General features: G+C 66.9%; 214 protein-coding genes and 3 tRNA genes (1 of these 217 cut by a window edge). 109 read left to right on the top strand and 108 right to left on the bottom strand.

The window, feature by feature from the left end; translation table 11 throughout:
• Both JL37_RS22710 and JL37_RS22705 read left to right on the top strand, forming a co-directional pair.
• A protein-coding gene (locus JL37_RS22710; protein ID WP_043546902.1) for a PLP-dependent aminotransferase family protein crosses the window boundary here: on the top strand, positions 1–1,015 show its 3' portion. It extends 227 nt beyond the left edge of the window; 1,015 of the gene's 1,242 nt are visible here — the last part of the coding sequence; the start codon falls outside the window, past its left edge; its stop codon occupies positions 1,013–1,015.
• A gap of 170 nt (positions 1,016–1,185) precedes the next feature.
• The gene (locus JL37_RS22705; protein ID WP_043546900.1) at positions 1,186–2,202 is read left to right on the top strand and encodes an amino acid ABC transporter substrate-binding protein; all 1,017 of its coding nucleotides are present in this window, start codon (positions 1,186–1,188) and stop codon (positions 2,200–2,202) included.
• Positions 2,203–2,526: 324 nt separating this feature from the next.
• Here the strand turns inward: JL37_RS22705 and JL37_RS22700 are convergent, their stop codons facing one another.
• The 3 genes from JL37_RS22700 to dprA form a co-directional block, all read right to left on the bottom strand.
• A complete protein-coding gene (locus JL37_RS22700; RefSeq protein WP_043547206.1) occupies positions 2,527–3,015 on the bottom strand; it encodes a membrane protein in 489 nt (162 codons plus the stop codon).
• Between the two features lie 116 nt (positions 3,016–3,131).
• Positions 3,132–4,040, bottom strand: coding sequence for a hydroxymethylglutaryl-CoA lyase (locus JL37_RS22695; protein ID WP_043546898.1), 909 nt, complete (start codon positions 4,038–4,040; stop codon positions 3,132–3,134).
• 69 nt (positions 4,041–4,109) lie between these two features.
• Positions 4,110–5,219 carry a DNA-processing protein DprA gene (dprA, locus tag JL37_RS22690; RefSeq protein ID WP_043546896.1) on the bottom strand — a complete coding sequence of 370 codons (1,110 nt, stop codon included), beginning with the start codon at positions 5,217–5,219 and terminating at the stop codon, positions 4,110–4,112.
• A 219-nt stretch (positions 5,220–5,438) separates the two neighbouring features.
• Between dprA and def the strand changes: the two genes are divergently transcribed.
• Both def and fmt read left to right on the top strand, forming a co-directional pair.
• Entirely contained in the window at positions 5,439–5,945 is a 507-nt protein-coding gene (def, locus tag JL37_RS22685; protein WP_043546894.1) for a peptide deformylase, read from the top strand.
• Between the two features lie 148 nt (positions 5,946–6,093).
• Entirely contained in the window at positions 6,094–7,035 is a 942-nt protein-coding gene (gene fmt / locus JL37_RS22680; RefSeq protein ID WP_043546893.1) for a methionyl-tRNA formyltransferase, read from the top strand.
• Between the two features lie 36 nt (positions 7,036–7,071).
• Here fmt and JL37_RS22675 read toward each other — a convergent pair whose 3' ends face one another.
• The 5 genes from JL37_RS22675 to JL37_RS22655 are packed head-to-tail and all read right to left on the bottom strand — an operon-like array spanning position 7,072 to position 10,095.
• Positions 7,072–7,587, bottom strand: a complete 516-nt coding sequence (locus tag JL37_RS22675) for a class IV adenylate cyclase (RefSeq protein ID WP_043546892.1) — start codon at positions 7,585–7,587, stop codon at positions 7,072–7,074.
• Between the two features lie 12 nt (positions 7,588–7,599).
• Positions 7,600–8,226, bottom strand: coding sequence for a pyridoxamine 5'-phosphate oxidase family protein (locus tag JL37_RS22670; RefSeq protein ID WP_043546890.1), 627 nt, complete (start codon positions 8,224–8,226; stop codon positions 7,600–7,602).
• 18 nt (positions 8,227–8,244) lie between these two features.
• Positions 8,245–8,871: an HAD hydrolase-like protein gene (locus tag JL37_RS22665; RefSeq protein WP_043546888.1), complete on the bottom strand. Its 627-nt coding sequence runs from the start codon at positions 8,869–8,871 to the stop codon at positions 8,245–8,247.
• Between the two features lie 32 nt (positions 8,872–8,903).
• Positions 8,904–9,470: a hypothetical protein gene (locus tag JL37_RS22660; protein ID WP_043546887.1), complete on the bottom strand. Its 567-nt coding sequence runs from the start codon at positions 9,468–9,470 to the stop codon at positions 8,904–8,906.
• Between the two features lie 37 nt (positions 9,471–9,507).
• Complete coding sequence (locus JL37_RS22655; protein WP_043546886.1) at positions 9,508–10,095, bottom strand: TIGR00730 family Rossman fold protein; 588 nt, start codon at positions 10,093–10,095, stop codon at positions 9,508–9,510.
• A gap of 256 nt (positions 10,096–10,351) precedes the next feature.
• Here JL37_RS22655 and JL37_RS22650 point away from each other — a divergent pair, with 256 nt between their 5' ends.
• Complete coding sequence (locus tag JL37_RS22650) at positions 10,352–10,912, top strand: bacterioferritin (RefSeq protein ID WP_043546885.1); 561 nt, start codon at positions 10,352–10,354, stop codon at positions 10,910–10,912.
• Positions 10,913–11,008: 96 nt separating this feature from the next.
• On the opposite strand, the gene rimO is transcribed toward JL37_RS22650, so the two are convergent.
• Both rimO and JL37_RS22640 read right to left on the bottom strand, forming a co-directional pair.
• A complete protein-coding gene (rimO, locus tag JL37_RS22645; RefSeq protein WP_043547203.1) occupies positions 11,009–12,346 on the bottom strand; it encodes a 30S ribosomal protein S12 methylthiotransferase RimO in 1,338 nt (445 codons plus the stop codon).
• 179 nt (positions 12,347–12,525) lie between these two features.
• Positions 12,526–12,783 (bottom strand): DNA-binding transcriptional regulator, encoded by a 258-nt coding sequence (locus JL37_RS22640; protein ID WP_043546884.1) that lies wholly within the window; start codon positions 12,781–12,783, stop codon positions 12,526–12,528.
• 327 nt (positions 12,784–13,110) lie between these two features.
• Between JL37_RS22640 and JL37_RS22635 the strand changes: the two genes are divergently transcribed.
• The 3 genes from JL37_RS22635 (at position 13,111) to JL37_RS22625 (ending at position 18,316) form a co-directional block, all read left to right on the top strand.
• Positions 13,111–14,040: a LysR family transcriptional regulator gene (locus JL37_RS22635; protein ID WP_043546881.1), complete on the top strand. Its 930-nt coding sequence runs from the start codon at positions 13,111–13,113 to the stop codon at positions 14,038–14,040.
• Between the two features lie 459 nt (positions 14,041–14,499).
• Positions 14,500–16,212 carry a methyl-accepting chemotaxis protein gene (locus JL37_RS22630; protein ID WP_043546880.1) on the top strand — a complete coding sequence of 571 codons (1,713 nt, stop codon included), beginning with the start codon at positions 14,500–14,502 and terminating at the stop codon, positions 16,210–16,212.
• Positions 16,213–16,243: 31 nt separating this feature from the next.
• Positions 16,244–18,316: a bifunctional diguanylate cyclase/phosphodiesterase gene (locus JL37_RS22625; protein WP_052097530.1), complete on the top strand. Its 2,073-nt coding sequence runs from the start codon at positions 16,244–16,246 to the stop codon at positions 18,314–18,316.
• A gap of 12 nt (positions 18,317–18,328) precedes the next feature.
• Here JL37_RS22625 and JL37_RS22620 read toward each other — a convergent pair whose 3' ends face one another.
• The 5 genes from JL37_RS22620 to JL37_RS22600 are packed head-to-tail and all read right to left on the bottom strand — an operon-like array spanning position 18,329 to position 22,397.
• Positions 18,329–18,649 (bottom strand): NIPSNAP family protein, encoded by a 321-nt coding sequence (locus JL37_RS22620; protein WP_043546879.1) that lies wholly within the window; start codon positions 18,647–18,649, stop codon positions 18,329–18,331.
• A complete protein-coding gene (locus tag JL37_RS22615) occupies positions 18,634–19,476 on the bottom strand; it encodes an alpha/beta fold hydrolase (RefSeq protein WP_052097528.1) in 843 nt (280 codons plus the stop codon). Before JL37_RS22615 ends, JL37_RS22620 begins: the two co-directional genes overlap by 16 nt.
• A gap of 10 nt (positions 19,477–19,486) precedes the next feature.
• Positions 19,487–20,725: an acyl-CoA dehydrogenase family protein gene (locus JL37_RS22610; protein ID WP_043546878.1), complete on the bottom strand. Its 1,239-nt coding sequence runs from the start codon at positions 20,723–20,725 to the stop codon at positions 19,487–19,489.
• A gap of 34 nt (positions 20,726–20,759) precedes the next feature.
• Entirely contained in the window at positions 20,760–21,803 is a 1,044-nt protein-coding gene (locus tag JL37_RS22605) for a peptidase M29 (RefSeq protein WP_043546877.1), read from the bottom strand.
• A 24-nt stretch (positions 21,804–21,827) separates the two neighbouring features.
• Entirely contained in the window at positions 21,828–22,397 is a 570-nt protein-coding gene (locus JL37_RS22600; RefSeq protein WP_304413501.1) for a flavin reductase family protein, read from the bottom strand.
• Between the two features lie 278 nt (positions 22,398–22,675).
• On the opposite strand from JL37_RS22600, the gene JL37_RS22595 reads away from it, so the two are divergent.
• From JL37_RS22595 to JL37_RS22580, 4 genes are read left to right on the top strand one after another with little or no spacing between them, the layout of a single operon-like run.
• Entirely contained in the window at positions 22,676–23,674 is a 999-nt protein-coding gene (locus JL37_RS22595; protein WP_043546876.1) for an ABC transporter substrate-binding protein, read from the top strand.
• A 20-nt stretch (positions 23,675–23,694) separates the two neighbouring features.
• Complete coding sequence (locus JL37_RS22590; protein WP_052097526.1) at positions 23,695–24,549, top strand: ABC transporter ATP-binding protein; 855 nt, start codon at positions 23,695–23,697, stop codon at positions 24,547–24,549.
• Between the two features lie 10 nt (positions 24,550–24,559).
• Positions 24,560–25,315 (top strand): ABC transporter permease, encoded by a 756-nt coding sequence (locus tag JL37_RS22585; RefSeq protein ID WP_043546874.1) that lies wholly within the window; start codon positions 24,560–24,562, stop codon positions 25,313–25,315.
• Positions 25,316–25,357: 42 nt separating this feature from the next.
• Positions 25,358–26,131, top strand: a complete 774-nt coding sequence (locus tag JL37_RS22580) for a class II aldolase/adducin family protein (protein WP_043546872.1) — start codon at positions 25,358–25,360, stop codon at positions 26,129–26,131.
• 18 nt (positions 26,132–26,149) lie between these two features.
• Here the strand turns inward: JL37_RS22580 and JL37_RS22575 are convergent, their stop codons facing one another.
• Both JL37_RS22575 and JL37_RS22570 read right to left on the bottom strand, forming a co-directional pair.
• Positions 26,150–26,944 (bottom strand): IclR family transcriptional regulator, encoded by a 795-nt coding sequence (locus tag JL37_RS22575; RefSeq protein ID WP_255352929.1) that lies wholly within the window; start codon positions 26,942–26,944, stop codon positions 26,150–26,152.
• Positions 26,945–27,081: 137 nt separating this feature from the next.
• Positions 27,082–27,714 carry a LysE family translocator gene (locus tag JL37_RS22570; protein ID WP_043546869.1) on the bottom strand — a complete coding sequence of 211 codons (633 nt, stop codon included), beginning with the start codon at positions 27,712–27,714 and terminating at the stop codon, positions 27,082–27,084.
• Positions 27,715–27,819: 105 nt separating this feature from the next.
• Between JL37_RS22570 and rsmB the strand changes: the two genes are divergently transcribed.
• From rsmB to JL37_RS22535, 7 genes are all read left to right on the top strand, one after another.
• Entirely contained in the window at positions 27,820–29,157 is a 1,338-nt protein-coding gene (gene rsmB / locus JL37_RS22565) for a 16S rRNA (cytosine(967)-C(5))-methyltransferase RsmB (RefSeq protein ID WP_043546868.1), read from the top strand.
• A 39-nt stretch (positions 29,158–29,196) separates the two neighbouring features.
• Positions 29,197–29,787 carry a DUF4390 domain-containing protein gene (locus tag JL37_RS22560; RefSeq protein WP_081955154.1) on the top strand — a complete coding sequence of 197 codons (591 nt, stop codon included), beginning with the start codon at positions 29,197–29,199 and terminating at the stop codon, positions 29,785–29,787.
• A complete protein-coding gene (locus JL37_RS22555) occupies positions 29,784–32,099 on the top strand; it encodes an ATP-binding protein (RefSeq protein ID WP_043546867.1) in 2,316 nt (771 codons plus the stop codon). Before JL37_RS22560 ends, JL37_RS22555 begins: the two co-directional genes overlap by 4 nt.
• 11 nt (positions 32,100–32,110) lie before the next feature.
• Positions 32,111–32,803: a response regulator gene (locus JL37_RS22550; RefSeq protein WP_043546865.1), complete on the top strand. Its 693-nt coding sequence runs from the start codon at positions 32,111–32,113 to the stop codon at positions 32,801–32,803.
• Positions 32,800–34,179 carry a Trk system potassium transporter TrkA gene (gene trkA, locus JL37_RS22545; RefSeq protein WP_043546864.1) on the top strand — a complete coding sequence of 460 codons (1,380 nt, stop codon included), beginning with the start codon at positions 32,800–32,802 and terminating at the stop codon, positions 34,177–34,179. Before JL37_RS22550 ends, trkA begins: the two co-directional genes overlap by 4 nt.
• Positions 34,180–34,230: 51 nt before the next feature.
• Positions 34,231–35,700: a TrkH family potassium uptake protein gene (locus tag JL37_RS22540; RefSeq protein WP_043546863.1), complete on the top strand. Its 1,470-nt coding sequence runs from the start codon at positions 34,231–34,233 to the stop codon at positions 35,698–35,700.
• A gap of 727 nt (positions 35,701–36,427) precedes the next feature.
• Positions 36,428–37,672 (top strand): YbdK family carboxylate-amine ligase, encoded by a 1,245-nt coding sequence (locus JL37_RS22535; protein ID WP_043546862.1) that lies wholly within the window; start codon positions 36,428–36,430, stop codon positions 37,670–37,672.
• 33 nt (positions 37,673–37,705) lie between these two features.
• Here JL37_RS22535 and JL37_RS22530 read toward each other — a convergent pair whose 3' ends face one another.
• Positions 37,706–38,641, bottom strand: coding sequence for a methyltransferase domain-containing protein (locus tag JL37_RS22530; RefSeq protein ID WP_043546861.1), 936 nt, complete (start codon positions 38,639–38,641; stop codon positions 37,706–37,708).
• Positions 38,642–38,731: 90 nt separating this feature from the next.
• On the opposite strand from JL37_RS22530, the gene JL37_RS22525 reads away from it, so the two are divergent.
• Both JL37_RS22525 and JL37_RS22520 read left to right on the top strand, forming a co-directional pair.
• Positions 38,732–39,442 carry a ComF family protein gene (locus JL37_RS22525; RefSeq protein ID WP_369798619.1) on the top strand — a complete coding sequence of 237 codons (711 nt, stop codon included), beginning with the start codon at positions 38,732–38,734 and terminating at the stop codon, positions 39,440–39,442.
• 81 nt (positions 39,443–39,523) lie between these two features.
• The gene (locus tag JL37_RS22520) at positions 39,524–39,994 is read left to right on the top strand and encodes a tRNA (cytidine(34)-2'-O)-methyltransferase (RefSeq protein ID WP_043546859.1); all 471 of its coding nucleotides are present in this window, start codon (positions 39,524–39,526) and stop codon (positions 39,992–39,994) included.
• 205 nt (positions 39,995–40,199) lie between these two features.
• Here JL37_RS22520 and JL37_RS22515 read toward each other — a convergent pair whose 3' ends face one another.
• The 5 genes from JL37_RS22515 to JL37_RS22495 form a co-directional block, all read right to left on the bottom strand.
• A complete protein-coding gene (locus tag JL37_RS22515) occupies positions 40,200–41,192 on the bottom strand; it encodes a tripartite tricarboxylate transporter substrate binding protein (RefSeq protein WP_043546857.1) in 993 nt (330 codons plus the stop codon).
• Positions 41,193–41,234: 42 nt separating this feature from the next.
• A complete protein-coding gene (locus JL37_RS22510; protein WP_043546855.1) occupies positions 41,235–42,314 on the bottom strand; it encodes an NAD(P)H-dependent glycerol-3-phosphate dehydrogenase in 1,080 nt (359 codons plus the stop codon).
• A 21-nt stretch (positions 42,315–42,335) separates the two neighbouring features.
• A complete protein-coding gene (secB, locus tag JL37_RS22505; protein ID WP_043546854.1) occupies positions 42,336–42,881 on the bottom strand; it encodes a protein-export chaperone SecB in 546 nt (181 codons plus the stop codon).
• 62 nt (positions 42,882–42,943) lie between these two features.
• Positions 42,944–43,201, bottom strand: coding sequence for a glutaredoxin 3 (grxC, locus tag JL37_RS22500; protein WP_043546853.1), 258 nt, complete (start codon positions 43,199–43,201; stop codon positions 42,944–42,946).
• Positions 43,202–43,252: 51 nt separating this feature from the next.
• Positions 43,253–43,675 (bottom strand): rhodanese-like domain-containing protein, encoded by a 423-nt coding sequence (locus JL37_RS22495; protein ID WP_043546852.1) that lies wholly within the window; start codon positions 43,673–43,675, stop codon positions 43,253–43,255.
• Positions 43,676–43,846: 171 nt separating this feature from the next.
• On the opposite strand from JL37_RS22495, the gene gpmA reads away from it, so the two are divergent.
• The 7 genes from gpmA (at position 43,847) to JL37_RS22460 (ending at position 52,014) form a co-directional block, all read left to right on the top strand.
• Positions 43,847–44,599 (top strand): 2,3-diphosphoglycerate-dependent phosphoglycerate mutase, encoded by a 753-nt coding sequence (gene gpmA, locus JL37_RS22490; RefSeq protein WP_043546851.1) that lies wholly within the window; start codon positions 43,847–43,849, stop codon positions 44,597–44,599.
• Between the two features lie 25 nt (positions 44,600–44,624).
• Entirely contained in the window at positions 44,625–46,214 is a 1,590-nt protein-coding gene (locus JL37_RS22485) for a murein hydrolase activator EnvC (protein WP_043546850.1), read from the top strand.
• A gap of 87 nt (positions 46,215–46,301) precedes the next feature.
• Positions 46,302–47,747 (top strand): S41 family peptidase, encoded by a 1,446-nt coding sequence (locus tag JL37_RS22480; RefSeq protein ID WP_043546848.1) that lies wholly within the window; start codon positions 46,302–46,304, stop codon positions 47,745–47,747.
• The gene (locus JL37_RS22475; protein ID WP_043546847.1) at positions 47,744–48,499 is read left to right on the top strand and encodes a molybdopterin-synthase adenylyltransferase MoeB; all 756 of its coding nucleotides are present in this window, start codon (positions 47,744–47,746) and stop codon (positions 48,497–48,499) included. Before JL37_RS22480 ends, JL37_RS22475 begins: the two co-directional genes overlap by 4 nt.
• A gap of 109 nt (positions 48,500–48,608) precedes the next feature.
• Complete coding sequence (locus JL37_RS22470) at positions 48,609–49,808, top strand: diguanylate cyclase (RefSeq protein ID WP_043546846.1); 1,200 nt, start codon at positions 48,609–48,611, stop codon at positions 49,806–49,808.
• A gap of 80 nt (positions 49,809–49,888) precedes the next feature.
• The gene (locus JL37_RS22465) at positions 49,889–50,605 is read left to right on the top strand and encodes a FadR/GntR family transcriptional regulator (protein ID WP_043546844.1); all 717 of its coding nucleotides are present in this window, start codon (positions 49,889–49,891) and stop codon (positions 50,603–50,605) included.
• The gene (locus JL37_RS22460) at positions 50,602–52,014 is read left to right on the top strand and encodes an FAD-binding oxidoreductase (protein ID WP_043546843.1); all 1,413 of its coding nucleotides are present in this window, start codon (positions 50,602–50,604) and stop codon (positions 52,012–52,014) included. Before JL37_RS22465 ends, JL37_RS22460 begins: the two co-directional genes overlap by 4 nt.
• Before the next feature lie 198 nt (positions 52,015–52,212).
• On the opposite strand, the gene thiC is transcribed toward JL37_RS22460, so the two are convergent.
• A complete protein-coding gene (gene thiC / locus JL37_RS22455) occupies positions 52,213–54,126 on the bottom strand; it encodes a phosphomethylpyrimidine synthase ThiC (protein WP_043546842.1) in 1,914 nt (637 codons plus the stop codon).
• A 363-nt stretch (positions 54,127–54,489) separates the two neighbouring features.
• Between thiC and JL37_RS22450 the strand changes: the two genes are divergently transcribed.
• On the top strand, positions 54,490–55,056 hold the full coding sequence (locus tag JL37_RS22450; RefSeq protein WP_043546840.1) for a hypothetical protein: 567 nt from the start codon (positions 54,490–54,492) through the stop codon (positions 55,054–55,056).
• Between the two features lie 68 nt (positions 55,057–55,124).
• On the opposite strand, the gene JL37_RS22445 is transcribed toward JL37_RS22450, so the two are convergent.
• Positions 55,125–55,577, bottom strand: a complete 453-nt coding sequence (locus tag JL37_RS22445; protein ID WP_043546839.1) for a helix-turn-helix domain-containing protein — start codon at positions 55,575–55,577, stop codon at positions 55,125–55,127.
• Between the two features lie 75 nt (positions 55,578–55,652).
• Between JL37_RS22445 and JL37_RS22440 the strand changes: the two genes are divergently transcribed.
• Positions 55,653–56,366, top strand: coding sequence for a helix-turn-helix domain-containing protein (locus JL37_RS22440; protein ID WP_052097523.1), 714 nt, complete (start codon positions 55,653–55,655; stop codon positions 56,364–56,366).
• On the opposite strand, the gene proB is transcribed toward JL37_RS22440, so the two are convergent.
• The 4 genes from proB to rplU form a co-directional block, all read right to left on the bottom strand.
• Positions 56,335–57,471 (bottom strand): glutamate 5-kinase, encoded by a 1,137-nt coding sequence (gene proB / locus JL37_RS22435; RefSeq protein ID WP_043547190.1) that lies wholly within the window; start codon positions 57,469–57,471, stop codon positions 56,335–56,337. The two genes, JL37_RS22440 and proB, sit on opposite strands and share 32 nt — an antisense overlap.
• A gap of 57 nt (positions 57,472–57,528) precedes the next feature.
• The gene (obgE, locus tag JL37_RS22430) at positions 57,529–58,653 is read right to left on the bottom strand and encodes a GTPase ObgE (protein WP_043546837.1); all 1,125 of its coding nucleotides are present in this window, start codon (positions 58,651–58,653) and stop codon (positions 57,529–57,531) included.
• A gap of 170 nt (positions 58,654–58,823) precedes the next feature.
• Positions 58,824–59,084 carry a 50S ribosomal protein L27 gene (rpmA, locus tag JL37_RS22425; protein WP_043546835.1) on the bottom strand — a complete coding sequence of 87 codons (261 nt, stop codon included), beginning with the start codon at positions 59,082–59,084 and terminating at the stop codon, positions 58,824–58,826.
• A 34-nt stretch (positions 59,085–59,118) separates the two neighbouring features.
• Positions 59,119–59,430 carry a 50S ribosomal protein L21 gene (gene rplU / locus JL37_RS22420; protein ID WP_006216228.1) on the bottom strand — a complete coding sequence of 104 codons (312 nt, stop codon included), beginning with the start codon at positions 59,428–59,430 and terminating at the stop codon, positions 59,119–59,121.
• Positions 59,431–59,907: 477 nt separating this feature from the next.
• On the opposite strand from rplU, the gene ispB reads away from it, so the two are divergent.
• From ispB to JL37_RS22400, 4 genes are all read left to right on the top strand, one after another.
• The gene (gene ispB, locus JL37_RS22415) at positions 59,908–60,873 is read left to right on the top strand and encodes an octaprenyl diphosphate synthase (RefSeq protein ID WP_043546834.1); all 966 of its coding nucleotides are present in this window, start codon (positions 59,908–59,910) and stop codon (positions 60,871–60,873) included.
• A gap of 127 nt (positions 60,874–61,000) precedes the next feature.
• Positions 61,001–61,077 (top strand) — tRNA-Pro (locus tag JL37_RS22410).
• Positions 61,078–61,290: 213 nt separating this feature from the next.
• A complete protein-coding gene (locus JL37_RS22405; RefSeq protein ID WP_043546832.1) occupies positions 61,291–61,974 on the top strand; it encodes a response regulator transcription factor in 684 nt (227 codons plus the stop codon).
• Positions 61,971–63,836, top strand: coding sequence for a 7TM diverse intracellular signaling domain-containing protein (locus tag JL37_RS22400; RefSeq protein WP_043546831.1), 1,866 nt, complete (start codon positions 61,971–61,973; stop codon positions 63,834–63,836). The genes JL37_RS22405 and JL37_RS22400 overlap by 4 nt, the downstream gene beginning before the upstream one ends.
• Positions 63,837–63,862: 26 nt before the next feature.
• Here the strand turns inward: JL37_RS22400 and JL37_RS22395 are convergent, their stop codons facing one another.
• A complete protein-coding gene (locus tag JL37_RS22395) occupies positions 63,863–64,252 on the bottom strand; it encodes a hypothetical protein (protein WP_043546830.1) in 390 nt (129 codons plus the stop codon).
• 167 nt (positions 64,253–64,419) lie between these two features.
• Here JL37_RS22395 and JL37_RS22390 point away from each other — a divergent pair, with 167 nt between their 5' ends.
• Both JL37_RS22390 and JL37_RS30935 read left to right on the top strand, forming a co-directional pair.
• A complete protein-coding gene (locus JL37_RS22390) occupies positions 64,420–64,881 on the top strand; it encodes a hypothetical protein (protein ID WP_043546829.1) in 462 nt (153 codons plus the stop codon).
• A gap of 236 nt (positions 64,882–65,117) precedes the next feature.
• Positions 65,118–65,324 (top strand): TonB-dependent receptor, encoded by a 207-nt coding sequence (locus JL37_RS30935; RefSeq protein WP_043546827.1) that lies wholly within the window; start codon positions 65,118–65,120, stop codon positions 65,322–65,324.
• Positions 65,325–65,366: 42 nt separating this feature from the next.
• On the opposite strand, the gene JL37_RS22380 is transcribed toward JL37_RS30935, so the two are convergent.
• Genes JL37_RS22380 through JL37_RS22360 form a run of 5 tightly spaced genes read right to left on the bottom strand, consistent with a single transcriptional unit; the run spans position 65,367 to position 69,592 of the window.
• Positions 65,367–66,392: a tripartite tricarboxylate transporter substrate binding protein gene (locus tag JL37_RS22380; RefSeq protein ID WP_043546826.1), complete on the bottom strand. Its 1,026-nt coding sequence runs from the start codon at positions 66,390–66,392 to the stop codon at positions 65,367–65,369.
• Positions 66,393–66,451: 59 nt separating this feature from the next.
• Positions 66,452–67,225: an SDR family NAD(P)-dependent oxidoreductase gene (locus JL37_RS22375; RefSeq protein ID WP_081955151.1), complete on the bottom strand. Its 774-nt coding sequence runs from the start codon at positions 67,223–67,225 to the stop codon at positions 66,452–66,454.
• On the bottom strand, positions 67,222–67,941 hold the full coding sequence (locus JL37_RS22370) for an SDR family NAD(P)-dependent oxidoreductase (RefSeq protein WP_043546824.1): 720 nt from the start codon (positions 67,939–67,941) through the stop codon (positions 67,222–67,224). The genes JL37_RS22375 and JL37_RS22370 overlap by 4 nt, the downstream gene beginning before the upstream one ends.
• A 10-nt stretch (positions 67,942–67,951) precedes the next feature.
• Positions 67,952–68,848 carry an oxaloacetate decarboxylase gene (locus JL37_RS22365; RefSeq protein ID WP_043546823.1) on the bottom strand — a complete coding sequence of 299 codons (897 nt, stop codon included), beginning with the start codon at positions 68,846–68,848 and terminating at the stop codon, positions 67,952–67,954.
• A gap of 21 nt (positions 68,849–68,869) precedes the next feature.
• On the bottom strand, positions 68,870–69,592 hold the full coding sequence (locus JL37_RS22360) for a GntR family transcriptional regulator (RefSeq protein ID WP_043546822.1): 723 nt from the start codon (positions 69,590–69,592) through the stop codon (positions 68,870–68,872).
• Between the two features lie 300 nt (positions 69,593–69,892).
• On the opposite strand from JL37_RS22360, the gene acnA reads away from it, so the two are divergent.
• Genes acnA through JL37_RS22340 form a run of 4 tightly spaced genes read left to right on the top strand, consistent with a single transcriptional unit; the run spans position 69,893 to position 75,770 of the window.
• Positions 69,893–72,592, top strand: coding sequence for an aconitate hydratase AcnA (gene acnA / locus JL37_RS22355; RefSeq protein WP_043546821.1), 2,700 nt, complete (start codon positions 69,893–69,895; stop codon positions 72,590–72,592).
• Between the two features lie 30 nt (positions 72,593–72,622).
• Positions 72,623–73,984 carry a dihydroorotase family protein gene (locus JL37_RS22350; protein WP_043546820.1) on the top strand — a complete coding sequence of 454 codons (1,362 nt, stop codon included), beginning with the start codon at positions 72,623–72,625 and terminating at the stop codon, positions 73,982–73,984.
• A gap of 33 nt (positions 73,985–74,017) precedes the next feature.
• Positions 74,018–74,746 (top strand): isochorismatase family protein, encoded by a 729-nt coding sequence (locus JL37_RS22345; RefSeq protein WP_043546818.1) that lies wholly within the window; start codon positions 74,018–74,020, stop codon positions 74,744–74,746.
• A gap of 22 nt (positions 74,747–74,768) precedes the next feature.
• Entirely contained in the window at positions 74,769–75,770 is a 1,002-nt protein-coding gene (locus tag JL37_RS22340; protein ID WP_043546817.1) for a GTP-binding protein, read from the top strand.
• A gap of 4 nt (positions 75,771–75,774) precedes the next feature.
• Here the strand turns inward: JL37_RS22340 and JL37_RS22335 are convergent, their stop codons facing one another.
• From JL37_RS22335 to JL37_RS22300, 8 genes are all read right to left on the bottom strand, one after another.
• Positions 75,775–76,575, bottom strand: a complete 801-nt coding sequence (locus JL37_RS22335) for an N-acyl homoserine lactonase family protein (RefSeq protein ID WP_043546816.1) — start codon at positions 76,573–76,575, stop codon at positions 75,775–75,777.
• Entirely contained in the window at positions 76,572–77,804 is a 1,233-nt protein-coding gene (locus JL37_RS22330) for an alpha/beta fold hydrolase (RefSeq protein WP_043546815.1), read from the bottom strand. The genes JL37_RS22335 and JL37_RS22330 overlap by 4 nt, the downstream gene beginning before the upstream one ends.
• Positions 77,749–78,492, bottom strand: a complete 744-nt coding sequence (locus JL37_RS22325; protein WP_043546812.1) for a GntR family transcriptional regulator — start codon at positions 78,490–78,492, stop codon at positions 77,749–77,751. Before JL37_RS22325 ends, JL37_RS22330 begins: the two co-directional genes overlap by 56 nt.
• Positions 78,493–78,609: 117 nt before the next feature.
• Positions 78,610–79,332 (bottom strand): ABC transporter ATP-binding protein, encoded by a 723-nt coding sequence (locus JL37_RS22320; RefSeq protein WP_043546811.1) that lies wholly within the window; start codon positions 79,330–79,332, stop codon positions 78,610–78,612.
• A complete protein-coding gene (locus JL37_RS22315) occupies positions 79,329–80,069 on the bottom strand; it encodes an ABC transporter ATP-binding protein (RefSeq protein ID WP_043546810.1) in 741 nt (246 codons plus the stop codon). The genes JL37_RS22320 and JL37_RS22315 overlap by 4 nt, the downstream gene beginning before the upstream one ends.
• Positions 80,062–81,036 (bottom strand): branched-chain amino acid ABC transporter permease, encoded by a 975-nt coding sequence (locus tag JL37_RS22310; RefSeq protein WP_043546809.1) that lies wholly within the window; start codon positions 81,034–81,036, stop codon positions 80,062–80,064. The genes JL37_RS22315 and JL37_RS22310 overlap by 8 nt, the downstream gene beginning before the upstream one ends.
• On the bottom strand, positions 81,036–81,896 hold the full coding sequence (locus JL37_RS22305; RefSeq protein ID WP_043546808.1) for a branched-chain amino acid ABC transporter permease: 861 nt from the start codon (positions 81,894–81,896) through the stop codon (positions 81,036–81,038). The genes JL37_RS22310 and JL37_RS22305 overlap by 1 nt, the downstream gene beginning before the upstream one ends.
• Before the next feature lie 31 nt (positions 81,897–81,927).
• On the bottom strand, positions 81,928–83,145 hold the full coding sequence (locus JL37_RS22300) for an ABC transporter substrate-binding protein (protein WP_043546807.1): 1,218 nt from the start codon (positions 83,143–83,145) through the stop codon (positions 81,928–81,930).
• Positions 83,146–83,351: 206 nt separating this feature from the next.
• Here JL37_RS22300 and JL37_RS22295 point away from each other — a divergent pair, with 206 nt between their 5' ends.
• The 12 genes from JL37_RS22295 to otnK all read left to right on the top strand — a co-directional run bounded on the left by JL37_RS22295 (position 83,352) and on the right by otnK (position 93,907).
• Positions 83,352–83,765 (top strand): carboxymuconolactone decarboxylase family protein, encoded by a 414-nt coding sequence (locus JL37_RS22295; RefSeq protein WP_043546805.1) that lies wholly within the window; start codon positions 83,352–83,354, stop codon positions 83,763–83,765.
• A complete protein-coding gene (locus JL37_RS22290) occupies positions 83,762–84,685 on the top strand; it encodes an NAD(P)-dependent oxidoreductase (protein ID WP_043546804.1) in 924 nt (307 codons plus the stop codon). The genes JL37_RS22295 and JL37_RS22290 overlap by 4 nt, the downstream gene beginning before the upstream one ends.
• 193 nt (positions 84,686–84,878) lie before the next feature.
• Complete coding sequence (locus tag JL37_RS22285) at positions 84,879–85,502, top strand: HAD-IB family hydrolase (protein ID WP_052097521.1); 624 nt, start codon at positions 84,879–84,881, stop codon at positions 85,500–85,502.
• The gene (locus JL37_RS22280; protein ID WP_043546802.1) at positions 85,499–86,380 is read left to right on the top strand and encodes a decaprenyl-phosphate phosphoribosyltransferase; all 882 of its coding nucleotides are present in this window, start codon (positions 85,499–85,501) and stop codon (positions 86,378–86,380) included. The genes JL37_RS22285 and JL37_RS22280 overlap by 4 nt, the downstream gene beginning before the upstream one ends.
• Before the next feature lie 2 nt (positions 86,381–86,382).
• Positions 86,383–86,556, top strand: coding sequence for a hypothetical protein (locus JL37_RS30585; protein WP_156124358.1), 174 nt, complete (start codon positions 86,383–86,385; stop codon positions 86,554–86,556).
• Positions 86,557–86,569: 13 nt separating this feature from the next.
• A complete protein-coding gene (locus tag JL37_RS22275) occupies positions 86,570–87,703 on the top strand; it encodes a hypothetical protein (RefSeq protein ID WP_081955174.1) in 1,134 nt (377 codons plus the stop codon).
• A 158-nt stretch (positions 87,704–87,861) separates the two neighbouring features.
• Entirely contained in the window at positions 87,862–88,500 is a 639-nt protein-coding gene (locus JL37_RS22270) for an aldolase (protein ID WP_043546800.1), read from the top strand.
• A 75-nt stretch (positions 88,501–88,575) separates the two neighbouring features.
• Positions 88,576–89,898 (top strand): MFS transporter, encoded by a 1,323-nt coding sequence (locus JL37_RS22265; RefSeq protein ID WP_043546799.1) that lies wholly within the window; start codon positions 88,576–88,578, stop codon positions 89,896–89,898.
• 28 nt (positions 89,899–89,926) lie between these two features.
• Positions 89,927–90,712, top strand: coding sequence for a 2-oxo-tetronate isomerase (gene otnI / locus JL37_RS22260; RefSeq protein ID WP_043546798.1), 786 nt, complete (start codon positions 89,927–89,929; stop codon positions 90,710–90,712).
• A gap of 10 nt (positions 90,713–90,722) precedes the next feature.
• The gene (gene denD, locus JL37_RS22255) at positions 90,723–91,697 is read left to right on the top strand and encodes a D-erythronate dehydrogenase (RefSeq protein ID WP_043546797.1); all 975 of its coding nucleotides are present in this window, start codon (positions 90,723–90,725) and stop codon (positions 91,695–91,697) included.
• Between the two features lie 45 nt (positions 91,698–91,742).
• A complete protein-coding gene (ltnD, locus tag JL37_RS22250) occupies positions 91,743–92,651 on the top strand; it encodes an L-threonate dehydrogenase (RefSeq protein WP_043546796.1) in 909 nt (302 codons plus the stop codon).
• Entirely contained in the window at positions 92,648–93,907 is a 1,260-nt protein-coding gene (otnK, locus tag JL37_RS22245; protein ID WP_043546794.1) for a 3-oxo-tetronate kinase, read from the top strand. The genes ltnD and otnK overlap by 4 nt, the downstream gene beginning before the upstream one ends.
• A gap of 39 nt (positions 93,908–93,946) precedes the next feature.
• On the opposite strand, the gene JL37_RS22240 is transcribed toward otnK, so the two are convergent.
• Complete coding sequence (locus tag JL37_RS22240) at positions 93,947–94,654, bottom strand: FadR/GntR family transcriptional regulator (RefSeq protein WP_043546793.1); 708 nt, start codon at positions 94,652–94,654, stop codon at positions 93,947–93,949.
• 122 nt (positions 94,655–94,776) lie between these two features.
• The gene (locus JL37_RS22235; protein ID WP_043546790.1) at positions 94,777–95,667 is read right to left on the bottom strand and encodes a LysR substrate-binding domain-containing protein; all 891 of its coding nucleotides are present in this window, start codon (positions 95,665–95,667) and stop codon (positions 94,777–94,779) included.
• A gap of 178 nt (positions 95,668–95,845) precedes the next feature.
• Between JL37_RS22235 and JL37_RS22230 the strand changes: the two genes are divergently transcribed.
• The 9 genes from JL37_RS22230 to JL37_RS22190 all read left to right on the top strand — a co-directional run bounded on the left by JL37_RS22230 (position 95,846) and on the right by JL37_RS22190 (position 108,098).
• A complete protein-coding gene (locus tag JL37_RS22230; protein ID WP_043546789.1) occupies positions 95,846–97,183 on the top strand; it encodes an MFS transporter in 1,338 nt (445 codons plus the stop codon).
• 1 nt (position 97,184) lies between these two features.
• Positions 97,185–98,273: a M14 family metallopeptidase gene (locus JL37_RS22225; RefSeq protein WP_043546788.1), complete on the top strand. Its 1,089-nt coding sequence runs from the start codon at positions 97,185–97,187 to the stop codon at positions 98,271–98,273.
• Positions 98,274–98,892: 619 nt separating this feature from the next.
• Positions 98,893–100,908, top strand: a complete 2,016-nt coding sequence (locus JL37_RS22220; RefSeq protein ID WP_231570414.1) for a TonB-dependent receptor domain-containing protein — start codon at positions 98,893–98,895, stop codon at positions 100,906–100,908.
• 186 nt (positions 100,909–101,094) lie between these two features.
• A complete protein-coding gene (locus JL37_RS22215; protein ID WP_043546786.1) occupies positions 101,095–101,868 on the top strand; it encodes an SDR family NAD(P)-dependent oxidoreductase in 774 nt (257 codons plus the stop codon).
• Between the two features lie 28 nt (positions 101,869–101,896).
• Positions 101,897–104,107, top strand: coding sequence for a thiamine pyrophosphate-dependent enzyme (locus JL37_RS22210; protein ID WP_043546785.1), 2,211 nt, complete (start codon positions 101,897–101,899; stop codon positions 104,105–104,107).
• Positions 104,091–104,813, top strand: coding sequence for an SDR family NAD(P)-dependent oxidoreductase (locus tag JL37_RS22205; RefSeq protein WP_043546783.1), 723 nt, complete (start codon positions 104,091–104,093; stop codon positions 104,811–104,813). Before JL37_RS22210 ends, JL37_RS22205 begins: the two co-directional genes overlap by 17 nt.
• Before the next feature lie 6 nt (positions 104,814–104,819).
• The gene (locus JL37_RS22200; RefSeq protein ID WP_052097519.1) at positions 104,820–105,521 is read left to right on the top strand and encodes a GntR family transcriptional regulator; all 702 of its coding nucleotides are present in this window, start codon (positions 104,820–104,822) and stop codon (positions 105,519–105,521) included.
• Positions 105,522–105,533: 12 nt separating this feature from the next.
• The gene (locus tag JL37_RS22195) at positions 105,534–106,784 is read left to right on the top strand and encodes a dihydrolipoamide acetyltransferase family protein (protein ID WP_043546780.1); all 1,251 of its coding nucleotides are present in this window, start codon (positions 105,534–105,536) and stop codon (positions 106,782–106,784) included.
• Between the two features lie 117 nt (positions 106,785–106,901).
• Positions 106,902–108,098 carry an ABC transporter substrate-binding protein gene (locus JL37_RS22190; RefSeq protein ID WP_043546778.1) on the top strand — a complete coding sequence of 399 codons (1,197 nt, stop codon included), beginning with the start codon at positions 106,902–106,904 and terminating at the stop codon, positions 108,096–108,098.
• A 27-nt stretch (positions 108,099–108,125) separates the two neighbouring features.
• On the opposite strand, the gene JL37_RS22185 is transcribed toward JL37_RS22190, so the two are convergent.
• Positions 108,126–109,016 carry a LysR substrate-binding domain-containing protein gene (locus JL37_RS22185; protein WP_043546776.1) on the bottom strand — a complete coding sequence of 297 codons (891 nt, stop codon included), beginning with the start codon at positions 109,014–109,016 and terminating at the stop codon, positions 108,126–108,128.
• A 190-nt stretch (positions 109,017–109,206) separates the two neighbouring features.
• Between JL37_RS22185 and JL37_RS22180 the strand changes: the two genes are divergently transcribed.
• The 11 genes from JL37_RS22180 (at position 109,207) to JL37_RS22130 (ending at position 121,886) form a co-directional block, all read left to right on the top strand.
• On the top strand, positions 109,207–110,676 hold the full coding sequence (locus JL37_RS22180; RefSeq protein ID WP_043546774.1) for an NAD-dependent succinate-semialdehyde dehydrogenase: 1,470 nt from the start codon (positions 109,207–109,209) through the stop codon (positions 110,674–110,676).
• A gap of 19 nt (positions 110,677–110,695) precedes the next feature.
• Positions 110,696–112,330, top strand: a complete 1,635-nt coding sequence (locus JL37_RS22175; protein ID WP_052097517.1) for a GMC family oxidoreductase — start codon at positions 110,696–110,698, stop codon at positions 112,328–112,330.
• Between the two features lie 43 nt (positions 112,331–112,373).
• Positions 112,374–113,576, top strand: a complete 1,203-nt coding sequence (locus JL37_RS22170) for an ABC transporter substrate-binding protein (RefSeq protein WP_156124356.1) — start codon at positions 112,374–112,376, stop codon at positions 113,574–113,576.
• A gap of 87 nt (positions 113,577–113,663) precedes the next feature.
• Positions 113,664–114,578, top strand: coding sequence for a branched-chain amino acid ABC transporter permease (locus JL37_RS22165; protein WP_081955149.1), 915 nt, complete (start codon positions 113,664–113,666; stop codon positions 114,576–114,578).
• Entirely contained in the window at positions 114,575–116,344 is a 1,770-nt protein-coding gene (locus tag JL37_RS22160) for an ATP-binding cassette domain-containing protein (RefSeq protein ID WP_043546772.1), read from the top strand. Before JL37_RS22165 ends, JL37_RS22160 begins: the two co-directional genes overlap by 4 nt.
• Before the next feature lie 9 nt (positions 116,345–116,353).
• Complete coding sequence (locus JL37_RS22155; RefSeq protein ID WP_043546771.1) at positions 116,354–117,076, top strand: ABC transporter ATP-binding protein; 723 nt, start codon at positions 116,354–116,356, stop codon at positions 117,074–117,076.
• Positions 117,077–117,086: 10 nt separating this feature from the next.
• Positions 117,087–118,277 carry a CaiB/BaiF CoA-transferase family protein gene (locus tag JL37_RS22150; protein ID WP_043546769.1) on the top strand — a complete coding sequence of 397 codons (1,191 nt, stop codon included), beginning with the start codon at positions 117,087–117,089 and terminating at the stop codon, positions 118,275–118,277.
• An 11-nt stretch (positions 118,278–118,288) separates the two neighbouring features.
• A complete protein-coding gene (locus JL37_RS22145) occupies positions 118,289–119,230 on the top strand; it encodes a hydroxymethylglutaryl-CoA lyase (protein WP_043546767.1) in 942 nt (313 codons plus the stop codon).
• A gap of 64 nt (positions 119,231–119,294) precedes the next feature.
• Positions 119,295–120,080 (top strand): 2-oxo-tetronate isomerase, encoded by a 786-nt coding sequence (gene otnI / locus JL37_RS22140; protein ID WP_043546764.1) that lies wholly within the window; start codon positions 119,295–119,297, stop codon positions 120,078–120,080.
• A 108-nt stretch (positions 120,081–120,188) separates the two neighbouring features.
• Positions 120,189–121,169 (top strand): tripartite tricarboxylate transporter substrate binding protein, encoded by a 981-nt coding sequence (locus JL37_RS22135; RefSeq protein WP_043546762.1) that lies wholly within the window; start codon positions 120,189–120,191, stop codon positions 121,167–121,169.
• Positions 121,170–121,310: 141 nt separating this feature from the next.
• Positions 121,311–121,886: a hypothetical protein gene (locus JL37_RS22130; protein WP_043546760.1), complete on the top strand. Its 576-nt coding sequence runs from the start codon at positions 121,311–121,313 to the stop codon at positions 121,884–121,886.
• Between the two features lie 37 nt (positions 121,887–121,923).
• Here JL37_RS22130 and JL37_RS22125 read toward each other — a convergent pair whose 3' ends face one another.
• Both JL37_RS22125 and JL37_RS22120 read right to left on the bottom strand, forming a co-directional pair.
• Positions 121,924–122,829, bottom strand: coding sequence for a DMT family transporter (locus JL37_RS22125; protein WP_052097515.1), 906 nt, complete (start codon positions 122,827–122,829; stop codon positions 121,924–121,926).
• A gap of 43 nt (positions 122,830–122,872) precedes the next feature.
• Complete coding sequence (locus tag JL37_RS22120) at positions 122,873–123,517, bottom strand: LysE family translocator (RefSeq protein WP_081955148.1); 645 nt, start codon at positions 123,515–123,517, stop codon at positions 122,873–122,875.
• A 193-nt stretch (positions 123,518–123,710) separates the two neighbouring features.
• Between JL37_RS22120 and JL37_RS22115 the strand changes: the two genes are divergently transcribed.
• The gene (locus JL37_RS22115; RefSeq protein WP_043546757.1) at positions 123,711–124,181 is read left to right on the top strand and encodes an Lrp/AsnC family transcriptional regulator; all 471 of its coding nucleotides are present in this window, start codon (positions 123,711–123,713) and stop codon (positions 124,179–124,181) included.
• Here JL37_RS22115 and JL37_RS22110 read toward each other — a convergent pair.
• Positions 124,168–125,157, bottom strand: a complete 990-nt coding sequence (locus tag JL37_RS22110; protein WP_043546755.1) for a tripartite tricarboxylate transporter substrate binding protein — start codon at positions 125,155–125,157, stop codon at positions 124,168–124,170. The genes JL37_RS22115 and JL37_RS22110 overlap by 14 nt on opposite strands.
• A 162-nt stretch (positions 125,158–125,319) precedes the next feature.
• Positions 125,320–126,243: a LysR family transcriptional regulator gene (locus tag JL37_RS22105; RefSeq protein WP_043546754.1), complete on the bottom strand. Its 924-nt coding sequence runs from the start codon at positions 126,241–126,243 to the stop codon at positions 125,320–125,322.
• Positions 126,244–126,412: 169 nt separating this feature from the next.
• Between JL37_RS22105 and JL37_RS22100 the strand changes: the two genes are divergently transcribed.
• The 4 genes from JL37_RS22100 (at position 126,413) to JL37_RS22085 (ending at position 129,350) form a co-directional block, all read left to right on the top strand.
• Positions 126,413–127,582 (top strand): M20 aminoacylase family protein, encoded by a 1,170-nt coding sequence (locus JL37_RS22100; protein WP_043546753.1) that lies wholly within the window; start codon positions 126,413–126,415, stop codon positions 127,580–127,582.
• A 170-nt stretch (positions 127,583–127,752) separates the two neighbouring features.
• The gene (locus JL37_RS22095) at positions 127,753–128,280 is read left to right on the top strand and encodes a DUF4142 domain-containing protein (protein WP_043546752.1); all 528 of its coding nucleotides are present in this window, start codon (positions 127,753–127,755) and stop codon (positions 128,278–128,280) included.
• Positions 128,273–128,641: a cupredoxin family copper-binding protein gene (locus JL37_RS30580; protein ID WP_231570409.1), complete on the top strand. Its 369-nt coding sequence runs from the start codon at positions 128,273–128,275 to the stop codon at positions 128,639–128,641. The genes JL37_RS22095 and JL37_RS30580 overlap by 8 nt, the downstream gene beginning before the upstream one ends.
• A 19-nt stretch (positions 128,642–128,660) precedes the next feature.
• Positions 128,661–129,350: an RNA polymerase sigma factor gene (locus tag JL37_RS22085; protein ID WP_043546748.1), complete on the top strand. Its 690-nt coding sequence runs from the start codon at positions 128,661–128,663 to the stop codon at positions 129,348–129,350.
• 19 nt (positions 129,351–129,369) lie between these two features.
• Here the strand turns inward: JL37_RS22085 and JL37_RS22080 are convergent, their stop codons facing one another.
• The 6 genes from JL37_RS22080 to JL37_RS22055 form a co-directional block, all read right to left on the bottom strand.
• Positions 129,370–129,897 carry a hypothetical protein gene (locus tag JL37_RS22080; protein WP_043546747.1) on the bottom strand — a complete coding sequence of 176 codons (528 nt, stop codon included), beginning with the start codon at positions 129,895–129,897 and terminating at the stop codon, positions 129,370–129,372.
• A complete protein-coding gene (locus JL37_RS22075; RefSeq protein WP_052097510.1) occupies positions 129,894–130,601 on the bottom strand; it encodes a hypothetical protein in 708 nt (235 codons plus the stop codon). The genes JL37_RS22080 and JL37_RS22075 overlap by 4 nt, the downstream gene beginning before the upstream one ends.
• A 100-nt stretch (positions 130,602–130,701) precedes the next feature.
• Positions 130,702–132,441 carry an ABC transporter ATP-binding protein gene (locus tag JL37_RS22070; protein ID WP_231570408.1) on the bottom strand — a complete coding sequence of 580 codons (1,740 nt, stop codon included), beginning with the start codon at positions 132,439–132,441 and terminating at the stop codon, positions 130,702–130,704.
• A gap of 113 nt (positions 132,442–132,554) precedes the next feature.
• Positions 132,555–132,630, bottom strand: a tRNA-Phe gene (locus JL37_RS22065).
• A gap of 32 nt (positions 132,631–132,662) precedes the next feature.
• A complete protein-coding gene (locus tag JL37_RS22060) occupies positions 132,663–135,161 on the bottom strand; it encodes a mechanosensitive ion channel domain-containing protein (RefSeq protein ID WP_043546745.1) in 2,499 nt (832 codons plus the stop codon).
• Positions 135,162–135,358: 197 nt separating this feature from the next.
• Positions 135,359–135,434 (bottom strand) — tRNA-Phe (locus tag JL37_RS22055).
• Between the two features lie 267 nt (positions 135,435–135,701).
• Between JL37_RS22055 and hemA the strand changes: the two genes are divergently transcribed.
• The 5 genes from hemA (at position 135,702) to JL37_RS22030 (ending at position 139,980) form a co-directional block, all read left to right on the top strand.
• A complete protein-coding gene (gene hemA, locus JL37_RS22050) occupies positions 135,702–136,976 on the top strand; it encodes a glutamyl-tRNA reductase (protein ID WP_043546744.1) in 1,275 nt (424 codons plus the stop codon).
• Positions 136,977–137,067: 91 nt separating this feature from the next.
• The gene (gene prfA / locus JL37_RS22045; RefSeq protein ID WP_043546743.1) at positions 137,068–138,150 is read left to right on the top strand and encodes a peptide chain release factor 1; all 1,083 of its coding nucleotides are present in this window, start codon (positions 137,068–137,070) and stop codon (positions 138,148–138,150) included.
• Between the two features lie 13 nt (positions 138,151–138,163).
• Positions 138,164–138,988 (top strand): peptide chain release factor N(5)-glutamine methyltransferase, encoded by an 825-nt coding sequence (gene prmC / locus JL37_RS22040; protein ID WP_043546742.1) that lies wholly within the window; start codon positions 138,164–138,166, stop codon positions 138,986–138,988.
• Between the two features lie 94 nt (positions 138,989–139,082).
• Positions 139,083–139,409, top strand: a complete 327-nt coding sequence (grxD, locus tag JL37_RS22035) for a Grx4 family monothiol glutaredoxin (protein ID WP_043546741.1) — start codon at positions 139,083–139,085, stop codon at positions 139,407–139,409.
• A 7-nt stretch (positions 139,410–139,416) separates the two neighbouring features.
• Complete coding sequence (locus JL37_RS22030) at positions 139,417–139,980, top strand: UbiX family flavin prenyltransferase (protein ID WP_043546740.1); 564 nt, start codon at positions 139,417–139,419, stop codon at positions 139,978–139,980.
• Between the two features lie 59 nt (positions 139,981–140,039).
• On the opposite strand, the gene JL37_RS22025 is transcribed toward JL37_RS22030, so the two are convergent.
• Genes JL37_RS22025 through JL37_RS22010 form a run of 4 tightly spaced genes read right to left on the bottom strand, consistent with a single transcriptional unit; the run spans position 140,040 to position 144,153 of the window.
• Positions 140,040–140,849 carry an SDR family NAD(P)-dependent oxidoreductase gene (locus tag JL37_RS22025; protein ID WP_043546738.1) on the bottom strand — a complete coding sequence of 270 codons (810 nt, stop codon included), beginning with the start codon at positions 140,847–140,849 and terminating at the stop codon, positions 140,040–140,042.
• Positions 140,846–141,631, bottom strand: coding sequence for a citryl-CoA lyase (locus JL37_RS22020; RefSeq protein ID WP_043546736.1), 786 nt, complete (start codon positions 141,629–141,631; stop codon positions 140,846–140,848). The genes JL37_RS22025 and JL37_RS22020 overlap by 4 nt, the downstream gene beginning before the upstream one ends.
• On the bottom strand, positions 141,628–143,145 hold the full coding sequence (locus JL37_RS22015; RefSeq protein WP_043546735.1) for a class I adenylate-forming enzyme family protein: 1,518 nt from the start codon (positions 143,143–143,145) through the stop codon (positions 141,628–141,630). Before JL37_RS22015 ends, JL37_RS22020 begins: the two co-directional genes overlap by 4 nt.
• A 27-nt stretch (positions 143,146–143,172) precedes the next feature.
• A complete protein-coding gene (locus JL37_RS22010; protein ID WP_043546733.1) occupies positions 143,173–144,153 on the bottom strand; it encodes a tripartite tricarboxylate transporter substrate binding protein in 981 nt (326 codons plus the stop codon).
• A gap of 102 nt (positions 144,154–144,255) precedes the next feature.
• Between JL37_RS22010 and JL37_RS22005 the strand changes: the two genes are divergently transcribed.
• A complete protein-coding gene (locus JL37_RS22005) occupies positions 144,256–145,017 on the top strand; it encodes an IclR family transcriptional regulator (RefSeq protein WP_043546732.1) in 762 nt (253 codons plus the stop codon).
• A 14-nt stretch (positions 145,018–145,031) separates the two neighbouring features.
• Here the strand turns inward: JL37_RS22005 and JL37_RS22000 are convergent, their stop codons facing one another.
• From JL37_RS22000 to JL37_RS21985, 4 genes are all read right to left on the bottom strand, one after another.
• On the bottom strand, positions 145,032–145,571 hold the full coding sequence (locus JL37_RS22000) for a DUF934 domain-containing protein (RefSeq protein ID WP_043546729.1): 540 nt from the start codon (positions 145,569–145,571) through the stop codon (positions 145,032–145,034).
• Positions 145,564–147,306, bottom strand: coding sequence for a nitrite/sulfite reductase (locus tag JL37_RS21995; protein WP_043546728.1), 1,743 nt, complete (start codon positions 147,304–147,306; stop codon positions 145,564–145,566). Before JL37_RS21995 ends, JL37_RS22000 begins: the two co-directional genes overlap by 8 nt.
• A gap of 422 nt (positions 147,307–147,728) precedes the next feature.
• Positions 147,729–147,920 (bottom strand): DUF2970 domain-containing protein, encoded by a 192-nt coding sequence (locus JL37_RS21990; protein ID WP_043546726.1) that lies wholly within the window; start codon positions 147,918–147,920, stop codon positions 147,729–147,731.
• A gap of 76 nt (positions 147,921–147,996) precedes the next feature.
• The gene (locus JL37_RS21985; RefSeq protein WP_043546724.1) at positions 147,997–148,932 is read right to left on the bottom strand and encodes a LysR family transcriptional regulator; all 936 of its coding nucleotides are present in this window, start codon (positions 148,930–148,932) and stop codon (positions 147,997–147,999) included.
• A 253-nt stretch (positions 148,933–149,185) separates the two neighbouring features.
• Here JL37_RS21985 and JL37_RS21980 point away from each other — a divergent pair, with 253 nt between their 5' ends.
• On the top strand, positions 149,186–150,520 hold the full coding sequence (locus tag JL37_RS21980; protein WP_043546723.1) for a DUF3100 domain-containing protein: 1,335 nt from the start codon (positions 149,186–149,188) through the stop codon (positions 150,518–150,520).
• A gap of 83 nt (positions 150,521–150,603) precedes the next feature.
• Here the strand turns inward: JL37_RS21980 and JL37_RS21975 are convergent, their stop codons facing one another.
• The 11 genes from JL37_RS21975 to JL37_RS21925 all read right to left on the bottom strand — a co-directional run bounded on the left by JL37_RS21975 (position 150,604) and on the right by JL37_RS21925 (position 160,744).
• Positions 150,604–151,161, bottom strand: coding sequence for a hypothetical protein (locus JL37_RS21975; protein ID WP_043546721.1), 558 nt, complete (start codon positions 151,159–151,161; stop codon positions 150,604–150,606).
• 219 nt (positions 151,162–151,380) lie between these two features.
• Positions 151,381–151,980, bottom strand: a complete 600-nt coding sequence (locus JL37_RS21970; RefSeq protein WP_043546720.1) for a glutathione S-transferase — start codon at positions 151,978–151,980, stop codon at positions 151,381–151,383.
• A 24-nt stretch (positions 151,981–152,004) separates the two neighbouring features.
• Positions 152,005–153,714, bottom strand: a complete 1,710-nt coding sequence (locus JL37_RS21965; protein WP_043546719.1) for an FAD-dependent oxidoreductase — start codon at positions 153,712–153,714, stop codon at positions 152,005–152,007.
• 5 nt (positions 153,715–153,719) lie between these two features.
• Positions 153,720–154,448, bottom strand: a complete 729-nt coding sequence (locus JL37_RS21960) for an SDR family NAD(P)-dependent oxidoreductase (RefSeq protein ID WP_043546718.1) — start codon at positions 154,446–154,448, stop codon at positions 153,720–153,722.
• 9 nt (positions 154,449–154,457) lie between these two features.
• On the bottom strand, positions 154,458–155,210 hold the full coding sequence (locus JL37_RS21955) for an SDR family NAD(P)-dependent oxidoreductase (RefSeq protein WP_043546717.1): 753 nt from the start codon (positions 155,208–155,210) through the stop codon (positions 154,458–154,460).
• A 17-nt stretch (positions 155,211–155,227) separates the two neighbouring features.
• Complete coding sequence (locus JL37_RS21950; protein ID WP_043546716.1) at positions 155,228–155,947, bottom strand: ABC transporter ATP-binding protein; 720 nt, start codon at positions 155,945–155,947, stop codon at positions 155,228–155,230.
• The gene (locus JL37_RS21945) at positions 155,940–156,704 is read right to left on the bottom strand and encodes an ABC transporter ATP-binding protein (protein WP_043546714.1); all 765 of its coding nucleotides are present in this window, start codon (positions 156,702–156,704) and stop codon (positions 155,940–155,942) included. Before JL37_RS21945 ends, JL37_RS21950 begins: the two co-directional genes overlap by 8 nt.
• On the bottom strand, positions 156,701–157,690 hold the full coding sequence (locus JL37_RS21940; RefSeq protein ID WP_043546712.1) for a branched-chain amino acid ABC transporter permease: 990 nt from the start codon (positions 157,688–157,690) through the stop codon (positions 156,701–156,703). Before JL37_RS21940 ends, JL37_RS21945 begins: the two co-directional genes overlap by 4 nt.
• Positions 157,687–158,589 carry a branched-chain amino acid ABC transporter permease gene (locus tag JL37_RS21935; RefSeq protein WP_043546711.1) on the bottom strand — a complete coding sequence of 301 codons (903 nt, stop codon included), beginning with the start codon at positions 158,587–158,589 and terminating at the stop codon, positions 157,687–157,689. Before JL37_RS21935 ends, JL37_RS21940 begins: the two co-directional genes overlap by 4 nt.
• Positions 158,590–158,656: 67 nt before the next feature.
• Positions 158,657–159,871: an ABC transporter substrate-binding protein gene (locus JL37_RS21930; RefSeq protein ID WP_043546710.1), complete on the bottom strand. Its 1,215-nt coding sequence runs from the start codon at positions 159,869–159,871 to the stop codon at positions 158,657–158,659.
• 78 nt (positions 159,872–159,949) lie between these two features.
• A complete protein-coding gene (locus JL37_RS21925) occupies positions 159,950–160,744 on the bottom strand; it encodes an SDR family NAD(P)-dependent oxidoreductase (RefSeq protein WP_043546708.1) in 795 nt (264 codons plus the stop codon).
• 205 nt (positions 160,745–160,949) lie between these two features.
• Between JL37_RS21925 and JL37_RS21920 the strand changes: the two genes are divergently transcribed.
• Positions 160,950–161,627: a GntR family transcriptional regulator gene (locus JL37_RS21920; RefSeq protein WP_043546707.1), complete on the top strand. Its 678-nt coding sequence runs from the start codon at positions 160,950–160,952 to the stop codon at positions 161,625–161,627.
• Between the two features lie 51 nt (positions 161,628–161,678).
• Here the strand turns inward: JL37_RS21920 and JL37_RS21915 are convergent, their stop codons facing one another.
• Complete coding sequence (locus tag JL37_RS21915; RefSeq protein WP_043547177.1) at positions 161,679–162,329, bottom strand: carbonic anhydrase; 651 nt, start codon at positions 162,327–162,329, stop codon at positions 161,679–161,681.
• A 228-nt stretch (positions 162,330–162,557) separates the two neighbouring features.
• Between JL37_RS21915 and JL37_RS21910 the strand changes: the two genes are divergently transcribed.
• Positions 162,558–163,784, top strand: a complete 1,227-nt coding sequence (locus JL37_RS21910; protein ID WP_052097507.1) for an MFS transporter — start codon at positions 162,558–162,560, stop codon at positions 163,782–163,784.
• Here the strand turns inward: JL37_RS21910 and JL37_RS21905 are convergent.
• Positions 163,771–164,109: an FxLYD domain-containing protein gene (locus JL37_RS21905; RefSeq protein WP_043546706.1), complete on the bottom strand. Its 339-nt coding sequence runs from the start codon at positions 164,107–164,109 to the stop codon at positions 163,771–163,773. The genes JL37_RS21910 and JL37_RS21905 overlap by 14 nt on opposite strands.
• 346 nt (positions 164,110–164,455) lie before the next feature.
• Here JL37_RS21905 and JL37_RS21900 point away from each other — a divergent pair, with 346 nt between their 5' ends.
• Positions 164,456–164,794, top strand: coding sequence for a PsiF family protein (locus tag JL37_RS21900; RefSeq protein WP_043547174.1), 339 nt, complete (start codon positions 164,456–164,458; stop codon positions 164,792–164,794).
• A 75-nt stretch (positions 164,795–164,869) separates the two neighbouring features.
• Here the strand turns inward: JL37_RS21900 and JL37_RS21895 are convergent, their stop codons facing one another.
• The 6 genes from JL37_RS21895 to JL37_RS21870 are packed head-to-tail and all read right to left on the bottom strand — an operon-like array spanning position 164,870 to position 168,722.
• Positions 164,870–165,910 carry a cyclase family protein gene (locus JL37_RS21895; RefSeq protein ID WP_043546705.1) on the bottom strand — a complete coding sequence of 347 codons (1,041 nt, stop codon included), beginning with the start codon at positions 165,908–165,910 and terminating at the stop codon, positions 164,870–164,872.
• A 4-nt stretch (positions 165,911–165,914) separates the two neighbouring features.
• The gene (pcaD, locus tag JL37_RS21890; RefSeq protein ID WP_043546704.1) at positions 165,915–166,694 is read right to left on the bottom strand and encodes a 3-oxoadipate enol-lactonase; all 780 of its coding nucleotides are present in this window, start codon (positions 166,692–166,694) and stop codon (positions 165,915–165,917) included.
• 54 nt (positions 166,695–166,748) lie between these two features.
• Positions 166,749–167,045, bottom strand: a complete 297-nt coding sequence (locus JL37_RS21885; protein ID WP_043546702.1) for a YciI family protein — start codon at positions 167,043–167,045, stop codon at positions 166,749–166,751.
• Positions 167,046–167,058: 13 nt separating this feature from the next.
• Complete coding sequence (gene catC / locus JL37_RS21880; RefSeq protein WP_043546701.1) at positions 167,059–167,334, bottom strand: muconolactone Delta-isomerase; 276 nt, start codon at positions 167,332–167,334, stop codon at positions 167,059–167,061.
• Positions 167,335–167,391: 57 nt separating this feature from the next.
• Complete coding sequence (locus JL37_RS21875; RefSeq protein ID WP_043546700.1) at positions 167,392–168,036, bottom strand: 3-oxoacid CoA-transferase subunit B; 645 nt, start codon at positions 168,034–168,036, stop codon at positions 167,392–167,394.
• Positions 168,033–168,722, bottom strand: coding sequence for a 3-oxoacid CoA-transferase subunit A (locus JL37_RS21870; RefSeq protein WP_043546699.1), 690 nt, complete (start codon positions 168,720–168,722; stop codon positions 168,033–168,035). The genes JL37_RS21875 and JL37_RS21870 overlap by 4 nt, the downstream gene beginning before the upstream one ends.
• A 191-nt stretch (positions 168,723–168,913) precedes the next feature.
• Here JL37_RS21870 and JL37_RS21865 point away from each other — a divergent pair, with 191 nt between their 5' ends.
• On the top strand, positions 168,914–169,696 hold the full coding sequence (locus JL37_RS21865) for an IclR family transcriptional regulator (protein WP_043546698.1): 783 nt from the start codon (positions 168,914–168,916) through the stop codon (positions 169,694–169,696).
• Positions 169,697–169,762: 66 nt separating this feature from the next.
• Here JL37_RS21865 and JL37_RS21860 read toward each other — a convergent pair whose 3' ends face one another.
• The 4 genes from JL37_RS21860 to ppc form a co-directional block, all read right to left on the bottom strand.
• Positions 169,763–170,491 (bottom strand): SDR family NAD(P)-dependent oxidoreductase, encoded by a 729-nt coding sequence (locus JL37_RS21860; protein WP_043546697.1) that lies wholly within the window; start codon positions 170,489–170,491, stop codon positions 169,763–169,765.
• 163 nt (positions 170,492–170,654) lie between these two features.
• Positions 170,655–171,995 carry a short-chain fatty acid transporter gene (locus JL37_RS21855; RefSeq protein ID WP_043546695.1) on the bottom strand — a complete coding sequence of 447 codons (1,341 nt, stop codon included), beginning with the start codon at positions 171,993–171,995 and terminating at the stop codon, positions 170,655–170,657.
• Positions 171,996–172,175: 180 nt separating this feature from the next.
• On the bottom strand, positions 172,176–173,111 hold the full coding sequence (locus JL37_RS21850) for a 3-hydroxyacyl-CoA dehydrogenase family protein (RefSeq protein WP_043546694.1): 936 nt from the start codon (positions 173,109–173,111) through the stop codon (positions 172,176–172,178).
• A gap of 501 nt (positions 173,112–173,612) precedes the next feature.
• Positions 173,613–176,462: a phosphoenolpyruvate carboxylase gene (ppc, locus tag JL37_RS21845; protein ID WP_043546693.1), complete on the bottom strand. Its 2,850-nt coding sequence runs from the start codon at positions 176,460–176,462 to the stop codon at positions 173,613–173,615.
• 193 nt (positions 176,463–176,655) lie between these two features.
• Between ppc and queC the strand changes: the two genes are divergently transcribed.
• From queC to JL37_RS21830, 3 genes are read left to right on the top strand one after another with little or no spacing between them, the layout of a single operon-like run.
• Complete coding sequence (queC, locus tag JL37_RS21840) at positions 176,656–177,375, top strand: 7-cyano-7-deazaguanine synthase QueC (protein WP_043546691.1); 720 nt, start codon at positions 176,656–176,658, stop codon at positions 177,373–177,375.
• A gap of 40 nt (positions 177,376–177,415) precedes the next feature.
• Positions 177,416–178,717 (top strand): YcxB family protein, encoded by a 1,302-nt coding sequence (locus tag JL37_RS21835; protein WP_156124355.1) that lies wholly within the window; start codon positions 177,416–177,418, stop codon positions 178,715–178,717.
• On the top strand, positions 178,714–179,307 hold the full coding sequence (locus tag JL37_RS21830) for a hypothetical protein (RefSeq protein WP_043546689.1): 594 nt from the start codon (positions 178,714–178,716) through the stop codon (positions 179,305–179,307). The genes JL37_RS21835 and JL37_RS21830 overlap by 4 nt, the downstream gene beginning before the upstream one ends.
• Before the next feature lie 12 nt (positions 179,308–179,319).
• Here the strand turns inward: JL37_RS21830 and JL37_RS21825 are convergent, their stop codons facing one another.
• Both JL37_RS21825 and JL37_RS21820 read right to left on the bottom strand, forming a co-directional pair.
• Positions 179,320–180,495, bottom strand: a complete 1,176-nt coding sequence (locus JL37_RS21825; RefSeq protein ID WP_043546688.1) for an MFS transporter — start codon at positions 180,493–180,495, stop codon at positions 179,320–179,322.
• Positions 180,492–181,037: a GNAT family N-acetyltransferase gene (locus JL37_RS21820; protein WP_043546687.1), complete on the bottom strand. Its 546-nt coding sequence runs from the start codon at positions 181,035–181,037 to the stop codon at positions 180,492–180,494. The genes JL37_RS21825 and JL37_RS21820 overlap by 4 nt, the downstream gene beginning before the upstream one ends.
• Positions 181,038–181,142: 105 nt before the next feature.
• On the opposite strand from JL37_RS21820, the gene JL37_RS21815 reads away from it, so the two are divergent.
• Positions 181,143–182,033, top strand: a complete 891-nt coding sequence (locus tag JL37_RS21815) for a LysR family transcriptional regulator (RefSeq protein WP_197064643.1) — start codon at positions 181,143–181,145, stop codon at positions 182,031–182,033.
• Here JL37_RS21815 and JL37_RS21810 read toward each other — a convergent pair.
• The gene (locus JL37_RS21810) at positions 181,954–183,018 is read right to left on the bottom strand and encodes a 2-isopropylmalate synthase (RefSeq protein ID WP_043546685.1); all 1,065 of its coding nucleotides are present in this window, start codon (positions 183,016–183,018) and stop codon (positions 181,954–181,956) included. The two genes, JL37_RS21815 and JL37_RS21810, sit on opposite strands and share 80 nt — an antisense overlap.
• Before the next feature lie 317 nt (positions 183,019–183,335).
• On the opposite strand from JL37_RS21810, the gene JL37_RS21805 reads away from it, so the two are divergent.
• From JL37_RS21805 to JL37_RS21795, 3 genes are all read left to right on the top strand, one after another.
• A complete protein-coding gene (locus tag JL37_RS21805) occupies positions 183,336–184,163 on the top strand; it encodes a helix-turn-helix domain-containing protein (RefSeq protein ID WP_052097504.1) in 828 nt (275 codons plus the stop codon).
• Positions 184,164–184,268: 105 nt separating this feature from the next.
• Positions 184,269–186,131, top strand: coding sequence for a dihydroxy-acid dehydratase (ilvD, locus tag JL37_RS21800; RefSeq protein ID WP_043546684.1), 1,863 nt, complete (start codon positions 184,269–184,271; stop codon positions 186,129–186,131).
• 278 nt (positions 186,132–186,409) lie between these two features.
• On the top strand, positions 186,410–187,291 hold the full coding sequence (locus JL37_RS21795; RefSeq protein ID WP_043546683.1) for a LysR family transcriptional regulator: 882 nt from the start codon (positions 186,410–186,412) through the stop codon (positions 187,289–187,291).
• Positions 187,292–187,334: 43 nt separating this feature from the next.
• Here JL37_RS21795 and lpdA read toward each other — a convergent pair whose 3' ends face one another.
• The 11 genes from lpdA to JL37_RS21740 form a co-directional block, all read right to left on the bottom strand.
• Positions 187,335–188,732 carry a dihydrolipoyl dehydrogenase gene (gene lpdA / locus JL37_RS21790; protein WP_043546681.1) on the bottom strand — a complete coding sequence of 466 codons (1,398 nt, stop codon included), beginning with the start codon at positions 188,730–188,732 and terminating at the stop codon, positions 187,335–187,337.
• 8 nt (positions 188,733–188,740) lie between these two features.
• Positions 188,741–190,009 carry a pyruvate dehydrogenase complex dihydrolipoamide acetyltransferase gene (locus JL37_RS21785; protein ID WP_043546680.1) on the bottom strand — a complete coding sequence of 423 codons (1,269 nt, stop codon included), beginning with the start codon at positions 190,007–190,009 and terminating at the stop codon, positions 188,741–188,743.
• Positions 190,010–190,019: 10 nt separating this feature from the next.
• On the bottom strand, positions 190,020–190,511 hold the full coding sequence (locus JL37_RS21780) for a VOC family protein (protein WP_043546679.1): 492 nt from the start codon (positions 190,509–190,511) through the stop codon (positions 190,020–190,022).
• Entirely contained in the window at positions 190,508–192,691 is a 2,184-nt protein-coding gene (locus JL37_RS21775) for a thiamine pyrophosphate-dependent enzyme (RefSeq protein WP_043546678.1), read from the bottom strand. The genes JL37_RS21780 and JL37_RS21775 overlap by 4 nt, the downstream gene beginning before the upstream one ends.
• Before the next feature lie 36 nt (positions 192,692–192,727).
• Positions 192,728–193,516 (bottom strand): SDR family NAD(P)-dependent oxidoreductase, encoded by a 789-nt coding sequence (locus JL37_RS21770; protein ID WP_043546676.1) that lies wholly within the window; start codon positions 193,514–193,516, stop codon positions 192,728–192,730.
• 35 nt (positions 193,517–193,551) lie between these two features.
• Positions 193,552–194,271: an ABC transporter ATP-binding protein gene (locus JL37_RS21765; protein ID WP_043547171.1), complete on the bottom strand. Its 720-nt coding sequence runs from the start codon at positions 194,269–194,271 to the stop codon at positions 193,552–193,554.
• Positions 194,272–194,279: 8 nt separating this feature from the next.
• Positions 194,280–195,032: an ABC transporter ATP-binding protein gene (locus JL37_RS21760; protein ID WP_043546675.1), complete on the bottom strand. Its 753-nt coding sequence runs from the start codon at positions 195,030–195,032 to the stop codon at positions 194,280–194,282.
• Positions 195,029–196,297, bottom strand: coding sequence for a branched-chain amino acid ABC transporter permease (locus JL37_RS21755; protein ID WP_043546674.1), 1,269 nt, complete (start codon positions 196,295–196,297; stop codon positions 195,029–195,031). The genes JL37_RS21760 and JL37_RS21755 overlap by 4 nt, the downstream gene beginning before the upstream one ends.
• Complete coding sequence (locus tag JL37_RS21750; RefSeq protein WP_043546673.1) at positions 196,294–197,235, bottom strand: branched-chain amino acid ABC transporter permease; 942 nt, start codon at positions 197,233–197,235, stop codon at positions 196,294–196,296. The genes JL37_RS21755 and JL37_RS21750 overlap by 4 nt, the downstream gene beginning before the upstream one ends.
• 354 nt (positions 197,236–197,589) lie before the next feature.
• Positions 197,590–198,825 (bottom strand): branched-chain amino acid ABC transporter substrate-binding protein, encoded by a 1,236-nt coding sequence (locus tag JL37_RS21745; RefSeq protein ID WP_043546672.1) that lies wholly within the window; start codon positions 198,823–198,825, stop codon positions 197,590–197,592.
• A gap of 55 nt (positions 198,826–198,880) precedes the next feature.
• On the bottom strand, positions 198,881–199,678 hold the full coding sequence (locus tag JL37_RS21740) for a shikimate dehydrogenase (RefSeq protein ID WP_043546671.1): 798 nt from the start codon (positions 199,676–199,678) through the stop codon (positions 198,881–198,883).
• 239 nt (positions 199,679–199,917) lie between these two features.
• Between JL37_RS21740 and JL37_RS21735 the strand changes: the two genes are divergently transcribed.
• Both JL37_RS21735 and JL37_RS21730 read left to right on the top strand, forming a co-directional pair.
• On the top strand, positions 199,918–200,655 hold the full coding sequence (locus JL37_RS21735) for an SDR family NAD(P)-dependent oxidoreductase (protein ID WP_043546670.1): 738 nt from the start codon (positions 199,918–199,920) through the stop codon (positions 200,653–200,655).
• Between the two features lie 97 nt (positions 200,656–200,752).
• Entirely contained in the window at positions 200,753–201,499 is a 747-nt protein-coding gene (locus JL37_RS21730; RefSeq protein ID WP_043546668.1) for a FadR/GntR family transcriptional regulator, read from the top strand.
• 9 nt (positions 201,500–201,508) lie between these two features.
• Here JL37_RS21730 and JL37_RS21725 read toward each other — a convergent pair whose 3' ends face one another.
• Positions 201,509–202,846: an NAD(P)H-dependent oxidoreductase gene (locus tag JL37_RS21725; protein WP_043546667.1), complete on the bottom strand. Its 1,338-nt coding sequence runs from the start codon at positions 202,844–202,846 to the stop codon at positions 201,509–201,511.
• 224 nt (positions 202,847–203,070) lie between these two features.
• Positions 203,071–203,973, bottom strand: a complete 903-nt coding sequence (locus JL37_RS21720) for a LysR family transcriptional regulator (protein ID WP_043546666.1) — start codon at positions 203,971–203,973, stop codon at positions 203,071–203,073.
• 102 nt (positions 203,974–204,075) lie between these two features.
• On the opposite strand from JL37_RS21720, the gene JL37_RS21715 reads away from it, so the two are divergent.
• Genes JL37_RS21715 through JL37_RS21680 form a run of 8 tightly spaced genes read left to right on the top strand, consistent with a single transcriptional unit; the run spans position 204,076 to position 213,032 of the window.
• Entirely contained in the window at positions 204,076–205,413 is a 1,338-nt protein-coding gene (locus JL37_RS21715; RefSeq protein WP_043546665.1) for an acyclic terpene utilization AtuA family protein, read from the top strand.
• Positions 205,410–205,766 carry a hypothetical protein gene (locus JL37_RS21710; protein ID WP_043546664.1) on the top strand — a complete coding sequence of 119 codons (357 nt, stop codon included), beginning with the start codon at positions 205,410–205,412 and terminating at the stop codon, positions 205,764–205,766. Before JL37_RS21715 ends, JL37_RS21710 begins: the two co-directional genes overlap by 4 nt.
• Positions 205,767–205,815: 49 nt before the next feature.
• On the top strand, positions 205,816–206,997 hold the full coding sequence (locus JL37_RS21705) for an ABC transporter substrate-binding protein (RefSeq protein ID WP_043546663.1): 1,182 nt from the start codon (positions 205,816–205,818) through the stop codon (positions 206,995–206,997).
• Between the two features lie 10 nt (positions 206,998–207,007).
• Entirely contained in the window at positions 207,008–207,916 is a 909-nt protein-coding gene (locus tag JL37_RS21700; protein WP_043546661.1) for a branched-chain amino acid ABC transporter permease, read from the top strand.
• Positions 207,913–209,676 carry an ATP-binding cassette domain-containing protein gene (locus tag JL37_RS21695; protein ID WP_043546659.1) on the top strand — a complete coding sequence of 588 codons (1,764 nt, stop codon included), beginning with the start codon at positions 207,913–207,915 and terminating at the stop codon, positions 209,674–209,676. Before JL37_RS21700 ends, JL37_RS21695 begins: the two co-directional genes overlap by 4 nt.
• On the top strand, positions 209,676–210,392 hold the full coding sequence (locus JL37_RS21690; RefSeq protein WP_043546658.1) for an ABC transporter ATP-binding protein: 717 nt from the start codon (positions 209,676–209,678) through the stop codon (positions 210,390–210,392). Before JL37_RS21695 ends, JL37_RS21690 begins: the two co-directional genes overlap by 1 nt.
• A 30-nt stretch (positions 210,393–210,422) precedes the next feature.
• The gene (locus JL37_RS21685; protein WP_043546657.1) at positions 210,423–211,865 is read left to right on the top strand and encodes an aldehyde dehydrogenase family protein; all 1,443 of its coding nucleotides are present in this window, start codon (positions 210,423–210,425) and stop codon (positions 211,863–211,865) included.
• 9 nt (positions 211,866–211,874) lie between these two features.
• On the top strand, positions 211,875–213,032 hold the full coding sequence (locus JL37_RS21680; RefSeq protein ID WP_043546656.1) for an iron-containing alcohol dehydrogenase: 1,158 nt from the start codon (positions 211,875–211,877) through the stop codon (positions 213,030–213,032).
• Positions 213,033–213,077: 45 nt separating this feature from the next.
• Here JL37_RS21680 and JL37_RS21675 read toward each other — a convergent pair whose 3' ends face one another.
• From JL37_RS21675 to JL37_RS21655, 5 genes are all read right to left on the bottom strand, one after another.
• Positions 213,078–213,638: a 5'-3'-deoxyribonucleotidase gene (locus tag JL37_RS21675; RefSeq protein WP_043546655.1), complete on the bottom strand. Its 561-nt coding sequence runs from the start codon at positions 213,636–213,638 to the stop codon at positions 213,078–213,080.
• Positions 213,639–213,686: 48 nt separating this feature from the next.
• Positions 213,687–214,217 (bottom strand): RNA 2',3'-cyclic phosphodiesterase, encoded by a 531-nt coding sequence (gene thpR / locus JL37_RS21670; protein ID WP_043546654.1) that lies wholly within the window; start codon positions 214,215–214,217, stop codon positions 213,687–213,689.
• Between the two features lie 30 nt (positions 214,218–214,247).
• On the bottom strand, positions 214,248–214,961 hold the full coding sequence (gene cheD / locus JL37_RS21665; protein WP_043546653.1) for a chemoreceptor glutamine deamidase CheD: 714 nt from the start codon (positions 214,959–214,961) through the stop codon (positions 214,248–214,250).
• A gap of 302 nt (positions 214,962–215,263) precedes the next feature.
• Positions 215,264–216,172 (bottom strand): ABC transporter permease, encoded by a 909-nt coding sequence (locus JL37_RS21660; RefSeq protein WP_043546652.1) that lies wholly within the window; start codon positions 216,170–216,172, stop codon positions 215,264–215,266.
• A complete protein-coding gene (locus JL37_RS21655; protein ID WP_043546651.1) occupies positions 216,169–216,891 on the bottom strand; it encodes a cell division ATP-binding protein FtsE in 723 nt (240 codons plus the stop codon). Before JL37_RS21655 ends, JL37_RS21660 begins: the two co-directional genes overlap by 4 nt.
• Before the next feature lie 308 nt (positions 216,892–217,199).
• Between JL37_RS21655 and JL37_RS21650 the strand changes: the two genes are divergently transcribed.
• From JL37_RS21650 to JL37_RS21635, 4 genes are all read left to right on the top strand, one after another.
• Complete coding sequence (locus JL37_RS21650; RefSeq protein ID WP_043546649.1) at positions 217,200–218,216, top strand: amino acid ABC transporter substrate-binding protein; 1,017 nt, start codon at positions 217,200–217,202, stop codon at positions 218,214–218,216.
• Positions 218,217–218,380: 164 nt separating this feature from the next.
• On the top strand, positions 218,381–219,571 hold the full coding sequence (locus JL37_RS21645) for an amino acid ABC transporter permease (protein ID WP_043546648.1): 1,191 nt from the start codon (positions 218,381–218,383) through the stop codon (positions 219,569–219,571).
• 1 nt (position 219,572) lies between these two features.
• On the top strand, positions 219,573–220,673 hold the full coding sequence (locus JL37_RS21640; RefSeq protein ID WP_043546647.1) for an amino acid ABC transporter permease: 1,101 nt from the start codon (positions 219,573–219,575) through the stop codon (positions 220,671–220,673).
• A 60-nt stretch (positions 220,674–220,733) separates the two neighbouring features.
• Entirely contained in the window at positions 220,734–221,474 is a 741-nt protein-coding gene (locus JL37_RS21635) for an amino acid ABC transporter ATP-binding protein (protein WP_043546646.1), read from the top strand.
• The last annotated feature ends 1,256 nt before the right edge of the window (positions 221,475–222,730 follow it).

Raw genomic sequence — 222,730 nt, 5'->3', positions numbered from 1 at the left:
CAGCCTGCGCCATGAGCTGGCGCGGCTGTCCGCGGAACGCGGGCTGGTCTGCAACGCCGACACCGAACTGGCCGTGACGGGCGGTTCCCAGCAGGCGATGGCTCTCCTTAGCCGCGTCATGCTGCAGCCCGGCGATCACGCCATCATCGAATCGCCCGCCTTCCCCAATTCCGTGCAGGCCCTGCGCTACACCGGCGCGACGGTGCACACCGTGCCGTCCGGGCCCGAGGGCATCGACGTGGACGCGCTGGACGCGCTTGCCGAGCAGGTCAAGCCGAAGGTCGTGTGCGTCGTCGCCTCGTTCTCCAACCCCTGCGGCGCCACGCTCACGCGCCAGCGCCGCCTGCGGTTGCTGGAGCTCGCGGTCAAGCACCGCTTCCTGATCGTCGAGGACGATCCCTACAGCGAGCTGCGCTTCGCCGGCGAAGCGGTGCCGCCAATCGCGGCCCTGGCCGAAGGCGAAGCCCGCCATTGGGCGGTGTACCTGGCCAGCATGTCCAAGACCATGGCGCCGGCGCTGCGCATCGGCTGGCTGGTCGCGCCGCCCGAGATCCGCCGCCGCTGCGTCGGCGCCAAGGCGGCCGACGACATGGCTTCGTCCGCCTGGATCCAGGAAGTCGTGGCTCAATACCTGGCCAACGGCCGCTATGGCGAACATGTGCCGCGCATCCGCGCCGCCTATGGCCTGCGCTGCGACGCGATGGCCGAGTCGCTAGCGCGCGAACTGGCGGGCCGGGTCACGTTCCGCAAGCCCGAGGGCGGCATGTTCTTCTGGGCGCGCCTGACGGGCGAGGTGGACGCCACCCGCCTGCTGCCCTATGCCATCGAGCACGAAGTGGTTTATGTGCCCGGCAAGGCGTTCTACGCGGACCCGGCGCAGGCCGACCTGCATGCCATGCGCATGTCGTTCGCCACGATGAACGAAACCCAGATCGCTCAAGGCATGCAGCGGCTGGGCCGCGCGCTGGACGCCTGCGAAGCCAACGAACCCGTGTCGATCTCGCTGGCGGCTTGACGGCGCGCATCCGGCGCCGCCTTGCTGCTTGCTATCCTTGCGCATGCGCCCCGTCCGGTGCGGGCGCGCATACCTAAATAAGCGCTTGTTATTTGGCGCGGGCGCTTCATGTCTATAAGCTTCTTGCCTCGGCGCGTCCCCGCGCCCGGAAGAAGAACAGGAAACAGGTCATGAACATTGCAAAAGGGTTGATGGGCGCGGCGCTCTTGATGGCGGCGGCGCAGGGCGCGCAAGCCGCCACGCTTGACGTGGTGCGCCAGCGCGGCGCGGTGGCTTGCGGCACGACGACGGGGTTCGCCGGCTTTTCCGCACCCGATGCCCAGGGCAAGTGGCAGGGGCTGGACGTGGACCTGTGCCGCGCCATCGCGGCGGCCGTGTTCGGCGACGCCGACAAGATCAAGGTCGTGCCGCTGAATTCGCAGCAGCGCTTCACGGCGCTGCAGTCCGGCGAAGTGGACGTGCTGACGCGCAACACCACGGTGACGCAGCAGCGCGATACCGCGCTGGGCATCATCCACGCCGGCGTCAATTTCTACGATGGCCAGGGTTTCCTGGTGCCGAAGTCGCTGGGCGTGAAAAGCGCCAAGGAGATCAACGGCGCCACCATCTGCCTGCAGACCGGCACGTCCAACGAGAACACGCTGGCCGACTGGGCGCGCGCGAACAACGTGAGCTACAAGCCGGTCGTGATCGAGACCTTCAACGAGGTGGTCAACGCCTTTGCGGCCGGCCGTTGCGACGTTTTCAGCACCGACGCATCGGGCCTGGCCTCGATTCGCATCTCCAAGCTGCAGAATCCCGACGATTACGTGGTGCTGCCCGAGATCATCTCCAAGGAACCGCTGGGGCCCTTCGTGCGGCAGGGCGACGACGCCTGGCTGAACATCGTGCGCTGGTCGCTGTCCGCCATGATCGAGGCCGAAGAGTACGGCGTGTCGTCCAAGAACGTGGACGAGCAGGCCAAGAGTGCCAACCCCAACATCAAGCGCATCCTGGGCGTCATCCCCGGTAGCGGCGCCAACCTGGGGCTGGACGAGAAGTGGGCCTACAACATCATCAAGCAGGTCGGCAACTACGGCGAAAGCTTCGAGCGCAACGTCGGCCAGGGCAGCCCCCTGAAGATCCAGCGCGGCCTGAACGCGCAATGGACGCAAGGCGGCTTGATGTACGCGTTGCCCATCCGTTGACTCCGAGTGTCAGACACCCTTACGAAGTGATCGTCAAGCTGAAGCGATGGTCCGGGGTGTCTGACACCGGCTGACTTTGAAAGACCGTCCAATTGCGGCCGGTGTCAGACACCCGAGGGGCATCGTTGCAGTTCGGCAGGCTATCCCGTACGGGTGTCTGACACGGAAAGTCAAAAGTCAGCCGGTGTCTGACACCCGGGTGGACCGTCCCTAGTCTGTCAGGCTATCCCGTAGGGGTGTCAGACACGGAAAGATGTCAAAGTCAGCCGGTGTCTGACACCCGGGTAGACCATTCCTAGCCCGTCAGGCCATCTCGTACGGGTGTCAGACACGCGGAATATGGGGAAGCGTATAGACTTCCGCAATCTTCGCGAACGCCGCGCGCAGCTCTCGCGTGCCGCCCTGGAAGATCATCGGGCGCCCGCGGTGTGTGAACACGACCAGGCGCTTTGAGAACAGCATGGGCACGAAGCGCGCATAGCGCACGTCTTCCCAGGCGACTTCGCGGCGCGTGAACCAGGTCTGGCGCAGGCCGCGTTCGTCGATGGTGGTGATGGAGGTCTGCATGTGCCAGGACACGAACAACAGGCCCACGAAGCACAGCACGACCGCCACGATCAACAGGGTATCGAAGGGCTGCGAGGGCGCGCGGATGGCGGTGGTTACCACCTGCACCCCCAGAATGGCCAGGATGATCCAGGTCAGGATCCGCACCCAGTCGGGCCACGCCTGACCCGACAAGGGCAGCGGCCCGATGGCGCGCAGCAGCGCCGCGTGGTCCTCGGGGGCGGGCGTGCCGGCGGGAGCGCTCACTGGAGTGCCTTCCTGCTGCGCACCCGGGGATTCGCCCTGGGGGCGGCCCGGCGAACCCGCTGGATTACCTTCATGTTGCGCATTGCGGTGTTCGCTCTTGGGGCGGCCCGGCGTGTTCATGCGGCCCGTTTGGCGGCAATGGCGTTGCCGGCCCGGCTGGAACCCTTGCGGTTCAGGTGGGACGACATCCATTGCCCGATGTTGACCACGGCGTCGAAGTCCACGCCGGTTTCGATGTCCAGGCCGCGCAGCATGTACAGCACGTCTTCGGTCGCGACGTTGCCGGTGGCGCCCTTGGCGTACGGGCAGCCCCCCAGGCCGGCCACGGAAGTGTGAAAAATGGAAATGCCCGTTTCCAGCGCCGCCAGGATGTTGGCCAGGGCCTGGCCGTAGGTGTCGTGGAAGTGGCCGGACACGCGCGCCGGGTCCACGACGCGCGTGACGGCCGCCATCACCTCGCGCACGCGCTTGGGGGTGCCCACGCCGATGGTGTCGGCCACGTCGATCTCGTCGACCTGCATCGCCAGATAGCGCTGCGCCACGTCCACCACCGCCTCGGCCGGGACCTCGCCCTGGTACGGGCAGCCCAGCGCGCAGCTGATGCTGCCGCGCACGCGGATGCCGGCCTCGCGGGCGGCCTGCACCACGGGTTCGAAGCGCGCGATGGATTCCGCGATGGAACAGTTGATGTTCTTTTGCGAAAAGGCCTCGCTGGCGGCGCCGAAGATCACGATCTCGTCGGCTCCGGCGGCAAGCGCGCCCTCGAAGCCCTTCATGTTGGGCGTGAGCACGGAATAGATCGTGCCGGGGCGGCGCTGGATGCGGGCCATGACGTCCGCGCCGTCGGCCATCTGCGGCACCCACTTGGGCGACACGAACGACGCGGCTTCGACGTTCGGGAAGCCGGCGGCGCTCAGCCGGTCGACCAGTTCCACCTTGACGTCGGTAGGCACGAATTCCTTTTCGTTCTGAAGGCCATCGCGAGGAGATACCTCGACGATCTTCACGCGGGAGGGCAAAGCCATGTCTCTTCCTGTTCCGGGATGGGATGAGCGGCGCTGCAAGGCTGCGGCGCTATCGCTCAATATTAGCGCCTACTCAAGACGCTGGTATCGGCCATCGTCCAGGCGGGCGATCCGGCCCTGCAGTTCCAGTTCCACCAGCTGCGCCTGCAGGTCGCCGGTGGCCAGGCCGCAGCGGGCCTGTATGGCATCCAGGTGCAGGGGGTCGAAGCCCAGCGCGTCGAGCACGGGATGGGAGGGCAGCGGGGCCCGGGCGGCCACGGCGCGCGGGGCGGGCACCGGGCCGCCGCCGAGTTCGTCGGTGATGTCGCTGGCGGTTTCCACCAGCTTAGCGCCCTGGCGGATCAGCGCATGGCATCCGCGGGACAAGGGCGAGTGGATCGAGCCGGGGATGGCGAAGACTTCGCGCCCGCTCTCGCCGGCCAGCCGGGCGGTGATGAGCGAGCCGCTTTGCCGGGCCGCTTCCACCACCAGCACGCCGCGCGCCAGCCCCGCCACGATGCGGTTGCGCTTGGGGAAGTGCTGGGGCTGCGCGCCGGTGCCCAGGGGCAGTTCGGATACCAGCGCGCCGTGCGCCGCGATGCGGTGCGCCAGTTCGCGGTGCTTGGCGGGATAGACGCGGTCGACGCCCGTGCCCATGACCGCCACCGTGCCGGCGCCTTCCGGGCCGGCGTCCAGCGCGCCTTCATGGGCGGCGCCATCGATGCCCAGGGCCAGCCCGCTGGCCACGCGCCAGCCGTGGGCCGCCAGGTGGCGGGCGAATGCGCGGGCGTTTTCACGGCCGCCGGGCGTGGCGTTGCGCGCGCCCACCACCGCCAGCGTGGGCCCTTGCAGGAAGGCCGGATCGCCGGCGACGTAGAGCAGGATGGGGGGATCCGCGATCGTGAGCAGGCTTTGGGGATAGGTCGGATCCGCTAGCGTCAGGATGTGCCGGCCCGGCTCGGCGGCCCACTCGAGCGCGCCCTCGACCTGGGCAGCCATGTCGGCGGGCATCGGCGCGGCCAATTGGCGCGCGAGCGCTTCGGGCAGGTGCCGCGAGAGCGCCGTGGCGCGCTGCGCGTAGATCTGCTCGGGCAGGCCGAGCGCGCTCAACAGCGTGCATGCCGTGGCGGAACCGACATTCGGCTCCAGGGAAAGCCGCAGCCAGGCGGCCAGTTCTGAGGGAGATTGCGTAAGCGGCATGTAGCGGGCGCGCGGGAGCGTCGGTGGTGGTGCGAGAGTGTCGCATGCTGGCGCGCGGGCCGCGCCTCGGGGTGGATGGAATTGCGGCGCGGTCCGCGCGCGTAACAATCGGGGACGCGGCAATCCGGCCAATCCTGAAATTAGCCGAAAACTATTAGAAATCAAGAATCTAATGAATTAAACTGTTGCTAAGCAACATTACCTGGCTATTCCCCTTCAATGGCTTTACTTCCCATTCTTCGCTACCCGGATTCGCGCCTGCACAAAAAGGCCAAGCCGGTCGCCGAGGTCGATGACCGCATCCGCCAACTGGTGCGCGACATGGCCGAAACCATGTACGACGCGCCGGGCGTGGGCTTGGCCGCGACCCAGGTCGACGTGCACGAACGCGTCGTGGTGATCGACGTGTCCGAGGAAGGCAATCAGCTTCTGGTCCTGATCAATCCCGAGATCACCTGGCGCAGCGACGACTACAAGGTCTACGAAGAAGGGTGCCTGTCCGTGCCCGGCATCTACGACGAGGTCGAGCGCGCGTCCCGCATCCGCTGCAAGGCGCTGGACGCCGACGGCAAGCCGTTCGAATTCGACGCCGATGGCTTGCTGGCGGTGTGCGTGCAGCATGAGCTGGACCACCTCGAAGGCAAGGTGTTCGTGGAATACCTCTCCAGCCTGAAGCAGAACCGCATCAAGACCAAGCTGAAGAAGGCCGAGCGCGAAAGGGCGTGACCCACCCCCTACCCGTTTCGCGGGCCCCCTCAAGGGGGCGGCGCTGGCGGACCGGCGAAGCCGGCTCCGCGGCGCCCCGAATCGGGCAGGGCATCTGCATGCGCGGAAACGCGATTCTTCGAACCCCTGTTTCATTCTTTTCCAACCCATGCGCCTAGTCTTTGCCGGCACGCCGGAATTCGCCCGTATCGCGTTCGACGCCCTGCGGACCGCCGGCCATGAAATCCCCCTGGTCATGACTCAGCCCGACCGTCCCGCAGGACGGGGCTTGAAGCTGACGCCCAGCCCCGTCAAGCAGGCTGCGCTGGATGCCGGCATCGAAGTCGCCCAGCCGCGCAGCCTGCGCCTGGACGGCCGCTATCCCGACGAGGCCGGGCAAGCCCGTGCGCTGCTGGAACGTGTGGCGCCCGATGTGATGGTGGTGGCCGCCTATGGCTTGATCCTGCCGCAATGGGTGCTGGACCTCCCGCGCCTGGGGTGCCTGAACATCCACGCCAGCCTGTTGCCGCGCTGGCGCGGCGCCGCGCCCATCCAGCGTGCCATCGAGGCCGGCGACGCGCAGACCGGCGTGACCATCATGCAGATGGACCAGGGCCTGGACACCGGCGATATGCTGCTTGAACGCGTCGTGCCGATCACGGCCGATACCAACGCGGCCCAACTGCATGATGCGCTGGCCCAGGCGGGCGGCGAAGCCATCGTCGAGGCGCTGGACGCCCTGGAGAAGGGCGGCCTGACGCCGCGCAGGCAGCCCGAGGAAGGCGTGACCTACGCGGCCAAGCTCGACAAGGCCGAGGGCGCGCTGGACTGCACCCAGCCGGCCGGGCTGCTGGCGCGCCGCGTGCGGGCATTCAATCCGGTGCCCGGCGCCAGCATCCGCCTGCCGGGCTTGCCCGACCCGGTGAAGGTCTGGCGCGCGCAAGCGCTGGACGAAGCGGCTACGGCCGCACCCGGCAGCGTGCTGCGCGCCGATGGCGCGGGAATCGATATCGCTTGCGGCCAGGGCGTGCTGCGCCTGCTCGAATTGCAGAAGGCGGGCGGCAAGCGCCAGCCCGTGGATGTGTTCGCGCGTGGCTGGCAGCCGGCCTGAATCCAGGCGCCGTCCGGCCCGCTCGGGGAAACCGGGTCAGGGCCTGCGGCCCAGGAGATCCACGTAGGCGCCGGACACCAGCTGTTCCGGCGCCACGCCCAGCCCCGCCATCAGGCTGCGGGCCTCTTCCATGCCGGCGTCCGGGGTTTCGCCCTCGCGCAGCACCACTTCCAGCTCCAGGAACTCTCCCAGGCCTTCCACAAGATCCAGATGGATGCGGGTGCGTCCGGCCATGTACAGCCGCCGCTGCTTCCTGACCCGCCCGACCGTGCCGTAGGCCAGCGTGAGCGCCTCGCGCAGCGTGTCGGGCGCATCGGTTCGTGAAATCACGTAGAAGCTTTCTTTCGGGCCCGCTGCGTCGCTGCGGCGATAGAAGATCAGCTCGCCCGTGCCGTCGGCGAAAGCGCGCAGTTTCAGCCGGCCGTTGGCGCAAGCGAAGAAGGTATCGTCCTGCGCGATGGCGACGGGCTCCTGGCCGGACATGGCTGCCGCCAGCGGCTCGATGGCGTCCAGGCTGTCGACCCTGGCCTTGATCTCGACGTTGCGCGCCATGGGGGCGTCGCCTCAGTACAGCGAGCCGGCCACGCGGGCGGGCAAGTCGCGGTCGTAGGCGACGCCGTCGAAGGTGCCTGCCGTCAGGTCCGACAGGATGCGGCCCACGCTGGGCAGCGCGCTGCGCGGCACCTGGGTGGCCGGGTCCCAGAGCTTCGAGCGCAGCAGGGCGCGCGAGCATTGGAAGTACACGGTCTGCACGTCGATGACGAGCACCGAGCGCGGCTGCTTGCCGTCCATCTCGAAGCGCGCGAGCAGGGCTGGCTCTACGCTGATGCGGGCCGTGCCGTTGACCCGGAGGGTTTCGCTTACGCCGGGCACGAGGAACAGCAGCGCGACGCGCGGGTCGGCCAGCACGTTGCGCAGGCTGTCGATGCGGTTATTGCCGCGGCGGTCCGGCAGGAGCAACGTTTTCTCGTTTTCCACCACGACGAAGCCCGCGGGATCGCCGCGCGGCGACGCATCCAGTCCGTCGGGCCCGCCGGTTGCCAGAATCGCGAATGGCGCGGCTTCGATGAAGCTCCGGTAGTGGGGATGCACATGGTCCACTTCCTTCTTGATCGAGGCTTCGCCGGGCTCGCCGTACAAGGCCTGCAGCGCGTCGGCGTCGGAAATCAGGTGGGCGGGATCGAGGTGCATGGCGGTGGAGCTCCAGGTTCAGGCCAGGGTGGATGGCAGGTCGGCGACGGTCAGGAACAGCTCATCGGGGCCGCGTTCGCGCAGCGCCTCGACATGGTTATAGCCCCAGGCGACGGAACCGACCCGCACGCCGGCCTTGCGGGCGGCATCGATGTCGCGCATTTCGTCGCCCACCAGCAGGAAGCGCTCGGGGGCGGTGCCATGGTGCTTGAGCAGGCGGTCGATCTTGGCGGACTTGCCGAACAGGTCAGTGCCGCATTCGAAATCGTCGAACAGGGCGGCGGTGTCGGCGCCCAGCACGCGTCGCACGTTTTCGGTGGAATTCGAGCTGACCACGGCGAGGCGCAGGCCGGCGGCCTTCAGCCGGGCCAGCGCGTCGGGTATGCCCTCGAACAGGTGCACGCTGGGGTCGATGTCCTGCATGAGCGTGCGCACGTGCGCCATGATCGCCGGCAGCTTCCAGAGCGGGATGCCCAGGAACTTCAGGATCTCGGACGCCTCGCGGTGCCGGAGCTGGTCGCGCTCCGCCGCGTCGATCTTGCGGAAGCCGTACTTATCGGCCACCGTGTTCAGGATGGAATTGAACCAGGGCATGGTGTCCGCCAGGGTTCCGTCGAAGTCAAAAGCGGCGATGTCGTATTTCAAGTGAAGGATCCAATGCGCGGCGGACGCGGGCGTCAGACGCCGTTGGGATGAAGTAGATAGTGCACGACCGGCGCCAGGGCTTCAAGCGGCGGCGCGCCCGCCACGACGCGGGCGGCGTTCGTCCACGGATAGTCCAGCGCCAGCAGCCAGCCGAAGACCGTTTCCGCGTCGGCTGCCGGCAGGCTCACCATGGTTTCGATGGTGATGACGAGGCTGGAGGCCCGATAGGGCTCGTTCTGGAATTCCCAGTCGTAGCGGCCACAGCCCACCCGCACGTTGCCGGTGGCCTTCTCGGTCATGCCCACGATCCAGTCGCATTGGTAGCCCGGCAGGCGGACGTCCGGCTCGGGCCGCGACAGATAGAACGTGTAGACGTTTTCATAGGTCTGGCCGAACTTGCGCACGAGCGTATCGGCGATGGCCGCCAGGCCGTGCGATTCGGGCGGGAATGCGATGGCTTGCGTGCGCAAGGCCATTTTCAGCACCGCGTCCGGCGCGAAGGCGCGCGCCATATAGTGCGGTCGGTTCTCGTCCTTGGCGTGGAAATAGTCGCGCAAGACGGATTCGGTGCTGGAGGGGGGCAATGTATCGATGGACATCGCAAGGGCTTCCTTCCGTTAAGGCCCAAGGGCCGCATCAGGCCTTGACCGGATCGAACCATTTCGAGACGTTGGGCGGCTCGTAGATGGCGTAGCGATCCAGCAGCAGGACGGGGTCGTCTTCCACCACCAGCATGTCGCGATGCTGGGGGCGGATGAATTCTTCTTCCACGGCGTGATCCACGAACTGGACAAGCGAATCGTAGTAGCCGGCGATGTTCAGCAGGCCGCAGGGTTTCTGGTGCATGTTCAGTTGCGCCCAGGTCCAGACCTCGAAGAACTCCTCCAGCGTGCCGGCGCCGCCGGGCAGCGCGATGAAGCCGTCGGCCTTCTCCATCATCATGGCCTTGCGTTCATGCATGTTCTGCACCAGGTGCAGTTCGGTCAGGCCGCGGTGCGCATGCTCCTTCTTCAGAAGCAATTCGGGGATGACGCCGATCACGCGGCCGCCGCCGGCCAGCACTTCATTGGCCACCACGCCCATGATGCCGACGACCGAGCCGCCGTACACCAGCCCCAGGTCGCGCCGGACCAATTCCCTGGCCAGCACGCGGGCCTGTTCGATGTACTCCGGCCGGGAGCCGGGGTTCGAACCGCAATACACGCAAATATTCTTCAGAGTCATAGTCGTTCGGTAATGCCTGTCCCCGTTACAGATTGCGTCACGGGTTTTGGGAAGCCCATAGTTTACGCAAGGTTGAGAAACGGCTTCGGCAGCCGCGGTATTGGGGGGCGGAGGCAATGTTTGGACACAGCATGATCCGCCACGATCGGTAGACTGGATTGTTCGGAACGACAGGAAGCCCAGGGCGCATCGGCTTCAGCAAGAACCGGTGCACCCAATGTCGCAGTGCTTTCACTTGACCAAGAGGAGCCACGATATGGAACAAGCAACCCGTACCCAAACGCAGGCGAGCCGCCCGTTCGAAATGGACGTGAAGGCGATACGCGCGAAAGCGCGCAAGGACATCGAGTCCGGCGCGGTGACCGATACCTATCGCGCGGACCGGCAGACCGTGCTCAAGCTGCTCAACGAAGCGTTGGCCACCGAGATCGTCTGTGTGCTGCGCTACAAGCGCCATTACTTCATGGCGCGCGGGCTGAACGCGGAGCCCGTGGCGGCCGAGTTCGCCGAACACGCCACGCAGGAACAGGAGCACGCCGACCGGCTGTCGGAGCGCATCGTGCAACTGGGGGGCGAGCCCAACCTTTCGCCCAAGGGCCTGCTGGAGCGCAGCCATTCCGAGTATGTCGAGGGCGGATCGCTGGAAGAGATGATCAAGGAAAACCTGATCGCCGAACGGATCGCCATCGACAGCTATCGCCAGATGATCGATTACATTGGCGAACAGGACTCCACCACGCGCCGCCTGCTGGAAGAGATCCTGGCCGTGGAAGAGGAACACGCCGACGACATGTCGGACTTCCTGGCGAAGCGCTAGGAGGCGCGCTGCGGGGCCGTGCTCGAGCGCGGGCAGGATCAGGGGGGCGCACTTGCCGGAGATCGGTTCCAGCGCGCGCTTCCCAGTTGGCCGGATTCAGACCGTATCGGCCCACAGGTCGTATTCGTCGGAATCGGTGACGCGGGCGCGCACCATGTCGCCCGCCTTCAGGGGCTTGTCCGAGCTGACGTAGACGCAGCCGTCGATTTCGGGGGCGTCGCCGCTGCTGCGGCCCACGGCGCCATCCTCGTCCACTTCATCGATCAGCACGTCGATCTCGCGGCCGACCTTCCGTTCGAGGCGGGCGGTCGAGATGGCTTGCTGCAATTCCATGAAGCGTTCCCAGCGTTCCTGCTTGACCTCGTCCGGCACGGGGTTGTCCAGCAGGTTCGCGGGCGCGCCTTCCACCGGCGAATATTGGAAACAGCCGACGCGGTCCAGCTGCGCTTCCTGCATCCAGTCCAGCAGGTACTGGAAGTCTTCCTCGGTTTCGCCAGGGAAGCCCACGATGAAGGTCGAACGGATCGTCAGGTCCGGGCAGATCTCGCGCCAGCGCTTGATGCGGGCGAGGGTCTTGTCTTCGAACGCGGGGCGCTTCATCGCCTTCAGGATGCGCGGGCTGGCGTGCTGGAACGGAATGTCCAGGTAGGGCAGGATCTTGCCCTCGGCCATGAGGGGAATCACTTCGTCCACGTGCGGATACGGATAGACGTAGTGCAGGCGCGTCCAGACGCCCATTTCGGACAAGGCCGTACAGAGCTCGGTCATGCGGGTCTTTACCGGGCGGCCGTTCCAGAAGCCGCTGCGGTACTTGACGTCCACGCCATAGGCGCTGGTGTCTTGCGAGATCACCAGCAGTTCCTTCACGCCGGCCTTGACCAGGCGCTCGGCCTCATTGAGCACATCGCCCACCGGGCGGCTGACCAGGTCGCCGCGCATGGACGGGATGATGCAGAAGCTGCAGCGGTGATTGCAGCCTTCCGAGATCTTCAGGTAGGCGTAGTGGCGCGGCGTGAGCTTTACGCCTTGCGGCGGCACCAGGTCCAGGTAGGGGTTGTGGTCCTTCTTGGGAGGCGCGGCGTCGTGCACGGCGCGCACGACCTCTTCGTATTGCTGCGGGCCGGTCACGGCCAGCACGCTGGGATGCACGTTGCGGATCACCGATTCCTCGACGCCCATGCAGCCCGTGACGATGACCTTGCCGTTCTCGGCCAGGGCCTCGCCGATGGCATCCAGCGATTCCGCCTTGGCGCTGTCGATGAAGCCGCAGGTGTTGACGACGACGACGTCCGCGTCGTTGTATTCGGGCGTGACTACGTATCCTTCGGTGCGCAGCTGGGTCAGGATGCGTTCGGAGTCGACCAGGGCTTTGGGGCAGCCCAGGGACACGAACCCCACGCGCGGGGTCCGGCCGTCGGCGTTGGCGGCGGCGATGGTGTCGGCCAGGGTGGAGGCGGCGGAGGCGTTCGCGTCAGCGCTGTTGGCTTTGCCGGGGCCCTTGCCAGGCCGGGAGGTTTCGAGGATTTCCAATATCGTTCACCAAAAAAACGCGCGGCAAGCGTGCTGCGCGGCGGATGTGTTGTTCGTATAGGGCGAGGCCGGGGCGGCAGGCCTCAAGATTCAGCGTGCTCGTGGGCGCGCCACGGGGGCAGCTCTCGCAGGGTCTCGGGATGCAGCATTGCCACCTGCAGCAAGGTCTTCGCCGCGCCCGAGGGGGTGCGCCGTCCTTGTTCCCAATCCTGCAGAGTGCGTACGCTCACGCCCAGCAGTTCAGCGAAATCCGTTTGCGGCAGGCCCACGCGGCTGCGTGCTTCGCTGATATGCGACGCCTGCCACGGTGCGCTGCGCGCTGTCGGGGCAGCATTCTTCATGGCTCTTCAAAAGTCGGGTGGCGCCGGCATGCGGCATCCCAGGGGTTCAGGCCCACGTGCCAGGATGGCGGCGAAGGCGAATCCGGAATTATACGGCATTGCCGTAGGTCGGCCGGGGAGCGGGATCTGCGCCCGGAGTCCCCGTCCGCCAAACAGGTTCGCGCCCGGCGGCATCGGCCATCGCATCCCCTTTCCCGGAGGGACGAAAAAATAATGACTCTATTAATCAGCGGGTCGCGCGCGCAAATGGCAAAAAATGCCGGTCCATGCAAACCCGGAAATCTGGAATATAGTCATATCGCAAAAATCAAAATATGAAGTGAGCGTATGGATCCGTCGTTGCTTCCATCTTTGGCATGGTTCGCTCACGTTGCGCATCACCGCAGTTTTACGAAGGCAGCCGCGGAGATGGGTGTTTCGCGGGCCAATCTTTCGCAGAACGTGAAGGCCCTTGAACGCCGTCTCAACGTCAAGCTGCTGTATCGAACCACGCGGGACATGTCCCTGACCGTAGAGGGGCAACGGCTTTACGACGTCTGGTATCCGGCGCTGGTCGCCGTGGGGCGGGCGGTGGACGACATCCATGGCGCCCGGCACGAGCCCGCGGGATTGATCCGGGTAAATACGTCCCGCGCGGCGGGGAAACTCCTGATCGAGCCGCATCTGGAGGAATTCTGCTCGCGCTATCCCAAACTGGATCTCGAACTGGTCATGGACGACGGGCTGGCGAATATCATCGCCGACGGTTGCGATGCGGGGATCCGCATCGGGGAAAGCCTGGCGGAACATATGATGGCCGTGCCGATTACGCCGGTCCTGGAAATGGCGGTGGTCGCCACGCCGGCTTATTTCGACCGGTTCGGCGAGCCGGCGACGCCTGCCGATCTGGCGCGGCACAATTGCCTGCGCTACAGGCTGGCCAGCGGCGCCGTTTTCCAATGGGAATTCACATCGCCCGCGCCCGAAAGCCACGCATTTACGGTCGAACCCCGCGGAAGCATCACCACCAACGATGACGACGGGATGCTGCGCGCGGCGCTGCAAGGGGTGGGGCTGATGCAGCACATCGACCTCGTGGTCCAGCGCCATATCGCCGAAGGCTCTCTCGTGCGCGTGCTGCGGCCATGGTGCAGGCCTTTTCCCGGTTTCTATATTTATGCTCCCGTCCGCGCGCAAATGCCCGCGCGGCTGCGGGCGCTTATCGATTTTCTGGTCGAAAAAAGAAACGTAATGCCGGGATGGAGCGACAGGTATTAGACCGGATGCTGTTTGAAAACGACATTTATGCCCATGTCGATTGTCGATAATTCCGGAGCCGGGGAAACGCAAAACCAATATAAGTCATTGAAATGCAATAAATTGTATTTCACTGTCAATTTACCGATACAGCTGATGTATCGATAAATTGACACATAGGGGTTTACCCTGCATTTATCATCCTGTTTTCACCAATTGTTGCTGTTTCTTTCCTTGCCGAGGCGGTGGCCGCCCGGCAGGCATCCAGCGTAATTGCAAAACGACGGCAGTGCCCAAACCCGATGGGAAGAGGATCGGGGGCCCTGGGCGGCAGCGGCGCGGTCAACTGAATTTCCGAATATCCAGGTGGGTGACGGCCTTGTGCGGACAAGGTCCGGCCCAGGCCGTCTGTCGCGCATGAAAAACATAAACGTGGGATCGATCAAAGCGGACCGAACAGCCGCTCCAAGGATAATCAGGATGAATAATTTAAAAATATCGACCAGGCTGGCATTGATTATTGGTTGGCTCTCCGTCTTGATGATGGGCATCGGCGGGGCGGGGATTTATGGCATGCGCCAGACCAATGCCGGTTTCCAGGCGGTTTACGAAGACAGGATGCTCGCGCTTGGCGAGCTGCTCGATGTCCAGAGACAGCTTTTGCGCAATCGAGGCTCGGTGTCGCGGGCCGTCGCGATCGGAGACCCGCGCGAAACCGAGAGGCTGTTGCAAGAGATCGCGGACGGCGTTGCGCGGATCGATTCGGCCTGGGCCGCGTTCAAGTCCACCAACCTGTTGCCCGAAGAGCAGGCGATAGCGAAGGATTTCGAGGGCCGCCGCAGGATATTCCTGGACGGCTACCTCCTGCCCGCGCAGAGCGCCTTGCGCGGGGGGCGCGCCGAAGACGCCAGGCGGCTGTTGGTCGAGAAAGACGAGCAGCTGTATGCGCCGCTGCGCGATGACATCGTCAAGCTGACGGACTTCCAGCTCAGCGCCGGCAAGAGCGAGTACGACGCCGCGCAGGCGCGATACGTCATCGTGGAGATCATCTCCTTCGGCCTGACGTTCCTGGGTATCGGCCTCGCCATTCTCCTTGGAGCCATGCTGATACGCGGCATCCAGTCGTCGCTGAAGCAGGCGGTGGCCTCGGCCCATGCCATTGCCGGCGGGGATCTGACGCGTTCCGTCGAGGTCCGTGGCAAGGACGAGATCTCGGTCCTGCTCGAAGCCTTGCGCAAGATGCAGGATGGCTTGCGCGGCGTGGTGCGTTCGGTGCGCGGCAGCTCGGACAGCGTCGCTGCGGCAAGCTCCCAGATCGCGCAGGGCAACCTGGACCTGTCCGCCCGGACGGAGAGCCAGGCCAGCGCCCTGGAAGAAACGGCCGCCTCGATGGAGCAGCTGAACGCGACGGTGCGCCAGAATGCCGACAACGCGCAGCAAGCCAATCAACTGGCCCAAGACGCCTCGGCGACCGCCGAGCGCGGCGGCAAGGCCGTGTCCGAAGTCGTCGGCACGATCAAGGACATCAGCGAATCCAGCAACAAGATTTTCGACATCATCCAGGTCATCGATTCGATCGCCTTCCAGACCAATATTCTTGCGCTCAATGCCGCGGTAGAGGCGGCGCGCGCGGGCGAGCAGGGCCGCGGGTTCGCCGTGGTGGCTTCCGAGGTCCGGGCGCTGGCGCAGCGTTCGGCGACGGCCGCCAAGGAAATCAAGACCCTCATTCTCGACAGCGTCGGACGGGTCGAGCAAGGCAGCGCGCTTGCCGCGCAGGCGGGCGCGACGATGATCGAGGTCGTCGCCTCCATTCGCCACGTTACCGACATCGTGGGGGAAATCAGCGCCGCCAGCGTCGAACAGAGTTCGGGCGTGAGCCAGGTAGGCGAAGCCGTTACCCAGATGGACCAGGCGACCCAGCAGAATGCCGCCCTGGTCGAGGAAATGTCGGCCGCGGCCTCCAGCCTTCGGAGCCAGGCCGAGGAACTGGTCCGCACCGTGGGCGTGTTCCGGCTGGACGCGGGGAACCTCCCGCCTGGCGCGCCGGCCGCCATGGCCGGAAAACGGAGCCGCCAGCCGGAGCAGGCAGCGTCTCGCGCAAAGCCCGCAGCCGTACGCCCGTCCGCACTGCCTGCGCCCGGCCCCGCCGCGGCCTTGCAGGGCGCGGGCGACGCGGATTGGGAAACCTTCTAAGGGTGGCTTGTCACGCCTGGAGGGCTGAATCTTGATCGCTTCGAATCAGGAAATGCAGTTATGGGCCGTTCTGGAGCATTTGCCGGTCCAGGTGGCCTGGCTGGATCCGCGCCTGCAGTGCAAGCATGCGAACCTGCCGTTCAGCCATGAGGCAGGCCTGCCGCCCGAGGCGCTGAAAGGCGCCAGGGCGATGGAACTGCTGCCGCCCGACTGGCGGGCGGCGCTGGCGCCGGCGGCGGTCGAGGCGTTGCGCGGGAACAAGGTCCAGCTTGATTTCTCCACCAGGAACGCGGACGGGTCGGAATCGCACAAGCACGTCACCCTGCTGCCACAGGCGCCCGGCGGGACCGGTGGCGCCGGGTGGGACGTGCTGATGTTCGTGTCCGACCATGCCGAGTCCGCGCGGATGCGGCAGAAGCTGAGATCGTCGGCCAATGCTTTGGCGGACCTGAAGATCGCCCTGGACGCGCACGCCATCGTGGCCGTGACGGATGCGCGCGGCGTGATTACGTCGGTCAACGAGAAATTCTGTTCGATCTCGCAGTACGAACAGGAAGAGCTGATCGGGAAAACGCACCGGGTCGTCAATTCGCGCACGCATCCGCCGGCATTCTTCCAGGAGCTCTGGAAAGTCATCTCCTCGGGGGAGATATGGACGGGCGAAATCTGCAACCGGGCCAAGGATGGCTCGCTGTATTGGGTGCAGACGACCATCGTGCCCTTCCTGGATTCCGCCGGCAAGCCGGTGCAGTACATCTCCCTGCGGGTCGACGTCACGCAGCGCAAACTCCTCGAAAAGGAAAGCCTGCGGCGCGCGTTCTTCGACGACCTGACCGGCTTGCCGAATCGCAGGCTGATGAAGCGGCGCCTGTGCGAGACGAAGACGGCCTGCGCCCAGTCGGGCTCGTACGGGGCCCTGATGTTCCTGGACCTGGACAACTTCAAGGAGGTCAACGATACGCTTGGGCACGAAAGCGGAGACGACCTGCTCAAGCAGGCGGGCGCGCGCCTGAGCGCCTTGATGCGGCAAGGCGACACCGTGGCGCGGGCGGGCGGCGACGAGTACGTCATCATCGTGGGAGGGCTTGGCCCGGACGAGGCCGAAGCCGCCGCGCAAACCCACGCGCTGACGGAGCGGATACGGCGCGAACTGAACCGGCCGTATCGAATCCAGTTGGCTGAGGTGCACTCTTCCCCCAGCATCGGAGTGGTGTTGTTCCACGGAGATGCCGAGTGCGACGGCGATATCCTCAAGCACGCAGACATGGCGCTGTACCGCTCGAAAGTGCAAGGGAAGAACCAGGCAAGCCTGTTCGACCCGGACCTCAGGGACAGCATCCTGCAGCGGGCCTCGACGCTGGCGGACTTGCGCGCGGCCATCGCGCGCGAACAGTTCCGCCTGTACTTCCAGCCCGTGGTCGATGCCCGCCATCGCGTCACGGGATACGAGGCGCTCATCCGCTGGCTGCACCCGCAACGGGGCGTGGTGCTGCCCAATCAGTTCATCGGCCTGGCCGAGCAGACCGGGCTTATCCTGGAGATCGGAGAATGGGTGCTGCGCAGCGCCTGCCGGCAACTGCGAGCCTGGAGCGGCGATGCGTTCACAGCCCAATGGAGTCTCTCGGTCAACGTGAGCGCCCGGCAGATCCGGGACCCCGGCTTTCCCGCCATGGTGCAGCGCCTCGTCGAGGAATCGGGAATAGACCCGAGGCGGCTGCGGCTCGAACTCACCGAAAGCATGTTCCATGCCCGGCCCGAGCAGCCCGTGGAAGTGATGACGATGCTGAAGAAAATCGGCATACGCTTTTCCATGGATGATTTCGGCACGGGCTATTCATCGCTCGCATGCCTGAAGGACCTGCCTTTCGATCAGCTCAAGATCGACCGTTCCTTCGTCAGGGACCTGATGACCCATCCCCGGGGCAAGGCGATCGCGCGCACCATCCTGGACCTGGCCTGCGCCCTGGAACTGGACGTCGTGGCCGAAGGAGTGGACTCGATGGAGCAGTTCCATTTCCTGGAGGAGCACGGGTGCCAGGCATTCCAGGGCTATCTGTTCGGAAGGCCGGAGCCGCTGGCGGATGGGGCGAGCGTTCGGGGCTGAGCGGGAGCCGGCCTATTGCAGGGGCGAGAAGCGCACTCCCGACATCAGCAGGTTCTCCTGGGACTCAAGGCAGGGGTGGGCCTGGGGCAGGAAGTCCCGAGTCCAGGCGGGATTGCGGGCAAGCGACTCCAGTGCGCGCGTCCGGGCGGCCAGGTCCGGATACGCCCAGATGTGGATCACGCGGTTCAGCGGGCCCACATCGGTCCGGAAGTAACCGATGAGCGTCATCCCTTCGGTGGCCAGCAGGACGGGCAACGCGTGAGCTTCGTAGAGGTCGAGCCAGCGCGCCGTCTGCCCGGGCTTCAGCGTGTAGGTCCTCATTTCGTAGAGCATGGGATGCCCTCCTGCGCCAGCAGAAAATCGAGAGCCAGGCGATTGAACGCCTCGGGCTGTTCCAGATTGGAAAGATGGCCGCAAGCTTCGATTTCGGAGAGCCGGCTTCCGGGTATCCGCGCCGCCATGGCGCGCACGGCGGCGATGTCCACGAGCGAATCCTCGGTCGCGCCGATCACGTGGGTCGGAACCTGGATCGCGTCGAGCTCGATTTCGCCTTCATAGCTCGATACCGCTTCCAGCGCCTTCATATAGCCTTCGGGCTGCAACCGGCGCATGCTCTCCTCCAGCGCCTCATAGGCGCCGGGCGGGGCGCCGGCGCTGACCAGGGATCGCGCGACCGCCGACGCGATATCCGCCAGGGATTTTCCTTCGCGCAGCGGCCGCAGGCGGCTGTCCAGGAACTCGCGGCGGCGCTGCGGCGGCATCTGGCTTGCGCGGTGCAGGGCAGAGCAGATCGTCAGGCTGCGCACCGAGCCCGGATGGCGGCGCAGAAAGTCGAACGCGATTCGGCCGCCCATGGACAAACCCACCAGATGCGCCGATTCGGCCCCGAAGTACGCCATGACGCGCAGCAGGTCGTCGCAGATGTCCGCGAACGACAGCGGGCCCTCATAGCCGTCGCTGGTTCCGTAGCCCCGCATGTCCCATGCGGCCGCGAGGAAATGGGGAGAAAAGGCCCGCAGCTGTTCCAGCCAGTTCGTCCTGTTGCCGCCCACGCCGTGGAGGAACAGCACCAGCTCTCCCCGGCCCGCATGGGAGAGCGCGATCGCCGGCCGGCCGCCGGTCCGGGCATCGAGCAAGGGAAGGGCCTGCATGTGGGTCATGGCCGCTCCCTCAGTCGGCCTTGGGAGGCGTCATGGCCTCGAACTCTTCCGTGGAATAGAGAGACAGCAGGCCGATGCGGTCCAGGCAGATCTCGGCGGTGAACGGCAGCATCAAGGCGCCGCAGCGGCTATCGCGATACATGCGTTCCAGCGGCAGCGACTTGAGCATGGCCTGTCCCCCGCAGGTGCGGATGGCGAGCTGGCAGATCGCATTGCTGTTCTCCATCACGGTGTAGTGGCCGGCATACATGCGGATGATGTCGTTCTTGTCCGGGTTGGGCCGCGCGTCGCTGATGATGCGGTGATAGATGGCCCGCGTCTGTTCCAGCAGGATCTGCAGCTGCGCGACCGCCATGCGCTTGGTCGGGTAGTGCCTGCGCCGGACGGGCGGCATGCCTTCGATTTCACCGCGCAGGTACTTGATGGTGAAGTCCACGGCTCCTTCGGCTATGCCCATGTAGGCGGGGTTGACCGTAATGAAGCCATGGGGCCAAAGCTTGCGCATGTCGAAGTAGGTGCCCTTGGGCATGACCTGTTCGCGTTCGGGAACGAACACATCCTTCATCAGCAGCGTTCTCGAAACGGTGCCGCGCATGCCCAGCGGGTCCCATTCTCCGGTGATCTCGAAGCCGGAGCTGTGCTGGTCGACGGCCAGGTAGACCGTGTCCTGGAACGTGGGCGGTTGGTCATCGTTGCGGATTTCCGTGCAGGTGATCCCGTGGAAGTCCGCCGCGCCCGACAGGGACGCGAAAATCTTTTTTCCGTTCAGCAGCCAGCCTCCGTCGACCTTGCGGGCGGACGTGGCGTAGGGGCGCTGGGTCCAGTCCTCGCCGCCTTCCGAAAAGGGTTGGGAGTAGAGCTTGCCCTCTTCGACGATGCGGCCGAAATGGTGCTGCCGCCGTATGTGCTGCGCCTTGCGCTCCGCTTCCGACAGCGGATAGCTGTCCAGCATCTGGCCCGCGTACATCGTGGCGCAGGTGTGCATGTTGAAGGTCAGCGCGGTGGCTCCGCACCAGCGCCCGATCTCGGCGGCCACCAGCATGTAGGTCTGGTAGTTCGCGCCCATGCCGCCATACTCGGCCGGGACGCACAGCCGGAGAAAGCCGGCCTCGCGCAGGTCGGCGTAGTTTTCGAAGGGGAAGGTGGCGGTGCGGTCATAGTGGAACGCTCGTTGCTGGAACTTGGAGCGGCCCAGTTCGCGGGCGACGCCGATGAGTTCTTTCTGCTGGCTGCTGAGGTCGAAATCCATGTTCTGCTGTCTCCGTGGGGAAAGGGAAGGCCGGCTATTTCAATTCGCCCAGCAACTGGCCGCGCTCGACGACCGGACGTCCGTCCAGCGCGATGGAGCAGCCCCGCATGGGAATGTCGAAATGACCTTTGGTGAACCGGCCGGCATGCTCGTTGGCGCCGGTCGAAAACAGGAAGTTGCCTGCAAAGACGCGCTGTTCGGTGCCGTTGGTGTCCGCCTTGTCGTACATGACCATCGAATCCCAGCGCGCGCGCGGGTTCATGCCCCAGCCCACGTGGGATACGGCGTAGGCATTGCGGTCGTTCCAGGCGGCGAAATAGCTGCGCAGCAGTTCCGCGTCCAGCCCCTTGCCATCGATCCCGACCACGAAGTCATCCTCTATGGTCAGCACCACTTCACTTTCGAAGTAGCGCTTGAAGGTCAGATTGGCGTCGCCCGGGCGCAGATGCAGCTGGCCGTTGACGCCGCCCGGATTGGGGAAGGTCGCGATAAGGCCGCCGGGCCAATGCGAGCGCGTGCCGGGCAAGGTGCAATACCCCCAGTTGCCGCCGGCAGGGCAGTTCTCCAGCGAGATGCGCAGGTCGGTCCCGGCATCGGAGGTGACATGCATCTGCCTGGCCGCGCGGATGAGCGCCACGCCTGACTGCACTCGGGCCTCCATTTCTGGATCGGTGCCCAGGCGCTCCAGGATTTCCGGGTGCTCATTGCTCACCATCATGAGCCGCGCGCCCGATTTCAGGATCTGCGGCAGTTCGGGCGCGTGGAGCAGGCCCTCGACGGTGCAGTCGACCACGACCTCGACATTCGACAGCGCGGCGATGACCGCCCTGGAATGCTGGATGGCGTCGGACGCGCCGGTGGAGCGCACCGGGACGATCTCGGTCTGGGGCGGCGTGGGCACCTCGACCGTCACGCAGGCCGCGCCCAGCTGAGCGAGCGCCAGCCTGGCGGTCATCACGTTGGCCGCGCGCGACTGTGTTTCGCAAAGCAGAGCGACCTCGGTGCCCGGACCGATGCCGCAGGCCGCGAAGTTGCACGCGAAGCTGCTGATCCATTTTCCTTCGGGCTGAGCGAGCATGGCTGTCTCCATTTCGGGGCCGCCTCAGGACACCGACGGCGATTGCGGGCGCCATTCGGGGTGGGAGGCTGGGATGCCGTACGCGCCGTCATGGAACAGAAGCGCGCGGTCGCGGGTCATGCCCAGCCTTTCGACCTGGCCTACGAACAGCAGGTGGTCGCCCAGCTCCATGTGTTGGTAGCTGTTGCACAGGAAGTACGCGGCGCAACCGCCGATCAGGGGGATGCCGTCATCGGAGCAGGCGAACTCCACTCCCGCGAACCGGTCCGCGATGGGACTGGAGAAGCGTTGCGACAGGGCGATCTGGGATTCGGAAAGCACATTGATGGCGAACTGCGAGCAATTGCGGAAGGCCTCCAGGCTGCCTTGCGATTTGCCCAGGCTCCAAAGCACCAGGGGGGGATCCAGCGACAGGGCGCTGAACGAGTTCACGGTCAGGCCGATGCAGGAACCGTCCGGGCCGCGCGTCGTGACGATGGTCACGCCCGTGGCAAATCGGCCGAGTGTCGTGCGCAGGCTGCGCTTGTCCCAATCGGTGCTCAGGAGCAGGCCGCCAGGCGCCGCGCAGGTGCTCATGTCGTTGCTTGTCTGCATTTTTCACCTCCTGAAGATTGTTCTGATATGGTGAACAACATTCTGATAGTGTGAACATGATATGAGAGCAATTTCCGGCGCGTCAAGAAAAAAAGCCCGCCGCGAACTTGCGGAGAGCATTGATGGAGAGGCCTGGACTTCGGGGAAACACTATTGACACTCGAAAGAGGCTGCCTATAATCAGTTCAACAAATAGGAACTGCGTTAACAATAATAGAACGTCAAAATCCGGCTGCCATCGATACGCCCTTCTTCCTTGCAACCTCAAGAGCACAGCCATGCAAAAGTTTTCCGCTGCAGTCGCTGCAATCCTCTTTCCGATCGCGTTCTCCGCGCACGCGAGAGACAAGGTGGTCATCCAGCAATACCAAGGAACCTATGGAAACGCGGCGGCGGTGGTCGCCGCCAAAACGGGAATGTGCGAACGCAACGGGCTGGATTGCGAAATCAAGTACATCAACAGCGGCCCGCTGGGGCTGCAGGCGCTGGTGGGGAAGTCCATCGACGTCGCCTTCGTCGGGACCGATAGCCTGGTCATGGGCATTGCGCGAGGAGCCAGGATCCAGTTGGTCTACGCCGGCTATCAACCCCTGACGCTATCGCTGGTTGCGCGCAACGACCTGGAACTGAAGCAGGCCGGTGTCAAAGGAACCCTGGAGCAGCTCAAGGGCAAGCGCATCGGGGTGACCATAAGGGGCGCCCAGACCGAGATGCACTTCATGTCCCTGGCGAAGGCTGCCGGCATGAAGCCGTCTGACTTCACCGTGATCCCGGTCGGCGGGCCTTCGACGGCGTACACGGCGCTCACCGTGGGCAAGAGCGTCGATGCCATGATGATCATGAACCCGCTCAAGCAGATCTGTGTGGTCGCCAAAACCTGCCAGCTGGTGTTCGATGCCGATACGGTCGAGTGGCCGCCGGAGCTCAAGGCGATGGACGGAGCCAGCGTGGCCATGGCGATGCGCTCGGAAATGATCGAGGAAAATCCGGAGCTGGTGCGGCGGTTCATCGCGGCGATGAGCGAGGCCAACGCCTGGATCCGCGATTCCGGCAACCGCGGGGAAGTCATGAAAATCCTGGGGCCGAGCATGACTCTCGGGGATATTCCGGATGCGGAGGGCGTACGCCGCAGCTGGGTCGACAACGACATTGCCCAGATGGGCGACGGCAAGCTCAGCCGTCCGGCGGTCCAGGGCGTCATCGACTATCTTGCCGCGCAGCACCTGATCGAGTCCAAGCCCAGCGTCTCGAGCATCGTCTACAGCGGTGCGCCATGATGTCGGGGGCCATGTCGAGGATGTACGCAGACCAATCGGTGATCGACCATGACGGCGCGACGCCGCGTCGCGGGGCGGCTTCCGGCGCGGCCGCGCCGGAAGCCGCCCTGGCGCGCGCTATCGGCTTTGCCGGCATGTCGATCCGCTTCAACGGGGATGTCCAGGCGCTCGACGACGTCAGCCTGGACATCGCGCCCGGCGAGTTCGTGTCCATCGTGGGGCCCAGCGGCTGCGGCAAGACCACCTTGCTCAATATCGCTGCGGGCCTGATTCCCGCCAAAATGTACAGCGGCCGGTGCCAGGTCCTGGGCAAGGCGCCGGAGGCTGGCAACCGCGACGTTGCGTACATGCTGGCGCGGGATGCGTTATGCCCGTGGCGCTCGGCGCTCGCCAATGTCGAGCTTGCCGGCGAGATCCGCGGGCAGCTGATGCCGCGGCGGCGCGAGATCGCGCGCAAGCTGCTGGACCGGGTGGGTCTGGGGGCGTTCGAGAAGGCCTATCCCAAGCAGTTGTCCCACGGCATGCGCCAGCGCGTGGCGCTGGCGCGGACCTTCAGCATGGATTCGCCGATCCTGCTCATGGACGAGCCCTTCGGAGCCCTGGATTCATTGACGAAGATCCAGCTGGAGGAAGTGCTGCTGGATCTTTGGCAGGCGCAGGCCAGGACCGTGATGTTCGTCACGCACGACCTGGGGGAGGCGGTCGCCATCTCCGATCGGGTGATCGTGATGAGCGCCCGTCCCGGCCGCATCGTGGCCGATGTCCGCATCGATCTTCCCCGGCCCCGGTCGGTGAAGTCGCTGCAGAAGGATCCGGCATTCCATCGCCTGCACGCCAAGGTCTGGGAGAAGCTGGACGAAGCGATGGGCAATTGACGAGGCAGGCATGAACACTAGGACACAAACTTATGTCGACCGCGCCCTGGCGGTGGCCGGGCTGGTCGCCCTGTGGCAACTGGCGGCCTCCCTGTCGTGGGTCGACCAGCTCCTGATCGGCAGCCCCATGGGCATCGCGGCCTATCTCCGGGAAAACCTCTTCGGAGACGGCATCTTGCTCGTCGACTTCGGATGGACGATGCTCGGCACCCTGGCCGCATTTGCGCTCGGCACGCTCGCCGCGATCGCAACCGGGGTGTTGTTCGTGATAAGCCCGCGGATGGAGCGGGCCTTCGAGCCCATCCTGGCCGCGGTCAACTCCATGCCCCGCATCGCCCTGGCGCCCCTGTTCCTCATCTGGTTCGGCCTGGGGCTGGCGTCCAAGGTGGCGATCGGATTCAGCCTGTGCTATTTCATCGTGCTGTCGGGCACCGTGGCCGGCGGACGCAGCGTCAGCCAGGATCATTCCGTGCTTGCGGTCACGCTGGGCGCCAGCCCGTGGCGCAAATTCATCCATTTCACGCTGCCGACCGCCGTGCCCACCATCTTCGCGGGGCTCAGGCTGGGCCTGGTGTATTCCCTGCTGGGCGTCGTCGGCGGCGAGATCATTGCGTCGGAGCACGGCCTGGGGCAGCAGCTGAGCTTGCTGTCGTCGCAGTTCAACACGAACGGCGTGCTGGGCATCTTGCTGCTTCTGGCGCTGACCGGCGCCGGCATCAACGGCCTGATGAACGTCCTGGAGAACGCGCTGCTGCGCTGGCGGTGAGCCGTGGCCAGGAAGCCGGCGTATTCAAGGAAAGGGGAACCAATGACGTCGATCGGGAAAACCAAGGCGGCTCCATCCGGGAAATTCAGCGAGGCGGAATGGCGGCGCCGGGTGGAGCTGGCCGCCGCCTACCGCCTGACCGCGCTGTTCAAGTGGGACGACCTGATCGCCACGCACATCAGCGCCCGACTTCCGGGCGCCCAAGACCGTTTCCTGATCAATCCGTATGGGCTGCTGTTCGAAGAGGTCACCGCCTCCAGCCTGATCACGGTGGACCTCGACGGCAACAAGCTGGACGATTCCCCGCATGAGGTCAATCCCGCGGGTTTCACCATACACAGCGCGATCCACGCGGCGCGCCACGACGCTGAATGCGTGATGCATACGCACACGCTGAATGGAACCGCGGTTTCAGCACAGATTGAAGGCGTTCTGCCCTTGTCGCAGCAATCGATACTGGTGCTGCAGAGTCTGGGCTATCACGACTACGAGGGCATCGCCTTGCGCGAGGACGAGAAGCCCCGCCTTGTCAGCTCGCTGGGTGGCAACGATTTCCTGATGCTGCGCAACCACGGCCTGCTCACGGTGGGCAGGAGCATCGGCGAAGCCTTTGTGTTCATGTATCTGTTCGAGGCGGTCTGCAGTATCCAGGTCCGCGCGCTGGCTGGGGGGCAGGCGCTGAGCCGCATCGATCCCGCCATCATCGCCACGGCCCGAGAGCAGGTGCGGGCCGCCACCCAGGGACATGGCCCGGCAATGGCCTGGCCGGGCCTGTTGAGGCGCCTGGACCGCGAACTTCCTGGTTACGATACTTGAGCGCCGCGCCCGCGCCGATCAGGAGGCGGGGGTATGGCCGAGTTCCCGCGAGATGTTCCGGGCTGCGTCGATCACCAGAGGAGCGACGCTGCGCCTGACGGCTTCGGTCATGCGTTCGCCGGGCGCGCCGACGCTGATGGCGGCGATGCACGCGCCATGGGCGTCGAAGATCGGCGCGGCGATGCCCCGTACTCCGCCGCCCCATTCGCCCCGGTTGTATGCCACCCCCTTGCGGCGCACCTGTTCCAGCTCCTTGTCGAGCTGGTCGCGCGTGGTGATGGTCATGGAGGTGAATATTTGGAGGTTTTCCATGATCCGGTCGATGAGGGCTGAAGAGGCATAGGCCAGCATGGCCTTGCCCGTCGCCATGCAGAAAGCCGGCACGCGGTCGCCGGGCTTCGTATGGGCGCGGACCGGCTGGGGGCTGTCTATGACGTCCAGGTACAGCACCTCTATTCCGTCCATGATGGACAGCAGGATGGTCTCGCGCGTTTGCGCAGCCAGCTCGCGCATGGCCGGCGCTGCCGCGCTGCGCAGATCGACGCGGTTTGCCACGCGCTGGCCCAGTTCCCAGAGCTTCAGGGTGCACTCGTATTCCCCGGCGGCAGTCTGGCGCACCCAGCCAGCCGCGCGCAGCACCTGCAGCAGCCGGTGCACGCCGCTCTTGGGCATTTCCATGTGCCGCGCCAGGGCCGTAACCCCCATGGGTTCGCCCTCGCCCGACATCAGTTCGAGCATCATGAGTCCTTTGGGAAGCGACCCGGACTGCGGACTTGCCGAATCAGCTGGCGTAGGGGACTTGGAGGGTTCCAATGGTGAGACTCCTGTCGAAGGCTGGCCGGGATGGGGGGATGCCGCGAGATTTGTTCATCATTTTAGAACAGAGTTCTCAATTCATGCCCGGTCGGCGGCCATGGCGGACGCTTTCTGGGGCGCTGGCTTGCGCAAGATCAAGGGCCGCCGCGCCGGTACAGCGCCAGGGTGCCCGCCAGGCCGATCAGCAAGCCGCCGCAGGCGCGGTTCAGCCAGCGCAGGCCCGCGCCCCGGAACGCGCGCACCAGCTGCGCGCCCAGCGCCGCATAGGCAAGCATCACGGCGACGTTCATGAGCGCCATGACGCTGGCCAGGATGGCGTACTGCGCGAACAGGGGCGCGGCGGGATTGATGAATTGCGGCAGGAAGGCGGACATGAACAGCAGCGCCTTGGGGTTGGTGATCGCCACGGCGAAGCTGCGCAGGCCCAGGGCCAACCCGCCGGGGCGGGCGGCGTCCGGCTGGGCGGACGGCATGACCAGCGCCGCGTCCGAGCGCAGCATCTTCCATCCCAGGTAGGCCAGATAGGCTGCCCCGGCCCATTTGATGAACTGGAACGCGACTTCGGAGGCCGCCAGCACCACGCCCAGCCCTGAGGCCACCGTGCCGATCAGGATCAGGTCGGCCAGCACCGCGCCTGCCATGCCCCAGCAGGCCGCGCGCACGCCGTGGCGCGAGCCGTTGCTCATGGCGAGCAGCACCGTGGGGCCCGGCGTGATGATGGTAATGGCCGAGGCCAGGATGAAAAGCAGCAGGGTTGCAAGGGTCATGGGAAGGCTCCGCGGGCGTTGATACACCTTGAACCAGTTTGCCGCCGCGGCCGGGATTCGTCCAGGTCCGGCTACCATAGCGGTCTTATCCATAGAATCCGCATCATGTCCACGCGTTCCGACTCCCCCAATCTGGCTCCCCCGCTTTCCGCCGTCCTGCTTTCCAGCGCGGAGGTGGTCGAGGGCGTGCTGGACGGCCGTTCCCTGACGGACGCGCTGGCCGACGTGGAATCGTCGTTGCGGCCGGCGGTCCAGGCGGTGTCGTTCCACGCGATGCGCTACCTGGGCTGGGCCGACGCGGTAGGACGCGAACTGGTGCAGCGCTATCCCAGCGTGCTGTTCGAATCGCTGCTGCTGGTGTCCCTGACCCTGCTGAAAGAGGAAGGCGAGGCCGCTGCGGCCCTGCCGGGCATGCCGGTCTACGGGGCCCACACGGTCGTGGACCAGGCAGTGACCGCGGGGTCCCGCCAGCGCGGCCTGGCTTCGTACAAGGGCATGCTGAACGCCTGCCTGCGCCGGTTCCTGCGCGAACGCGCCGCCCTCGAGGCCGCGGTCGCAGACAGCCCGGAAGCCCAATGGAACCACCCGGGCTGGTGGGTCAAGCAGCTGGCGGTGGCCTATCCGCAGCAGTGGCGCGACATCCTCGCCAGCGCCAACGTGCCGGCGCCGCTGACCTTGCGGGTCAACCGCCGGTGCGCCAGCCGCGAGCAGGTGCTGGCCGCGTTCCAGGCGGCGGGGCTGGACGCCGAGCCCGTGGGCCAGTCCGGCCTGGCGCTGTCCTCGCCCCGGCCCGTTACGCAGTTGCCGGGATTCGCCGAGGGCTGGTGGTCGGTGCAGGACGCCGGCGCCCAACTGGCGGCCGAGCTGCTGGCTCCGGCCAACGGCATGCGGGTGCTGGACGCCTGCTCGGCGCCTGGCGGCAAGACGGCGCATCTGCTGGAACTGGCCGATATCGACCTGCTGGCCCTGGACGCCGACGCCGGCCGGCTGGCCCGCGTGGAGCAGAACCTGGACCGCCTCGGCCTGGCGGGGGGGCATGTCCGGCTGAAGGCGGCCGACGCCTCCGACCTGGACGCCTGGTGGGACGGCAAGCCCTTTGACGCCGTGCTGGCCGACGTGCCGTGCACGGCCTCGGGCATCGTCCGCCGCCACCCCGACATACGCTGGCTGCGGCGCGAGAACGATGTGCGGCGCACGGCCGGCCTGCAGGCCCGGATCCTGGACTCGCTCTGGCGCACCGTGGCGCCCGGCGGCCGGTTGCTCTATGTAACGTGTTCGGTATTCCCGATCGAAGGGGTGCGCCAGGCGCTGGAGTTCCTGCAGCGCCACCCCGATGCCGTCCGGCTGGACGCGCCCGGCCAATTGCTGCCAGTTGCGGTCGATGCAACACCCGCGGCGCAGCACGACGGATTTTTCTACGCCTTGTTTGCCAAGCAGTCGTGAATCGCCAAGAATAGGGGCATGACGTAGTCTCGGTGTCGTATGTCCATTATCTCGCGCTTATTTCTTGGGTTGTTGCTCGCATCTGCCTTGCTTTCGTTTGCATCGGGCGGAAACGCACATGGGGCCGAGCCCAAAGTCACCCAGGTGAGTCCCATGGTTCGCGACGGCAAGCTCGAGATCGACGCGGACATCGAATTTGCGCTCAACGACCAGCTCCGTGATGCCGCCCAGCGCGGCGTCCCCTTGTATTTCACGGCCGATCTCACCATTACGCGCGAACGCTGGTGGTGGTTCGACGCATCCCTGGTGGATACGTCCCGCACCTGGCGCATCGTCTATAACGCGCTGACCCGCCAATGGCGCGCCGGCGTGGGCGAACTGTCCTTCCCGGTGGCGTCGCTCGACGACGCCATGGGCGTCGTCCGGCACATCCGCAACTGGCCGGTGGCGGACGCCGGCGAGTTCGACGCGGGCGTGCTGTACGGCGGCCAGCTGCGCCTGCGGCTGGACACTTCGATGTTGCCGCGGCCCTTCCAGGTCAACGCCCTGAACAGCAGTTCGTGGGTGCAGGCCACACCCTGGACCGACTTCTCGTTCGTATTGAGTGACAAGGAGAAAGACCCCTCATGAGGCTTTTGCTTCGGCTGGCCCTGATGGTCGGCGCCGTGAGCGGCCTGGCGTTGCTGGGGCTCTTGGCCTGGTCCACCGGCAATGCCTCGCGCTTCGCGCGCTATTACGACACGCTGCTGGTGCTGAACGGCGTTTTTGCGCTGGCGCTTTTCGTCTGGGTGGTGGCGCTGACCGTGCGGCTGGCCAGGCAGATCCGCCGGCGCCAGTTCGGGGCGCGGCTGACCGCCCGCTTTTCGCTGGCGTTCGCGCTGATCGGGGTCGTCCCCGGGGCGCTGATCTACACCGTTTCGGTGCAGTTCATGTCGCGCTCGATCGAATCCTGGTTCAACGTGCGCGTGGATACCGCGCTGGAAGCCGGCCTGAACCTGGGCCGCGCGGCGCTGGATTCGCTGCTGGCCGACCTGGACGCGCGCGCCCGCTCCATGGCCATGGAACTGAACCGCAACAGCGACAGCGGCGTGGCCCTGACCCTGACGCGGCTGCGCGAGGCCAACGGCGTGCAGGAAGCCATGGTGTTCACCGGCAGCGGGCGCATGGTGGCGTTTTCCACCAGCCAGTACGGCCAGCTGCTGCCTGCCATGCCGCCGTCCACGGTCATGAACCAGCTGCGGCTGGCGCGCGGGTATTCCGCCGCCGAGGCCGACGACCCCGTGACGCCGGGCGCCGAAGGCGGCCTGCACCTGCGGGTCGTGATTCCGCTGGCGGGGCCGGACCGCTACGACAACCTGCTGGGGGCGTCGTCCGAGCCGCGCTGGCTGCAGCTGCTGCAGCCCGTGCCCGAGCAGATCGCGCACAACGCCAACCTGGTGCAGCAGGGTTTCCGCGACTACCAGGAGCTGGCGCTGTCGCGGCTGGGCCTGCGCAAGCTGTACGGCATCACGCTGACCCTGGCCCTGTTGCTGGCGGCGTTCGGCGCCATCGCGGTCGCGCTGTCGCTGTCCAAGCGCCTGGTGCGTCCGCTGCTCAGCCTGGCGGGCGGCACGCAGGCGGTGGGCGTGGGCGATTACCGGCCCTTGCCCGAGCCTCCCGAGCGCGACGAAGTCGGCCAGCTCACGCGCTCGTTCAACGCCATGACGCGGCAGCTGGACGAGGCGCGGCGCATGGTCGAAAGCAACCGCCAGCAGCTGGAGCGCTCCAATGTCTACCTGGAGAACGTGCTGTCGAACCTGTCCTCCGGGGTGCTGGTGTTCGATGAATCTTTCCGCGTCACCACCGTCAACCAGGGCGCCCAGACCATTCTTGGCGCCGACCTGCGCTCGGTGATCGGCCGCCCGCTGGAGACGGCCGACGGCATGCTCGAGTTCGCCAACATCGTCCGGCAGGCCTTCTCCGCCCACGCGGCGGTGGGCTCCGAGCGCCAGCACTGGCAACAGCAGTTCGAGATCAGCCCGGCCCAGGGCGGCGCCTCCGTCGCGCCGCAGCCGCTGACCCTGCTGGCGCGGGGCACGCATTTGAAGGTGGACGGGCGCGGCAACGGCTACCTGGTGGTGTTCGACGACATTACCGAAGTGATCTCGGCCAACCGCACGGTGGCCTGGGGCGAGGTGGCCCGCCGGCTGGCGCACGAGATCAAGAACCCGCTTACCCCGATCCAGCTGTCGGCCGAGCGCCTGGCCATGAAGCTGGAGGGCAAGCTGCCGCCCGCCGAAGCCCAGATCGTCGAACGGTCCACCAATACCATCGTGAACCAGGTGGCATCGCTCAAGCAGATGGTGGACGATTTCCGCGAGTACGCCCGCACGCCGCCGGCCGTGATGCAGCGGATCGATTTCAATGCGCTGGTGGCCGACGTGCTGTCGCTGTACGGCTGGGACCCCGAAGGCGGCTCGCCGCGGCATGGCGAAAAGGCCCTGAACCTGGACGTGACGCTGGGGCCGGACCTGCCGGCGATCGAGGGCGACCCGACCCAGTTGCGCCAGGTGATCCACAACCTGCTGTCCAACGCCCGCGACGCGATTGCCGAGCAGGGCGGGCAGGGGCGGGTGAGCGTCACGACGCAGCTTATGCGCAGCGAACAGCCCGATAGCGCCTATCACGAGGCGCTCAGGTTCACCGTGGCTGACAGCGGGCCCGGGTTCCCGCCCCAGGTCATGCAGCGCGCGTTCGAGCCTTACGTCACCACCAAGTCCCACGGGACTGGGTTAGGATTGGCAATCGTACGCAAGATCGTGGAAGAACACGGCGGGCGTATCGACCTTGCAAACCGCAAGGAGGGGGGCGCGCGGATCTCCATCTTGTTGACCCGGCTGGCTTCCGAGGCCGATACTATGGACGCGACCGCGCAAGAAAAGGATAATGCGGCTACGCAATAGGTGGATGCTTTATGGCCAGAATTCTGGTGGTTGACGACGAAGTCGGTATACGCGAGCTTTTGTCGGAGATCCTTTACGACGAAGGACACACGGTCGAGCTGGCTGAAAATGCGGCGCAGGCACGCGCGGCGCGGCTGCGCATGCGTCCTGACCTGGTGTTGCTGGACATCTGGATGCCCGACACCGATGGTGTGAGCCTGCTCAAGGAATGGGGCTCGCAGGGCCTGCTGGACATGCCCGTGATCATGATGAGCGGCCACGCCACCATCGACACGGCGGTCGAAGCCACGCGCATCGGCGCCATGGATTTCCTCGAAAAGCCGATCACGCTGCAGCGCCTGCTGAAGACCGTGGCCGCCGGCCTGGCCCGCGGCCGCGCGCCGCATCCGGCGCCCGTGGCCGCGCATCCGGCCGCCGCCAGCCCGGCGGTGGCGCTGGAAGACGAACTCGATCCCCCGGCCCTGGCCGCCGCGCCCGCCAACGAAATCCCGGTCGCCTCCAACGGCCAGCTGGGCAGCATCTCGCTGGACCAGCCCCTGCGCGAAGCGCGCGACGAGTTCGAGCGCATCTATTTCGAATACCACCTGGTCCGGGAAAGCCACAGCATGACCCGGGTCTCGGAGCGCACCGGCCTGGAACGCACCCACCTGTACCGCAAGCTCAAGCAATTGGGCATCGAGTCCGCACGCAAGCGGAGCACATGAAGATCCTGATCATGGGCGCTGGTCGCGTGGGCACCAGCGTGGCCGAGAACCTGGTGTCGGAAGAGAACGACATCACCGTCATCGATTCGGATCCTGTCCAGCTCCAATACCTGCAAGAACACTTCGACCTGCGTGTCGTCCATGGCGACGGCTCGCAGGTGTCGGTGCTGGAAGCCGCCGGCGCCGCCGATACCGACCTCCTGATCGCCTGCGCGGCTTCCGACACGGCCAACATGGTGGCGTGCAAGATCGCCCGCCAGCTGTTCAACACCCCCCGCCGCATCGCCCGCATCCGCTCCGCTGAATTCGCCGAGCACGCCGAGCTCATGAGCGAAGAGGGCTTCTGCATCGACGCGCTGATCAGCCCGGAACGCAGCGTCACCACGTACCTGCACAGCCTGATCGAGTTTCCCGAGGCCCTGCAGGTGGTGGAATTCGCCGAAGGGCGCGTCAGCGTCGTGACCGTGAGGGTGGGGCATGGCAGCCCCATGGCGCATTCCCCGGTCGACAAGCTGCGCGATGTCTGGCCCGACGTGAAGGCCCGCGTGATCGACGTGCTGCGCAACGGCCGGCCGCTGCGCGCCGGCAGCGGCACCGTCATCGCGCCGGGCGACGAAGCGGTCCTGGTGGTGGATTCGCGCGACGCGCGCCGGGCGGTCCGGCAGTTGCGCGAGGCCGAGCGCGCCGTGCGCCGCGTGATGATCGCGGGCGGGGGCAACATCGGCCTGCGCCTGGCGCGCCAGCTCGCCGAGGAAAAATACAGCGTCCGTATCATCGAGCGCGACCTGAAGCGCTGCGAGTACCTGGCCACCCAGCTGCCCGACAGCGTGCTCGTCCTGCATGGCAGCGGCACCGACGAGGCCCTGCTGGAACGCGAAAGCATCGAGGACATGGATACCTGGCTGGCGCTCACCAGCGACGACGAGGACAACATCATGTCCTCGCTGCTGGCCAAGCGCCTGGGCGCGCGCAAGGTGATCGCCCTGATCAACCGCCAGGCCTACGGCGAGCTGATGCAGGGCAGCCATATCGATATCGCTGTGTCGCCCTCCCAGGCCACCATGAGCGAGCTCCTGCGCCACGTGCGCCGGGGCGACGTGGCCGCGGTGCACCGACTGCGCCAGGGCGTGGCGGAAGCGCTGGAGGCCATCGCCCACGGCGACCGCTCGAATTCCAAAGTGGTCGGCCGCGCGGTGGGGCAGATCAGCCTGCCCAAGGGCGCCAGCATCGGCGCGCTGGTGCGCGAGGACGAAATCATCCTGCCGGACGCCGACACCGTGATCGAATCGGACGACCACGTCATTGTCTTCGTGCCGTCGCGCCGGCAGATGCCGCGCGTGGAAAAGCTGTTCCAAGTCTCGGCGTCCTTCTTCTGATGCGAGCCGCCTTCCTCTTCCTCCGCGGGCCGCGCGCGGCCGGATAGCTCCATGAAGCGAGTCCTGGGCACCCTCTACATCCTGGGCCTGACGATGGTGATGTTCGCGCTCACCATGCTGATTCCCTTGGGCGTCGCCTACGTGGGCGGCGACGCGGCGCGTGATGCCTTCCTGGACGGCTTCCTGATCTCGGTGGGCATCGGCGTGGGCCTGGCCGCGCTGACCCGCCGCGCCCGGTGCGAACTGCGGGCGCGGGACGGCTTCGTGCTGGTGTCGGCCGTGTGGGCCGGCCTGCCGCTGCTGGCCTCCATTCCGCTGATGCTGTATTTCCATGGCGCGGGGCTGCCGCTGTCGTTCACCGGCGCGTATTTCGAGGCCATGTCCGGCCTGACCACCACCGGCGCCACCGTGCTGACCAACCTGGACACACTGCCGGCGTCCATCAACCTGTGGCGGGCCACGCTGATCTGGATCGGCGGCATGGGCATCCTGGTCCTGGCCGTGGCCATCCTGCCGCTGCTCGGGGTCGGCGGCCATCAGGTGGTGCGGGCGGAAACGCCCGGGCCGATGAAGGATGAGCGCCTGACCCCCCGGATCGCCAGCACCGCCAAGGCGCTGTATGCGGTGTATTTCGTGTTTTCCATCCTGTGCTTCCTGGCGTACCGCGCGGTCGGCCTGTCGTGGTTCGAGGCCTGGTGCCACATGGCCACGACGATGGGGCTGGGCGGTTTCTCCACCTGGGACGACGGCTTCGCCCATTTCGACTCGGTGGCCGTGGAAATGGTGGCGATGGTGTTCATGCTGATTGCCGGCATTAACTTCGCCACGCATTTCAACGCCTTCCGCCAGCGCAGCCCGCGGGCCTATGCGCGCTGCCCCGAAGCCATCCCGTACCTGGTCGTCGTCCTGGGGGTGGGACTGGTCATTTCCGTGTTCCTCTACCTGAAAGGGGTCTATGCCGAACCGCTGGAGGCCCTGAGGTACGGGATGTTCAACACGATCTCGATGGCGACCACCACCGGCTACGCCAACACCGATTTCGCCCAGTGGCCGCTGTTTGCGCCGCTGACGATGCTGTTGCTCTCGGGGTTCGCCACGTCGGCGGGGTCGACGGGCGGCGGCATCAAGATGATCCGGGCGATCCTGCTGGTCAAGCAGGCCCGCAACGAGCTGGTGACCATGCTGCACCCGCACGCGGTCAGCCCGGTGCGGATCAACGGCAGGGCGGTCGAGGGCCGGACCATGTCGTCCGTGCTGGCCTTCATGCTGTTCTACGGCCTGTCCATCGCGGTGTTCACCAGCCTGCTGCTGCTATCCGGCCTGGATCCGATCACGGCGTTCTCGGCCGTGTTCGCCAGCGTGAACAACACCGGCCCGGGCCTGGGGCCGGTCGGCCCCATGGGCAATTTCGCGGTGCTGTCCGATTTCCAGATCTGGGTCTGTACCTTCGCGATGCTGATCGGCCGCCTGGAATTGCTGACCGTGCTGGTGCTGTTCACGCCGATTTTCTGGCGGAAGTGAATTTTGCGGGCAGGGTCAAGTGTCCGCCATCCGCATGCGGCCAACCAAGGGCCTGACACCCGCACGCGGCCGATCAGTGTCTGACTCCCCGCGGTTGGTCAGTATCTGACACCCGTACGAGACGATCTACGATCTACAGTCTTGGCCGGTGCTACCCGGGTGTCTGACACCGTCGGCGCTCGGTTGGTGTCAGTGGTGTCAGTGGTGTCAGACACCCGGGTAGCGGCGGTTCAGCTTGGAAGGGAGGCGCGTAGGGTGTCTGACACCTGGCTCCTGGCACCTGATACCTGGCACCTGACACCTGACACCTGGCCCCTGGCCCCTGGCCCCTGGCACGTGGCTCCCTGGCTCCCGGCACCTGACATCTTGCTCCTGCACCCCCGCGGTAGCGCCAATGGCGAGCCTCCGACCCCCCAATTTCGTCCGTAATAACCCTAATAAGGGTTATCCCTTCCTTCTCCGGAGGCCCCTTCCAGACTCGCCATCCGGGCGCCGCCGGCCGGAAACCCGCGCCGTTTCTATGTCGTAAGCGCTCGCTCACTTTCTCTCGCAGGGAAAAACCGAATGCTTCGCGATGTTGCACATAAATGTCACGATTCTCAATCGTTTTGCCACAAAGTTGCGGCTATCATGCATACACAAGCTGCCGTCTAGTGCCCCCCGGGAAGTTGCCGGGCTTCAAGGTCGAACGGCGCACATCCTCATCAAACATTCAAAGGAGTCCGAGATGGAACAGATCCCGTTCATTTCGTCGGCCCCCAACACCCTGGGCATCGAGCTCGAGCTGCAACTGATAGACCCCCGCAGTTTTGACCTGACCGCAGCCTCTGACGAGCTGCTGGCCCAAATGGCCAACCACCCCATCGCCGACCGCGTCAAACCGGAAATCACGCGGTCCATGATCGAACTGAATTCCTCGGTGCACGAGCACCCGATGGGCCTCCTGGCCGAAATGCGCGAGATGCGCGATGCGCTGGTCGAGGCGGCGGACGCCGTAGGGGTTTCGGTGGCGGGCGGCGGCGCCCACCCCTTCATGCGCTGGCAAGAGCGCTCCATCTCCGACACGCCGCGCTTCCAGTACCTGGCCGAAATGTATGGTTACCTGGCGCGTCAATTTACTGTTTTCGGCCAGCACATCCACCTGGGCGTCAGGAACGGCGACGACTCCATCAAGCTGCTGCGCCGCCTGTCTCCCTACGTGCCTCACTTCATCGCGCTGTCGGCCTCCTCGCCTTATTGCGAGGGCGTGGACACGCTGTTCTCGTGCTCGCGCCTGAACGCGGTCAATAGCTTCCCGCTGGCCGGCCACATGCCCCCCGAGGTAAAGGACTGGTACCAGTTCGAGGCGCACCTGGCCCAGCTGCGCGCCTATGGCCTGGCCGAGAGCATTAAGGACCTCTACTGGGACATCCGTCCCAAGCCCGAATTCGGCACGGTCGAGATCCGCGTCTGCGACACCCCGCTGACGGTCGAGCGGGCCTGCCAGATCGCCGCCTTCGCCCAGGCCCTGGCGGTGCTGCTGATGCGCGAGGACGATCCCAGCGACAACGCCTGGCTGTCCTACCGCAGCAACCACTTCCAGGCCTGCCGTTTCGGCCTGCAGGGCAGCTACGTGACCCCCGACGGACAGCGGCTGCGCCTGATGGACCACCTGCGCGTGCTGTTCCAGCGCCTGATGCCGGTGGCCGAAGAACTGGGCACGGGCGACATGATCGCGGCGCTGCGCGATGAATCCATGCGCAGCGGCAACGATTCCCGCTGGCTGCGCAGCCAGTTCCACCGCCTGCGCGACCTGCCCCTGCTCGTGGAAGCCATGTCGAATGCATGGCGCGGCGTGGCCGCCGGCGCTGCCGCGCCCGCAGAACCCACGGCGGTCTTGCGGCGCCGCATCCGGGCCACCTCCGAGCCCATGCAGCCCTTGCGGCCGTCCGAGCCGGGCGTCGCCGTGCCCATGCCCGAGCGCCTGCACTAGACAGCCCTGCCAGCCACCAGGTGGAGCCCCGCTTCAGGGGTTGCCGCGGTGGCGGCCTCCGATTGCGCTGACCGACAGGCGGGTTTCGCCCGCCGTGGTGCGATGCGCGGCCGCGCGCCACGCATGGCCATAGGCGACTTCAATGCTCAGGGCGATGACGCCGTCCGGCCTGCGCTGCGCCTCCAGCGCGGCGCAAAGGCGGTCGCGCCAATCCCGGCCCACCAGCCCGCCCCGGCGGCCTTCAGCGGGGTTTCCTCCCAGCGCGCGCACGTCTTGCAGCAGTTTTTCGGGGCTGCGGTAGGTCAGGGTCAGGATTTCCTGGTCCATGACGGGGTCGGCAAAACCGTTTTCCACCAGCAGGTCGCCGAAATCGTGCATGTCCACGAAGGATGGCGTAGCCGTGCGCAGGCCGGCGTCCGTCAGGGCCTGGCGCAGTTCGCGCAGCGTGGCCGGACCCAGACAGGAAAACATGGCCAGCCCTCCCACCTTCAGGATGCGCCGCCATTCCGCCAGCACGGCGTGCGGGGCGCGGTGCCAGTGCATGGCCAGGTTGGACCACACCAGTTCCAGCGATTCGGGCGGCAATCCGGTGTCCGCGAGGTCGGCGGCCACGAAGGCCGGGGCGGCCGGGCCGCGGCGGGCCAGCTTGCCGATCAAGGCGGACAGGCCTGCTGGCGCGTGGCGCTTGCGCGCCAGGTCGAGGAGGGGGGCGCAGTTGTCCAGCCCGGTATAGGCCGCGACGGGATAGCGCTCGCGCAGCAGGGGCAGGTTGTCGCCCGCGCCGCAGCCTGCGTCCAGCATCGCCTGGGGTTGTATGCGGATGTATTGCAGGCGGCCCAGCATGCGGCGGGCGATTTCCCCGTACAGGAACTGGGCTTCGGCCAGGTCGCCGCGGCGGGCGAACTGCCTGGGCACGTCGGCGCTGACGATGGGCAAGGTGGGGAGCGTAGCGGGTTCTGGCAGGGACATTTCGGTCGCGCCCGCGCCTTCGTGGCGGAGCGGATCATGGTTTCATGAGGAATGGCATCCATTATTGCGCATCCCGGCCCCGGGCTCCGATTGTCCCTACGGAACATGGGGCGGCTGCTGCTGTCCCGGGTCGGCTGCGACTGCCCGTTGTGCGGCGCGCGGGTGGCGGGGGCTAGGCTCTGCCCGGGCTGCGAGGCGGACATCCTGGCCTGGGAGCCGGGCGCGCCGCCGCGCTGCCCTTGCTGCGCCCTCAGGTTGCCGCCAGGCGCGCCCTGCTGCCCCGCCTGCCTGGGCGTGCCGCGGCCCTTCGCGCGCACCGTGGCGGCATTCGACTACGAGCCGCCCGCCGACGCCCTGGTCCTGATGCTGAAGGCTCAGCGCCGTCTCAGCATGGCGCCCGTGCTTGCCCGGCTGATTGCCGCAGCCGTCGCGCGCGACGGCCCCTTGCCCGCCGGCACGCTGCTGGTGCCCATACCCGCTGGCCGCGTCTCGCTGCGCCGGCGCGGCATGAATCCCGCCGCCGAGATCGCCCGCGGGTTAGCGGCGGAGCTGGGGCTGCCCCTGGCGCGCGGCATGCTGTTGCGGCGGCGCGAGGCGCCGCGGCAGACCGGCAGGAGCCGGCGCGCCCGCCAACGAGGCGCGGTAGGTCTGTTTTCCTGCCGGGGCGCCGTGCTGGGCCGGCACGTGGCCGTGGTGGACGACGTCATGACCACGGGCAGCACCGCCGATGCCGCGGCCGGCGCGCTGCTGGCCGCGGGCGCGGCGGGCGTTACGGTGCTGGTGGCCGCGCGCACGCCCTGAGGCGGCGCGGCGGCAAATCGGCGACAATTCCGGTATGCGGCGCGTCCGCGCCGCAAGCTGTTTGCCGAGCCCCCATCCGCCATGTTCCACGTCATTCTCGTCTGCCCCGAGATCCCTCCCAATACCGGCAACGCCATCCGCCTGTGCGCCAATACGGGCGCCCAATTGCATCTGGTGCGTCCGCTGGGTTTCGAACTGGATGACGCGCGCATGCGCCGCGCGGGGCTGGACTACCATGAATGGCAGCCCGTCCGGGTGCACGATACGCTGCAAGAGGCCCTGGCCGATACCGGCGCGGGGCCGTCCAGCATCTATGCGCTGACCACGCACGCGCAGCGCAGCGTGGCGGACATCGGCTTCAAGCCCGGCGATGTGTTCGTGTTCGGCCGCGAAACGGCCGGGCTGTCGGAAGAACCCCAGGCGATGTTCCCGCCCCAGCAGCGCGTGCGGCTGCCGATGCGCGCCGGCCAGCGCAGCCTGAACCTGTCCAATGCCGTCGCGGTCACGGTATTCGAGGCCTGGCGCCAGCAGGGCTACGAGGGCGGGGTGTAGGATGGGTAGAGCGCGAGAGTTCTTAAGCTAGAAATCAGCCGCTGAACGCGCGCAACCCATGCGGCCGCAATCGCTTGTTTTCGGGCCGAGCCAGGCACTGTCTGCCCACGGCCGCATGGGTTGCGCGCGCTGGATATCTGCGTTCTAGCTTAAGAACTCTCGCGCTCTACCCATCCTACGCGCTCAACCCGGCGACAGATTCAGCTCAATCCAGAGACAGCTTCAGCTTTTCGATCACCTGGTCCCAGCGTGCCTTTTCGTTCTTGATCCGTGCGGTCAGCGCTTCGGGCGTGGAGGGCGCCGGCGTGAAGTACTGCAGCGCCAGCTGCTTGCGCACGGCTTCGCTGTCGATGACGCGCGCAAGCTCGCTGTTGAGGCGCTCGACGATCGGGGTGGGCGTGCCGGCCGGAACCAGCACGGCATTCCACGAAATGGCTTCGAAGTCCGGATAGCCCTGGGAGGCCATGGTCGGGATCCCCGGCAGCGCCTCGCTGGGCTCCAGGCTGGTCACGGCCAGCAGCTTCACCTTGCCGTCGCGCGCCTGGGGCACGGCGATGGCGGGCACCATGAAGCCGGCCTGGACGTCGCCGCCGATGATGGCGGTGATGACCTGGGGAAAGCCGGAATAGGGAATGTGCGCCAGGTCGACGCCCGCGCTTTCCTTGAACATTTCCATCGCCAGGTGGGCCGAACTGCCCGGGCCCACGGAACCGTAGTTCAGCGAGTTGCCGCGGCTTTTCACCAGCGCGACGAAGTCCTTGACGTTATTGACCGGCAGGCTGCCGGGCACGACCAGCACGTTCGGGCTGGTGCCCACCAGCGACACGGGCGCCAGATCGCGCAGCGGGTCGTAGCCCAGGGTCTTCTTGTACAGCGTGGGGGCGGTGACCAGCGGGCCGTTGATCGTATAGAGCAGCGTATAGCCGTCCGGCTTGGCCTGCGACACCATGCGGGTGCCGATATTGCCGCCCGCGCCGGGTTTGTTGTCGATGACGATGGGCTGGCCCAGGGCCTGGGCCAGAGGCTCCGAGATCGTGCGCGCGAGGATGTCGGGCGAGGACCCGGGCGGGAAGGGCACGACCATATGGATAGGATGGTCGGGCCAGTCGGCATGGGCGGCGGCGGGCAGGATCGCGGCCAGGCTCAGGCACAGGCCGCGTAGCAGCTGGCCGACCCGGGGCTTGCGGGTTTGCGTCATGAAGAATGTCTCCTCGAGAGGGGCGTGGTGTCTTGTTGTCGGTCAGTGGGGGCGGCCGTCCGGCGCATCGTCCGGCAATCCGGCCCCGCTTTCGTAGCGGGCGTCCCGGGCGAGCAGGGCGGACACGGCAGTCATGGGGGCGACACCGTCGAACAGCACGGCGCAGACGGCCTCGGTGATCGGCAGTTCGACCTGGATGGCGCGTGCGCGCTCCAGGGCGGCGCGCGCGCAGCGCACGCCTTCGGCGGTGATGCCGCTGGCCAGGATGTCGGCCAGCTTGCGGCCGGCGCCGATTTCCAGGCCGACGCGGCGGTTGCGCGACAGTTCGCCGGTGGCGGTCAGCACCAGGTCGCCCAGGCCGGTCAGGCCGGCGAAGGTTTCCGCCCGCGCGCCCAGGGCCACGCCGAAGCGGGTCATTTCGGCCAGGCCGCGAGTGATCAGCGCCGCTCGGGCGTTGGTGCCCAGGGCGAGGCCGTCGCAGATGCCGCAGGCGACGGCGATGACGTTCTTCAGCGCGCCGCCGACCTCCACGCCGACCAGATCGGTGCTGGCGTAGACGCGCAGCGCCGCGCCATGGAAGGCGGCGGTAGTGGCGGCGCGCAGCGAAGCGCTGTCGCTGGCCACGGTCAGCGCCACGGGCAGGCCTTGCGCGACCTCGCGCGCGAACGAGGGGCCCGACAAGGCGCCGCCGGTCGCGCCGGGCAGGGCCTCGCGCATGATTTCGTGAGGCAGCCTGGCCGTGTCGGCTTCGAAGCCCTTGCACGTCCAGACTATGGGGGTGTCCTGCAATCCCAGCGCGGGCAGCCGGCGGGATAGCTCGCCGCAGATGGCGGTCAGGCCGGCCACGGGCACGCCCAGCACGATGAGGCGCTGGGCGCCCTCGTCCTGCAGGCTGCGCAGGGTGGCGTCGAGATCGGAGGAGATGTTCAGAGCCTGCGGCAGGGGGATGCCGGGCAGGTAGCGCGCATTTTCATGCGTGGCGGCCATATCGGCCGCCTGGGCGGCGTCGCGCGCCCAGAGCAGGGTGTCGTGGCGGCGGCTGGCGGCCGCCGCCAGCGCGGTGCCCCAGCTGCCCGCGCCCAGGACGGCGACGCGCAGGCGCGGCTCGGAGGTTTTTTTCATCGCAGAGCCGCCGCGGCGTGCTTACTGGCGGGTCGCGCCCGGGGGCAGGATGATGCCCGAGTCGCTGCCGTTGCCATTGCCATTGCCGTTGGCCGCGTTCTGCTGTTGCTGCAGTTCGGCCAGGCGCTGTTCGTACAGGGCCTGGAAGTTCACTTCGGTCAGGTGCAGCGGCGGCATCGACGTGCGGGTGATCGCGTCGGCGATGTTGGCGCGCAGGTACGGATACAGCATGGTCGGGCAGACGATGCCCAGCAGCGGATCGAGCTGCTCTTCAGGAATGTTGGCGGCTTCGAAGATGCCGGCCTGCGTGCCTTCGACCAGGTACACGACCTTTTCGTTGATGCGGGTGGTGACGGTCACGGTGACCGTGGTTTCGAACACGGTGTCGGCCAGGCGCTGCCCGCCCACGGTGATGCTCACTTCGACCTGGGGCGCTTCTTGCTCCAGGAAGACGTGAGGCGCATTCGGCATTTCCAGCGAAAGGTCTTTCAGGTAGACGCGCTGCAGATTGAACGAGGGCGCGTCGTTGCCGCCTTCTTGCTGGGTGTTTTGGTCTTGATCAGCCATGAGTGTTTCCGTTGGTGGGAGGGGCAAAAAAGGGCGATGGGCCGGGACGCCTGGAGGGCGCCCTAGCCGTTCAGCATGGGCGCAAGGCCGCCCGAGCGGTCCAGCGCCATCAGGTCGTCGCAACCGCCGACGTGAGTATCGCCGATGAAGATCTGAGGCACGGTGCGCCGGCCGGTGCGTTCGATCATGACGTCGCGCTGGGCCGGATCACGGTCGATCTGGATGATTTCCAGGTCCGTCACGCCGCGCTGCTCCAGCAGCGATTTGGCGCGCGCGCAATAGGGACAATAGTCCTTGCTGTACATGACGACTTTGTTCATGGGCGCTCCTGTGGGTACAAGAATAGGCAAATGGGGGCGAAACCCTTGGATTCAACCCTTCTGGGTGACCGGCAGGCTGGCGGCGGCCCAGGCGCGCATGCCGCCTTCCAGCGGCACCACGTCGGCGAAGCCTTGCGCGCGCAGCTTGGCGGCGGCGCGGGCGGAATCGCGGCCGTTGTCGCAAACCACCACGAGCGGCTTGTTCTTGGGCAGGGAGGCGGCCTTTTGCTCCAGGTCCGCCGCCGGCACGTTGCGTGCCTGGGCGATGTGGCCTGCCTGGAATTGTTCCGCGGGGCGCACGTCGACCCAGACGGCCTGGCGCTGGTTCACCATCTGGATGGCCTCGCCCGTGCTGACGGCGGAGCCGGTGCGGCCACGGCGCAGGGCGGGGATGGCCAGCATGACGCCGGAAACCACGGCTACGGCGACAATGAAGATGTTGTTTTTATCGAGCAAGAATTGCAGAAGATCCACGGGGCATCCTGAAGTGTGGCGGCTAGCCTGGTATCGGCGAACCCTGGGCGGCCCCCGCCGAAACGGGCGGGTGCGCCGGGGCAAAATCAAGGGCAAAATCACTCAATTATAAAATGAGCGCATTCTCTGACCATTTCCTAACTTTAACCCGCGACAATCGCGTGCCAAACCATGCATAAACTTGTTCTGATGCGCCACGGCGAAAGCCAGTGGAACCTGGAAAACCGCTTCACGGGCTGGACCGACGTCGACCTCACCGACACCGGCCGCGAACAGGCCCGCAAGGCGGGCGAACTCCTCAAGAAGGAAGGCTACACGTTCGACCTGGCCTACTCGTCCGTGCTCAAGCGCGCCATCCGCACCCTGTGGATCGCCCTGGACGCGATGGACGCCATGTACACGCCGGTGGGCGTCAACTGGCGCCTGAATGAACGCCACTACGGCGCGCTGCAAGGCCTGAACAAGGCTGAAACCGCGGCCAAGTACGGCGACGAGCAAGTGTTGATCTGGCGCCGCGCCTACGCGATCGCCCCGGAGCCCCTGTCCCTGGACGACGAGCGCCATCCCCGTTTCGACAGCCGCTATGCCCGGATCCCGGCCGACCAGCTGCCGGCCACCGAGTGCCTGAAGGACACCGTGGCCCGCGTGCTGCCGTTCTGGAACGAATCCATCGCCCCGGCCATCCGTTCGGGCCGCAAGGTGCTCATCGCCGCCCACGGCAACAGCCTGCGCGCCCTGATCAAGCACCTGGACAATGTGTCCGACGACGACATCGTCAACCTGAATATCCCCACCGGCCAGCCGCTGGTCTATGAATTGGATGATGACCTGCGCCCCATCCGCCACTATTATCTGGGCGATGCCGCCGAGATCGAGGCGGCCATGGCGGCGGTGGCCGCCCAAGGCAAGGCCAAGAAGGACTGACATCCTGAGAAGGACTGATATTTCCATGTGTCGCGCGGCAGGGTTGTTGTTGGCGGTCGTTCTGGCCGGGGGAGCGTTGTCGGCTGGCGCCGCGCCCAATGACCTTGCCGGCCGTCAGTCCGACGCCGAAAAGCAGCAGGCCGCCTTGCGGGACCGCATCGAGAACCTGCAAAAGGAAATCGACGACCGCGAGGCTGCCCGCAAGGAAGCGGCCGACGCGCTCAAGCAGTCGGAATCGGCCATTTCCCGGATCAACCTGAGGCTGCGCGAACTGGCCGAGGCCAACCGCCAGGCCCAGGCGGACCTGGCCGGCCTGGAAAAGCAGATCGACGCGCAGCAGGCCGTGCTGGCCAAGCGCCGCACCGAACTGGCCGAGCAGCTCCGGACCCAATACACCAGCGGCCTGTCGCCGTGGACGGCGCTGCTGTCCGGCGACGACCCCCAGGTGCTGGGGCGCAACCTGGGCTACCTGGATTACGTTTCGCAGGCCCGCGCCGCCGCGGTGCAGGCCCTGAGAGCGGACATCGACCGCCTCGCCGCCCTGCAGGAGCGTGCCGACGCCCGGCGCGCCGAGATCGAAAAGGTCGTGGCCGAAACCACCGAACAGAAGGCCGCTTTGGTCGCGCAGCAGAAAGAGCGCTCCACGCTCCTGGCGCGGCTGGAAGGCCAGATCGCCGCCCAGCGCGCCGAGGCCAGCAAGCTGGGGCGCGACGACCAGCGCTTGTCGCGCCTGATTACCGATCTGGACGCGGCCATCGCCAAGCAGATCGAGGAGGCCCGCAAGGCCGAGGAAGCGCGCAGGAAGGCCGAGGAGGCCCGCAAGGCGGAAGAGGCGCGTCGCGTGGCCGAAGAGGCCCGCAAGCGCGCCGAAGCCGATCGCCGAGCCGAGGAGGCCCGCAAGAAGGCCGAAGCCGACCGCAAGGTGGCCGCGGACAACGCGCGGCGCGAGCGCGACGCCCGGGACGCCCGCGAGGCGGCCCAGGCACGTGAGCAGGTCGAAGCGGCCTCGCGCCAGAACCGTGGGCCGGTCGCCGTGGCCGATCCGGACGCCGCCGGCCTGCGCCCGGCCGACCAAAGGCAGTCCCGCCTGGTCGTTCCGGAGGAAACGCCGCCTCCGGCCAAGCCCCAGGAACCGCCCAAAAAGGCGGAACCCGCAGAGGAAAAACCCGCTCCAAGCCGTAGCGAGCCAACCCAGCAGACCGCGCGCGCCGCGCCGGTCGGCGGCGGCAACGGCCTGCGCCACGGCCTTGCCATGCCGGTGCGCGGCCAGGTGCAGGGCCGCTTCGGGGTCGACCGCCCGGATGGCGGCGTATGGCGCGGCGTGGTGCTGCGCGCGCCAGAGGGCACGCCGGTCAAGGTGGTAGCCCCGGGCACCGTGGTCTACGCTGATTGGCTGCGCGGTTTCGGCAACCTCATCATTGTGGATCATGGGCAGCAATACCTGACCGTCTATGCTTACAACCAAAGCCTGCTCAAGCGGGTGGGAGATTCGGTGACGGGTGGCGACACGATCGCCACGGTAGGCGCAACCGGCGGCCAAGTGGAATCCGGCCTATACTTTGAAATTCGCCATCGCGGCGCTCCTGTGGATCCGGCCCAGTGGCTGGCGCAGTAGATTGATGTTGTTGGCAATACGTGTCGTTGGTAAAAACCGTTGGTAAATACCAAACCCATCGGCGAAAACACAATTCGGGAAGTGTGCATGGGCACTCGTAAGTTTCGCGGTTTCGGTCTGATTGCCATCGGTGCGGTGGCAGGTGTGTTGCTCAGCGTGGGCGTGACAGCCGTCGCGCAGCGCGGCAGTCCCCTGCCGCTGGACGAGCTCAGGCAGCTGAGCAACGTGTTTGCCGCCATCAAGAACAACTACGTCGAGGCCGTCGACGACAAGACCCTGATCGACAATGCCATTTCCGGCATGGTGTCGAACCTGGATCCCCACTCCGCCTACCTGGATGCCGACGCGTTCCGCGAAATGCAGACGGCCACGCAAGGCGAGTTCGGCGGCCTGGGCATCGAGGTCGGCGCCGAGGACGGCTTCGTGAAGGTGATCTCGCCCATCGAAGACACGCCCGCCGCCCGAGCCGGCGTGATGGCCGGCGACCTCATCATCAAGATCGACGACACGCCCACCAAGGGCATGACGCTGAACGACGCGGTCAAGCTGATGCGCGGCGCGCCAAAGTCGCCGATCACGCTGACCATCATGCGCGCCGACCGTCCCCAGCCCATCGTGCTGAAGATCGTGCGCGACATCATCAAGGTGCGCAGCGTGCGCAGCAAGATGCTGGACAACGGCGTCGGCTACGTGCGCGTCGCCCAGTTCCAGGAAAAGACCGGCGCCGACCTGGCCAAGCAGCTGAAGGACCTGGGCGCGAAGGAAGCTCCCAAGGGCCTGGTGCTGGACCTGCGCAATGATCCGGGCGGCCTGCTGACCAGCGCCATCGGCGTGGCCGGCGCGTTCCTGCCGCCGGATTCCCTGGTGGTGTCCACCGACGGCCGCACGCCCGATGCCCGCCACAAGTACCTGGCCACGCCGTCCGAGTACGCCCGCGGCGAAAGCAACTACCTGTCCGGCCTGCCGGCCTGGACCAAGACGGTGCCCATGGTCGTGCTGGTGAACGTCGGCTCCGCCTCGGCTTCCGAGATCGTGGCCGGCGCGCTGCAGGACCACAAGCGCGCCAAGGTCCTGGGCAACCGCAGCTTCGGCAAGGGCTCGGTGCAGGTGATCCTGCCGCTGTCCGAAACCACCGCGGTCAAGCTCACCACGTCGCGCTATTTCACGCCCAGCGGCCGTTCGATCCAGGCCACCGGCATCGAACCGGACTACGTCGTCGCGGACACCGCCGACGGCGACCTGTTCCGCCTGCCGCGCGAAGCCGACCTGCAGCGCCACCTGTCCAACCAGCAGACCGCCAACGAAGTGAAGTCCGCCGCGGACCAGGACAACGCCGAAGTGCCCGCCAAGGTGTTCGAATTCGGCGGCAAGGACGACTTCCAGCTGCAGCAGGCGCTGAACCTGCTGGCCGGCAAGCCCGTGCAGAAGGGCTCCGCCCGCGCCCAGGCCAAGGCCGACGCCAAACCCGGCGGCGGCGCCGCCCAGCGCATGAAGATCACGCCGACCGGAGTCGAGCCCAGCAAGGAAAAATGAACGACGAGCAATTGCTGCGCTACGCCCGCCACATCCTGCTCGACGAGCTGGGAATAGAAGGGCAGGAAAAACTGCTGGCGGCGCGTGTGCTCATCGTGGGGGCGGGAGGGCTGGGCTCGCCCGCCGCGCTCTACCTGGCAACCGCCGGCGTGGGCGATATCACCCTGGCCGACGACGACGTCGTCGAGCTCAGCAACCTGCAACGCCAGATCCTGCACACCACCGCCAGCGTCGGCCGCCACAAGGCCGAATCGGGGCGCGACATGCTGGCGGCGTTCAATCCGCAGACCCGGGTCCATGCCCGCGTCGAGCGCCTCCAGGGCCAGGCCCTGTCCGACGCGGTTGCCCAGGCGGACCTGGTGCTGGACTGCACCGACAACTTCACCACCCGGCACGCCATCAACCGCGCTTGCGTCCAGCACCGCAAGCCGCTGGTGTCCGGCGCCGCGATCCGTTTCGACGGCCAGGTCAGCGTCTACGACCTGCGCGACGACAGCGCGCCCTGTTACCACTGCCTGTTTCCGGAAGGCGACGACGTCGAGGAAGCCAATTGCGCCACAATGGGCGTGTTCGCGCCGGTCGTCGGCATCATCGGCAGCATGCAGGCCGCGGAGGCTCTCAAGCTGCTGTCCGGGGTCGGCGAAAGCCTGTCCGGACGCCTGCTGTGGCTGGACGTGCGCACCATGCAGTGGCGCAGCGTGAACGTCCAGCGCGATCCCGAATGCGCCGTCTGCGGGCACCGCGGGCACTGAAATTTCCCGCCGTATTGAACCCGCGGACAATATTAAAGGCTTGAAATACCTGCTATAACGCCAGCCAGCCTATCTGAAACCGGGTAGTTGTGGCCAGGGACGTGACAGCGTGGATACAGCACTGAAGTTCAGCTTGCCCAGATGGCGCCTGACGCGTTGGCTGACGGATTCCGGGCACGATACGCCCGCGGACATCCGCGCGGCGCTGATCGCCAGCCTGTTGGGCACGCTTCCCATTTTTGCGGGCGGGGTCATCAATACGTTGATGATTTCCGGCGTCGTCGCCTGGCGGCGCCCCGAGCCGCTATACGTATCGTGGCTGGCGTTGGAGGTCTTTCTGGCCGTCGTCCGCGTCACGATCCTGCGATCCGCCCTGAAGGCCGCGGCCAGGGGCGGCAACACCCATACCGACATCTACATCCTGCTGGCGCTGCTCTGGGCGTTCAGCGTGGGCTACGGCGTTTTCGTCACCTTTCTCAACGGCGACTGGCTGGCCGCCACGCTGGCCGGCGTGTCCTGCGGCGCCATGGCCGGCGGCATCTGCTTCCGCAATTACGGCGCGCCCAGGCTCGTTGGCGCCATGATCTTCCTGAGCCTGGGGCCGATGTGCCTGGGCGCGGCCTTCACGGGCGAATACGTAACGGCCATCGTTTTCATCCAAATCCCGTTCTACCTGGTCAGCATGAGCGTCGCGTCGCACCGGCTCAATCGCATCCTGGTGTCCACGATGCTTGCCGAGCGCGACAGCGACCGCCGCGCCAGCGAGGACGCGCTTACCGGCCTGGCGAACCGCGCGGGCCTGCTGGCCTCGCTGGAACGCGTATGCGCCAGCGCGCGCAGCCATGACAGCTCGGCGGCGCTGCTCTATATGGACATGGACGATTTCAAGCTGATCAACGATACCTACGGCCACGCCGCGGGCGACCAGGTGCTCATGACCATCGCCCAGCGCATGCGGGCCATGCTGCGCGTGGATGATGTCGCGGCGCGGATCGGCGGCGACGAATTCATTGTGCTGGTGACCGGCATCGACGCCACCTCGGCCCTGCGGCTGGGCGAGCACCTCCTGCACGACGTTTCGCAGCCGATCACGCTGGCGGACGGCACACGTGTCAGCGTGGGCCTGTCGATCGGCATTTCCATCGTGTCGGGCGCCAACCGGAGCCCGCAGGCCGCTCTGGACTCTGCGGACGCCGCGCTGTATCGCGCCAAGGCGCGCGGCGGGCGCTGCTGCGCGGTGGCCGGCGGAGACGAGGCAAACGAGGCCGAAGACAAGATGCTCCCGGACGGCGAGCGCGCCGTCGCGTGAAGCGCCGGCCTGGCGCCGGTTCGTGGGCTCGTTCTCCAAAAGTTTTCAGATAACCTGATAAGTGTGCCTATAATGGGCGCATGCTGAGCAAGAGCCTTACCCTTACCGAACAGGTCGCCCGCCAGATCGCGGGCGGCATCGCCGAGGGCGTCCATCCCGTCGGCGCCAAGCTGCCGCCCGGGCGCGTCCTGGCGGAGCAGTATGGCGTGAGCGCCGCGGTCATCCGCGAGGCCACCGAGCGCCTGCGGGCGCAGGGCCTGATCCAGAGCCGCCAGGGCTCGGGCAGCGTGGTGGTGTCGCGCACCGGCGCTCAGGGGTTCCAGGTGTCCGCCGGCATCGCCGACCGCGAGCAGCTCGCCAGCGTCTACGAATTGCGGATGGAACTGGAAGGCGGCGCGGCGGCCCTGGCCGCGGTGCGCCGCAATGCCGCGGACCTCGCGGCCATGTCCCAGGCCCTGGAATCGCTGGAAGCGCATCTGGATCATCCCGAACAGGGCGTGGAGCACGATATTTCCTTCCACGTCGCCATCGCCGCCGCCACGCACAACAGCTACTACCAGGATCTGCTGCAGTACCTGAATCTGCAGCTGCGGCTGGCGGTCAGCACGGCCCGCACGAATAGCCGCAGGCAGGAAGGCCTGACCGCGGCCGTGCACCAGGAACACGTGGCCGTGTTCGAGGCCATCCGCGCGGGCGACCCCGAACGGGCGCGGCTCGCGGCGACCCATCATCTGCAGCAGGCGGCCAGCCGCCTGCGACTCGATCTTCTCTTTCCGGCCGCAAGGCAGACATCATGAGCGACACCGACTTCACGCAACGCCTGGTCCAGGCCCTGGGCCCCGACACCGTTCTTACCGCCGAGGCGGACATCGCGCCGTGGCTGTCCGACTGGCGCGGGCTGTACAAGGGCCAGGCGCAGGCCGTCGTGCGTCCGCGCACCACGGACGAGGTCGCCACCTGCCTGGCCCTGTGCCAGCAGGCAGGCGTGCCGGTCGTGCCGCGCGGCGGCAACACCGGCCTGTGCGGCGGCGCCACGCCCGATTCGGGCGCCGCCAACGTGGTGCTCAGCCTGGACCGCATGAACGCGGTGCGCTCCATCGACACCGTGGCCAACACCATGGTGGCGGAGGCGGGCGCCATCCTCGGCAATCTGCGCCGCGCCGCCCAGGAGGCCGGCCGCCTGTTGCCGCTGAGCCTGGCGGCCGAGGACTCCAGCCAGATCGGCGGCAACGTCGCGACCAACGCCGGCGGCGTGAACGTGGTGCGCTACGGCATGGCCCGGGAGCTGGTGCTGGGCCTGGAGGCCGTCCTGCCCACGGGCGAGGTCTTCCACGGCCTGCGGACCCTGCGCAAGGACAACACGGGCTACGACCTCAAGCAATTGCTGATCGGCTCGGAAGGCACGCTGGGCGTTATCACCGCCGTGGCGCTGCGCCTGTTCCCGCGCACCGACGTCCGCTCGGTGGTGCTGGCCGCGGTCGAGTCCCCGGCGCAGGCGCTGCAACTGTTCGAGATCCTGTTCGAGCAGTGCGGGGCGCGCCTGCAGGCGTTCGAATATTTTTCGGGAGACTGCCTGGATCTCGTGCTGGAGCACGCCGAAGGCGTGCAGGAGCCCTTCGCCGAGCGCTACCCGGCCTATGTGCTCGTGGAGCTGGCGGACACCGCCGACGAGGCCGCGTTGAACAGCCTGCTCGAAAACGTGATCGGTACGGCGCTGGAGCGCGGCCTGTGCCTGGACGCCGCCGTGTCCGCTTCGCTGGCGCAACTGCAGGCGCTGTGGAAGCTGCGCGAGGAAATCTCCGAAGCTCAGCGCGCCGATGGCCCGCACCTGAAGCACGACGTGTCGTTGCCGATCGAACGCATCCCCGAGTTCATGGAATCCGCCGAGGCCCGCGTGCGCGCGCTGTACCCGGATATCCGCCCGTTCATCTTCGGCCACTTCGGCGACGGCAACCTGCACTACAACCTGTCGCGCCCGGACGGCGCCGACCGGGATTGGGTTGCCGTGCATGGGGCGGCGATCACCGATGCGGTGCTGGACGAGGTGAACCGCTATGGCGGAAGCATTTCCGCGGAGCATGGGATCGGGCAACTGAAGCGCGATCATTTCCTGCATAGCAAGGATCCGCTGGAGTTGCGCTTGATGAAGCAGATCAAGGCTGTGCTGGATCCGGCGGGGATCATGAATCCCGGGAAGCTGCTGTAGGATGGGTGCAGCGCGAGAGTCCTTGAGCAAGAACTCGAATATTCAACGCGCGTAACCCATCAGGCGGCGCCAGCCGCCGTTTTTCGTGGCAAGTGACAACGCCGGCTCTCGCCGGCCGATGGGTTACGCGCGATGAGCATCCGGTTCGTTGCCCGGATGCTCTCGCGCTGCACCCATCCTACGACGCAACGCGCGGGCTCACTGCCGATGATAAACCTCGGCCCCCTTCTTCACGAACTCCACCGACTTCTCCTGCATTCCCTTCTGCAAGGCATCCCTCTCGCTCACTCCCTGCGCCGCCGCATAATCCCGCACGTCCTGCGTGATCTTCATGCTGCAGAAATGCGGGCCGCACATGGAGCAGAAATGCGCCACCTTCATCGAGTCCTTGGGCAGGGTCTCGTCGTGGAATTCCTTCGCGGTGTCCGGATCCAGGCCGAGGTTGAACTGGTCGTCCCAGCGGAACTCGAAGCGGGCCTTGGACAGGGCGTTGTCGCGGATGGCCGCGCCGGGATGGCCCTTGGCCAGGTCGGCCGCGTGCGCCGCGATCTTGTACGTGATGATGCCGTCCTTCACGTCCTTCTTGTTCGGCAGCCCCAGGTGTTCCTTGGGCGTCACATAACAGAGCATGGCCGTGCCGTACCAGCCGATCAGCGCCGCGCCGATGCCGGAGGTGATGTGGTCGTAGCCGGGAGCGATGTCGGTGGTCAGGGGGCCCAGCGTGTAGAACGGCGCCTCGTGGCAGTGTTCCAGCTGCAGCTCCATGTTTTCCTTGATCATCTGCATCGGCACGTGGCCGGGGCCCTCGATCATGACCTGCACGTCGTGCTTCCAGGCCACCTGGGTCAGTTCGCCCAGCGTTTTCAGTTCGGCGAACTGCGCCTCGTCGTTGGCGTCGTAGCCCGAGCCCGGGCGCAGGCCGTCGCCCAGCGAAAAGCTGACGTCATAGGCCTTCATGATTTCGCAGATTTCCTCGAAGCGTTCATAGAGGAAACTTTCCTTGTGATGCGCCAGGCACCATTTCGCCATGATCGAGCCGCCGCGCGAGACGATGCCGGTCATGCGGTCGGCCGTCATGGGGATGAACGGCAGGCGCACGCCCGCGTGGATGGTGAAGTAGTCCACGCCTTGCTCGGCCTGTTCGATCAGCGTGTCGCGGAAGATCTCCCAGGTCAGCTCCTCGGCCTTGCCGTCGACCTTTTCCAGCGCCTGGTAGATCGGCACCGTGCCGATCGGCACCGGCGAATTGCGGATGATCCATTCGCGCGTCTCGTGGATGTGCTTGCCTGTGGACAAGTCCATGACCGTGTCGCCGCCCCAGCGGATCGCCCAGGTCATCTTTTCCACTTCCTCGCCGATGCCGGAGCTGACGGCCGAGTTGCCGATGTTGGCGTTGACCTTCACCAGGAAGTTGCGGCCGATGGCCATCGGCTCGACTTCGGGGTGGTTGATGTTGGCCGGGATGATGGCGCGGCCGCGCGCGATCTCGTCGCGCACGAATTCGGGGGTGATGGCGGCGGGGATGGAGGCGCCGAACGATTGGCCCGGATGCTGGCGCAGCAGGCGCTTGACCATCTTCTCGCCGTCGGGGCCGCTGTCGCGCAGCGTCTGCAGATAGTGTTCGCGGCGCAGGCTTTCACGGATCGCCACGTATTCCATCTCCGGCGTGACGATGCCGCGGCGGGCATAGTGCATCTGCGAAACGTTGGCGCCCGATTTCGCGCGGCGCGGCGGGCGCTGCAGGTCGAAGCGCATGGCCGTCAGCTTGGGATCGGTCAGGCGTTCCTTGCCGTAGTTGCTGGAGGGGCCCGGCAGCACTTCCGTATCGCCGCGTTCGTCGATCCAGGCGCGGCGCACCTCGGGCAGGCCGCGCCGGATGTCGATGCGCGCTTCGGGATCGGTATAGGGGCCGCTGCAGTCGTACACCGTCAGCGGCGGGTTCTTCTCGCCGCCGAACATGGTGGGCGTGTCCGCCTGTTCGATTTCGCGGAACGGCACGCGGATGTCGGGCCGCGAGCCGGTCTCGTACACCTTGCGCGATCTGGGCAGCGGCGCGACGGCGGCCGCGTCGACTTCGGCGGTGGCGGCCAGGAATTTGGGATTTGCGTTCATGGAAAGCTCCAAGCGAGTGGTTGGAGCCGATCGGGAAGGAATCTCCGCCGCGCGCGGGCGGACGGAGATACGGCTCCCAGCATCGGCATTATCCGTACTGGTACGAAGGGACTCTCTCAACACGTCGCGGCGTTCAAGCCGGGACGAGTACCCCTGCGCGAAAGCGAAGTATAGAGGCTGCAGCGCGTTCCGACGAATAGCGCCGATGCCTGACTTCCCGGGTTCAGTCTGATAAGCTGGTATTACCGCTTTACATTTAGATTCAGACTGCGGCGACACTATCATTCAGGTTCGGTACACTTTTCAGTCATGCCGGGCGTGATGCCGCGGCCTGGTCTTAGTCCACTTAAGAAGGAATCGAGCATGCAACTGAACTTACGCACATTGGCGCCCGCCCTGGTTGTCGTGACGTTGGCGCTAGCGGGTTGCAAGACCGCCCCGACTAAGACGTCCGATACCACCGCTCCCGCTGCGTCCGGCCAGCAATCCACCACGCCCGCCACCGCCGCGACGGTGGACTTCTACCTGGCCCACAAGCAGCCTGGCGCCGGCCTGCGCGAAATCAGCCTGCCGGACGGTAAGCTCTACATGCAGGAAGTGCCGGTGCTCACGCGCGCCGACCTGACCGACGCCGCCGCGCTGGTGGACCGCCAGGGCCAGAATTTCGTTGGCCTGCGCTTCTCCGAAGCCGGCGCCCGCAAGCTCAACGACATCAGCTCCAAGAACGTCGGCAACATGCTGGCGCTGGTCATCGACCGCGAACTGGTCGCCGCTCCGCTCATCGGCGAACCGCTGAACCGCGGCGTGCTGGCCTTCGGCGTGCCGTCGGCCCAGGCCGCCTCGGAAATCGCCGCCAAGATCCGCGGCGACGCCGCAGTGCCTCCCGCGGGCGGCGCCGCCCCGGCTCCCGCTCCCGCTGCGAAGCCCTGAGCGATCCGCGTCCAGCAAAAAAGCCGCGACATGGTCGCGGCTTTTTTTATTCCTGAATGCCGGCAGCGTCAGCCGGCCTTGCGGCCCCGCGGCTTGGCGCCGCGGCGGATGCGCAGGGCATGTTCGATGTAGGTCTGCGCCATCGCCTCCAGGCCGGTGCGCTCGTCAGGCGTGAGCAGGTCGATCTGCGTCGGCGAGATATGGGAGAAGGGCCACGGCGCCATCGGGCGCGGCCGGCCGCCGGGCTTGGGCGTGGATTCCGCCACGCCTGTCGCGGGCAGGGTGTCGCTCAGGTCGTAGCCGCTCATGGGAAGTTCCATGGGGCCTTTGCCGGTTTCCAGCCATTCGACTTCGACCTTCAGCACCTGCGCCAGTTTGCGGGCCGAGCGGCTGGAGTGCCGCAAGCCGCTTTCATAGCTTCCGATGGCGCTCTGCGAAAGGCGCGCCAAACGGGCGAGCGTTTTCTGCGTATGGCCACGCAGCAAACGTGCATGCTTCAGTCGGTCCGAGAATGTCTTCACAGGTTGATTGAAGCTTGGCACTCAGGCACTTTGGTAGTTATAAAAATTACTTAAGTGATAAAAGAGAGGAAATCTATGCCGCAACGAGGCAGCGTCTTCGTTCTTGCGTGCGATGGAACGGCGCACGATCTTGTCGCGGCGCTGCGCACTTTCCAATGGGCGGCGCGCGCTTTCGACTCCCTGGAGGCCCTGCTCGACGAGCTGCGGGCCGAGGTGGTCGACGTGCTGGTGGTGCTGGGCTCCGGCGCTGGCGTGGCGGAATGGATCGCCGCGCTGCGCGGCGCGGCGCCTGCGGCCGGGCTGGTCTGGCTGGACCGCGGCGTCGCTGCCGTGGACGCGCGCATCGTCGCGTTGAATGCCGGCGCGGACCTCTATGCGGGCGCCGGCACGGAGGCGCCGGAGTGGGATGCGCTCCTGCGCAATCTGTGCCGGCGCAGGTTTGGCGGGGGCTCGCCGTGGCGTGTCGATGCCCGGGCGGGCGTGCTGACCGGGCCCGCCGGCGAGCTGCTGCCGCTGACGGCCGCCGAGTGTGCTTTTTTTGTCCAGCTGCTGAATGCGCCGGGCCATCGTCTGCGGCGAGAAGAGCTTGCTTGCACGGAAGGGCGCGATTCCCTGAAGGGAACGCGGCGGGTGGACGTGCTGGTGTCCCGGCTGCGCGGCAAGGCGCAGCGGCTCAACATCGAATTCCCCGTGCTCGCGGTGCGAGGGTGGGGCTACATGCTGCTGCCAGACGGCGCGCAGCCGCGCCGCCCTGGCGCTACAGCACGACGAGGTTGTCCCGGTGCATGAGCTCGGGCTCGGTCATGCTGCCCAGGATGCGCGCGATCTGCGACGAAGGCTGGCGCAGGATGCGGCGGGTATCGGCCGATGAATAATTGATCAGCCCGCGGGCGCATTCGCGCCCCTGGCTGTCTACGCAAGCCACCACGTCGCCGCGGCCGAATTCGCCTTGCACTTCCGTCACGCCGATGGGCAGCAGGCTCTTGCCTTCGCGTAGCAGCGCCTGCACGGCGCCATCGTCCAGCACCACGCGTCCTCGCAGGCGCAGATGGTCGGCCAGCCACTGCTTGCGCGCGGACCACACGGGCAGCACGGCGCGCAATTCGCTGCCGATGCATTCGCCCTGGGCCAGGCGCGTCAGCACGTTGCGTTCGCGCCCGGAAGCGATCACGGTGTGCGCGCCGCTATGCGCCGCGCGCTTGGCCGCCAGCACCTTGGTCAGCATGCCGCCCGTGCCGATGCCGCTGCCGGCGCCGCCGGCCATGGCTTCCAGCGCCGGGTCGCCCGCCTGGGCGTGCGACATGAACTTGGCGCCGGGGTTCTTGCGGGGGTCGGAGTCGTACAGGCCGCGCTGGTCCGTCAGGATGATCAGCGTGTCGGCTTCGATCAGGTTGGTGACCAGCGCGCCCAGCGTGTCGTTGTCGCCCAGCCGGATTTCGTCGGTGACCACCGTGTCGTTTTCGTTCACGATGGGCACCACGCCCAGGCGCAGCAGCGCGAACAGCGTGCTGCGGGCGTTCAGGTAGCGGTGGCGGTCGGCCAGGTCTTCGTGCGTCAGCAGGATCTGGGCCGTGCGCAGGCCGAATTCGGCGAACGCGGCCTCGTAGGCCTGGCACAGGCCCATCTGGCCCACGGCCGCCGCCGCCTGCAGCTCGTGCATGACGGACGGGCGCTTGCGCCACCCCAGGCGCGCCATGCCTTCCGCAATGGCGCCGCTGGAGACCAGCACGACCTGCTTGCCCTGCTTGTGCAGGGCGGCGATCTGCGCGGCCCAGTGCGCCACGGCGGCGCGGTCCAGGCCGCGGCCTTCGTTGGTGACCAGCGACGAGCCGACTTTGGCGACGAGGCGCTGGGCGTTGGTGACGACGGAAACGGCGGGTGATTCGGCAGACATGATGGCGGCGGGCTGCGGCGCGTGCAAAGACGTAATCGTAGGGACTGCGATTATGGCCTATTCGTCGCCGCTGCGCGGGTCGGCGTCCGAACGCTTGTCGTCGAAGCGCGGATCCGGCGCAACATAGCTGTCATCGGCCTTGTCCTGCGCCAGCTGTTCCTTTTCGCGTTCGGCGTCCAGATAGTCCTGCAGCGCGTAGATCAGGTCCTGCGTGCCTTCGCCCGACAGGCCCGAGATGCCGAACACGGGACCTTTCCAGTCGTAGAGCTCGAGGAAGCGGCGCTTGGTGTCTTCGGGGTCGGCCACCATGTCCAGCTTGTTCAGGACCAGCCAGCGCGGTTTGGCCGCCAGCTCGGGATCGTAGCGGCGCAGCTCCTCGACGATGGCGCGCGCATCGGTCACGGCCTGCTCGACCGGATCGGCGTCGGGGTCGGGCGTGGACACGTCCACCAGGTGCAGCAACACGCGGGTGCGCGCCAGGTGGCGAAGGAACAGGTGGCCCAGGCCGGCGCCCTCGGAAGCGCCTTCGATCAGGCCGGGAATGTCGGCCACGACGAAGCTGCGCGAAGGCGAGGTGCGCACCACGCCCAGATTAGGGTGCAGCGTGGTGAAAGGATAGTCCGCGATCTTCGGCTTGGCGTTCGAGATGCGGGTGATCAGCGTGGACTTGCCGGCATTGGGCAGGCCGAGCAGGCCCACGTCCGCCAGCACCTTGAGCTCCATGCGCAGGTAGCGGTGTTCGCCTTCCTTGCCCGGGGTCCACTGGCGCGGCGCGCGGTTCACGCTGGATTTGAAATGGATGTTGCCCATGCCGCCCTGGCCGCCGGCGGCCAGCACCACCTTCTGGTCGTGCTGGTTCAGGTCGAACAGGACTTCGCCGGTTTCGGCGTCATGGATGACGGTGCCCACCGGCACGCGCAGCGTGATGTCGGGCGCGGCTGCGCCGTACTGGTCCGAGCCGCGGCCGTTTTCGCCGTTCTTGGCACGGTGCAGGCGGGCGTAGCGGAAGTCGATCAGCGTGTTGATATTGCGATCGGCCACCGCGAAGATGGTGCCGCCGCGTCCGCCGTCGCCGCCGTCCGGGCCGCCCTTGGGGATGAACTTTTCGCGGCGAAAGCTCGCCACGCCATTGCCGCCTTTGCCGGCGACGACTTCGATGGTGGCTTCGTCTACGAATTTCATGGTGTCCGTGCGTGTAATGAGTGAGGGCGGGGCCCCTTATCGGGCGCCGCCGGGAGGCGCGGACCGGGATGCCCCGGCCGCTGCCTTAAAACAAAAAAGCCCTGCCGCATGCGACAGGGCTTTGCCGTTCGAGAACGCGGCGGACCGCGTTGCTGACCGTGCTGCGCCGATTACTCGGCGGCGACGATCGAAACGGTTTGCTTGTTCAACGCGCCCTTGAAGCCGAATTGAACCTTGCCGTCGACCAGCGCGAACAGGGTGTGGTCCTTGCCCATGCCGACGTTCACGCCAGCGTGGAAGCGAGTACCGCGCTGACGCACGATGATCGAACCAGCGGGAATCATTTCGCCGCCGAATGCCTTGACGCCCAGACGCTTCGATTCTGAGTCGCGTCCGTTCCGCGTAGAGCCGCCGCCCTTTTTCTGTGCCATGTTTAGCTCCTGCTAAGTGGTACCGAGTCGCTTCTTAAGCCGTGATGGCTTCGATGCGGATTTCGGTGTAGTTCTGACGGTGGCCCTGACGCTTCTGGTAGTGCTTGCGACGGCGCATCTTGAAGATCTTGACCTTGTCGTGGCGGCCTTGCGCAAGAACCGTTGCCTTGACCACGGCGCCGGAGACGAGGGGCGTGCCAACTTTCAGTTGGTCGCCTTCGCCCACGGACAGCACTTGGTCCAGGGTGATTTCTTGCCCAATGTCAGCCGGTATCTGTTCTATCTTGAGTTTTTCGCCAGCGGCAACGCGATACTGCTTGCCACCGGTTTTTACGACCGCGTACATGGGGTGTTCCTTAAATAGGTAAAAAGGCCCATTCGCGCTGCCTGCCCTGCTGGGCGGGATTGCCGCCCTGGGGGCATCCATGATGGTTCATGAGATGCGCGCTCTCGTATTCCGGCGCCAGGTACTGGCAGGGAAGCGAAAGCGCCCAAGGGCACTGCGCAAATGCAACCGACGTAATTCGGGCATTGCTGACCGAATCCGGGATATTAGCCCGGGACTTCCGGAAAGTCAAAAAGCGCTTGCGGGCTAAGGGCTTAGGTGTCGCGCGGATGCTTCACGCGAGGGGTGGCGCCTGGGACGCGGCCCCCCGCGAGCGCGCCGGGCGGGCCGCCTGGGCCGTCCGGCGGCGGGCAGGGCCGGCCCGCGCCCGTCACTCCCCGTATAATCGCTGGTCGAATCCCCCGCCTTGCCCGGCGGCCCAGCGGTAAGAGCCGTTACCCGCCCATGCGTCGGCTCGTTTCACTCTCCGGATACGTCTTGAACCTCCCCGCGCTTATTGCTCCCATTGCTGACGATATGAAGGCCGTCGATGCGGTTATCCGCGAGCGGCTGAACTCCGACGTTGTCCTGATCCGCACGATCGGCGACTACATCATCGGGGCAGGAGGCAAGCGCATGCGCCCGGCCATGGTGCTGATGGTGGCGCGGGCGCTGGGGTATGAGGGGACGCATCATCAGCTGCTGGCCGCCGTGGTGGAATTCATCCATACGGCCACACTGCTGCACGACGACGTGGTCGACGAGTCCGACCTGCGCCGCGGCCGCGAAACCGCCAACGCGGTTTTCGGCAACGCCGCCAGCGTGCTGGTGGGCGATTACCTGTATTCCCGTTCGTTCGAGATGATGGTCGAGGCCGATTCGATGCGCGTCATGAGCATCCTGTCCGAAGCCACCACGGTGATCGCCGAAGGCGAGGTGCTGCAACTGCTGAACGTGCACGATCCGGACGTCTCGCAAGAGCGCTACCTGCAGGTCGTGCGCTACAAGACCGCCAAGCTGTTCGAGGCCGCCGCCCAGGTGGGCGCCGTGCTGGCGGGCGCCACGCCCGAGCAGGAAGCCGCCGCCGCGGCCTATGGCCGCCACGTCGGCACCGCCTTCCAGCTCGTGGACGATGTGCTGGACTACAGCGGCGACGCCGCCGCCCTGGGCAAGAACGTGGGCGACGACCTGCGCGAGGGCAAGCCCACGCTGCCGCTGATCCGCGTAATGGAAGTGGGCACCCCGGAGCAGCAGCAGCTGATCCGCGATGCCATCAAGACGGGCGACGCCGATTTCGCCGCCGTGGCCGCCGCCATCCAGGCGACGGACGCCCTGGAGCATGCCCGCCAGGCGGCGGTCGCCGAAGCGAATCTGGCCCGCGATGCACTTTCCGGCTACCCCATTTCCCCTTTTCTGAATTCTCTGTTAGAATTCTGCGCTTTCGCGGTGAACAGAGATCGTTGAGCAAAATCAGCGGAATCGGAAGCCGAGGAAATAGGTAAACCCCAAGGGTAAATCCAAAAGGTAGACCCCAAAGGTAACCCGCAGCGTTGCCGCACTGAGCGCGGCAAAGCTTTAGAGTAGTAAAGATCGGGGCGTAGCTCAGCCTGGTAGAGTACTGCGTTCGGGACGCAGGAGTCGGAGGTTCGAATCCTCTCGCCCCGACCACTTCATGTGGTCGAATTCATGAAGGTGTTTCCCGACGCCTTTGGCTGAAAGCCGGTATCGCGCAAGCGTTGCCGGCTTTTTTGCTTTCGGGGGCTTTGATCCAGTTTGGGGGCTTTCCTCTATATTCCTGTGGAAATACCAACTTCCAGGGATAGCAGGTTTTCTCGGACTGATTCACAGTGCAGCCTGGGCAATGCCGCTCGCTCTTTTCCTATGACCATCAACATGCTTGCTTCCGAGTCGACCCTGCCTGCACCGGTGCTGCTGGTGGAGGACGAGCCCCTGATCTGCCGCCGGCTGGAAGGGTTGTTGCTGCAACTCGGGTATGCGCCGGAGGCGCTGGTGTTCGCTTCGACGCTGGCCCAGGCGCGCGCCTGCCTGGCCAGCCAGCCGGTCGCGCTGGCGCTGGTTGACCTGGGTCTGCCCGATGGCAACGGCACGGAGCTGATCGCGGAAATGCATGCGGCCGACCCGGGCCTGGCGATTCTGGTCATTTCGGCCTGGAGCACCGAGGACGCGATTCTGGCCGCGCTGCGGGCGGGGGCGACCGGCTACGTGCTGAAGGAACGCGACGACCTTGAAGTCTCGCTGTCCATCCGCAGCGTGCTGCGGGGCGGGGCGCCTATCGATCCTTTCGTGGCCCGGCGCATCATCGAAGAATTGCGGCCCAGGCAGGCGGAACCGGCGGACGGCGCCAGCGGCGAAACACTCAGTCCTCGCGAAAGCCAGATTCTTCGCCTAGTATCCGAGGGGCTGGGAAACCGCGAAATCGCCGAGGCCCTGTTCCTGTCGCGCTACACCGTCGAATGCCACGTCAAGCACATCTATCGCAAGCTCGCCGTTTCCTCGCGCACGCGGGCGATACATGCCGCGCGTACGCGGGGCCTGCTGGATTGAGGTGGCTGGCGGTTGTGTGGCTGGCGCTGTGGCTGGCGCCGGCATGGGCGCAGCAGGCCGAGCCTGGCTGCACGGCCCAGGTGCTTGCCATCCAGGCGGCCAAGGGCGATGCCGACGGCAGGCGGCCCGGGCCCGAGGCGCCGTGGCAGTCCGTCACCCTGCCCGATGACTGGAGCGCTCGCTGGCCGGGCTACGGCGGCACGGCCTGGTACCGGATCGACTGGCAGCGGCGCTGTCCGGACGGCGCCGCAGGGCAAGTGGCGCTGGTGCTTGAATCGGTGGTCATGGCGGGCGAGGCGTACATCAACGATGAACGTATCTGGAGCGACCCGCAGCTGACCGAGCCGCTGTCGCGCAGCTGGAACATGCCGCGCTACTGGCTCATCCCGGATGCGCTGGTGCGCGACGGCGTGAATACGGTGTGGGTGCGTGTGGTCGGCGTCGCCGGGCAGTCTCCGGGGCTCGGCCCGGTCTACCTCGGCGGGCAGCCGGAGATGCAGCAGCGCTACGAGGAACTGTGGTGGAGCAACCGCACCCTGTTCACGCTCAACCTCATCGTCTCGGCCGTCATGGGCGGGCTGTGCTTCTGCATCTGGCTGATGCGCCGCGAGCAGCGCACCTATGGCTGGTATGCGCTCATGGCCCTGTTCTGGGTGATGTTCATCGCCAACGTGCTGATCACCAGCCCCTGGCCCTTTCCCGACAGCGCGACCTCGGCTCGGGCCAATATCATGGCCCTGGTGATGTATGTGGCCTGCTTCTGCATCTTCACCTGGCGCTTCGGCGGGCAGGTGCTGCCACGTATCGAGAAGGCGTTGTGGACGCTCTCGGCGTTGTTGCTGGCCATGGTGGCGTTCCTGCCGCAGGCGTACCAGCCCGAGGTGCAGCTGGCCGCGGTGCTCATCGTATCCGCCGTGTTCTTCATCAACTGCCTGCAGTTCCCGTTTCATGCCTGGCGCACCCGCCGCCCCGAACACATCATGCTGGCGGCCTGCCTGCTGGTGTTCTTCGCCGCCAGCGCCCATGACCTGCTGCGCATCCTGAAGATCATCGACAGCAAAGACTCCTACACGCCGTTCACCAGTGTCGTCGTCACCCTGTGCCTGTCCGCCGTGCTGGGGCTGCGCCACGCCCGCAGCGTGAGGCGCATCGAGCGTTTCAACCAGGAGCTGGCCGACGGCATCGAACAGGCGCGCACCGAATTGGCCACGACCCTGGAGCGTGAGCACACGCTGGCGCTGGCCAACGCCCGCCTGCAGGACCGCCTGCAGATCGCCCATGACCTGCACGACGGACTGGGCGGTTCACTGGTGCGCATGATGGCCATGGTCGAGCAGGCCGACGAGCCCGTGCAGCGGCAGCAGTTCCTGTCGATGCTCAAGCTCCTGCGCGACGATCTGCGCCAGACCATCGACAGCGGTTCCAGCGCGGGCGTCAAGGTGCCGGCCACGCCCCGGGAGTGGATCGCGCCGTTACGGCACCGGTTCATGCAGCTGTTCGATGAACTGGGCATCGCCGCCGGCTGGCGCTTCCCCGAGCAATGGCTCACGCCGCCCAGCGCCCTGCAATGCATGGCGCTCACGCGGCTTGTGGAGGAATCGCTGGTGAATGTGCTCAAGCACAGCCGCGCCCGGCGGGTGGAGCTGGAGCTGCGCCAGGCCCAGGCGGGGCAGCTGGAACTGCGCATCGAGGACGATGGCGTCGGTTTCGATGTGGCTGCGGTATTGCGGGCGGGCATCAGCGTGGGCATGCGCAGCATGCACACCCGCATTGCGCGGGTGGGAGGCGAGCTGGAGGTGGCATCCCGGCCGGGCCGGACCGTGCTGGTCGCCACGCTCGCGCCGCGGCCGCTCCAGGCCTGAGATGGGCGCGCGCGGCCGCGCCCGCGCTACTTCGCCGTGTTCTCGTCGTCCACTGTCAGTTCGCCGGACTTCATGATGCCCTGCGCGATCTCCTCGGCGGACTTGCCCTCGAAGCCATGTTCGCCCGCCGTGATGCGGAAGCTGCCGCCTTCCAGCGGGCTCATGAGGGTGGCCGAGGACAGCAGCACGCCGTTCGAGCGCAACTGGATGCGCTTGCCGACGCGTTCGCGGGTGAAGTCGGCCAGGGCTTTGCGGCTCTCGGGCTTGAGTTCGACCTCCACCATTCTGGCCGAGGTATGCGGATCGGCGCCGGCCGTTGCGCGCTCGGCGCGCAGCACGATCGTGTCGGCCTGCGCCGCGCAGGGCAGGAGCGCGGCCAGGATGGATGCGCTGAGGATATGGCGGATGGATGGCATGCAAGACTCCTTCTGGCGTTTGGCCGGCGCCGGGCCCCGGTTGCGGATGCGCGGCTCTCCCATCCTAGCCGATGTCGCGCGGCTTGCATGCAGCAAGCGGTTTTCGTGCCGCAGACGTTCTACTATTGCGCACCGGCCCGTGAGCGGGCCTTACGAAGGAGAGCGTCATGGCAGTACGCGGGACCTGGCTGTTTTCTTGCTTGCTGCTGGCGGTGGGCGCCCGTGCGGGGGCCGCCCATGCGGGGTCTGCGCCCGCGGACCTGGACTGCGTGTCCGATAGCGGCAAAGTCGCCCTGAAAGGCGTGATCCCTTCGCCCTCATCGGACGAGCTGAAAGTGAACCTCCGCTATGCCGACGGCAGCCTGAGCTTCGATTCGGATGCAAGCGCCAGTTATGCGGTCATGGATTTTCCGCACTCGGTGTTCACCTTGCTCGTGGCCGCCGAGGGTCAGCCGCTGACGCTCTATGCCTTGCCTGCCAGCGTGGCCGTGCAGAAAGGGGAGAACGGCGAAATCGCCGGCAAGTTCCAGGCCAAGCTGATTGCGCCGCGGCCGTCGTCCCAGTCCGGCATTCAGAGCCCGGCGCCTCTCAAGGCCACCTTGAACTGTGAATACCGGTACTCCCTGTAAGCGGGGCCGCTCGTGGCTGAGGGAAGGCTCCAGCGGCAGCGCCCAGCGCACGGACAACATGTGGAACTACCAGCTGGGCCTGGTCTACAAGCCCGCTTCCAACGGCAGCGTCTACGTGTCCTACTGCACGTCGTCCAATCCTTCCGGCGAAACCGCCGCCCAGTCTGGCGGCGCGGATGGCGCGGCCGGCTCCATCACCCCGAAATGGCAGGTGTGGGCGGGCTACAGCTACATACGTGGACGATGCGAACGTCTACCTGCTGCCGTCCTACTGGCGCTACGACGCCATGGCGTCCTACCGGTTCAACAGGGACTTCGGCCTGCAGCTGAACCTGAACAACCTCACCGACGAGACGATCTACGAAGCGTCGCACGTGGGGCTGTTCAGCTACGTGGCCCACGGCCGCTCGGCGATGCTGACGGCCACGTTCCGCTACGACTGATCTACGGCGCCAGCCCCGCCACGCGGGGCTGGCTGCCCGGGATCAGTCGATGCGGGCGCCGGAGATCTTGACGGCTTCGGCCCACTTCGCGATCTCTTTCTGCACGAAGGCCTGGAACTCGGCGGGGGTGGAGGGCGTGAATTCGCTGCCCGCGGCGATCATTTTCTCCTTCGCCTTGGGATCGGACATTACCTCCCGCATGTCCGCCGAGATTTTTTCCACCAACGCCTTGGGCGTTCCCTTGGGGGCGAAGAAGCCCGACCAGGGCGGCGCGGCGTATCCGGCGAATCCCTGTTCGGCAACCGTGGGATAGTCGGGCGCGCTGGCGAAGCGGTCGGCGGTGGTCAGCGCGACGATCTTCAGCTTGCCGCTCTTCGCGTAGGCCTGCACCGCGGGCAAGCCGGTAATGCCCACCTGGATCTGGCCGCCCAGCAGGTCGGTCACCATGGGCGAGCTGCCGCGGTAGGGAATGTGGGAGATCTCGAACTTGCCCTGGTTCTTGATCAGTTCCATGCCCAGGTGCGAGGCCGTGCCATTGCCGTCCGAGCCATACGAGTAGTGCGCGTCGGGCTTTTTCAGCAGGGCGATGAGTTCTTGCAGATTGTTGGCCGGCACGTCGTTGTTGACGATGATGGCGTTCGGATAGAGCGTGGCTTGCGTGACGGCCTCGAAGTCCTTGACGGGGTCGTAGCGCATGTTCTTGTAGAGCGAGGTATTGATGCCGTGCGAGCCGGTGACGCCCAGCACCAGCGTGTAGCCGTCCGGCGCGGCGCGCGCCACGTACTCGGAACCGACGTTGCCGCCCGCGCCCGGCTTGTTTTCGACGACGACCGCCTGGCCCCACTTCTTGGACAGGCCTTCCGCCACGAGACGGGCGGTGATGTCGGTGGCGCCGCCGGCCGGGAACGGAACCACGATGGTCACCGGACGGGAGGGAAACGTGTCGGCGCTCTGCCCGAAAGCGGGAGCGGCGGCGATGCCGGCGGCGCAGGCCAGCAGCGCCAGCACCTTGCGGCGCGTGCGCAGCGGCGCCCCGGCGCCCGTGGCGTGGGTGAACGAGTCAGTCATATCTAAACCCCCTGGTAATGTGTGTGGTGTAAGCACTGCGTGAGGAAACGGCGGCTCCGCTAGATCGCGGTGTATCCCCCGTCGGCACGAATGTCCGTGCCCGTGATGAACGAGGCGGCCTCGCTGATCAGGAAAACTGCGGTCTGGGCGACTTCTTCGGCGGTGCCCAGGCGGCCGGCGGGATACTTGACGGCGAGCGCGTCGCTTGCGGCCTGCGCGCTGCCGTAGCGGGCGGCCAGGCGGCTGGTCGCCACGGCGCCGGGCGACAGGCTCAGGGCGCGGATGCCGTCGGCCGCATGGTCCACGGCGATGGCGCGCGCCAGTGCGATGAGCCCCGCCTTGCTGGCGCCATAGGCGCCGCGGCCGGGCGCGGCCACGCTGCCGAGCTGGGATGCGATGTTCAGCACCACGCCCGCGCCGGCGCGCGCCATGTGGGGAATGGCCCACTTGCTCATCAGCCACGCGCCGGTCAGATTCACGTCCAGCGCCTGGCGCCATTGTTCGGGCGCCAGGTCCGCGACCTTGCAGCCCGGCGTGACGGCGGCGGCGTTGTTCACCAGCGCGTAGATGCCGCCCCAGTGCCCGGCGATCTGCTCTACGGCCGTCCGGGTGGCGGCTTCGTCGGCGACGTCGCAAGCGAGCGCCAGTGTGCGCGAGGCCGCGTCGGCCAGCGACTGCCGGCTGCGCAGCAGCATATCGGCGTCGCGATCCAGCAGGGCCACTTGCGCGCCCGCGAGCAGGCAGGAGGCGGCGATCGCGTGGCCGAGGCCGCCGGCCGCGCCGGTGACGATCACCGTCTTGCCGTGCAGGGTGGGAAAGGGCGTGGCGGTCATAGGGGCATGGCTCCCAGCGAGGCGCCGCCGCAGACGTAGAGCGTCTGTCCGGTGATGGCGCCGGCTTCCGCGCCCAGGAAAAAGGCGATCGTCGCGGCGACTTCATCGGCGGTGATCAGGCGGCCTAGCGGCAGCGCGATCCCGGGCGGAGCGCCGCGCTTCGGATCCGTCAGCATGGGCGTGTCGACCGCGCCCGGCGCGACGACATTGACCGTGATGCCGCGGCCGATCAGCTCGGCTGCCAGGCTGCGCGCCAGGCCGATCTGCGCGGATTTGGTCGAGGCATAGGCAAGGCGTTGCGAGCGGCCCAGCACGGCGCGGCTGGAAACCAGCACGATCCGGCCGCGCCCGTCGGGCAGCTGCGGAACCAGCGCCCCGGCCAGCGCGATCGGCGCGGCGCCATGCAGGCGCCAGAGCAGATCCGCGTCTTCCAGGCGCGTATCGCGCGCGCCGCCGGTGCGCACCAGGCCGGCGCAATGCACCAGCGCGGTCGGCGCGCAGCCGGACAGGCCGGCGCACAGGTTGTGCAGGGCGGTGGCATCGGACAGGTCGCACCGCAGGTGCGCGTAACGATTGCCGGACTCGATGGCGGCGGGCGCGATGTCTATGCCCGTCACCCGCCAGCCGTCCGCCAGCAGCCGCCTGGCCAGCGCCAGGCCGATTCCGGACGCCGCGCCCGTCAGGACGCAATGCGCCGCAGCATTACGCTCGATCATGGCGTCGGACTCAGGCGTCCAGCGTGGTGAGGCGCTTTTCCATGGCTCGCATTTGCTCGTAGCCCATCAGTTCCATGATGTCTTCGATGCCCACGAGCAGGTCGGGACGGTCCGCCGGCACGCCGGTGGCGACCACGCCTTGCATGACCTGCAGGGCCTGGCGCATGCCGTAGATGGCGGCCGCCGGCAACATGCGCGGCAGGCTGACGCGCTTGACGCCGATTTCCTTCAGGCGCGGCAGCGGAATCAGCGGCGTGGTGGGCCGGTTGCGGATCCCGAAGCCCATGTTGATGCTGACCGGGATACCCGCGGCGTCCACCAGGCGCTTGATGTCGTCCTCGGAGCGCACCGCGTCGGGGAACAGCATGTCGGCGCCGGCCCGGGCGTAGGCGCGCGCGCGCTTGACCGCGCCTTCGATACCTTCGAGGGCGAGCGAGTCGGTGCGGGCGATGATGACGAAATCGTCGTCGCGCCGCGCCAGGCAGGCGGCCTCGATTTTCTTGACCATCTCGGCTTCGCTGACGACATCCTTGCCGGGCATGTGGCCGCAGCGCTTGGGGCTGACCTGGTCTTCCAGGTTGATGCCCGCGACGCCGGCTTCCTCGAACATCTGCACCGTGTGGTAGACGTTCACCGGATTGCCGTAGCCGGTATCCGCGTCGGCGGTGAGCGGGATGGAAACGGAGCGCGCCAGGTGGCGGCAATGCGTGACGTTCTCCGCCAACCCCATCACGCCGATGTCGGCGATACCCAGCAGCGCGTTCGACACGGCCGCGCCGCTGGTGCAGGCGGTCTTGAATCCCGCGGCCTGGACCAGGCGGATGCTGTATCCATCGTAGACCCCAGGGGAGACGATGAAGGGTTCGTTCTTCAGCAATTGCCGGAACTGGTTGCGCGGGTTGTTCATGTCGTGCTGCTCCAAAGGGCGTTAGGCGGCCGTGACGGGGTGCCCGGCGATGCCGGACGCCCCTTCTGCCAGATGTTCAAACAGGTGTTGCGCCGCGCGTTCGATGTGCGACCGCATGAGCGATTCCGCCAGCTCGGCGTCGCGCGCGCGGATGGCGCGCAGGATCTGCCAGTGTTCGGCGTAGGCGTCGTCCTTGCGTTCAAGCACGGTGCCGGAATGCCGGCGGTAGACGCGCAACAGGTGATAGAGATCGCCGCAAAGGGCGTTGACGATGCGGGTATTGCCGCTGGCCCGCACGATGCGTTCATGGAAGTCGAACACCCGCGGAGCGGGCGCGCCGCCGTTGGCGGCTTCGAGGCGGCGCTGGCGATCCTGCTCCAGCTCGACCAGCAACTGTGCGATTTCCTCGTCGCTCATGCGGCGCGTGGCCAGGTTGCAGGCCACGCCTTCCAGCGCCATGCGCATCTGGAAAAGTTCCAGCGCGGACTCTGCCGACAACGTCACCACGCGTGCCTTGATGTAGGGCTCGCGCGTGACCAGCTGAATGCCCTGCAAGCGGCGTACGGCTTCGCGCACGGGGCCGCGGCTGACGCCGAATTCCTGTGCCAGCGCCACTTCGTTGATAACGCTGCCCGGAGCCAGCCGCCCCTGGTAGATCGCATCCAGCACCCGGCCGAACACCACGTCGGCCAGAGGGCCGGAGGCGTCTTCCTTGGTGGCGATGGAGGGCGTGGAGGTGTTCATAGTGTTGACAGCCTATCAAAGGGATCTTAAAAGTGTCAACTCTTTTGGAGTTGAGATGTTTTGTCGAAATGCCCTGCCGTGATCGCGTTGGCAAAGGGCGAAAAGCTACTTTATCGGCGATTCACACGGGTTTTCCCTAGGAGGATGGGCGAGTTCATCAATCTACACTTAATAGGAAAGGCGGCAAACTACATTGATTTGTCCATAATCGGATCTTTGGTTGAGTGCCAATAGTGTTGACACTAAGTTTTTGGAGGCCGTAAGATGGGACCAGTTGAGATTTTCCCGATTACTGCTGCCATGATCCAGTCTTTATCCTGTCGCGGCAGGGCGCTGCGCTACGCGGACCTGTCCGAATCCGCCCGGGCCGCCGGCCGTGACCTCCGCGCGTATCCCTATGTCATCCGCGTGCTGCTGGAGAATCTCCTGCGGCACCGCGCGTGGGGGGCGGCCGTCACGGAGGAAGAGATCGGCAGGCTGTGGGACTGGCGCGAGTACCTGGGCGCCGATCTGCCGCTGCACGTGGCCCGCGTGATCCTGCCCGACTCCAGCGGCTTGCCCGTATTGCAGGACCTCGCGGCCCTGCGCGATGCCGTGGCCCTAGCTGGCGGCGATGCCGCGCAAGTGGATACCCGCATTCCCGTCGACCTCATCGTCGACCATTCCCTGCAGGTCGATCACTGGGGCGATACCAACGCGGTGCAGCGCAACCTGCGCCGCGAGTTCGAACGCAACGACGAACGCTATCGCTTCCTGAAATGGGCGCAGCAGGCCTACAAGGGCTTGCGCGTCATCACGCCGGGCATCGGCATCATCCATCAGGTGAATCTGGAGTATCTGGCGCCAGTCGTGGCGCGGCAGGTCCGGCCGGACGGCGAATGGGCCTATCCCGATTTCGTGATCGGCGGCGATTCGCACACGCCTATGGTCAACGCGCTGGGGGTGCTGGGTTGGGGCGTGGGCGGCATCGACGCCGAAGCGGCCCTGCTCGGGCACGCGTATACCTTTCCCATCCCGGAAGTCGTCGGGGTGCGGCTGCATGGAGCCATCGAGGCGCCAGCGCTTACCACGGACGCGGCCTTGCTGATCACGCAGCAATTGCGTGCCGCGGGAGTGGTGGGCAGCATGGTGGAATTTTTCGGCCCCGCGGTGGCGGCGCTCAGCGTGCCCGAGCGCGCCACCATCGCCAACATGGCGCCGGAATACGGAGCCACCTGCGGCTTCTTTCCGATCGATGCACGCACGTTGGACTACGCCCGCATCACCGGGCGCGATGACGAGCAGCTGGCGCTGATCGACGCCTACGCGCGCGCCAACCAGCTGTGGCGGGACGCCGGCGATGCGGTGCCGACCTACAGCCGCGTAATCGAGATCGACTTGTCGGCAGCTCGCCCCAGCGTGGCCGGTCCGCGCCGTCCGCAAGACCGCATGGACGCTGGCGACGTCGCGGCGGATTTCCGCCGCCGCCTGGCCGAGCCCGTCGCCGAGGGCGGCTTCGGGGTGGCCGCAGCCGCCGTGGCCGCGTATCCGCCTCGCCGCGACGCCGCAGGCCATGGCTCGGTGGCGCTGGCGGCCATCACCTCTTGCACCAACACTTCCAATCCGGGCGTGATGCTGGCCGCCGGCCTAGTGGCGAAGAAGGCGCTGGCGCTCGGCCTGACGCCGCCGTCCTGGATCAAGCGCTCGCTCGCGCCGGGCTCGCGCGCCGTTACCCGTTACCTGGAGTCCGCGGGTCTGCTGGCGCCGTTGCAGGCGCAGGGGTTTCACGTGATCGGCTACGGCTGCACCACCTGCGGCGGCAAATCGGGCCCGCTGGAACCGGCGATGGCCGATGCCATCGCCGAGGGCGGTCTGGTGGCGGCGGCGGTGCTGTCGGGAAACCGAAATTTCGAGGGGCGTATCCACAAGCTGCTGCGCGCCAACTACATCGGTTCTCCCGCGATGGTGGTGCTGTACGCGCTGGCAGGCCGCATCGATATCGATTTCGAGCGCGAGCCGCTGGGCCCGGGCACGGACGGCGCGCCGGTCTATCTGCGCGACGTCTGGCCCACCCAGGATGAGATCGCCGCCTTGTTGCCCTTGGCCTCGGATCCGGCGCTGTTCGCGGAAGTCTACGATCCCGCCAGCCTCGATAGCGCGATCTGGCGCGATCTGGGAGCCCCCTCGGGGTTGCGCTTTCCCTGGGACCCGGACTCGCAGTACCTAGTGGAGCCGCCGTTCTTCAAGGCGCGGCCGGGACGCGACGCCCTGGCCGACCTGGCCGCCAGCCTGGCGCGCGGACGCGTGCTCGCGGCATTCGGCGACTCCCTGACCACCGACCATATTTCGCCCAGTGGCGAGATTCCGGCCGACACCCCGGCGGGCCGATACCTGCTGGAGCGGGGAGTGACGCCGCGCGACTTCAACACCTATGTTGCGCGCCGCTGCAACCATCACGTCATGACGCGGGCGACCTTCGCCAACATCCGCATCAAGAATGCCTTGGTACCGGGCGTGGAGGGCGGCGTGACGGTCCATTATCCGGACGGCGGGCGCATGGCGGTGGTCGATGCCGCGCACGCCTATCGCGATGCCGGCGAGGCCAGCATCATTCTGGCGGGCAGGGATTACGGCATGGGCAGCAGCCGCGACTGGGCCGCCAAGGGGTCGGCGCTCCTGGGCGTGCGCGCGGTGATCGCGGAGTCCTTCGAGCGCATCCACCGCGCCAACCTGGTGGGGATGGGCGTATTGCCGCTGGCGTTCGCGCCGGGGCAGGGCTGGCGCCAGCTGGGCCTGACCGGCGCCGAGCTTCTGAGTTTCGCCAACGTGGAGAACGGCGTGCTTAAGGGCGAGCCCATCGAGGTGGAGGCGGAGGACGGCGAGCGCCGCATCCGCTTCCAGGTCCATGCCCAGGTTCTCACGCATGCCGAACGCAAGCTCATGGCCGAGGGCGGGATTCCTTCCAGCGTCCTCAATTCCTTTTTGAACGAAACGGCGGCCGCGAATGCGGCGCATTGCTGACAACGCGCATCTCTCGGGAAAAATGAAATCATGCTGGATCTGCTATTGACCAACGCAAGGCTGCTGCTGCCGCAGCAGGGCCTGACCGAGGGCGTGCTGGGCGTCATCGACGGCCGCATCGCCATCATTGCCGAGCCGGGCACGCCGCTGGAGGCCCGGGAGACCATCGATTGCCAGGGGCTGTGGGTACTGCCCGGCCTGATCGATCCGCACGTGCATTTCGGCTTCGGTTCGCCGGAAACCGATTTCGAGACGGAGTCGCGCTTCGCCGCCTTGGGCGGCACCACCACCGTGCTGTCGTTCCACCGTTCCGCGGACATCCGCGAATCGTTCGACAAGCTGCGCGACCGCGCGCTGTCGCAAAGCTGCGTGGACTTCGGTTTCCATTTCGGCATCACCAGCAACCTGCACGTGGAAACGCTGGACGAGATCTCGCGCCGGTTCGGCGTGTCGTCCTATAAGCTCTACATGATGTACAAGGGCGCCGCCGGGCTGTCCAAGGGTTTTACGGATATCGACGACGGGCTGCTGTATTCGGCGCTGCGCGCCACCGCCGCGATCCCGGGCGCGATCATGGGCGTGCATTGCGAGAACGTGGAAGTGATTCCCGTGCTGCGCGATCCCCTGCGCGCCGCCGGACGCGACGACCTGAAGGCCTGGAACGAGCAAAGCCCGGATTTCCTGGAAGCCGAGAACGTGCATCGCGTGTGCTACTTCGCGGCCAAGACCGGCGCCGCGGTCAACATCGTGCACCTGAGCAGCCGCGAAGCGCTGAACGAGGCGCGGCGCCACCGGCGCACGCCCGACGCGCCGCCCATCTACGTCGAAACCTGCCCGCACTACCTGTTCCTGAACGACGAATCGCCGGCCGGCACCTACGCCAAAGTGAACCCGCCGGTGCGGGGGCAGGGCGACGTGGACGCCATGTGGGAAGGCGTGCTGGACGGGTCCATCACCACCATCGGCACCGATCACGTGCCGCGCAAGCGCGCCACCAAGGACACCGACATCTGGGCCGCGAGCAACGGCTTCCCCGGAACGGGCCTCATGCTGCCCATCCTGCTGCACGAGGGCTATCACCGCCGCGGCGTGCCGTTGGAGACCCTGATGCAGGTCAGCGCCGGGAATTCCGCCCGCATCTACCGCATGCCGACCAAGGGCAGCATCGAGATCGGCAAGGATGCCGACCTGGTGCTCGTCGATCCCGACCTGGAGCGCACCGTCGATCCCGCCGCCCTGGAATCGAACTCCGACTACTCGCCCTACGAGGGCATGACCCTGAAGGGCTGGCCCGTGCGCACGCTGGTGCGCGGGCGCACCGTGGCGCTGGACGGCCGCATCACCGAGGCAGCGCGCGCGAACCCCGGCGGCCGCTATCTCAAGCGCCTTTGAACTGACTCCATCACTTTTCTTGCAGGCATCATCATGAGCGAAACCAAGCGAATCTGGGACGACTTCCTCACCGAACGCGACAAGCAGGTGCTGGCGCAGGCCGGTTACGGCAAGCGCGGCGGCTTCGGCAAGCGGCCCGCCCTGTTCATCATCGACGTGCAGTACAACTTTTGCGGTGACACGCCCGAAGACATCCTCGAAGGGCTGAAGCAATACCGCACGCACTGCGGCCGCGAGGCCTGGGAGGCCGTCGCCCATATCGTGCCCTTGCTGGAACTGGCGCGCGAGAAGAACATTCCCGTCTTTTATACCGAGAGCGGCCGCCGGGCGGACCTCCTGGACAGCGGCGTGCAAGTGGGCAAGAACCATCGCGGGGGAGAGAAGACCGTGCTGGCCAACACCCATGCCACCCAGACGGTGGAGCCCCTGGCGCCGCGCCCGCAGGACATCCGCATCACCAAGCAGAAGCCGTCGTGCTTTTTCGGCACCATCTTCATGAGCCACCTGAATTTTCTGGACGTGGACACTTTGATCCTGGTGGGCTGCACGTCGTCCGGATGCCTGCGCGCCACGACGGTGGACGCCTATTCCTATAATTTCAAGGTCATCATTCCCGAGGAGGCGGCGTTCGACCGCTTCCAGGCCAGCCACGCCATGAGCCTGTTCGACCTGAACTGCAAGTACGCCGACGTGATCCCGTCGCGCGAGGTCCAGGACTACCTGCGCAACCTGCCCGACGCGGCTGGCGCCGCGCAGGGCTGACCCGGGGCTGGACGCGCATCCCATGTCCGAGGCCGTCGCCGGACCGATCCCCGTCTATCTGCTGACCGGATTCCTGGGCAGCGGCAAGACCACGCTGTTGTCCTGCCTGGTCCGCAGCCCCCGCTTCGCGGACACCGCCGTGGTCATCAACGAGTTCGGCGAGATCGGCCTGGACCACATGCTGGTGGGCAAGGCCGACGACTCGGACGTGGTGTTGCTCGATTCGGGCTGCCTATGCTGCGCGGCCACGAGCTCGCTGCAGGACACGCTGGAATCGCTGTACTACCGGCGTCTGCGCGGCGAGGTGCCCGCGTTCGCCCGAGTAGTGGTCGAGACCTCCGGCCTGGCCGATCCGTGCCCCGTGATCAATACGCTGGCCGCCGATCCGTCGATTGCGCGGCACTACCGCTTCGGCGGCGTGGTGGCGACGGTCGACGCGCTTCACGGCCTGGCGACGCTGGAAGCCTATCGCGAAGCCAGTACCCAGGTCGCGATCGCCGACCGCATCGCGCTGACCAAGACCGACCTCGCCAGCGCGGCGGATATCGCCGCGCTGCGATCCGCGCTCGGCGGATACAACGCCACCGCGCCGGTCCGCGCGGTGTCGCCCGATACCGTGGACGAGGATGCGCCGGCGCTGTTCGACGGTTTGCGTCCCGAGCACCTCGATGCCGCAGACCAGGCTTCCGGGCCGTCGATCATCCTCGCCCCGCTGGCGCACGTGCTGCGCTACGGCATTGCCTCATATGCGTTCCCGCAACGCCAGCCGGTGGGTTGGGACGACTATGCGCGCTGGACCCGGCACATGCAGCGCCAGATCGGCGAACGCCTGTTGCGCGCCAAGGGGCTGCTGCGCTGGTCCGACGGGACTCTACGCGCCGTGCACGGGGTGCGGCACGTCTTCTCAGTGCCCGAAACCGCAGCGGTGGCCGACGACGCGGCGCGGCGGGCGGGCCTGGTCCTGATCGTGCAGGACTTGTCCGCGGAGGAAGCGCAGGAGCTGGTGCGGCCGCTGGGCCTGTAACCTCTCAGGCCTTGCCGCCCAGGTGCAGCGCCACCACCTCGGTATCCGTGCCGTCCAGGCCCGGATAGCGGGTCCTGACCAGCGGATCGTGCCCGGGGACGATGTGCTCGGGGGATTCCGCGAATTTCAGCAGCGTGTCGTAACCCGCCAGCATGTCGGCTACGTTGTGCACAATGGGAAACGGCGCCTGCAAGCCCATGTTGTCGTAGTAGTGGCTGGCGTCGGACGCCAACACCATCCAGCCGCGCGCGGTATGCACGCGCACCGATTGCAGGCCCTGCGTGTGGCCGCCGATATGCAGCAGCTCCAGGCCGGGCGCGATTTCGTCGTGGCCATGGTAGAAGGCCACGCGCTTGTCGTAGACGCCGCGCACTACGTCGACCACATCCTCTACCGCGTACGCGTGGCGCAGCATGTCGAAGCGCATATTGCAGCCGCAGGCGTAGTGCAGTTCGCTTTCCTGCAGGTGCAGGCGGGCGTTCGGCAATTTCCGGATATTGCCCGCGTGGTCGTAGTGCAGGTGCGTCACGATCACGTCCTGGATGTCGGCGGGCGCGATGCCTAGCTTTTTCAGGGAGTCGATCGGGCAACGCAGGAACTCGCGGCCGCGGGCCCGGGCGGCGGCCTCGTTGAAGCCGGTATCGACGAGATAGACGCGGCTGCCGTTGCGGATGATCCAGACGAAATAATCCATCGGCATCGGGCCGTCATGCGGATCCGGCGGGGGGGCGATGAAATTCTGGGCCCGGCTGCGCGCGACCGTCGCATAGCGCAGGGCATAGACTTCGTAATTGGGCAGAGTCATGCGATTCCTCTCGATGCTCGGATGTGTTCCAGTTCCGGCCGCAGGTACTCCAGCAGCCGCTGCGGGTTTTCGGTCATGGGGAAGTGGCCCAGCTCGGGCATGACGCCAAAGCGCGCGCCGGGTATCAGCGCGGCGACCTTGCGCGAGTCCTCGGGGCTGGCCGAGTAGTCGTAGGCGCCCGTAAGCAGTGAGACGCCGAAGGCGCTGGTGTCCAATCCGGCCACGTGCCGGGCGGCGTCGAAGTCTTCGCTGTAGAACCAGAGGTCGTTGGCGTAGACATTGAACCCGCCTTGGGAATAGATCCACGCCGCGTCGCGCCGGGCTTCCAGTGAGGAGAGGGGGGCCATCAGCCCGCGCACGTAGGCGGGGTTGTGCGCGGCCTGGTTCACCTGGGGGTGGCAAAGCATGGGCGTGCGCCGTCCGCTGGCTTTCCATGGGGCTTCCAGCGCGACGACGCCGGCCACGTCGGCGGGGCTGCGCGTGGCCGCGACCAGCGCCATCGCCGCGCCCATCGAACAGCCCAGCAGCACGGCGGGCGCGCGGGCCACCTGCCGGATCACCGACAGGCAGGCCTGCAGATAGGCGTCGAGCGTACGCCCGGCCTCGGTCCAGGCCTGCCCCGGCAAGGGCATGCTGCGGCCGTGCCCGGGCATGTCGAACGCGATCATGCGCCATTGCCGCTGCAAGCCGGGGTCGGCCATCAATGAGTGGTACTGGCGGGAGTCCGCGCCCGCCGTATGCAGCATGAGCAGCGGCGGGCCGGATTCGAGTCCGCTGGTTTCGTAGTGGATGCTGGCGGGCTGCCCGCCGATGTCGACCGTGGCGTAGTGGCCGGAAATCGCGCTCCGGTCGAGCAGGACGGGGGCGGCGTCCACTTGCCCGCGGAGTATTTCAAACAGCCGTTCCAGTGGATGCAGGGCCTGGGCAATGGCGAGAGCGTCGCCCTTGATGCGCAAGCCGGGCACATGGCGGCGCGCGGCGGTGAAGGAGTGGTAGCCCGGAGGCGGCTCGGCGCTGAGCATCTTCTGCCAGGCGTCCGGGGGCGCGCTGATGACGATGCGCTGCGAGGGGCCGGCGGGCTGGCCGGCCCAGACAGCCAGCTTGCCGCCGGGGTCGTCTCCCGCCTGCAGCCAGATGGCGCAGGGCAGGCCCCTGGCGGCCGAGAGGAATTCCTTATCCTGCTGGGCCAGCGCTACCCCGGCCCTCAGTTCTTGGACGATCGCCTTCACTTCCCTGGGTCTCCTCTTGTTGGCGCCGGAGCACTTCGAGCGCGGTGCGCTCGGCGTTCACGATATGGCTCCGGGCGGCCTCTTGCGCCCCTTGCGGGTCTCGGGCGCGGATGCGCTCGTACAGATGATCGATTTCGGCCAGGCTTTCGGGCAGTCGGTCCGAGCGCGCGAACGAGGTGGCCCGCAGCAGGTTGATGCGCGACAGCAGCCCGGGCAGCATGTCCTTGACCAGGTCGTTGTCGCAGCCGCTCAGCAGCACGTCGTAGAAATCGCGCTTGGCCGCCAGCAGGGCCGATTTGTTGCTGCCCTTGGCCTGGCGATGCAGCGCGTCCACCGCCTTGCGCAGGCGTTCGATGTCCGCGTCGCCGGCCAGCCGGGCGAATTCGTGCGCGGCGTAGCCTTCGAGCAGGGCGCGCAGGGCGTAGAGGTCGCGCGCGGCCTTTTCGGTGATGCGCACGACGGTGGGGCCGCGGTGCGGTTCGATGGAAATCAGGCGTTCGGCTTCAAGCGTGCGCAGCGCCTCGCGCAGCGTGCTGCGGCTGATGCCCAGCTGTTCGCACAGTTCCAGTTCGCGCAGGCGTTCGCCGCCCTTGATCCGCCCGTCCATGATGGACGCGCGCAGGAATTCCTCCACGCGGGTGCGCAGGGTGGCGGGCTTTTCGAATATCGCGCCAGTGGGGGTGGCCATAACAGTCTCTCGTTTATCCTGCCGGCGGGCTTTCGCGGCGGCGCAGGCCAATGGCCATGCCGCGGCGAACCGCCGTATCAACGTAAAGACGCAATATATCCCGTCGGCTGTCCATCGCTACAGCCCCAGGTAGGCGGCGCGCACCCGGCTGTCTTCCAGCAAGGCATTGCTGGGGCCCGAAAGCACCATGGAGCCGGATTGCAGCACGTAGGCGTGTTCCGCGACCGACAGCGCCAGGCGGGTGTTCTGTTCCACCAGCAGGATCGTCAGCCCGCTGCGGTGGATGTCCACCATGGCCTGGTGCATTTCCTCGACGATTTTCGGCGCGAGGCCGTGGCTGGGCTCGTCGAGCAGCAGCAGCCGGGGCTTCAGCATCAGCGCCCGGCCGAAGGCCACCATCTGCTGCTCGCCGCCGGACAGCGTGCCCGCCGCCTGCCGCCGGCGCTCTTGCAGCCGGGGGAACAGGGCGTAGATCCGGTCGCAGTCGCTCCTGACGGCCGCCGTGTCGCGGCGGCGGGTGTAGCCGCCCAGATACAGGTTTTCCTCGACCGTCATATCGGGAAATACGTGGCGGCCTTCGGGGACGTGGGCGATGCCCAGTTCCGGAATGCGGTGCGGCGGGAGGCGCAGGATCTCCTGGCCGTCGAACTTCACGCTGCCGCGGGTCTTGTCCAGCAGGCCGGAGATGCAGCGCAACAAGGTGCTCTTGCCCGCCGTATTGGCGCCGACGACGGCGATGAAGCCGCCTTCCGGCACGCTCAGCGACACGTCATGCAACACCGGGCTCCGGTCGTACGAGGCGGTCAGCGCTTCGATCTGCAGCAGGTTCGGCGGGCTCATGCCGGCACCTCCACCTGTTCCAGCGATTTGCCCAGGTAGACTTCGATCACGGTCGGGTTGGAGGCGATCTCGGCCGGGCTGCCTTCGGCTATCTTCTGGCCGAACGACAGCACCAGGATCCGATTGCAGAGCCGCATGATGGCGCGCATGTGGTGCTCCACGACGATGAAAGTGATGCCGGACTCGTCGCGCAGGGTGCGGATCAGGTCCAGCATGGCGTCCATTTCGGATTCGTTCAGCGCCGCCATGACTTCATCCAGCAGGAACACCTTGGGATCCGTGCACAGCGCGCGGGCGAGCTCTACCCGCGCCTGTTCGGGAAACGACAGTTCGCCTGCCGGTTTTTTCGCGATGGCCGACAGGCCGACGCGGTCGAGATTGGCGCGCGCGACCTGGCGGGCGCGGTCCACGTCATGGCGCAGCAGCCCGCCGACCAGAACGTTGTCCAGCACCGTCATTTCAGGGAACAGCGCCACGTTCTGGAATGTCTTGGTCATGCCCAGCGCGGCGATCTGGTGGGGGCGCAGGCCGCTGATGTCGCGGCCGTCCAGTTCGATGCGCCCGCCGTTGCCGCGGTACAGGCCGACCAGCAGGTTGAACAGCGTCGTCTTGCCCGCCCCGTTCGGACCGATGAGACCCAGGATGTCTCCCTTGGCGACGGTGAACGATACGTCGTCCACGGCCTTCAGGCCGCCGAAGCGGCGCTGGATGTGGGCGACCTTGAGGATGTCAGGCATGCTGCCTCCCCGTCAGGTTCCGCAGCCGCGCCCACAGCGCCGACAGGCCGCGAGGCTCGATCAGGATGATGGCGATGAGGATCAGACCGAAGGCCAGCTGCGATACGCCCGCGGTGTGGCCGGACAGCCAGTCGTTGAAGACTTCCTCCAGCGGGATGATCACTAGTGCGCCGATCAGCGGGCCCGCCACGGTGCCCACGCCGCCGATGATGCAGATGAGCGCGACGCGCACCGAGATGCCGACCAGCGAGAACACCGTGTCGGGATCGAAGAAGTAGATGAATTGCGCGTATAGCGTGCCGCAGGCGCCCATCAGCGCGGCGGAGATCACGGCCGCCAGGATCCGGGTGCGGGCGGTGTTCACCCCGATGACTTCCGCGGCTTGCGGGTTGGCCTTCACCGCGCGCAGGCGGTAGCCCAGGCGCGAATGGCTGATAAGCGCGAACACGACGGAGGTGATCAGCGCGGCGCCCAGCATCAGGTAGTAGTAGGGGATGCTGGACTTGAACTGCATCTGGGACAGTCCTTCCGAGTACGGGATCGATACGCCCACCGGGCCTCCCGTTACCGATGCCCAGGTATTGGCGATGGCACGCAGCACTTCGCCGAAGGCCAGCGTGGCCAGCGCGAAATAGTGGCCGCGCAGCCGCATGGTGGGCAGGCTGAGCAGCGCGCCCGCCAGCGCGGCGACCCCCATGGCGGCGACGATGCCCAGCCAGGGGGAAATGCCGTAGCGCATGAGCAGCAGGGTGGAGGTATAGGCGCCCAGGCCGAAGAATGCCGCGTGCCCCAGCGAGATCTGGTTGGCCAGCCCGCCCACGATGTTCCAGGACTGGCCCATGGCGGCGAACAGCAGCACCAGGGTCAGGACACGGATGCCGTAGCCCTGGTCCTCCATCAGCCAGGGCGCGCCCGCCGCGACGGCCAGGACCAGCGCCCATTGCAGGAATTGTCGGTTCAGAGTCATCAGCCCGCCTTTTTCAGTAGACCTTCCGGACGCACGGCCAGGACCAGGATGAAGATCGCGAAGAGCACCAGGTTCTGCAACTGCATGGGCAGCACCAGCGAGGACAGCGACTGGATGACGCCGACAGCCACGCCGCCCACCACCGCTCCGATCACGCTGCCCAGGCCGCCCAGCACGACGGCGGTGAACATCAGCACGCTGAATTGGGCGCCGACCGTGGTCGAGGCCGTCAGGTAGGGCAGGATGATCCCGCCGCCCAGCGCAGTCATGCCCACCCCCAGGCCGAACGCCAGCTGATGCACGCGGTGCGTGGAAATGCCCGACAGCCTGGCGGCCATGGGATCCTGCGCGGTGGCCCGCACGGCCATGCCCCACCAGGTTTTCTTCAGCACCCACCACAGGACCAGGCCCGCGACCGATGCCACCACGAAGGCCAGCAGATAGGGCGCGCTGAGCAGGATGGGACCGATCGCGAACGCCGTCATCTGGTAGGGCGTCTGCACCGACCGGAACTCGGACCCGAACAGAATCAGCGCCAGGTTCTCCATGACGATGAGCAGGCCCACCGTCAGGAAGATCTGAGCGACCGCCGGGGCCTTCATTACCCGGTTGATCAGGTACTTCTGCGTCAGCACGCCGAGCACGAAGGCGACGGCGAACGAGAGCAGCGACCCGAGCAGTGGATCGAGCCCCAGCAGTTTCCAGGCGAAATACGCCACGAACATGCCCACCATCAGGAACTCGGCCTGGGCGAAGTTGACGATGGAAACCACGCCGAAGACCAGCGTGAGACCGATCGATATGACCGCGTAAACGCCGCCAAGCAGGATGCCGTCCACCAGGGCCTGCAAGAATTGCATGGTCGCTCTCCGTACGCCGCGCGCGCCGCGCTCAACCCGCGCTGATGACGCGGCCCTTGGCCAAAGCCTGCGGCCAGACTGAAACAAGCTCGTTGTTCTGCCACTGGACCATGATCGGCTGCGCCATGGTGTTCAGCCCGTTGGCGTCGAAGTGCACGCCGCCGCCCGACATCACGCCCGCCCAGCCCTGGTCGTACTTCTGGGCGCGCAGGGCCTTGGATACCGCTTCGGGCTTGTCCGACGCAGCGACTTCCAGCGCTTGCGCCAGCACGCCGGCGCAGACCGCGTGCTCCAGCGCCTCGTGCGGCATGAACGTGCCGAACCGCTTGCGGTAGCGTTCGGTGTATTCGGGCGCCTGGTCGTAGTTGGCGGGCGCGATGGACAGCACGGCCTGCGCGTACTGGCCCAGCGCTTTGGCGAAGTCGGGGATGACATAGCCGGCCGCGCCGCCCACGACCGGCACGGTCAGGCGCTGCTGCCGCATGACGCGGATGATCAGCAGGCTGTCGTTGAGGTAGGAAATGGGGAAGACGATCTGGGCGTCGGAGCCCCGCAGCTTGCTGATCAGCGGGGTGACGTCGGTGATGCCCAGCGGGTAGGCCTCGTCCAGCACGATCTGCGCGCCCGCCGCCTTGGCCGCGTTGCGCACGCCCACCGCCTGCGACGTGCCGTAGGCGGTGTCTTCGTAGAGCAGGGCGATCTTCTTGATTTCGGACGCGCCGGCCACGACCGACGCGGCGTAGTCGTACTGCGCGCGCCCGAGCACGGAGCCCTTGGATACCACCTGGAAAATGTGCTTGAAGCCGCGCTCGGTGAGCACATCCGAGAACGACATGGTCAACAGCGGAATGCCGCGGCGTTCGGTGACCTCGGATACCGCCAGGGTCAGCGATGAGGCATATGCGCCGATGATGGCGACGCAGCGGTTCTGCGTGATCAGGCGCTGCGCCACGGTTGCCGCCGTGGTGGGCTGCGAGGTGGCGTCAGCGATGATGAGCTTTAGCTTGGCGCCGCCCAGGGCCTTGATGCCGCCAGCCGCGTTGATTTCGTCGGCGGCCAGTTCCAGCCCCTGGCGCGAGTTGATGCCGAACTGGGCATTGGCGCCCGACAGCGGCAGGATCACGCCGACATTGACTTCGGACGGAGCGGCCAGCGCGCGGCCGGGCAGGCTTGCCGCCAAGGCAGCGGCGCCGAGGCCGGCGACGAATTCCCTGCGCCCGCGGCGGATCGCCTGTTGGGGTGTCTTCATGGTTGTCTCCTGGCTTTTTTCGAGGATGGCGCTCGGCAGCCAGCCCGGCGCTCTGGGCCAATTATTGTTCGCGTATTTCATTCGGTCAAGAATATTGTCAGACAATCCGACTATTGACGATCTCACCAAGTTTGACTGACAATCAGACAAAATCACCGGCGAGCAAGCCAGGCCTTGCCGGTCACCGCCACGAGAGAGGAGCAACCATGGCAGACGTCAAATCCGAAACCCAGGCCCTGTTCGACCAAGGCCTGAACCTGCGCCGCGAAGTGCTGGGCACCGAATACGTGGACGGCTCGCTAGCCCGCGCCAACGAATTCATGATGGCCTTCCAGCACATCACCACCGAATGGTGCTGGGGCTATACCTGGGGCCGCCCCGGCCTGGAAAAGAAGACCCGCAGCATGCTGAACTTGGCCATGCTGACGGCGCTTAACCGCCCGGCCGAGATCAAGCTGCACGTCAAGGGTGCGCTGAACAATGGCGTGACGGTCGAGGAAATCAAGGAAATCCTGCTGCAGGCCACTGTGTATTGCGGCATTCCGGCGGGCCTGGACGCGTTCAAGGTGGCCAACCAGGTGCTGGAGGAGGAAGGCGCCTTCAAGGAGCCGCAGGCATGAGCGCGCCGGGCACTCCGCAAGCGCGCGTTGGCCTGATCGGCATCGGCAGCATGGGCTGGCCCATGGCCGCCCGGCTGGTCCAGGCCGGGTTCGCGGTGACGGTGTTCGACGCCGCGCCGGGCCAGGCCGGGAAATTCGCCAAGGAGGTGGGCGGGCAGGCCGCGGCGACTTGCGCCGAACTGGCGGGCCAGGCCGACATCATTTTCACCATGCTGCCCACCAGTGCCATAGTCGAGCAGGTGCTGGGCGGCGAGCAGGGCGTGCTGGCGGGCTTGCGGCCGGGCGCCGTCGTGGTGGACATGAGTTCCGGCGTGCCGGCGCATACCCAGCGGCTGGCCCAGGCCGTGGCCGCCGCCGGCGGCGAGATGGTGGACGCGCCGGTGTCCGGCGGGGTGCCGCGCGCACGCACGGGCGAGCTGGCGATCATGTTCGGCGGTCCCGCGGCAACGCTGGAACGGGTGCGTCCGGCCCTGGCCTGCATGGGCACGTCGATCACGCCCGTGGGAGACGTCGGCAGCGCCCACGCCATGAAGGCATTGAACAACCTGGTGTCGGCGGGCGGTTTCCTGATCGGGGTCGAAGCCATGCTGATCGGCCAGCAGTTCGGCCTGGATCCGAACGTGATCGTGGACGTGCTCAACGCGTCGACCGGCATGAATAATTCCACCCAGAAGAAGTTCAAGCAGTTCGTGCTGTCGCGCCAGTTCAATTCCGGCTTCGGGCTGGACCTGATGGTCAAGGACCTGGGCATTGCGCTGGGCATCGCCACCGATACCGGCACGCCGACGCCGTTCGCGTCGCTGTGCCGGGAACTCTGGGCTTCGGCCGGCAAGACGCTGGGCAAGGGCCAGGACCACACCGCGGTCGCCCGCTTGTCCGAGCAGTTGGCGGGCGTGGAATTGGGGCCCAAGAAGGACTGAAGCTCCATGCGGCGCGGCCCAGGCCGCGCCGTCTCGGTCCCGCATGAACGGCCGGGCCGACGCGTCGGGATGGGGCAGGGCCCGCGCAGATAAGACAGCGTCTGATAATGCGTGCCCGCGCCCCAAGCGCGGGCTTTTCTCGGGCATAGTCTGCGGCAGCTCCGGCATGGCCGGGCGCTGTAGCGAAAGCAGCATGCCCCCACAATCGCAGTTTCCCGTTCATCCACGCGTGATCGCGGCCTTCGACTTCGACGGTACCCTGACGCGGCGTGACACGTTCGTCCCCTTTCTGGCCCATCTTTCATGGGCCAGGCTGCTTGGGGCCCTCCTGGCGGCCGCGCCCGCGCTGACGGGATGCGCGCTGCGCCTGCGCAGTAACGAGCACGCCAAGGCGGCGCTATGCCGGGCGGCGCTGAAAGGCCGTTCGCGCGCCGAGCTGGCTCGCATCGCGCGTGCATGGGTGCATACCATTCCCCTGCGTTCCGCCTTGGTCGAGCGGCTGCACTGGCATCAGCAGCGCGGCGACCATTGCGTCCTGGTGAGCGCGTCGCCGGACATCTATCTGGAAGAAGCTTCGCGCCATCTGGGCTTCTCCGACCTGATCTGCACGCGGATGTCTACGGATGGGCAGGGGCGGCTCACGGGCGATTTCGACGGGCCCAATTGCTGGGGCCCTGAAAAAATGCGCCGCCTGACCGAACGCTTCGGCCCCCGGGGCCGCTACGAACTGTATGCCTACGGCGACAGCCGCGGCGATCAATGGATGATCGATGCCGCCCAGCATGCCTGGTACCGCGGCCAGGCCGTGAAGCCATGAGCGCCATCATTTCCCTGCTGCGTCCGCAGCAATGGCTGAAGAACGGCTTCGTGCTGATCGGGCTGATCTTCAGCCACGGTTGGGCCGACCCGGATCTTGTATTCGCGGTGGGCGTGGGATTCGTGGCGTTCTGCCTGGCGTCCAGCGCGGTCTACGTGCTGAACGACTATTACGACCGGGCGGCCGACGCCGCCCATCCCACGAAGCGCCATCGCCCCATCGCCAGCGGCCAGGTCGGCCTGCCGCAGGCGCGCGCGCTGGTCGCGATCCTGTTCTGCGGCGCGCTGGGGCTGCCGCCGGCGTTTGGGGAATGGCCGGTGGCGCTGGCGGTGGCCTGCTACCTGGCGCTGAACATCGCCTATACGCTGTGCCTGAAGCACAAGGTGCTGGTCGATGTGTTCTGCGTCGCCGCCGGCTTCATGCTGCGCCTGGCTTGCGGCACCTATGCCGTAGGCATCATTCCGTCCCGCTGGATGCTGTTGTGCAGTTTCATGCTGACGCTGTTCCTGGGATTCGCGAAGCGGCGCGCCGAGATCGTCGCCGTGCCCGGCGGCGTGCTCGCCCTGGAGGGCAGCACGCGCATCGTGCTGCGCCACTACAACGCGCAACTGCTGGACAACCTGGTGGCCATCACTGCCAGCGCGACGCTGCTCACCTACGGCCTGTACACGGTGGATGCCGAGACCGCGGCATTGCACGGCACCCAGCACCTGGTCCTTACCTTGCCCATCGTCACCTTCGGCGTCTTTCGCTACCTGTTCCTGCTGTACAAGGGCGGCTCGGGCGAGGAGCCGGGTCGCGACCTGCTGGCCGATAACCAGATACGCATGGCGGTGCTGGCCTGGGTGATCGTGGTGGTCTTGCTCGTGGGAACTTGAAGATGGCATCTCCATGGCTGATTCTCAGCGGGGCCTGCAGCGTGGCGGCCAGCGTGGCGCTCAAGGCGGCGGGGGCGTCTTCGGCCATGGCCTGCTGTCCGGCGCGGAGTCGATCTCGGCCGCGCGCGTGGCGCGCCGCCTTCATCGCCATCGGCGTCTTCCTGCTGTCGAAATAGGCATATGAATTTCATGAGACGCTTTTTCGAAAGCACGGGCTACCGCTGGTTCCTCTTGTCCTGCGCCTACGTCGTCATCGCGGCCGCCGCCATGAACGGCTTCTATACAAAGTGGAGGCTGAACGACGGGCACCCGGCATTGAGCCTGTCGCGCATGGTCGAAGGCACGGCCCATCGCCCCTACGTATACAGGCAGTTCATGCCGGCACTGGCCAACGGGATCCAGGCCGCGCTGCCGCAGGCAACCGTGGCGCGCATCTCCGAGCGCCTGGCGGAGCCCCGGAGGCTGAATAGCCGCTCGGGGCTGGCGATGCGCTATCCGGGATCGGAAGCGCTGGTGCCGGCCGTCACCTTGCGCTATCACATCGTCTATTACCTCACCTTCTTGGCGCTGCTGGCCGCGCTGTTCGTGATGCGGCGCTTGTGCCTGCGGGCCGGCGCGGACGCAGTGGCCGCGACGGCGTCGCCCGCCATCGTCGCGCTCCTGCTGCCGTTCTTCCTGACCGAAGGCGGATACTTCTACGATTTCGTCGAGTTGCTCTTCATGATGGGCGCCGTCCTGCTGGCGATGGGGGCGTCGCGCCGCACGCCTCTGCGCCTGGCGGTCCTGCTGGCGCTGGCCGGCCTTGCGACCTGGAACAAGGAAGCCTTCTTCTTTTTCACCCCCTCCCTCTATCCGCTGCTGCGACGCAACCTGCCGCGCGCGCAGGCCGTCGCGCTGGTGGCGGCCCTGCTCTTCGTGTGCGGCTGCGTCTATCTGGCGCTGCGCATGCGCTATGCGGGGAATCCGGGCACGACGGTGGATTACCAACTGTGGGACAACCTGCGCTTCTATGCCGATCCCGGCAACTGGCTGCGCACGGAGAACACCTACGGCGTGCTGTTGCCGCGCGGCTTCGGAATCGTGAGCTTCCTGGCGTGCGCGGGCATTGCCGCCATCGGCTGGCCGCGCCTGCCGCAGGCACTGCGCCAGCATGCGATGCTGGCCTTCTCCGTCAACCTGCCGCTGTTTTTGCTGTTCTGCTCGCCCGGCGAGGTGCGCAACCTGAGCATGCTGTATCCCTCGCTTCTGGGCCTGTTGGCAATGGCGCTGACGGCCTGGATGGCCGCCGCCGCGCCGGGCCGCGGCGGCGGCGCGCCCGCCTGAGGGATTCCCTTTGTTACGTCGATAGCGGGTTTACCCTGTGTTTTTGCGGGCCCTAAATTTGTATGATGACCCGATAACTTAATCTTAGAGACACGTCATCATGCTGGCCCCGCAGCCGCCTTTCCCGTCCCGCCGCCCCTGCCGCACAGGGGCGTTCCATGGCTGAAGAATCCCGCATCCGCGAAGAAATCTGCACCGTCGGCGCCAGCCTGTACAACCGCGGCTATACCGTCGGCGCGGCGGGAAATATCAGCGCCCGGCTGGACGATGGCTGGCTGATTACTCCCACGGACGCCTGCCTGGGCCGCCTGGACCCGGCCGAACTGGCCAAGGTCGACCTGGAAGGCAACTGGGTGTCCGGCGCCAAGCCCTCCAAGACCCTGGTGCTGCACCAGGGCATCTATCGCGCCAGCCCCGAATCGCGCGGCGTGGTCCATACGCATTCCACGCACCTGGTGGCCTTGACGCTGACGGGCGTGTGGCGGCCCGATGAAGTGCTGCCGCCGATCACCCCGTATCAGGTCATGAAGGTGGGGCGGATTCCGCTGATCGGCTACCGCCGTCCCGGCGACGCGCAAGTCGCGGCCGAGGTGGCCGCCGTCGCGGCGCAGGTGCGCGGCGCGCTGTTCGAACGCCTGGGCCCCGTGGTGTGGGAGCGCTCCGTGTCGCATGCGTCCTACGCCCTGGAAGAGCTGGAAGAAACCGCCCGGCTGTGGCTGATGAGCGATCCCCGCCCGGAGCCGCTCGACACCGCGGCCATTGAAGAGCTGCGCGCGGTCTTCGGCGCACGTTACTGATTCATCCCGACAAAGCCGCCCGGCCGCATGCCCGCGGACCGGGATGGCGCACTCCTGGAGACTTGCATGCCCCCGATGGAAACGACGCTTGGCGCGCAGCCCGCCGCTGCAAAGCCGGCAGACACCCGCGAAACCGCGCGCGCCTACGCCAAGGTGTTCTGGCGGCTCGTGCCGTTCTTGATGCTTTGCTACGTGATCGCCTATCTCGATCGCGTCAACGTAGGTTTCGCCAAGCTGCAGATGTCGCAGGACCTGGGCTTCAGCGAAACCGTATTCGGCCTGGGCGCGGGCGTGTTCTTCATCGGCTACTTCCTCTTCGAAGTGCCCAGCAACCTGCTCATGCACAGGCTGGGCGCCCGCATCTGGATCGCGCGCATCATGATCACGTGGGGCATCCTGTCGGGCATGTTCATGTTCGTCGAGACGCCCACCGGGTTCTACATCCTGCGTTTCCTGCTGGGCCTGGCCGAAGCCGGCTTCTATCCCGGCGTGATCCTGTACCTGACCTATTGGTATCCGGCCCATCGGCGCGCCAAGATCATCGCGCTGTTCATGTCCGCCATCCCGGTGGCCGGCATCTTCGGCAACCCGCTGTCGGGCTGGATCATGGACGCCTTCCACGGCACGCACGGCCTGCAGGGCTGGCAGTGGATGTTCCTGATCGAAGCCATCCCCGCGCTGCTCATCGGCGTGGCCACCATCATGTACTTGGACAACGGCATCTCCAGCGCCAAATGGCTGACCGACGACGAAAAGAAGCTGCTGACCCGGGAAATCGAACAGGACCAGAAGCAGACGGGCTCGCAGAAGCATTCGCTGCGCGCCGTGTTCGCCGACAAGCGCGTCTGGTGGATGTGCCTGATCTACTTCGCCTTCGTGGCCGGCCAGTACGGGCTGACGTTCTGGATGCCGACGCTGATCAAGTCGACCGGCGTCACGGGCGCCTTCAACATCGGCCTGCTCAGCGCCATTCCGTTCATTTGCGCCATCGTGGTGATGAACCTGCTGGGCCATTCGGCCGACAAGCGCCGCGAACGCCGCTGGCACCTGATCGTGCCGGCGCTGCTCGGCGCGGTGGGCTTTTCCGTGGCTGCGTCCTTCGCCGACAACACCGTGGTATCGCTGGTCTTCCTGTCGATGGCCGCGGCCGGTGTGCTGACGTGCGCGCCCCTGTTCTGGTCGCTGCCGACGGCGTTCCTGTCGGGCACCGCGGCGGCGGCCGGCATCGCCATCGTCAACTCGGTGGGCAACCTGGCGGGCTTCGCCAGCCCCTACATGATCGGCTATCTGAAAGACCTGACCAGTTCCACCGCCTCCGGCATGTATGTGCTGGCCGCTGTGCTGGTCGTGGGCGCCATCGCGGTCTGGTTCACGCCGGCCAAGCTGGTCAACCGCTGACGCGCCGCTACGTTTACAAGGAATCGCAATGCCACGCCTGGCTGCCAATCTGACCATGATGTACACCGAGCATCCCTTCCTGGACCGCTTCAAGGCGGCGGCCGGGGATGGATTCTCCGGGGTGGAGTTCCTGTTTCCGTATGACTTCGCGGCGGCGGAGCTCAAGGCGCGGCTGGAAGAGAACGGCCTGGAACAGGCCCTGTTCAACGCGCCGCCCGGGGATTGGGCGGCCGGCGAACGCGGCATCGCTTCCTTACCCGGCCGGGAAGGCGAGTTCGAGCGTGGCTTCGACCAGGCGCTGGAATATGCCGCCGCGCTCGGCAACCGGAAAGTCCATGTGATGGCGGGCTTGATCCGCCCCGGCGAAGACCGCGCCGCGCACCGCGACGCCTATTTGCAGAACCTGGCCCGCGCGGCGCAAGCCGCGGCCTCGGCCGGCATCACCGTGGTGATCGAGCCCATCAACACGCGCGACATTCCGGGCTTTTTCCTTAACCGCCAGGACGACGCGCAAGCGGTCTGCGCCGAGGTCGGCGCGGACAACCTGAAAGTGCAGTTCGATATCTATCACTGCCAGATCGTCGAGGGCGATATCGCCGTGAAGCTTGAGCGCGACATGGCAGGCATCGGCCATATCCAGATCGCCGGCGTGCCAGACCGGCACGAGCCGGACCTGGGCGAACTGAATTACCCCTACCTGTTCGAGCGTATCGACGCCCTGGGCTATGCAGGCTGGATCGGCTGCGAGTACCGTCCCAAGGCGGGCACTTCCGAAGGCCTGGGCTGGGCCCAACCCTATCTCGCCAATCACTGAGCATTCCATCATGAAGATACTGATCACCGGCGGCGCCGGATTCCTGGGCCAGCGGCTGGCCCGCAAGCTGCTGGAACAAGGTTCACTGGCGCTGGATGACGGCGCGCGCCAGGCGATTACGCGGATCGATCTGCTGGACGTCGTCAAGACCGACGCGCTGACGGATCCGCGCGTGCATTCGATGGTCGGCGACATCGCCGACCCTGCCGTCCTGCAACAGGCCATCGACACGGAGACCCGCGCCATTTTTCACCTGGCCGCCATCGTCAGCGGGCAGGCCGAGGCTGATTTCGACCTGGGCATGCGCATCAACCTGGACGCATCGCGGGCGCTGCTGGAAACCTGCCGCGCGCTGGGCCACAAGCCGCGGGTTATCTTCACGAGTTCCGTCGCCGTCTACGGCGGCGTCTTGCCCGAGACCGTGCGCGACGACACCGCGCTCAATCCGCAGTCGTCCTATGGCACGCAGAAGGCGATCGCCGAGCTGCTGCTGGCCGATTACACGCGGCGCGGCTTCGTCGACGGCCGCGTGCTGCGCCTGCCTACGATCAGCGTGCGGCCCGGCCGCCCCAATGCGGCGGCCTCGTCGTTCGCCAGCGGCATCATCCGCGAGCCTCTCAATGGCGAGGCCTCGGTGTGTCCGGTTGGCGCCGACACGCGTTTGTGGCTGTTATCACCGCGCGGCGCAATTCAGGCCCTGATCGCCGGCTGCGAACTGCCGGCGGAAGCCGTGGCCGATCGCGCTCCCATCAATCTGCCGGGCGTGTCCGTCACCGTGGCGGAGATGGAGCAGGCGCTGCGCGAGGTGGCGGGCGACGAGGTCGCCGATCGCATCAGCTGGCAGGCGGACGAGCGCGTCGAGCGCATCGTCGGCAGCTGGCCCGGCCGGTGGGACACGGCGCGCGCGGCCAGCCTGGGCCTGAAGGGCGACCGCGATTTCGCCGAGATCATCCGCGCCTACATGGCCGACGACCTGCAGCGTTGAGCGCGCCGCGCCCCGCCTTGCCTAGATTTCCTGGACGATGAAACCATGAGCAATCCGCAAACCTCCCCGCGCCGCGTCGGCGTCGTCGGCCTGGGCGCCATGGGCGCCGGCATCGCGCAAAGCCTGCGCCGCGCCGGCCACGAGGTGCACGCGTACGACATCAGGCCCGGCGTTGCCGCGGCGTTCGCGGCCGAGGGCGGGGTGGCGTGCGCCGCGCTGGCCGACATGGCGGCCGCCTGCGACATCGTCATCAGTGTCGTCGTCAACGCCGAGCAGACCGAGGCGGTGCTGTACGGCGAGGCGGGCATCGCCGCTTCGCTCCGGCCGGGCGCAGTGTTCGTGATGTGTTCCACCGTGGACCCCAATTGGTCGATCGCGCTGGAAGCGCGGCTGGCGGAGCAGGGCGTTCATTACGTGGATGCTCCTATTTCCGGCGGCGCGGCCAAGGCCGCGGCCGGCCAGATGACCATGATGACCGCGGCCCGTCCGGCCGCCTACGAGGCCTGTGGCGGCGTGCTCGAGTCGATGGCCGGCAAGGTCTACCGCCTGGGCGACCGCGCGGGCGCGGGCAGCAAGGTCAAGATCATCAACCAGCTGCTGGCGGGCGTGCACATCGCGGCCGCGGCGGAAGCGATGGCGCTGGGCCTGCGCGAAGGCGTGGACGCCGATGCGCTGTACGAAGTTATCACGCACAGCGCGGGCAACAGCTGGATGTTCGAGAACCGCATGGCCCATGTCCTGGCGGGCGACTATGCGCCGCTCTCGGCGGTCGATATCTTCGTGAAGGACCTGGGGCTGGTGCTGGATACCGCCCGGCACACCAAGTTCCCCCTGCCGCTGGCCTCCACCGCGCACCAGATGTTCATGCAGGCGTCCACAGCCGGACATGGCCGCGAGGACGACAGCGCCGTGATCAAGATTTTCCCGGGAATTTCCCTGCCGGAGCCGAAATGAGCATCAAACTGGGCTGTATCGCCGACGATTTCACGGGCGCCACCGACCTGGCCAACAATCTGGTGCGCGCCGGCATGCGCGCGGTGCAGACGATCGGCGTTCCGGGGACGCCGCTGCGCGGAGATGCGGATGCCGTAGTCGTGGCGCTGAAGACCCGCACGTTGCCCGCGGACGAGGCCGTGGCGCAGTCGCTGGCGGCGCTGGATTGGCTGCAGGCGCAGGGCGCCGAGCAGATCTATTTCAAGTACTGCTCCACCTTCGACAGCACGCCGCAAGGCAATATCGGCCCGGTGACCGACGCGCTGATGTCCAGGCTAGGCACCCGCTTCACCATCGCCACCCCCGCGTTTCCGGACAACAAGCGCACGGTATTCAAGGGCTATCTGTTCGCGGGCGACGTGCTGCTGAACGAATCCGGCATGCGGCATCATCCGCTGACGCCGATGACCGATCCCAACCTGGTCCGCGTGTTGTCGGCGCAGACCTCGCGCAAGGTGGGCCTGATCGATTACAGCGTCGTCGCGCGCGGCAGCGGCGCGATCCGCGCCAGCATCGCCGAGCTGTCGTCGCAGGGCATCGAGATCGCCATCGTGGATGCGGTGTCCAACGAGGATCTGCTGGCGCTGGGCCCCGCCTTGCACGGCATGCCGCTGGTGACGGCGGGTTCCGGCGTCGCGATCGGCCTGCCGGCGAACTGGGGCCTGTCGCCCGCCGGCAGGGCGAATTCGGCGCTCGTGCCCGGCCTGCAGGCCGTGGTGGCGGGCAGCTGCTCCACGGCCACCAACGGGCAGGTCGCGGCGTTCATCGAAAGCGGCCGGCCGGCCCTGGCGCTGGATCCGCTGCGGCTGGCGGCCGGCGATGATGTGGTGGGCGAGGCCCTGGCCTGGGCCTCGCCGCGCCTGCAGGACGGCCCCGTGCTGATCTACTCCACGGCGCAGCCCGACCAGGTGAAACAGGCGCAGGGCGCGCTGGGCGCCGAGCGCGCGGGAGCGCTGGTCGAAGCCGCCATCGCGCGTATTTCGGTGGGGCTGGTCGAGCGCGGCGTGCGCCAGCTGATCGTGGCGGGCGGCGAGACGTCGGGCGCGGTCGTGCAGGCGCTGGGGCTGGAGCAGATCGCCATCGGCGAACAGATCGACCCGGGCGTGCCCTGGTGCGCCGGCCATGCGCAGGCGGCAGGCGGCGATGTCAGCATCGCGCTGAAGTCTGGAAATTTCGGAACGCGGGACTTCTTCACCAAGGCGTTCAGCCAGGGTTGACCGGCGCGAAAGGCGGCGCCGGGCTGGGCTCTCCGCCCGTTACCGGTGCGCCTGTTTCAGCCGCTTGGCGGCGTTCACCATATGGATGCGGGCGGCCTCGCGCGCCCCGTCCACATCTTTCCTGCGGATGGCTTCGACGATGGCGGCGTGCTCCTGCAGCACGTCGCGCATCAGGCCCGCGTGGCGCGCCTCGTTGCCGCGTGTCACGCGCGTGGCCGCTTCCATGAACTGGCTGACGAAGGCCAGCGTCGTCATGAAATAGGGGTTGCCGGTGGCGCGCGCGATGCTGCGGTGAAAGGCCACGTCTTCCTTCACGCCGTCCCCGCCGTTCTCGACCGCCTGCGAAATGGCGGCGAGCGCCGCGTCGATGTCGGTCATGTCCTGCTTTTTGCGCACCGCGGCAGCCTGGGCCGCGATTTCGGTTTCCAGCGCGCGGCGCAGGTCCACGATGTGCAGGACGGCATCCAGCGAGGACAGCTCGGCCGCGTCGATGCGCAGGGCGCGATTCCCCGTGGAACCGGTGACGTACACGCCGCTGCCTTGCCGCGCCTCTACCACGCCGTCCTGGCGCAGCCGGGAGACGGCCTCGCGGATGACGGTGCGGCTGACGCCGAACTGCTCCGCCAGCGCGGTTTCGGTCGGCAGCTTCGCGCCGGGCAGCACGCGGCCTTCGTCGATTTCGGCGCGCAGCCGTTTGGCAACGGTGTCGGTCAGCGTGGGCGGGGAAGGAAGTCGGGGAAACGCCATGGATGAGTAGAGCGGGAAAGGCCTGGCGGCGCATTGCGGACCGTTGGCACGGGCAGCGTCGATGATAACCGGTACCGCCCGGCCGGCCGGACGGGATCGGCCCCGGCTCAGGCCCGCGCGGGCTAAGGCGACGCGAGCGCCTCCAGCAGGCAATCGATGAAGCACTGCGCGGCCGGCGTGGGCGGCGAGTGGGCGCGGGTGAGGATCGAAACGCGGGCGGCCGGCAGTTCGTGCGCCAGGGGCAGCATGCGCAGGCCGCGCGGCAGGAGGCTGTGGTCGAACAGATTGCGCACGAAAATCCCCAGGGCATCGCTTTCGGCGATGATGGCCAGCGCCACCGCGATCGACTGGCACGGGATCACGTCGCGGGGCGGGGGCAGCTTGTGGGCGGCGAACGCCAGCCGCAGCAGGTTGGCGGGAGCCTGGATATTGCCGGGGAGCAGCCACAGCGCGTCGTGCAGCTGGGCCAGGCTGCGGGCGCGGCGCAGCGGGTGCCCGGCGCGCGCGCCCACCGCCAGGGGCAGCGTGAACAGCGTGGTCCGGGCGAAGCCGTCGTCGATCTCGCCGTCGTACTCCGTCTGCACCAGGAAATCATAGCGGCCCGACTCCAGCTGTTCGTGGCTATAGGGCGGCGCCACCTCGTTGAACGCCACGGCCACGCGCGGCATGCGCGCGCGGAAGGCGGCCAGCGCGGCGGGCAGCGCCGTCAGCGCAGCCGAACTGAACGCCAGATTCAGCGTGCCGCCTTCGCCGTCGCGCATCTGGCCGATTTCTTCCTGCGCCTTGCGGGCTTCCTGCAGGATCAGGACGGCGCGCCTGTACAGGGCTTCGCCGTAGGCGGTCAGCTCCACGCCCCGGGCGCTGCGCCGCACCAGTTCGGCGCCCACGCTCTGCTCCAGTTCGCGCAGGCTGCGCGTGGCGGCGGGCTGGGTGACGAACAGGGCGCGCGCCGCGGCGCGGATGCTGCGGTGCTCTGCGATCAGTACGAATGCGCGTAGTTGGCGCAGGTTCATGGGCTGTGGACCGGATCCAGGAATCGACCGGCATCAGCATATAAGAAAAAGTATTCACTGGAGCAAAAATACTGTCTTTTCCTTATCGTGTGCCGTCCGTATATTCGTGCTCACGGGGCAGGCGCAGCGTCCGGGTTCACGGGTCGGCCGCCACCGGAACGGACATCAAGGGGAAAAAATGTCTATCGCTATCGCAGCCGGGCCGGGCCCGCAGGATCTCCATACGCCTGCGATGCGCCGCCGGGTCATCGCAGGCACCACGATCGGCAACGCGCTGGAGTTTTTCGACTTCACCGTCTTTACGTTCCTGATGCTGGTCATCGGTCCGCTCTTCTTTCCGGCGGCTTCGAGCTATGGGCAGCTGCTGCTGACCACCGCCACCTTCGGCGTCGGTTTCCTGATGCGTCCGGTGGGCGGCATGCTGATCGGATCCTACGCCGACCGTCATGGGAGGCGCGCGGCCATGACGCTCACTCTGTGGCTGATGGGATTGGGCTGCGCGCTCATCGCCGCCGCGCCGACCTACGCGCAGATGGGCGTGACCGGGCCGGCGCTGATGGTGCTGGCGCGCCTGATCCAGGGCTTCGCGGCGGGCGGGGAGGTGGGAGCATCGACCACCCTGCTGGTGGAGCACGCGCCGCGGGAGAAGCGCGGCTTCTATTCCAGCTGGCAGTTCGGCAGCCAGTCGCTGGGCGTGATGCTGGGCGCGCTGACCGTGGCGCTGCTCACGGCGGCGCTGAGCACGGAGCAGATGCAGGCGTGGGGCTGGCGCGTGCCGTTCGTCATCGGCATCCTGACCGTGCCCGTGGGCGCCTACATCCGGCGCAACCTCGAGGAAACGCTCGAGCCGCCGCCGCGCGCCGCAGAGGCGGGAACGCGGGCGGGCGCCGGCCATCAGCCCCTGCGCCGCGTTCTCGCCGAGCACAAGGCGCTGGTGGTCAAAGGCATTCTGCTGGTGATCGGCGGCATGGTTTGCGCGCAGATCATAGGGTTCTACATGCCGGCCTACGCCAACAAGGAGCTGGGCCTGCCCGCTACGTCGACGCTCTCCGCCAGCGTCGTGCTGGGCGCCATCGGCTTCCTGATGGCGCCCTTCGTCGGCATGCTGGCCGACAGGGTGGGGCGCAAGAAAGTGATCTTCTGGTCGCGCGCGGCCATGGTGTGCGTCCTGCTGCCCTGCTTCCAGTGGCTGGTTGCCGCGCCCAGCACGGGCCGGCTGATGACGGTGATCGCCCTGCTGGCAGTGCTGCTGGCCTTGCAGACCGCGCCGGTGATCACGATGCTGCCGGAGCTGTTCCCGAAGGCGGTGCGCACGACCGGCATGTCGGTGGTCTATGGACTGGGCATTTCCGTATTCGGCGGCTTTGCGCAATTCTTCGTGACCTGGCTGCTGCACGTCACTCGGAACCCGATGGCGCCAGCCTGGTACCTGATGGTGACCGTGACGCTTTCCACCGTGGTGCTGTTCTGGATCCGGGACCGCACCGGCCATGAAATCGATACTCGCGAGGCATGACATGCAATCCACGACCCGCTACTTTTCCTCGAGCTACGCGCAGGCGCGCGAGCGCTTTCTGTCGGCCGCGTCGCCGCTGGCCTCGCTGGTCCAGTCCTACGGCATCGAACCCCTGGGCAGCGAAGGCGAACCCCTCGCGACCGACGTGGCCCTGATCGGCGATGCGGACGCCGAACGGCTGCTCATCATGACGTCGGCCACGCACGGCGTCGAAGGCTTCTGCGGCTCCGGCTGCCAGCTGGCGCTGCTGGACGATGCGCCGATGCTGGAGCGGGCGCGGCGCGCGGGCGTGGCCCTGCTGCTGGTGCACGCCGTGAACCCCTATGGGTTTTCGTGGATCGCGCGCACGGACGAAGGCAACGTGGACCTGAACCGCAACGCGCAGCCTTTCGGCGCGCAGGCTCTGCCGGCCAACCCCGGCTATGGCCTGGTCCATGGCCTGCTGCTGCCGCAGGAATGGCCGCCTACCGATGGGAACCGGCAGGACCTCGCCCTTCATATCGAGCAGCACGGCCTGCCCGCCGTGACCCAGGCGGTCTCGCAGGGGCAGTACACGCATGCCGACGGCCTGTTCTATGGCGGCGACCGTCCGGCGGCGTCGCTCGTGAACCTGCGCGGCATCCTGCAAACCCATGCCAGTCCTTATGCGCGCATCGGCTGGATCGACGTGCACACCGGCCTGGGCCCGCGCGGCCATGGCGAGAAGATCTATGCCGGCCGCCGCGACGAGGCCGAAGTGGCGCGGGCGCGTTGCTGGTGGGGCAGCGATATCGCCGTGCCCTACCAGGGCAGTTCCGCGTCGGTGGACATCACTGGCCATCTGGCGGGCCTGATCTACCAGGCCTGCCCCGATTCGGAACCCACCCTGATGGCGCTGGAGTTCGGCACCCAGCCGTGGGAAGAGGTGATACACGCGCTGCGCGGCCGCAACTGGCTGCGCGCCCATCCCGAAGCTGGCGACATGCTGCGCCGCGAAATCCTGAAGGCTACTCTCGACGCGTTCTATTGCGGCCAGGAGGATTGGCAAGGCATGGTGTTGGGCCAGAGCCGCGTGGCGGTGCTGCAGGCCCTGTGCGGGCTCGAGGCGTAATCCGCGTTCAGCGGGGCTTGCACCTTTGCCGTCATGTGCATTCCAGGGCGTATGCGGAATGGAGCTCGTGATGGGTTATCCCTAGCTGCGCCGCGCGGAAACCGGTTTATATGCTTTGGTTAACCGCAGAGGCCGCAGAGTCCTTGCCAAGGAGTTTCAAGCCTGGCCGGCATCAGTTGCGAGGAACGGGTGTCTGACACCCGGGAGGCGCCGAGACAAAACAAAGCGCGTCGCGTACGGGTGTCAGACACTTCAGCGTGGGAGCAGTCTGATACCCGAACATGGAAAGGCGACACTCGTGTGTGGAAAGGTGTTTGACACTCGCATGTGGACAGGCGACACCCGTACGTGGAAAAGTGGCTGACACCCGTACGCGATGCACGCTCAAGCTGAGGCCCCGTTCCCCGGGTGTCTGACACAACAGCCCCCTTGCCTTTACATCCCCATTCTTGCTTCTTATCTGAAATGTTATATCATTCGTTTCTTATTTGTAATGATATAACATTTGAAGAGGGCGGTAATGAACGGCAAGAAGCAGGGGCGGGAGCGGGAAATCGGCGTACGGAGCGGCCGGCGGCCACGCTTCAAGGGTGGCCTCACGCCCCTGGCCTGCGCATTGATGCTCGCTGCGCCGGCAGTCCAGGCCCAGACGGCGCCGGACGCCGGCGCCAGGACATTGGCGCCCATCACGGTATCGGCCAATCCGCTGGGCCTGGACCTGAACAGCACCACCCTGCCGGCCTCGGTGCTGGAGGGAGATGCGCTCATCGAGCAGCGCACCGGCACGCTGGGCGAAACGTTGAAGAACCTGCCCGGCGTCAATAGCGACACCTTCGGAGCCGGCGCCAGCCGTCCGGTCATCCGGGGGCAGACGGCGCCGCGCGTGAAGGTCCTGTCCGATGGTTCCGAAGTGATGGACGCATCCGGGATTTCTCCCGACCATGCGGTGACGGTGGAGCCCCTGCTGGCCGAGCGCATCGAGGTGCTGCGCGGCCCGGCCACCCTGCTGTATGGCGGCGGCGCGATCGGCGGCGTGGTCAACGTGGTCGACAAGAAGGTGCCGACCGCCGTGCCGGAAAAAGGCGTGGAGGCCGAGGCCGAGCTGCGTGGCGCCACGGGCACCAAGGAGCGTTCCGGCGCGGTGGGCATCACGGCAGGGGAAGGGCAGTTCGCCGTGCGCGTGGAAGGCATGAAGCGCCGCACCAGCGACTATGACGTGCCCGACTGGCCCGGCGGCAAGCTGGAAGGCTCGTACAGCGAATCCTCGCAGGGTTCCGTCGGCATGTCGTGGATCACGCCGCGCGGCTATGTCGGCCTGGCCTTCACCCACCTGGAAAGCGAGTACGGCCTGCCGGGGCACAATCACGAGTACGAGGGCTGCCATCCGCACGGCACGCACCTGCATTGCGGCGGGCACGACCACGATCATGGCGAGGAGGAAGAAGGCCATGACCACGACCACGATCACGAACATGGCGGCGTGCCCTACGTGAAACTGCGCAGTAACCGCCTGGACCTGCGGGCCGAATACCAGGATCCGTTCGCGGGCTTCGAGAAGATCCGCCTGCGCGGCGGCCTGACCGACTACCAGCATGACGAGATCGAGGGCGGCGAGGTCGGCACCCGGTTCAAGAACAAGGGCTATGACCTGCGTCTGGAGCTGCAGCACAAGCCCATCGCGGGCTGGCGCGGCGTGATCGGGCTGCAGAATGCCTACAGCGATTTCAGCGCCGACGGCGAGGAAGCCTTCCTGCCGCAAAGCAAGACACGGTCCAACGGCCTGTTCGTGCTGGAGGAATATCAGTTGAACGACTGGCGTTTCGAGCTTGGCGCGCGGCAGGACTGGCAACGCATCTCGCCCTCGGGCGGAGCGCCGCGCAGCAACCTGTCCGGCACCTCGTTCTCCGCCGCCGCGATCTGGGATTTCGCGCCGCAATACTCGGTGGCGCTGTCGCTCTCGCGTTCCCAGCGCCTGCCCAGCGCGCAGGAGCTCTACGCCGACGGCGTGCACCTGGCCACCAACACCTACGAACTGGGCAACCCGGACCTGGGGCGCGAGACCTCGCACAACATCGACCTGACCCTGCGCAAGCATTCCGGCGACACGACGTTCTCGGCCAGCGTGTTCCACAACCGCGTCAAGAACTACATCTACGCCAACACGCTGGACCGCTACGAAGATTTCCGCCTGATCGAATACACCCAGCGCGACGCGGAGTTCACGGGCGTGGAAGGCGAGCTGCGCCATCAGTTCACGCCGGTGTTCTCCGCCGCCGTGTTCGGCGACTACGTGCGCGGCAAGCTGACCGGCGGCGACGGCAACCTGCCGCGCATCCCGGCGGCCCGCGCCGGCGTGAGGGGCAACGTGAAGTGGGGGCAGTGGTCGGGCGGCGTAGAGTACGCGCGCGTGTTCTCGCAGAAGGACATCGCCGCCTACGAGGACAGCACGCCTGGCTACAACATGGTGAACGCGGTGGTGGCCTACCGGGGCCAGTACGGCGCGACGGGCTATGAGGTCTACCTGCGCGGCACCAACCTGCTGAACAAGCTGGCCTACAACCACGCTTCGTTCATTTCCTCCGTTGCGCCGCTGCCCGGTCGCAGCGTGCTGCTAGGCGTGCGGATGACCTACTGAAAGAAGACGCCTGGGCCGCAGCCGCGGCCTCGCGGATTCCTGCGTGGCGGGAAAGGGGGCGCCCTTTCCCGCCATTTTTGCGTTCTAGGGGTAGACCCCGATGCGAGCGCTGTTGACGTCCAACCCTCCCGTTTCTAGAATCAAATTTGTGATCACATATCAAAAATAGCATCAGGCGGACACGGTATGGCCCAACAAGAACACTTCGATATCCGAGACAAGATTGTTTTGATCACCGGTGCGGCAGGCGGCATCGGCGCCGCGCTGAGCCGGGCTTTTGCCCGGGCGGGCGCGACCCTGGTGCTGACCGACCTGGCGGGGGAAAGGCTGGACGCGCTGACGTCCGAGCTGCGCGGATCCGGCGTGAAGACCGGAAGCTACGCGCTGCAAGTGGAAGACCGCGGCGCCTGCGAGGCGGTGGTGGCCTCGGCGGTGGCCGAGTTCGGCGGCGTCGACGTGCTGGTGAACTGCGCGGGCGTCAACACCCGCATGCGGCCGGAACTGTATCCGGAAGATGTCTGGGACCGCATCGTCGATATCAACTTGAAGGGCAGCTTCAACATGTGCCAGGCCGTGCACGCGCCCATGCAGGCGCGCGGCAAAGGCAAGATCATCAATATCGGCTCCATCCTCGCCCTGGCTTCCAACGCGGTGACGGCGGCGTATTCGGCCAGCAAGGGCGGGGTCCTGCAGCTGACGCGCTCGTTGGCCTGCGCCTGGGCGGCCGATGGGATCGCGGTCAACGTGATCCAGCCGGGCTGGATCGATACCGCGCTGTCGCGCCAGGCGCGGGTGGACATTCCCGGGCACGCGGAGCGGGTCGTGGCCACCACGCCCATGGGCCGCTGGGGGGAGCCGGAAGACCTGGTGGGCCCGGCCCTGTTCCTGGCAAGCCCTGCCTCCGACTTCGTGACCGGCGCGAGCCTGGTCGTGGACGGCGGCGTGACCGCGCACATCTGACCGCCGCCAGGGCCAACAAGGGGACAGCATGCAATTCGAGGAACTCGAACAGAAGACGCCGGTGCACACGCTGGCGGTGCAGGAAAGCGATTGGGCGCTGCTGACGCGCGCCGAGGCGCTGCGGCTGACGACGCTGTTCCTGGTGGCGCGCCGCTTCGAGGAGAAGATCCTCCAGCTGGACAAGCTGAATCTGGTGCACGGGCCTGCCCATTCCAGTATTGGGCAGGAGGGCGCGGCGGCAGGCTGCATCGCCGCGCTGCCCGTGGATACGCTGATGAACGGCACGCACCGCGCGCATCATCAATGCATCGCCAAGGCCGTCAACGCCCTGTACGACGAGGACCTGGACCCGTCCGCCGGCGGCCTGACCCTGCGCATGCGGCAGGAGATACAGGGCTTGATGCATGAAATCCTGGGCCTGAAGGACGGCTGGACCGGCGGGCGCGGCGGGTCGATGCATTTGCGTCGCGCCGACCTGGGCATCATGGGCACCAACGCCATCGTCGCGGGCGGCATACCGATAGCCTGCGGGCACGCGTTCGCTGAGAAGCAGCGTGGCTCGGGCAAAGCCATGGTCACGTTCTTCGGCGACGGCGCGGTGCACCAGGGCGCCACGCACGAGGCCATGAACCTGGCGGCCCTGTACGGCCTGCCGATGATCTTCTTCCTGGAAAACAACAAGTACGCCGTCTCCATGAGCGTGGAGCAATCCACCTTCGAGACCGAACTGCTGACACGGCCGCAGGGCCATGGCATCGCCGCGGTCAAGGTGGACGGCATGAACCCGTTCGCGGTCTGGCTGGCCACGCGCTGGGCGCGCGAACACATCGCCCGCGAGGGGCGGCCGGCCTTCATCCTGGCTGAGGTCTACCGCTACTACCACCAGAGTTCGTCGATCCCGGGCAGCGCGTTCGGCTACCGCACGCGCGACGAAGAGAATGCGTGGAAGGCGCGCGACCCCTGGCTGTTCCTGCAGCGCGAGCTGCCGGCGCGCGGCATTCTCGATGCCGGCGAACTGGCCGCCATCGATGCCGCCGTGACCGACGCCGTGGACGCGGCGGCGGCGTCCTGCGTGGAAGGCGCGGGCTCTTCGGCCCGCATCCGGGCCGAACTCTGGCCCGACGCCGCCACCGTGGACGAGCATCTGGCGAGCGACCTGTCCGAGTTCGATGGGGTGCGCTATGCCGAAGCCGAGGATTACGCCGCCGAGGACATGGAACCCATGTCCTATATCGAGGCGATTGCGCGCGCCATGGGGGCGCGCATGGCCGAGGACGAGAACATTTACGTATTCGGCGAGGACGTCGCCAACATGGGCGGAGGCACGGTCGGGGCCACCCGGGGGCTGACCGACCGGTACGCGGGCCGGCTGGTGAACACGCCCATCACGGAAAACGGCTTCTGCGGCCTGGCCACCGGCGCGGCGCTGTCGGGCCTGAAGCCGGTGGTCGAACTGATGTACAGCGACTTCTTCCTGGTTGCGGGCGACCAGCTGCTGAACCAGGCGGGCAAGATCCGCCATCTGTTCAACGGAACGGCCAGCGTGCCGCTGGTGCTGCGCACGCGCATTCCGGGGCCCGAGGGCTACGGTTCACAGCATTCGATGGACCCGGCGGGCGTGTTCGCCCTGTTTCCCGGCTGGCGCATCCTGGCTCCCTCCAATGCCTTCGACTACGTGGGTCTGATGAATTCGGCGTTGCGCTGCAAGGACCCGGTGCTCGTCATCGAGCCGCAGCAACTGCACAAGCGCAAGGTGCCGGTGCCCAGGGACCTGGATTACTACATCCCCATCGGCCGCGCCAAGCGCGTGCGCGAAGGCGGCCAGATCACGCTGCTCACCACCCTGACCATGGTGGACGAATGCTGCCGCCTGGTGGACGAGGCGGGCGTGCGCGCCGACGTGATCGACCTGCGCACGCTGTCGCAGCGCGACATCGATTACGACACCATCGGCCGTTCGGTCATGAAGACGGGCCGGGTCGCCATCGTGGAGCAGACTACCCGGGGCGCGAGCCTGGGCGCGCTGATCGCCGACGAGATCCAGCGCCGCTACTTCGATTACCTGGACCAGCCGGTCAAGCGGGTCACCGGCCGGTGGGCGCCGCCCGTGGTGTCGCAGGCGCTGGAGCGCGCCGCGCTGGCGGGAGAGGACGACGTCCGTTCGCTGATCCAGGACATGCTGGCCGAGAGCGCGCTGTCGGCAGCGCCCAAAGGAGATGCCCATGCCGCGCGCGCTTGAGGGCAAGACCGTCCTGATCACGGGCGCGGCCGGCGGCATAGGCCGCGCGACCGCGGAGGTCTGCGGCGAGCAGGGCGCGTCCCTGGTGCTGGCGGACCGGGAGGCGCCGCGCGGACTCGCAGAGCAGCTGGGCGCCCGCGGCGTGCCGGCCCGCGCCGTCGCATTCGACGTGACCGACCGCGCCGCGGCCGAAGCCGCGGTGGCGGGCATCGATCGCCTGGACGCGCTGGTGGCCAACGCGGGCTATTGCCCATGGGACGACTGGAACGAGGCGGGCTGGGACGAGGTTTTCCACCAGGTCATCGACATCAACCTGCTGGCTCTCATGCACTTGTCGCGCGCCGCGCTGGCGAAGATGAGCGCGCAGGGCGCGGGCCGCATGGTCCTGGTGTCTTCCGTGGCGGCGCGCATGGGCGGTTTGGCGGCCAGTCCGCACTACGTCGCGGCCAAGGGCGGCACGCATGCATTCGTCAAATGGCTGGCCCGAAGGGCGGCCGATTCGGGCGTCACCGTGAACAGCGTCGCGCCGGGCGCGACCGAAACGGGCATGACGCAGGGGCAGGCTTTCGATGCGAATAGAATTCCGCTGCGGCGCATGGCGCAGCCGCGCGAAATCGCCTTGCCCATCGCCTTTCTCTGTTCCGATGGCGCGAGCTACATCTGCGGCGCCACCCTGGATGTGAACGGTGGCGTCTATATGAATTGAGACGATATGGACAACAGCATCCTGGAAGGCCTGCTCGACAAGCAGGAACGCATTACGGTCGCGGACCAGATTTACCAGAAGACCCGCGAGCTCCTGATGAGCGGCGCGGTGCCCCCTGGCGAAAAAGTGACGCTGCGCGGCCTGGCGGCCGTGCTCAACACCAGCCCGATGCCCGTGCGCGAAGCAGTGAACAAGCTGGTCGCCGAAGGCGCGCTGGAAATGCTGCCCAGCAGGGGGCTGCGCGTGCCCAAGCCCGGCCTGACGAAGTTCCGCGAGATCGTGCGCATCCGCTGTTGCATGGAGGGCTTCGCGGCCGCGGAGGCCGCCAAGATCATGACGGACGAAACCGTGGCGCGCATACGGCACCATGCCGACGAATTCGACCGGCTGGGGCACAAGGCGAAGATCGACAGCCTGAAGACCATCGAGGCCAACCGCAACCTGCACTTCACGCTGTACGAAGCGGCGGGCATGCCGTTGCTGGTGGGCATGATCGAGAACATCTGGCTGCAGATCGCGCCTTTGTTCTCGCTCAGCATGGGCAGCAAGGACCGGAACTCGGAAAGCTGGGAGTCGTTCCGCCACCACGCGGCGCTGCTGGACGCCCTGGAGCGCCGCGACGCAGAGGGCGCGCGCGCGGCGATCGTGGCGGATATCTCGGATGCCGCCCTGTACATCGAGAAGACAGGCAATTTGGCCAACACATAAAGCGAGTCAGACATGGATATCGAGGTCGTGATGCCCGCCATCGGCGCGGGCACGACGCAAGGCAAGATTCTGCAGTGGTTGAAGCAGTCGGGCGACGCGGTCAAGGTCGGAGATATCCTGGCCGAGATCGAGACCGACAAGGCCGTCATTGAACTCGAAGCCCTGGACAACGGCGTCCTCGATCGCATCCATGTGCCGGCAGGAGACACCGAGGTGCCGGTGGGCGACGTCATCGCGACCCTGCTGCCCGAGGCGGGCGCCGCGCCGCAGCCGGCCAGTCCGCCGCCCGCGCCGGCGGCCGCTCCCGCGGCTGCCCTGGCTGCGCCAGCCATATCGGCAGTTGCTGCGGCAGCCAGCGCGCAGCCCGAAACGGCAGGCGGGCTGGCCTCGCAACGCCTCTTCGCCAGTCCATCCGCCCGGCGGCTGGCGCGCACGCTGGGGGTGGACCTGCACGCGCTTGCCGGCAGCGGGCCGAACGGCCGCATCGTCAGGGTGGACATCGAGAATGCGGCCGCGTCCTTGCCGGCCGCAGCGCCCGTTACGCCTGGGGCGCCCGTCCGGGCTCCGTCCGGCGCCGCGCTTGAGCCGCACACGCCGATGCGCGCCACGATCGCGCGCCGGCTCGTCCAGTCCAAGCAGCAGGTGCCGCATTTCTACCTGACGGTGGATTGCCGCATGGACGCGATGATGGCCGCCCGCGCTGCGCTGAACGCGCGTGAGGAGGCCGCGTCCGAACCGGTGCGCCTTTCGCTGAACGATCTGCTTGCCATGGCGGTGGCGCGCGCGGTCAGGCAGACTCCCGCCATCAATGCGCAATGGACGGACGAGGGCATCGCGCAGCTCGGCCAGGTGGACCTCAGCATCGCGGTGGCGCTTGAGTCCGGCCTGATCACGCCCATCGTGCGCGATGCCGACAGGAAATCCCTGCGCGAGATCTCCACGGAGATCTCGCAATTGGCCGAGCAGGCCCGCCGCGGACGGCTGCGGCCCGAACAATACGAAGGCGGAAGCCTGACGCTGTCGAACCTGGGCATGCATGGCGTGCGTGAATTCGCCGCCATCATCAACCCGCCGCAGAGCGCCATCCTGGCCGCGGGCGCGGTGACCCGGCAGCCCGTGGTGGACGGAGACGAGATCCGTATCGGCCACGTCATGAGCCTGACCCTGTCGGCCGACCACCGCGTGGTGGACGGCGCGGTGGGCGCGCAGTTCCTGAAAGCGGTGAAGCGGCTGCTCGAGAATCCGATCGAACTGATTCTCTAGCGTCCTGGGCAGGGCCCAGGCAGCGTCCACGGCATCAGGGCAAGGTGGACCGCGAACGGCGTACAGACCGATGGCGGCAAGACGAAGCACCATTACACAAAGTCTGGAGACAAGGAAATGAAAATGCAGAAGCAGCTATCCCGCATCGCCTGCGCAGCCGCGTTCGTGGCGATGGCCCAGGGAGCGTGGGCGCAGGCCGACATCAAGATCGGCTACAACAGCGACATGTCCGCCAGCGGTTCGGCCGACTTCGGCGTGTCGGCGCTGTCGGGGGCCAGGCAGGCCGCCGAGGAGATCAACGCGGCCGGCGGCGTGCTGGGGCGCAAGCTGGTCATCGTGCCGCGCGATGACGTGGGTTCGCCGCCCAAGTCCATCCAGAACACCAACGAACTGGTGGACAACGAGAAGGTCGTCGCGATGCTGGGCGGAGTGAACTCCGGCAACATGCTGGCCTGGCTGCACATCGTGCAGCAGAAGAAGGTGCCGACGATCTCGCCTTCCGCCACGGCCACCGACATCACCAACCGCTACAGCAAGGAGCCGGCGAACTACATCTTCCGCGTGTCCATGCGCGACCTGGACCAGATCACGCTGCTTGCCGCCTATGCGGCCAAGGCGACCAAGAACAAGAAGGTCGCCATCATCGCGGACACCACCGGCTATGGCCAGCAGGGCGCCAAGGACGCCGCCCACGTGCTCGGGCTGTACGGCATCACGCCCGTGGCCAACGAGAAGTTCGGCCCCAAAGACACCGACATGTCGTCGCAGCTGAACAAGATCAAGGCCGCCGGGGCGGACACGGTCATCGTCTATGCGCTGGCGGACGCCAACGGCCACCTGATGCGCAGCCAGGAGAAAATCAACTATTTCCCGGTCACGCTGGGATCCTGGGCTAACCTCAGCCCCCCGTTCCTGCGCATCGCCGGGCCGGAATTGGCGAAGAAGATGATCTTCACCGCGTCGATCACGGAAGATTCCACTCCGCAGTCCCGCGCGCTCTATGACGCCATCATGAAGAAGGAGGGCAAGCTGCCCACCTACGTGTTCGCGGCGCACGCCTACGACTCGGTCAAGATCCTGGCGGCGGCAATGACGCAGGCCCAGTCCACGGACGGCGAAAAGGTGCAGCAGGCGCTGGACAAGCTGGGCAAGGTCGACGGCGTGATCAAGTCGTACGCGCCCGCCTTCTCCAAGGAGAACCATGAGGCCTTATCGTACCGGGACTTCCGCCTGGTGCGCTGGATCGACGGCAAGGTGGTGACGGTGGACGACGAAGTCAGCCGCAGCATCAAGCCGGACGAATTGAAGCAGTAGGCGCGCCAGTAAGCGCCGGCCCGGAGTTCAGGGCTGGCGCTTGCTCAGGTGGTTGACGAACAGCTTGGCCGCCGTTGGCAGGGCATCGAAGGCGCGCACGCAGATCTGGATCTGGCGCCGGGCCCAGGGCTCCGACAGCGGGATGATACGGATGTCGAACATGACGGAGTAGCGCCGGGCGATGTCCAGCGGCAGCACGCCGATTCCCAATCCGGAATTCACCATGAAGCACAGCGCGTCGAAGCCGGTGACCTGCACCTTGAGCTGGATATTGCGCTTTTCGTCGCTGGCGGCGTTGGACAGGATGCGGTTGATGGCGCTGCCGCGGTGCAGCCCCACGAAATCGTGCTCCAGCGCATCGGCGAAACGGAAGCCCGGTTTGTCCTGCAGCGGATGATCGGCAGGGACCACGAGGGCCAGCGTGTCTTCGCGGTAGGGGTAGATCTCCACGTCATGGTCGGGAGCGGTGCCCGAGAAGATACCCACGTCCGCGGCGTTCTCCGCCACCGATTTGATGATGGTCGAGGTGATTTTCTCTTCAAGGTCCACCTGGACGTTCGGGTAGTCGTTCAGGAAGAGCTTGATGTCCTGGGGCAGGAACTGGGTGATGGCCGAGATGTTGGCATGCACGCGGATGAATCCGCGCAGGCCGCGAGAATAGTCCCGCATATGCACCGAGATTTCGTCGAGCTCGTGCAGGGCGCGCCGCGCCATGGTGGAAAGCGCGATGCCGGCGGGCGTGGGGCGGATGCCCTTGTTGGTGCGGATCAGCAGCCGGATCTTGAGGTTTTCCTCCAGTTCGCTGATGCGCTTGCTGATGGCGGCCGCGGCGATGTGCTCGTGTTCGGCCGCCGCGGCGATGGTGCCTTGCTCGACCACGCTGATGAAGAGCTTGAGGGAGGTGGGATCGAGACGCATGACGGGGCGGGCGGAAAAAGCGGACGGGATTGCCCATTGTAGCCAGGCGCGGCCTTGCCATCGCGAACGGCGATGGCGGCATCGCTAATGACTGCTGTTGCACAGGCCGCCGCCAGGGCTATCCTCCCCCAAAAATTCCGCCCCGCCCAGCGCGGACGGCGCGGAGCATGACGGATGGAGCGCGAGACAAATGAATCTGCAGAATAGCCAGCTGCTGCGGCAGCAGGCGTACATTGGCGGCACTTGGTGCGACGCCGACGACCAGGCCACCATCACGGTGCGCAATCCCTACGACGCAAGCGTGCTGGGCACGGTGCCCAATCTGGGCAGGGCCGAAACGGCGCGCGCCATCGCGGCAGCCGATGACGCCTTGCCGGCCTGGCGGGCCAGGACGGGCAAGGAGCGCGGCGCCATTCTGCGCAAGTGGCATGCCCTGATCGAAGCCCACGCCGACGACCTGGCGCTGCTGCTGACGATGGAGCAGGGCAAGCCGCTGGCGGAAGCCCGCGGCGAACTGAACTACGCCCTGTCGTTCGTGGAATGGTTCGCGGAAGAGGCCAAGCGCGTCTATGGCGACGTGCTGCCCCATACCCGCGGGGACCAGCGCATGCTGGCCATCCGTCAGCCCGTGGGCGTGTGCGCGGCCATCATCGCCTGGAACTTCCCGTCGGCCCTCGTCACCCGCAAGGTCAGCCCGGCGCTGGCCGCCGGCTGCACGGTCGTGCTCAAGCCGTCCGAACTGACGCCCTTCACCGCGCTGGCGCTGGCCTGGCTGGGCGAACAGGCCGGCATCCCGCCCGGCGTGCTCAACGTGGTCATCGGGGACCCTGCGCCCATCGGCACGGAGCTCACCCAGAACCCGGCGGTGCGCAAACTGACCTTCACTGGCTCCACGCAGACGGGCCGCCTGCTGATGGAGCAAAGCGCCTCCAACATCAAGAAGCTGTCGCTGGAACTGGGCGGCAACGCGCCCTTCATCGTTTTCGAGGACGCCGACCTGGACGAAGCCGTGCAGGGGCTGGTGCTGTCCAAGTTCCGCAACGCCGGCCAGACCTGCGTCTGCGCCAACCGCGTCTACGTCCACGCCAGCGTGGCCGGCGCGTTCAACGACAAGCTGCTGGCCGAGATCCGCCGCATGAAGGTGGGCGGCGGCCTGGAAGAGGGCGTCACGCAGGGGCCGCTGATCGACCAGCGCGCCGTGGACAAGGTGACGCGCCTGGTCGCCGACGCCGAAGCGCACGGCGCCACGCTGCTTGCGGGCGGCAAGCTGCGCGCGCCTGGCACGCTGCTGTACGAACCCACCCTGCTCACCGGCATCACCGACGCCATGGAACTGGCGCACGAAGAGATCTTCGGCCCGGTCGTGGGCATCAGCACGTTCGAGTCCGAAGCCGCCGTGCTGGCGCGCGCCAACGACAGCGCCTCGGGCCTGGCCGCCTACTTCTACACCGCCAACCTGGAACGGGTGTGGCGCATGATGGAAGGGCTGGAGTACGGCATCGTGGGCGTGAACACCGGAGCGGTATCCAACGAGGTCGGACCGTTCGGCGGCATCAAGGAGTCGGGCGTGGGCCGCGAAGGGTCCAAGTACGGCATCGAAGAATTCATGGAAATCAAGTACGTCTGCCTAGCCGGCAAGTCGTTCAACGCGCTCTCCTGACGCCTCGCGGATCCCTGACATGAGCCAAGCTACGCAGCCTTCCGTCCGCGATGCGGATTCGTTCGACTATGTGATCGTGGGGTCCGGCGCCGCCGGGTCCATCCTGGCCAACCGCCTGAGCGCGGACGGGTCCACGGTGTGCGTGCTGGAAGCCGGCCCGCCGGACAACAGCCCCTACCTGCACATCCCGGCCGGCTTCATCAAGGCGGTCTTCAACAAGAAGTACGCGTGGCAGTTCTCCAGCGAGGGCAGCGCGCAGACCAACGGGCGGCGCGTTCCCATCCCGCAGGGCCGCACGCTGGGCGGCTCCACCTCCATCAACGGCCTGGTCTACAACCGCGGCCAGGCGGCGGACTTCGACCACTGGGCGGCCCTGGGCAATACGGGCTGGTCCTATGACGAAGTGCTGCCGTACTTCAAGTCCATGGAGCGCCGCGCGGGCGGCGACGACCGCTACCGCGGCCGCAAGGGCGAACTGCCCGTCACGGACATCGACTGGATCCACCCGCTGTGCGAGGCGTTCATCGCCGGCGCGGTGGAGCAGGGCATACCCCGCAATCCAGACTACAACGGCGCCGAACAGGCGGGCGTGGGCTACTTCCAGCGCACCATCGACCGCGGCTGGCGCATGAGCACGGCCAAATGCTTCCTGAAGCCGGCCATGGCCCGCAAGAACCTGGAAGTGCGCACCTATGCGCAGGCTACGCGCATTCTGTTCGAGGGCGGCAAGGCTGTGGGCGTGGCGTACTGCCATCCCGCGCATCCGTCGCAGATCCGCGCCGTGCGCGCGCGCCGCGAGGTCATCGTGTCCTGCGGCGCCATCAATACGCCCAAGCTGCTGCAACTGTCGGGCCTGGGGCCGGCCGATCTGCTGCGCCAGCACAATATCGAGGTCGTGCGCGACCTGCCGGGCGTGGGCGAGAACCTGAGCGACCACTATTCCGTGCGCGTCGTGGCCAGGGTCAAGAACAGCCAGACCATGAACCAGCTGGTCAAGGGCCTGAGCCTGGCCGGCCAGATCAGCCGCTGGCTGATGAAGCGCCCCAGCATCATGGCCCTGAGCCCGTCGCTCCTGCACTACTTCTGGAAGTCCACCCCCGAACTGACGGCGCCGGATCTGCAAGGCGTGTTCACGCCGGCCAGTTACAAGGAAGGCTACGTGGGCATGCTGGATGACTTTCCAGGCATGACGGCCGGCGTTTGGCAGCATCGCCCGGAAAGCCGCGGCCAGGTGCGCATCCGCTCGGCGGATCCGTTGCAGGACCCCGTCATACTGGCGAACTACCTGGAGCACGAAGGCGACCAGCTGACCCTGGTGCGCGGCATCCGCCTGGCTCGCCAGCTGCTGCGCTCGCAGGCCCTGTCGCAGTACTTCGACAGCGAAGTTCTTCCCGGCCCGATGTGCGAATCCGATTCCGAACTGCTGGATTTCGCGCGCCGCTATGGCGTGTCGTCCTATCACGTCAACGGCACCGCCCGCATGGGGCAGGCCGGCGACAAGTACGCCGTGGTCGATCCGCAGCTGCGGGTGCACGGAATCCAGAACCTGCGCGTCATCGATTCGTCGGTGATGCCGGCCATGCCCTCGGCCAACATCTGCGCGGCCACCATGATGATCGGCAACAAGGCCGCCGACCTGATCAAGCAATCCTGAAAAACCAGTCAGCGGTCACCACAGTGATCCACAAGGAGACAACGTGAGCATCAAACACTTTCCCAAGACGATGAAGGCCCTGCTGCTGGCGGCGGCGCTTGCGGGCGCCAGCGGCGCCGCGCTGGCCGACGACATCAAGATCGGCTTCAACAGCGACATGTCGGCCACCGGCTCGGCGGACTTCGGAATTTCGGCGCTGGCCGGCGCGCGCCAGGCGGCCGACGAGCTGAACGCGGCCGGCGGCGTGCTGGGCAAGAAGGTCGTCATCGTCGAGCGCGACGACGTGGGAGCGCCGCCCAAGGCCATCCAGAACACCAATGAGCTGGTGGACAACATCAAGGTCAACGCCATGCTGGGCGGCGTGAACTCCGGCAACATGCTGGCCTGGCTGCACATCGTGCAGCAGAAGAAGATCCCGACGATCTCGCCCGTCGCTACCGCCACCGACATCACCGGCCGCTACGCCAAGTCGCCGGCGAACTACGTGTTCCGCGTTTCCATGCGCGACCGCGACCAGATCGCGCTGCTCGCCGCCTACGCCGCCCGCGCCAGCAAGACCGGCAAGATCGCCATCATCGCCGACACCACCGGCTACGGACAGCAGGGCGCGAAGGACGCGGTAGAGATCCTGGGCCTGCACAAGATCACGCCCGTGGCCAACGAGAAGTTCGGTCCCAAGGACACGGACATGTCGTCGCAGCTGAACAAGATCAAGAGCTCGGGCGCCGACACGCTTATCGTCTACGCGCTGGCGGATTCCAACGCGCACGTCATGCGCAGCCTGGAAAAGATCAACTACTTCCCGACCACGCTGGCCTCCTGGGCCAACCTGAGCTCGCCGTTCCTGCGCATCGCCGGGCCGGAGCTGGCCAAGAAGATGATCTTCACGGCGTCCATCACGGAAGACTCTTCGCCGGAATCCAAGGCGCTGTACGACACGCTGATGAAGCGGGACGGCCGCCTGCCGACCTATGTGATGGCCGCCCAGGCCTATGACTCGGTCAAGCTGATCGCCGCCGCCATGGAACAGGCCAAGTCGACCGACGGCGAGGCGGTGCAGGGCGCGCTGCAGAACCTGGCGCAGGCCAAGGGCGTGATCAAAACCTACGAGAAGCCGTTCTCGGCGCAGAACCACGAAGCGTTGTCGGTGAAGGACTTCCGCCTGGTGCGCTGGATCGACGGCAAGGTGGTGACGGTCGACGACGAATACACCCGCGCCATCACGCCGGACGACCTGAAGCTGTAAGCCGGCGGGCAAGCGCCAAGCATTGATAAGGATCTCTCCCCGGGGCGTCGCGGCGCTCCGGGGAGTCGTCAAAAGGGGGCATCCAGCATGCAAATACTACAAGCCATCTTGAGCGGATTGGCCATGGGCAGCGTCTACGCCCTGGTCGCGTTCGGGTTCAGCATTACCTACACCACGACCAAGACGTTCAACTTCGGGCAGGGCGCGTTCCTGGCGCTGGCCGGCCTGATCGGCATCAGCGCCATCCTGCTTGTCAGCCAGGGCAAGCTCATCGGCTTTCCCAGCCCCGAGGACGTCACCTGGGGCACATTCCTATTCGCCCTGCTGGCCGCCATGCTGGTATTGAGCCTGCTGGGCTACGTGCTCTATATCACCGCCATCCGCCACTTCGTCGGCGAAGCGGGGCTGTCCTGGGTCATGAGCACGATCGGCTTCGGCATCATCATCCAGAACCTGGCGCTCTTGATCTGGGGCCCCGCTCCCATCGCGCTGGCGTCGCCGCTGGGCGAGGGCATCATCACCATTTTCGGCACGGGCGTGCGGCCCCAGGAGATCCTGGTGTTCGGGACCACGCTGGCGCTGATGATCGTGTTCGACTGGGCGCTGCACAAGACCAAGATGGGCAAGGCCGTGCGCGCGGTGGCGTTCAGCAAGACCACCGCCAGCCTGATGGGCATCAACGCCAACGCCGTGGCGGTGGCGGTGTTCGCGATCAGTTCGGCGCTGGCCGCTATCGCCGGCGTGATGGTGGCGCCGATCGCGACCGCCTCCGTATTCGTGGGCACCCTGCTGTCGCTCAAGGCGTTCTCGGCCGCCATCCTCGGCGGTCTGGAGAATCCGCGCGGCTGCATTTTCGGCGGCTTCCTGATCGGCCTGCTGGAATCGCTGATCGGCCTCTGGTATTCGAACCTCCGCGAGATCGCGGTATTCGCGCTGATCATCGTCGTGCTGTATTTCCGCCCGGCCGGCATCCTCGGCCGCGTGCATGCGGAGAAAGTATGAAGCTCTCCAAGATTTTCATTCCCCTGGTCATCGCCGCGCTCGTGGTGGGCTTCGCCTATTCGGGCCTGAATGACTTCTATCTGCTGATCCTGTTCAACATCGGGGTCTATTACATCGCCGCGACCGGCTTCAACGTGCTGGTCGGGCAGACCGGCCAGAAGTCTCTCGGCCATGCGGGGCTGTTCGGCGTGGGCGCCTATACGGTGGCGCTGCTGACGGTGAACTACCAGGTCGATCCCTGGCTGGCGCTGGCCTGCGCTGCTGCCGTATCGGCAGTCTTCGGCGTCGCGATCGCGATCCCCGCGCTGAAGGTGAAGGGCCCCAGCCTGGCCATGGTGACGATCGCCTTCGGCCTGCTGATCGAGAAGATCGTGTCGGAATGGACCGACGTGTTCAAGGGCCAGGAAGGCTTCTACGGCATTACGGGGCTGACCTTCAACGGCGCCCCGCTGGACGGCCGCCAGTGGGTGGTCGTCGTGGTCGTGATCGGTCTTGCCCTGCACGCCATGACGTCGCTGTTGCTGAACGGCCGCTTCGGCCGCGGCTTCGCCGCCGTGCGCACCTCGGAGATCGCGGCCGAAAGCGTGGGCATCAGCGTCTACCGTTTCAAGATCCTGGCATTCGCCATCAGCGCCATTACCTGCGGCATCGCCGGCGGCCTGGTGGCGCAGCAGAACCAGTACATCAACTCCGACTTCGTGAACTTCAACCTGTCGGTGTTCTTCCTGGTGCTGGTGCTTTTCGGCGGCCGTACGCCGGGCGGCTCGTTCCTGGGCGCCGTGGTGCTGACCGTGCTCGACGCGATGCTGGCGCGCTGGCCGGAAGTGCAGCATTTCGCCTACGGCCTGATCCTGCTGTTCGCGTTGTACGCCATGCCGGAAGGGCTGGCTGGCCTGCTGGCCAAGGTACTGCCCAAGCGCGGCCTGCGCGCGGCCCTGGCCGCCGAGGCCGGCGCGGCTGATTGGAAACCGGCGCCTCCCGCCGCAGGCGGCGGACGCGGCGCGGGCGGTTTCCTGGAAGTGAAGGACCTGTACAAGGCCTTCGGCGGAGTCGTGCCGACCAACAAGGTGTCGTTCACGCTGGAGCGCGGGGCCGTCGTGTCGCTGATCGGGCCCAACGGCGCGGGCAAGACCACGACGCTGAACCTGCTGTCGGGGCTGGTGGTGCCGGATTCAGGCAGCATCCGCTTCAAGAACCGGCAGATGGTGGGCCTGTCGCCCAATGAGATCGCCGCCTCGGGCATCGGCCGCACGTTCCAGAACCTCAAGCTGTTCGACGGCCTGAGCGCGCTCGAGAACGTTATGGTCGGCTTCTACCGGGTGCAGAAATCCGGCTTTCTTTCCAACCTGCTGGGCCTGCCCGGCAGCCTCGCCGAAGAGCGCCGCATCCGCCGGCAGGCCTTCGGCATCCTGAAGTTCTTCGAACTGGACCGCTACGCGGACGACGCCGCCAACAGCCTGCCCTACGGGCTGCAGCGCCGGCTGGAAATTGCCCGCGCGGTGGCGGCCATGCCCGACCTGCTGCTGCTGGACGAGCCCGCAGCCGGCTTGAACCCGGCCGAAACGGACCAGCTCACCGAGCTGATCGTGAAGCTCAAGGACATGGGCCTGACCATCCTGCTGATCGAGCACCACATGGACCTGGTCATGGCGATTTCCGACCACATCGTTGTGCTGGACTACGGGGTGAAGATCGCCTCCGGCTTGCCGAACCACATCCAGGAGAACCCGAAAGTGATCGAGGCCTACCTGGGCGCGCCCGCATAGGAGACGGAAATGAGCCGATTACTGGACATCAAGAACCTGGCGGTCAGCTACGGCGCCGTCAACGCCCTGAAGCAGGTGTCGCTGCATGTGGACACGAATGAGATCGTGACCATCATCGGCGGCAACGGCGCGGGCAAGAGCACGATGATGCGCGCCTTGTCGGGCATCGAGAAATCCACGGGCGAGGTCGCGTTCGCCGGACAGGACCTGGGCGGCATCAGCGCGCACAAGCGCGTGGGGCTGGGCATCGCCCACGTCCCGGAGGGGCGCCAGGTGTTCCCGGACCAGACGGTCCACGACAACCTGATGCTGGGCGCGTTCCTGCGCAAGGAGTCCCCCGCCGAGCTGACCGCAGAGATCGAGAGCTGCTTCGCAATGTTCCCGCGGCTGAAGGAACGGCGGGACCAGTACGCGGGCACCTTGTCGGGCGGCGAACAGCAGATGCTGGCCATCTGCCGCGCCTTGATGAGCAAACCGCGCATCCTGATGCTGGACGAACCGTCACTGGGGCTGGCGCCGCTGATCGTGGCCGAGATCTTCAAGATCATCAAGTCGCTGAAGGAACGCGGCATGACGATCCTGCTGGTCGAGCAGATGGCCAATCAGGCGCTGGCCATCTCGGACCGCGCGTATGTCCTGGAAGTGGGCTCCATCGTGATGGAGGGCACGGGCCAGGAATTGTTGGCCAGCGAGCGCGTGCGCGAGGCCTATCTGGGAAAACACAAGAGCTGACGAGGCAATCATGTCATCCAAACCATTGAGCGGAATCCGAGTGCTGGAGCTGGGCCAGCTGATTGCCGGCCCGTTCGCCGCCAAGATGCTGGGCGAATTCGGCGCCGAGGTCATCAAGATCGAGCCGCCCGGCAAGGGCGATCCGCTGCGCAACTGGCGCCTGCTTCACGAAGGCACCTCCGTCTGGTGGCAGGTCCAGTCGCGCAACAAGAAGTCGGTCAGCCTGGACCTGCGCAAGCCGGAAGCGCAAGACCTGATCCGCGCCCTGGTCAAGGACATCGACGTGGTCGTCGAGAACTTCAAGCCCGGCACCATGGAAGGCTGGGGCCTGGGCTGGGAAGAACTGCGCGCCATCAATCCGCGCCTGGTGATGCTGCGCGTGTCGGGCTACGGCCAGACGGGCCCGTACCGCGACCTGCCCGGCTTCGGCGCCATCGGCGAGGCCATGGGCGGCCTGCGCCACCTGAGCGGCGAGCCCGGCCGCACGCCGGTGCGGGTGGGCATTTCCATAGGCGATTCGCTGTCGGCGCTGCATGGCGTCATCGGCATCCTGCTGGCGCTGCGCGCCCGCGACCAGAACGGCGCCGGCCAGATGATCGACGTGGCGCTGTACGAATCCGTGTTCAACATGATGGAGAGCCTGTTGCCGGAGTACGCCGTGTTCGGCGAGATCCGACAGCCGGCCGGCAGCAGCCTGCCCGGCATAGCGCCCAGCAATGCCTATCGCTGCCAGGACAACAAATACGTGCTCATCGCCGGCAACGGCGACAGCATTTTCAAGCGCCTGATGGGCGTGATCGGCCGGCCCGACCTCGCCGAGGCGCCGGAGCTGGCGAACAACGCGGGCCGCGTGAAGCACGTGGTCATGCTGGACGACGCCATTTCCGCATGGACGGGCCAGCATCCGCTGAACGTGGTGCTAGGCCGCCTGAACGACGGCCAGATCCCCGCGGGCAAGATCTACGACGTGGCCGATATCGCGGAGGACCCGCATTACCAGGCGCGCGGCATGATCCTGGACGGCGCGCTGCCCGATGGCACGCCGGTCAAGCTGCCCGGCATCGTGCCCAAGCTGTCGGAGACGCCTGGCGAGGTGCGCAGCGCCGCGCCCGCCCTGGGCCAGGACACCGACGAGGTGCTTGCCGGCATGGGCATCGGCGAGGCGCAGCGCGAGGATTGGCGCGCGCGCGGCATCATCTGAAGGAAAGGACCATGACCGAACCGAATACCGGCCGCAAGCGGCTGTACATCCAGGAAGTCGCGCCGCGCGACGGCTTCCAGAACGAAAAGCAGTTCATCGAGACCCAGGACAAGATCGACTTCATCAATCAGCTGTCCCGCAGCGGGTTCGCCAAGATCGAGGCCACGTCGTTCACGTCGCCCAAGGCGATCCCCGCGCTGCGCGACGCCGAGATCGTGATGCACGAGATCGAGCGCAATCCGGACGTCGTCTACACGGTGCTGGTGCCCAACGTGCGCGGCGCGCAGCGGGCGCTGGAGTGCAAGGTGGACGAGGTCAACCTGGTGATGTCCGTCAGCGAGACGCACAACCGCGCCAACCTGCGCATGACGCGGGAACAGTCCTTCGAGCAGCTGAGCGACGTGGTCAGCGCGGTGCGCGGCAGCCGCGTCGCCGTGAACGTGTCCTTGTCCACGGTGTTCGGCTGCCCCATGGAAGGCGATATCAACGCGTTCGAGGTGTTCGAGCTGGTGGGGCGCTTCGCCGCGCTGGGCGTGGACGGCGTGACCTTGTGCGACACCACGGGCATGGCCTATCCGACGCAGGTGGAGAAGATCGGAAGCGAAGTCCGCAGGCTGTTCCCGGGCCTGGAGACCACCATGCATTTCCACAATACGCGGGGCATGGCGCTGGCCAATACGCTGTCGGCGATCGCCGCGGGCATCGACCGTTTCGACGCGTCGCTGGGGGGACTGGGCGGCTGCCCCTATGCGCCTGGCGCGAGCGGTAATGTGTGCACCGAAGACCTGGTGCATATGCTCGAACTGATGGGCTACGACACCGGCGTGGATCTCCCGGGCATCCTGGGCGTGTCCGCCACGCTGCCCGGGCTGGTGGGCCACGACATCCCCAGCCAGATCCTCAAGGCCGGCCCGCGCCTGACCTTGCATCCCGCGCCCGACTTCGGCGCTTGAGGGCGGGCGGCGGCTCCGGCGGTTGTGCTATTTTCCTGGCATGCCGCCCGGTCCGGAGCCCGCCATGCTGAAGTTCGCCGCCAACCTTTCGATGATGTACCCGGAACACGCGTTCCTGGACCGCTACGCGGCCGCCGCGGCGGACGGGTTCGCGGGCGTGGAATGCATGTTTCCTTACGAGGCTCCGGCCGCCTTCGTGCGCGAACGCATGGACGCGGCGGGCGTCGTGCAGGTGCTCTTCAACGCGCCGCCGGGCGTGGCCGCCCGCGGCGACCGCGGCCTGGCCGCACAGCCCGGCCGCCAGGATGAATTCCAGGCTGGAATCGAACAGGCGCTTTCCTACGCCACGGTGCTGGCTTGCCCGAACGTCCACGTGATGGCGGGCCTGGTCCCGGACGGCGCGTCGCGCGAAGCCATGCTGGACTGCTATCGCGAGAACCTGGACTGGGCCGCGCGCCAGGCGCGCTCCGCAGGGGTCACCTTGCTGATCGAACCCATCAATACGCGCGACATCCCCGGCTATTTCCTGAACCGCCAGGACGAGGCGCACGCTGTCGTGCAGGCGGTCAACGCGCCCAATCTGAAAGTGCAGATGGATCTCTACCACTGCCAGATCGTCGAAGGCGACGTCACCACGAAGCTGCGCCAGTACCTGCCTACCGGACGGGTCGGCCACCTGCAGATCGCCGGGGTTCCGCAGCGCCAGGAGCCGGACCGCGGCGAACTCGAGTACGGCTGGGTGTTCGGCGTGCTGCGCGAATTGCTGTATGACGGCTGGATCGGCTGCGAGTACCGCCCGGCGGGCAGCACCTCGGCCGGCTTGCGCTGGCTCGCGGCGGCCCGCGCCTGAGCGCGGCGCCGATGCCACGGTTTCGCTTTCCCCTGGTTTTCCCGTGTTCTCCACGCGGCCCAAAAATAATTAATATGTTAAGTAAATAGGAACGCAAGGAGACGCGACATGTTCAAAGGCATCATGCAATGCGTCCTGCTGGCGGCGGCGCTGGCAGGCGTTTCGGCTGTTCCGGGCCAGGCCCGGGCAGCCGGATACCCCGACCGTCCGATCCGGTGGCTGGTTCCGTTCAGCGCGGGCGGAGGCAGCGACATCGCGACCCGCATCGTCGCCAAGCACGTGGGCGACGCCCTGGGGCAGTCGGTGGTGGTCGAGAACCGCCCTGGCGCTGCCACGATCGTCGCCGCCCAGGAAACCGCCCGGGCAGCGCCGGACGGCTACACGGTGCTGACGGCGGGGATGAGCACGCTGGCGCTGAATCCCTGGCTGTACGGCAAACTGCCCTACGATCCGCAAAAGGACCTGACCCCGGTTTCCACGCTGGTGGCGCTGCCCATCGTGCTGGTCGTGGCGCCCGGTTCCTCCATGCATAGCCTGGCGGACGTGAAGGCCTACCTGAAACGCGAGCAGCCGGCCAGCTATGCCTCTCTCGGCGTGGGCAGCCCGCATCATCTTGCGATGGAATTGTTCCTGGATACCATCCATGGCCGGGCCACGGCCATTCCCTACAAGGGCACGCCGCCCGCCTTGCAGGACGTCGCGTCGGGCGTGGTGCCGATGATGATGGCGGACCTGGCCGCGGCGCGTCCGCTGATCCAGGCGGGCAAGCTGCGCGCGATCGCCGTGCCTGCCGCGCAGCGATCGCAGCAACTTCCGGATGTGCCCACCTTCGCCGAGGCGGGTGGCCCGGCGTTCGAGGCCGCTGCGTGGCAGGGCGTGGTCGCGCCGGCGGGCACGCCTGCCGAAGTGGTCGAGAAGCTGAGCCACGCCATTGTCCAGGCGCTGCGTTCGCCGGACGTGGCGAAGCAGCTGAGCCTGCAGGGAATGGAACCCACCGGCAGTTCGCCGCAGGCATTCGCGGGCTACGCGCGCGAGGAGTACGAACGTTGGGGAGCGGTGATCCGCAGCAAGCGGATTTCCGCGGAGTGATTGCGTGCGTAACAGCCGCCGCAAGGTGTAACCGACGCATTCTCGCCGACGGCGCGGGCGTACGATAAAGCCATGTCGACTCTGTCTGGCCAGGGCCTGCGCGAGTGTTGTTCAGCGCGCGCCCTGGGCGAGGAGCATGTCATGTCTCTGATCGTAGCAGCCCGATTCGAGGGCTTCGAAGCGGCCCAGGCCGCGGCCCAGCGCCTGATCTCCAGCGGTTTTCCCGACTGGGACGTCAATATCTTCTATGTGAATCCGGCCGGCGAGCATGGCCGCTATCCATGGGGCGGCGACCGCCGTTCCGACCCGGACTCGGGCCGCGCCGACATGGGCGCCTTTCTGGGCGCTGGCGGCATGGGGGCGGGATTTGCCGTATTCGGCGGTTTCGTGATGTCGGAAGTGAGCGATTCCACGCCGCTGATCCTGGCGGCGGCGGGGGTGGGCGCCTACCTGGGCTCGCTCTTCGGGGCCCTTTGGGTGACCGGCCACGGCAGCACGCTGCATGGCCACTTCAATCCCGATTCGCATGCCGAGATCCGGCAGGCCGGCGTCATGGTTGCCGTGCGCACGCGCCCGCAAAGGGAAATGCTGGCGTGCCGCATCCTGCGGGACAACGGCGGCGCGGACGTCGAGCACGCCAACGGCCGTTGGCGCAACAACCACTGGGAAGACTTCGACCCCCTGGCGCCGCCGCAGCGTGAGGTGGGATTCGGCTGAGGCCCGCCAGGCCTGAGCAAGGGGGCTACGCCCGCGTTCAGTCAGGCGCGGGCGTGGGGGCGGTGTTCTGCCGCCGGGCAGTGGCCGCGCAGCCGGCCGACGCGACGACGATCCCGCAGATGGCCAGCCATTGCGTCTTGTCCAGGTGCTCGTTCAACACGATCACGCCGGCCAGCGCGCCCATGGCGGGCTCCATGCTGAGCAGCACGCCGAAGGTCTTCTGCGGCAGGCGCCGCAGCGCCACCATTTCCAGCGAGTAGGGCAAGGCGCTGGACAACACGCCCACCGCGATGCCGGCCAGGATCAGGGTCGGGTCCAGCAGCGCCGTGCCCGCGTGCGCCGCGCCGATGGGCAGCGCCACCAGCGTCGCAGCGGTCAGCCCCAGCGAGGTGGCCTGTCCGCCATGCACATTGCCGGCCATCTTGCCGAAGATGATGTAGAGCGCCCAACACACCGCCGCGCCTAGCGCAAAGGCGATGCCGACCGGATCCAGGTCGTGCACCGATTGCCCCGTCGGAATCAGCAGCACCAGGCCGGCGACGGCGCAGCCGATCCAGACGAAGTCGATGGCGCGCCGCGACAGCGCGACCGCCAGGGTCAGCGGGCCGATGAATTCGATGGCGATGGCCACGCCCAGCGGCAGCGTGCGCAGCGCCATGTAGAAAAGCAGGTTCATGCAGGCCAGCGTTACCCCGTACAGCGCGATCTTGGCCGCGGCCCGGCGCGTGAGCGGAAAACGCCACGGGCGCCAGATCGCCACCAGGATCAGCGCGCCGATGGCGATGCGGTAGGCGGTCGTGCCCTGGGCGCCCACCATGGGGAACAGCGACTTCGCGAACGAGGTGCCCACGCACAGCGAGGCCATCGCACCGATCAGCGACAGGACGGGGAGCAGGGTGGAGGAAGACGCGTTGCGTCCGGTGTTCAGGATTGCGGCGGTCATGGCGATGGTGGAAAAGCGGGATACGTATGGAACGGCGGCCGGCTCAGGTCGCCAGATGCTCGGCGGTGGAGTAGAGCACATACAGCGCCAGGCCGAGCATGACGGCGCCCAGCAGGCCTTGCTGCATGCGCAGGAACCACGGATTGCGGCCCACCCACCCGCGGATGCGCGAAGCGCCGTAGGCGAAGCAGCTGCCGTAGGGCAGGCTCAGTACTTTCATCGTGATGCCCAGCACCAGCATCTGGATCCAGACCGGCCCGTTGGCGGGGGTGGTGAACTGCGGCAGGAACGCGATCATGAATAGCAGGACTTTGGGGTTCAGCAGATTCGTCGTGAATCCCTGCCAGAACGCGTCGCGCGCGTCGCCTGGACGCGCGGCCAGCGACACGTCGGCCGAATGCGCGCAGCGGATGATGGCCTTGATGCCCAGATAGCCCAGGTACAGGCCTCCCGCGGCCTTGATGCCCATGAACAGGGAGGGGAAGGCCTGCAGCACCGAGGCCAGCCCCAGCACAACCGCCGGCACCTGGATGAATCCGGCGGCCACGTTGCCCAGCACGCTGTGGAAGGCCGGCCGGAAGCCCTGCGTCATGCCCCGGGAAAGGGTCAGCGCCATGTCGGGGCCGGGCGTGAGCTTGAGCGCCGCGTCGGCGGCGAGAAATAGCAGGAAAAGCTGGAGTGACGGCATGATACGGGGGAGGCGGCCCGCCCGCGGCGCGGACAGAGGGTTCCTAGTGTAAGCAAGCCGGCCGATTTATTCCTGCATCCCGCAGGGGCGGAATGAAGTTTCCCGTCAAAATGGGGCCGGATTCCGGCATGGCCGGGCTTAGAATCTACCGGCGGCCCTCTTCCGGCCAGTTTCCTGCCGTTCCGAGACCCATATGGAACTAGACGATTTCGACCTCCAGATCCTGCAAAGCATGCAGGAAGACAACCAGCGCACCAGCCAGGAAGTCGCGCAGCGCGTGAACCTGTCGCCGGTGTCCTGCCTGCGCCGCATGAAGCGGCTGCGCGAGTCCAAGGTGGTGCTGGGCGACGTATCCGTGGTCGACCCCGCCGCGGTGGGCCGGGGCATCATGATGGTCGTGCTGGTGACTCTGGAAAGCGAGCGCGCCGACAAGCTGGACAGCTTCAAGCGCGCGATGCAAGCGGCGCCCGAAGTCATGCAGTGCCTGTCGGTCACCGGCGAGGTCGATTTCGTGCTGACCCTGACCATGCGGGATATGGAGGAATACGAGGCGTTCGCCCAGCGCAATTTCTGGGGCAATCCCAACGTCAAGCGCTTTTCCACGTTGATCGTGATGAACCGGGCGAAGCACGGGTTGGGGGTGCCGGTGGCTACATCGGCTTGAGTCCCAGTTCCTGGATCATTTCCCGGTACTTGGCGATCTGGGCCGCCGCGTAGGCGTCGGCATCCTGCTGGCTCATGGGTTGCAGCAGCAGGCGGCCCTCGGCCTCCATCCGTTGGCGCAGGTCGGGCTGTTCCAGGGCGTAGCCTACCGCGCGATGCAAAGCAGCCACCTCCGCTGTCGGAGTGTCTTGGCGCACGTAGTAGCCGCCGGCGATCGTATAGACAAAGCCGGGAATCGTCTTGCTTTGGGAAATCAGCGGTATCCGGGAAAGCGGGGCGGGCAGCTTGTCGGAGAAGCTGGTCAGGATCTTCAACTGTTGCTGTGCCGCCATTCCTTCCATTGCCTGTTGATACGGCAGGACGGCGAAGTCGACCTGGCGCCCGATCAGATCCTGCAGCGCCGGTGCGCCGCCGCGATAGGGAACGTGCAGGAACTCCGCGCCCACGCGCCGCCCCAGGTACTCGGTCATGATGTGATACAGGGAGCCCACGCCGACGCTGGCGAAGGTAAGCGGGCGGGCGCCAGGCCGCTTGGCGTAGGCGATGAATTCATCGACGTCCGACACCGGCAGGTCGGCACGCGCCAACAGCACGATGGTCGCTTCGCTGATGGGCTGGGTCAGGCGGAAATCCTCGGGCTTGTAATGAGCCGCCGCGTTCAGGAACGGGCTGAGAATGACCTCGTTGGGCGATCCATGCAGGAAGGTATAGCCGTCGGGCGGGCTGCTCAGGACCCGGCGCGCGCCCAGCATGCCGGCCCCGCCGCCCACGTTCTCCACCACGACTTGCTGCTTGAGCGCATTGGCGATGTGCGCGCCGAACTGCCGCGCCGAGGCATCGCTGGCGCCGCCGGCCGGGTATGGGACGATAAGGCTCAGCGGCTTCCTGGACGGGTAGTCCACGGCATGCGCCAACGGTACTGCGGCGAATACCGCGAGGAAAAGGGTGGCCGCCCGGGCCGGTAGATTCCAACGCATGCTGCATCTCCCTTGTCATGTCTGTTTGAAGGCAGCCGGCCGTCGCGCCGGACTGTGCCGAGCAGTCTAGGCAGTGGCGTTTACCGGCATCAATGACGGACTGGGGATCGGATCAATGTGAAATCTGCAACGATGGGCGGGGCCGGCGCCGGAGCGCGCGGCTCAGGCACCGAGGGATTCCAGAGTGGGAAACGTCTTCAGGATATGAAGCAGCATGCTGGCGGTAGCGGGCGGCAGATGGCGCCCCGCCAGGCTGATGACATGGGTGCGGCTGTTGTTCAGGATGGGATTCGCCAGGGGCAGTGAAACCATCTGACGGAATTGCGGGCCCTTCAGCGGCATCGACAGCGGATTCACGACATAGCCCAGTCCCTGGCTCGCGAATTCCCACAGGATCTTGAAGGAATTGGTCAGCAGCGCGGGCCGCAGCCTGACGTTCTCGTCCAGCTCCGCCGCCTGGATGTGCTGGCGCACGCCGAACGATTCATCCATCGCGGCCCAGCCGTGAGGAGCGAGGTCCGATAGCCGCAAGGCCCGGCGGGTGCGCGCCAGCGGATGGTCCTTGTGGACATGTACGCGCATCGGCGCGGCGCGCGAATAGTGCGAACGCAGCCGCACATCGTTCGGCGGCTGGAAGATCAGCGCGATTTGCGCGCGTTCTTCGACGATGTAACGCACGGTTTCATTGGTGCCGGCCACATGGATGCTGTAGGTGATGTCGGGATGCTTGCGCACGAACGAAAGTAGGACGGGTTCCAGCAGCATGTCCACGAAGCCCTCGCCCAGCGCCAGTTCGACGTGGCCCCGCGCGGCGCTCTTCAGGTCGTTGACCTCGGCGTAGAAGGATTCGTTCAGGTTCTGTTGACGCCGGGCGAACAGGGCCACCAGCCGCCCGGCATCCGTGGGCACGACTCCCCGGCCGCGGCGTTCCAGCAAGGTCAGCCCGGTGTCCGCTTCCAGCCGGGCGACGGCTCGGCTTATCGCGGATGGGTCGGTCTGGAGGACGTCGGCAGCGGCGCGCAATGAGCCTGTCTCGATCACTTGCAGCAGACATTGAGTCCGCTTGAATTCCAGCACGTTGTCCATCGTTGCGTATCCTCGTCGCGGTTTCGGCGCTTGCCTGGGGCGCCGGCAAGCGAACGTTGCAAAAATCGCATCGATAAGGCGTGATTGTTGCTATCGAGTTTGTACCCGTGCTTGTCTATAGTCGGAAGCCGTATTTCCCCGAAGGCCCCGTTTATGGAGACATCGCCTCATGGCCATCACCGCATCCCCCATCGGCACTGAATTGCTGCGCAAAATGCGCGACTGGCGCCGCGATATTCACGCGCATCCGGAAACGGCATTCTGCGAATTCCGTACCTCCGATCTGGTCGCCCGGGAACTGGCGGAGGTGGGGGCGGTGGTGCATCGTGGGCTCGGCGGCACGGGTGTGGTAGGGACGCTGGCGCGGGGTGACGGGCCGGTGATCGGCCTGCGCGCCGATATGGACGCGCTGGACATGCAGGAGTTGGGCGAGGCGACGCATCGTTCGACGATTGCCGGGAAAATGCACGGATGCGGCCACGACGGCCACACCGCCATGCTGTTGGGCGCGGCGCATCACTTGGCCGGCGACACGGGCTGGCGGGGCACCTTGCACTTCATTTTCCAGCCCGCGGAAGAGCACGCGGGCGGCGGCCTGGCGATGGTGCGGGACGGTCTGTTCGAAAAATTCCCCTGCGACGCCGTATATGCGCTGCACAACTCGCCCAATCTGCCGTTCGGAGTGGTATCCACGCGGGTGGGTACCGTCATGGCCAACTGCGATACCTACGAGATCACCGTGACCGGCAAGGGGTGCCATGCCGCGCAGCCCGAACACGGCATCGACCCCATCGTGGCGGCGGCGCAGGTGGTGAGCGCGATGCAGACCATCGTCAGCCGGAACGTGAAGGCCACCGATGCACTGGTGCTGAGCATTACGCAGATCCATGCGGGCGACACCTGGAATGTCGTGCCCAACAGCGTGCAGTTGCGGGGCAGTTGTCGCACGCTGACCGCCGCAACGCGTGACCTGGCTGAGCGCCGGCTGCGCGAGGTGTGCGCGGGCGTGGCCACGACGTCGGGCGCCGCGATCGGGGTGGAGTATTTTCGCGGCTATCCGGCTTGCGTCAATACGGAGGCCGAAGTGCGATTGGCCGCCCGCGCCGCGACGCGGGTGGTGGGGGCGGCCCAGGTGGATACGTCCTGCGTGCCGCGCATGGGGTCGGAAGACTTCGCCTACATGCTGGAACAGCGGCCGGGCGCTTATGTGTTCGTGGGAGCCGCCCGCGCGGGCGACAACCCGCCTGTGCATAACCCGTACTACGATTTCAACGACGACATTCTGCCGTTGGGCGCTCGCTATTGGGTCGAGCTTGTGAGAGAAGCCATGCCTGCGTGAGCGGCACCCATTCTGCCCCGGGGGCGGGCCGAGGGCGCGGCCGGTTCGGCGCGATGACGGTATCCGCCGGAACGCGGCGCCGGGTCGCGACATCCAACCCCATATGCAAGCGGTGTTTCGCGCCATTCCGGCGCGCCGGTTCGCCTGCATCCGTTGTTTGGGGGGATGAAATGAAAGCGATTCAGAAAACATGGTTCTGCGCCCTGGTCCTGGCCTGCTCCAGCGCGTTCGCGCACGGCAACGGCCCGACGGATCCGCAGATCGCGGCTATCGTCGTGGTGGCCAACCAGGTGGACATCGACGCAGGCAAGCTGGCGGAGCAGAAGTCGCGCACCAAGGATGTCCAGGAGTTCGCCAAACTGATGGTGACCGACCATACGGCCGTGAACCAGTCCGCGGGCGATCTTGTCAAGAAGCTCAAGGTCAAGCCCGAGGCGAATCCGACCAGCGAGAGTCTGCGGCAAGGCGGCGACAAGAACCTGGCCACGCTCAAGGGGCTGAGCGGAGCGGCGTTCGACAAGGCTTACGTCGACCACGAGGTGGCCTATCACGAGTCGGTGATCGAGGCGCTGGACAAGACCCTGATTCCGAGCGCGCACAACGCCGAGCTGAAGGCGCTGCTGGTCAAGGTGCGGCCGGCCTTCATCGCGCACCTGGAACATGCCAAGCAGCTGCAGAAGAGGCTCGCAGGTGGGTAGGCCGGCCTTGCCCGCGGCGTGGCGGCGCGCCGGCGCCGCCCTGCTGTGCGCGGGCCTGGCCCTGGCCGGCGCGCCGGCGCGCGCCGCGGACGACCCACCGGCGGGGAAGGCGGCCGGACATATCGTGGTCATCGAGGGTATGCAGTTCAGCCCGGCCACGCTGACCGTCCGTCGCGGCGACACCGTTACGTGGGTAAACAAGGACCTGGTGCCCCACACCGCCACCGCGGTTTCCCGGGCCTTCGATTCCGGGACTATCGCGGCCGGCGCGTCGTGGACCTACACTGTCGGAGAGGCAGGCAGCATCGCATATACCTGCCTGTTCCATCCGACCATGCAGGGAACCCTGGTTGCGCAGTGACGAGGCGGAGGTGGGGCATATGACGACAGTGGCGGAGCCGGCGGCCATGCTGGCCGAAGAGAATGACCTGGCGCTCGCGCGCCGCATCGCGGCGGGCGAGGAAGCCGCGTTCGAGTTGATGATGCGCCGCCACAACCGGCGGCTCTACCGCCTGGCGCGCGCGACCCTGCGCAACGACGCCGATGCCGAAGACGCCCTGCAGGAGGCGTATCTGGCGGCGTACCGGTCCATCGTCCGGTTCCGGGGCGAGTCCTCGCTTTTCACTTGGTTGTCGCGGCTGGTGCTGAACGAGTGTTTCGGCCGGCTCCGCAAGCACGAGCGCCGCGAGGCGCTGTGCCCCATGGGCGGAAATCTAGAGGACGAGGCTGACGCGATGACCATCAACGACTTCGATCCGCCGTACCACGCCGCGGCCCGCTCGCAGCTTCGCGCCTTGCTGGAGGCGCGGCTGGACGCCTTGCCGGTCGCCTTCCGGACGGTGTTCGTGCTGCGCTCCGTCGAAGAATTGTCCGTGGAGGAAACGGCGGATTGCCTGGGCATTCCCGAGGCCACGGTGCGCAGCCGCCATTTCCGCGCCAACGCGATGCTGCGAGAATCCCTGTCGCGCGATATCGACGTGACGGAAAAGAGCCTGTTCGAGTTCGACGGCGACGATTGCGACCGGCTGGTGGCGACCACGCTGGCGCGCTTGAAGAGGGCAGGGGCCTGATCGGCGGGGCCAAACGGCGCTACCGGGACTTGGCGTACTCCGACACAATGCGCCGGGCCCGCTGCGCCGCATCCGGGACATTGAATTCAAGCAGCGTATAGATGCGCCCCGTCCCATCGACGGAGGAATAGGCGCTGGCTCCCGAAAGCCTTTCGCTTTCTTGCTTGATGTAAACCGCGTAGCCGTCGCGGCCGAGGTAGTCGGGACGGTTCTTGTAGCGCGCTTCAAAAAAATCCAATGCTGCGGGCCGTCCGGCCGGGACACCGCCCGCCGAGGTTGCGCGATAGTCCGTGAACAGTATTTTGGGACGATCCGGGCGCCCGTTCTCGGCGGCCGACAGCGACTCGCAGTCGATCGCCATCAGAACGACCGTCACGCCGCGATTCGGCTGGGGCTTGAACGTGTCGTAGATCCGCTGCTGATAGCCCGGTTTGTTGGGCCGGAGTTCGCAGAGCCCGGCGGGGAGCGAGCCGGCGATGGCGTGGCACGATGCGGCGGCCAGGCCGGCGCCGGACAGCAGGTTCAGGAGCGTTCGAGCGGCAGTCATAGGTTCCCGGGCCATCGTGTAAATATCGCATCCTGCTCCAGCGCCCGCGCGCGCCAGGCATTGAGCAGTTCGGCCAGGGCTTCGTGGGTGAGCCCGTAGGTTTCGGCCAGGCTGGAATTGCGGCCGACGAAGCGCCGGTTGAGCCCTGCGGCGCCTGCGCGGTCGACCGCGGCGTCGTCGAAAACGATCAGCTTGGGCACGTTGCGGCTGATGCTGACCACGGCGAACTCGCTGGTGTCTTGCCAGCGTATCGTCTTGCTGCTCCAGGCCAGCCTTGTTTCGAAACCGTTGCGGCTCAGGCGCAGGAAGATGTCGTCTTTCGCGGCACGAACGATCAGCATGGCAGCGGCGAACAGTGAAAGCACGGCGCCCGGCCAGAGGATCAACTGCTTCAGCAGCGGCAGCGGTTCGTGGAGCAGCATCCACAGCAGCACGCCGCCGAAGACCGCCGACAGCAGCGAAAACACCCACAGTTTCAACGCCGCGGCCTTGAGCCGCACAGGGCCGGGATACCGCGCCAGCAGCGCCGCCGCGGAATGCGCTTCGCGCTGGAGCAGGCCCGGCCATATCTGCAGGACGGCAACCGCGGCGCACAGGCCGAAAAACAGCGTAACGGGAATCCCCGCCTCGGCGCCGTCCAGGATCATCCCCGTGCCCAGGAAAACAAACACGAGACCGATGGCCAGGCAGGCATAGGCGAGCAAATTCGTTCGCTTGCGGCCGGGCGCGTGATCAGAGGCGCGGGAAGTCGGGGGTGAACTCATGGATATACAGTGTAGCCGCGCGGCCCGCAAGCGCCGGCCGTCAAGGCTTGTGCCGGGCCAGCACTTCGTCGCGCGGCCCCGCATCCACCACGCGCCCGGCCTCCATCACCACGATCGTGTCAAAGCGGTTGAGCAGGCTGGGCCGGTGCACCGAGGCCACGATGCAAGCCGAGGGAAACGCGGCATACATGCGATCGAACACCCGGCCTTCGGCTTGCGGATCCAGCGCGCTGGTCGGTTCATCCAGCAGGAGCAAGGAGCTTCCTTGCGCCGCCAGCGCCCCGCGCGACAGGGCCAGGCGTTGCCGTTGCCCGCCGGAGAGATTGCTGCCTCGTTCGTTTACCGGGCTGGCCAGGCCTCCAGGCATGCGTTGCAGCACTTCGTCGAACACGCCGGTATGCACGGCCGCCTGCAGCGCGGCGGCATCGGCGGGTTCGCCGAAGGTCAGGTTCTCTTGCACGCTGGCTTCGAAAACTTCCGCCTCTTGCGGAATCAGGGTGGCCAGCGTGCGCAGTTCGGCCCAGTCCACTGGAGCGCCATCACGCAGCAGTTCGCCCTGCTGCGGCGGATAGAGCCCGGCGAGCGTGCGCAGCAGCGTGCTCTTGCCGCCGCCGCTGGCGCCGATCAGGGCGACGCGGGAGCCGCGGCGCAATACCAGGTCGACGCCATGCAGGCCGCCGCGGCCTTCATCCGAATAGCGCCAGGTGGCGCCGCGCAGCTCCAGGGTCTGCCATGGCGCGTCGGGCTGCACCGCGGGCACAGCGGCCGCGGGGTCGCCTGGAGCCTGCCAGATGGGTTCGGCGCTGCTGTAATCCGTGTGCATGCGCGAGAAGCTCTGGAAGTTGGAGGCAATGGCGCTGACTACCGAAGCGGCCTGCTGGGCATATTGGTAGATCATGAAGATGGTCCCCAGCAGCAAGGCCTGGCCAGGCTCGCGGTGCCGCAGCACGTATTCCACGACGAGTATCCAGGTGAGGCACATGCCCGCCAGGTCCACCACGCACCACTTGACTTCGTTGACCCACAGGGCGCGACGCAAGGGCTTCATGACCGTTTCCAGGCGGCGGCCCAGGATCTTGCGCGAGGCGGCTTGCAGCCGCAGGCCGACCACCGTGCCGGCATTGCTGACGAAATCGAGCAACGCCGCGACATAGCGGCGTTCCTGGTCGTTCTCGGAGCGCGCCAGCCGCATCAGCGCCAGGTCGAAACGCAGCGTGACGAGGGCGATGACCAGGTAGCCGCTCACGGCTACGATGCCGCTGACGTGCGACAGCAGGGTCAGCGCCACCAGCGGGCCGATGAAGTTCAAGGCGCTGTGCAGATATCCGTACATGCCCCGGGCAAACGCCGACAGCGCGCGGCTGGATTGCAGCACGCGGTGCTGCAGGTCGCCGGAATGGCGGCCGTCGCGCCAGGTCAGCGGGGCGGCGGCGATACGGGCGTAGAGATCGTCGGCCAGCCGTTCGCGGACATGCACGCCCACATTGCCCTCCAGGACGCGTCCCGGGCCGTGGAACACCCAGGACATCATGTAGCTGCCGACCAGGAACAGGATCCACAGGCCGGCCGTGGACATGTCGTTCTGCTGCAGGGCGTTGATGGCATGGGAGGCCAGCCAGGGCAAGGTCAGCTTTACCAGCTGCGCGCCCGACAGCAGGGCGACGGCGCCCATCAGTTGCCGGCGCGCGCCCTCGGCGTAATGCCATAGCGCGCGATACAGCGCGAGCGCGGCGCGGCCCATGCCGATGGAGGAAGACGGGGAAGACGAATGGGGCTTCATCGGATAGAGGAGAGAGTAAGGTGGGGCAAGCCACTGCCAATGCTATCCGACTGCGCCCTCGCGCCCCAAAACAAAAGGCCCCGCGAAAGGCGGGGCCAAATGCTTGAATCTACTGGTGGCCTGGGGCGGAATCGAACCACCGACACAAGGATTTTCAATCCTCTGCTCTACCGACTGAGCTACCAGGCCAACGAAGTCCGCAACTATACACAAAATCCGCCTCAAGCGGGGGCGGCGGGATCCGGGGGCGCGGCGCGCCGGCGAGCCTGTTCGAGCGAGGCGCCCGCGTCCTCGGAGATGCTGCGCAGGTGCAGGTCCCTTTGCGGGTAGGGGATTTCAATGCCTGCCTGGGTCAGCGCCTGGTACATCCGCGACAGCAGCTCGCTGCGGATGACCATCCACCGGTCGAAGTCGGGCGTCCAGGCGCGCAGGCTGAAGTCCAGCGTGCTTTGGCCGAAGCCCATGAAGAGCGCCAGCGGCGCGGGCTCCAGGGAGACGCCCGACGTCTTTCGGGCGGCCTCGGTGAGCAGCGCGATAGCGGTCGCGGGGTCCGTGCCGTAGGCCAGGCCGATGTTGATCTCGATGCGGCGGTTGCGGTCGAGCATCGTCCCGTTGGTCAGTTTTTTCGACAGCAGCGTGCCGTTGGGCACCACCACGTCGGCGCCTTCGAAGGTCCGGATGCGGGTGGCGCGCATGCCGATTTCGCGGACCTGCCCGGAGGTGTCGCCGATGTCCACGGCGTCGCCGGGCTGGATCGGGCGCTCGAACATCAGGATCAGCCCCGAGACGAAGTTGTTGACCACATTCTGCAGGCCGAAGCCTATGCCCACGCCCAGGGCCCCGAGCACGATGGCCAGCTGGCTGGTCTTGACGCCCGCGGCGGACAGGGCCACCGCCAGGCCCAGCAGCAGCACCGAGTAATAGGTGAGCGAGGCGATGCTGTTGCCCACGCCGCGCGGCAGCGGCATGCGCGCCAGCACTTCGTCGTGCAGCACGAGGCGGATCGCCCGCGCGGCCCAGAATGCGACCAATACGGAGATCGCGAACACCAGGATATTGCCCAGGCTGATGGTGATGTCCCCGATCGCCAGTGTGTACGACAGTACTTTCGTCGTGATGGCGTAGGTGGCGCGCAGGATCCGGAAGCGGTCCATGGCGTATATCGTCCATCCCACGACCGCGCTGGCCATCACCAGGCGGATCAGCAGTTGCACCAGGGGCGGGGCGTGTTCGCGCGCGAGGCGGAAGCGCGACACGCCCGGTCGGGCCAGCATCAGTTGCAACAGGGTGACGATGATGGTGACGCCGGCGTAGAGCATCAGGCCGAAGTAGCCGCTACTGATGACCGCGCTGGTCAGCATTTCGGCCATCGACAGGTTGCCGACCAGGTTGGCGACGCCGGCCAGGGCCAGCAACGCCACCGCGCCCCAGGCGCTGGCGCGCAGTATCCGGTGCAGGCGGCCGGGAGCCTGGGCGTCGCCGCGGCGCTTGGCGCGGGCCAGCAGCCAAAGCACGGTGGCGAGGGCGAGGAGGGTGATGACGAGATTGTGCAGCCGGTACAGTGCTTCGCTGGCAAGGAAGAAGATGCCCAGCCGTTCCGCCAGGTAAAGGCCCGTGATCGCATAGGGCCACAGGTCGAGCGGCACGCGCGTGGTCGGCGGCAGCAGGCGCAGCACGGGCACGACCGCCAGCAGCAGGGCGATCTGCAGCACGATCAGGGGCGCGTCGGATTCCAGCAGTTGCACGCCCATCATGGCCAGCAACAGCCATGCGGACAGCGGGCGCCCCAGCACCCGCGCGGCCGTCTCGCTCATTTCGCCTGCCCGGATCGCATGGCGGCTGTGCCAGGCCAGCCAGAGCAGCAGCGGCAGCAGCACGACCTGCAGCACGTGCAAGGCGCGCTGGTTGCCGGTATCGGCGGCGGCATACTGGCGGGCGAAGCGGAGTTCCATCTCCAGGCCTGCGCGGAGATAGGCCACGGCATCGCCGCGGGCGGTGGGCGCGAAGGTGGCGGCCCACAGCGGCGGCCCGTCCAGTTCGAGCAGGCGGGAGTCGATGTAGTCGATGGCGTCGGCCACCGCCCGCCGCCCGGCCTGGATGCGCTCTTCGACGGCATTGGCGCGCTGGCCCAGCGCGATCTGCCGGCCCAGCGGCACGGACAAGGCTTGTTCGGCACGGACCAGCTGGGCGATGACGGAGTCGATCCGGCCAGTCAGGGCAGGCGGCAGATCGGCGGCGCCAGGGGCGTTCTTGAGGGCTTGCCATGCGTCGCGGCGGCGAGCCAGTTCGGCGGCATCGCTGGCGTAGGCGGCAGTCGCCTGCCGCATATCCTCTTGCCAGTCCGCGAAACGGCGCGCGTCGAACGCCCAGTGCCTTTCCAGGCTTTCCAGCCGCATGATGGGCAGGGTGCGCAATTGGGGTGGCTGGAATTGCTGGAGCTTTTCGTCGATGGATCGCGAAATCGCTTCCAGGCGCGGCGCGAGCGCGTCGGCCGGATCCGCTTCGGAGATGCGCTCCATGACGCCTTCGGCGTAGCGGTGGTCGGTATCCGCGCGCAGCGGGATTTCCGCTACCAGGATCGCCTGTGCCTGCGCGATGGGCGAGGCGGGGTGGGCGGCCGGCGCCATAGCGGCAGCCTGCCCGAACGCGGGGCCGGGCAGGCCGGCCAGCAGCAGTGCAATCATGGCGAAAAGCGCTTTTGCCGTTGCTTGGGCGCGCATGTCGCGACTCCGGTGGATGGATGCGGCTGGCAGGTGCTGCGGGGATGGTGCTACGGGGATGGCGTCTTACGATATCGCGGAAAGCGCGAGGCAGGAAAGGGGCGCTTGCGGCCGCCCGTATCCGGCACGAATATGGAAGGATGGAAGGCGAATGTGAAAAGCCCCAGCGCTCTTGCGAGCGCTGGGGCTTTGTATTCTGGTGGCCTGGGGCGGAATCGAACCACCGACACAAGGATTTTCAATCCTCTGCTCTACCGACTGAGCTACCAGGCCAACGAAGTCCGCAACTATACACAATTTTCGAGGCTTGTGCCAGCCGGGCGCAAAAAAACCGGAGATTCTTGGCCAGGGCCGATGCAAGTGTTGGCTGGAGGGGACGAAAGGGCGGCTCGAGGCCCCAGCTGGGCGAGGAGGTGGCCTGGGGATAACCCGGAGGAGTATAATCATTAGCGGTCTGCCGCTACGGGTATCCCGTGGCGCGGTTGTAGTTGGTGGCAGTTCTTAACGCTTACGCGCGGATGGCCTTGCCGTCCCTTCCTCATGTCGGTAGCTGTCCTTGCCTTCGGTCTGAATCACACGTCCGCGCCGGTTTCGGTCCGCGAACGCGTGTCCATGCCCGTCGATCTGGTGAAGCCCGCGCTGGAAGGCCTGCGTTCGGCGTTCGGCGGTTCCGTGCGCGAAGCCGCGATCCTGTCCACCTGTAACCGGACCGAGATCTATTGCGCGGCCGACGGCCACGTGGCGGATCAGCTGCCCGCCTGGCTGGCCGAACACAACCGCCTGGACGCCGGCACGCTGCGCCCGCACCTGTACCGCCATCACCAGGACGACGCCGTGCGCCATGCTTTCCGCGTGGCCAGCGGCCTGGACTCCATGGTGCTGGGCGAAACCCAGATCGTGGGTCAGATGAAGGACGCCGTGCGCGCCGCCGGCGAAGCCGGGTCGCTCGGCACCTTGCTGCACCAGATGTTCCAGCGCACCTTCTCGGTGGCCAAGGAAGTGCGGTCGCAGACCGCCATCGGCGCGCAGTCGGTATCCATGGCCGCCGCCGCCGTCCGCCTGGCCGAGCGCGTGTTCGGCAACCTGGACCAGGCCCGCACGCTGTTCATCGGCGCGGGCGAAATGATCGAGTTGTGCGCCACGCACTTCGCCGCGCAGCGTCCGCGCAGCATGGTGGTCGCCAACCGCACGGCCGAGCGCGCCGAGATCCTGGCCAACCGTTTCTCGGCCAGCACGATGAAACTGTCCGACCTGACGGACCGCCTGTCCGAGTTCGACGTCATCGTTTCCTGTACGGCAAGCTCCTTGCCCATCCTCGGCCTGGGGATGGTTGAGCGGGCCACGCGCCTGCGCCGCCACCGCCCGATGGTCATGATCGATCTGGCCGTGCCGCGCGACATCGAGCCCGAAGTCGGCCGCCTGGACGACGTCTACCTGTACTCGGTGGATGACCTGGGCCGCCTGGTGCAAACCGGCACTGATGCCCGCCGCGCGGCCGTGGTGCAGGCCGAAGCCATCATCGAAACCCGCGTCCAGGGCTTCATGCACTGGATGCAGTCCCGCGAAGTGGTTCCCGTCATCCGCGACCTGCACCAGGCCGCCGAAGACGTCCGCAGCGCCGAGCTGGAGCGCGCCCGCAAGCTGCTGGCGCGGGGCGAATCGCCCGAAGCCGTGCTCGAACAGCTTGCCCATGGCCTGACGCAGAAATACCTGCACGGCCCGCTGGCGGCCCTGAACCGCAGCGAAGGCGACGACCGCAAGCAGCTGCTTGCCTGGATGCCGCGCCTGTTCCCCGGCCGCGACTCCCGCCGTTAGCGACGCTGTCCCACGTCCCGCCCTCTCTGGCGGGCGTTCGCTTTTTGGGCGCCCGCTATCCGCTTTTCCGCTTTCTTTTTGGTCATTCCCCATGAAATCTTCCATGCGCAGCCGGTTGGAGCACCTGTGCCACCGCCTCATCGAGGTCGACGCCATGCTCGCCGAGCCGGAGACCGCGTCCGATATGGAGCGTTTCCGCAAGCTTTCGCGCGAACGCGCCGAACTGGAGCCCGTGGTCGAGGCGTTCACCGCCTTCGCCCGTACCGAAGAAGACCTCGCGGCCGCCCAGGAAATGTTGTCGGATCCGGATCTGAAGTCCATGGCCGAGGACGAGATCAAGACCGGGCGCGCCAAGCTGGAAGAGCTGGAGGCCGCGTTGCAGGTGCTGCTGCTGCCGCGCGACCCCAACGACGGACGCAGTGTGTTCCTGGAAATCCGCGCCGGCACGGGCGGCGACGAAAGCGCGCTGTTCTCCGGCGACTTGTTGCGCATGTATTCGCGGTACGCGGAGCAGCGCGGCTGGCGCGTGGAACTGATGTCGGAAAGCCCGTCGGAGCTGGGCGGCTACAAAGAAGTGATCGCGCGCATCGACGGCGACGGCGCCTACGGGCGCCTGAAGTTCGAGTCGGGCGCGCACCGCGTGCAGCGCGTTCCCGCCACCGAGGCCCAGGGCCGCATCCATACCTCGGCCTGCACCGTGGCCATCATGGCGGAAGCGGACGAGATGTCGGACATCGTCATCAATCCGAACGACCTGCGCATCGACACCTTCCGCGCCAGCGGCGCGGGCGGCCAGCACATCAACAAGACCGACTCGGCCGTGCGCATCACCCACCTGCCGACCGGGCTGGTGGTGGAATGCCAGGACGACCGATCCCAGCATCGCAACAAGGACAAGGCCATGCAGGTGCTGGCCGCGCGCCTGAAGGACAAGGAAGTCCGCGAGCGCCAGAGCAAGGAAGCGGCCGAGCGCAAGAGCCTGATCGGCTCGGGCGACCGTTCCGAGCGCATCCGCACGTACAACTTCCCGCAGGGCCGCGTGACCGACCACCGCATCAACCTGACGCTGTACAAGCTGCAGCAGATCATGGAAGGCGACCTGGAGGAGTTGACCGGCGCGCTGATCGCCGAGCACCAGGCCGAGCAATTGGCGGCGTTGGGCGACGACGTCTGACCGGGTTTTCGCCATGACGCCGCCCCAGCTCAAGACCCTGCTGCTCGATGCGCGCCTGCCCAGGCTGGAGGTGCGCATGCTGCTCGAGCACGTGCTGGGCAAGCCGCGCGCCTGGCTGCTGGCGCACGACACCGACCCGCTGCTGCCCGGGGTGGCCGTCGCGTACGAATCGCTGGCGCAGCGGCGGCTGTCCGGCGAGCCCATGGCCTACCTGCTGGGCCATCGCGAGTTCATGGGCCACCGCTTCCGCGTCACGCCCGATGTGCTGATCCCGCGCCCGGATACCGAGGTGCTGGTCGAGACCGCGCTGGAATGCCTGGCGGGCCTGGCCGCGCCCGCCGTGCTGGACCTCGGCACGGGCAGCGGCGCGATCGCGATTTCGATCGCCCTGGCGCGCCGCGATGCGCGGGTGATGGCGTCGGACGTCAGCGCGGCTGCGCTGGCCGTTGCCGCCGCCAATGCCTGGGACCTGGCCGCATCCGTCCGTCTGGTCGAGGGCAGTTGGTACGAGGCCGTGCCTCCCGGCGAGGGTTTCGACCTGATCGTGTCCAACCCGCCCTATGTGGCCAGCGACGACCCGCACCTGGACCAGGGGGACGTGCGCTTCGAGCCTCGCGGCGCGCTGACCGACGGCGCAGGCGGACTGGAAGACCTGGCCCGCATCGCGCAGGGCGCCGGCCGCCACCTGAAGCGGGGCGGCGCCCTGTGGATGGAACACGGCTGGGACCAGGCGCAGGCGGTCCGGGATTTGCTGGCCGAAGCCGGTTTCGCGGATGTGCATAGCCGGCGCGACCTGGCCGGCATCGAGCGCATCTCCGGCGGCCGGCTTCCCGGCTGACGGGATTCCCGGAGCCGTGTCCGGGATATCCGGGCGCTTTTCTCCGCTGTACCTATAATTGGCGTATTCCCCTACGCCTGTCCGAGAGACCACCATGAGCGACGTTCAAGAATTCATCCGCGAAACCGTGACCCAGCACCCCGTCGTGCTGTTCATGAAGGGCACCGCCCAATTTCCGCAATGCGGCTTTTCCGGCAAGGCCATCCAGATCCTGAAGGGCTGTGGCGTGAAGAAGCTGGTCACCGTCAATGTGCTCGAGGACGACGAAGTCCGCCAGGGCATCAAGGAATTCTCCAACTGGCCCACCATCCCGCAGCTGTACGTGGCCGGCGAGTTCGTCGGCGGTTCGGACATCATGAACGAGATGAATGAGTCCGGCGAACTGAAGACCCTGCTGGAGCAATCCGGCGCGATGGCCTGAGCGGTCCATGCGGCGACTGGTCATCGGCATCACGGGCGCCACCGGCGCGCTCTACGCGGTGCGCATGCTGCAGGCACTGCGCGGCGTGGACGATGTGGAAACGCATCTGGTGGTGTCGGCGTCCGGCGTGCTGAACATCAAGCATGAGCTGGACGTCAGCCGCCATGACGTCTACGCCCTGGCGGACCACGTGCACAGCGTGCGCGACGTGGGCGCCACCCTGGCCAGCGGCGCGTTCCAGACCGCGGGCATGGTGATCGTGCCATGCTCCATGCGCACGCTGGCGGCCGTGGCCCACGGCCTTTCGGACAACCTGATCACCCGCGCCGCCGACGTGACGCTCAAGGAGCGCCGGCGCCTGGTGATGATGGTGCGCGAAACGCCCTTCAATCTGGCGCACCTGCGCAACATGACGGCCGTGACCGAAATGGGCGGCATCGTGTTTCCGCCGCTGCCCGCGTTCTACCACCGCCCGGCTTCCATCGAAGAGATGGTGGACCACACCGTGGCGCGTGTGCTGGAGCTCTTCGGCATCGAGGTGCCCGGCCCGCATTGGGAAGGCATGAAGTAGGATGGGTGCAGCGCGAGACCGCGCCCGCAAGAACTCCCGCATCAACCGCGCGAAACCCATCACGCATATTTCCCCGTCAGCCCCCCATCCACGAGCAACTCCGTGCCGGTAATGTAGGAAGCGTCGTCCGAAGCCAGGAACGCCACGGCGTTCGCCACTTCCCATGGCGTGCCCATGCGGCCCATCGGCACCTGCCTGTCGCGCGCCGCGCTGGCGGCGCGGGCGTCGGCATCGAACATGCGCGCGACGTTCTTCGCCACGCGCGGCGTATCTATCAGGCCCGGAATCACCGTGTTCACTCGGATGCGGTCGGCGGCGTATTGCTGCGCGGCCATGCGGGCGAAATGGATCACGGCCGCCTTGCTCACGCTGTAGGCCAGGTGCGGATAACCCGTGTAGCGGATGCCGGCCACGGACGACACGGTCACGATGGCTCCGCCGCCCTGTTCGCGCATGAGCGGCGCCAGCAGCCGCGTGGCGATGAGCAGGCTGGTCACGTTCACCTGCTGGATGCGGTCCCAGTCTTCCAGCGAGATGTCCTCCGGGCCCCCCACCTTGCCGATGCCCGCATTGGCCTGCAGCACGTCGATGCGTCCGTAGCGGCGCAGGGCGGCGTCCACCGCGGCCTGCATGGCCGCGGGATCGGCCACGTCCGCCTGTACGGGCAGGGCGCTGCCGCCTGCCTTTTCGACCTCGTGGGCGGCGTCCTCGGCGGCTTCCTGTTGGGAATCCAGCGCGACGATCGCGGCGCCCTGGCGCGCCATCGTCACGCAGCTGGCCTTGCCGATGCTCCAGCCGGCTGCCGAGGAGCCGGCCCCGGCCACCAGCACGATCTTGCCCGCCAGCCGCGGTTCGAGGCCGGCCGTCATGGCTGGCCGCCGTCCTGGTGCGACTTGCCCGCGCCTACGTAGGGGATGGCGTGATCGATGGTTTCCCAGATGTAGCGGCCCGACGGGCTTTGCTGTTCTTCCGCCACGTGGGACACCAGGCCGGCCGCGCGCGAGATCACGGCGAAGCCGCGCATCAGGTCGGTGGGCACGCCGATCTCGCTCAACAGCGCCGCCACTGCGCCGGTGGCATTGATGGTGATGTGCCTGCCGTAGGTCGCGTCGATTGCCGACGCCAGCAGCCGCAGCGCCGTGATCGAATCGCCCTTCAACTCCGGCTCGGCTTCAGCCAGTGCCAGCAGCTTGATCGAGCGCGGGTCGTCGGGCTTGTGCAGGTGGTGGCCGAAACCGGGCAGGGCCTGGCGCGACGCGCGGAATTCGCGGGCGATCGCCAATGCCTCGGCCTCGCCGTCGGCCGCCCGGCGGATGCGGTCCAGCAGGCGCGAGCAGTTCTCCATGGTGCCGACGAACCGGCTGCCCACCGCCATCAGGCCGGAGGCGACCGCGCCCTGCAGGTTTTCGGGCGCGCTCATGTAGATCAGGCGCGTGGCGATGGCGCTGGGCGTCATGCCGTGCTCCATCAGCGTGACGAGCACCGCGTCCACGATGCGCAGATCGACGGGGCGCGCTTCGCGGCCCAGGATCTGCATGATCATGACTTCGGTGAAGGTCTTCTTGCCGATCAGGTCCTCGACCAGGTCGACGTCGCGGTAGGACATGCCGGTGAGGTGATGGGCGCAGAGGCGGGTTTCGGGCGTTTTCATGTCGTCTCCTTCATGGCCGCGTCGCGCACGGCGTTCTTCAGCACCTTGCCCACGCTGGAGCGGGGCAGGCTGTCGTGGATATGGAATTGCTTGGGCGTGGCCACCGGGCCGAGCAGGCCGCGCACATGCGCCTTGAGCTCGTCGTCGCTGGCCTGCGCGCCGGGATGGAACTGCACGGCCGCGTGGACGGCTTCGCCCCATTTCTCGTCGGGCAGTCCGAAGACCGAGCATTCGTACACGGCGGGATGCGCGGACAGGGCGTTCTCGACGTCCACGGGGTAGATGTTGAAGCCGCCGGTGATGATGACGTCGCGCAGGCGGTCTTTCAGGAACAGATAACCGCGTTCGTCGACCAGCCCCGTATCGCCGGTGTGCAGCCAGCCATCCACGATCGTTTCGGCGGTTTTTTCGGGCAGGCGCCAGTAGCCCGACATCACCAGGTCGCCTTGCACGACCACCTCGCCGATTTCGCCGGGCGGCAGCAGCGCGCCGTCCGGACCCATGATGGCGAGGTCCGACAGCCAGGTGGCGCGTCCGACCGCGGCGCGGTTCTCCGGCGCTTCGAGGTCGGCGGGGCGCAGCACGGTGACGATCTGCGGCGCTTCGGTCTGCCCGTAGGTGGTGCCCAGCACCGGGCCGAAGAAGGCGCGCGCCTTGTCGATTTTTTCCACTGGCATGGGCGCGCCGCCATAGATCAGGTTGCGCAGGCGCGGGAAGTCGGCTCGCGAGACGCCGGGCTGCGCCATGATCATGTAGATCAGCGTGGGCGGCATGAAGCTCAGGGTGCCGCCGCGCTCGCGGAAAGCGGCGGTGATGCTGGCCGGATTGACGGTGTCCAGCAGCAGGTGGGCGCCGCCCCGGGCCAGGACCGGCAACAGGTAGGTGCCCGTGCCGTGCGTGATGGGCGCCGCGACGACATAACGGTCTTCGTGCGTGAGCTCCCAGCTGGCGATCTGGTTGATGATGCCGGCGTTCCAGGCGTGGTAAGGCTGCATCACCCCCTTGGGCAGGCCGGTGGTGCCGCCGGTGAACTTGATGGCCTGCGTTGCGTCGCGCGGCAGCGCGTGGCGTTGCGGCGCGCGCCCGGCATGGCTGGCGAGCAGGGCGTCCAGCGTCAGCGGCGCCGACGCATCTTCCAGATGCACCTGCCTCCGCCCCGCCGGCGCCCGGGCCGTGGGCGCCAGCGGCGCGCCCACGCCGTCGACGATGACGATGGAGGGTTCCGTGGCGTCCAGGATGCGCCCGATCTCGCGTTCGGTGCTGCGGTAATTGAGGGGCACCCATACCTTGCCGCTGGCCAGCACGGCCAGCAGCGCCAGGATGTGGCGCGCCGAGTTGCCGGCGCAGATCGCGACGCGCGTCTGCGGTTCCGGGTCCAGGTCCTGCAGCGCGGCCGCCAGCGCGCGGACCTCGGCGGCCAGTCGCGCGTACGTGACCTGCCCCTCGGGACCGTCCAGCGCGACGCGGTCCGGATGCTGCTCTGCGGCGCGGAAGAAGAAATCTATCGGGTACACCTGTGCTCCTTTGGGCGTGGACGGGGCCTAATTGGCCTTGAGATTGGCGTTCTTGACCACCGCACCCCATTTGTCGATCTCGCTGGCGATCTTCTTGCCGAACGATGCGGGCGAATTGGGCGGTTGCGGCGCGTAGAAGCCGGACTGCTTGTACGAGGCTTGCAGCGCGGGGCTGGCCAGCGCCTTGTTCAGCGCCTGGTTCAGGCGGTCGATGACCGGCTTGGGGGTGCCCGCAGGCGCCACCAGGCCGAACCAGGATTCCACTTCGAAGCCGGACAGGCCGGATTCCGCCAGCGTGGGAGTATCGGGGACGGCATCCAGGCGCCGGGGCGAGGTCACGCCGATGGCGCGCAGCTTGCCTGCCTGCACGTGAGGCAGGGACGATGGCAGGTTGTCGAACATCGAGTCCACCTGGCCGCCCAGCAGGTCCGCCACGGCGGGACCGCTGCCGCGGTAGGGCACGTGCAGGATGTCGGTGCCGGTCTGCATCTTGAACAGCTCGCACGACAGGTGGATCGACGAGCCGCTGCCGGACGAGGCGCAGGTCAGCTTGCCGGGATGCGCTTTCGCGTAGGCGATGTATTCCTGCACCGTCTTGACGGGCAGCTTCGGGTTGACCACCAGGATGTTCGGGATGGTCGCCAGCAGGCCCACCGGCTCGAATCCCTTCACGAAGTCATAGTTCAACTGGCTGTAGAGCGTGCGGTTGATCGTGTTGGCGATGGAGCCCACGTACAGCGTGTAGCCGTCCGGCGCCGCGCGCGAGACGATTTCGGCGCCGATGTTGCTGTTGGCGCCCGTCTTGTTCTCGACGACGAAGGTCTGGCCCAGCTCTTCCGAGAGCGACTTCGCCACCAGGCGCGCGACGATGTCGGTGGCGCCGCCGGCCGCGTAGCCGACGACCAGTGTCACGGGGCGCTCGGGATAGGGCTGGGCCGCCAGGGCAGGGGCCGCGAGGAATGTGGCCAGGGCCGCCGCCGCGGCCCACCGCTTGCTGAGAGTCTTCATTGTTGTCTCCGTCCTGTTTGTCTAATATTTGGACAGATCTTCGTCTGCCCCGCTTCATATTGGGCTTTGATAAAGCCCTCATCAACGCAACGTGTCCAGAAATTGAACAAGCCAGAATCGGAAGGAGCGGGGCCGCGCGTATTGCGCCGGGGGCTGCGCGTGCTTGGGGTCCTGCGGGAGGCCGGCGCGGCCGGCATGCACGTCGTGGACATCGCGCGGGCGGCGGGCATGCAGCGCTCCACCGTCTATCGCTATCTCGATGTGCTGGTGCAGGAGGGCTACGCGCTGCGCGAGTCGGAAGCGCCGCGCTGGCGCGTGGCCGAGCTGGGCGTGATGATGGCCGGCGATCCGCACGCGCAGGCGGTGCGCGGACTGCGGCCGGTGCTGCGCCAGATCAGCGACGTGAGCGGCGATTCCGCCTTTCTCATCTGCCGGGCGGGCAACGATTCGCTTTGCCTGCACCGGGAGGTGGGCAACTATCCGGTGCAGGTGCTGGCAGTGACGGTAGGGCATCGCCAACCGCTGGGGGTGGGCGCGGCCGGGCTGGCCTTGCTGGCGGCGCTGCCGTCGGACGAGGCCGAGGAAGTCATGGCGCAGAACGAACAGGCGTTGCGCGCCTATGGAGGCATGACGGTGGCCCAGATGCGCCGGCTGGTGGAGAACACTCGCGGACGCGGCTGGTCCGTCGTGGGCAATGCCGCGGTGCCCGGCGTGCTGGGGGTGGGCGTGGCGCTATGCGACGCCAGCGGCTATCCGCGCCTGGCAGTCAGCGTTTCGAGCCTGATCGGCCGCATGCAGGCGCCGCGCCAGCGCAGCATCGCGGAGCTGATCCGCGCGCAGCTGGCGCCCGTACACACGTTCTAGGGCCCTGCCGGGCGCTAGGCGGCCACCGGCACGCGGTAGGTCTTCTGGTAATGCACCGTGAAGGTCTTGAAGGCTTCCAGGGCCTTGTGCGGATCGTGCCCGGGCTTGACCAGGAAGCTGTCGAAGCCCACGCGGGCCTGGTAGTGGATGGTGTCGATCATCACGTCGCCGACCGCGCGCAGTTCGCCCTGCCACTGGTAGCGCGTGCGCAGCAGCTGCGCCAGCGAGTAGCCGCGGCCGTCGGTATAGACCGGGAAGTCCACGGCGATGAAGGCGATGCCGGCGGGATCCAGCGTGCCGTCGGGTTCGGCCAGGTCGCGCAGGTCGGCGTCGGGCTCCAGCAGCACGGCGACCGGATGGCGATGGCGGCGCAGGGTCGCGTGCGACGTCTTCCAGGTGGAAAGCGGCACGACCCAGCCCGGCGCGTCGCCGGGCACCTGGCCTTCGGCGGCCACTTCGGGCTCGGGCGTGAACAGGCGGGACGTGTCGGCTTCCAGCCGGCCATCGCGGATCAGGTGCGGGCCGGGTGCGTCGTGGGCATAGATATCAGGCATGGGCGGGCTCCGCGAGTTGCGCGGGTTTGGCGAAGGCAGGGTCCGAATAGACGTCCTGCTTGAAGGGGTCGATGCCGACGCGGTCCACCACGTCGATGAAGCGTTCTTCCTCGCTGTCGCGCAGGCCCAGGTAGGTGCGGATCAGCCGGTCGACCACGCCTGCGACCTGGTCGCGCGCGAACGAGGGGCCGATGATGCGGCCGATCGCGGCGCCGCCGCCGCGGGTCGATTCGATATCGGGCAAGGGCTTGGCCGCGCCGTTCTGGCGTCCGCCGATCGTGACCTGGTACCACTCCTCGCCGGCCTTGTCGACGCCCAGGATGCCGATGTGGCCCACGTGGTGATGCCCGCAGGAATTGATGCAGCCGGAGATGTTCAGGTCGAGTTCGCCGATCTCGAACAGGTAGTCGAGGTTGTCGAACTGGCGCTGGATCGCTTCGGCCACCGGAATGGAGACGGCGTTGGCCAGCGCGCAGAAGTCTCCGCCAGGACAGGCGATGATGTTGGTCAGCAGGCCGATGTTGGGCGTGGCCAGGTTCAGCGCTTCGAGTTTGGTCCAGAGTTCGTGCAGGCGCGCGCGGCGGACGTCGGCCAGGATCAGGTTCTGCTCATGCGAGACGCGTAACTCGCCGAATCCGTAGCCGTCGGCCAGGTCGGCCACCGCGTCCATTTGGTCGGCGGTGACGTCGCCCGGGGGCACGCCGGTGGCCTTCAGGGACACGGTGACGGCGGCGTAGCCGGGCACCTTGTGCGGATGCACATTGGTGCGCAGCCAGCGGGCGAAGCGCGGGTCGGCGGCCGCCAGCGCGGCGGTATTGTCGGCGTCCTGTGCGGCGGCGGCCTCGTACTGCGGCCAGACGAAGCGGGCCTTGATGGTGTCGACGAATTCCTGGGTGATGGTGTCGGGGCCGTCCTTGATGAGCTGCCATTGTTCGTCGACCTGCTGCGCGTAGACTTCCGGCGTCAGATCCTTCACCAGGATCTTGATGCGCGCCTTGTACTTGTTGTCGCGGCGGCCATGCAGGTTATAGACCCGCAGCGCGGCCTGCAGATAGGTCAGCAGGTCCTGCCATTCGACGAAGGGGTTGATCAGCTTGCCGACGATGGGCGTGCGGCCCAGGCCGCCGCCCACCCAGACGCGGAAGCCCAGCTTGCCGTCGCGCTCGACCGCCTGCAGGCCGATGTCGTGCACGCCGACGGCGGCGCGGTCCTGGACGGCGCCGCTGACGGCGATCTTGAACTTGCGCGGCAGGAAGGCGAATTCGGGGTGCAGCGTGGACCACTGGCGGATGATCTCGCACCAGACCAGCGGATCCACGAGCTCATCCGGCGCGACGCCGGCGAAATGGTCGGTGGTGGTGTTGCGGATGCAGTTGCCGCTGGTCTGGATGGCATGCATCTGGACCGTCGCCAGCTCGGCGAGGATGTCCGGCACGTTCTCCAGCTTGGGCCAGTTGAACTGGATGTTCTGGCGGGTGCTGAAATGGCCGTAGCCGCGGTCCCACTTGCGCGCGATGTGCGCCAGGGTGCGCAGCTGGCGCGATGCCAGCATGCCGTACGGGATGGCCACGCGCAGCATGGGCGCGTGGCGCTGGATATACAGGCCGTTCTGCAGCCGCAGAACGCGGAATTCGTCTTCGGTCAGCTGGCCGTCGAGAAAGCGGCGGGTCTGGTCGGCGAACTGCGCTACGCGCTGCTCGACGAGTTGCTGGTCGACGGGGTCATACACGTACATGTCACTGCCCTTGAAGTCTTCTCGGTCTGGGCCCCTGCGGTCGCTTGGCGCAATGCGCCAGGGAGGGGATTCATAACCGTAACAGGCAGCCGCCGCGACCGTCTAAGTCATTCTGGTAATAAGGTAATTAGTGCCCCCACGCTGCGCACGCTACGCGCGCTTGCTGCCCCCCGAGGGGGCTGCGCCGCCTTGGGGCGGCCCGGCGGCGGCGCGGGCCCCCACGCTGCACTCGCTGCGCTCGCTTGCTGCCCCCCGAGGGGCTGCGCCGCCTTGGGGCGGCCCGGCGGCGGCGCGGCTGTTTTTGCGGAGGTTGTTTACAACAGGCGATCTGTTGTGGGAGCTTGTGCTCCGCGTTCGGCGGCAATTTTGCGAATGTGTCGCCCGGCGATCTGCTGCTCAAGCACATGCTCATTGCCTCCGCTCTACAACGCGGCGTTCACCGCCCAGCGGGCTGCGAAAACCAGAATGACCACCAGACAAAGCGCCATCAGCAGGCCGGTCAGGATCAGCGGGGCCGGTTTGTTGTTGGCGATGTCGGCATCGTAGCCCTTGCCGCGCCGCACTCCGAAGAATCCCCACAGCACGGATTTGATCGTGCGCAAGAAACCGAGCATGTTTATTCTCCTGGCGTCGTGGCGGTTGCGGGCACTGTAGGCCGGGGCGGGCCGGGAAAACAGATGCAGATCCGGCTTACTCGACCGTATCAGCCGGCGGCGCGGCGGGCGTGCCGATGCCGCGCACGATATGGTCCAGCAGTTCGCGCGCGGCGGGCGAGATATGGCGGCCGGCGCGGCTCAGCACCTGCAGGCTGCCCTGGTTGAGGATGGGATTGGCCAGCGGCAGGCTTGCCAGGCGCTGGGCGCGCATGTCGGCCGTTACCGCGATGGGCGGCGTCAGCGCATAGCCGATGCCCGCGGCGGCGAATTGCCACAGCGCCTTGAAGGACGAGGTGGTCAGCACGTTGCGCAGCCGCACCTGCTCGCTGATCTCGGCGGCCTGGATGTGCTGGCGCACCCCAAAGCCTTCCTGCATCGACGCGCCGGGATAGTCCGCCAGGTCGGTCAGCAGCAGCGGGCGGCGCAGGAGGGTCAGCGGATGGTCCTGGCGGACGATGGCCCGGATCGGCTCGGGCCGCGCGTAATGGGTGCGCAGGCGGGCGTCGTTGGGTGGTTGGAACACCAACCCTATATAGGCGCGGTCGTCGACGATGCGCTGCACGATTTCCGAGGTGCGGGCCACGTCGATGTCCAGCGTGACCTCGGGGTGGCTGCGCCAGTAGCCGGGCAGCACCTGGTCGAACATCATTTCGACGAAGCCTTCGCCCAGCACCAGGTCGATATGGCCCCGCTCGGCGTTGCGCAGGCTGTCGATCTCCGAAAAAAAGCTTTCCTGGATATTCTGCTGGCGCTTGACGTAGCGGGCCAGGATGTGGCCCGCGTCGGTGGGAACCACGCCGCGTCCGCGCCGTTCGAACAGGGCCATGCCGCAATCGCGCTCCAGCGCGGCAATCGCCCGGCTGACGGCCGACGGATCCATGTCCAGGACTTCGGCGGCGCCGCGCACGGATCCGCGGCTCATGACCTGCATGAAGTAGTGAGTGCGTCGGGCGTCCAGTTTTTCGTCCATGGCGAGGCTCCGTGGCGGGACTGCGGCGGGAGATCCACACCCAATCCTAGGGTTTACCCTAGGATTGGGCCAGATCATGCAAAATTTTCCCTGGAAAAGCTTATGTGTTGCATTTTACGCAACGCTAATGCGCCTGTCCTGTCATGGTTTGCCCGCCGGCCCCCCGGCGAAAATCGGCCCTTCCGCGCGCTGCCGCCTTTCCAGCCGGCAACAGGCCGCCACGACGACTATTCACGTTCATCAGGGGAATCCGATGTCTCACGCCAGCGCCAGTCTGGCCACTCCTACCATGCCGCTTTCCGGCCGCATCCGCATGCTCGCCGCCATCCTGCTGGTGGTGATCATTTCCGAAGCGATCGGCAGCGTCACGTTCACGGTGGGTCCGGGCAAGATCATTCTGCAGCCGATGCTGTGGGCCATCTTCATCGGCGCCGTCGTGGCGGCCTTCGGCCAGCGTCTGCCCGCCGGCGCCGGCATCGACACTGCCATGCAGACCCGCATCAGCGGCTACCTGCAATACGCGCTGCTGCCGTTCCTGGCCAAGCTGGGCCTGATGGTGGGCGGCGCCTTGCCGCAAGTGCGCGAAGCCGGCTGGGCCCTGGTGTTCCAGGAGTTCGGGCATTTCTTCGGCACGATGGCCATCGGCCTACCGCTGGCGCTGCTGCTTGGCATCAAGCGCGAAGCCATCGGCGCCACCTTCTCGGTGGGCCGCGAGCCCAGCCTGGCCATCATCGGCGAGCGCTACGGCATGAATTCGCCGGAAGGCCGCGGCGTGATGGCCGAGTACATCACCGGCACCGTGATCGGCGCGCTGTTCGTGGCGCTGATGGCCGGTTTCATCACCAGCCTGAACATCTTCGATCCGCGATCGCTGGCCATGGGCGCCGGCGTGGGTTCGGGCAGCATGATGGCCGCGGGCGTGGGCGCGATCGCCTCGCAGCAGACGCCCGAAGTCGCGCATCAGGTGGCGGCGCTGGCTGCCGCCGCCAATCTGCTGACCACGGTGGTGGGCGTGTACTTCACGCTGTTCATCTCGCTGCCGACGACCATCTTCCTGTACGGCAAGCTGGAGCCCGTGCTGGGCCGCTTCTCGCGCGGCAAGGCCGAAGCTGCCATGGACAATAGCGTGTCGGACGACGTGCCGGCCCATGGCGCCAAGCTCGGCTTCGGCGACCGCCTCACCGCCTACGTCGTGTGCGGCCTGTTCGCTCTGGTGGGGAACCGCCTGGGCTATGGCGTGCCCTTCGCCGACGCCTTGCCGGGCATGGGCATCATCATCCTGCTGGTCGTCATCACCGATCTGGTGCTGCGCGTGGTGCCCAAGCTTCCGGCCGTGTTCGTGCTGTCGCTGATCGCCATGACGGCGGGCTGCCCCGGCGTGCTGCCGTACTCGGACCAGATCATCGCGATGGTCGGCAAGGTGAACTTCCTGCCATTCACGACGGTGATCCTGGCCATGGCCGGCCTGTCGATCCTTAAGGACTTGCCCGCCTTCCGCAAGCTGGGCTGGAAGATCGTGGTCGTGTCCCTGGCCGCCAACGCCGGCACCTTCCTGGGCGCGACGATGATCGCCGAGTTCTTCCACTGAAGCGCCGCACCCGATGAAAAAGCCCCTGTACAGGGGCTTTTTCATGGATGGCACGCGCGTATTGCCTGGCCAACGGCCGGCGGTCAGGGCGCGAAGCCCGGCCGGTAGCGCGCGTTGTCGGTGGCGTTTTCCGTGGCGCCGATGTTGGCGACCTTGGGAATGCCGAGGCCCGCCGCCTTCACGGCCGCCGCGGCCTGCAATTCCACTTGCGGATTGCCCATGGCGACTCGGTAGGGCTGTAGCGGCGCCAGTCCTTCTATGGTGCCCCAGTCGTTCGCACGATGGGCGCCCTGCGCAGCCGTGTCCGGCTGCGCCGCGTAATCGGCGACGGCCTGGCGCATGCGCGTATCGGCGTACTGGTCGCGCAGCGCGTCCAGGTCCGGTTGCGGCGGGGCGATGCGCGCGGCTGCTTCGCGGTCGCGCGCGACGGGGGCGGCGACGCCGGCGGCCGGCGCCGGCGGCACATGGCCGGCGCGGGCCAGGCGCTGGGCTTCCCAGGCGGTGGGCACGCCGCGCCCGGCGGCGGCGCTGCGCGCGGCCCATTCCGTTTCCCAGGCGGGACGGGTGTCGTCCAGCATCGGGATGCGCGCCGGGTAGGGCGCGGCGACGCGTGAGATGGCGGAGACTGCGGCGACGTTCATGCGGGGCTCCCTGTCGTGGTTGGCCTGCGGGCAGGCCGGTCCAGCGGGGTGACGGATTCAATGTAACAGGAATGCGCCGGCGGGAAAAAGGCCCTGCCTGTTATCTATGTCCTCGCACACCTGTCACCCATGTTCCCGCACACCTGTTACCCATGTCCCCGTACACCTGTTACCCATGTCCTCGTACATCGGTCTCCAGTCGTGGAGCGGCCGGTCCGTTCAGGGCTTGGTCGCCTGCATGGAGGGGCGCTGGCTGAAGGTTTCGTACCAGGCGGCGGCGGCCGGGTGCGTCGCGCGCCAGTCCAGCTCGGGGAAGCGGAAATCCAGGTAGCCCAGCGCGCAGCCGATGGTGATGGTGCCGATGTCCAGGCGGCCCGCCAGCGTGGCCGCGTTCTTCTCGATCAGGGCCAGGCCGTCGCGTACCTTGCCCAACTGGCCCTGGACCCAGCCGTCCCACCGCAGTTCTTCGGGCCGCAGCACGGCTTCGTAGCGGGCCAGCAGCGCCGCGCCCAGCATGCCGTCGGCCATGGCCTGTTCGGTCAGCACCTGCCAGCGCGCCTTGCCCGCCGGGAACAGCGCGCCGCCTCCCAGCTCGTTCAGGTATTCGCAGACGACACGGCTGTCGAAAAGAACCTCGCCGTCGTCGGTAATGAAGGTGGGCACCTGCCCCAGCGGATTGCTGGGGATGATGGTCTGGTCGCGGGCGACCGGGCCGGCCGCGCTGGGCAATTTTTCGATGCGGTCGGCCAGGCCGAGCTCATGCGCGATGACCATGCATTTGCGGACGAAGGGCGAGGCGGGCGAGAAGAAGATTTTCATGGGTGTCCTTGTCGGTGGAAAGCGTCAGTGTTGAGCATGGGCCAAGTGTTGTCCAGCCACCCAGCCGAAAGTCAGGGCCGGGCCCAGCGTGATCCCGGGGGCGGGATAGGCGCCGCCCATGACGGACTGCATGTCGTTGCCGGCGACGTAGAGGCCCGGGATCGGGGCGCCGCTGGCGTCCAAGGCCTGCGCGTTCGCGTTCGCCGCGACGCCGCAGGCCGTGCCGATGTCGCCGGCGTACACCTTGACGGCGTAGCAGGGGCCGTCCTCCGCGAGCGGCGCCAGGCATGGGTTGGGCTGGTGGTCCGGGTCGCCCAGGTAGCGGTTGTAGGCCGTGCTGCCCTTGCCGAAATCGGGGTCCTGGCCCTGGGCCGCATGCGAGTTGTAGCGCCGCACCGTGGCGCGCAGGGTGTCGCCCGGCACGCCGAGCCGTTCCGCCAGCGCCGCCAGCGTGGGCGCCTGGATCAGGTAGCCCTGGTCGATCAGGTGCTGCCGCGGCCGGCCGCCGGGCAGCGCCAGGCCCAGGCCCCAGGTATCGATGAAGCGCTGATCGCAGATCAGGAACGCGGGGATGCTGGGCGCCGTCTCGTGGCTGCGGTACATGGCTTGAACGAACTCATGGTAGGACGTCGATTCGTTGACGAAGCGTTCGCCGGCGCCATTCACGGCGATGAGGCCGGGCTTGGCGCGGTCCCACACCAGGTGCGGATAGCGCAGGCGCCGGCCGTCGCGGGATTCCAGGATGGAGACGGGGGCCCAGAACGCGGGACTGGCATAGCCCGAGCCCAGCGCGGCGCCTGCCTGCTCGGACAGGCGGATGCCGTCGCCCGTGTTGTCTTGCGGCGACATGGACCAGTCGCCGGTAGGCTGCGGATAGGCGCGGGCGCGTCGCTCCGCGTCCCACGGAAAACCGCCGGTGGCCATCACCACGCCGCGCCGGGCGCGGATGTTGAGCCTCTTGCCGGCGCGAGTGACGGCGGCGCCCAGCACGCGGCCGGAGGCGTCCCGGATCAGGCCCTGGACGGGGGCGCCGAGCCAGTATTCGACGCCGCGCGCGAGCAGGCCATGGAAGAGCTGCGCGGCCAGGGCGTTGCCCAGCAGCAGGCGGGTGCCCCGGTGATAGCCGCGCGCGCGGTCGGCTGCGTAGCGCAGCACGAGTTTCATGCTGTGGCGCCAGGCGGAAAAAGACCGAGTGGCCCGCAGCAGGTGGCGCACGTCGGTGATGTTGACCATCATGCCGCCCAGCACGGTGAATTCTTCCAGCGGGTCGCGCAGGTCGCGGAAGCGGCGGCCCAGCTTGCGGCCGTCGAACTCCACCGGGTCCAGCGAGCGCCCGCCCAGCGCGGCGCCGGGGCGGTCGGGGTAGTAATCCGGCGATGCGGTGCGCGCGGCCACCTGGAGCAGCCCGCGGGACGCTAGGTAGTCCATCATGCGCGGGCCGGCGTCCAGATAGGCGCGCTTCATGTCGTCGGAAGCCGCGGCGCCGACGGTGTGTTCCAGGTAAGTCCAGACCTTGTCGAAACTATCGGGATGGCCCGCGGCTTCCGTCTGCGCGTTCAGGGGAATCCATAGCGCGCCGCCCGAGATCGCCGTCGATCCGCCGATGCGGCCGGTTTTTTCGATCAGCAGCACCTCCAGCCCTTCCGCGTGCGCGGTCAGCGCCGCGGTCATGCCGCCCGCGCCCGCGCCGACGATCAGCGCGTCGACTTCCTTGTCCCACTTGATGCTGTCCATGCGGCTTATGCTCCCGATCCGCCCAGCGACTTGCCGCCGTCCACGAAGATGACCTGGCCGGTAATGAAATCCATGTGCGGCGCGGCCAGGAAGGAGACGGCATTGGCGACGTCGCCCGGCTGCCCGGCGCGGCCGGTGGGCTGCAGGGCCAGCTGCGCGGCAAGGCGCTCGGGCGTCAGGTTGCGCAGCAGCGGCGTGTCGATGAGCCCGGGGGCGATGGCGTTGACCAGGATGCCGCGAGGCGCGAGCTCCATGGCCGATGCGCGCGTATAGCCCACCAGCGCTGCCTTCGAGGCCACGTAATGGGGATGATTCTTCGCGCCCAGATAGGCGCGCGATGCGATGTTGACGATCTTGGCGCCCGGCGCCATGCGCAGCGCGGCCTCCTGTGTGAGCGTGGCCACCGCCAGCAGGTTGATCTCGAAGGCGCGGCGGTAATCGCCGCTGTCGACGTCGAAGAATTTGCGCTCGTCGAAAATGCCCGCGTTGTTGACCAGGGCGGTCAAGGGGCCGAGCTCGCGAACCAGCGCGCGCGTGGCGGCCTCGTCCGCCAGGTCGACGACCCGATGTTCGACCGCCAGCCCTTGCTGCCGCAGCGCGCGCGACTCCCGTTCCGCCAATTCCGCGTTGCGGTCCGCCATCACGACGCGGAAACCGTCTTGCGCCAGGCGCTCGACGATCGCCAGCCCCATGCCGCTCGCGCCACCGGTGACCAGTGCCGTACCCAGATCCATGGTTTCTCCTTATACGGCCAGGTAGCCGCCGTCCACGGGCAGCACCACGCCATTCACGTAGCTGGCCAGGTCCGAGGCCAGGAAAAGCACGGGGCCGACGATCTCGTCGGCCCGGCCCGCGCGCGCCATGGGCGCCCGCTGCATGTACCAGTCGGTGCCGTGGGCCTGCGCGCGCTGGCCTGCGGTCATCTCGGTTTCCATCAAGCCCGGCGCCACCGCGTTCACGCGCACGCCATGAGGCGCCAGGTCGCGCGCCAGCACTTCCGTGAACGAACGCACGCCGCCTTTGGACACCACGTAGCCTGCGGTGGAGATGCTGCAGCCATAGGCCACGATGGAGCACAGATTGACGATGGCGCCCCGCGTGGCCTTGAGCTGTTCGACAAAGGCATGGGTGACGTTGAAGGTGCCCTGCAGGTTCACCTGCATGACGCGGTCCCAGATCTCGGGGGTGCGCGGGTCGTCGAAGGATGCGCGCGCCGAGATGCCCGCGTTGTTGACCAGCACGTCCAGATTGCCGTGGCGCTCCGCGCATTCCGCGGCGAAGGCCCGCACGGCCTGCGCGTCGGTCACGTCCAGCACGGCGTCGCTGGCCTTGCCTCCGGCGGCGCGGATGGCCTGGGCGGAGCTGGCGGCCAGCGCCGGGTCCACGTCGGCGACGATGACCATGGCGCCCTGCCGGGCGAAACCTTGCGCGATGGTCGCGCCCAGGCCGCGCCCGGCGCCGGTGACGAGGACCCGCTTGTCTTGCATCGGAATCATGGCTTTTCCTTGTGGGGCTAGGCGCCGAGATAGGCGCGTTGCACGCCCTCGTCGCTGGCGAGCGCGGAGGATTCGCCCTCCAGCGCGATTTCTCCGTTTTCCAGGATGTAGGCGTAGCTGGAAACCGACAGCGCCAGCTTCACGTTCTGTTCCACCAGCAAAATGGTGATGCCCTGTTCGCGGTTCAGCCGCAGCACGATGTCGAAGATCTGTTCGACCACCAGCGGCGACAATCCCATCGACGGCTCGTCCAGCAGGATCATCCGCGGACGGGCCATCATGGCGCGGCCCGTGGCCAACATCTGCTGCTCGCCGCCCGAGAGCGTGGCGGCCCGCTGTTCGAAGCGTTCGCGCAGGCGGGGAAAGGTGTCGCAGACCATGTCCAGGTCCTGCCTGACGGCGGCGCGGTCGTCGCGCAGATACGCGCCCATTTCCAGGTTTTCGCGCACGCTCATTTCGCGGAAGATCTCGCGGCCCTCCGGAACCTGGACGATGCCGCGGCCGACGACCGCATCCGCCGGCAGGCGGTGGATGGGCTCGCCGGCAAAGCGCACGCTGCCCGCGGTGGCGGCGACGAGCCGCGAAACGACGTTCAGCGTGGTGGACTTGCCCGCGCCGTTGGCACCGAGCAGCGCGACGATCGCGCCTTGCGGCACCTTCAGCGATACGTCCTGCAGGGCGCGTATGTTGCCGTAGGCGGCCGATACCGCGTCGACTTCAAGCAGAATTTCAGCCACCGGCGGCTCCCTTGCCCAGATAGGCCTCTATCACGCGGGGATTGCTGCGCACCTCCGCGGGCGTGCCCTCGGCGATCTTCTCGCCGAAGGACATGACGGTGATGCGGTCCGAGATCGACATCACCAATTGCATGACGTGCTCCACCAGCAGCACGGTGATGCCGTCGCGCTCGCACAGCTCCGTCAGCAGCCGGTCCAGCGTCTCGATCTCGCGGTTGCGCAGGCCGGCCGCGGGCTCGTCCAGCAGCAACAGTTTGGGAGAGATGGCCAGCGCGCGCGCCAGTTCCAGCATCTTCTGGCGGCCGAAATCCAGGCTGCATGCCGGGGTGTCCAGGAAGTCGGCCAGGCCCACGCGCTCCAGCAGGTGCTCGACGCGTTCGCGGGTTTCGGCCACGGCAGGGCGCAGCAGCTTGCCGGGCGTGTCCGCGCCATGGGCGTAGGTGCCGAGCAAGGCGTTTTCGCGCACGCTGAGCGCGCCGAATAGCTCCAGGTTCTGGAAGGTGCGCGCCACGCCCATGGCCGCCATTTCATGCGGCTTTTTCTTCGTGATGTCGGCGCCGTCGAAGCGTATGCTGCCGCTGCTCGGACGGTAGTAGCGTGAAATGCAGTTGAATGTCGTGGACTTGCCGGCGCCATTGGGGCCGATCAGGGCGTGGACGCGGCCTCGCTCGACCTGCATGGACAGGCCGTTGATGGCGGTAAGCCCGCCGAACTTCACGGTCAGCCCCTGCACGTCCAGGTAGGGATGGGTGCTCATGCCGCGCTCCTTTGGGTCGGTTTGGCGGTGTCGGCGGCACCGCGCGGCGCCGTGGGAGAGGGGGCGCGGCGGCGCGCGCCGCGGCCGGCGAAAAGCCCTTTCGGCGCGAACATCATGAAGCCCATCAGGATGAAGCCGTAAATGATCTCCTGGAACGACAGGGCCTGGCGCAGCAGTTCGGAAATCAGGCCGAAGCCGATCGCGCCGGCGATGGCGCCGCGCACGGAGCCGATGCCGCCCACGACCACCATCGTGAGGATCAGGATGGTGGTCTGGAATCCTAGGCTTTCGGGGTGGATGAACGACGCGAAGGTCGTGTACATGCCGCCCGCGATGCCGGCGTAGGCGGCGGAAATGGTGAAGGCCGTGCGCTTGATCGCGTTGATGTTCACGCCCATGGCCTGCGCCGCGACGTCGCTTTCGCGCACCGCCCGGAAGGCCGAGCCGAGCTGGGAGCGCGACAGGGCGATGGTCGCGGCCAGCAGGAGCGCGGCGATCAGCACGACGAAGGGGTAGGCCTTCAGGTCCGACGCCAGCTCGTAGCCGAACAGGGTCGCCGGCGAGATCCGGAAGCCGTTCGATCCGTTGGTGACCGATTGCCAGTTCAGGAATACCCATTGCATCGCCTCGCCGAACGCGAAGGTGGACAGGGCTAGATAGATGTCCCGCATGCGCAGCGCCAGAGCGCCGATCAGGTAGCCGAGCGCCGCGGCCAGCAAGCCCCCCGCGACGATGGAGATGAAGAACGGCGGGTGCCACAGGTTGTTGATGATGCCGGCGGTATAGATGCCCACGCCGTAGAAAGCCGCGTGCGACAGCGCGAACTGGCCGGTTTCGCCGATGACCACGTGCAGGCCCAGCGCCAGCACCACGAACACCATCAGGAGGTTGACGACATAGATGACATAGCCGCTGGCCACGAAGGGCAGGGTCGCCAGAACGGCGGCCATCAGCGCCAGGAGAATGCGGTCGATTCTGTTGCTCATACTTTCTTCACCTGCAGTTTTCCGCCCAGCAGGCCCTGCGGGCGCAGCAGCAGCACCACCATGATGGCGACGAACGGCGCGACCACGATGGCGTTGGTCGAGATGAACAGCCCCACCAGGTTCTCGGCCACGCCGATTACGAATCCGCCCACCACCGCGCCGGGCAGGCTGGTGATGCCGCCCACGATCGCGGCGGCGTAGGCCAGGATGGCGATGTGGCCGATGTCGGGAGTGATGAGGATCTTGGGTGTGATGAGGAGCGCTGCCACGGCCGAGATCAGGCCGGACAGCGCCCATACCATCATGCGGATGCGGGCCAGGTTCACGCCCACCAGGCGGGCCGCCTTCGGATTCATGCCGACGGCGCGCATCGCGCGGCCGACGCGGGTGTAGGTGAACATGAAGAACAGCAGCAGCATGACGCCCACGGCCACGGCGAATATCACCGTGTCCAGCTGGGTCAGCACCGCGTCGCCAATGATGATGGCGTCGGTGGGCGCCAGCGGCGGCAGCGAGCGCGGCGTATCGCCCAGGCCCGTCTGGCGCACGATGCCCTTCAGCGCATAGGCCAGCCCCAGCGTGGCGATCACCATCTGCACGCCCACGCCCTTCGAGGCGATGACGCGTTCCATCACGACGCGCTGGAACAGGCCCGACACGATGGCGACGGCGATCAGGGTGATCGGAATGACGGCCAGGTACGGCCAGCCCATCACCAGCGTGAGGAACAAGGCGATGTAGCCGCCGACCATGAAGATCTCGCCTTGGGCGAAGTTGGGCACGTCGGTGGTCTTGAAAATGATGACGACGGCGACGGCCAGCAGCGCGTACACGCTGCCCGTCACCAGTCCCGACAGCACCCCCTGCTGCAGGAACAACCAGATATCGGCAAAGCTCATGATGTTCTCCGGCCGCCCGCGCAGCGCTGCGCCGCTGCGCGGGCCCGGCCTGTTTCGGACCGCGGTTCTACTTCTGGTATTGCCAGGTGCTCTTGAATGCGCCGGGCACCAGCGACATATTGGTGCCGTCGAACTTGATGTAGATGGCGGATTCCTGGGCGGCGCGATCGCCCGGGCCGAATTCGATCGGGCCGGCCATCACCTCGGAGTCGAACTTCATCGTTTCCAGCGCCTGCAGCACCTTCTCGCGCGTGGGCTGCGGACCGGCAGCCTTCAGGGCGTTCACGACAGCCATCGCGGGCGGCAGGCCGTAAGGCATGTACGACTGCGGATAACCCGGCTTGGCGGCCAGGTCGGGATAGGACTGCTTGTACATGTCGTATACCCAGGTCAGCTTGGGGCCGCCCGGCAGGTCGGACAGCACGTCCTGGATGTAGACGTTCTTGAACGCGTCCTTGTTGCCCACGTTTTCCACCAGCTGCTTCAGGTCGGCCGTGCCGTTCACCGCCAGCACGATGGGCTTGTTCCAGCCCAGTTCCTGCGCCTTCTTGATGATGAGCGCGGCGGGGCGGGCATACGTGGTCAGCAGCAGCACGTCGGGGTTGGCCGCGCGGATCTTCAGCATCGGCGCGGTGACGTCGGTGATGTTCGGGTTCACCGACTGCACTTGCAGCGCGGGATCGCCTAGCTGCTTGGCCTGGGCCTGCGCGGCTTCCAGGTTCCAGCCGCCGTACGCGTCGTCATGGTTGATGTAGCCGATCTTCTTGGCTTTCAGGTGTTCCGAGGCGAACTGCACCATCGAGCCGCCCACCGCGTGCTGCGAGATCGAGAAGGCGCCGTAGATGTACTTGGAGGGCGGATAGAGCGCGCCGTCGCCCGAGGCGTTGAGCATGACGAGCGGCACCTTTTCGCGTTCGATGTACTCGCGCGAGGCGACGACCGCGGCCGAGCAGGATCCGCCGTTGAGCAGGAATACCTTGTCCTGTTCGTTCAGCTTCTTCACGGCGGCGACGAGGTCGTTGGCGTTGCAGCGGTCGTCCTCGATGACGAGTTCGATCTGCCGGCCGTTCACGCCGCCTTCCTTGTTGACCTTGGCGTACCACATCTTGGCGGCGTTCACCACGTCGAAGCCATAGGCCATGCCGCTGCCAGACAGGGGCGCGAACATGCCGATCCTGATGGTCTTGTCGGTGACGCCCGGCTCCTGCTGCGCGTGCGCGCCTGTCGATAAGGCCCACGCGCACAGCGCGGCAGCCGTCGCGTAGCGACTACGTTGATTCATGTCTTGTCTCCCGTTTTGGATACGCGCCTGTGTCGGTGCGGCGCTTTGCTGCGTAGGCGGGCGGGCCGCCGGAATTTCCTACTGCATGCGGTAGCCGCCGTTCACGTCGATGACGCTCCCGGTGATGTAGCCGGCCGCTTCGGAGGCCAGGAAGCGCACGGCGGCGGCCACGTCGTCCACGGTGCCGATGCGGCCCAGCGGAATCGCCTGGGCCGCCGCGGCGAGCGCGCCGCTGCTGGTGACCGTGCTGCGCAGCATGTCCGTGTCGATCAGGCCGGGCGCGATGCCGTTGACGGTGACGCCCAGGTGCGCGGATTCGCGCGCCATGGCCTTGGTCAGGCCCAGCACGGCGGATTTGGCGGCGATGTACGAAGCGCTGGATCGATAGCCGCCAAGCTGCGCGGCCACCGACGTGAAGGTGATGATGCGGCCGTGGGCCACCGGCGCGGTTTCGCGCCGGCGCAAATAGGCGCGTCCGCACAGGAAGACGCCGCGCGCGTTGACGGCGAAGCTGCGTTCCCAGATGTCCAGGGTGGTGTCCTTGATCAGCGGGCGCTCGCCGTTTTCCTGGAACAGCAGCAGGCCGGCCGCGCTGACCAGGACCGCGATCGGGCCATGCCGGGTTTCGATCTCGTCGAACGCGCGCTCGACCGAGGCTTCGTCGCTGACGTCGAAGGCATGGGCGGCGTGCGGAGCGCCGAGTTCGTCGGCCACGCGGCCGGCGCGCCCGGCATCCACATCCGAGACCACGACGCGGAAGCCGGCCAGCGCCAGTTCCTGGCAGACGGTGGCGCCGATGCCGCCGCCGCCTCCGGTAACCAGGGCGAGACGGGGGAGGGCGCCGGATTCGACGGGCGTGGATACATTGGACATGCTGTCTCCTCGGTGGCGTGCCGCAAGCCTTGGGGATGGCATGGCCGCTATCGTTAATTTTTTGCGATTATGTATACATGAACTGTTCGGAGGTATAGGGGCTTACCCTGAACGCCGTTTGATTTAGGACAGAAATCCTAGGGAAAGCGAGGAGAGGGGATCTTGACAAGGTGGCGCAAGTATTCTTCATGTATACAATGCAGGCATGGATACGCTATCTCAACACGTTACCGATACGCTGCGGGACTGGGTGCTGCATGGCAAGTTCAACCCTGGCGCCCGTCTTGAAGAAATCCCCTTGGCCGAGAAGCTGGGCGTGTCGCGCACGCCGGTGCGCGCGGCGCTGGCGACGCTGGGCAACGAAGGTTTGCTCGAGCATCTGCCCAAGCGCGGATACACGGTCCGCGCCTATGACATCGGGGAGATCGTTGCCGCGTACGAGGTGCGCGCCGCGCTGGAGGGGCTGGCCTGTCGGCAGGCCGCCCTGCGGGGGCTATCGCATGACGCGGTGGCGGTGTTGAAGAATTGCCTGGACGACGGGGACCGGATCCTGGCGAAGGGAGAGCTGCTGCCCGAAGATCACCTTCCGTACCAGAAGGTGAACATCACGCTGCACAACGGCATCCTGGAGGCGGCCGGCAATCCGTGGGTGAAACGCTTCGCCACGCAGGCGCAGGCGATCCCCTACGCGTCGGACCGCATCATCCTGTGGGAGGACCACGGGATCATCCTGCGCTCGCACGACGACCATCACCGCATCGTCAGCGCGATCATCGCGCGCGACGGCGCGCGCGCGGAAGACCTGATGCGCGAGCACGTCTACTACGCGGGCATCATCCTGAAGAACAATTACGAAAGGCTGGCGCAGGCCTACCGGGTGTGAAGCCCGCGCCTGGCCGGCCGCGCCTGGCCGGCCGCGCCTAGCCGGCCGCGCCTAGCCGACGAGGCCGGTTTCCAGGCAGGGATTGAATTCGCCGGTCTTGGGGTCGCGCAGGAACAGGACGCCCGTGGCTACGCCGAAGTACGTGCCGTGCAGCTCCAGCTCGCCCTTCTGCACGCGGCGGCGGATGGACGGGAACGTCATCAGGTTGTTCAGGCTGTGCTCCACCGTCGCCAGCTCGAGACGCTTCAGATTGGCCTGGCGGTCGCCGGTGGCGGGGCCCAGGCGTTCCGCCACGGGTTCGATCTGCGACATCCACTTGCCGATGAAATCGCCCTTGGACAGGGGCTTGGCGTCGTCGAAGAAGGAGCGGATGCCGCCGCAGGAGGCGTGGCCCAGCACGACGATGTGCTTGACGTTCAGGCCGTTGACGGCGAATTCGATGGCGGCGCTGGTGCCGTGGTACGACGATTCGGAATCGGGATCACAGGGCGGGACCAGGTTCGCGACGTTGCGGATCACGAACATTTCGCCGGGGCCCGCATCGAAGATGACTTCGGGAGAGACGCGGGAGTCGCAGCATCCGATGATCAGGATTTCCGGGCTTTGCCCCAGTTCGGCCAGCTTTTGGTATCGGCTGCTTTCCGAGTGGAAGCGGCCTTGCAGGAATGATTGGTAGCCTTCAGAGAGTCTTTTTGGAAACATGATCTTTTCTTCCTCGTAGCGGAGCCAGGCATGCTGGCGCGCCGACACACGCAACAAGGGGCTTCGTTTGGAAGCCCCTTTTCATCGAGTCGACACTCGGAATTTTCCCATACTTGACCCGGTGTTCCCGGGGCTAGACCCTGAAGCGGCAAGGGTTTTTGGCCTGGACAAGGCAAGCCATACGCTATATACGAGAATGATTATCATTATTTATATGGTGAACCCTCCATGAGTCTTGAGTCCGATGAGCGGGCGCCGGTGGCCGGCGCTTTCAGCATCAAGCCCCTGATGTTCGAGACCTTCGCGTGCACGCTGGCGCTGATGTCTTTCGTGGCGCTGATAGGACCGATAGCGCGGTCGCTCGGGCTGGCGCCCTGGCAAGCGGGCCTGGCGGTGACGGTGGGAGGCATCGCCTGGGTGCTGTTTGCCCGCCGCTGGGGGGCGGCCAGCGACAAGCTGGGGCGCCGGCGCATCATTCTCCAGGGGCTGGGAGGGTTCGTGCTGTCCTACGCCGCCCTGTGCGCATTCCTGATCTTCGCCTTGCGCAATCCGCTGCCGGTCTGGCTGGCCTTCGCAGGCATGGTGGTCCTGCGGGGCCTGGTTGGCGGCTTCTACGCGGCCGTGCCGGCGACCGGGGCGGCGCTGATCGCCGACCACGTGCCGCCCGGGCAGCGCGCAGGCGCCTTGGCGATGCTGGGCGCCGCCAGCGGTCTGGGCATGGTTGCCGGGCCTGGCGTGGCGGGCATGCTCGCTGTCCATGGCCTGGAATTGCCGTTGGTCATCACGACGGTGCTGCCGGTGGCGTCCCTGGCCGTCCTGTGGCGCTGGCTGCCGCGCGCCGAGCGCCATGCCGCGCCGAACGCGGCCTCGCTGAAGATCGGCGACGCGCGCCTGCGCCGTCCCATGGCGGTAGCGTTCACGTCCATGTTCTGCGTCATCGTTGCGCAGGTCGTGGTGGGCTTCTTCGCGCTAGACCGCCTGCACCTGGATGCGGCCGCCGCCGCGCGCGCCGCGGGCATTGCCTTGACGGCGGTCGGGGTGGCGCTGATCCTGGCCCAGTTGCTGGTCCGCCGGCTGGGCTGGGCGCCGGAGCGGCTGATCCGCATCGGCTGCGCGGTTTCCGCCCTTGGCTTCGGCTCGATCCTGTTTGCGGCGACGCAGCCGTTCCTGTGGATAGGTTATTTCGTCGCGGCGGCGGGCATGGGCTGGGTCTTCCCTTCGGTGACGGCTCTGGCCGCCAACGCCGTGAACACGAACGAGCAAGGCGCCGCGGCCGGCACTGTCGCCGCCGCCCAGGGCCTGGGCATCATCGCGGGGCCGCTGGCCGGCACGCTGGTGTACGACGCAGACCCCGGCGCGCCCTATGCGCTGATTGCGGGGCTGCTGGCGCTGGCGGCGGTCTGGCCGGCCCGCGTCAGGACGGCGGCGCCGCTGGGCACCGCTACCAGGCGTTGACGTCCAGGGCCGTGACCCGGGTGAATTGCAGGGGCGTCACCGCCCTGATCTGCTTGATTTGCCCGGGCGCCAGAGGGCCGGAAATGCCGTCGCGCACGCGGCCCACCTCGCGGCCCTGTTCGTCGTAAAGCACGAAGGTCAGCAGCACGCTATTGATCGGGCGGGCGGACTGGTTGGCGAGCAGCCCGGTAATTGCCGACACGTTCTGGTTGACGTCGCGCACGGCCTGGACATTGCCCAGCGTGACGCCATAGACCGGGCCTTGCGCGCTGGCGGCGCAAGACAGGCCGGCGAGCAGGGCGAAAGCGGCTAGGGCGGTTTTCATGGCGGTCTCCCGTGTAGGCAGGCATGTGTATCTCACACCTTTCCGGCCGCCGGCACAACGGGTCAAACGGATGAATGGGTAACGGCTTGCATGCCTTGGCCGCAAATTCGGCGGCGAATGCGGCAGGAGCATGGGAATATCGCGCAATCGCGGGTTTCCGGCCTGCCGCCATGGCTTGCGCGCAGGCGCTTCAGGGCGGCGCAAGCCTTGGCGATTCTTGACTTTCGGGGATCTTGCGCGGGCGTCCGGTTTGTTCGATGATGACCGGGCCGGCGAATTGGCCGGCGGATCGTGCGGCCCGCCATCGCGCCAGATTCCGGGCGCGCGGACGCCCAAGGGAGGAACCATGCTTTCCCGTACCAGCCAGTTGGCTTCTGCCATCCTGTTGTCCGCCTGCTTCGCCGGGGCCGCCTATGCCCAGACCCCCGCCGCCACGCCCGCTCCCGCCAAGACGCCTACGCCGCAACAGCAGCGCATGGCGGACTGCAACAAGTCCGCGGAAGGCAAGAAGGGCGACGAGCGCAAGGCCTACATGAGCAGCTGCCTGAAGGGCGAGACCGCGGCGCCAGCCAAACAGCTGACGCCGCAGCAGCAGAAGATGAAGGATTGCAACGCCCAGGCCGGAGAGCAGAAGCTGACCGGCGACAAGCGCAAGACCTTCATGAGCACCTGCCTGAAGGGCTAGCACTTGGCCGATGTCTGACACCCACGGGATTGCACGTTGTATTCAACGGGCGTTTCAGGGGTGTCAGACACCCATCTACACCGTCGCGACCGGCGTCACCGGCGAACCGATCGCATGCGGCAGGCGCAGCGGAGGCGCCGTCAGCATGAAATGGTGGCGGCCTTTGGCGTGCAGCCAATCGGCCAGGTCCTTCAGGTACCACAGTTCGGCCAGGGGCAGGCCCAGCTTGAACAGGCAATGGTGGTGCAGGGGAAGCATGGCGCGCGGGCCGCTTTTTTCGCGCGCCGGGTAGGCCTCCACCGCGTAATTGTCGGCGCAGATGGCGGCGATGCCGCTATCGGTGATCCATTGCAGCAGCGCGGCGTCGGTGCCGTCCAGCGCCGCGCCGTAGCTGTGCAGCACCTCGGCGTCGGGCTTGCCGTTCATCGAAACGACCGCTTCCGCGTAGCCGGTGCGCAGCACCAGCATGTCGCCGGGCTCGACGCCGATGCCGTCCGTTTCCAGCACGTGCATCAGTTCCGCATGGCCGATCAGCGTGCGGCCGGGGCCGTAGTGGCGGAACAGGTCCACCAGCACGCCACGCCCCTGCATGCCTTTCTGGGCCAGGTTCTCAACGCCCAGCTTGAGCGCCGCGGACGGGCCTCCGCTGTTGCAGCCGCAGCCGGTATGGTCGCCGTCGGCCGGCCCCACGATGTCCACGCCGGCCTGGAAGCCGTTGTAGTAGCGCAGCTCGGCGCGGCCGTCGCCGTCGGCGTCGAACAGCGCGCCTACGTGCGCCAGCGCGTCCCATTGGGTGGAGTACTGCATGGACAGCAGCACCTGGTCGTCGCTCAGTACGTCCACCGCGTCCGGATTGACGTTGCGCAGCGGGAAGTTCAGGTAGGGCGTGTCGGCGAGGCGGGTGGGGCTCAGCTGCGGGGGATGGCGCCGCGGGTTGAGCACGTTGCCGCCGGGCAGGTCCAGCGGCAAGGACAGGCAGAAGGTCTTGCCGGCGCGGATTTCGCGCGCGCCCTTCAGGACCTGCTCTTCGGTGATGAGGTTCAGGCGGCCGAGTTGGTCGTCGGGTCCGAAGTCGCCCCAGTTGGAGCCTTCGGGCCGGTGTTTCCAGCGCTGCATGCGGTCACTCCGTCAGGAAGTCGACGACCGCGCGGGTGAAGGCTTCCGGTTGCTCCCAGTTCGAGATATGGGAGGTATTCAATTCCAGATAGCGGCCGCCGGGGATGGCGTTCGCCAGTTCGCGGCCTTGGGCGGGCGTGGCCGCCAGGTCGTGCGTGCTGCTGATGACCAGCGTGGGCGCCGTGATGGAGGCGACCTGTTCGCGGAAATCGGCGTCGCGCAGCGCGGCGCAATTGCCCGAGTAGCCGGCGTCCGGCGTGCGGCGCAGCATGTCGATCAGAACCTGGGTCAGGCCCGGTTCCGCGGCGCGGTAGCCATCGGTGAGCCAGCGCTCGACGAGGGCGGGCGCCATGTTTTCCAGCTTTTGCTCGGCCACTGCGGCGATGCGCGCGCTCCAGCCCTCGGCCGAGCCGATGCGGGCGGCGGTGTTGCACAGGATCAGTTTGTCCACGAGTTCGGGACGCGCCAGCGCCAGCCACAAGCCGGTCGGGCCGCCCATCGACAAGCCGCAGAAGTGCGCGCGCTGGATGTTCAGGTGCGCGAGCAGTTCCGCGACGTCGTTGCCCAGCTGTTCGAAACTGTATTCGCCTTCGGGGACCGATGATTTGCCGTGGCCGCGGGTGTCGTAGCGCAGCACGCGGAAGTGCTTGCTCAGTTCGGGGATCTGGCGGGCCCACATGTCGGAGCAGGTGCCCAACGAATTGGAGAGCACGAGCGCCGGCGCGTCGGCGGGGCCGTCGATGACGTAATACAGCCGTGCCTGGCTGAGATCGGCGTATGACATTGGGGAATTCCTAGGGGATAAGGCAACGGCCGCCCGGAGGCGGCCGCGCGGGCATTACAGGTGGCAGGCGCCGTCGACGTAGGCCTTGCGCCAGCGCGTGATGGTCACGCGGTCGAACAGATCGGCCTTGGAGAACGGGTCGGCGTCGATGAACTGCTGCGCGGCTTCGCGCGTGTCCAGATCAACGATGTACAGGCCGCCGCCGGCGTCCTTGCCGTCATCCTGCAGCTTGGCTCCGCAGGCCAGCAGCAGGCCCTTGTTGGCATCCAGGAACTCCAGGTGGGCGGCGCGGTGCCGCTGGCGGACTTCCTGGTGATCGGGCTTGTCGAAGGTCTCGATGATGTACGGCATGGACGGGCTCCTGTCAGATGGCGGAGGGATGGCGCGCCAGCGCCGTGACGTTGATATCCATATACGGGAACAGCGGCAGCGAGGACAGCAGCGTGTGCAGCTCGTCATTGCTTTCCACGTCGAAGATGCTGACGTTGGCGTAGCGGCCGGCCACGCGCCAGAGATTCTTCCACTTGCCGTCGCGCTGCAGCTGCTGCGCCAGGGCCTTTTCGTCGGCCTTCAGCTTGTCGGCGCGGTCGGCGGGCATGTCGACGGGAAGATTGACCTGCATTTGAACCATGAACAACATGATGGACTCTCCTTGATGCCGCCCTGGCACGCGCCGGGGCGGCGTATCGGCAAAAACTCAGCGGGAAAACTTCAGCGGCAGGCCGGTCAGGCGCAGCAGCTCGTCGGCAGTGGTGTCGCCGAACATATCGATGACGGTGACCCCGTCGGCGCGGATGTCGAAGACGGCCACGTCCGTGTATACGCGCGAGACGCAGCGCACGCCGGTCAGCGGGTAGGTGCAGGCCTCGACCAGCTTGCTCTGGCCTTCGCGGGTCTGCAGCTCCATCATCACGAACACGTCCTTCGCGCCGATGGCCAGGTCCATCGCACCGCCCACGGCCGGGATGGCGTCGGGCGCGCCCGTGTGCCAGTTGGCCAGGTCGCCGTGCTGCGACACCTGGAAGGCGCCCAGCACGCAGATGTCCAGGTGGCCGCCGCGCATCATGGCGAACGAATCGGCGTGATGGAAGAACGAGCAGCCGGGCAGCTCGGTCACGGGCTGCTTGCCGGCGTTGATCAGGTCATAGTCTTCCTGGCCCTTGGCCGGCGCGGGGCCCATGCCCAGCATGCCGTTCTCGGTGTGGAGGATGACTTCGCGGTCGGCGGGCAGGTGGTTGGCGACGAGCGTGGGCAGGCCGATGCCCAGGTTCACGTAGGCGCCTTCGGGTATGTCCTGCGCGACGCGGGCGGCGATCTGGTCGCGGGTCAGTTTGGTGCTCATTGCTGCTCCTTGGCGGCCGGTTGGGCATCGATCTGCACGACGCGCTTCACGAAGATGCCGGGGGTCACGACGGTTTCGGGGTCCAGTTCGCCCAGTTCGACCACTTCGCGCACCTGGGCCACGGCGACGCGGGCTGCGCTGGCCATGATGGGACCGAAGTTGCGGGCCGTCTTGCGGTAGACCAGGTTGCCCCAGCGGTCGCCGCGTTCGGCCTTGATGAGCGCGTAGTCGGCGTGCAGCGGGTACTCCAGCACGTACTGGCGGCCGTTGATCTCGCGGGTTTCCTTGCCGTCGGCCAGCGGGGTGCCGTAGCCGGTGGGCGAGAAGAACGCGCCGATGCCGGCGCCGGCGGCGCGGATGCGCTCGGCCAGGTTGCCCTGGGGCACCAGTTCCAGCTCGATCTTGCCGCTGCGGTACAGGCCGTCGAAAATCTGCGAGTCCACCTGGCGCGGGAACGAGCAGATGATTTTGCGCACGCGGTTGGCGCCCAGCAGGGCGGCCAGGCCGGTGGTGCCATTGCCTGCGTTGTTGTTGATGATGACCAGGTCCTTCGCGCCCTGCTCCAGCAGGGCGTCGATCAGTTCCATGGGCTGGCCGGCCGTGCCGAAGCCGCCGATCATGACGGTGGCGCCGTCGGGTACGTCCGCCAGGGCGGCCGCCGCGCTTGCAACAAGCTTAGAAATCATGATGTTTGCTCATAGGTGGCGTGTCATAATTTGTTCTTCACTAGAACTTTCGTTCTGCTGAAGAACATCGTTTCATGGGGACCGGATAGCGTCAAGACTGACCGGCGCAGGCCGATACCCATCGTCTGGAGTTGCCGCGACGGCAACGGATGGCTCGCCGTCGGCGAACTTTTTTCTCTTGGTGCATACGGATGGCTGAGCAAGAAACCCAGCAACCCAGCGACAGCTACGTGCAGTCCTTCGCTCGCGGCCTGTCGGTGATCCGGGCCTTCGGCCCCGACCGCTCGCAGATGACCTTGTCTGAGGTCGCCGCGCAGACCGGGTTGACGCGCGCCGGCGCGCGCCGCATCCTGCTGACGCTGGAGCACCTGGGTTACGTGACCGTCGACGGCCGCAAATTCGAGCTGACGCCGCGCATCCTGGAATTGGGCTATGCCTATCTGTCCGGCACGCCGCTGTGGAACCTGGCGCTGCCGTACATGGAAGAAGTGGCCGAGCTGACGCGCGAATCCTGTTCCGTATCGGTGCTGGAGGGCGCGGACATCGTCTACATCCTGCGCCTGTCCACCCACAAGGTGATGACGATCAATCTGGCCGTGGGCAGCCGCCTTCCGGCCTGGGTTACGTCGATGGGCCGCGTGCTGCTGGCGGGCTTGTCCGAGGCCGAACTGGACCGGGTGCTGGCGATGAGCCAGATCAAGGCCTACACGCCGCACACCGTTACCGGCATCGCCGAGCTCAAGCGGGTGCTGGCAGGCGTGCGCACCGACGGCTACGCCTGCGTGGCGCAGGAGCTGGAGCCGGGGCTGCAATCCGTGGCGGTGCCCATCATGGACCGCAGCGGCCGCGTGATCGCCGCGATGAACGTCAGCGGCCACGCCAACCGCTTCTCGCGCGAGGAGATGCTGGCGGCTTTCCTGCCTCCCCTGCGCCGCGCCGCCGACCAGATCAACCACGCCCTGCTGCGCCGCTAGGCGGGGCAGGGGGCGGGCGGAGGCTGATGGCGTGCGCATGGCGTGCTGGGACGGCGTAGGCCGGCCTTAGATGGGGGCGACGCCCAGCGTCGTCCCGCCGCAGACATACAGCATCTGGCCGGTGACGAAGCCGTTGTCCGGGGACAGGAAGAACATTGCGGCGCGGGCCACGTCTTCGGGCGTGCCCAGGCGCTTGACCACGATGCTGTTGATGATGCGTTCGGTCTGCGGGGCGCCGGCGGGATTGCTCTTGGTGAACAGATCGGTGGCGATGGGGCCGGGGCCGATGGCGTTGACGGTGATGCCGTCGCCGCCCAGCTCCATGGCCAGCGTGCGCGTCAGGCCGACGAGGCCGGCCTTGGTGGCGGAATAGACGACGCGGTCCGGCTTGCCCAGCGCGGCGCGCGAGGACATGTTCACGATGCGGCCGAAGCCGGCTTCCCGCATGGCGGGGAGGGCGGCCTGCACCAGGATCAGCGCTGTGCGCAGGTGCAGGTTCACCACGTAGTCCAGGTCCGCCAGCGTGGCCGTGTCCGCCGTGCCCGGACGCGTCGCCCCGGCGTTGTTCACCAGGCCGACGATGTTGTAGGCCGCCGTCACTTCGGCGGCGACTTCCTTGGTGCGCGCCTCATCGGTTAGGTCGGCCTGATACGACACCAGCCCGGCCGGCGGATTCTCGGGCAGCTTGTAGTCGATGTTCACGACCTTGTGCCCGGCCTCCAGCAGCATGCGGACGATCGCCGCCCCAATCCCGGCGCTGCCGCCGGTCACGAGATACGCAGTAGGTTTGCTCATATCAGTTTCCCGTTCCAGTTTCCAAATTCCAGCCTCAGCCTCGGCTAGCACGCCATCATCCCGATACTTCCACATCTTCCCCGGCTGGGACACCGCTAGATCCGGCTTTGCCGGTCTGCAGGTGTCGCCCCCTGGGGGGCGCGCGTAAGCGCGTACGGGGGGCCTAATGCGTCAGGTAGCCCCAGAGGAGGACGGCGGTGATGTGGATTACGCCCACCCACAGCATCATGATGACGGTATAGCCCATCACGTCGCGCAGTTTCAGCTTGGAGAGTGCCAGCGCCGGCAGGATCCAGAAAGGCTGCACCAGGTCGTTCCAGGCATTGCCCAGCATGACGGCCATGGTGGTCTGGTTGAGCGCGCTGCCGATTTCCTTGGCGGCATCGATCATGAACGGGCCCTGGATGACCCAGTGGCCGCCGGCCGAGGGCGCGAAGAAGTTGATGACGAAGGAACTGATCAGGCCCCAGAACGGCAGGGTTTCGGGCGTCGCGACGTCGACGAACACCTGCGAGATCGTGGTGACCAGGCCGGACGCGGCCATGATGGCCATGATGCCGGCGTAGAAGGGGTATTGCAGGATGATGCCCGAGATCGTCTTGATGCCTTCGGTCAGCTTGGCCACATAGGCGGCCGGCGTGCCCAGCAGGATGATGCCCAGGAACAGGATGATGAAGTTGATCAGGTTCAGGTCCAGCGAGCCGCCGTCCATGAAGTGGAAGACCACGTAGGCCACGCCCAGGGCGCCGATCAGCAGGCTCAGGATGCGGCTGTTGTTCAGGCGGGAGGCCAGGGTGCCCTTTTCGAGCAGGTCTTCGGCGGCGTTGGACGAGGCGGCGTCGCGGTCGATGGCCGGGTCCACTTCGATGACCTTCTCGCCCTTCTTCGGATGCAGCCATGCGTTGAGCAGCGGCAGCGTGACGATGATGACCAGGCTGGTGATCAGCATGGGCACCGAGAAGATGGTTTCCGACAGCGGGATGGTGCCCATCTGCTTGGCGGTGGGGTGGTTGGGCGTGGCCACCAGCACGGGGATGCTGGCCGACAGGCCCAGGCCGTACATGGTGAAGCCGCTATAGGCGGCGGCGATGATCAGCGGGTAGTGCACGCCCTTGACCTTCAGCGCCAGCTTCTTGGCGACGATGCCGCCGATGACCAGGCCGAAGCCCCAGTTCAGGTAGCTGCCGATGCCGCCAACCAGCGTCGCCACGATGATGGCGGTGTGCGGCTTGTGCACGTGGCTGACGATGCGGTTGAGCATGCGGTCGGTGAGCGGCGCGGTGGCAAGCACGTAGCCCATCGCCAGGATCACGGCCATCTGGGTGGTGAAGGCCAGGAGGCTCCAGAAGCCATTGCCCCAGGCGCGGGTGATGTCGCCCAGGCCCTTGCCTTCGACGCCCATGGCCAGAAGCACGGTAAGCAAGGTCAGCGCGATCGCGAAGACGAAGGGATCGGGCAGATACTTGCGCATCAGCTCCGTGAAGAATGAAGCCAGTTTATTCATGGTGCCTCCAACAAACTCCGGTAAGGCTAAGTTTTCTCGTGTCTTGCGCCGCCCGGCGCCGGGTGCCGGCGGGGGCGGGTGGGACGATTGGTTTTCTTTGTGTGGTTGGGCTCGTGGCCCGCTGGCGCTGGTGGCGGAAAGCCCCGCGCCTTATGTAGTGAATTCTTGGTGGCTCTGCCGTCAGGAGCCGCCGGCCTTGCTGTTGAGCCAGGCCGCGAGTTCGCCCAGCGAGGCGCTCTTTTCGCGCAGCACGCGCTCGCGGCGTTCGGGGCTCCAGGTGTAGAAGCCCTGGCCGCTCTTGGCGCCGATCTGCCCGCTTTCGACCTTGCTCTTCAGGAGCTCGGACGGTTCGGTGCGGTTTTCCAGGTCTTTGTAGAGATAGCTGGCGATCGCGTAGTGCACGTCGATGCCGTTCATGTCGCGCTGCTCCAGCGGACCGGACAGCGCCAGGCGGATGCCCAGGCTCCACTTGACCACTTCGTCGATGTCCTCGGCGCTGGCCACGCCTTTCTCCAGCAGCGAGATGGCCTCGCGGGCCAGCGCGTGCTGGATGCGGTTGGCGATGAAGCCGGGGATGTCCTGGCGCACCAGCACGGGCCGCTTGCCGGCGAACCGCAGCGTGGCCATCACCCGCGCCACGGTGTCCTCGGAGGTGTCGTCGTTGCGGACGACTTCAACCAGGGGGATGACGTCGGCGGGCGTGAAGAAGTGGGTGCCCACGAAGCGGTCGCGGCGCACCACGGCGCTGGCGATGGCGTTGATGGACAGGCCGGAGGTGTTGGTGGCGAAGAGAGTATGCGTGGGGCAGAGGGAATCGAGCTTGGCGAACAGGCCGCGCTTGAGTTCAAGGTTTTCCGGCACGGCTTCGATGACGAGATCGCTGTTGCAGGCGGCTTCCAGGCCGGGGGATACCTGGATGCGCTGCATGGCTTCCTGGACCCGGCCCGGCGCGTAGACGTTCAGCTGGCGATCTATCGTCTGGAGCGCGCGCTCCAGGGCGCCTTCCATCGGGTCGATGAGGACGATATTCAGTCCCTTCGAGGCAAAGAGCGCGGCAATGCCGCTGCCCATGGCGCCTGCGCCGACGATGGCGAGATTCTTGAGGGGAGTATCCATGATGGTTCGCTTGGGCTGACACGCCGGGCTTGCGGCGGGCACGCGCGGAACCAGGATGCTTTCTGTCTTCTTCCGGGTGTGCCTTCCTGTGCGCCTGGCCAGAAAAATCGTTTTGTTCTATATACGAACATTTGTGCGTATATAGAATTTATGAAGGAGATAGTACTAAAAGTCGCTGGGAGTGGACAAATCGGGGATTATGGGTGTTCGTCTGGTGGACGCGTGTGGGGAGGGCGGGTGTCTGACAGCCGTCGATGAGGCATGTGTCTGACACCCGGGAAAGGTTGGTGCGAGCTTGTGGCGGTTTGCCGTAGGGGTGTCAGACACTGCGTGCAGGCCGGGTGCCTGACGCGGGGCACTCTAGTAAGTGTCTGACACCCGGGAAAGGTTGCCGCGAGCTTGTGGCGGCTTGCCGTAGGGGTGTCAGACACTGCGCGCGGGCCTGGTGCCTGACGCCGGGGGCACTCTAGTAAGTGTCTGACACCCACACATTCCTGCCTTTTACCCTGAATTCCTCAGCCCCGCGGCGATGCCGTTGATCGTCAGGTGGATCGCGCGCTGCACGCGTTTGTCGACTTCTGCCTGCGGATTTCTCTGCGCGGCGCGGTGGCGGCGGATCAGTTCGATCTGCAGGTAGTTCAGCGGGTCGATGTAGGCGAAGCGCTCGCGCAACGAGGCCTGCAGCGTGGGGTTGTCGGCCAGCAGTTCGCGTTGGGTCAGCAGCTTCAGCATGGAGAGCGAGCGCGCATGCTCGGCGCTGATGGCGCCGAAAATGCGTTCGCGCAGGCCCCGTTGCGGCACCAGCTGCGCGTAGCGGGCCGCGATCGCCAGGTCGGACTTGGCCAGCACCATTTCCATGTTCGACAGCAGGGTACGGAAGGCGGGCCAGTCGCGCGCCATTTCGCGCAGCTGGGCCAGGCGGCCACGGCGCGAACGAGGAGCGTCGGGGGCGCCGGTTTCCAGATAGGCCTCGATCGCCGACCCCATGCCGTACCAGCCGGTCAGCATCAGGCGGCATTGCGCCCAGGAAAAGCCCCATGGGATGGCGCGCAGGTCTTCGATGTGCTGCCCCTTCTTGCGCGACGCGGGACGCGACCCGATGTTCAGGCCGGCGATCTCGCTGATGGGCGTGGCGGCGAAGAAATAGTCGGAGAAGCCGGGGGTGTCGTAGACCAGTCCGCGGTAGGTGCGCTGCGCGGCCTCCGACATGAAGGACATGGCCGGGCCGTGATGGGCCATGTGCGCGTCTTCGGCGCTGGTGGCCTCGGCGCGCGGCGCCAGGCTGGACTCCAGCGTGGCCGCGACCAGCAGCTCCAGGTGCCAGCGCCCGACCTCGGCGTCCTTGTACTTGCTCTGGATGACTTCGCCTTGCTCGGTCAGCCGGATCTGGCCGGCGACGGTGCCCGGCGGCTGCGCCAGGATGGCGTCGAAGCTCGAGCCGCCGCCGCGCCCCACCGAGCCGCCGCGCCCATGGAACAGGCGCAACCGCACGTGGCGGGCCGAGAACACGTCGACCAGGGCGCGTTCGGCCTGGTAGAGCGACCAGTTGGACGTCAGGAAACCGCCGTCCTTGTTGCTGTCCGAATAGCCCAGCATGACTTCCTGCGCGCCGTTCTGCGCCAGCTTCACGCGCTGGCGGATTTCCGGCAGGTCGAGCCAGGCCGCCATGATGCTGGCGCCGCGCTGCAAGTCGGGAATGGTTTCGAACAGCGGCACCACCATCAGGCCGTCCTCGGCCGTGATCTCCTGGCCGGCGGGCGCGATCAGGCCGGCCTCTTTCTGCAGCACCATGACTTCCAGCAGGTCGCTCAGCGTTTCGGTATGCGACACGATGGTCTGGCGCACGGCCTGCTTGCCGTAGCGGGCCCGGCCGGCGGCGGCCGCGCGCAGCACGGCCAGTTCGCGCGTGGTGTCTTCGCTGTAGGCGATCCACGGCGAAGCCAGCGGGCGGGCCTGCGCCAGTTCGGCGCGCAGCAGCGCCACGCGCTCGTCCTCGTCCAGCGCCAGGTAGTCCAGCGGCTTGCCGTCCTGCTGCACGCCGGCGCGCGCGAACAGTTCGGCCAGGGCGCGCTCGTGCACGTCGGAACTCTGGCGCAGGTCGACCGTGGCCAGGTGGAAGCCGAAGACTTCCACGGCCTGCTGCAAGCCGGCCAGGCGCAGCTTGGCGATGGGCGAGCCGTGGTGGGCGGCCAGGGATGCGGCGATGGTGGCGAGGTCGGTGGATAGTTCCTGGGGCGTGTCGTAAGCGGGCGCGGCCACGGTGCTGCGCCGCGCCAGGTCCTGGCCAGTGAGGCGCTGCGCGGTGGCGGCCAGCCGGGCGTACACGCCGACCAGCGCGCGCCGGTAGGGTTCGTCGCGCCGGTGCGGCGAGTCGTCGCCGCTGGCCTCGGCCAGGGCGAGCAGTTCGGCGTCCACGGCGATCAGCAAGGTGGTGACGGACAGTTCCGCGCCCAGCGCGTGCACTTCCTGCAGATAGTGCTCGAACAGCACGGTCGCCTGGCGCAGCAGGGCGCGCTCCAGGGTGCTGGCGTCCACGTTCGGGTTGCCGTCGCGGTCGCCGCCGATCCAGCTGCCCATGCGCAGGAAGGGCTCCAGCGGCGGGGGCGGGGGGGCGAAGGGCTTGGCGGATTCGCGGTTCAGCAGCTTGGACAGGTCCCCGTAGAGGCGCGGAATGACCTGCAGGAAGGTGCTGCGGTAGTACGAGAGGGCGTTCTCGATCTCATCGGCCACCGTGAGCCGGGTATAGCGCAGCATGCGGGTCTGCCACAGCGTGGCCACGCGGCCCAGCAGCGAGGCGTCCAGGTCGGCCAGTTCTTCCGGGGTGAGCGGGCCTTCGCGCTGTATCAGCGCGGCGGCGATTTCGCGGTGCACGTCCAGCGTGCTCTTGCGCTGCACTTCGGTGGGGTGGGCGGTGAGCACGGGCATCACGCAGGCATCGGCCAGCAGGCGGCGGATGCGCGCCACGCCCACGCCATGGCGGCCCAGCGCCTGCACGGCTTCGCGCAGGCTGCCGCGCGCCGGAGAGCCGTCGGCGATGGCGCGGGCGCGCTGGCGGCGGTTCTGGTCGCGGTCTTCGGCGATGTTGGCCAGGTGCAGGAAGTAGCTGAAAGCGCGGGCGACGGAGTTCGGGTCGCTGCCCTGCAGGCGCTTGACGCGCTGCTCCAGCAGCTTGCCGTCGGCGTCGTTGCCTTCTCGGCGGAATTTGACGGCGGTGCGGCGCAGGGTCTCGATGGTGTCGAAGACGCGCTTGCCTTCGCATTCCTCGATGACGGTTCCGAGTAATCGGCCTAACAGCCGGATATCGTGACGCAAGGGTTCTGCGGAATCGGACTGCTGGCGGATAGCTTTCATCGGGCGGGGGATCCGTCGGGCTGCTGGAGGGCAAGGGTGAGTAAGGGGCGTTGCAGGTAAACCGTAAATAAAACCTGATCGATTTTACGCAGGCTTCCTTACGGCAAAGCGCCCGGGCTGCGTTAAAGTTCGCTAAGGGCCTGTTTACGCTACAGCAAGCCCCGCTTCCCTCTCATTCCCCAAAGCCCCATCTATGCAAAACCATCAACGTCGCGCGCTCGTGCTGTTTTCGGGCGGCCAGGACTCCACCACTTGCCTGGCCTGGGCGCTGGACCGGTATGCCCATGTGGAAACCGTGGCGTTCGATTATGGGCAGCGCCATCACATCGAGTTGTCCGCGCGCCTGAACGTGCTGCGCGATATCCGCGAGAATTTCCCCGACTGGGCGCCGCGCCTGGGCGAAGATCATCTGCTGGACCTGAAGGTGCTGGGCCAGGTGGGCGACACGGCCATGACGAGCGACCGCGCCATCGAGATGCAGGCCAACGGCCTGCCCAATACGTTCGTGCCCGGACGCAACCTGCTGTTCCTGACACTGGCCGCCGCCCTGGGTTACCGCCGCCAGCTTGACGTGCTGGTGGGCGGCATGTGCGAAACGGATTTTTCCGGCTACCCCGATTGCCGCGACGACACCATCAAGGCGCAGCAGGTGGCGCTGGGGCTGGGGCTGGGATCCCGGGTTACGATCGAGACGCCGCTGATGTGGATCGACAAGTCTGAGACCTGGGCGCTGGCGCACAGGCTGGGCGGCGACGCGCTGGTCGAGACCATCGTCGAGGAAAGCCACACCTGCTACCTGGGCGAACGCGGCGCGCGTCACGATTGGGGCTACGGCTGCGGCGAGTGCCCGGCCTGCAAGCTCCGGAAGATCGGCTGGGAAAAATGGGTGGTCGCTTCCGCCGCCGAGGGCTGAGGCGGCTCGGCCGTAAGCAGTCGACAACCATGGAGACCATATGCTTGATGAGGGCGTTGTCCGAAACGGGGGGCAGACACCGCGCGGCGGAATCACCGCCGGGAACACAGGCCCGGAACCGGCCGGCGCTTTCTCGATTGTGGCTCCGATCGACCTCCAGGTTCGGGTAGCGGCGGCGCAGTTCGTCTATTCCGACTTATTTTCGGCAGCGCGGCGGCGTCCGCTGCACATGCTTGCATGGGTGGTGGTGCTGTTGCTGGTGATGATCGGAGTCTCCTCCTGGCAGAAAAGCGCGCGGCTGGGCGTCGACGGCTTTGCCTCCCGCTTTTTCAACGATCTGTTCGGCCTGGGCGGCCTCGCCATTCTGTTCATCGTCATCCCCGTTCTGGCCTACTACGCGATCCAGCCCGCGCTCGTTCGCGGCCGCCTGAGGCGCTGGTGCCGCGACGAGCAGCTCGACCAAGCCGTCTCCGTGACCTATCGTTTCGAGCCGGACGGCCTGACCGTGGTCCAGCCAGGACGGACGACCGTTCTTGCGTGCTCGCGCATCGTGGGCGTTACGGAAGGCCCCGCGCATCTCTACATCCGGCTCAGGAATATCGAGGACGCCTACGCCCTGCCGCTGCGCGTCCTGTCTGCCGAACAGGTCGCGCATATCAAGAGATGGGCCGCTTCCTGCCATGCCGGCGCCGGCGTACCGGCTTACGGCCCGTCGGAAGAGGGGGCGGCCTCCGACCCGCAAGCGCTGCTGGCATCCCGGTTCACGTTCACCGAAGAAGACCGCGCCATCGCGCTCGGTTGGCAAATGGAACGTCCCGGCATGCGGCGCCGCCGTCGCCGTGGCTTCGCGCTGGCCTTCCTGCTGACCGCGCTCATCGTTCCGCTGTTTTTTTGCTTTCTCTGGCTGCTGGATCCTGAGCGGGTGCCGTTCCGCTATGCATTTCCGCTCTTCATCGAGATGTTCGCGAGCACCTTTTGGCAGTATGCGATCGGTTTCTGGGCGCTGCTCGCCGTGATCATCGTGCTGCAGCCCTGGGCGCAGCGCCGCCACGCATGGACGCTGGCGCGACGGCTGCAGAAGCAGGTGCCGGCCGAAGCTTGCGAGGTACGGCTCTACGAGGACAGGCTCGACATTCGGCAGGAGGGCTGGCGCAGCACCTTCGACATGGCCAGCTTCGACGGCATCGAGCGCCGAGACAGCCATCTGATCGCTTTCCGGCCGGAAAACGAACCCCTGTTCCTGCCCTTGCGCGTGCTCGACGACGACAATCTGTCCATAATCGAACGCGTCATCGGCCGCCGCGCAGGCGAGGACGCCCTCCGGACGGGGCAAAACGCATGAGCAGACGGGGCGCCATTCACCTTGCCGCGCTGTGCGCGGCGCTGGCGGTTTCAGGGCTGACGAAGACCGCGTCGGCCGAGACCGTCGTCATGCCGCCCGGGCTCTCGGTCGTGCTGCCCGAAGGCTGGGCGCTGGACGGATCGCCGGAAGGCGTTGTTTCAAAGAGCGGCCTGCGGCGGGTGCAGTTCGCCTGCGAAAGCGACGCCTGCGAGGAGACGCAAGAGACCTGTACCATCCTGACTCGCGACGAGCAGATGGAAGGCGACGACGATGCCGGCAAGCTGCGCGAAATGTACGCCTCGCCGCTCAAGCGCTATTCCCGCCTGCGCGCCGTGCTGCGCGCGACCAGCCCCGATGCCGAGATCCGCAAGCCGCTGGAGCGCGTGCGCATCGGCGATCGGGACTGGTATCGGGTCGAGACGGACGCTCGGTACAACTACAAGTCGGGCCTGTATGCCGAAACCGTCATCGACGGCCGCTATGTCGGCGTGATCTGCAAATCCTGCGAGACCGGTGAAGAACGCCATGCGAGCGGCCTGCAGATCATGCAGCGCATGCAGCCGAACGCGAAGGCCGCCGCGCGGCATTGAGGCGCGTGCCGCTCAGCAACGCGCGATGAACTTCCATCTCAGCGCGAAGGCCGCCGCGCAGATGGTCGCGGCCAGGCCGACGGAAACAGCCATCGCGCCCCGCGCGCCGTGGCCTTGCACGAAATAGGCGTAGGCCACCGGCGCGGTGGCCGTCAGCAGGAAGCTGGGAATCAGCAGGGCGCCGACCAGCGCGCCGTAACTGCGGAAATCGAAGAGCGCCAACGGCAAGGTGCCGCGGGTGATGGTCATCAGGCCGTTGCAGGCGCCGTACAGCAGGGCGTAGGCAGCGGTGGCATACAGGTTGCCGCCGGACAGCAGCGCCAGCAGGAAGCAGAGCGGCAGCACCATTGCGACGGCCAGCGTGAGGGTCAGCGGATGCAGGCGCGATCCCAGCGCGACATCGGCCAGCCGGGCCGCGAACTGGCCCACTCCCCACAGCGCGGCGACGCTGACGGCCGCCGTCGCGGCCAGCCCGAGGCCGGACAGCAGCGAGATCAGGTGCGCCGCGTTGCCGGCCGCCAGGAAGTTGGTCAGCATGGCGATCACCGCGTACAGCGCGCCCGCCAGGCGGCGTTCGGCGGGGCTGCGGGCCAGGCCCGTGGAGGTCTTGTCCTTGCTGCCGGCGGGGGCGGCGTAGCGCTCGCGCGGCAGCGCCAGGTACAGCGGCAGCGTGCCCAGCGCCAGGGCGCCGTACGCCAGCGCCGCGCCGCGCCAGCCCAACCAGTCCGCCAGCACATGGCCCACCGGCCACATCACGGTGGACGCCAGGCCGCCGAACAGCGTGATCTGGGACATGGGCCGGCGCGCCGTCGGCCCGGCCGCCCGGGCCAAGGACGCGAAAGCCGCGTCGTACAGGCACAGGCGCATGCCGATTCCCAGCAGGATCCATGCCGCGTAGTAGAGCGGCAGGCTGTGCGCGGCCGCCAGTACCGCGCAGCCCAGCGCGGCCACCACGGCGCCTGCGGGCATGACGCGGTGCCCGCCCCAGCGGTCCACGGCCTTGCCGGCCAGCGGCGACACCATGGCCATCACTATGATGGCCGCCGAGAAGCCGCCGTAGATGGCGGCGGCGTTCCAGCCCAGGTCGGCCGCCATGGCCGGGCCCAGGGCGCCGATCAGATAGAAGGTAACGCCCCAGCCGACCAGTTGGGTCAGGCCCAGGCAGACAATGGCGCGGGGCGCGATCACGGCCGCTGCGGCGGCGTCGCGTCGCCCTCGCCCAATGCTCGCTGCATCAGCACCGTGTCGCGCCATTCTCCATGCTTGTGTCCCACGGAGCGCAGCGTGCCGACGGGATGGAAGCCTTGGCGGGCGTGCACCGCCAGCGACGCCGCATTGCGGCTGTCGCCCACCACCGCCAGCATCTGCCGCCAGCCGGCGGCGGTGCAGCGGGCGATCAGTTCCGCCAGCAGCCTGCCGCCGATGCCCAAGCCGGAGCGGCCGGCTTTCACGTACACCGAATCCTCCACCGTATGCCGGTAGGCCGGGCGCGGGCGGTAGGGCGTGACGTAGGCGTAGCCCACGATCTCGCCGGCGATCTCGGCCACCAGGTAGGGCATGTCCTTTTCCAGCACGGCGGCCCGGCGCTGGCGCATCTCTTCGATGGACGGGGGCTCCAGTTCGAAGGAGGCCGTGCCGTGCTGCACGTGGTGGGCGTAGATGGCCTTGATGGCGGGAAGGTCGGCTGGCGCGCTGTCGCGGATGAGCACGGTGGTGGCGTTGGATGGCATGGAAGGAACGAGGGAGGGAGCGAGCCGCCAGTGTCGCGCAAGCCAATCTATTAATAAAGCTTTGGTTTATTATGATTTTTATAAGTAAAACTTTGGATTATGGCGATGCGTGGCCTCAATCTGGACCAATTGCGCACCTTCGCGCAGGTGATCGAGCTGGGCAGTTTCTCCGCGGCGGCTGAACGCGGCGGGGTAACCCAGCCCGCCGTCAGCCTGCAGATCCGCCAGCTCGAAAGGCGCTTCGGCCTGAAGCTGGTGGAGCGCGTCGGCCGCCGCGCCGGCCCCACCGCGGCCGGAATGGAGCTGCTGGCGCACGTCCGCATCATCGACGCCGCGCTGGCGCAGGCCGAGCTCGCCATGACGGCGCACGCCTCCCAGGTGGCCGGACGCATCAGGCTGGGAACGGGCGCCACCGCCTGCACCTACCTGCTGCCGCCGCTGCTGGCCGACCTGCGGCGCCGCTTTCCGGCGCTGGATATCGTCGCCAGCACGGGCAATACCGCGGACATGCTGCGCGGGCTGGAGAACAACACGCTGGACATCGGGCTGGTTACGCTGCCGGCGCCGGGCCGAATGTTCCAGGTGACTCCGGTGCTGGAAGACGAGTTCGTGGCGATCTTTCCCGCCGGTGACCCGTCGCTTATCCCGGCTGCCGCCACGCCGCAGGCGCTGGCGCGGCTGCCGCTGGTGCTGTTCGAACCCGGCGCGCGCACCCGGCGGCTGGTGGATGACTGGTTCGAGGCGGCGGGCGTCGCCGCCAAGCCGGTCATGGAGCTGGGCAGCACCGAAGCCATGAAGGAAATCGTCGGGGCCGGCCTGGGCTGCGCGGTGCTGCCCAGGCTGTCGGTATCGGGCGCCGGCCAGCGCCCGGCGCTTGAGGTCCGGGCGCTGGCTCCGCGCCTGTCGCGCAGTCTGGCTATCGTGCTGCGCAGGGATAAGCCGCTAAGCCGGGGCCTGAGGCATCTGCAGGATTCGCTGCTGGCGTTGCGTGGGTGAACGCATAGGGGTGGAAGACGTCCACCGGCAGTTGGTTGCAGGCCTCGATGCAGGCGCGCACGTCCGCCATGTTCGAGAAATCCAGGCCGCTGCGGATGCCGTGCAGGTCCAGGTTCATGGCCAGCGTCACCAAGTCCACGTTGCCGGTGCGCTCGCCGTTGCCGAACAGGCAGCCTTCCACTCGGTCGGCGCCGGCCAGCACCGCCAGCTCCGCCGAGGCCACGGCCGTGCCGCGGTCGTTGTGCGGATGCACGCTCAGGATGATGCTGTCGCGGCGCGCCAGGTGGCGGTGCATCCATTCGATCTGGTCGGCGTAGACGTTGGCCGAGGTGCATTCCACGGTGGACGGCAGGTTGACGATCATCTTGCTTTCGGGAGTCGGGCCCCAGGCGGCGCTGACCGCATCGCACATCTCCAGCGCGAATTCCAGTTCGGCCAGGCTGAAGGTCTCGGGTGAGTATTCGTAGATCCACTGTGTCTCGGGGTGCGCGTCCGCCAGCGCCCGGATCTGCCGCGTGCCGGCCAGCGCGATCTCCTTGATCTCGGCCTTGCTCATGCCGAACACGATGCGGCGCCATTGCGGTGCGATGGGCGCATACAGGTGCACGATGGCGCGGGGCACGCCGCGCAGCGATTCGAAGGTGCGTTCGATGAGGTCCGGGCGCGACTGGGTCAGCACCTCGATGGTCACATCTTCGGGGATGCGCCGTTCCTCGATCAGTTTGCGGACGAAGTTGAAATCGGTGTCCGAGGCCGAGGGGAAGGCCACCTCGATTTCCTTCAGGCCCACGGCCACCAGCTGTTCGAAGCAGCGCAGCTTGCGAGCCGCGTCCATGGGCTCGATCAGGGCCTGGTTGCCGTCGCGCATGTCGGTGCTCATCCAGATCGGCGGCGCCGTCAGCCGGCGCGACGGCCAGGTGCGTTCGACATAGTCGCGGGTGAAGGGAAGGGTGGGGCGGTATTTGTGCTGGGGCTGGTCGAGCATGGAAACCTCCGGCCGCGGAGCGCGGCGCGTATCGGCCGCCCGCGTCCAGGGCGGAACGGCCAAGTCAGGGGAGGTGGCGTCAGGACCCGTAAGGGGCCCAGGGCTGCCGGGCGGCCACGGAGCGCAAGGCCCGGCAACCGCGCGCTAGTCGCAGCGCCCGCGCGTACCCGGCCGGCGCCAGGGCGGCGAGGAGGGCGGCGGGGGCGGGCTGACGGGGCATGGTCGTGTCGGGCGTGGGGAATGCGGGAGGGAATGCCAGGATGATAGGTACACTGGAAAAGACCGTCTAACGCCATTTAGGCAATAATCGTCGCAAAATGGACAAATCAGCTCCCGCCGCACCCGCCTCCAGCGCCCGCAAGCCCGTGGGCCTGGACCTTTTTCCCTACGAATCCTCGAAACGCCCCGTGGCCGGGCTGGCCGTGGACTATGAAGACGGCCATCGCATCCGCCGCCACCGGCACCGGCGCGCCCAGCTGGTCTACGCGATTTCGGGCGTGATGGTGGTGGATACGCCCGCCGGGATCTGGGTGGTGCCGCCCACGCGCGGCGTCTGGGTGCCGGCCTGGATGCCGCACGGGATCCGCATGAGCGGCGAGCCGCGCATGCGCACCGTGTTCGTCGAGCCGGGGGCGGCCGCGCACCTGCCCGCGGAGTGCTGCGTGCTGTCGATCTCGCCGCTGCTGCGGGAATTGATGGTTGCGGCCGCCGAGGTGCCGCTGGACTGGGCGCCGGACACGCGCAACGGCCGCCTGATGATGCTGCTGCTGGACGAGTTGCGCCAGGAACCCGTGTTGCCCCTGCACCTGCCGCAGCCTGCCGAGCCGCGCCTGGCGCGCATCTGCCGCGCCATCGTGCGCCACCCGGAACGCCAGGACGGCGCGGCGGACTGGGCGCGCGAGCTGGGCGTGGATCCGAAGACCGTGCACCGCCTGTTCCTGCGTCATACGGGCATGACGTTCGGGCGTTGGCGCCAGCAGGCGCGCCTGCTGGCGGCCATGGAGCGCCTGGCGCGCGGCGAGCGCGTGCTGGAAGTGGCGCTGGACCTGGGCTATGAAAGCCCCAGTGCGTTCGCGGCCATGTTCCGCAAGGCCGTGGGCGAGCCGCCCAGCGCATTTGCCGCGCGCGGCATGGCGTCCGCCTGACGGTCGTGCAGGGGCTCCGAGGCCGCTGGAAAGCGGCAGGGCGCGGAACCAGCGTATTATTTACCGTTTTGCCGCCCAGCTAACAGAACCAGCCTGAGACAAATCATGCCGCACTACCGTTCCCGCACCTCGACCCACGGCCGCAACATGGCCGGCGCCCGCGCCCTGTGGCGCGCCACCGGCATGAAGGACGGCGATTTCGGCAAGCCCATCATCGCGGTCGTGAACTCGTTCACGCAGTTCGTGCCGGGCCACGTGCACCTGCGCGACCTCGGCGCGCTGGTCGCCAAGGAAATCGAAGCCGCCGGCGGCGTCGCCAAGGAATTCAACACCATCGCCGTGGACGACGGCATCGCCATGGGCCACGGCGGCATGCTGTATTCGCTGCCCTCGCGCGAACTGATCGCCGATTCGGTGGAGTACATGGTCAACGCGCACTGCGCCGACGCCATGGTCTGCATCTCGAACTGCGACAAGATCACTCCGGGGATGCTGATGGCCGCGATGCGCCTGAATATCCCGGTCGTGTTCGTGTCCGGCGGTCCGATGGAAGCGGGCAAGGTGAAGTCGCCCACCGACGGCAAGGTCGTCGCCAAGATCGACCTGATCGACGCCATGATCAAGGCCGCCGACCCCAACGTGTCGGACGCCGACGTGGCCGAAGTCGAACGCAGCGCCTGCCCCACCTGCGGTTCCTGTTCCGGTATGTTCACGGCCAACTCGATGAACTGCCTGACCGAAGCCATCGGCCTGGCGCTGCCGGGCAACGGCACCATCGTGGCCACGCACGCGTGGCGCCGCGGTCTGTTCGAGCAGGCCGGCCGCCTGGTCGTGGACCTGTGCCGCCGCTATTACCAGGAAGATGACGCGTCGGTCCTGCCGCGCAGCATCGCCACCAAGAGCGCCTTCCAGAACGCCATGGCGCTGGACGTGGCCATGGGCGGTTCCACCAACACCGTGCTGCACCTGCTGGCCGCGGCGCAGGAAGCCGGCGTGGACTTCACCATGGCCGACATCGACCGCATTTCGCGCAAGGTGCCGTGCCTGTGCAAGGCCGCGCCCGCCACCGATAAATACCACATTGAAGACGTGCACCGCGCGGGCGGCATCCTGGGCATCCTGGGCGAGCTGGCGCGCGCCGATCTGCTGGACCTGTCCTGCGGCAACGTGCATAGCGGCACGCTGGGCGACGCCATCCGCAACTGGGACGTGGCCGGCGGCGCGGGCGAAGACGCGCAGAAGTTCTACCGCGCGGCGCCTGGCGGCATCCCCACCACGGTGGCCTTCAGCCAGGACGCGACCTTCCTGACGCTGGACACCGATCGCAAGACGGGCTGCATCCGCAGCAAGGAAAACGCCTACTCCAAGGACGGCGGCCTGGCCGTGCTGTACGGCAACCTGGCGGAAAAGGGCTGCATCGTGAAGACGGCCGGCGTGGACGAATCGCAATGGACGTTCACCGGCCGCGCGCGCGTCTTCGAAAGCCAGGACGCCGCCGTGGAAGGCATCCTGGGCGACCAGATCGTTCCGGGCGACGTGGTGGTGATCCGCTACGAAGGCCCCAAGGGCGGTCCGGGCATGCAGGAGATGCTGTACCCCACGTCCTACCTGAAGTCCAAGGGCCTGGGCAAGAGCTGCGCGCTGTTCACCGACGGCCGCTTCTCGGGCGGTTCGTCGGGCCTGGTGATCGGCCACGCCTCGCCGGAAGCGGCGGAAGGCGGCACGATCGGCCTGGTGGAAGAGGGCGACGTGATCGAGATCGACATCCCGAACCGCAAGATCCATCTTGCTGTTTCCGACGAGGAACTGGCGCGCCGCCGCGCCGCCATGGATGCGCGCGCGGACGGCTGGGAGCCCGTGGGCCGCGAGCGCGTGGTGTCGCAGGCGTTGCAGGCTTATGCGGCGTTGGCGACTTCGGCGGATCGCGGGGCTGTGCGGGATTTGTCGCAGTTGAAGCAGAAGCGTTGATCGCTTTCTTTTGAAGAGCGGCGTCCCTGTTGGGGCGCCGTTTTTTTTCGTGCGGGGATTCTTCGTAGGTCGCCTGCTGGAGCGGGCGGCGTCTGGGTTTGCCGCGTTGTTGGGGGTGTGTCGAGTGGCGGGTTAAAGTGGCGATTGCTGCGGCAAGTTGTGCTGCGGCAAGTGTCTGACACCCGTACGAGATGATCTTGGATCTGCGCTTCTCTTCCCGGGTGTCAGACACCTGGAGAGCTGCCGTACATTCGTCCCCTGGTCAAGGAGTCCGCCCCATGTCCCTGAACTCTGATGCATTGCGGCTGTTCCTGGGCGTCGTGGATGCTGGATCCCTGAGCGCGGCCGCGGAAGTGCTGGGCCACACCGCTTCCGGCGTCAGCCGGGGATTGTCGCGGCTGGAAGAAGACCTGGGCGTCACGCTGCTGAACCGGACCACGCGCCGCATGGAGCTGACCGAAGAGGGCAAGCATTTTCTTCCCAAGGCGCGGCAGATCGTGGCGTCGCTGGAAGAGGCGGAAGAGTGCATGCGCAAGGTGCATCAGCGGCCCGCGGGGCGTTTGCGGGTGGATGCGTCGGTGCCGGTGATGCTGCATTGCGTGGTGCCCCACGTGGGGGATTTCCGCCGCGAATATCCGGGGATTTCTCTCGAACTCACCAGCAACGACCGCATCGTGGACCTGATGGAGCATCGCACCGACGTGGCGCTGCGCATGGGCCCGCTGACGGACTCCTCGCTGCATGCGCGCACGCTGCGGCCGTCCCCGCGATGGGTGATGGCCAGTCCGGACTACATCGCCCGGCGCGGCGCGCCGGAAACGGTGGCGGATCTGGCCGCGCACGAGGTGCTGGGCTTCACCCAGCCCGAAAGCCTGAACGTGTGGCCTCTGCGCCACGCCGGCGCGTCGAGCTATCTGGCCGTGCCCACCCTGGCGACCTCCAGCGGCGAAACGCAGCGGCAGCTGGCGCTGCGCGGAGTGGGCATCGCCTGCCTGTCCGACTTCGTGGTGCGCGAGGACATCAAGGCCGGCAGGCTGGTGAAGCTGATGGAGTCCGAGCACACGGACTACCTGCAGCCCATGCACGCCGTATATCACCGCAACACGCAGCTGTCGCGGCGGATCGCGTGTTTCCTGGATTTCTTCGCGGCGCGCATGTGATGCCCGCGCACGGGCCGCGCGCAGGCGCGGCCCGTGGTCCTGTTCAGGCGTGCAAGGCGCGGCCGAAGGCCGACAGCACCGATTCGTGCAGGGTTTCCGACAGCGTCGGATGCGCGAACACGGTATGCATCAGGTCTTCCTCGGTGGCTTCCAGCGATGCCGCCACGCCGTAGCCCGTGATCAGCTCGGACGCTTCGGGGTGGATGATGTGCGCGCCCAGCAGTTCGCCTGTTTTCGCGTCGAACACCGTCTTCACCAAGCCCTGGTCCTCGCCCATGGCGATCGCCTTGCCGTTGCCGGCGAAAGAGAACTTGCCGACGCGGATTTCGCCGCCCGTCTGCTTGGCATGCTCGCGCGCGCGGGCCTCGGTCATGCCGATGCTGGCCACCTGCGGGTAGGAATAGGTGCAGGCGGGGATGCGCAGCGGGTCGATGGGGTGGGAAGGCTTGCCGGCGATCGCCTCCACGCACAGCACGGCCTCGTGGCTGGCCTTGTGGGCGAGCCAGGGGGCTCCGGCCACGTCGCCGATGGCATAGACGCCGGGCTCGCCCGTCCGGCACAGGCCGTCGGTGACGATGTGGGTCTTCTCCACTTTGACGCGGGTGCGTTCCAGCCCGAGGTTCTCCACGTTGCCCACGATGCCGGCGGCGACGATGACGCGCTCGACTTCCAGTTCGCTCTGCTTGCCCTGCTGCTCCAGCACCACCTTCACGCCGGAGGCCGTCGTGGACGAGGCCTTGACGGCGCATTGCGTCAGCACGCGGATGCCTTGCTTCTCGAAGGCCTTGCGGGCCAGTTGCGAGATTTCGGCGTCTTCCTGCGGCAGGATCTCGGCCGTCATGTCGATCAGGGTGACCTCGGCGCCCACCGCACGGTAGAAGCTGGCGAACTCCGCGCCGATGGCGCCCGCGCCCACCACCAGCAGTGATTTCGGGATCGCGGCGGGCACCAGGGCCTGGCGGTAGGCCCAGATGCGTTCGCCCACCGGCAGCGCCGGCAGTTCGCGGGCGCGCGCGCCGGTCGCCAGGACGATGTGCGGAGCCGACAGCGTGGCGCCGCTGTCCAGCGCCAGCTTGCCCGCGCCCGCCAGCCTGGCGCTGGCGGCGAACACCGTCACGCCATTTTTCTTCATCAGGTGCGCCACGCCCTGGCCCAGGCGGCCCGCCACCTTGCGCGAGCGCGCCACCATGGCGGCCAGGTCGGGGCGGGCTTCGCCCGCGCCTGCGACGCCGTAGTGAGAGGCTTCGCGGCATGCGCGCAGCACGGTGGCGCTGTGCAGCAGGGCCTTGGTGGGGATGCAGCCCCAGTTCAGGCAGATGCCGCCCAGTTCGGCGCGTTCCACCAGCGCCACCGACATGCCCAGCTGGGCGCCGCGGATGGCGGCCACGTAGCCGCCGGGGCCGCCTCCCACCACGATGAGATCAAACGTCGTCTTCGTCATGGCGGGGCTCACAGCAGGATGCGCACGGGGTTTTCGATCAGCTGGCGGAAGGCCGCCAGCCAGCGCGCGCCGACGGCGCCGTCCACCACGCGGTGATCGGCCGACAGGGTCACGGTCATGACGGAGGCCACGGCGAGCGCGCCGTCCGCGTCCACGACGGGGCGGCGCTCGGCCGCGCCCACCGCCAGGATGGCGGCCTGCGGCGGGTTGATGATGGCCGCGAACTGGCCGATGCCGTACATGCCCAGGTTGCTCACCGTCAGCGAGCCGCCGGCGAATTCCTCGGGCTTGAGGCGGTTGACCTTGGCGCGTCCGGCAAGCTCGACGATTTCGCCGGCGATGGCCGATAGCGGCTTCACATCGGCGTCCCGCACGATGGGCGTGACCAGTCCGCCCTCGGTCGCCACCGCCACGGAGATGTCGGCGCCGGCGTGGTATTCGATGGCGTCGTCGTGCCAGCTGGCGTTGACCTCGGGCACTTCGCGCAGGGCCAGCGCGGCGGCGCGCACGATGAAGTCATTGACTGAAAGCTTCACTGCGCCGCCCTGGTTGGCCTGGGCGCGCAATGCGAGCAGCGCGTCCATCCGGCAGTCCACCGTCAGGTAGAAGTGCGGCACGTTCTGCTTGCTTTCGGTCAGGCGGCGGGCGATGGCGCGGCGCATGCCCGTATGCGGCACGCGGCGCGCGGCGGGGCGGCCGGCCAGGGACGCAGCCACGGCGGACGGCGCGCGGTTGCGCGCGGCTTCCACGTCGCGGCGGACGATGCGGCCGTGCGGGCCGGTGCCGGCCACGCCCAGCAGGTCCACATGCCATTGCGCGGCCAGGCGGCGGGCCAGCGGGCTGGCGAACAGGCGGCCGCCAGGGACGGGGGCGCTAGAGGCCGCCGTGGGCGCCGGCGCTTGCGGCTTGGGGCTGGCGGCGGCTGGCGTGGGGGCCGCGCTGGCGGGCGCGGCAGCGGGCTGGGCAGGGGCGGCCGGGGCTTGCGCGGCGGCGCCGCTTTCGGCCAGGGCGCGGTCGATCGCCGAGGCGTCCTCGCCTTGCGCCAGCAGCACGCCGATCACGGTGTTCACCGGCACCGACGCGGCGCCGGCCTGCACCACGATGCGGCCCAGCACGCCGGCATGCTCGGCATTGATTTCGACGATGGCCTTCTCGGTTTCGATTTCCGCCAGCGCGTCGCCCACGGCGACCGTGTCGCCTTCTTTCTTGAGCCACTGGTGCAGCGTGCCGCCCGAGGTGTCGGCCGCGACGGAGGGGAGCTTGATAAGGTGTGCCACGTTGTTCGTCCTATTGTTCGGCGCCGGCCAGGTCGGGCCGGTAGGAGGCGGGGTCGTCGTATTCGACCAGTTCCAGCACGTTCCCCTCGGGGTCGCGGAAGAACGCCAGCCAGGTGCCGGGCCGCACTTCCATCGGGGCCGGCTTGCTGTCGAACGCTACGCCCTTGGCCTCCAGGCCGCGCACCACGCCGGGCAGGTCGCGAACGATGAAGGTCAGGTAGGTTGCGCCCTGGCGGTCCAGGATGGCGGCGCCGCGCGCGGCGGCTTCGGGCGCCGTCGCGGGCTGGAGCAGTTTGATGCGTTCGCCATAGGGCGTCTGCAGGCGAGCGACGTCGTATCCGTGCCGGGTCAGGCCGGTGGCCTGCGCCTTGTCGGCGGGGACGGTCACGCGGTTGACTAGCTTCAGGCCGATCACATCGATGTAGAAGGCCAGCAGCGCGTCCAGGTCGGCGCAGCAGATGCCGACTTCCATCGGCACCGTCATTCGCAGCGGGGCGGTCATGCTTTTTCCCCCAGGTCCGCCAGCACGTCTTCCAGGCCGGCCACGACTTCATCGGTGTCCGCGAACGCCGCGCGCTCCAGCACCTTGGAAATGCTGGGCGAAGCCTCGCCGCCGGTCACGCGCTTGACGGGCTGGTCCAGCCAGTCGAAGTAGCGGCGCTGGATTTCGTCGGCCAGCATGGCGCCGTAGGAGGTGCCGCGGGCGCCTTGTTCCACGATCAGCACGTTGTTGGTCTTCTGGATGCTGGCGCCGATGGTGTCCCAGTCCAGGCTGGCGCGGTCCAGGGTGCGCAGATCGATGACTTCCGCGTCCACGCCAGCCTCTTCCGCGGCCTTCAGCGCGCGGCTGACCATGGAGAGATAGGTCAGGATGGTGACCTTGCCGCCCTCGCGGCGCACGCGCGCCTTGCCGAACGGAATGGCGTAGTCCAGATCGTCCGTGGGCACTTCGCCCGAGGAGGCGTACAGGTCCACGTGTTCGATCACCAGCACCGGATCCTTGGAGGCCAGGGCGGTATTCATCAGCCCGACGTATTCATAGGGCGTGGACGGCGCGACGATGCGCCAGCCCGGGGCGGTGGCGAAGATGCCGGCCGGATCCATCGAGTGCTGCGAACCGTAGCCCGTGCCCATCGCGACCTTGGTGCGCAGCACGAAGGGCACGTCGATGTCGCCGCCGAACATGTGGCGGGCCTTGCCGATCTGGTTGAAGATCTGGTCGGCCGCGACCCACATGAAATCGGGGTACATGAATTCCACCACCGGCTTGTAGCGGCCGTCCATGGCCAGGCCGCCGCCCAGGCCGGCGAAGGCGTTCTCGGAGATGGGGGTGCCCAGCACGCGGTCGGGGTATTTGTCCTTCAGGCCGCGCGTGGCGCCGTTGGTGCCGCCCTTCAGGCGGTGCACGTCCTCGCCCAGCACCACCACGCCGGCGTCGGTTTCCATGCGGCGGTCCAGCACGTCGGCCACCGCGTCCACGAACTTGCGCTCGACGGACTGGCCGGCATGGTCGGCGGCTTCCTGGTAGCGCAGGCCGGCCAGTTCCGAACCGTCGCTGCGCAGGCCCACGTCGCGGAAGTCGGGGCTGGGCCAGAGGTCGGCGCGCACGCGGCGCTTGCCGCCGTCGGCGGCTTCGGTCAGACGGCCCGACACCTCTTTCATCACTTCCTTGCAGCGCTGGCGCAGCGCGTCGACCTCGGCCTGGGCGATCAGCCCGCGACCGATCATTTCGGCGGCGATCCGGTCCAGTGGATCGCGGCGGCGCCATTGCGCTTCCTCGTCCTTGCTGCGGTAGCCGAAGGCGCTGCCGGGGAAGGGGCCGTTCTGGTGGAAGAAGCGGTACACATCCACTTCGACGATGGTGGGACCCTTGCCCGCGCGCATGTGGGCCACGGCCTCGGACATGGCCAGGTAGACCGCCAGCGGGTCCATGCCGTCCACTTGCCAGGACGGGATGTTGAAGGCCTGGCCGCGCGCGGAAAGGCGCGGCTCGGCGGTGGATTCCTCCACCGTGGTCGACACGGCGTAGCGGTTGTTCTCGATGAAGAAGCACAGCGGCGTCTTCCAGGCCGCGGTGAGGTTCATGGTTTCGAGCACGGAACCGATGTTCACCGCGCCGTCGCCGAAGTAGGTCACCGCCACGCGGTCGGTGCCCGCATGCTTGTGGGCCCAGCCGGCGCCGGCCGCCAGCGGCACGCCGCCGCCCACGATGGCATTGGTGCCCAGCGCGCCGGCTTCGAGCCAGCGCAGGTGCATGCTGCCACCGCGGCCGCGGCAGTAGCCCTGGGCCAGGCCCATGATCTCGGCCAGCGTCTTTTGCAGCACTTCATCGATGGCGGGGGTGAGCGGGTTGCGCGGATCCAGGCCCAGCGGGGCGACGTGCTGCAGGGCCTTGGCCAGGAACTGGTGGTGGCCGCGGTGCGAGCCGTTGATCTGGTCGCCGGCGCCCAGCGCCAGCACGGAGCCGACCGCGCCGCCTTCCTGGCCCACGGACGAGTGCGCGGGGCCATGCACCAGGCCTTCCGCGGCCAGGTCCAGCACGGCCTCTTCGAAGGCGCGGATCCAATGCAGCTGGGTCAGCATGGTGCCCAGCAGGGCGGGATCCGCCTGTTGCCAGTCCTTGTCTTCGACCGTCAGTTGCCGCCAGGGCGCTTGGGAACCAAGCGGTTGGTAGGTGGCCATGAATGAATCTCCAGAATGTGGGTAAGCGTCTTGCGGTTAGAGGTAGCTGTAGCGGCTCCAGCCGCCGTCGGCCACCAGGGTGTGTCCGGTGATGTAGGCGGCCTGGCGCGACGCCAGGAACACCGCCAGGTCGGCCATTTCGGCCGGCTGTGCCAGGCGCCGCAGCGGCGTGCGCTGCTTGAGGCGCTCGGGGTCCAGGCGGCCGCGCGCGGCCAGGTCGCGCACCAGGTCCGTTTCCACGTAGCCCGGCGCCAGCGCGTTCACGCGCACGCCGGAGGGGCCCCATTCGACGGCGAGCGTCTCGGTCAGCAGCACCACCGCGCCCTTGGTGGCGCAATAGGCCGCGCGGTCGGGCGCGGCCACCACGCCGTACATGGAGGCCAGGTTGATGATGGAGCCCGAACCCGCGGGCACCATGCGGCGGCCGGCGGCCTGGGCGCACAGGAACACGCCGGTCAGGTTGATGTCCACGGCGCGGCGCCATTCGTCCACGCTGACTTCCAGCGTTGGCTTGTTGGCCGAGACCCCGGCGTTGTTGACCAGCACGTCGATGCGGCCATAGGCCTGCTCGGCCTGGGCGAAGGCGCGCTCGACGGCGTCGGCGTCGGTCACGGAAGCCTGGCAGGCCAGGGCCTCGGCGCCTTGCGCCGCGAGTCCGGCGACGGCTTCGTCCAGCGCGGCGGCGTCCATGTCCAGCAGCGCGATGCGCGCGCCCTGGCGCGCGAACGCCTGCGCAGTGGCCAGGCCTATGCCCTTGGCGCCGCCGGTGATCACGACGGTCTGACCGCGCAGCTCGGGATGGAGAGGTTCGTTGGTGTTGTCCACGATATGTGCCTGTAATGTTGGAGGGGCGCTGGCGCTCAGACCGCCAGCCATTCCTGGACGACGTCCTGGCGCTCATGCAGCTGCGCGGGCGGTCCTTCGAAAACGATGCGGCCGTGGCCCATCACGCTGACGCGGGTGGAAACCTTGAGCGCGATGGTCAGCTTCTGCTCCACCAACAGGACGGAAACGCCGCGCTTGTGGATGTCGCGGATCACGTCGGCGATCACTTCCACGATCTTCGGGGCCAGGCCTTCGGTGGGTTCGTCGATCAGCATGACCTTGGGGTTGCCCAGCAGCGAGCGGCACATGGTCAGCATCTGCTGTTCGCCGCCGGACAGGTTGCCCGCCTTGGTGCCGCGGCGCTCCTTCAGCCGTGGGAAGTAATCGAACATCTGGTCCACCGACCAGAAGGGCGCGTCGCCGCGCTTGGGCTGCTCGCCCATGCGCAGGTTTTCGTCCACGGTCAGGTTGGCGAACACCTCGCGTTCTTCCGGCACGAAGCCCAATCCGGCGCGCGCGATCTCGAAGGGGCGCTTGTTGGTGATGTCGCGGCCTTCGATGGAGATGCTGCCGCCGGTCACGTCCACCAGCCCCATGATGCTCTTCATGGTGGTGGAGCGGCCCGCGCCGTTGCGGCCCAGCAGGCTTACGACTTCGCCGCGGCCAATGGACAGATCGATGCCGTGCAGGATGTGGCTCTTGCCGTAATGGGCATGCACGCCGCGCAGGCTCAACAGGGGCGCGGTCGTATTCATCTGGGTGCTCATACCGTTTCCTCTCCCAGGTAGGCTTCGCGCACGCGGGCGTCGCCGCGGATGTCGGCCGGCGTGCCGGTGGCGAGGATCTCGCCGTACACCAGCACGCTGATGCGGTCGGCCAGCGAGAACACCACTTGCATGTCGTGTTCCACGATCAACAACGTGCAGTCGCGCGTGACGTCCTTGATCAGCTCGACGGTGTAGTCGACTTCGTGCTGGGACATGCCCGCCATGGGTTCGTCCAGCAGGATGACCTTGGGACGCGAGGCCAGCGTCATGCCGATCTCCAGCGAACGCTGTTCCGAATAGTTCAGGTCGCCGGCCGCCGTTTCCTGCTTGTCCGTCAGCCGGACCTTCTCCAGCAGGCGGTCCACGTCTTCATTCACGGCGCGATTGCGCGCAATCGGGCGCCAGAAGTTGTAGACCAGGCCGTGCATGCGCAGGACCGCCAGGCGCAGGTTCTCGCGCACCGACAGACGCGGGAACACGTTGGTGATCTGGAACGAGCGCGCCAGGCCCAGGCGGTTGATGCGTTCAGGCGCCAGGCCGCCGATCGGCCGCGAGCGCAGGCTGATGTCGCCCGAGGTCGGAGCGAACGAGCCCGACATCAGATGGAACAGGGTGGATTTTCCCGCGCCGTTGGGGCCGATGACGGCGTGGCGCTCGCCAGCCTCCACCTTCAGGTTCACGCCGCGGATGATCTGCGCTTCGCCGAAAGACTTGCGCACGTCGGTCAGGGTCAGGATTTCGTGGCTCATTTCGCGGCCTCCAGCGTGGGTGCGGCTTCGGCGTCGTCGCGCCACAGGGCCAGCGCCCAGCGGCAGGCCGCGAGGCCCACGGCGAACAGCGCCAGCGGAATCAGCCAGGTGGACGCCGCCAGGGGCGCCCATTCGTGTCCGAACAGCGGGATGGCGGGCCAGCCCGCGTCGGGGTTCATCGCAAGCAGCGAGCGGTAGTCGCGGGCGAACATGCGTTGCAGCATTTCCACCGTGAAGACCGTGGCGCAGGTCAGCAGCAGGCCGGCCGCGACCGACACCGCCGCGCGCGGCAGCCAGCGGCCCAGGCCCAGCTCGCGCAGCGACTTGGCGGCGCGCTGCACCAGGCCGACTAGGCCGTCCGGCACGAACAGCATCACCAGCACGAAGAGAATCCCCTGGTACAGCAGCCAGGACCGCGTGATGTCGGCCAGCGTCTGCGACAGGAAGGTAAGGATGGAGGCCCCCAGCACCGGCCCCAGGAAGGCGTTGACGCCGCCGATGTAGGCGAACAGCACCGCGTCGGTGGACAGCTTGACCTCGAACAGCACGTAGTTGCCGGCCTCGATGTTCAAGGCCTGCAGGCCGCCCGCGATGCCGGCGAACATGGCCGACAGCGCGAACACCATGGTCTTGAGCGTATGCGGGCGGTAGCCCAGGTAGCGCAGGCGGTGGGCGTTCTCGCGCAGGCCCAGCGTCAGGCGGCCCAGCGGCGTGCGGGTCAGGCCGTACAGCGCCGCCAGCGACACCAGCACCCAGGCCAGCACCAGGAAGTACACCTCGATGTCGGAGCCGAAGGTGAAGCCCCAGGCCGGCATGCGCATGGCGGACAGGCCAGCCTCGCCGCCGAAGACCCCCTTCAGATGCGGCGCGAGCGCATGCAGCAGCTCGGCCAGCGCCAGCGTGATCATCGAGAAATACACGCCGGCCCGCATGGTGGCGAACCAGCCTGCGACCAGGCCGAACAGCAGGCCGGCCACGCCGCCGGCCAGCGGCATCAGGGGCGTCGGCAGCAGGCCCGCTCCGCCCAGCGCATTCATGGCGTGGATGGTGGCGAACGTGCCCACGCCGAAGTAGGCGGCGTGGCCGAAGGACAGCATGCCGCCCTGGCCGGCCAGGAGATTGAAGGCGCAGGCGAACAGCGCGGCGATCAGCATCTGCACCGCCGCCACCAGCTGGCCCGGAGGCAGCAGCCAGGGTAGCGCGCACAGCGCGGCCACGCAGAGAATCAGCAGGAAGGCCCCGGAAGTGCGACGGGTCTGGCTCATGCCTGTTCTCCCTTGAGGCCCGAGGGCTTGACCAGCAGCACCACCAGCATCAGCAGGAAGGGCAGGGTGGCCGCCAGGCTGGAAATCTTCACGGTCATCAGGCCGCCCACGCTCTCGGCCCACTCGCCGGCGCCGAACAGCCTGAAGAGGCTGGCCAGGCTGGCGTCGATGCCGACGGAAAAGGAACTGATCAGGCCGATCAGCAGCGATGCGATCATCGCGCCCTCGAGCGAACCGAGGCCGCCCACCACGACCACCACGAACACCAGCACGCCGAGTTCCAGCGCCATGTTCGGGTTGGTGGTGTAGAACGCGCCCGCGACCGCGCCGGCCAGGCCGGCCATGGCCGCGCCCACGCCGAACACGCTCATGAACACCAGCGGCACGTTGTGGCCCAGCGCTTCCGCCATGCGGGGCCGGTAGATGGCCGAGCGCACCACGATGCCCACGCGGGTGCGCGACAGCAGCAGGTATATGACGGCGAACATCGCCAGCGACACGCCGCCCATGAGCAGGCGATAGAAGGGATAGTCCGCGTCGAACACGCGGAAGGCGGCGAAGTTCAGGAATTGCGGCACCCGGTAGTCGACCGGGAAATCGCCGTAGAACAGCTTGATGAGCTCGGCCACGATGAAGGCCAGGCCGAAGGTCACCAGCAGCTCCTGCGCGTGTCCGAACTTGTGGACGCGGCGCAGGAAGAAGCGTTCCACGCCCATGCCCAGCACGCCCGCGATGATCGTGGCCAGCACCAGCGCCACCCAGAAGCCGGTGACGGGCGTCAGCGTATAGGCGGCGTACGCGCCTATCATGTAGAACGACGCGTGCGCGAAATTGAGCACGCCCATCATCCCGAAAATCAGTGTCAGGCCCGCCGAAACCATGAATAGCAGCAGGCCGTAGATCACGCCGTTCAACAGCGAGACGGTAAAGTATTCCATGTCCGCTCCAGTAATTCTTTCGCCAAGACGGACGGCGTCTTGCGAGCGATCGCGCACCGATTTTTTCCGGCCCGCGCCGGGGGTGCGCATAGTTGTTGCGGGCTTGACGCGGTGAGGTGTCCGACACCCGCTTTGCTCAGGTGTCACCTTGGTCAGGTGTCTGACACCCAATGAGACACCCCTCGAACTTGAAGGGCATCTACAAGGGTGTCAGACACCAATGCGGTATGAAGGGAATCCCACCTTGGTGAGGTGTCAGACACCCGACGAGATGCCCCTCAAACTTGAAGGGTGTCTCAGGGTGTCAGACACCCATGCTGTCAGACCCCCATGGCTGTCAGACACCATCCGGCATCAATTCGGCCGCTGCATCTTGCACGTCGCCTGGGCCGGCGCGGACACGTCGGCGGCGGCCAGGACCTTCACCGGCTCGAAGCCCATGTCGGTGCCGTCGGCCTTGTACTTGGCGTTCTTGCTGACCTTGGACACCACCATGGGCAGCTGCACCTGATGGTCTTCGGCGCGCATGGTATAGGTGCCCAGCGGCGAGGTGTAGGTGACCTTTTCCAGCGCGCGGGCCAGTTCCGGCACGGACAGCTTGCCGTCCTGCGGCTTGACCTGCTTGAGCGCTTCGCCCAGGAACGTGATGCCGATGACGGTCTGCGGTTCGGTGTAGCTGGGATAGTGGCCGGTCTTCGCCTTGTAGTCCTCGGCGAACTTGGCGCCTTCCTCGCCCGCGGCCTCGATGTTGTAGGGGTGGGCGATGTAGTGGCCCAGCGCGACGTCGCCGGCGTTGGCCAGGTTGCCCACCTGGTCCAGGAACACGGTGGCGAAGCGGACCTTGAGGCCGGCTGCCTGCGTGGCCTTCATCAGGAGCAGCAGGTCGTTGGACCAGTTGCCGGTGATCACGGTGTCGGGGTTGGCCGAGCGGATGCGGGCCACGTAAGGAGCGAAGTCCTGGATCTTGTTGACTTCGTGCAGGGTCTTGCCCACGACTTCATAGCCGTATTGCTTGGCAAAGCGCTCCGTGGCGCCTTCCATGTCCTGGCCCCAGGAGTAGTTCTGGTTGATCGCGTACACGCGCTTGCCCAGCGTGCCGTCGGCCGACATGACCGAGGCCAGCGCCTTGACGCGCAGGTCGGCGTTGGTGGTGAAGCGGAAGTGATAGAAATGGCACTTCTGGCCGGTCAGCTCCAGGGCTTCGCCGCCCACGTTCAGGAACACGACTTCCTTGCCCGGGTTGCGCAGATTGTGCTTGCGCACGTCTTCGGTCAGCTGGCCGGAGATGGCCGACGAGGATCCTTGCACCAGGATCTGCACGCCTTCGGCCGCCGCCGCGCGGAAGCGGTCGGACGCGCCGACCGGGCCACCCTGGTTGTCGAACTCGACCAGCTCCAGCGGCTGGCCGTTCCAGCCGCCGGCCGCATTGATGCGGTCCAGCTCATATTTGACCGCGGCGCGGAACATCAGGCCGGTGGAGGCCTGCGGGCCGGAAAGCGTTTCGATCAGGCCGATCTTGACGGGCGCGGCCTGGGCAGATGCGGCGATGCCGGCCAGGCACAGCAGGCCGGAAGTGAAAGCCAACTTCATGAGTGTCTCCTCCGTGGGATGGGAGTGGGTGAGTCCGTTAATCAATCAAGCGCGCTTACCGCGGCTCTTGTATGCCCAGGAATCGGGCAATTTCTGCGATTTGTCCTTCCAGCATGTACAGGCCCGGATGCGTGCGGCAGCCGCGCGCGGCGGCGGCGCGCAGCAGGGGCGTGTCGACGCGGCTCATCACGGCGTCCGCGACGACGGTGCCGGCGGCCAGGGCGTCCAGCTGGAAGGGCAGGGGATCGGTGTCGTTCAGGCCTAGCGAGGTCGCGTTGATGGCGATGTCGCAGGGTGCGGGGGAGGCGGTGGCCACGCTGATGGCCAGGCCGGGATATTGGCGGGCGAGATGCCCGGCGAAGGACTCAGCCTTGCCGGCGCTGCGGTTGTACAGGCGCAGGCTGGCCGGGCCGGCATCCGCGACGGCGCAGGCGATGGCCTTGCCCGCGCCGCCCAGGCCGGCCAGGTAGACGTGACGGCCGGCGGGGTCGTGGCCCTGGCCGCGCAGCCCGGCCACGAAGCCCAGGCCGTCGAAATTGCCGCCGGTAAGCACCCCGTCCTTCAGGCGCACCGCGTTGACCGCGCCGCTGAGGCGGGCCGAAGGCGTCAGGGCGTCGCACAGGGCGGCCGCATTTTCCTTGTGGGGAACGGTGACCACGATGCCGCCCAGATTGGCCAGCCCGCGGATGCCCGCGAATAGGCCGGGCAGCGCTTCAGACGGCACGTGGAAGGGAACCATGACGGCATCGGCGCCGCGTTCGCGCAGCAGCGCGTTGAGCCGCTGGGGCGTCTTGACGTGCGCGATCGGGTCCGCCGCGATCGCGTAAACGGTAGTGTTGCCGGTGATTTCCACCTGATTTGTCCCCTGCCGGTGCTGCGGCTTGACGCCGTGTATTGCTGACGCGCTTGCCTGAAAACGTCAGTTGATTTACGCTTTCGGAATAAGTTGTCAGTCAACTTTATTAAGTTGTCCGATAAATCATAGGGCAAGCGTTTTTCCCGTGTCAAGCGGCCGATTCAGGAGTTCAATCGGGATTGCGGCGCTTGCCGGAAAGCATGCCGGCCCGCCGGAAAAACGCTTCAGGAGACAGGATGATTTCGTTCGAAGGAAAGGTTGCCGTCATCACGGGTGCGGGCAACGGGATCGGTTTGGCCACGGCCCGGCTGATGGCGGCGCATGGCGCCCGGCTGGTGCTGACCGACATCGACAATGCCAGGCTGGAAGAGGTTGCCGCCGAGCTGGATCCCAGCGGCCAGCGCGTCTACACGCGTGCCCTGGACGTGTCCGCCTCGGCGGAATGCGAGCGCGTGTTCGAGTCCGCCGCCAGGCACTTTGGCGGGCTGGACCACCTGGTGCACTGCGCCGGCATCTATCCGGAACACCTGGTCAAGGACACCAGCGACGAGTCGTGGCGCACGCTGATGCGCGTGAACCTGGACGGCACCTTCTATGTCTGCCGGGCGGCGCAGCGCCATCTGCGCCACGACGGCTCCATCGTGCTGTTGACGTCGCTGGCCGCGCAGCGCGGCAGCTACGCGCACGCCGCGTATTCCGCCTCCAAGGGCGCGGTGCAGAGCTTCACGCGCAGCCTGGCCCTGGAACTGGCGCCGCAGATCCGGGTGAATGCGGTGGCGCCCGGCATCATCGCCACGTCCATGACCCATGACCTGATCGGGCAGAAGGGTGGGCAATTGCTGGAGAGCACGCCGCTGCGCCGCTTTGGTACCGCCGAGGAAATCGCGGGATCTATCGCGTTCCTGTGCTCGCCGCTGGCCAGCTTCGTCACCGGCGAAGTCATGCAGGTGAACGGCGGCATCTACATCGCGTAAAGTCCCATCCTGCGGCAGCCGTTGCCGCGGTAAGGGGTATTTCCATCAACAGACGGGGCGCGCGCCAGCGCGCGTCCAGCAGGGTCCAACGAGTCCAATGCAGCCTACCCAAGAACAGGATCCGCCGCGCGCCGCGCCCAAGAGTTCGCTTTCGGCGGCGCTGGGCGATGCGCTGGCGGAGCAGATACGCCAAGGGGTGCTCGCGCCCGGCGATCGCCTGCCCACGGAAAAGCAGCTGACCGAAACCTATTCGGTCAGCCGCGCCGTCGTGCGCGAAGCGCTGGCGCGCCTGAAGTCCGAAGGCCTGATCACGTCGCAGCAGGGCAGCGGCGTTTTCGTCGATCCGAATTTCCAGAAGAATGCGTTCCGCATCGCCGCGCCGACGCCGGGCGACAACCAGGACCTGGAACACATCCTGGAACTGATGCTGTCCATCGAGGTCACGGCAGCCCGCTACGCGGCTCAGCGCCGCACCGAGGCGGACCTGAAGAAGATGCGCCAGGCGCTGGTGGGCATGGAGTACGCGCTGCTGAACGACAAGCTGGGCGACGAAGAAGACTACCAATTCCACCAGGCCATCGTGCAGGCCACGCACAACCCGCACCTGGTGGCGCTGAACGACTATCTGGAGGCCAATGTCCGCCGGGTCATCCGCAGCGCGCGCAACAACACGGCGCGCATGTACGCCGAGCGCATGGCCGCGGTGCAAAGCGAGCACCAGGCCATCTTCGCCGCCATAGACGGCGGCGACCCGGACGCCGCCGGCCGGGCCGCGGAGCAGCACCTGCGCAACGCCGCCGACCGCCTCCGGCTGTTCCAGGCGGAACGCCCGGCGCCTGTCTAGGGCCTAGGCCTAGGCGAAGGTCTGCTCCATTTCGCGGCGGAACTGCACTGCCGTCGAGCTCCCGTCGTATTCCACGTCGCGCCAGCGGATCGCCTGCGATTGCCGCACGGGATTCTTCAGCTTGACCTGGTGCGACAGCCCCAGCGGCAGGTAGCCGTCCGCCACCGAGTCGCGCGCCGGCATCAGCCGGCCGTACACCGTATAGCCGCCTTCGCCGTCCAGGATCTGGCCGGCCGGCAGGTCGCGTTTTGCGGTGGCGACCACATCTCCGTGCCATCCTGCCGGCGCGCCCGTGGGTTCCCGCCGCAGCCCCACGCTGGCCACGCTGATGCCCAGTTCCAGCCCGATCAGGTGGTAGGGCTTGTACATGGCCGTGAAATTTCCGCTGGGGTCGGTTACCAGCCCGTATTCCTTGAAGCAGCGGCGCACGTAATCGCTGTCGGCCGCCAGGGTCACGTAGACCCCCCAGCGCAGGTCGCGGAATACCGGTCTGCCGTCGCGCTCCAGCGATGAAATCACTTCCACCTGCCCGCGGTGGTGCAAGATGCCGCCGCTTTCGCGCGGGCGCAGCACGCGGGCCAGGTCGTCCACGCCGCAGGGCGGGAAGTGCAGGCCGGACGGCGAGGGGAGCAGCCCGGTGGCGTTGGATACGGCGGCCATTTCGATGGCGCTCTTGGTGCCGTCGAGGAAGCTGTTGAACATCTGGGCGTTGAAGTCGCCCGCCGCGACCATTTCGGCGGTGAAGCCGTAATAGGGCCAGACGGTGTCGGGCGTGGAGGTATGGAACTCGGGCAGGTACTTGGTGCCCTTGCCCGCGGCCATGACTTCAAAGCCGCTCGCGCGCGCCCAGTCCACCATTTCGCAGATCAGGGCGGGCTGGTCGCCGTACGCCAGCGAATAGACGATGCCCGCCTCGCGCGCCCGGCGGGCCAGCAGGGGCCCGGCCAGCGCGTCGGCCTCGACGTTGACCATGATGATGTGTTTGCCATGCTCGCAGCAGGCCAGCACGTGGCTGATGCCCGCCGCCGCCTGTCCGGTGGCGTCGATGACGATGTCGACGTCGGGGCTGGCGATGATGGCGTGGGGATCGTCGCTGAAATAGACCTTGCCGTTCTTCAGCGCGTCGCCGGTGCTGGTGGCGTTCAGTGCGGTGGCGGGCCAACCCACGCGGGTGAGCGCGGCACGGGCGCGGTCGGGCACCAGGTCCGCCACCGCGACCAACCGGATCCCCGGCGTGCGGGGGGCCTGGCTCATGAACATCGCGCCGAACTTTCCGGCGCCCAGCAATGCGACACGCAAAGGCTTGTGATCGGCTTCTCGCTGCTTGAGCAGGCGGTGCAGATTCATGATGCGAGCTCCTCTCCGGGTGGGGTGCGCGCGGCCGCCGGGCGGCTGCGGCAGTACAGGATAGCCCTAAATCGCGGCCTGCTGAACAGGACTCACTCATTTGCCGTATACAAACCTCCCTCCAGCGTATTGGTCAGTTATTCCTGGTGACGCGGGGGGCCAAGACTTCCCGGCGACAGGGCGCCGCGATTGCGCCTGGTCCAAGCGAGCGACGCAGGATGCGTTCAGTCTTCGTGCATCAGCCCAGCCACGTGAGCCATCACCATGTCGCACATCGCGCGGGCTGGACGCGAGAGCAATCTGTTCTTGCGGGTGAGGATAAAGACTTCGCGCTTGAAGCTGCTGTCCTCGATGGCGCGGATGGTGAGGGTGGGGCGGCGGAACTGGTAGAGCGTGAGCGTGGGGACGATGGTCAGGCCCACGCCGCTTTCGACCATGGCACTGGCTGTTGCCAGATGTTCGACCTCCAGGACGGTCTTCAGCGTATGGGGGCCGAAGGTGGCATCCACGCGCTGACGCACGCTGCTGTGGCTGACAAAGTTGACGATTGGGTACTGGGCGATCTGCTCCAGGGTCACGCGCTTGCGTTGGCGGGCCAGGGGATGGTCAGGCGGGCAGATGAGATGCAGTTGGTCCTGCCACAGGAGCTGGCGTTCGAGTTTGGCGGCATAGTGGTCGACGGTAGCAATGGCGAAATCGATCTCGCCATTGCTGAGCAATTCCACACACTCTTGCGACATGCCATCGCGCAGGACGGTGGTCACGCCGGGGTATTGGGCTCGGAACTGCCGGAATACGGGCGGCAGCCAGCTGGCGGCCACAGAGGGGAGGGCGGCGACCTGCACTTTCCCGATACGCCCCGCCGCATAGTCCTGTAGGTGTTGCAGCGCGGTGTCGGTTTCATACAGGGAGCGCCGCGCAAAGGACTCGAACAGCTTGCCGAAGGCGGACAGCTCGATATTCCGGGTGTTGCGTACGAAGAGCTGTGCGCCCAGTTCCTCTTCCAATGATTTGATTAATGCGCTGAACGCCGGCTGTGACAGTCCTACTTCGGCCGCCGCGCGGGTGAAGTTCTGGTGATCGGCGGCGCTGACGAAGGCACGGAGCTGGCGGGTGGAAATGTTCATTCCGAGTGATTTGTTTTTTGGATAAATGGTTTTGAAATTTCGATTTTACTTCTGAGTTTGCGGCTCCCACAATTCGTTCATTCCAACAACAATGACGAGACAATGGTGACGCCGCTCTGGATAGGATGTGGGGCCGGTTTTTCGGGGGATCGCCTGGACGCGCCCTTGCCCGTGGTACGCACCCTGGCCCGGCGCGAAGGACGCCGTGTTCTGATCCTGGAAACGTTGGCCGAACGTACTCTGGCCTTGGCCCAATTGGCTCGCCGAGAGAACCCACAGGCGGGTTATGAGCCCTTGCTCGAGCCATTATTACGCCCGGTGTTAGAGCTGTGCCTGCGCGAGCGCATCGCCATCGTGAGCAATTTCGGCGCTGCGAATCCACAGGGCGCCGCCCGGCATATCCTGCGCCTGGCACGAGAACTGAGGCTGCGCGTCCCGCGCGTGGCCGTAGTGCGCGGCGATGATCTGTTGGCGCGGGAGGATGCCGAGGCCGTGATCGGTCAGGCCGGTCTCGCGCGGCCTGCGGCCCTGGTGAGCGCCAATGTCTATCTGGGCGGAGAGGCCATCGCGGATGCCCTGCTCGATGGCGCGGATATCGTGGTGACGGGCCGGGTGGCGGATCCTTCGCTGGTGAGCGGGCCGGCGCTGGCGCATTTCGGCTGGTCGGCAGACGACTGGGACCGCCTGGGTCCGGCCATCATGGCGGGTCATCTGCTGGAGTGCGGTTCGCAGGTTACGGGCGGCTATTTTGCCGACCCCGGGTTCAAGGACGTGCCGGGTTTATGGAATCTGGGTTTTCCGGTGGCGGAGATTCTGTCCGATGGGCATTGCATCATCGGCAAAGCCGAGGAAACTGGAGGTGTGGTTGATCGCCGCACGGTAACCGAGCAGCTGCTTTACGAGGTGCACGATCCATCGGCTTATCTGACCCCGGATGTCACGGCCGACATCAGCGCGGCCACTGTCACCGAGCTGGGGGGTGACCGCGTGGCCTTGAATGGGGTGCGCGGCCATCGCCGTCCCGATACGCTCAAAGTGAGCGCCTTCTATGAGGGCGGCTGGCTGGGCGAGGCCGAGATTTCCTATGGTGGCCCGCGCGCCGAGGCACGGGCCAGATTGGCCGCCGACGTGATCCGCCATCGCATGGGCGAGGGTTTGCGCGTCGATCTCATCGGGGTACAGAGCCTGCTGGCCGACGATGGCGGCCGCCTGATGAGCGGTCTGCCCGACAGCGGCGCGCGCGATGTGCGCCTGCGGGTGGCCGGCAAGTTTGCCGAGCGCGAGGCGGCCGACACCCTGGCGCGCGAGGTCAATGCGCTTTATTGCTGCGGGCCCGCCGGGGGCGGCGGGGTGCGCAGCGCCGTGCGGCGGCGCCTGGAGACGCGCTCGGCCTATATCGACCGTGCGCTGGTGAGCGCAAGCCATGAGGTGCTGGCATGACGGCCACCAAACGGGTGCATCTGTTTGAGATCGCGCATGGTCGCACGGGCGATAAGGGCAATCGCTCCAATATCAGTGTCATTGCCTATGACCCGCGCCATTACGACAGCATCGTTGCCCAGGTGACCGTAGCGGCCGTGCGCCGCGTGTTCGCCCATCGGGAGCCCGGCGAAATCCGCCGCTATCTGCTGCCGCAACTGGCGGCGATGAATTTCGTCATCGATGACGTGCTGGATGGAGGCGTCAATGACGCCCTCAATCTGGATTCGCACGGCAAGTCGCTGGCGGGGTATTTGCTGGACCTGGAGATCGACCTTCCCGACGAAGCTGCATCCGCCGGCGTGACTCCATAGCCATTACAACAGCCGCCAAGCACGGCATACCAACCACCGGAGGAGACATATGAAGACATTCAAGCATTGGCTATTGGCGGCGACGGCCGCCGTGGCCTGCGCGGCGCAAGCCCAAGACATCAAGATTTCCTACAACGGCGATATCTCGGGTTCGCCCTCGGCCGAGTCGGGCCAGATCGGCGTTTTGGGCATCACGGCCGCGGTGGACGACATCAACAAGCGCGGCGGTGTGCTCGGGCGCAAGCTGACGTTTTTGGTGCGCGACGACCTGGGCCAGCCGCCCAAATCCATCCAGAACATGACCGACCTGATCGACCGCGAGCGGGTGGCGGTGGTTTTCGGGCCGACCAATTCGGGTAATGCGCTGGCTTGGAAGCATATAGCCAACCAGAAGAAGATGCCGGTGCTGGTTTCCAGCGCATCGAGCACGGCCATCACCGAGCCGGCCGGCAACAATCCCAATTATCTCTTCCGCATTTCCATGGTAGACCGAGATCAGGCGGCCGCGCTGGTCGCCTACGCAGCCAAGAGTCCGCAGTCCAAGAAGATTGGCTTCTTTGTCGAGACCACGGGCTATGGCCAGGCGGGTTTGAAGGACATGGAACAGATCGCCGCCCTGCACGGTATCAAGCCGGTGGTGATCGAGAAGTTTGACGCGCGCGACACGGACATGACGTCGCAGTTGGGCAAAGCCAAGGCAGCCGGCGTCGACACGCTGGTGGTCTGGGCCCAGGCCGCCCCTCTGGGCCATCTGGTGCGCAGCATGGAGAAGATTGACTACATGCCACGCGTGCTGACGACCTGGGCGGCCTCGTTCAGCGGCTTTCCGCAGGTGGCGGGCAACAAACTTATGGAGTGGCCGATATTCCTGACCACGTCCAGCGAGGCCAAGTCGCCGGCGGCCAAGTCGCTGCTTGAGCGCATCGGCCCCAAGCTGGCTAATCCGTCGATGTTCTGGGCGGCGACCCAGGCCTATGACACGGTGCTGGTATGGGCCGCTGCCGCTGAGCAGGCCCAGAGCCTGGATGGCGAGGCCGTGCGCCGGGCAATGGAAAACCTGCAACAGCCGGTCGACGGCTTGGTCAAACAATACAAGCAACCGTTCTCGGCCACGAATCATGAAGGACTGCAGGCGCAGGACTACCACTGGTCGCGCTGGCAAGGCGGTGTCGTGGTGGATTTCAAGGATCCGGTGCTCGATGCCATGACGCCGGCCGATTTCAAGAAGTAAGGGCCAGGGTATGTCGACAACCATACTTCAGGCCTTGATCGGCGGGCTGACGATGGGCGGTATCTATGCCTTGATCGCCTTGGGTTTCAGCCTGACCTACACGACCACGCGGACACTGAATTTCGCGCAAGGCGATTTCGTTTCGGTGGGGGCTTTCGTGGGCCTGGGCACAGTAGGGTTGGTGGCAAGCGCGCTGGCCATAGATCCGGCGACCTCGCCCTGGGCCTATGTACTGGCCGCCCTGGCCGCTACCGTGGTTATGGGCGTGATGGGGCTGCCGCTCTATCTGGCGGCCATCCGACCTTTTGCCGGCAGGCCCGGCATGTCCTGGGTCATGAGCACCATCGGCTTCGGCATCATCATGCAAAGTGCTGCGCTGTCTCTCTGGGGGCCGGGCGCTCGCATGGTGGAGGCCCCCCTGGGCGACGAGGTAATTCGCGTGGCGGGGGCCGGCTTCCGGCCGCAGGAGATCGTGGTGCTGGTGCTCGCCATGCTGCTTTTGGGGGTTGTGGACTTCGCCATGCATCGCACCTCGCTGGGTCGCAGCATGCGGGCCGTCGCCCTGAACCGCGATGCCGCCGCTCTCATGGGCATACGCGTCACGCGCGTGATGGCGCTGACTTTTGTGGTTAGTTCGGCCCTGGCGGGCTTGAGCGGCGTGCTGATCGCGCCCATCGTCTCGGCGTCGCTGTTCATGGGCGTGGTGATCGCGCTCAAGGGCTTTTCGGCCGCCATCGTGGGCGGACTCACGAATCTGCGAGGGTGCATGCTGGGCGGAATCCTGATCGGCCTGGCGGAATCCTTTACTGGCCTGTGGAGCGCGCAGTGGCGCGAGATTGTGGTGTTCGCGGTGGTGATTGCGGTGCTGGCGGCCTTTCCCAATGGCCTGTTCGGCAAGACACTGGTGGAGAAAGTATGAGCGCAGCCCAGACTCAGGCACAGCCGGCGCCGCGTCCACGCGGCAGCCTGCGCCCGGGCGCCGTCGCCGTGGCGGCCTTGCTCGCCGTCCTGGCGCTGGTGCTGAACAATGATTTCTACCTGCGCATCATGTTCATGTGCGGGGTCTATTATCTGTGCGCGGCCGGCATGAATGTGCTCGCGGGCTATGCGGGCCAGAAGTCCCTGGGGCAGGCCGGCCTGTTCGCGGCTGGCGCCTATGCGGTGGCCTTGCTGACTGCCCGCTGGGAATGGCATCCGGCGCTGGCGCTGGCGGCGGCTCCCGTGGTGGCGGCCGTGGTAGGTCTGTTGATCGCCTTGCCCTCGCTGCGCGTAAAAGGCCCCAGCCTGGCCCTGGTGACGCTGGCCTTCGGCATCGTGGCCGAAAAACTGGTCACGGAATGGACCGATGTGTTCGGGGGTGCCCAGGGCATTTACGGGATTGCGCCGCTGACCATCGCCCAGGCGCCGTTCACGCTGCAGCAATGGGTGTGGCTGGTGATAGGGTTGAGCCTGGCTGTGCACCTGGTGCTGGCGCGCGCCTTCCGTGGCCGCTTCGGGCGTGCCTTGCTGTCCTTGCAGTTCGACGAGATCGCCGCCGCTTGTTCGGGCATCGCCGTCTACCGCTACAAGACACTGGCCTTCATGGTGGCGGCGGCTCTGTGCGGCCTGGGCGGGGCGCTGGTGGCGCAGCAGAACCAGTATTTCAATTCCGACTTCATCACCTTTCATCTGTCGGTCTTCATTCTCCTGTTGGTTCTGCTGGGTGGCGCGGGGACGATCTACGGCCCCTTGGCAGGCGCCGTCGTGCTGACGCTGGCCGAAGTATTTCTGGCGCAGTGGCCGTTTGCCCAGCATTTCGTCTATGGCGGGATGCTGCTGTTCGCGCTCTATCTCATGCCGCGGGGCATCGTCGGCCTGTTCGACCGCTGGCGGCCCGCGCCGCCCGAGTTGCCGGTTGCGTCGATCGGTACCGAGCTGCCGGTGCGCCCGGCAGCCACGGGGGTTCCCTTGCTGGAATTGTCGGGCATCTGCAAGAACTTTGGCGGCGTGGTGACGGCCCAGGATGTCAATCTGGTGCTGGAGCCGCAGCGCATTCACGCGCTGATTGGCCCCAACGGGGCGGGCAAGAGCACACTGATCAACATTCTGACCGGCGTCATCCCGCCGACCGCGGGCTCGCTGACCCTGCAAGGCCGCGACATGACGCGGGCCGGCGCTCACAGGCTGGCGGCCGCCGGCGTGGCGCGGACCTTCCAGAACCTGCGCCTGTTTGGCGCCATGTCGGTGCTGGACAATGTGCTGGTGGGTGCCCATTCGCGCTTGGGCCAAGGCGTGTCGGAAGCGCAGGCGCGGCATGAAGTCATGGCTGTGCTGGCGTTCACCGGCCTGCTTGCGCACGCCCAGGCCCGGGCGGGCAGCCTGCCTTATGGCGTGCAGCGCCGCGTGGAGCTGGCGCGCGCACTGGCCAGCCGCCCGGTCTTGCTTCTGCTCGACGAGCCGGCCGCGGGTCTCAATCCGCAGGAAACCCGAGAACTGGGCCAACTGGTGCGCCGCATCGGCGCGCTCGGCGTGGCGGTGCTGATGGTCGAGCACGATATGAGTCTGGTGATGAATATCTCGGATCACATCGTCGTGCTGGATAGGGGCTTGGTGATCGCGGAGGGAAGTCCCAAGGATATCCAGAGCAACCCGCGTGTGATCGAGGCTTACCTGGGCAGCGATACGGGATTGGAGGAATGATGCTCGACATCGAGGATATGGAAATCTCGTATGGTCCGGTACGCGCGGTGCGCGGTGTTTCGATGCGGATCGAGCAGGGCGAGATCGTTGCCTTGCTGGGAGCCAATGGTGCGGGCAAGAGCAGTCTTTTGCGCGGCGTCATGGGTCTGGTGCCGGCCAGCGGGCAACTGCGGTTCGAAGGCCGCGATCTGCGCGGGCTGTCGACGCCCCAGCGCGTGATGGCCGGTCTGGCCATGGCGCCCGAGGGACGCCAAGTGTTTACCGACCAGACTGTATACGAGAACCTGCTGCTGGGCGGCTACCTCATCCGCCAGGACCGCAATCGCGTGGCACGCCAGGTCGAAGGCTATTTCGAGATGTTCCCCAGGCTCAGGGAACGCCGCGAGCAGGTCGCAGGCACCTTGAGCGGGGGCGAGCAGCAGATGCTGGCCATCGCCCGCGCCCTGATGTCCAACCCCCGGCTGCTGATCCTGGATGAACCCTCGTTGGGCCTGGCGCCGCTGGTGGCGGTGGATATCTTCCGGGGGCTCAAGCGCCTGCGGGCCGAAGGCATGACGGTTCTGCTGATTGAGCAGATGGCCAACCAGGCCCTGGCGATCGCGGATCGGGCTTATGTGCTCGAGAGCGGGTCGGTGACGCTAGAGGGGCCGGCCGCCGAGTTGCGACGCGATCCGCGCATACGTGAAGCTTATCTGGGCGGCGAGTTCGCCGCCTGAGATCTCCTACTTATTGAACAAGGATTTGTCATGACACTCCCGCAATACGGTTGCTTCATCGACGGCGTCTGGGGCCCTGCGCGTTCGGGCGACACGATCGAGGTGCTGGACCCCGCCACCGGCCAGCCCATCGCCGCGATTGCGCGCGGCCAGGCAGGCGAAGTGGATGCTGCTGTGCAGAGCGCGCGGCGCGCCCTGCGCAGTTGGGCCGAATGCCCGCCGGTTCAGCGCGCGCGCGTACTGGCGGAAATCGCCCGCCGCATCACGCTGGAACAGGAGCATCTGGCCCGTCTTGAGAGCCTGGACACAGGCAAGCCCCTCAAGCAGGCGCAGGCTGATGCTGTGGCCGCCGCGCGCTTCTTCGAGTACTACGCCGGGGTGGCTGACAAGGTGCTGGGCAGCTCCATCCCGCTGGGCGCGGAATACTTCGATTTCACGATGCGCGAGCCTATGGGCGTGACCGCGCAGATCGTGCCTTGGAACTACCCCTTGCAGATCGCGTCGCGCGGCCTGGCGCCGGCGTTGGCCACGGGCAATACCGTCGTGATGAAGCCGGCCGAGTTGGCCTGCCTGAGTGTGCTTGAACTCACCCGCATCTGCCACGAGGCGGGCTTGCCGGCCGGGGTGCTGAACATCGTGACTGGGCTGGGCCATGAGTCTGGTGCGGCGCTAGCCGCGCATCCGGGCGTAGGCCTGGTGGTATTCACCGGTTCGGTGGCAACCGGAAAGGGGGTAATGAAGGCGGCTGCCGAGAACATCGTGCCCGTGCTGTTGGAACTGGGGGGCAAGTCGCCCAATATCGTGCTGGCCGACGCGGATTTGGACGCGGCCGCGCCGTTGTTGCTCAAGGCGGCCTTTCCGCATGCTGGGCAGACCTGCTCGGCGGGCACTCGCATTCTGGTGCAGCGCGGCGCGCACAAGGCGCTGCGCGAGCGTCTGACGGCGCTGGCCGCCCAGCTGCGAGTGGGGCCTGGCTTGAACGATCCGGATATCGGCGCGCTGGTCAGCCGCGACCAGCAGCGCAAGGTGCTGGAGTATATCGACCTTGGCCGTGAGGAAGGGGCCGAGGTTATCGTCGGCGGGCAGCCGCTGGCGGGCGCGAATTTGGATGCCGGCAATTTCGTGATGCCCACCTTGCTCGACGGTGCCCATCCCCTGATGCGAGTGCATCAGGAGGAAATCTTCGGGCCGGTGCTGACCCTGGTGCCCTTTGACAATATCGACGAGGCCGCGGAAATCGCCAATGGCACGGAGTATGGCCTGGTCGCCGGTATCTGGGGGCGCGACGTGGGCCAGACGCACAGGCTGGCGCAGCGGGTGCAGGCCGGGCAGGTCTTCGTCAACTGCTATGGCGCCGGCGGCGGAGTGGAGTTGCCGTTTGGCGGTTACCGAAAATCCGGCTTCGGCCGCGAAAAAGGCCTGGATGCTCTGTTGTCGTACACCCAGCTCAAGAATATCTGCATCCGCATCTAGGTTATCGCCATGTACCCTGTTTCGAGTTTTGCCTGCCCGACCCGCCTGGTGTTGGGCGTGGACGCCCACCAGCAACTGCCGGCCATCGTGGCAGACGGCGGCGCGCAGCGTGTGTTTGTGGTGGTGGATCCGGCCCTGGTCGAGAGCGAGATCGCGCGCGCGATCATGGCCAGGCTGGGCGAGCGCCAGCTGTCGCTGGCTCTGTTTGCGGAGGTCGAGCCCGACCCCAGCGACACGACGGTGCATGCGGCCTACGAGCGCTGTCGCGCCCATGGCAGCGAGGCCATTATTGCCATCGGGGGAGGCAGTACCATCGATGTCGCCAAGTCCGTGGCCATCCTGATGACAAATGGCGGCAGGATCGCCGATTACGAGGGCGTGGAGAAATTCAGCATACGTCCCATGTCGCTGTATGCCGTGCCGACCACGGCTGGCACCGGTTCGGAGGTGTCTGGCGCCTGCGTGATCACCGATACCGTGCGCAACGTCAAGATGGCTATCCGCCATGCTGCCTTCAGCCCGGCCCAGGTGGCCATACTGGACCCTCTGGCGGTTGGATCCATGCCGGCGCACGTGGCGGCGCATGCGGGCATCGATGCCTTTGTGCATGCGTTCGAGTCATATCTGTCCAAACTGGCCAATCCCTTTTCGGATGCGGTCAACATGCATGCCATGACGCTGATTGCCGGCAGCATCCGGCAATTCGTGGCCAATCGCCGCAATACCCGCGCAGCGATGGACATGTTGTGCGGCTCTTCGATGGCGGCGATGTCTTTCGGGGTGACGGGCCTGGGCAACGTGCATTGCATGGCGTTGCCGCTGGGTGCGGTGTTCCATATCCCGCACGGGCTGGCCAATGCGCTGTGCCTGCCTACGGTGGCGGAATTCAACCTGATCGCCAACCCTGCGCGCTATGTTGACGTTGCCGGTATTCTCGGCGTGGATAGCCGGGGCCTGTCGCAGCGCGAGGCGGCGCGCCGTACCGTCGACGCGATACGTGAACTTTGTATCGATCTGGGCATCCCCGCCCGCCTGCGTGATGCAGGCGTTACGGAAGATTCGCTCGACGAGCTGGCGCGGCGCAGTTATGCAGCGGACTACAACCGCTGGAATCCACGCCACACTACCGAGGCAGATTTCCGCGCCTTGTTCCGTCGGGCTTACTGAGGATGCCTATCGGAATCCCGGCGTAGGCGGCCTGCTGAACAGGACTCACTCGTCTGCCGTATACAGCTCTCCCGCCAGCACGTTGCGCCAGTTCTTCCAGGTGATGCGAGGGCGGTCCGCGACCTCGCGGTTGTAGGGCGCGTCGAACAGGATGTGCTTCCAGCGCGGTTTCACCGCGCCCTCGATCAGGGGCTTGTCGTCGATCAGTAGATTGCCGTGCACCAGCGTCTTGTCCTTGGTCAGGATCAGCCGGTTGGTGGCGTCGCGCCCCAGGTGTTTTTCCACCCAGAGGTATTTTTCCGCCACGCAGTTCTCGAACTGGGACAGCGGCGAGGAGCAGATGCGCACGTCCATGCCTAGCGCCAGCAATTCCTGTACCGCCTCCAGGGCGCCGGGCACCGGGGGCAGGTTGCGGATGAAGCCGGGCGCGGTGTAGATGGCTTCGGCCATGCCGCGCAGCTCGGGGGCGTAGTCCTGGCGGATGTAGAAGGATTTGCGGTCTTCGAACGCCACGGGGGGAATGCCGGGATGGCGCTCGCGCCACGCGTCGATAAAGGCGTGTTCGAAATCGGCGAGCACGCCGTCTTGGTCCAGCAGGATGATCATGGCGGTCCGGCGGTTGTTGCGACCGTCCGATTGTGCCAGAGCGGGCGGTCAGGCAGGTTGCGGCCGGGACTGCGCGACGATGCGGTAGCGGCTGCCGCCCGTGAGCGATTCGGAGGCGACCAGCACCATGCGGTCGTAGCGCCACAGCAGGGGCGGGGGCGCGTCGGCGGGCGGCTGGGGCCGCTCGATGTTGCGCAGCAGGGTGACGTGCGGGCGGAATGGGTGCTGCGGCGCGCCCAGGCCGAATCCGGCCAGCCACTGCCATAGCCCGTCATGCGCGGCCTGCAGGCCGGCGGGCGTGCTGTCGGGGCCGGCCCAGAGGATGCGCTGGCGGCCGAACACCCCGTAGCGGTCCACCTGGATCTCTCCGGGAGCGATGCGTTTCTCAGGCGTCGCGGCGGCCAGCTCGTCCGCGAGCGCGGCATCCACCGGCCCCAGGAAGGCCAGGGTCATGTGCAGGGTTTCCGTGCGCATGGCGCGTCCGCCGCAACCGGGCCGGGCCTGTTCCGCCCAGGCCGCAAGCGATCCTGCCAGCGGGGGCGAGGGCCACAGCGCGTAGAAGAGGCGGACGGTCGACATGCCGTGATTGTAGGGGCACGGCCGCGCGGTTCAGCTGCCCGTGGTCTCGGGCCTGCGCCGGCGGGTGACGCCCGTGTCGAAACGCTCCACGCCGGGCCGGGCGGGGCGGTCGAAGCGTTCCACGCCCGGCCGGGAAAAACGCTCCACGCGCGGAGGGCTTTCCGTTTTGGCCTGCACGCTCTGGGCGGCCGCCTGTTCGCGCTTGGCGATGAGTTCCTCGGCGCGCTGGTGGTGCGGCGCCATCTTGCGGACCATCACGCGGCCGTCCCGCGGGAAGTAATTGATGCGGCGCGCGTGCACGTCGCCCAGATCCTGCGCCTTGACGGGGATGCCTTCCGTTTTCAGGTAAGTGAGGACGAACTGGCCGTTGCGCTCGCCGATGTTCATCTGCTGCATGGCGGAAAGCACGGCGCCGCCGCCGAACACCTTGGCTTCCAGCCGCGAGCGCACGGCGCCGGCCTTCAGCAGTTCGTTGATCAGCACTTCCATGGCGAATGCGCCGTAGCGCATAGTGGCCGAGGCGGGCGACTGCATGTCGCCTTCCGGCAACATGAAATGGTTCATTCCGCCCACGCCCGTCACGGGATCGTGGATACAGGCGGCAACGCACGACCCCAGGACGGTCGAGATCATCAGGTCTTCGTCGGTGACGTAGTACTCGTTGGGCAGTACTTTCACCGCCTGACACTGGAACGCGCTATCGAAATAGTGGCGCGTTGCGCGGGCTTCAAGACGGGCGGCCATGGGGCGGGATAGGAGACAAGGACGGCGAGTGGGTCACGAAGGAGCTGGTGGTAAAACGGCTTTATTTCAAAAAATGTAAGAAAATGTCGCTTTATTCTTGCATATCCGGGCGACAAGCGGGAGAAATCCTGTGTAACGGACGATCCCGGCTCAGGGTGCGGTGCGTCCCTGGTTTTTGAAACCAGCGGACGGCTAATACGCGCGCCCGCCAGAGTGCATGCGAGCATGCTACACAGGCGGGCGGGAACCGTTCCCCGGATCACGGGGACGAAGGGGGGCTATACGAAGCCTTTGGGCAGCCGTCAGAAGCGCGTGCTGCGGGTAACCGACCAGCGGGCGGACAGGGCGCCCAGGGCGGCAGCGGCCACGACGGCGCCGATCAGCACGGCCGGGCCGGGTAAGTGCAGGGCGAACTCCGCCCCATAGCTGCGGGCCAGCCCGACGAGAGCGTCGTTCAGCGGGGCCAGCGCAATTGCCGCCACGCCGATGGACAACAGCGCCGCCACGGCCCCCGAGAGAGCTCCCAGGTACAGGAAGGGCCGGCGCACGAACGATTCGGTGGCGCCGACGAGCCGCGCCACGCCGATTTCCTCGCGCTGGGAAAGCGCCTGCATGCGCACGGTATTGAAGACGGTTGCCAGCACCACGACGGCCACGCAGGCCGCCAGGAATCCCAGCCCGATGCGGGCGAAGCGCAGGATCGCCTCCAGGCGTTGGACCCAGGCGCTGTCCAGCTGCACGAGGTCCACGTGGTTCCATTGCTTCCAGGCCGTCGCAAGCTTGTCCGCCCGGCCGGACAGGTCCTCGCCGTCGGCCAGCGTGACCACGACCGCGTCGGGCAGGGGGTTGCCCGGCAGCACGGCCAGCGCCTGCTGCCAGGCGGGGTTGGCGCGCAGGTCCGCCAAGGCGTCCTCGCGGCCCACCACACGCACGGCGCGAACCTCTTGCGCGTATTCGCCCTGGATGCGCTTGGCCACGTCGGCGGCGGCGCCGGCAGGCGCGTCCACGCGCATGAAAACGGTGACTTCCGGGGTGACGGACATTTCCCGCGCCACGGGCTGGACCGAGACCAGGATCGCGCTGCCAAGCAGCGGCAGAGCCAGCGCCAGCGCCATGACGAGCAGGTTGGCCAGCGATGAGAACGGTTGCTTGACCAGCCGGCGCAGGGTGACCATCAACGCATAGCGGTGCTGCCGCAGCCAGGCGTTCATGCCGTTTCTCCTTGCTGGCCGTGGCCGCGCGCGGCGCCCGCGTCGGAAGGCTGCGCGGCGCCGTGGGAGTCGGCGAACTTGCCAGGCTCGATGCGCAGGGTGCGGGTGGCGTAGCCGGCCATGAGCTCCTGGTCGTGCGAAGCGATCAGCGTGGTGACGCCGACGCGGTTGAAGTCACGGAAAACGTTCATGATGCGTTGCGCGTTGTCGTGATCGAGGTTGGCGGTGGGCTCGTCCGCGATCAGGATCGCCGGCCGGTTCACGATGGCCCGCGCAATCGCCAGGCGCTGCTGTTCGCCGCCCGACAGTTCGATCGGATTCAGGTCTTCCTTGCCCGACAGGCCCACCTTGTCCAGCGCGGCGCGGGCGCGGGCGGCGGCCGAGTTCCATGCATGGCCGGTGACCGCCAGGGGCAGCATCACGTTTTCGAATGCGCTGCGGTCGAACAGCAGGTGCGTATCCTGCAGGATGACGCCCACCGCGCGCCGCAGGTACGGCCGGGCGCGGGCGGGCAGCTTGTCCAGCCGCTGGCCGTTGACCTGGATGGCCCCCCGGCTGGCGGGTTCGAGCCCGCCGATCAGCTTGAGCAGGGTGGACTTCCCGGCGCCGGACGGCCCCGATACGAAAACGAACTCTCCCGCGCTCACGCGGAAGTTGATGTCGGCCAGGATATTGCGGCCGCGACCATATGATTTGAATACGTGCTGGAATTCGATCATGGCGGCTGTCAGATGAAGCCGCAATAGTAACTCGGGGACACTAAGGTGGCCTAAGCCGACAGGGCGATGAGGCGCGAAAATTTTCCTGCCGGCGCCTGCTGCCCGAAGCAAGGCCTTGCTTCATAGCGGCCCGGCGCGAAAAAGCGTCCCTCTTTTCGTATGAAAACTGCGTTTCATTTCATCCAGTGTCCCTATATTTCAAGGGAATTCCCGGATGCGCCGCCTGCGGCGCGGACGCTACCATCCGCCCCATGCGTAGGCCCAACCCGGCCCCGCGCGAATTCGCCTTATCCCACACGGAGAACACGATGAAAGTACTGAAACTCGCTGCTGTCGGCGCCGCCCTGTTCGCTGCTTCCGCGGCAGCCAACGCTGGCGCGACCTTCGACAACGTCAAGAAAAAAGGGTTTGTCCAGTGTGGGGTTTCGACGGGCATCCCGGGCTTCTCCATCGCGGACAGCAAGGGCGAATACAAGGGCATCGACGTGGACCTGTGCCGCGCCATCGCCACGACCATGTTCGGCGACTCCACCAAGGTCAAGTTCACCCCGCTGAACACGCAGCAACGCTTCACCGCGCTGCAGTCCGGCGAGATCGACGTCCTGACTCGCAACACCACCGTCACGCTGACGCGCGACACGACGCTGGGCCTGATCGGCGTGGGCGTGAACTACTACGACAGCCAGGGCGTGATGGTGTCCAAGGAGCTGGGCGTGAAGAGCGCCAAGGAGCTGAACGGCGCCACGATCTGCGTGCAGCCCGGCACCACGACCGAACTCAACCTGGCCGACTGGTTCCGCGGCCAGAAAATCGAATTCAAGCCGGTCGTGATCGACAAGTACGACGAAATCATCCGCGCCTTCTCGGCCGGCCGTTGCGACGCCTTCACGACCGACAAGTCGCAATTGGCTTCGACCCGCACGACGCTCGAGAAGCCCGACAATTTCATCATCCTGCCGGAAGACTTCTCCAAGGAGCCGCTGGGCCCCATGGTCCGCCAGGGCGACGAGCAATGGTTCAACATCGTGCGCTGGTCGCTCAACGCCATGCTGGAAGCCGAGGAATACGGCATCACCAAGGCCAACGTCGACGAAATGGCCAAGAGCTCCAACCCCAACATCCAGCGCATCCTGGGCGTGACCCCGGGCATGGGCAAGAACCTGGGCGTGGATGACAAGTGGGCCTACAACATCATCAAGCAGATCGGCAACTACGGCGAGAGCTTCGAAAACACGCTGGGCAAGAGCAGCGCGATGAAGCTGGAGCGTGGCCTGAACGCCTCTTACAAGCAAGGGGGCCTGATGTACGGCTGGCCGGTGCGCTAACGCGCGGCTGCCTGGTAAAACGGAGCCTGGCGCTCCGTTTTGCCTAGGGCCTGTTGACACCGGATGGAGCGTCGCACAGGCCCTAGCCCGCCTCGAGCGGGTGGCAGGAGTGGGTGGCGGGGCCGAGGGCCCGGCCGCCGGATGTTCGACTTCTGTAGATTCATATGACGACTCCCGATAAAAACGCCCCGCTTTCGGCACCTCCGCGGCGTCTCAACTGGAACGATCCCGGCGTGCGCTCCGTGGTCTACCAGGTGTTCGCGCTGGCTGCCGTTGCCTGGGCCGTGTGGTTCCTGGTTACAAACACGCTGCACAACCTGTCCGTGCGCAACATCGCCACGGGCTTCGGCTTTCTTGGCCGAGAGGCCGGATTCGCCATCGGCGAAACCGCCATCGCCTATTCCCCCGCGGACACCTACGGCCGCGCCATCCTGGTCGGCCTGCTCAACACGCTGCGCGTGGCCGTGATCGGCATTGTGCTGGCGACCATACTCGGCACGCTGATCGGCATCGGCCGCCTGTCCAAGAACTGGCTGGTCTCCAAGGTCACCTCCGTCTACGTCGAGGTGATGCGCAACGTGCCGCTGCTGCTGCAGCTCTTCTTCTGGTACGCGCTCATCACGGAAAACATGCCCGGCCCGCGCCAGGCGCACAATCCGCTGCCCGGCGTCTTCATTTCCAACCGCGGCCTGAAAGTTCCCGCGCTGGAAGGGAACTCGCTGGACTGGATGCTGGGCGGCCTGGCCGTGGCCATCATCGCCATCATCGTGCTGGGCCACTGGGGCCGAAAGCGCCAGGAGGCCACCGGCCGGGTGTTCCCGCTGGGCCGCGCCGCCATCGGCCTGCTCATCGGCCTGCCCATCATCGGGTGGCTGGTCAGCGGAGCGTCGCTGACGCTGGACATGCCGGTACTCAAGGGCTTTAACTTCTCGGGCGGCCTGACGCTCTCGCCCGAATTCGCCGCGCTGCTTGCGGGCCTGGTGATCTACACGTCGGCGTTCATCGCCGAAGTGGTCCGTTCGGGCATCCAGGCGGTGAGCAACGGCCAGTGGGAGGCGGCGGGTTCCCTGGGGCTGCGCCGCAAGCAGGTGCTGCGCCTGGTGGTCCTGCCCCAGGCCCTGCGCGTCATCATTCCCCCGATGACGAGCCAGTACCTGAACCTGACCAAGAACAGCTCCCTGGCGGTGGCCATCGGCTACCCGGACATCGTGTCGGTGGTGAACACGACGCTGAACCAGACCGGGCAGGCCATCGAGGGCATCCTGATCATCATGGCCGCGTATCTCACGGTCAGCCTGTCGATCTCGATATTCATGAACTGGTACAACAAGCGCATCGCGCTGGTGGAGCGTTGAGATGAGCAGCACTACGCATACTCCCACCGAGGCCATGCCGCCGCCCAGCTCGCATGTGGGGCCCTGGGCCTGGCTCAAGTCGCGCCTGTTCTCGTCGCCGCTGAACATCCTCATCACGGTGCTGTTGGCCTGGTTCCTGCTCATGGCGGTGCCGGCGCTGGTGGAATGGGCATTCATCAAGGCCGACTTCAACGCGGCGACCGCCCAGGAATGCCGCGCCTCCGGCGGCGCCTGCTGGGCGTTCATCATCGAGAAGCACCGCCTGATCCTGTTCGGCACCTATCCGTTCGACGAGCAATGGCGCCCCTTGCTCGCGACCATCATCCTGGTCGCGGTGATCGTCTGCAGCGGTATCCGCCGTTTCTGGAACTGGAAGCTCGCCGTCATCTGGACCGTGGGCCTGACGGCCGTGGCGATCCTGATGTGGGGCGGCGTGCTGGGCCTTTCGTACGTGGAAAACGCGCGCTGGGGCGGCTTGCCGCTCACGCTCATCCTGTCCACGTTCGGCATTGCCTTCGCGTTCCCCATCGGCGTGCTGCTGGCGCTGGGCCGGCGTTCGAAGATGCCCGCCATCAAGGCGCTGTGCGTCGTGTACATCGAGCTGATCCGCGGCGTGCCCCTGATCAGCCTGCTGTTCATGTCGTCGGTGATGCTGCCGCTGTTCCTGCCGGAGGGCTTTTCCATCGACAAGCTGCTGCGCGCGCAGATCGCGATCATCATGTTCGCGGCGGCGTACATCGCCGAAACGGTGCGCGGCGGCCTGCAGGCGATTCCCAAGGGCCAGTACGAAGGCGCCGATTCCCTGGGTTTGAGCTACTGGCAGCAGATGCGCAAGATCATCCTGCCGCAGGCGCTGAAGATCGTGATCCCGCCGCTGGTCAGCATTTTCATCGCCCTGTTCAAGGACACGTCGCTGGTGGTCATCATCGGCATCTTCGACCTGACGCTGGCGGCCAAGGCGGCCTTGTCCGACGCGGCATGGCGGGGCTTCGGGGTGGAGGCGTACCTGTTCATCTCGCTCATCTACTTCGTGTTCTGCTTTTCCATGTCCAAATACAGCCAAGCGCTGGAGAAACGCCTGGCCACCGGCCACGCACGCTAGCAACTTGCCGCGCGTCCGCCACTGGCGGGCGCGCCCAGCGATATCTATGGGAGTACAGGCATGTCCAATGCCATCATCAGTCTGCAGGACGTGAACAAGTGGTACGGCCAGTTCCACGTATTGCGCAACATCAACCTGGAAGTCGCGCCAGGCGAGCGCATCGTGGTGTGCGGACCGTCCGGCTCGGGTAAGTCCACCATGATCCGCTGCATCAACCGTCTGGAAGAGCATCAGAAGGGCCACATCATCGTGGACGGCACCGAGCTCACCAATGACCTGAAGCACATCGAGACCATCCGCAAGGACGTCGGCATGGTGTTCCAGCACTTCAACCTTTTCCCCCACCTGACGGTGCTGGAGAACTTGACGCTGGGACCCATGTGGGTGCTGAAGAAGCCTCGCGCGGAAGCGGAAGCCACCGCCATGAAGTACCTGGAGCGGGTGCGCATTCCCGAACAGGCCACGAAGTTCCCGGGCCAGTTGTCGGGCGGCCAGCAGCAGCGCGTGGCGATCGCGCGGTCCCTGTGCATGAACCCCAAGATCATGCTGTTCGATGAGCCGACCTCCGCGCTGGACCCGGAAATGGTCAAGGAAGTGCTGGACGTGATGGTCAACCTGGCCCAGGAAAGCGGCATGACCATGATTTGCGTGACCCACGAAATGGGCTTCGCGCGGAAGGTCGCCAACCGCGTGATCTTCATGGATCGCGGCGAGATCATCGAGCAGAACAGCCCGGACGAGTTCTTCGACAATCCGCAGAACGAGCGGACCAAACTGTTCCTGAGCCAGATCCTGCACTGATTCCAAAACCGCCTCCGTGATGATGATGACGTGCTTCGTGTCTGACACCCCCACGAAATGACGGCACGCATCAAGCCGACGCTTCCCGGGTGTCAGACACCAACGGCGTCGGCAGCCGCAATTCGCTTCGTGTCTGACACCCTCTGGCGCGGTGCTTCAGATCTAGAGGCCGGCTCCCCAGGGTGTCAGACACAAGAAACGGCTCAGCCTCGCGTTTCGATTCCCTTCCGCCCGTGTCTGACACCCCCACGAAATGACGGCACGCATCAAGCCGGCGCTTCCTGGGTGTCAGACACCAACGACGTCGGCGGCCGAAATTCGATTCGTGTCTGACACCCTCTGGTGCGGTGCTTCAGATCTAGAGGCCGGCTCCCCAGGGTGTCAGACACAAGAAACGGCTCAGCCTCGCGTTTCGATTCCCTTCCGCCCGTGTCTGACACCCCCACGAAATGACGGCACGCATCAAGCCGGCGCTTCCCGGGTGTCTGACACCAACGACGTCGGCGGCCGCAATTCGATTCGTGTCTGACACCCTCTGGCGCGGTGCTTCAGATCGAGAGGCCGGCTCCCCAGGGTGTCAGACACAAGAAACGGCTCAGCCTCGCGTTTCGATTCCCTTCCGCCCGTGTCTGACACCCCCACGAAATGACGGCACGTATCAAGCCGGCGCTTCCCGGGTGTCTGACACCAACGGCGTCGGCGGCCGCAATTCGATTCGTGTCTGACACCCTCTGTCGCGGTGCTTCAGATCGAGAGGCTGGCTCCCCAGGGTGTCAGACACAAGAAACGGCTCAGCCTCGCGTTTCGATTCCCTTCCGCCCGTGTCTGACACCCCCACGAAATGACGGCACGCATCAAGCCGGCGCTTCCCGGGTGTCTGACACCAACGACGTCGGCGGCCGCAATTCGATTCGTGTCTGACACCCTCTGGCGCGGTGCTTCAGATCGAGAGGCCGGCTCCCCAGGGTGTCAGACACAAGAAACGGCTCAGCCTCGCGTTTCGATGCCCTTCCGCCCGTGTCTGACACCCTTTGTCGCGGTGCTTCAGATCTAGAGGCCGGTTCCCCAGGGTGTCAGACACAAGAAACGGCTCAGCCTCGCGTTTCGATGCCCTTCCGCCCGTGTCTGACACCCTTACGAGACGATGGCACGAATCGAGCCGGCGCTCCCCGGGTGTCAGACACCAACGGCGTCGGCGGCCGAAATTCGATTCGTGTCTGACACCCTCCGGCGCGGTGCTTCAGATCGAGAGGCCA

Source organism: Achromobacter sp. RTa (assembly GCF_000757485.1).
In the GTDB taxonomy this organism is placed as follows: Bacteria; Pseudomonadota; Gammaproteobacteria; order Burkholderiales; family Burkholderiaceae_B; genus Achromobacter.
This window is presented reverse-complemented; position numbering and strand designations above follow the sequence as displayed.

Excerpts from the sequence above, each read along its gene's own strand:
- JL37_RS22705 (WP_043546900.1), top strand. The coding sequence starts at position 1,186 with ATGAACATTGCAAAAGGGTTGATGGGCGCGGCGCTCTTGATGGCGGCG.
- JL37_RS22695 (WP_043546898.1), bottom strand. The coding sequence starts at position 4,040 with ATGGCTTTGCCCTCCCGCGTGAAGATCGTCGAGGTATCTCCTCGCGAT.
- dprA (WP_043546896.1), bottom strand. The coding sequence starts at position 5,219 with ATGCCGCTTACGCAATCTCCCTCAGAACTGGCCGCCTGGCTGCGGCTT.
- def (WP_043546894.1), top strand. The coding sequence starts at position 5,439 with ATGGCTTTACTTCCCATTCTTCGCTACCCGGATTCGCGCCTGCACAAA.
- fmt (WP_043546893.1), top strand. The coding sequence starts at position 6,094 with ATGCGCCTAGTCTTTGCCGGCACGCCGGAATTCGCCCGTATCGCGTTC.
- JL37_RS22675 (WP_043546892.1), bottom strand. The coding sequence starts at position 7,587 with ATGGCGCGCAACGTCGAGATCAAGGCCAGGGTCGACAGCCTGGACGCC.
- JL37_RS22670 (WP_043546890.1), bottom strand. The coding sequence starts at position 8,226 with ATGCACCTCGATCCCGCCCACCTGATTTCCGACGCCGACGCGCTGCAG.
- JL37_RS22660 (WP_043546887.1), bottom strand. The coding sequence starts at position 9,470 with ATGTCCATCGATACATTGCCCCCCTCCAGCACCGAATCCGTCTTGCGC.
- JL37_RS22655 (WP_043546886.1), bottom strand. The coding sequence starts at position 10,095 with ATGACTCTGAAGAATATTTGCGTGTATTGCGGTTCGAACCCCGGCTCC.
- JL37_RS22650 (WP_043546885.1), top strand. The coding sequence starts at position 10,352 with ATGGAACAAGCAACCCGTACCCAAACGCAGGCGAGCCGCCCGTTCGAA.
- JL37_RS22640 (WP_043546884.1), bottom strand. The coding sequence starts at position 12,783 with ATGAAGAATGCTGCCCCGACAGCGCGCAGCGCACCGTGGCAGGCGTCG.
- JL37_RS22635 (WP_043546881.1), top strand. The coding sequence starts at position 13,111 with ATGGATCCGTCGTTGCTTCCATCTTTGGCATGGTTCGCTCACGTTGCG.
- JL37_RS22630 (WP_043546880.1), top strand. The coding sequence starts at position 14,500 with ATGAATAATTTAAAAATATCGACCAGGCTGGCATTGATTATTGGTTGG.
- JL37_RS22620 (WP_043546879.1), bottom strand. The coding sequence starts at position 18,649 with ATGCTCTACGAAATGAGGACCTACACGCTGAAGCCCGGGCAGACGGCG.
- JL37_RS22615 (WP_052097528.1), bottom strand. The coding sequence starts at position 19,476 with ATGACCCACATGCAGGCCCTTCCCTTGCTCGATGCCCGGACCGGCGGC.
- JL37_RS22610 (WP_043546878.1), bottom strand. The coding sequence starts at position 20,725 with ATGGATTTCGACCTCAGCAGCCAGCAGAAAGAACTCATCGGCGTCGCC.
- JL37_RS22605 (WP_043546877.1), bottom strand. The coding sequence starts at position 21,803 with ATGCTCGCTCAGCCCGAAGGAAAATGGATCAGCAGCTTCGCGTGCAAC.
- JL37_RS22600 (WP_304413501.1), bottom strand. The coding sequence starts at position 22,397 with ATGCAGACAAGCAACGACATGAGCACCTGCGCGGCGCCTGGCGGCCTG.
- JL37_RS22595 (WP_043546876.1), top strand. The coding sequence starts at position 22,676 with ATGCAAAAGTTTTCCGCTGCAGTCGCTGCAATCCTCTTTCCGATCGCG.
- JL37_RS22590 (WP_052097526.1), top strand. The coding sequence starts at position 23,695 with ATGTACGCAGACCAATCGGTGATCGACCATGACGGCGCGACGCCGCGT.
- JL37_RS22585 (WP_043546874.1), top strand. The coding sequence starts at position 24,560 with ATGAACACTAGGACACAAACTTATGTCGACCGCGCCCTGGCGGTGGCC.
- JL37_RS22580 (WP_043546872.1), top strand. The coding sequence starts at position 25,358 with ATGACGTCGATCGGGAAAACCAAGGCGGCTCCATCCGGGAAATTCAGC.
- JL37_RS22570 (WP_043546869.1), bottom strand. The coding sequence starts at position 27,714 with ATGACCCTTGCAACCCTGCTGCTTTTCATCCTGGCCTCGGCCATTACC.
- rsmB (WP_043546868.1), top strand. The coding sequence starts at position 27,820 with ATGTCCACGCGTTCCGACTCCCCCAATCTGGCTCCCCCGCTTTCCGCC.
- JL37_RS22560 (WP_081955154.1), top strand. The coding sequence starts at position 29,197 with ATGTCCATTATCTCGCGCTTATTTCTTGGGTTGTTGCTCGCATCTGCC.
- JL37_RS22555 (WP_043546867.1), top strand. The coding sequence starts at position 29,784 with ATGAGGCTTTTGCTTCGGCTGGCCCTGATGGTCGGCGCCGTGAGCGGC.
- JL37_RS22550 (WP_043546865.1), top strand. The coding sequence starts at position 32,111 with ATGGCCAGAATTCTGGTGGTTGACGACGAAGTCGGTATACGCGAGCTT.
- trkA (WP_043546864.1), top strand. The coding sequence starts at position 32,800 with ATGAAGATCCTGATCATGGGCGCTGGTCGCGTGGGCACCAGCGTGGCC.
- JL37_RS22540 (WP_043546863.1), top strand. The coding sequence starts at position 34,231 with ATGAAGCGAGTCCTGGGCACCCTCTACATCCTGGGCCTGACGATGGTG.
- JL37_RS22535 (WP_043546862.1), top strand. The coding sequence starts at position 36,428 with ATGGAACAGATCCCGTTCATTTCGTCGGCCCCCAACACCCTGGGCATC.
- JL37_RS22530 (WP_043546861.1), bottom strand. The coding sequence starts at position 38,641 with ATGTCCCTGCCAGAACCCGCTACGCTCCCCACCTTGCCCATCGTCAGC.
- JL37_RS22520 (WP_043546859.1), top strand. The coding sequence starts at position 39,524 with ATGTTCCACGTCATTCTCGTCTGCCCCGAGATCCCTCCCAATACCGGC.
- JL37_RS22515 (WP_043546857.1), bottom strand. The coding sequence starts at position 41,192 with ATGACGCAAACCCGCAAGCCCCGGGTCGGCCAGCTGCTACGCGGCCTG.
- JL37_RS22510 (WP_043546855.1), bottom strand. The coding sequence starts at position 42,314 with ATGAAAAAAACCTCCGAGCCGCGCCTGCGCGTCGCCGTCCTGGGCGCG.
- secB (WP_043546854.1), bottom strand. The coding sequence starts at position 42,881 with ATGGCTGATCAAGACCAAAACACCCAGCAAGAAGGCGGCAACGACGCG.
- grxC (WP_043546853.1), bottom strand. The coding sequence starts at position 43,201 with ATGAACAAAGTCGTCATGTACAGCAAGGACTATTGTCCCTATTGCGCG.
- gpmA (WP_043546851.1), top strand. The coding sequence starts at position 43,847 with ATGCATAAACTTGTTCTGATGCGCCACGGCGAAAGCCAGTGGAACCTG.
- JL37_RS22485 (WP_043546850.1), top strand. The coding sequence starts at position 44,625 with ATGTGTCGCGCGGCAGGGTTGTTGTTGGCGGTCGTTCTGGCCGGGGGA.
- JL37_RS22480 (WP_043546848.1), top strand. The coding sequence starts at position 46,302 with ATGGGCACTCGTAAGTTTCGCGGTTTCGGTCTGATTGCCATCGGTGCG.
- JL37_RS22475 (WP_043546847.1), top strand. The coding sequence starts at position 47,744 with ATGAACGACGAGCAATTGCTGCGCTACGCCCGCCACATCCTGCTCGAC.
- JL37_RS22465 (WP_043546844.1), top strand. The coding sequence starts at position 49,889 with ATGCTGAGCAAGAGCCTTACCCTTACCGAACAGGTCGCCCGCCAGATC.
- JL37_RS22460 (WP_043546843.1), top strand. The coding sequence starts at position 50,602 with ATGAGCGACACCGACTTCACGCAACGCCTGGTCCAGGCCCTGGGCCCC.
- thiC (WP_043546842.1), bottom strand. The coding sequence starts at position 54,126 with ATGAACGCAAATCCCAAATTCCTGGCCGCCACCGCCGAAGTCGACGCG.
- JL37_RS22450 (WP_043546840.1), top strand. The coding sequence starts at position 54,490 with ATGCAACTGAACTTACGCACATTGGCGCCCGCCCTGGTTGTCGTGACG.
- JL37_RS22440 (WP_052097523.1), top strand. The coding sequence starts at position 55,653 with ATGCCGCAACGAGGCAGCGTCTTCGTTCTTGCGTGCGATGGAACGGCG.
- proB (WP_043547190.1), bottom strand. The coding sequence starts at position 57,471 with ATGTCTGCCGAATCACCCGCCGTTTCCGTCGTCACCAACGCCCAGCGC.
- obgE (WP_043546837.1), bottom strand. The coding sequence starts at position 58,653 with ATGAAATTCGTAGACGAAGCCACCATCGAAGTCGTCGCCGGCAAAGGC.
- rpmA (WP_043546835.1), bottom strand. The coding sequence starts at position 59,084 with ATGGCACAGAAAAAGGGCGGCGGCTCTACGCGGAACGGACGCGACTCA.
- rplU (WP_006216228.1), bottom strand. The coding sequence starts at position 59,430 with ATGTACGCGGTCGTAAAAACCGGTGGCAAGCAGTATCGCGTTGCCGCT.
- JL37_RS22405 (WP_043546832.1), top strand. The coding sequence starts at position 61,291 with ATGACCATCAACATGCTTGCTTCCGAGTCGACCCTGCCTGCACCGGTG.
- JL37_RS22395 (WP_043546830.1), bottom strand. The coding sequence starts at position 64,252 with ATGCCATCCATCCGCCATATCCTCAGCGCATCCATCCTGGCCGCGCTC.
- JL37_RS22390 (WP_043546829.1), top strand. The coding sequence starts at position 64,420 with ATGGCAGTACGCGGGACCTGGCTGTTTTCTTGCTTGCTGCTGGCGGTG.
- JL37_RS22380 (WP_043546826.1), bottom strand. The coding sequence starts at position 66,392 with ATGACTGACTCGTTCACCCACGCCACGGGCGCCGGGGCGCCGCTGCGC.
- JL37_RS22375 (WP_081955151.1), bottom strand. The coding sequence starts at position 67,225 with ATGACCGCCACGCCCTTTCCCACCCTGCACGGCAAGACGGTGATCGTC.
- JL37_RS22370 (WP_043546824.1), bottom strand. The coding sequence starts at position 67,941 with ATGATCGAGCGTAATGCTGCGGCGCATTGCGTCCTGACGGGCGCGGCG.
- JL37_RS22365 (WP_043546823.1), bottom strand. The coding sequence starts at position 68,848 with ATGAACAACCCGCGCAACCAGTTCCGGCAATTGCTGAAGAACGAACCC.
- JL37_RS22360 (WP_043546822.1), bottom strand. The coding sequence starts at position 69,592 with ATGAACACCTCCACGCCCTCCATCGCCACCAAGGAAGACGCCTCCGGC.
- acnA (WP_043546821.1), top strand. The coding sequence starts at position 69,893 with ATGATCCAGTCTTTATCCTGTCGCGGCAGGGCGCTGCGCTACGCGGAC.
- JL37_RS22350 (WP_043546820.1), top strand. The coding sequence starts at position 72,623 with ATGCTGGATCTGCTATTGACCAACGCAAGGCTGCTGCTGCCGCAGCAG.
- JL37_RS22345 (WP_043546818.1), top strand. The coding sequence starts at position 74,018 with ATGAGCGAAACCAAGCGAATCTGGGACGACTTCCTCACCGAACGCGAC.
- JL37_RS22340 (WP_043546817.1), top strand. The coding sequence starts at position 74,769 with ATGTCCGAGGCCGTCGCCGGACCGATCCCCGTCTATCTGCTGACCGGA.
- JL37_RS22335 (WP_043546816.1), bottom strand. The coding sequence starts at position 76,575 with ATGACTCTGCCCAATTACGAAGTCTATGCCCTGCGCTATGCGACGGTC.
- JL37_RS22325 (WP_043546812.1), bottom strand. The coding sequence starts at position 78,492 with ATGGCCACCCCCACTGGCGCGATATTCGAAAAGCCCGCCACCCTGCGC.
- JL37_RS22320 (WP_043546811.1), bottom strand. The coding sequence starts at position 79,332 with ATGAGCCCGCCGAACCTGCTGCAGATCGAAGCGCTGACCGCCTCGTAC.
- JL37_RS22315 (WP_043546810.1), bottom strand. The coding sequence starts at position 80,069 with ATGCCTGACATCCTCAAGGTCGCCCACATCCAGCGCCGCTTCGGCGGC.
- JL37_RS22310 (WP_043546809.1), bottom strand. The coding sequence starts at position 81,036 with ATGACTCTGAACCGACAATTCCTGCAATGGGCGCTGGTCCTGGCCGTC.
- JL37_RS22305 (WP_043546808.1), bottom strand. The coding sequence starts at position 81,896 with ATGCAATTCTTGCAGGCCCTGGTGGACGGCATCCTGCTTGGCGGCGTT.
- JL37_RS22300 (WP_043546807.1), bottom strand. The coding sequence starts at position 83,145 with ATGAAGACACCCCAACAGGCGATCCGCCGCGGGCGCAGGGAATTCGTC.
- JL37_RS22295 (WP_043546805.1), top strand. The coding sequence starts at position 83,352 with ATGGCAGACGTCAAATCCGAAACCCAGGCCCTGTTCGACCAAGGCCTG.
- JL37_RS22290 (WP_043546804.1), top strand. The coding sequence starts at position 83,762 with ATGAGCGCGCCGGGCACTCCGCAAGCGCGCGTTGGCCTGATCGGCATC.
- JL37_RS22285 (WP_052097521.1), top strand. The coding sequence starts at position 84,879 with ATGCCCCCACAATCGCAGTTTCCCGTTCATCCACGCGTGATCGCGGCC.
- JL37_RS22280 (WP_043546802.1), top strand. The coding sequence starts at position 85,499 with ATGAGCGCCATCATTTCCCTGCTGCGTCCGCAGCAATGGCTGAAGAAC.
- JL37_RS30585 (WP_156124358.1), top strand. The coding sequence starts at position 86,383 with ATGGCATCTCCATGGCTGATTCTCAGCGGGGCCTGCAGCGTGGCGGCC.
- JL37_RS22275 (WP_081955174.1), top strand. The coding sequence starts at position 86,570 with ATGAGACGCTTTTTCGAAAGCACGGGCTACCGCTGGTTCCTCTTGTCC.
- JL37_RS22270 (WP_043546800.1), top strand. The coding sequence starts at position 87,862 with ATGGCTGAAGAATCCCGCATCCGCGAAGAAATCTGCACCGTCGGCGCC.
- JL37_RS22265 (WP_043546799.1), top strand. The coding sequence starts at position 88,576 with ATGGAAACGACGCTTGGCGCGCAGCCCGCCGCTGCAAAGCCGGCAGAC.
- otnI (WP_043546798.1), top strand. The coding sequence starts at position 89,927 with ATGCCACGCCTGGCTGCCAATCTGACCATGATGTACACCGAGCATCCC.
- denD (WP_043546797.1), top strand. The coding sequence starts at position 90,723 with ATGAAGATACTGATCACCGGCGGCGCCGGATTCCTGGGCCAGCGGCTG.
- ltnD (WP_043546796.1), top strand. The coding sequence starts at position 91,743 with ATGAGCAATCCGCAAACCTCCCCGCGCCGCGTCGGCGTCGTCGGCCTG.
- otnK (WP_043546794.1), top strand. The coding sequence starts at position 92,648 with ATGAGCATCAAACTGGGCTGTATCGCCGACGATTTCACGGGCGCCACC.
- JL37_RS22240 (WP_043546793.1), bottom strand. The coding sequence starts at position 94,654 with ATGGCGTTTCCCCGACTTCCTTCCCCGCCCACGCTGACCGACACCGTT.
- JL37_RS22235 (WP_043546790.1), bottom strand. The coding sequence starts at position 95,667 with ATGAACCTGCGCCAACTACGCGCATTCGTACTGATCGCAGAGCACCGC.
- JL37_RS22230 (WP_043546789.1), top strand. The coding sequence starts at position 95,846 with ATGTCTATCGCTATCGCAGCCGGGCCGGGCCCGCAGGATCTCCATACG.
- JL37_RS22225 (WP_043546788.1), top strand. The coding sequence starts at position 97,185 with ATGCAATCCACGACCCGCTACTTTTCCTCGAGCTACGCGCAGGCGCGC.
- JL37_RS22220 (WP_231570414.1), top strand. The coding sequence starts at position 98,893 with ATGCTCGCTGCGCCGGCAGTCCAGGCCCAGACGGCGCCGGACGCCGGC.
- JL37_RS22215 (WP_043546786.1), top strand. The coding sequence starts at position 101,095 with ATGGCCCAACAAGAACACTTCGATATCCGAGACAAGATTGTTTTGATC.
- JL37_RS22210 (WP_043546785.1), top strand. The coding sequence starts at position 101,897 with ATGCAATTCGAGGAACTCGAACAGAAGACGCCGGTGCACACGCTGGCG.
- JL37_RS22205 (WP_043546783.1), top strand. The coding sequence starts at position 104,091 with ATGCCGCGCGCGCTTGAGGGCAAGACCGTCCTGATCACGGGCGCGGCC.
- JL37_RS22200 (WP_052097519.1), top strand. The coding sequence starts at position 104,820 with ATGGACAACAGCATCCTGGAAGGCCTGCTCGACAAGCAGGAACGCATT.
- JL37_RS22195 (WP_043546780.1), top strand. The coding sequence starts at position 105,534 with ATGGATATCGAGGTCGTGATGCCCGCCATCGGCGCGGGCACGACGCAA.
- JL37_RS22190 (WP_043546778.1), top strand. The coding sequence starts at position 106,902 with ATGAAAATGCAGAAGCAGCTATCCCGCATCGCCTGCGCAGCCGCGTTC.
- JL37_RS22185 (WP_043546776.1), bottom strand. The coding sequence starts at position 109,016 with ATGCGTCTCGATCCCACCTCCCTCAAGCTCTTCATCAGCGTGGTCGAG.
- JL37_RS22180 (WP_043546774.1), top strand. The coding sequence starts at position 109,207 with ATGAATCTGCAGAATAGCCAGCTGCTGCGGCAGCAGGCGTACATTGGC.
- JL37_RS22175 (WP_052097517.1), top strand. The coding sequence starts at position 110,696 with ATGAGCCAAGCTACGCAGCCTTCCGTCCGCGATGCGGATTCGTTCGAC.
- JL37_RS22165 (WP_081955149.1), top strand. The coding sequence starts at position 113,664 with ATGCAAATACTACAAGCCATCTTGAGCGGATTGGCCATGGGCAGCGTC.
- JL37_RS22160 (WP_043546772.1), top strand. The coding sequence starts at position 114,575 with ATGAAGCTCTCCAAGATTTTCATTCCCCTGGTCATCGCCGCGCTCGTG.
- JL37_RS22155 (WP_043546771.1), top strand. The coding sequence starts at position 116,354 with ATGAGCCGATTACTGGACATCAAGAACCTGGCGGTCAGCTACGGCGCC.
- JL37_RS22150 (WP_043546769.1), top strand. The coding sequence starts at position 117,087 with ATGTCATCCAAACCATTGAGCGGAATCCGAGTGCTGGAGCTGGGCCAG.
- JL37_RS22145 (WP_043546767.1), top strand. The coding sequence starts at position 118,289 with ATGACCGAACCGAATACCGGCCGCAAGCGGCTGTACATCCAGGAAGTC.
- otnI (WP_043546764.1), top strand. The coding sequence starts at position 119,295 with ATGCTGAAGTTCGCCGCCAACCTTTCGATGATGTACCCGGAACACGCG.
- JL37_RS22135 (WP_043546762.1), top strand. The coding sequence starts at position 120,189 with ATGTTCAAAGGCATCATGCAATGCGTCCTGCTGGCGGCGGCGCTGGCA.
- JL37_RS22130 (WP_043546760.1), top strand. The coding sequence starts at position 121,311 with ATGTCTCTGATCGTAGCAGCCCGATTCGAGGGCTTCGAAGCGGCCCAG.
- JL37_RS22125 (WP_052097515.1), bottom strand. The coding sequence starts at position 122,829 with ATGACCGCCGCAATCCTGAACACCGGACGCAACGCGTCTTCCTCCACC.
- JL37_RS22120 (WP_081955148.1), bottom strand. The coding sequence starts at position 123,517 with ATGCCGTCACTCCAGCTTTTCCTGCTATTTCTCGCCGCCGACGCGGCG.
- JL37_RS22115 (WP_043546757.1), top strand. The coding sequence starts at position 123,711 with ATGGAACTAGACGATTTCGACCTCCAGATCCTGCAAAGCATGCAGGAA.
- JL37_RS22110 (WP_043546755.1), bottom strand. The coding sequence starts at position 125,157 with ATGCGTTGGAATCTACCGGCCCGGGCGGCCACCCTTTTCCTCGCGGTA.
- JL37_RS22105 (WP_043546754.1), bottom strand. The coding sequence starts at position 126,243 with ATGGACAACGTGCTGGAATTCAAGCGGACTCAATGTCTGCTGCAAGTG.
- JL37_RS22100 (WP_043546753.1), top strand. The coding sequence starts at position 126,413 with ATGGCCATCACCGCATCCCCCATCGGCACTGAATTGCTGCGCAAAATG.
- JL37_RS22095 (WP_043546752.1), top strand. The coding sequence starts at position 127,753 with ATGAAAGCGATTCAGAAAACATGGTTCTGCGCCCTGGTCCTGGCCTGC.
- JL37_RS22085 (WP_043546748.1), top strand. The coding sequence starts at position 128,661 with ATGACGACAGTGGCGGAGCCGGCGGCCATGCTGGCCGAAGAGAATGAC.
- JL37_RS22080 (WP_043546747.1), bottom strand. The coding sequence starts at position 129,897 with ATGACTGCCGCTCGAACGCTCCTGAACCTGCTGTCCGGCGCCGGCCTG.
- JL37_RS22070 (WP_231570408.1), bottom strand. The coding sequence starts at position 132,441 with ATGAAGCCCCATTCGTCTTCCCCGTCTTCCTCCATCGGCATGGGCCGC.
- JL37_RS22060 (WP_043546745.1), bottom strand. The coding sequence starts at position 135,161 with ATGCGCGCCCAAGCAACGGCAAAAGCGCTTTTCGCCATGATTGCACTG.
- hemA (WP_043546744.1), top strand. The coding sequence starts at position 135,702 with ATGTCGGTAGCTGTCCTTGCCTTCGGTCTGAATCACACGTCCGCGCCG.
- prfA (WP_043546743.1), top strand. The coding sequence starts at position 137,068 with ATGAAATCTTCCATGCGCAGCCGGTTGGAGCACCTGTGCCACCGCCTC.
- prmC (WP_043546742.1), top strand. The coding sequence starts at position 138,164 with ATGACGCCGCCCCAGCTCAAGACCCTGCTGCTCGATGCGCGCCTGCCC.
- grxD (WP_043546741.1), top strand. The coding sequence starts at position 139,083 with ATGAGCGACGTTCAAGAATTCATCCGCGAAACCGTGACCCAGCACCCC.
- JL37_RS22030 (WP_043546740.1), top strand. The coding sequence starts at position 139,417 with ATGCGGCGACTGGTCATCGGCATCACGGGCGCCACCGGCGCGCTCTAC.
- JL37_RS22025 (WP_043546738.1), bottom strand. The coding sequence starts at position 140,849 with ATGACGGCCGGCCTCGAACCGCGGCTGGCGGGCAAGATCGTGCTGGTG.
- JL37_RS22020 (WP_043546736.1), bottom strand. The coding sequence starts at position 141,631 with ATGAAAACGCCCGAAACCCGCCTCTGCGCCCATCACCTCACCGGCATG.
- JL37_RS22010 (WP_043546733.1), bottom strand. The coding sequence starts at position 144,153 with ATGAAGACTCTCAGCAAGCGGTGGGCCGCGGCGGCGGCCCTGGCCACA.
- JL37_RS22000 (WP_043546729.1), bottom strand. The coding sequence starts at position 145,571 with ATGCCTGATATCTATGCCCACGACGCACCCGGCCCGCACCTGATCCGC.
- JL37_RS21995 (WP_043546728.1), bottom strand. The coding sequence starts at position 147,306 with ATGTACGTGTATGACCCCGTCGACCAGCAACTCGTCGAGCAGCGCGTA.
- JL37_RS21990 (WP_043546726.1), bottom strand. The coding sequence starts at position 147,920 with ATGCTCGGTTTCTTGCGCACGATCAAATCCGTGCTGTGGGGATTCTTC.
- JL37_RS21985 (WP_043546724.1), bottom strand. The coding sequence starts at position 148,932 with ATGGACGAAAAACTGGACGCCCGACGCACTCACTACTTCATGCAGGTC.
- JL37_RS21980 (WP_043546723.1), top strand. The coding sequence starts at position 149,186 with ATGTCTCACGCCAGCGCCAGTCTGGCCACTCCTACCATGCCGCTTTCC.
- JL37_RS21975 (WP_043546721.1), bottom strand. The coding sequence starts at position 151,161 with ATGAACGTCGCCGCAGTCTCCGCCATCTCACGCGTCGCCGCGCCCTAC.
- JL37_RS21970 (WP_043546720.1), bottom strand. The coding sequence starts at position 151,980 with ATGAAAATCTTCTTCTCGCCCGCCTCGCCCTTCGTCCGCAAATGCATG.
- JL37_RS21965 (WP_043546719.1), bottom strand. The coding sequence starts at position 153,714 with ATGGACAGCATCAAGTGGGACAAGGAAGTCGACGCGCTGATCGTCGGC.
- JL37_RS21960 (WP_043546718.1), bottom strand. The coding sequence starts at position 154,448 with ATGGATCTGGGTACGGCACTGGTCACCGGTGGCGCGAGCGGCATGGGG.
- JL37_RS21955 (WP_043546717.1), bottom strand. The coding sequence starts at position 155,210 with ATGATTCCGATGCAAGACAAGCGGGTCCTCGTCACCGGCGCCGGGCGC.
- JL37_RS21945 (WP_043546714.1), bottom strand. The coding sequence starts at position 156,704 with ATGAGCACCCATCCCTACCTGGACGTGCAGGGGCTGACCGTGAAGTTC.
- JL37_RS21940 (WP_043546712.1), bottom strand. The coding sequence starts at position 157,690 with ATGAGCAACAGAATCGACCGCATTCTCCTGGCGCTGATGGCCGCCGTT.
- JL37_RS21935 (WP_043546711.1), bottom strand. The coding sequence starts at position 158,589 with ATGAGCTTTGCCGATATCTGGTTGTTCCTGCAGCAGGGGGTGCTGTCG.
- JL37_RS21930 (WP_043546710.1), bottom strand. The coding sequence starts at position 159,871 with ATGAATCAACGTAGTCGCTACGCGACGGCTGCCGCGCTGTGCGCGTGG.
- JL37_RS21925 (WP_043546708.1), bottom strand. The coding sequence starts at position 160,744 with ATGTCCAATGTATCCACGCCCGTCGAATCCGGCGCCCTCCCCCGTCTC.
- JL37_RS21920 (WP_043546707.1), top strand. The coding sequence starts at position 160,950 with ATGGATACGCTATCTCAACACGTTACCGATACGCTGCGGGACTGGGTG.
- JL37_RS21915 (WP_043547177.1), bottom strand. The coding sequence starts at position 162,329 with ATGTTTCCAAAAAGACTCTCTGAAGGCTACCAATCATTCCTGCAAGGC.
- JL37_RS21910 (WP_052097507.1), top strand. The coding sequence starts at position 162,558 with ATGAGTCTTGAGTCCGATGAGCGGGCGCCGGTGGCCGGCGCTTTCAGC.
- JL37_RS21905 (WP_043546706.1), bottom strand. The coding sequence starts at position 164,109 with ATGAAAACCGCCCTAGCCGCTTTCGCCCTGCTCGCCGGCCTGTCTTGC.
- JL37_RS21900 (WP_043547174.1), top strand. The coding sequence starts at position 164,456 with ATGCTTTCCCGTACCAGCCAGTTGGCTTCTGCCATCCTGTTGTCCGCC.
- JL37_RS21895 (WP_043546705.1), bottom strand. The coding sequence starts at position 165,910 with ATGCAGCGCTGGAAACACCGGCCCGAAGGCTCCAACTGGGGCGACTTC.
- pcaD (WP_043546704.1), bottom strand. The coding sequence starts at position 166,694 with ATGTCATACGCCGATCTCAGCCAGGCACGGCTGTATTACGTCATCGAC.
- JL37_RS21885 (WP_043546702.1), bottom strand. The coding sequence starts at position 167,045 with ATGCCGTACATCATCGAGACCTTCGACAAGCCCGATCACCAGGAAGTC.
- catC (WP_043546701.1), bottom strand. The coding sequence starts at position 167,334 with ATGTTGTTCATGGTTCAAATGCAGGTCAATCTTCCCGTCGACATGCCC.
- JL37_RS21875 (WP_043546700.1), bottom strand. The coding sequence starts at position 168,036 with ATGAGCACCAAACTGACCCGCGACCAGATCGCCGCCCGCGTCGCGCAG.
- JL37_RS21870 (WP_043546699.1), bottom strand. The coding sequence starts at position 168,722 with ATGATTTCTAAGCTTGTTGCAAGCGCGGCGGCCGCCCTGGCGGACGTA.
- JL37_RS21865 (WP_043546698.1), top strand. The coding sequence starts at position 168,914 with ATGGCTGAGCAAGAAACCCAGCAACCCAGCGACAGCTACGTGCAGTCC.
- JL37_RS21860 (WP_043546697.1), bottom strand. The coding sequence starts at position 170,491 with ATGAGCAAACCTACTGCGTATCTCGTGACCGGCGGCAGCGCCGGGATT.
- JL37_RS21855 (WP_043546695.1), bottom strand. The coding sequence starts at position 171,995 with ATGAATAAACTGGCTTCATTCTTCACGGAGCTGATGCGCAAGTATCTG.
- JL37_RS21850 (WP_043546694.1), bottom strand. The coding sequence starts at position 173,111 with ATGGATACTCCCCTCAAGAATCTCGCCATCGTCGGCGCAGGCGCCATG.
- ppc (WP_043546693.1), bottom strand. The coding sequence starts at position 176,462 with ATGAAAGCTATCCGCCAGCAGTCCGATTCCGCAGAACCCTTGCGTCAC.
- queC (WP_043546691.1), top strand. The coding sequence starts at position 176,656 with ATGCAAAACCATCAACGTCGCGCGCTCGTGCTGTTTTCGGGCGGCCAG.
- JL37_RS21835 (WP_156124355.1), top strand. The coding sequence starts at position 177,416 with ATGCTTGATGAGGGCGTTGTCCGAAACGGGGGGCAGACACCGCGCGGC.
- JL37_RS21830 (WP_043546689.1), top strand. The coding sequence starts at position 178,714 with ATGAGCAGACGGGGCGCCATTCACCTTGCCGCGCTGTGCGCGGCGCTG.
- JL37_RS21820 (WP_043546687.1), bottom strand. The coding sequence starts at position 181,037 with ATGCCATCCAACGCCACCACCGTGCTCATCCGCGACAGCGCGCCAGCC.
- JL37_RS21815 (WP_197064643.1), top strand. The coding sequence starts at position 181,143 with ATGCGTGGCCTCAATCTGGACCAATTGCGCACCTTCGCGCAGGTGATC.
- JL37_RS21810 (WP_043546685.1), bottom strand. The coding sequence starts at position 183,018 with ATGCTCGACCAGCCCCAGCACAAATACCGCCCCACCCTTCCCTTCACC.
- JL37_RS21805 (WP_052097504.1), top strand. The coding sequence starts at position 183,336 with ATGGACAAATCAGCTCCCGCCGCACCCGCCTCCAGCGCCCGCAAGCCC.
- ilvD (WP_043546684.1), top strand. The coding sequence starts at position 184,269 with ATGCCGCACTACCGTTCCCGCACCTCGACCCACGGCCGCAACATGGCC.
- JL37_RS21795 (WP_043546683.1), top strand. The coding sequence starts at position 186,410 with ATGTCCCTGAACTCTGATGCATTGCGGCTGTTCCTGGGCGTCGTGGAT.
- lpdA (WP_043546681.1), bottom strand. The coding sequence starts at position 188,732 with ATGACGAAGACGACGTTTGATCTCATCGTGGTGGGAGGCGGCCCCGGC.
- JL37_RS21780 (WP_043546679.1), bottom strand. The coding sequence starts at position 190,511 with ATGACCGCCCCGCTGCGAATGACGGTGCCGATGGAAGTCGGCATCTGC.
- JL37_RS21775 (WP_043546678.1), bottom strand. The coding sequence starts at position 192,691 with ATGGCCACCTACCAACCGCTTGGTTCCCAAGCGCCCTGGCGGCAACTG.
- JL37_RS21765 (WP_043547171.1), bottom strand. The coding sequence starts at position 194,271 with ATGAATACGACCGCGCCCCTGTTGAGCCTGCGCGGCGTGCATGCCCAT.
- JL37_RS21760 (WP_043546675.1), bottom strand. The coding sequence starts at position 195,032 with ATGAGCCACGAAATCCTGACCCTGACCGACGTGCGCAAGTCTTTCGGC.
- JL37_RS21755 (WP_043546674.1), bottom strand. The coding sequence starts at position 196,297 with ATGAGCCAGACCCGTCGCACTTCCGGGGCCTTCCTGCTGATTCTCTGC.
- JL37_RS21750 (WP_043546673.1), bottom strand. The coding sequence starts at position 197,235 with ATGGAATACTTTACCGTCTCGCTGTTGAACGGCGTGATCTACGGCCTG.
- JL37_RS21745 (WP_043546672.1), bottom strand. The coding sequence starts at position 198,825 with ATGAAGTTGGCTTTCACTTCCGGCCTGCTGTGCCTGGCCGGCATCGCC.
- JL37_RS21735 (WP_043546670.1), top strand. The coding sequence starts at position 199,918 with ATGATTTCGTTCGAAGGAAAGGTTGCCGTCATCACGGGTGCGGGCAAC.
- JL37_RS21730 (WP_043546668.1), top strand. The coding sequence starts at position 200,753 with ATGCAGCCTACCCAAGAACAGGATCCGCCGCGCGCCGCGCCCAAGAGT.
- JL37_RS21725 (WP_043546667.1), bottom strand. The coding sequence starts at position 202,846 with ATGAATCTGCACCGCCTGCTCAAGCAGCGAGAAGCCGATCACAAGCCT.
- JL37_RS21720 (WP_043546666.1), bottom strand. The coding sequence starts at position 203,973 with ATGAACATTTCCACCCGCCAGCTCCGTGCCTTCGTCAGCGCCGCCGAT.
- JL37_RS21715 (WP_043546665.1), top strand. The coding sequence starts at position 204,076 with ATGGTGACGCCGCTCTGGATAGGATGTGGGGCCGGTTTTTCGGGGGAT.
- JL37_RS21710 (WP_043546664.1), top strand. The coding sequence starts at position 205,410 with ATGACGGCCACCAAACGGGTGCATCTGTTTGAGATCGCGCATGGTCGC.
- JL37_RS21705 (WP_043546663.1), top strand. The coding sequence starts at position 205,816 with ATGAAGACATTCAAGCATTGGCTATTGGCGGCGACGGCCGCCGTGGCC.
- JL37_RS21700 (WP_043546661.1), top strand. The coding sequence starts at position 207,008 with ATGTCGACAACCATACTTCAGGCCTTGATCGGCGGGCTGACGATGGGC.
- JL37_RS21695 (WP_043546659.1), top strand. The coding sequence starts at position 207,913 with ATGAGCGCAGCCCAGACTCAGGCACAGCCGGCGCCGCGTCCACGCGGC.
- JL37_RS21690 (WP_043546658.1), top strand. The coding sequence starts at position 209,676 with ATGCTCGACATCGAGGATATGGAAATCTCGTATGGTCCGGTACGCGCG.
- JL37_RS21685 (WP_043546657.1), top strand. The coding sequence starts at position 210,423 with ATGACACTCCCGCAATACGGTTGCTTCATCGACGGCGTCTGGGGCCCT.
- JL37_RS21680 (WP_043546656.1), top strand. The coding sequence starts at position 211,875 with ATGTACCCTGTTTCGAGTTTTGCCTGCCCGACCCGCCTGGTGTTGGGC.
- JL37_RS21675 (WP_043546655.1), bottom strand. The coding sequence starts at position 213,638 with ATGATCATCCTGCTGGACCAAGACGGCGTGCTCGCCGATTTCGAACAC.
- thpR (WP_043546654.1), bottom strand. The coding sequence starts at position 214,217 with ATGTCGACCGTCCGCCTCTTCTACGCGCTGTGGCCCTCGCCCCCGCTG.
- cheD (WP_043546653.1), bottom strand. The coding sequence starts at position 214,961 with ATGGCCGCCCGTCTTGAAGCCCGCGCAACGCGCCACTATTTCGATAGC.
- JL37_RS21660 (WP_043546652.1), bottom strand. The coding sequence starts at position 216,172 with ATGAACGCCTGGCTGCGGCAGCACCGCTATGCGTTGATGGTCACCCTG.
- JL37_RS21655 (WP_043546651.1), bottom strand. The coding sequence starts at position 216,891 with ATGATCGAATTCCAGCACGTATTCAAATCATATGGTCGCGGCCGCAAT.
- JL37_RS21650 (WP_043546649.1), top strand. The coding sequence starts at position 217,200 with ATGAAAGTACTGAAACTCGCTGCTGTCGGCGCCGCCCTGTTCGCTGCT.
- JL37_RS21645 (WP_043546648.1), top strand. The coding sequence starts at position 218,381 with ATGACGACTCCCGATAAAAACGCCCCGCTTTCGGCACCTCCGCGGCGT.
- JL37_RS21640 (WP_043546647.1), top strand. The coding sequence starts at position 219,573 with ATGAGCAGCACTACGCATACTCCCACCGAGGCCATGCCGCCGCCCAGC.
- JL37_RS21635 (WP_043546646.1), top strand. The coding sequence starts at position 220,734 with ATGTCCAATGCCATCATCAGTCTGCAGGACGTGAACAAGTGGTACGGC.